The organism is Sphingopyxis sp. GW821-FHT02C12 (assembly GCF_059421785.1).
This window is the reverse complement of record NZ_JBWKVQ010000001.1, coordinates 575001-803660: the sequence shown is the minus strand read 5'-3', so window position 1 is coordinate 803660 and position 228660 is coordinate 575001. Positions and strand designations below refer to the sequence as shown.

General features: G+C 66.8%; 199 protein-coding genes, 1 tRNA gene and 1 pseudogene (2 of these 201 running past the window's edge). 99 read left to right on the top strand and 102 right to left on the bottom strand.

The window, feature by feature from the left end:
* Window positions 1–329, bottom strand: partial view of a Ppx/GppA phosphatase family protein gene (locus AC07U1_RS03780; protein ID WP_495177386.1) — the 5' portion only. It extends 769 nt beyond the left edge of the window; the window shows 329 of its 1098 coding nt (coding positions 1–329); its start codon is at window positions 327–329; its stop codon lies off the left edge, out of view.
* Window positions 330–710: 381 nt separating this feature from the next.
* Window positions 711–1121 (bottom strand): glycine zipper 2TM domain-containing protein, encoded by a 411-nt coding sequence (locus tag AC07U1_RS03775; protein ID WP_056344913.1) that lies wholly within the window; start codon window positions 1119–1121, stop codon window positions 711–713.
* Between the two features lie 189 nt (window positions 1122–1310).
* On the opposite strand from AC07U1_RS03775, the gene AC07U1_RS03770 reads away from it, so the two are divergent.
* Window positions 1311–2297, top strand: coding sequence for an esterase-like activity of phytase family protein (locus AC07U1_RS03770; protein ID WP_495177387.1), 987 nt, complete (start codon window positions 1311–1313; stop codon window positions 2295–2297).
* A 37-nt stretch (window positions 2298–2334) separates the two neighbouring features.
* On the opposite strand, the gene rpmB is transcribed toward AC07U1_RS03770, so the two are convergent.
* Window positions 2335–2628 carry a 50S ribosomal protein L28 gene (gene rpmB / locus AC07U1_RS03765; protein WP_056344908.1) on the bottom strand — a complete coding sequence of 98 codons (294 nt, stop codon included), beginning with the start codon at window positions 2626–2628 and terminating at the stop codon, window positions 2335–2337.
* 143 nt (window positions 2629–2771) lie between these two features.
* Between rpmB and tadA the strand changes: the two genes are divergently transcribed.
* The gene (gene tadA, locus AC07U1_RS03760; RefSeq protein ID WP_056344905.1) at window positions 2772–3227 is read left to right on the top strand and encodes a tRNA adenosine(34) deaminase TadA; all 456 of its coding nucleotides are present in this window, start codon (window positions 2772–2774) and stop codon (window positions 3225–3227) included.
* Here tadA and AC07U1_RS03755 read toward each other — a convergent pair.
* Entirely contained in the window at window positions 3224–3928 is a 705-nt protein-coding gene (locus AC07U1_RS03755; RefSeq protein WP_495177388.1) for an NAD-dependent deacylase, read from the bottom strand. The genes tadA and AC07U1_RS03755 overlap by 4 nt on opposite strands.
* Before the next feature lie 168 nt (window positions 3929–4096).
* Here AC07U1_RS03755 and dapB point away from each other — a divergent pair, with 168 nt between their 5' ends.
* The 6 genes from dapB to AC07U1_RS03725 all read left to right on the top strand — a co-directional run bounded on the left by dapB (window position 4097) and on the right by AC07U1_RS03725 (window position 9661).
* Complete coding sequence (gene dapB / locus AC07U1_RS03750; RefSeq protein WP_495177389.1) at window positions 4097–4825, top strand: 4-hydroxy-tetrahydrodipicolinate reductase; 729 nt, start codon at window positions 4097–4099, stop codon at window positions 4823–4825.
* Entirely contained in the window at window positions 4765–5760 is a 996-nt protein-coding gene (locus AC07U1_RS03745) for a YwqG family protein (protein WP_495197648.1), read from the top strand. Before dapB ends, AC07U1_RS03745 begins: the two co-directional genes overlap by 61 nt.
* Window positions 5761–5770: 10 nt before the next feature.
* The gene (locus AC07U1_RS03740) at window positions 5771–6295 is read left to right on the top strand and encodes a hypothetical protein (RefSeq protein ID WP_156377596.1); all 525 of its coding nucleotides are present in this window, start codon (window positions 5771–5773) and stop codon (window positions 6293–6295) included.
* Between the two features lie 23 nt (window positions 6296–6318).
* Complete coding sequence (locus tag AC07U1_RS03735; RefSeq protein WP_187140038.1) at window positions 6319–7485, top strand: M48 family metalloprotease; 1167 nt, start codon at window positions 6319–6321, stop codon at window positions 7483–7485.
* Window positions 7482–8141: an endonuclease III gene (gene nth, locus AC07U1_RS03730; protein ID WP_492735441.1), complete on the top strand. Its 660-nt coding sequence runs from the start codon at window positions 7482–7484 to the stop codon at window positions 8139–8141. Before AC07U1_RS03735 ends, nth begins: the two co-directional genes overlap by 4 nt.
* Before the next feature lie 146 nt (window positions 8142–8287).
* Window positions 8288–9661, top strand: a complete 1374-nt coding sequence (locus AC07U1_RS03725; RefSeq protein WP_495177391.1) for a M20/M25/M40 family metallo-hydrolase — start codon at window positions 8288–8290, stop codon at window positions 9659–9661.
* Window positions 9662–9664: 3 nt separating this feature from the next.
* On the opposite strand, the gene AC07U1_RS03720 is transcribed toward AC07U1_RS03725, so the two are convergent.
* On the bottom strand, window positions 9665–10261 hold the full coding sequence (locus tag AC07U1_RS03720) for a TetR family transcriptional regulator C-terminal domain-containing protein (RefSeq protein ID WP_495177392.1): 597 nt from the start codon (window positions 10259–10261) through the stop codon (window positions 9665–9667).
* 33 nt (window positions 10262–10294) lie between these two features.
* On the opposite strand from AC07U1_RS03720, the gene AC07U1_RS03715 reads away from it, so the two are divergent.
* From AC07U1_RS03715 to AC07U1_RS03705, 3 genes are read left to right on the top strand one after another with little or no spacing between them, the layout of a single operon-like run.
* Window positions 10295–11461 carry an aromatic ring-hydroxylating oxygenase subunit alpha gene (locus AC07U1_RS03715; protein ID WP_495177393.1) on the top strand — a complete coding sequence of 389 codons (1167 nt, stop codon included), beginning with the start codon at window positions 10295–10297 and terminating at the stop codon, window positions 11459–11461.
* Window positions 11458–12678: an FAD-dependent oxidoreductase gene (locus tag AC07U1_RS03710; RefSeq protein ID WP_495177394.1), complete on the top strand. Its 1221-nt coding sequence runs from the start codon at window positions 11458–11460 to the stop codon at window positions 12676–12678. Before AC07U1_RS03715 ends, AC07U1_RS03710 begins: the two co-directional genes overlap by 4 nt.
* Window positions 12675–14282 (top strand): phytoene desaturase family protein, encoded by a 1608-nt coding sequence (locus AC07U1_RS03705; RefSeq protein ID WP_495177395.1) that lies wholly within the window; start codon window positions 12675–12677, stop codon window positions 14280–14282. Before AC07U1_RS03710 ends, AC07U1_RS03705 begins: the two co-directional genes overlap by 4 nt.
* Here AC07U1_RS03705 and AC07U1_RS03700 read toward each other — a convergent pair.
* The 7 genes from AC07U1_RS03700 to AC07U1_RS03670 form a co-directional block, all read right to left on the bottom strand.
* A complete protein-coding gene (locus AC07U1_RS03700; RefSeq protein ID WP_495177396.1) occupies window positions 14241–16229 on the bottom strand; it encodes an AAA family ATPase in 1989 nt (662 codons plus the stop codon). The two genes, AC07U1_RS03705 and AC07U1_RS03700, sit on opposite strands and share 42 nt — an antisense overlap.
* Window positions 16230–16472: 243 nt before the next feature.
* Window positions 16473–17747 (bottom strand): APC family permease, encoded by a 1275-nt coding sequence (locus tag AC07U1_RS03695; RefSeq protein ID WP_495197647.1) that lies wholly within the window; start codon window positions 17745–17747, stop codon window positions 16473–16475.
* Window positions 17748–17805: 58 nt separating this feature from the next.
* Entirely contained in the window at window positions 17806–20319 is a 2514-nt protein-coding gene (locus AC07U1_RS03690; RefSeq protein ID WP_495177398.1) for a TonB-dependent receptor, read from the bottom strand.
* A gap of 148 nt (window positions 20320–20467) precedes the next feature.
* A complete protein-coding gene (locus tag AC07U1_RS03685; RefSeq protein ID WP_495177399.1) occupies window positions 20468–22063 on the bottom strand; it encodes a tetratricopeptide repeat-containing sulfotransferase family protein in 1596 nt (531 codons plus the stop codon).
* Between the two features lie 4 nt (window positions 22064–22067).
* Entirely contained in the window at window positions 22068–23678 is a 1611-nt protein-coding gene (locus tag AC07U1_RS03680) for a DsbA family protein (RefSeq protein ID WP_495177400.1), read from the bottom strand.
* Between the two features lie 55 nt (window positions 23679–23733).
* A complete protein-coding gene (locus AC07U1_RS03675) occupies window positions 23734–25137 on the bottom strand; it encodes a M48 family metalloprotease (protein ID WP_495177401.1) in 1404 nt (467 codons plus the stop codon).
* Between the two features lie 130 nt (window positions 25138–25267).
* Window positions 25268–27925, bottom strand: coding sequence for an Rne/Rng family ribonuclease (locus tag AC07U1_RS03670; RefSeq protein ID WP_495177402.1), 2658 nt, complete (start codon window positions 27923–27925; stop codon window positions 25268–25270).
* Between the two features lie 677 nt (window positions 27926–28602).
* Here AC07U1_RS03670 and AC07U1_RS03665 point away from each other — a divergent pair.
* The 7 genes from AC07U1_RS03665 (at window position 28603) to AC07U1_RS03635 (ending at window position 36349) form a co-directional block, all read left to right on the top strand.
* The gene (locus AC07U1_RS03665; RefSeq protein ID WP_495177403.1) at window positions 28603–29817 is read left to right on the top strand and encodes an N-acetylmuramoyl-L-alanine amidase; all 1215 of its coding nucleotides are present in this window, start codon (window positions 28603–28605) and stop codon (window positions 29815–29817) included.
* 61 nt (window positions 29818–29878) lie between these two features.
* Complete coding sequence (locus AC07U1_RS03660) at window positions 29879–30277, top strand: FAD-binding protein (protein ID WP_495177404.1); 399 nt, start codon at window positions 29879–29881, stop codon at window positions 30275–30277.
* Window positions 30246–31319 (top strand): D-arabinono-1,4-lactone oxidase, encoded by a 1074-nt coding sequence (locus AC07U1_RS03655; RefSeq protein ID WP_495177405.1) that lies wholly within the window; start codon window positions 30246–30248, stop codon window positions 31317–31319. The genes AC07U1_RS03660 and AC07U1_RS03655 overlap by 32 nt, the downstream gene beginning before the upstream one ends.
* Window positions 31320–31425: 106 nt before the next feature.
* On the top strand, window positions 31426–31812 hold the full coding sequence (locus AC07U1_RS03650) for a hypothetical protein (RefSeq protein ID WP_495177484.1): 387 nt from the start codon (window positions 31426–31428) through the stop codon (window positions 31810–31812).
* Between the two features lie 94 nt (window positions 31813–31906).
* Window positions 31907–34423: a penicillin-binding protein 1A gene (locus tag AC07U1_RS03645; protein WP_495177406.1), complete on the top strand. Its 2517-nt coding sequence runs from the start codon at window positions 31907–31909 to the stop codon at window positions 34421–34423.
* A gap of 73 nt (window positions 34424–34496) precedes the next feature.
* Window positions 34497–35624, top strand: coding sequence for a peptide chain release factor 2 (gene prfB, locus AC07U1_RS03640; RefSeq protein WP_056344856.1), 1128 nt, complete (start codon window positions 34497–34499; stop codon window positions 35622–35624).
* A complete protein-coding gene (locus AC07U1_RS03635; protein ID WP_187140051.1) occupies window positions 35624–36349 on the top strand; it encodes a class I SAM-dependent methyltransferase in 726 nt (241 codons plus the stop codon). The genes prfB and AC07U1_RS03635 overlap by 1 nt, the downstream gene beginning before the upstream one ends.
* A 6-nt stretch (window positions 36350–36355) precedes the next feature.
* On the opposite strand, the gene AC07U1_RS03630 is transcribed toward AC07U1_RS03635, so the two are convergent.
* The 8 genes and pseudogenes from AC07U1_RS03630 to AC07U1_RS03595 form a co-directional block, all read right to left on the bottom strand.
* Window positions 36356–36721, bottom strand: coding sequence for a DsrE family protein (locus AC07U1_RS03630; RefSeq protein WP_495177485.1), 366 nt, complete (start codon window positions 36719–36721; stop codon window positions 36356–36358).
* Window positions 36709–37458 (bottom strand): HesA/MoeB/ThiF family protein, encoded by a 750-nt coding sequence (locus AC07U1_RS03625; protein ID WP_495177407.1) that lies wholly within the window; start codon window positions 37456–37458, stop codon window positions 36709–36711. The genes AC07U1_RS03630 and AC07U1_RS03625 overlap by 13 nt, the downstream gene beginning before the upstream one ends.
* Window positions 37459–37560: 102 nt before the next feature.
* A pseudogene (dut, locus tag AC07U1_RS03620) lies at window positions 37561–38013 on the bottom strand (dUTP diphosphatase); the annotation flags it as partial.
* Window positions 37985–39247: a bifunctional phosphopantothenoylcysteine decarboxylase/phosphopantothenate--cysteine ligase CoaBC gene (gene coaBC, locus AC07U1_RS03615; RefSeq protein WP_495177408.1), complete on the bottom strand. Its 1263-nt coding sequence runs from the start codon at window positions 39245–39247 to the stop codon at window positions 37985–37987. The pseudogene dut and the gene coaBC, both read right to left, overlap by 29 nt.
* A gap of 66 nt (window positions 39248–39313) precedes the next feature.
* Window positions 39314–40426, bottom strand: a complete 1113-nt coding sequence (locus AC07U1_RS03610) for a hypothetical protein (protein WP_495177409.1) — start codon at window positions 40424–40426, stop codon at window positions 39314–39316.
* Window positions 40423–41550: a glycosyltransferase gene (locus AC07U1_RS03605; protein WP_495177410.1), complete on the bottom strand. Its 1128-nt coding sequence runs from the start codon at window positions 41548–41550 to the stop codon at window positions 40423–40425. The genes AC07U1_RS03610 and AC07U1_RS03605 overlap by 4 nt, the downstream gene beginning before the upstream one ends.
* A gap of 110 nt (window positions 41551–41660) precedes the next feature.
* Complete coding sequence (gene ubiB / locus AC07U1_RS03600) at window positions 41661–43205, bottom strand: 2-polyprenylphenol 6-hydroxylase (RefSeq protein ID WP_495177411.1); 1545 nt, start codon at window positions 43203–43205, stop codon at window positions 41661–41663.
* A complete protein-coding gene (locus tag AC07U1_RS03595) occupies window positions 43202–43939 on the bottom strand; it encodes a class I SAM-dependent methyltransferase (RefSeq protein WP_495177412.1) in 738 nt (245 codons plus the stop codon). The genes ubiB and AC07U1_RS03595 overlap by 4 nt, the downstream gene beginning before the upstream one ends.
* Before the next feature lie 93 nt (window positions 43940–44032).
* Here AC07U1_RS03595 and mutM point away from each other — a divergent pair, with 93 nt between their 5' ends.
* From mutM to dnaA, 3 genes are all read left to right on the top strand, one after another.
* A complete protein-coding gene (gene mutM / locus AC07U1_RS03590) occupies window positions 44033–44845 on the top strand; it encodes a bifunctional DNA-formamidopyrimidine glycosylase/DNA-(apurinic or apyrimidinic site) lyase (RefSeq protein WP_495177413.1) in 813 nt (270 codons plus the stop codon).
* 187 nt (window positions 44846–45032) lie between these two features.
* The gene (rpsT, locus tag AC07U1_RS03585) at window positions 45033–45296 is read left to right on the top strand and encodes a 30S ribosomal protein S20 (RefSeq protein ID WP_056344834.1); all 264 of its coding nucleotides are present in this window, start codon (window positions 45033–45035) and stop codon (window positions 45294–45296) included.
* Between the two features lie 548 nt (window positions 45297–45844).
* Entirely contained in the window at window positions 45845–47203 is a 1359-nt protein-coding gene (gene dnaA, locus AC07U1_RS03580; RefSeq protein WP_495177414.1) for a chromosomal replication initiator protein DnaA, read from the top strand.
* Window positions 47204–47303: 100 nt separating this feature from the next.
* On the opposite strand, the gene AC07U1_RS03575 is transcribed toward dnaA, so the two are convergent.
* The 5 genes from AC07U1_RS03575 to secB all read right to left on the bottom strand — a co-directional run bounded on the left by AC07U1_RS03575 (window position 47304) and on the right by secB (window position 52432).
* Window positions 47304–47990 (bottom strand): DUF4136 domain-containing protein, encoded by a 687-nt coding sequence (locus AC07U1_RS03575; protein WP_187140108.1) that lies wholly within the window; start codon window positions 47988–47990, stop codon window positions 47304–47306.
* Window positions 47991–48225: 235 nt separating this feature from the next.
* The gene (locus AC07U1_RS03570) at window positions 48226–49077 is read right to left on the bottom strand and encodes a hypothetical protein (protein ID WP_495177415.1); all 852 of its coding nucleotides are present in this window, start codon (window positions 49075–49077) and stop codon (window positions 48226–48228) included.
* A gap of 106 nt (window positions 49078–49183) precedes the next feature.
* Entirely contained in the window at window positions 49184–50182 is a 999-nt protein-coding gene (gene trpS, locus AC07U1_RS03565) for a tryptophan--tRNA ligase (protein WP_495177416.1), read from the bottom strand.
* 3 nt (window positions 50183–50185) lie between these two features.
* Complete coding sequence (gene murJ / locus AC07U1_RS03560; protein ID WP_495177417.1) at window positions 50186–51778, bottom strand: murein biosynthesis integral membrane protein MurJ; 1593 nt, start codon at window positions 51776–51778, stop codon at window positions 50186–50188.
* Window positions 51779–51919: 141 nt separating this feature from the next.
* Entirely contained in the window at window positions 51920–52432 is a 513-nt protein-coding gene (gene secB, locus AC07U1_RS03555; RefSeq protein WP_056347085.1) for a protein-export chaperone SecB, read from the bottom strand.
* A 272-nt stretch (window positions 52433–52704) separates the two neighbouring features.
* Here secB and AC07U1_RS03550 point away from each other — a divergent pair, with 272 nt between their 5' ends.
* From AC07U1_RS03550 to AC07U1_RS03540, 3 genes are read left to right on the top strand one after another with little or no spacing between them, the layout of a single operon-like run.
* Complete coding sequence (locus AC07U1_RS03550; protein ID WP_492735494.1) at window positions 52705–53370, top strand: Tim44/TimA family putative adaptor protein; 666 nt, start codon at window positions 52705–52707, stop codon at window positions 53368–53370.
* Window positions 53371–53387: 17 nt separating this feature from the next.
* Entirely contained in the window at window positions 53388–54713 is a 1326-nt protein-coding gene (gene mltA / locus AC07U1_RS03545; RefSeq protein WP_495197646.1) for a murein transglycosylase A, read from the top strand.
* Between the two features lie 2 nt (window positions 54714–54715).
* Window positions 54716–55285, top strand: coding sequence for a Smr/MutS family protein (locus tag AC07U1_RS03540; RefSeq protein ID WP_495177419.1), 570 nt, complete (start codon window positions 54716–54718; stop codon window positions 55283–55285).
* Here AC07U1_RS03540 and dapE read toward each other — a convergent pair.
* Entirely contained in the window at window positions 55282–56415 is a 1134-nt protein-coding gene (dapE, locus tag AC07U1_RS03535) for a succinyl-diaminopimelate desuccinylase (protein WP_495177420.1), read from the bottom strand. The two genes, AC07U1_RS03540 and dapE, sit on opposite strands and share 4 nt — an antisense overlap.
* A 102-nt stretch (window positions 56416–56517) precedes the next feature.
* Between dapE and AC07U1_RS03530 the strand changes: the two genes are divergently transcribed.
* A complete protein-coding gene (locus AC07U1_RS03530) occupies window positions 56518–56985 on the top strand; it encodes a cupin domain-containing protein (RefSeq protein WP_495177421.1) in 468 nt (155 codons plus the stop codon).
* Here AC07U1_RS03530 and AC07U1_RS03525 read toward each other — a convergent pair.
* The 24 genes from AC07U1_RS03525 to AC07U1_RS03410 all read right to left on the bottom strand — a co-directional run bounded on the left by AC07U1_RS03525 (window position 56982) and on the right by AC07U1_RS03410 (window position 72210).
* Window positions 56982–57620 (bottom strand): hypothetical protein, encoded by a 639-nt coding sequence (locus tag AC07U1_RS03525; RefSeq protein ID WP_495177422.1) that lies wholly within the window; start codon window positions 57618–57620, stop codon window positions 56982–56984. The genes AC07U1_RS03530 and AC07U1_RS03525 overlap by 4 nt on opposite strands.
* A 62-nt stretch (window positions 57621–57682) precedes the next feature.
* Window positions 57683–58354 carry a glutathione S-transferase family protein gene (locus AC07U1_RS03520; RefSeq protein WP_187140070.1) on the bottom strand — a complete coding sequence of 224 codons (672 nt, stop codon included), beginning with the start codon at window positions 58352–58354 and terminating at the stop codon, window positions 57683–57685.
* Between the two features lie 45 nt (window positions 58355–58399).
* Window positions 58400–59059 carry a ribosome biogenesis GTP-binding protein YihA/YsxC gene (yihA, locus tag AC07U1_RS03515; protein ID WP_056344802.1) on the bottom strand — a complete coding sequence of 220 codons (660 nt, stop codon included), beginning with the start codon at window positions 59057–59059 and terminating at the stop codon, window positions 58400–58402.
* Window positions 59056–60807: a membrane protein insertase YidC gene (gene yidC / locus AC07U1_RS03510; RefSeq protein WP_495177423.1), complete on the bottom strand. Its 1752-nt coding sequence runs from the start codon at window positions 60805–60807 to the stop codon at window positions 59056–59058. The genes yihA and yidC overlap by 4 nt, the downstream gene beginning before the upstream one ends.
* Window positions 60808–60840: 33 nt before the next feature.
* The gene (gene yidD, locus AC07U1_RS03505; protein WP_056344795.1) at window positions 60841–61053 is read right to left on the bottom strand and encodes a membrane protein insertion efficiency factor YidD; all 213 of its coding nucleotides are present in this window, start codon (window positions 61051–61053) and stop codon (window positions 60841–60843) included.
* A gap of 157 nt (window positions 61054–61210) precedes the next feature.
* Window positions 61211–61549 (bottom strand): ribonuclease P protein component, encoded by a 339-nt coding sequence (rnpA, locus tag AC07U1_RS03500; protein ID WP_495177424.1) that lies wholly within the window; start codon window positions 61547–61549, stop codon window positions 61211–61213.
* A gap of 26 nt (window positions 61550–61575) precedes the next feature.
* Window positions 61576–61710 (bottom strand): 50S ribosomal protein L34, encoded by a 135-nt coding sequence (gene rpmH, locus AC07U1_RS03495; protein ID WP_039570342.1) that lies wholly within the window; start codon window positions 61708–61710, stop codon window positions 61576–61578.
* Window positions 61711–61892: 182 nt separating this feature from the next.
* Window positions 61893–62231, bottom strand: coding sequence for a hypothetical protein (locus AC07U1_RS03490; RefSeq protein ID WP_056344789.1), 339 nt, complete (start codon window positions 62229–62231; stop codon window positions 61893–61895).
* Between the two features lie 43 nt (window positions 62232–62274).
* Window positions 62275–63045, bottom strand: coding sequence for an alpha/beta hydrolase (locus tag AC07U1_RS03485; RefSeq protein ID WP_495177425.1), 771 nt, complete (start codon window positions 63043–63045; stop codon window positions 62275–62277).
* 110 nt (window positions 63046–63155) lie between these two features.
* Window positions 63156–63809, bottom strand: a complete 654-nt coding sequence (locus tag AC07U1_RS03480) for a glutathione S-transferase family protein (RefSeq protein WP_495177426.1) — start codon at window positions 63807–63809, stop codon at window positions 63156–63158.
* The gene (locus AC07U1_RS03475) at window positions 63809–64261 is read right to left on the bottom strand and encodes a hypothetical protein (protein ID WP_495177427.1); all 453 of its coding nucleotides are present in this window, start codon (window positions 64259–64261) and stop codon (window positions 63809–63811) included. The genes AC07U1_RS03480 and AC07U1_RS03475 overlap by 1 nt, the downstream gene beginning before the upstream one ends.
* On the bottom strand, window positions 64248–64745 hold the full coding sequence (locus tag AC07U1_RS03470) for a VOC family protein (protein ID WP_495197645.1): 498 nt from the start codon (window positions 64743–64745) through the stop codon (window positions 64248–64250). The genes AC07U1_RS03475 and AC07U1_RS03470 overlap by 14 nt, the downstream gene beginning before the upstream one ends.
* Entirely contained in the window at window positions 64745–65164 is a 420-nt protein-coding gene (locus AC07U1_RS03465) for a VOC family protein (RefSeq protein ID WP_495177429.1), read from the bottom strand. The genes AC07U1_RS03470 and AC07U1_RS03465 overlap by 1 nt, the downstream gene beginning before the upstream one ends.
* A 47-nt stretch (window positions 65165–65211) precedes the next feature.
* Entirely contained in the window at window positions 65212–66003 is a 792-nt protein-coding gene (locus AC07U1_RS03460; RefSeq protein WP_495177430.1) for a VOC family protein, read from the bottom strand.
* Window positions 66000–66725 carry a DUF899 family protein gene (locus AC07U1_RS03455; protein ID WP_187140081.1) on the bottom strand — a complete coding sequence of 242 codons (726 nt, stop codon included), beginning with the start codon at window positions 66723–66725 and terminating at the stop codon, window positions 66000–66002. The genes AC07U1_RS03460 and AC07U1_RS03455 overlap by 4 nt, the downstream gene beginning before the upstream one ends.
* A gap of 21 nt (window positions 66726–66746) precedes the next feature.
* Window positions 66747–67295, bottom strand: coding sequence for a GFA family protein (locus tag AC07U1_RS03450; protein WP_495177431.1), 549 nt, complete (start codon window positions 67293–67295; stop codon window positions 66747–66749).
* A gap of 160 nt (window positions 67296–67455) precedes the next feature.
* Window positions 67456–68175, bottom strand: coding sequence for a DUF1428 domain-containing protein (locus tag AC07U1_RS03445; RefSeq protein ID WP_495177432.1), 720 nt, complete (start codon window positions 68173–68175; stop codon window positions 67456–67458).
* A 32-nt stretch (window positions 68176–68207) separates the two neighbouring features.
* On the bottom strand, window positions 68208–68882 hold the full coding sequence (locus tag AC07U1_RS03440; protein ID WP_495177433.1) for a glutathione S-transferase family protein: 675 nt from the start codon (window positions 68880–68882) through the stop codon (window positions 68208–68210).
* A gap of 115 nt (window positions 68883–68997) precedes the next feature.
* Window positions 68998–69927, bottom strand: a complete 930-nt coding sequence (locus AC07U1_RS03435; RefSeq protein WP_495197644.1) for an alpha/beta fold hydrolase — start codon at window positions 69925–69927, stop codon at window positions 68998–69000.
* A gap of 61 nt (window positions 69928–69988) precedes the next feature.
* Complete coding sequence (locus tag AC07U1_RS03430; protein WP_495177435.1) at window positions 69989–70207, bottom strand: DUF4287 domain-containing protein; 219 nt, start codon at window positions 70205–70207, stop codon at window positions 69989–69991.
* A complete protein-coding gene (locus AC07U1_RS03425; RefSeq protein ID WP_495177436.1) occupies window positions 70204–70620 on the bottom strand; it encodes a DoxX family protein in 417 nt (138 codons plus the stop codon). Before AC07U1_RS03425 ends, AC07U1_RS03430 begins: the two co-directional genes overlap by 4 nt.
* Window positions 70621–70644: 24 nt before the next feature.
* On the bottom strand, window positions 70645–71079 hold the full coding sequence (locus tag AC07U1_RS03420; RefSeq protein WP_495177437.1) for a VOC family protein: 435 nt from the start codon (window positions 71077–71079) through the stop codon (window positions 70645–70647).
* Between the two features lie 31 nt (window positions 71080–71110).
* Complete coding sequence (locus AC07U1_RS03415; RefSeq protein WP_082544877.1) at window positions 71111–71551, bottom strand: VOC family protein; 441 nt, start codon at window positions 71549–71551, stop codon at window positions 71111–71113.
* A gap of 17 nt (window positions 71552–71568) precedes the next feature.
* Window positions 71569–72210, bottom strand: a complete 642-nt coding sequence (locus AC07U1_RS03410; protein WP_056347073.1) for a TetR/AcrR family transcriptional regulator — start codon at window positions 72208–72210, stop codon at window positions 71569–71571.
* A 264-nt stretch (window positions 72211–72474) separates the two neighbouring features.
* Here AC07U1_RS03410 and AC07U1_RS03405 point away from each other — a divergent pair, with 264 nt between their 5' ends.
* From AC07U1_RS03405 to AC07U1_RS03395, 3 genes are read left to right on the top strand one after another with little or no spacing between them, the layout of a single operon-like run.
* Window positions 72475–73983, top strand: a complete 1509-nt coding sequence (locus tag AC07U1_RS03405) for a YifB family Mg chelatase-like AAA ATPase (RefSeq protein ID WP_495177438.1) — start codon at window positions 72475–72477, stop codon at window positions 73981–73983.
* Window positions 73983–74285, top strand: a complete 303-nt coding sequence (locus tag AC07U1_RS03400) for a DUF1905 domain-containing protein (protein ID WP_492735536.1) — start codon at window positions 73983–73985, stop codon at window positions 74283–74285. Before AC07U1_RS03405 ends, AC07U1_RS03400 begins: the two co-directional genes overlap by 1 nt.
* A 45-nt stretch (window positions 74286–74330) precedes the next feature.
* The gene (locus AC07U1_RS03395) at window positions 74331–76097 is read left to right on the top strand and encodes a sensor domain-containing diguanylate cyclase (protein ID WP_495177439.1); all 1767 of its coding nucleotides are present in this window, start codon (window positions 74331–74333) and stop codon (window positions 76095–76097) included.
* 22 nt (window positions 76098–76119) lie between these two features.
* On the opposite strand, the gene AC07U1_RS03390 is transcribed toward AC07U1_RS03395, so the two are convergent.
* Window positions 76120–76515 carry a bactofilin family protein gene (locus AC07U1_RS03390; RefSeq protein WP_156377591.1) on the bottom strand — a complete coding sequence of 132 codons (396 nt, stop codon included), beginning with the start codon at window positions 76513–76515 and terminating at the stop codon, window positions 76120–76122.
* A gap of 1 nt (window position 76516) precedes the next feature.
* Window positions 76517–77713, bottom strand: coding sequence for a M23 family metallopeptidase (locus AC07U1_RS03385; protein ID WP_492735543.1), 1197 nt, complete (start codon window positions 77711–77713; stop codon window positions 76517–76519).
* 248 nt (window positions 77714–77961) lie between these two features.
* Between AC07U1_RS03385 and AC07U1_RS03380 the strand changes: the two genes are divergently transcribed.
* On the top strand, window positions 77962–79350 hold the full coding sequence (locus AC07U1_RS03380; RefSeq protein WP_495177486.1) for a methyltransferase family protein: 1389 nt from the start codon (window positions 77962–77964) through the stop codon (window positions 79348–79350).
* 340 nt (window positions 79351–79690) lie between these two features.
* Here the strand turns inward: AC07U1_RS03380 and AC07U1_RS03375 are convergent, their stop codons facing one another.
* From AC07U1_RS03375 to AC07U1_RS03345, 7 genes are all read right to left on the bottom strand, one after another.
* Window positions 79691–81952 (bottom strand): TonB-dependent receptor, encoded by a 2262-nt coding sequence (locus AC07U1_RS03375; protein WP_495177440.1) that lies wholly within the window; start codon window positions 81950–81952, stop codon window positions 79691–79693.
* Window positions 81953–82256: 304 nt separating this feature from the next.
* On the bottom strand, window positions 82257–83177 hold the full coding sequence (locus AC07U1_RS03370; RefSeq protein ID WP_495177441.1) for a hypothetical protein: 921 nt from the start codon (window positions 83175–83177) through the stop codon (window positions 82257–82259).
* Between the two features lie 284 nt (window positions 83178–83461).
* On the bottom strand, window positions 83462–83770 hold the full coding sequence (locus AC07U1_RS03365; protein ID WP_495177442.1) for a hypothetical protein: 309 nt from the start codon (window positions 83768–83770) through the stop codon (window positions 83462–83464).
* Between the two features lie 79 nt (window positions 83771–83849).
* Entirely contained in the window at window positions 83850–85223 is a 1374-nt protein-coding gene (locus AC07U1_RS03360) for a glutamate--cysteine ligase (protein ID WP_495177443.1), read from the bottom strand.
* Window positions 85224–85285: 62 nt separating this feature from the next.
* Window positions 85286–87634, bottom strand: coding sequence for a beta strand repeat-containing protein (locus AC07U1_RS03355; protein WP_495177444.1), 2349 nt, complete (start codon window positions 87632–87634; stop codon window positions 85286–85288).
* Between the two features lie 11 nt (window positions 87635–87645).
* Window positions 87646–89577 (bottom strand): proprotein convertase P-domain-containing protein, encoded by a 1932-nt coding sequence (locus tag AC07U1_RS03350; protein ID WP_495177487.1) that lies wholly within the window; start codon window positions 89575–89577, stop codon window positions 87646–87648.
* Between the two features lie 292 nt (window positions 89578–89869).
* The gene (locus AC07U1_RS03345) at window positions 89870–90616 is read right to left on the bottom strand and encodes a 16S rRNA (uracil(1498)-N(3))-methyltransferase (protein ID WP_495178900.1); all 747 of its coding nucleotides are present in this window, start codon (window positions 90614–90616) and stop codon (window positions 89870–89872) included.
* Between the two features lie 204 nt (window positions 90617–90820).
* Between AC07U1_RS03345 and AC07U1_RS03340 the strand changes: the two genes are divergently transcribed.
* The 4 genes from AC07U1_RS03340 to ubiA all read left to right on the top strand — a co-directional run bounded on the left by AC07U1_RS03340 (window position 90821) and on the right by ubiA (window position 95059).
* Window positions 90821–92809 carry a TadE/TadG family type IV pilus assembly protein gene (locus AC07U1_RS03340; RefSeq protein WP_495178901.1) on the top strand — a complete coding sequence of 663 codons (1989 nt, stop codon included), beginning with the start codon at window positions 90821–90823 and terminating at the stop codon, window positions 92807–92809.
* Complete coding sequence (locus tag AC07U1_RS03335; protein WP_492735559.1) at window positions 92806–93402, top strand: TadE/TadG family type IV pilus assembly protein; 597 nt, start codon at window positions 92806–92808, stop codon at window positions 93400–93402. The genes AC07U1_RS03340 and AC07U1_RS03335 overlap by 4 nt, the downstream gene beginning before the upstream one ends.
* Window positions 93399–94079, top strand: coding sequence for a TadE/TadG family type IV pilus assembly protein (locus AC07U1_RS03330; protein WP_492735561.1), 681 nt, complete (start codon window positions 93399–93401; stop codon window positions 94077–94079). Before AC07U1_RS03335 ends, AC07U1_RS03330 begins: the two co-directional genes overlap by 4 nt.
* 68 nt (window positions 94080–94147) lie before the next feature.
* Window positions 94148–95059 carry a 4-hydroxybenzoate octaprenyltransferase gene (gene ubiA / locus AC07U1_RS03325; RefSeq protein WP_495178902.1) on the top strand — a complete coding sequence of 304 codons (912 nt, stop codon included), beginning with the start codon at window positions 94148–94150 and terminating at the stop codon, window positions 95057–95059.
* Between the two features lie 157 nt (window positions 95060–95216).
* On the opposite strand, the gene smc is transcribed toward ubiA, so the two are convergent.
* From smc to AC07U1_RS03305, 4 genes are all read right to left on the bottom strand, one after another.
* Window positions 95217–98660 (bottom strand): chromosome segregation protein SMC, encoded by a 3444-nt coding sequence (smc, locus tag AC07U1_RS03320; RefSeq protein WP_495178903.1) that lies wholly within the window; start codon window positions 98658–98660, stop codon window positions 95217–95219.
* A 261-nt stretch (window positions 98661–98921) separates the two neighbouring features.
* A complete protein-coding gene (locus AC07U1_RS03315; protein WP_495197643.1) occupies window positions 98922–99653 on the bottom strand; it encodes a thioredoxin domain-containing protein in 732 nt (243 codons plus the stop codon).
* Window positions 99654–99692: 39 nt separating this feature from the next.
* Complete coding sequence (locus AC07U1_RS03310) at window positions 99693–100418, bottom strand: thioredoxin domain-containing protein (protein ID WP_495197642.1); 726 nt, start codon at window positions 100416–100418, stop codon at window positions 99693–99695.
* A 38-nt stretch (window positions 100419–100456) separates the two neighbouring features.
* Window positions 100457–101029, bottom strand: coding sequence for a DUF721 domain-containing protein (locus AC07U1_RS03305; RefSeq protein WP_495178906.1), 573 nt, complete (start codon window positions 101027–101029; stop codon window positions 100457–100459).
* Between the two features lie 26 nt (window positions 101030–101055).
* Here AC07U1_RS03305 and AC07U1_RS03300 point away from each other — a divergent pair, with 26 nt between their 5' ends.
* Genes AC07U1_RS03300 through nudC form a run of 3 tightly spaced genes read left to right on the top strand, consistent with a single transcriptional unit; the run spans window position 101056 to window position 104236 of the window.
* Window positions 101056–102084 carry an A/G-specific adenine glycosylase gene (locus AC07U1_RS03300; RefSeq protein ID WP_495178907.1) on the top strand — a complete coding sequence of 343 codons (1029 nt, stop codon included), beginning with the start codon at window positions 101056–101058 and terminating at the stop codon, window positions 102082–102084.
* Window positions 102081–103367 carry a serine hydrolase domain-containing protein gene (locus tag AC07U1_RS03295; RefSeq protein ID WP_495178908.1) on the top strand — a complete coding sequence of 429 codons (1287 nt, stop codon included), beginning with the start codon at window positions 102081–102083 and terminating at the stop codon, window positions 103365–103367. The genes AC07U1_RS03300 and AC07U1_RS03295 overlap by 4 nt, the downstream gene beginning before the upstream one ends.
* Entirely contained in the window at window positions 103367–104236 is an 870-nt protein-coding gene (nudC, locus tag AC07U1_RS03290; protein ID WP_495178909.1) for an NAD(+) diphosphatase, read from the top strand. Before AC07U1_RS03295 ends, nudC begins: the two co-directional genes overlap by 1 nt.
* Window positions 104237–104390: 154 nt before the next feature.
* Here nudC and AC07U1_RS03285 read toward each other — a convergent pair whose 3' ends face one another.
* The 3 genes from AC07U1_RS03285 to AC07U1_RS03275 all read right to left on the bottom strand — a co-directional run bounded on the left by AC07U1_RS03285 (window position 104391) and on the right by AC07U1_RS03275 (window position 107080).
* Window positions 104391–104807 (bottom strand): DUF2497 domain-containing protein, encoded by a 417-nt coding sequence (locus tag AC07U1_RS03285; protein ID WP_495197641.1) that lies wholly within the window; start codon window positions 104805–104807, stop codon window positions 104391–104393.
* An 87-nt stretch (window positions 104808–104894) separates the two neighbouring features.
* Window positions 104895–106376, bottom strand: a complete 1482-nt coding sequence (locus AC07U1_RS03280; protein WP_495178911.1) for a TolC family outer membrane protein — start codon at window positions 106374–106376, stop codon at window positions 104895–104897.
* A 35-nt stretch (window positions 106377–106411) separates the two neighbouring features.
* Window positions 106412–107080: a protein-L-isoaspartate O-methyltransferase family protein gene (locus tag AC07U1_RS03275; protein ID WP_495178912.1), complete on the bottom strand. Its 669-nt coding sequence runs from the start codon at window positions 107078–107080 to the stop codon at window positions 106412–106414.
* A gap of 231 nt (window positions 107081–107311) precedes the next feature.
* Between AC07U1_RS03275 and AC07U1_RS03270 the strand changes: the two genes are divergently transcribed.
* A tRNA-Cys gene (locus tag AC07U1_RS03270) sits at window positions 107312–107385 on the top strand.
* Between the two features lie 7 nt (window positions 107386–107392).
* Here the strand turns inward: AC07U1_RS03270 and AC07U1_RS03265 are convergent.
* The 3 genes from AC07U1_RS03265 to AC07U1_RS03255 are packed head-to-tail and all read right to left on the bottom strand — an operon-like array spanning window position 107393 to window position 109784.
* Complete coding sequence (locus tag AC07U1_RS03265) at window positions 107393–108760, bottom strand: ATP-binding protein (protein WP_495178913.1); 1368 nt, start codon at window positions 108758–108760, stop codon at window positions 107393–107395.
* Window positions 108757–109422, bottom strand: a complete 666-nt coding sequence (locus AC07U1_RS03260) for a response regulator transcription factor (RefSeq protein WP_056344680.1) — start codon at window positions 109420–109422, stop codon at window positions 108757–108759. Before AC07U1_RS03260 ends, AC07U1_RS03265 begins: the two co-directional genes overlap by 4 nt.
* Window positions 109422–109784 (bottom strand): PepSY domain-containing protein, encoded by a 363-nt coding sequence (locus AC07U1_RS03255; RefSeq protein WP_156377589.1) that lies wholly within the window; start codon window positions 109782–109784, stop codon window positions 109422–109424. Before AC07U1_RS03255 ends, AC07U1_RS03260 begins: the two co-directional genes overlap by 1 nt.
* Before the next feature lie 193 nt (window positions 109785–109977).
* Here AC07U1_RS03255 and AC07U1_RS03250 point away from each other — a divergent pair, with 193 nt between their 5' ends.
* Both AC07U1_RS03250 and AC07U1_RS03245 read left to right on the top strand, forming a co-directional pair.
* Window positions 109978–111321, top strand: coding sequence for a dicarboxylate/amino acid:cation symporter (locus tag AC07U1_RS03250; RefSeq protein ID WP_056344674.1), 1344 nt, complete (start codon window positions 109978–109980; stop codon window positions 111319–111321).
* A 77-nt stretch (window positions 111322–111398) separates the two neighbouring features.
* A complete protein-coding gene (locus AC07U1_RS03245) occupies window positions 111399–111947 on the top strand; it encodes a hypothetical protein (RefSeq protein WP_056344672.1) in 549 nt (182 codons plus the stop codon).
* A 152-nt stretch (window positions 111948–112099) separates the two neighbouring features.
* On the opposite strand, the gene AC07U1_RS03240 is transcribed toward AC07U1_RS03245, so the two are convergent.
* Window positions 112100–113344 carry a putative porin gene (locus AC07U1_RS03240; RefSeq protein WP_495197640.1) on the bottom strand — a complete coding sequence of 415 codons (1245 nt, stop codon included), beginning with the start codon at window positions 113342–113344 and terminating at the stop codon, window positions 112100–112102.
* 260 nt (window positions 113345–113604) lie between these two features.
* Between AC07U1_RS03240 and AC07U1_RS03235 the strand changes: the two genes are divergently transcribed.
* From AC07U1_RS03235 to AC07U1_RS03165, 15 genes are all read left to right on the top strand, one after another.
* Complete coding sequence (locus tag AC07U1_RS03235) at window positions 113605–114276, top strand: response regulator transcription factor (protein WP_495178915.1); 672 nt, start codon at window positions 113605–113607, stop codon at window positions 114274–114276.
* Complete coding sequence (locus AC07U1_RS03230; RefSeq protein ID WP_495178916.1) at window positions 114273–115667, top strand: sensor histidine kinase N-terminal domain-containing protein; 1395 nt, start codon at window positions 114273–114275, stop codon at window positions 115665–115667. Before AC07U1_RS03235 ends, AC07U1_RS03230 begins: the two co-directional genes overlap by 4 nt.
* On the top strand, window positions 115664–116722 hold the full coding sequence (locus AC07U1_RS03225) for an ABC transporter substrate-binding protein (protein ID WP_495197639.1): 1059 nt from the start codon (window positions 115664–115666) through the stop codon (window positions 116720–116722). The genes AC07U1_RS03230 and AC07U1_RS03225 overlap by 4 nt, the downstream gene beginning before the upstream one ends.
* A 166-nt stretch (window positions 116723–116888) precedes the next feature.
* A complete protein-coding gene (locus AC07U1_RS03220) occupies window positions 116889–118307 on the top strand; it encodes a CitMHS family transporter (protein ID WP_492735590.1) in 1419 nt (472 codons plus the stop codon).
* A gap of 86 nt (window positions 118308–118393) precedes the next feature.
* Complete coding sequence (locus AC07U1_RS03215; protein ID WP_495197638.1) at window positions 118394–120682, top strand: TonB-dependent siderophore receptor; 2289 nt, start codon at window positions 118394–118396, stop codon at window positions 120680–120682.
* Between the two features lie 23 nt (window positions 120683–120705).
* Window positions 120706–121782, top strand: a complete 1077-nt coding sequence (locus tag AC07U1_RS03210; RefSeq protein ID WP_495178919.1) for a PstS family phosphate ABC transporter substrate-binding protein — start codon at window positions 120706–120708, stop codon at window positions 121780–121782.
* A 47-nt stretch (window positions 121783–121829) separates the two neighbouring features.
* Complete coding sequence (locus AC07U1_RS03205; protein ID WP_495178920.1) at window positions 121830–123566, top strand: PstS family phosphate ABC transporter substrate-binding protein; 1737 nt, start codon at window positions 121830–121832, stop codon at window positions 123564–123566.
* A 106-nt stretch (window positions 123567–123672) separates the two neighbouring features.
* Window positions 123673–126015 (top strand): PstS family phosphate ABC transporter substrate-binding protein, encoded by a 2343-nt coding sequence (locus AC07U1_RS03200; RefSeq protein WP_495178921.1) that lies wholly within the window; start codon window positions 123673–123675, stop codon window positions 126013–126015.
* 11 nt (window positions 126016–126026) lie between these two features.
* Entirely contained in the window at window positions 126027–127232 is a 1206-nt protein-coding gene (locus AC07U1_RS03195) for a PstS family phosphate ABC transporter substrate-binding protein (protein ID WP_495178922.1), read from the top strand.
* Window positions 127229–128437, top strand: a complete 1209-nt coding sequence (locus AC07U1_RS03190; RefSeq protein WP_495178923.1) for a PstS family phosphate ABC transporter substrate-binding protein — start codon at window positions 127229–127231, stop codon at window positions 128435–128437. The genes AC07U1_RS03195 and AC07U1_RS03190 overlap by 4 nt, the downstream gene beginning before the upstream one ends.
* On the top strand, window positions 128434–129540 hold the full coding sequence (locus tag AC07U1_RS03185) for a PstS family phosphate ABC transporter substrate-binding protein (RefSeq protein WP_495178924.1): 1107 nt from the start codon (window positions 128434–128436) through the stop codon (window positions 129538–129540). The genes AC07U1_RS03190 and AC07U1_RS03185 overlap by 4 nt, the downstream gene beginning before the upstream one ends.
* On the top strand, window positions 129537–130508 hold the full coding sequence (locus AC07U1_RS03180; protein WP_495178925.1) for a PstS family phosphate ABC transporter substrate-binding protein: 972 nt from the start codon (window positions 129537–129539) through the stop codon (window positions 130506–130508). Before AC07U1_RS03185 ends, AC07U1_RS03180 begins: the two co-directional genes overlap by 4 nt.
* Window positions 130505–131704, top strand: a complete 1200-nt coding sequence (locus AC07U1_RS03175) for a PstS family phosphate ABC transporter substrate-binding protein (RefSeq protein WP_495178926.1) — start codon at window positions 130505–130507, stop codon at window positions 131702–131704. The genes AC07U1_RS03180 and AC07U1_RS03175 overlap by 4 nt, the downstream gene beginning before the upstream one ends.
* Window positions 131704–132783 (top strand): PstS family phosphate ABC transporter substrate-binding protein, encoded by a 1080-nt coding sequence (locus AC07U1_RS03170; RefSeq protein ID WP_495178927.1) that lies wholly within the window; start codon window positions 131704–131706, stop codon window positions 132781–132783. Before AC07U1_RS03175 ends, AC07U1_RS03170 begins: the two co-directional genes overlap by 1 nt.
* Window positions 132780–133760 carry a substrate-binding domain-containing protein gene (locus AC07U1_RS03165; protein ID WP_495178928.1) on the top strand — a complete coding sequence of 327 codons (981 nt, stop codon included), beginning with the start codon at window positions 132780–132782 and terminating at the stop codon, window positions 133758–133760. Before AC07U1_RS03170 ends, AC07U1_RS03165 begins: the two co-directional genes overlap by 4 nt.
* A 7-nt stretch (window positions 133761–133767) precedes the next feature.
* Here the strand turns inward: AC07U1_RS03165 and AC07U1_RS03160 are convergent, their stop codons facing one another.
* The 4 genes from AC07U1_RS03160 to AC07U1_RS03145 all read right to left on the bottom strand — a co-directional run bounded on the left by AC07U1_RS03160 (window position 133768) and on the right by AC07U1_RS03145 (window position 138489).
* Entirely contained in the window at window positions 133768–134823 is a 1056-nt protein-coding gene (locus AC07U1_RS03160; RefSeq protein WP_495178929.1) for a YncE family protein, read from the bottom strand.
* Between the two features lie 59 nt (window positions 134824–134882).
* Window positions 134883–135626, bottom strand: coding sequence for a TSUP family transporter (locus AC07U1_RS03155; protein WP_495178930.1), 744 nt, complete (start codon window positions 135624–135626; stop codon window positions 134883–134885).
* 260 nt (window positions 135627–135886) lie between these two features.
* Complete coding sequence (locus AC07U1_RS03150) at window positions 135887–136654, bottom strand: hypothetical protein (RefSeq protein WP_187141957.1); 768 nt, start codon at window positions 136652–136654, stop codon at window positions 135887–135889.
* A 383-nt stretch (window positions 136655–137037) separates the two neighbouring features.
* Window positions 137038–138489: an alpha-L-fucosidase gene (locus AC07U1_RS03145; protein ID WP_495178931.1), complete on the bottom strand. Its 1452-nt coding sequence runs from the start codon at window positions 138487–138489 to the stop codon at window positions 137038–137040.
* 529 nt (window positions 138490–139018) lie between these two features.
* Here AC07U1_RS03145 and AC07U1_RS03140 point away from each other — a divergent pair.
* On the top strand, window positions 139019–141508 hold the full coding sequence (locus tag AC07U1_RS03140; protein ID WP_495197637.1) for a TonB-dependent receptor: 2490 nt from the start codon (window positions 139019–139021) through the stop codon (window positions 141506–141508).
* A gap of 9 nt (window positions 141509–141517) precedes the next feature.
* Window positions 141518–142957 (top strand): MFS transporter, encoded by a 1440-nt coding sequence (locus tag AC07U1_RS03135; RefSeq protein WP_495178933.1) that lies wholly within the window; start codon window positions 141518–141520, stop codon window positions 142955–142957.
* 28 nt (window positions 142958–142985) lie between these two features.
* Here the strand turns inward: AC07U1_RS03135 and AC07U1_RS03130 are convergent, their stop codons facing one another.
* Window positions 142986–143627: a TetR/AcrR family transcriptional regulator gene (locus AC07U1_RS03130; protein WP_187141953.1), complete on the bottom strand. Its 642-nt coding sequence runs from the start codon at window positions 143625–143627 to the stop codon at window positions 142986–142988.
* Between the two features lie 105 nt (window positions 143628–143732).
* Here AC07U1_RS03130 and AC07U1_RS03125 point away from each other — a divergent pair, with 105 nt between their 5' ends.
* On the top strand, window positions 143733–144683 hold the full coding sequence (locus tag AC07U1_RS03125; protein ID WP_495178934.1) for a Coq4 family protein: 951 nt from the start codon (window positions 143733–143735) through the stop codon (window positions 144681–144683).
* Window positions 144684–144713: 30 nt separating this feature from the next.
* Here AC07U1_RS03125 and AC07U1_RS03120 read toward each other — a convergent pair whose 3' ends face one another.
* Window positions 144714–146057, bottom strand: coding sequence for an oxygenase MpaB family protein (locus AC07U1_RS03120; protein WP_495197636.1), 1344 nt, complete (start codon window positions 146055–146057; stop codon window positions 144714–144716).
* An 85-nt stretch (window positions 146058–146142) separates the two neighbouring features.
* On the opposite strand from AC07U1_RS03120, the gene AC07U1_RS03115 reads away from it, so the two are divergent.
* A complete protein-coding gene (locus AC07U1_RS03115; RefSeq protein ID WP_495178936.1) occupies window positions 146143–146820 on the top strand; it encodes a CerR family C-terminal domain-containing protein in 678 nt (225 codons plus the stop codon).
* Window positions 146821–146890: 70 nt separating this feature from the next.
* On the opposite strand, the gene rsgA is transcribed toward AC07U1_RS03115, so the two are convergent.
* Entirely contained in the window at window positions 146891–147901 is a 1011-nt protein-coding gene (rsgA, locus tag AC07U1_RS03110; protein WP_492735624.1) for a ribosome small subunit-dependent GTPase A, read from the bottom strand.
* Window positions 147902–148243: 342 nt separating this feature from the next.
* Complete coding sequence (gene rtcR, locus AC07U1_RS03105) at window positions 148244–149839, bottom strand: RNA repair transcriptional activator RtcR (protein WP_495178937.1); 1596 nt, start codon at window positions 149837–149839, stop codon at window positions 148244–148246.
* 263 nt (window positions 149840–150102) lie between these two features.
* On the opposite strand from rtcR, the gene AC07U1_RS03100 reads away from it, so the two are divergent.
* The 6 genes from AC07U1_RS03100 (at window position 150103) to AC07U1_RS03075 (ending at window position 158323) form a co-directional block, all read left to right on the top strand.
* The gene (locus AC07U1_RS03100; protein WP_495178938.1) at window positions 150103–151650 is read left to right on the top strand and encodes a vWA domain-containing protein; all 1548 of its coding nucleotides are present in this window, start codon (window positions 150103–150105) and stop codon (window positions 151648–151650) included.
* 825 nt (window positions 151651–152475) lie between these two features.
* Entirely contained in the window at window positions 152476–153702 is a 1227-nt protein-coding gene (locus AC07U1_RS03095) for an RtcB family protein (protein ID WP_495178939.1), read from the top strand.
* Between the two features lie 35 nt (window positions 153703–153737).
* Entirely contained in the window at window positions 153738–154151 is a 414-nt protein-coding gene (locus AC07U1_RS03090; RefSeq protein WP_495178940.1) for a hypothetical protein, read from the top strand.
* The gene (locus AC07U1_RS03085) at window positions 154148–154933 is read left to right on the top strand and encodes a nucleotidyltransferase domain-containing protein (protein WP_495178941.1); all 786 of its coding nucleotides are present in this window, start codon (window positions 154148–154150) and stop codon (window positions 154931–154933) included. The genes AC07U1_RS03090 and AC07U1_RS03085 overlap by 4 nt, the downstream gene beginning before the upstream one ends.
* Complete coding sequence (rtcA, locus tag AC07U1_RS03080; RefSeq protein ID WP_495178942.1) at window positions 154930–155952, top strand: RNA 3'-terminal phosphate cyclase; 1023 nt, start codon at window positions 154930–154932, stop codon at window positions 155950–155952. The genes AC07U1_RS03085 and rtcA overlap by 4 nt, the downstream gene beginning before the upstream one ends.
* A gap of 112 nt (window positions 155953–156064) precedes the next feature.
* Window positions 156065–158323, top strand: coding sequence for a sensor histidine kinase (locus AC07U1_RS03075; RefSeq protein WP_495178943.1), 2259 nt, complete (start codon window positions 156065–156067; stop codon window positions 158321–158323).
* Here the strand turns inward: AC07U1_RS03075 and AC07U1_RS03070 are convergent.
* Window positions 158309–158926, bottom strand: a complete 618-nt coding sequence (locus AC07U1_RS03070) for a response regulator (RefSeq protein ID WP_056344588.1) — start codon at window positions 158924–158926, stop codon at window positions 158309–158311. The genes AC07U1_RS03075 and AC07U1_RS03070 overlap by 15 nt on opposite strands.
* 373 nt (window positions 158927–159299) lie before the next feature.
* Here AC07U1_RS03070 and AC07U1_RS03065 point away from each other — a divergent pair, with 373 nt between their 5' ends.
* Entirely contained in the window at window positions 159300–164525 is a 5226-nt protein-coding gene (locus AC07U1_RS03065) for a beta strand repeat-containing protein (RefSeq protein WP_495178944.1), read from the top strand.
* Window positions 164526–164628: 103 nt separating this feature from the next.
* Entirely contained in the window at window positions 164629–166134 is a 1506-nt protein-coding gene (locus AC07U1_RS03060) for an AMP-binding protein (RefSeq protein WP_495178945.1), read from the top strand.
* Window positions 166135–166157: 23 nt separating this feature from the next.
* Here the strand turns inward: AC07U1_RS03060 and AC07U1_RS03055 are convergent, their stop codons facing one another.
* Window positions 166158–167129 (bottom strand): alpha/beta fold hydrolase, encoded by a 972-nt coding sequence (locus tag AC07U1_RS03055; RefSeq protein WP_495178946.1) that lies wholly within the window; start codon window positions 167127–167129, stop codon window positions 166158–166160.
* Between the two features lie 128 nt (window positions 167130–167257).
* Window positions 167258–168115 carry an oxygenase MpaB family protein gene (locus AC07U1_RS03050; protein WP_495178947.1) on the bottom strand — a complete coding sequence of 286 codons (858 nt, stop codon included), beginning with the start codon at window positions 168113–168115 and terminating at the stop codon, window positions 167258–167260.
* A 77-nt stretch (window positions 168116–168192) separates the two neighbouring features.
* Here AC07U1_RS03050 and AC07U1_RS03045 point away from each other — a divergent pair, with 77 nt between their 5' ends.
* Entirely contained in the window at window positions 168193–169404 is a 1212-nt protein-coding gene (locus AC07U1_RS03045; RefSeq protein ID WP_495178948.1) for an acyl-CoA dehydrogenase family protein, read from the top strand.
* Between the two features lie 93 nt (window positions 169405–169497).
* Here AC07U1_RS03045 and AC07U1_RS03040 read toward each other — a convergent pair whose 3' ends face one another.
* Window positions 169498–170595, bottom strand: a complete 1098-nt coding sequence (locus tag AC07U1_RS03040; protein WP_495178949.1) for an acyl-CoA dehydrogenase family protein — start codon at window positions 170593–170595, stop codon at window positions 169498–169500.
* 31 nt (window positions 170596–170626) lie between these two features.
* On the bottom strand, window positions 170627–171274 hold the full coding sequence (locus AC07U1_RS03035; protein WP_187142127.1) for a TetR family transcriptional regulator: 648 nt from the start codon (window positions 171272–171274) through the stop codon (window positions 170627–170629).
* A 118-nt stretch (window positions 171275–171392) separates the two neighbouring features.
* Here AC07U1_RS03035 and AC07U1_RS03030 point away from each other — a divergent pair, with 118 nt between their 5' ends.
* Entirely contained in the window at window positions 171393–173864 is a 2472-nt protein-coding gene (locus AC07U1_RS03030; protein ID WP_495178951.1) for a TonB-dependent receptor, read from the top strand.
* Window positions 173865–173904: 40 nt separating this feature from the next.
* Here the strand turns inward: AC07U1_RS03030 and AC07U1_RS03025 are convergent, their stop codons facing one another.
* Entirely contained in the window at window positions 173905–174876 is a 972-nt protein-coding gene (locus AC07U1_RS03025; RefSeq protein ID WP_495197635.1) for a GlxA family transcriptional regulator, read from the bottom strand.
* Between the two features lie 174 nt (window positions 174877–175050).
* Here AC07U1_RS03025 and AC07U1_RS03020 point away from each other — a divergent pair, with 174 nt between their 5' ends.
* The 3 genes from AC07U1_RS03020 (at window position 175051) to AC07U1_RS03010 (ending at window position 177407) form a co-directional block, all read left to right on the top strand.
* Window positions 175051–175878, top strand: a complete 828-nt coding sequence (locus AC07U1_RS03020; protein ID WP_495178953.1) for an alpha/beta fold hydrolase — start codon at window positions 175051–175053, stop codon at window positions 175876–175878.
* 56 nt (window positions 175879–175934) lie between these two features.
* Window positions 175935–176432, top strand: a complete 498-nt coding sequence (locus AC07U1_RS03015) for a hypothetical protein (protein ID WP_495178954.1) — start codon at window positions 175935–175937, stop codon at window positions 176430–176432.
* 276 nt (window positions 176433–176708) lie between these two features.
* Entirely contained in the window at window positions 176709–177407 is a 699-nt protein-coding gene (locus AC07U1_RS03010) for a glutamine amidotransferase (RefSeq protein WP_495178955.1), read from the top strand.
* Between the two features lie 20 nt (window positions 177408–177427).
* Here AC07U1_RS03010 and AC07U1_RS03005 read toward each other — a convergent pair whose 3' ends face one another.
* Complete coding sequence (locus tag AC07U1_RS03005) at window positions 177428–177631, bottom strand: hypothetical protein (protein ID WP_187142068.1); 204 nt, start codon at window positions 177629–177631, stop codon at window positions 177428–177430.
* Window positions 177632–177957: 326 nt separating this feature from the next.
* Here AC07U1_RS03005 and AC07U1_RS03000 point away from each other — a divergent pair, with 326 nt between their 5' ends.
* A complete protein-coding gene (locus AC07U1_RS03000) occupies window positions 177958–178203 on the top strand; it encodes a hypothetical protein (RefSeq protein WP_492742675.1) in 246 nt (81 codons plus the stop codon).
* Between the two features lie 27 nt (window positions 178204–178230).
* Here AC07U1_RS03000 and AC07U1_RS02995 read toward each other — a convergent pair whose 3' ends face one another.
* Window positions 178231–178575 carry a GIY-YIG nuclease family protein gene (locus AC07U1_RS02995; protein ID WP_492735661.1) on the bottom strand — a complete coding sequence of 115 codons (345 nt, stop codon included), beginning with the start codon at window positions 178573–178575 and terminating at the stop codon, window positions 178231–178233.
* A 165-nt stretch (window positions 178576–178740) separates the two neighbouring features.
* Between AC07U1_RS02995 and AC07U1_RS02990 the strand changes: the two genes are divergently transcribed.
* The 3 genes from AC07U1_RS02990 (at window position 178741) to AC07U1_RS02980 (ending at window position 186078) form a co-directional block, all read left to right on the top strand.
* The gene (locus AC07U1_RS02990; RefSeq protein WP_495178970.1) at window positions 178741–180063 is read left to right on the top strand and encodes a PAS domain-containing protein; all 1323 of its coding nucleotides are present in this window, start codon (window positions 178741–178743) and stop codon (window positions 180061–180063) included.
* A gap of 306 nt (window positions 180064–180369) precedes the next feature.
* Complete coding sequence (locus AC07U1_RS02985) at window positions 180370–185088, top strand: NAD-glutamate dehydrogenase (RefSeq protein WP_495178956.1); 4719 nt, start codon at window positions 180370–180372, stop codon at window positions 185086–185088.
* Window positions 185089–185214: 126 nt separating this feature from the next.
* Window positions 185215–186078 carry an ATP-grasp domain-containing protein gene (locus AC07U1_RS02980; protein WP_495178957.1) on the top strand — a complete coding sequence of 288 codons (864 nt, stop codon included), beginning with the start codon at window positions 185215–185217 and terminating at the stop codon, window positions 186076–186078.
* Here AC07U1_RS02980 and AC07U1_RS02975 read toward each other — a convergent pair.
* On the bottom strand, window positions 186075–186290 hold the full coding sequence (locus AC07U1_RS02975) for a hypothetical protein (protein ID WP_495178958.1): 216 nt from the start codon (window positions 186288–186290) through the stop codon (window positions 186075–186077). The two genes, AC07U1_RS02980 and AC07U1_RS02975, sit on opposite strands and share 4 nt — an antisense overlap.
* 31 nt (window positions 186291–186321) lie before the next feature.
* Window positions 186322–186558, bottom strand: coding sequence for a ribbon-helix-helix domain-containing protein (locus tag AC07U1_RS02970; protein ID WP_495178971.1), 237 nt, complete (start codon window positions 186556–186558; stop codon window positions 186322–186324).
* A gap of 191 nt (window positions 186559–186749) precedes the next feature.
* Here AC07U1_RS02970 and AC07U1_RS02965 point away from each other — a divergent pair, with 191 nt between their 5' ends.
* Window positions 186750–187493, top strand: a complete 744-nt coding sequence (locus AC07U1_RS02965; RefSeq protein WP_495178959.1) for a helix-turn-helix domain-containing protein — start codon at window positions 186750–186752, stop codon at window positions 187491–187493.
* A 294-nt stretch (window positions 187494–187787) separates the two neighbouring features.
* On the opposite strand, the gene phbB is transcribed toward AC07U1_RS02965, so the two are convergent.
* The 7 genes from phbB to AC07U1_RS02930 form a co-directional block, all read right to left on the bottom strand.
* The gene (gene phbB, locus AC07U1_RS02960; protein ID WP_187142062.1) at window positions 187788–188510 is read right to left on the bottom strand and encodes an acetoacetyl-CoA reductase; all 723 of its coding nucleotides are present in this window, start codon (window positions 188508–188510) and stop codon (window positions 187788–187790) included.
* Between the two features lie 88 nt (window positions 188511–188598).
* Window positions 188599–190344 carry a DUF1963 domain-containing protein gene (locus AC07U1_RS02955; protein ID WP_495178960.1) on the bottom strand — a complete coding sequence of 582 codons (1746 nt, stop codon included), beginning with the start codon at window positions 190342–190344 and terminating at the stop codon, window positions 188599–188601.
* 92 nt (window positions 190345–190436) lie between these two features.
* Window positions 190437–191432, bottom strand: coding sequence for a ferrochelatase (gene hemH, locus AC07U1_RS02950; protein ID WP_495178961.1), 996 nt, complete (start codon window positions 191430–191432; stop codon window positions 190437–190439).
* Complete coding sequence (locus tag AC07U1_RS02945) at window positions 191429–193717, bottom strand: xanthine dehydrogenase family protein molybdopterin-binding subunit (RefSeq protein WP_495178962.1); 2289 nt, start codon at window positions 193715–193717, stop codon at window positions 191429–191431. The genes hemH and AC07U1_RS02945 overlap by 4 nt, the downstream gene beginning before the upstream one ends.
* A gap of 210 nt (window positions 193718–193927) precedes the next feature.
* The gene (locus AC07U1_RS02940; RefSeq protein ID WP_495178963.1) at window positions 193928–194527 is read right to left on the bottom strand and encodes a hypothetical protein; all 600 of its coding nucleotides are present in this window, start codon (window positions 194525–194527) and stop codon (window positions 193928–193930) included.
* A complete protein-coding gene (locus tag AC07U1_RS02935; RefSeq protein ID WP_492736614.1) occupies window positions 194524–194946 on the bottom strand; it encodes a CoA-binding protein in 423 nt (140 codons plus the stop codon). Before AC07U1_RS02935 ends, AC07U1_RS02940 begins: the two co-directional genes overlap by 4 nt.
* Window positions 194946–195923, bottom strand: coding sequence for an Mrp/NBP35 family ATP-binding protein (locus AC07U1_RS02930; protein ID WP_187142056.1), 978 nt, complete (start codon window positions 195921–195923; stop codon window positions 194946–194948). The genes AC07U1_RS02935 and AC07U1_RS02930 overlap by 1 nt, the downstream gene beginning before the upstream one ends.
* A gap of 91 nt (window positions 195924–196014) precedes the next feature.
* Here AC07U1_RS02930 and hflK point away from each other — a divergent pair, with 91 nt between their 5' ends.
* The 8 genes from hflK to AC07U1_RS02890 all read left to right on the top strand — a co-directional run bounded on the left by hflK (window position 196015) and on the right by AC07U1_RS02890 (window position 203385).
* Window positions 196015–197187, top strand: a complete 1173-nt coding sequence (gene hflK / locus AC07U1_RS02925; RefSeq protein WP_495178964.1) for a protease modulator HflK — start codon at window positions 196015–196017, stop codon at window positions 197185–197187.
* Complete coding sequence (gene hflC / locus AC07U1_RS02920) at window positions 197187–198038, top strand: protease modulator HflC (protein WP_056344513.1); 852 nt, start codon at window positions 197187–197189, stop codon at window positions 198036–198038. Before hflK ends, hflC begins: the two co-directional genes overlap by 1 nt.
* 128 nt (window positions 198039–198166) lie before the next feature.
* The gene (locus tag AC07U1_RS02915) at window positions 198167–199669 is read left to right on the top strand and encodes a trypsin-like peptidase domain-containing protein (protein ID WP_056344509.1); all 1503 of its coding nucleotides are present in this window, start codon (window positions 198167–198169) and stop codon (window positions 199667–199669) included.
* A gap of 132 nt (window positions 199670–199801) precedes the next feature.
* Entirely contained in the window at window positions 199802–200170 is a 369-nt protein-coding gene (locus AC07U1_RS02910) for a VOC family protein (RefSeq protein ID WP_056347050.1), read from the top strand.
* Between the two features lie 56 nt (window positions 200171–200226).
* Window positions 200227–200613, top strand: coding sequence for a RidA family protein (locus AC07U1_RS02905; RefSeq protein ID WP_495178965.1), 387 nt, complete (start codon window positions 200227–200229; stop codon window positions 200611–200613).
* A gap of 363 nt (window positions 200614–200976) precedes the next feature.
* On the top strand, window positions 200977–201207 hold the full coding sequence (locus AC07U1_RS02900) for a hypothetical protein (protein WP_492735682.1): 231 nt from the start codon (window positions 200977–200979) through the stop codon (window positions 201205–201207).
* 133 nt (window positions 201208–201340) lie between these two features.
* On the top strand, window positions 201341–202936 hold the full coding sequence (locus AC07U1_RS02895) for a helicase HerA-like domain-containing protein (protein ID WP_056344502.1): 1596 nt from the start codon (window positions 201341–201343) through the stop codon (window positions 202934–202936).
* Window positions 202933–203385 carry a hypothetical protein gene (locus tag AC07U1_RS02890; protein ID WP_495178966.1) on the top strand — a complete coding sequence of 151 codons (453 nt, stop codon included), beginning with the start codon at window positions 202933–202935 and terminating at the stop codon, window positions 203383–203385. The genes AC07U1_RS02895 and AC07U1_RS02890 overlap by 4 nt, the downstream gene beginning before the upstream one ends.
* Before the next feature lie 47 nt (window positions 203386–203432).
* Here AC07U1_RS02890 and AC07U1_RS02885 read toward each other — a convergent pair whose 3' ends face one another.
* Window positions 203433–206144, bottom strand: coding sequence for a M1 family metallopeptidase (locus AC07U1_RS02885; protein WP_495178967.1), 2712 nt, complete (start codon window positions 206142–206144; stop codon window positions 203433–203435).
* Window positions 206145–206270: 126 nt separating this feature from the next.
* On the opposite strand from AC07U1_RS02885, the gene AC07U1_RS02880 reads away from it, so the two are divergent.
* Genes AC07U1_RS02880 through AC07U1_RS02870 form a run of 3 tightly spaced genes read left to right on the top strand, consistent with a single transcriptional unit; the run spans window position 206271 to window position 208474 of the window.
* Complete coding sequence (locus AC07U1_RS02880; protein WP_495178968.1) at window positions 206271–207557, top strand: cytochrome P450; 1287 nt, start codon at window positions 206271–206273, stop codon at window positions 207555–207557.
* Window positions 207554–208012, top strand: a complete 459-nt coding sequence (locus AC07U1_RS02875) for a lyase (protein WP_187142049.1) — start codon at window positions 207554–207556, stop codon at window positions 208010–208012. Before AC07U1_RS02880 ends, AC07U1_RS02875 begins: the two co-directional genes overlap by 4 nt.
* 60 nt (window positions 208013–208072) lie before the next feature.
* The gene (locus tag AC07U1_RS02870; RefSeq protein ID WP_495178969.1) at window positions 208073–208474 is read left to right on the top strand and encodes a hypothetical protein; all 402 of its coding nucleotides are present in this window, start codon (window positions 208073–208075) and stop codon (window positions 208472–208474) included.
* A 10-nt stretch (window positions 208475–208484) separates the two neighbouring features.
* On the opposite strand, the gene AC07U1_RS02865 is transcribed toward AC07U1_RS02870, so the two are convergent.
* Window positions 208485–208895: an acyl-CoA thioesterase gene (locus tag AC07U1_RS02865; RefSeq protein ID WP_056344487.1), complete on the bottom strand. Its 411-nt coding sequence runs from the start codon at window positions 208893–208895 to the stop codon at window positions 208485–208487.
* A gap of 70 nt (window positions 208896–208965) precedes the next feature.
* Entirely contained in the window at window positions 208966–209436 is a 471-nt protein-coding gene (gene queF / locus AC07U1_RS02860; protein WP_056344485.1) for a preQ(1) synthase, read from the bottom strand.
* A 111-nt stretch (window positions 209437–209547) separates the two neighbouring features.
* On the opposite strand from queF, the gene AC07U1_RS02855 reads away from it, so the two are divergent.
* From AC07U1_RS02855 to AC07U1_RS02840, 4 genes are all read left to right on the top strand, one after another.
* Complete coding sequence (locus AC07U1_RS02855) at window positions 209548–210903, top strand: hypothetical protein (protein ID WP_495197634.1); 1356 nt, start codon at window positions 209548–209550, stop codon at window positions 210901–210903.
* 183 nt (window positions 210904–211086) lie between these two features.
* Window positions 211087–211926, top strand: a complete 840-nt coding sequence (gene sseA, locus AC07U1_RS02850; protein WP_056344483.1) for a 3-mercaptopyruvate sulfurtransferase — start codon at window positions 211087–211089, stop codon at window positions 211924–211926.
* 53 nt (window positions 211927–211979) lie between these two features.
* Window positions 211980–213185, top strand: coding sequence for a cystathionine beta-lyase (gene metC / locus AC07U1_RS02845; RefSeq protein WP_495178885.1), 1206 nt, complete (start codon window positions 211980–211982; stop codon window positions 213183–213185).
* On the top strand, window positions 213182–214111 hold the full coding sequence (locus AC07U1_RS02840; RefSeq protein ID WP_495178884.1) for a mechanosensitive ion channel family protein: 930 nt from the start codon (window positions 213182–213184) through the stop codon (window positions 214109–214111). Before metC ends, AC07U1_RS02840 begins: the two co-directional genes overlap by 4 nt.
* A 94-nt stretch (window positions 214112–214205) precedes the next feature.
* Here AC07U1_RS02840 and ppa read toward each other — a convergent pair whose 3' ends face one another.
* Complete coding sequence (gene ppa / locus AC07U1_RS02835; protein WP_056344474.1) at window positions 214206–214742, bottom strand: inorganic diphosphatase; 537 nt, start codon at window positions 214740–214742, stop codon at window positions 214206–214208.
* A gap of 239 nt (window positions 214743–214981) precedes the next feature.
* Complete coding sequence (locus AC07U1_RS02830) at window positions 214982–216910, bottom strand: M61 family metallopeptidase (RefSeq protein WP_495178883.1); 1929 nt, start codon at window positions 216908–216910, stop codon at window positions 214982–214984.
* 332 nt (window positions 216911–217242) lie between these two features.
* On the opposite strand from AC07U1_RS02830, the gene hisS reads away from it, so the two are divergent.
* From hisS to AC07U1_RS02790, 8 genes are all read left to right on the top strand, one after another.
* The gene (gene hisS / locus AC07U1_RS02825; protein ID WP_495178899.1) at window positions 217243–218529 is read left to right on the top strand and encodes a histidine--tRNA ligase; all 1287 of its coding nucleotides are present in this window, start codon (window positions 217243–217245) and stop codon (window positions 218527–218529) included.
* 10 nt (window positions 218530–218539) lie between these two features.
* Window positions 218540–219607 carry a peptide chain release factor 1 gene (prfA, locus tag AC07U1_RS02820; protein WP_056344467.1) on the top strand — a complete coding sequence of 356 codons (1068 nt, stop codon included), beginning with the start codon at window positions 218540–218542 and terminating at the stop codon, window positions 219605–219607.
* Window positions 219600–220445 carry a peptide chain release factor N(5)-glutamine methyltransferase gene (gene prmC, locus AC07U1_RS02815; RefSeq protein ID WP_495178882.1) on the top strand — a complete coding sequence of 282 codons (846 nt, stop codon included), beginning with the start codon at window positions 219600–219602 and terminating at the stop codon, window positions 220443–220445. Before prfA ends, prmC begins: the two co-directional genes overlap by 8 nt.
* Window positions 220446–220717: 272 nt before the next feature.
* On the top strand, window positions 220718–221572 hold the full coding sequence (locus AC07U1_RS02810; protein WP_492736616.1) for a DUF4167 domain-containing protein: 855 nt from the start codon (window positions 220718–220720) through the stop codon (window positions 221570–221572).
* 310 nt (window positions 221573–221882) lie between these two features.
* Window positions 221883–223274, top strand: coding sequence for a DUF4139 domain-containing protein (locus AC07U1_RS02805; RefSeq protein ID WP_187142400.1), 1392 nt, complete (start codon window positions 221883–221885; stop codon window positions 223272–223274).
* 19 nt (window positions 223275–223293) lie between these two features.
* The gene (locus AC07U1_RS02800; RefSeq protein ID WP_495178898.1) at window positions 223294–224898 is read left to right on the top strand and encodes a DUF4139 domain-containing protein; all 1605 of its coding nucleotides are present in this window, start codon (window positions 223294–223296) and stop codon (window positions 224896–224898) included.
* 76 nt (window positions 224899–224974) lie between these two features.
* Window positions 224975–226432 carry a DUF4139 domain-containing protein gene (locus AC07U1_RS02795; protein ID WP_495178881.1) on the top strand — a complete coding sequence of 486 codons (1458 nt, stop codon included), beginning with the start codon at window positions 224975–224977 and terminating at the stop codon, window positions 226430–226432.
* Between the two features lie 3 nt (window positions 226433–226435).
* A complete protein-coding gene (locus AC07U1_RS02790; RefSeq protein WP_495178880.1) occupies window positions 226436–228139 on the top strand; it encodes a DUF4139 domain-containing protein in 1704 nt (567 codons plus the stop codon).
* Here the strand turns inward: AC07U1_RS02790 and AC07U1_RS02785 are convergent.
* Both AC07U1_RS02785 and AC07U1_RS02780 read right to left on the bottom strand, forming a co-directional pair.
* The gene (locus AC07U1_RS02785) at window positions 228136–228513 is read right to left on the bottom strand and encodes an acyl-CoA thioesterase (protein WP_056344449.1); all 378 of its coding nucleotides are present in this window, start codon (window positions 228511–228513) and stop codon (window positions 228136–228138) included. The genes AC07U1_RS02790 and AC07U1_RS02785 overlap by 4 nt on opposite strands.
* A protein-coding gene (locus tag AC07U1_RS02780) for a hypothetical protein (RefSeq protein ID WP_056344445.1) crosses the window boundary here: on the bottom strand, window positions 228500–228660 show its 3' portion. It continues 151 nt past the right edge of the window; only the last 161 of its 312 coding nucleotides appear in the window; its start codon lies beyond the right edge, outside the window; it ends in the stop codon at window positions 228500–228502. The genes AC07U1_RS02785 and AC07U1_RS02780 overlap by 14 nt, the downstream gene beginning before the upstream one ends.

Here is a 228660-nt window from a genome sequence, read left to right as displayed (position 1 = left end):
CTGACGTGGCGGCGGCGCAATTTGTCGGCACAGACGGCGAGCGCGGCGACCGCGCGGTCCATCGCGGCATCGCTGATCCGCCCGCTGCCGTGCAATCCTTCGCCGAGCCGGACGATGCGCGAAAAGGCGTCGATGACGACAAGCTCGCCGTCCTGCGGACGCGCGATCAGCAGCCGGCAATTGTTGGTGCCAAGGTCGATCGCGGCATAGCTTTTGGGCCGCGTGAAGGGCGCCGGGCGGGGATTGCCGTTCGGCGCCTGCCGATTCGGGCTTTCCCTGTTCTGCGCCGCCGCCCCGGGCCGCGGCGACCGCCCCTGGGGCGCTGCCATTTGCCGCATGGCTATTCTTACCTGTTTCTCACGCGCCCGAAGACCGGACGTGCACTTGGGGGCAAGACTAGGCGCAGGGGCACGCGATGGCAACCCCGGCGGCTTGGGGGGTGGGGTGTGGAACGTTGGACGTCAAAATCCTCCCTGTCGCGCAGCGATGGGGAGGGAGGCCATCCGTGTAGCGGCTGCTGGAGGGGCCGCAACGTCGCGCCAATGCCCCTCCGTCAGCGCTTCGCGCTGCCACCTCCCCATGGCTGCGCCACAGGGAGGATCTTATGTTCGCACCCGATCGCTCCACCCCAACCCAAAAGAAAAACCCGCCCGGTACGAAACCGGACGGGGAACAAGGTAGGAAGAGATTATTGGAGGTCGGGTCAGCCCTTAACGGCAGCCGTCATTCCCCTTGTCGATGGCGCGGCCGGCGATGGCGCCGACGGCACCGCCGAGGATGACGCCGAGCGTGCGGTCACCGCGGCCGGCGATTTCATGGCCGGCCAGGCCACCGGCGATCGCGCCGATCACCGTGCCGCCGGTGCCGTTGTCGCACTGGCGATAGTTGCGGTTGTTGTAGCGGCGCTGGTCGTAACGGCGGTCGTTGCGGTAATCGCGGCGGTCGTAATTGCGATTGTCGCGGCGGTCATAGCGGCGGTCGTCGCGGCCATAGCGGGCGTCATAGCTCGAATAGCCGTCGCGGTTGTAATAACCGTTCTGCGCCGCGGCGGGAGTGGCTGCCAGGCCCAGCGTCGCGGTGGACATCAGGGCGGCGATCGAGAGGGTCACCATCTTTTTCATTTTCTGTCTCCTTCTTTCGTCTTCGGCCCTTTGGGGCGGTGGTCGATGAAAGAGGTTCTAGGTGATTCGCGTTGAGCTTAGCCTGAACATCATTGTTGGCTGGCGTTCAGGCTGCGTTGCCCGCGGTTCATCTTCGGCGACGCTTTGCCGCGCTTTCCTTTGTCCGCCGATCGCTCTAGGCCCCGGGCGATGCGCCGCCTTCTCCCCGCTGCCCTGATCTTCCTGACGCTCGGGCCGGTGCCATGGACCGGTTTTCGCTATCCGGTGGTCGACCGGAGCCAGACGGCGAGTGCGCGGCCGCTCCTCTATCCCGCCGCGACCGGCGGCACCTTGCGTTTTGTCGAGGGCTGGCGGCTGACCAGTTCGAACAGCATGTTCGGTGGCTTTTCGGCGCTGGCGCTGCGCGGCGACAGGCGCTTCCTGCTGATCGGCGACAATGGGGAGGCGACGCGGCTGACGCTCGGCGCCGACGGATCGGTGTCCGACGTGGCGATCGCCGCGCTGCCGACTCCGCCGCGCAGTCCGCAGCGCAAGGCCTTCACCGATGCCGAGGCGATGGTGCGCGATCCCGTCACCGGCAAGCTGTGGATCGCGCTCGAGGGGATCAACCAGGTCTGGCGCATCGATGCCGGGCTGACCCGCGTCGAATCGCGCCGCCGCTCGCCCGCGCTCTACCGCTGGCCGGCGAATCGCGGACCCGAGGCGATGGTGCGGCTCAAGGACGGCCGCACCATCCTCTTTTCGGAAGGCGAGGACCGCAATGATTACGGGACCGAAGCGCTCGTCTACACCGACGACCCAGCGGTGCCGGGCAAGCCGCCGTTGCTTTTCTATTATGACGCCGAGGGCAAGGGCCAGGTCAGCGACGCCGCGCCGCTGCCCGACGGGCGCATCCTGCTCGTCCACCGCCTGCTCGGGCTGGGTCCGCTGTTCACGACGACGCTGGCGATCGTCGACCCGGCCGATATCGGCAAGGGCCGGGTGGTGCGCTCGCTGGCGATCGGGCAGGTGCCCGAACCCTTGCGCGAAAATTACGAGGGCGCCGCGGTGGCGGTCGAGGACGGCCGCACCTTCGTCTGGCTCGTCGCCGACGACAATTTCAACAGCTGGCAGCGCAGCCTGCTGCTGAAGGTCGAACTCGTCGACCTGCCGGACAGCAAAAAGGCCGCGCGGTAAACCGGCGGCCTCCATGCGATTCGAAAGCTTGGGAAGCTTAAGCGGCCTTTTCGGCCAGCTTCTTCACCACGTCCTTCTTCAGCTTACGCGCCGAAGCCGACAGCTGGTCGTCGCCGGCCTTGATCAGCCAGTTGTCGAGGCCGCCATTATGCTCGACGGTGCGCAGGCCGTGCGTCGACACGCGCAGCTTGAAACCCTTGCCGAGGGCGTCCGACAGCAAGGTCACATTCTGCAGGTTGGGCAGGAAGGTGCGCTTGGTCTTGTTGTTGGCGTGGCTGACATTGTTGCCGACCATACGACCCTTGCCGGTCAGTTCGCAGATGCGCGACATGATATCTGTCCTCGTACAAAAAATTTCGGTTCGGCGTCCGGGCGCTTCCCGATAAATCGGGGACTGCAGGACCGGAGTGAGCCGGGAAAGGCGCGCGCTTATCGGCTTGTCGCAGATTCGTCAAGGGACTAGCGGGAAAAGCGATGCCGCAATTTCCCCTGCCCGAACCGATGCGCGCCGCGCTGAACCTCGCCAAAGCCGCCGCGGACGCGGGCGAAGTGCCGGTCGGCGCGGTGATCGTCAAGGACGGGGTGATCATCGCCGAAGGCCACAACCGCCCTCGCGAATCGCACGACCCGACCGCCCACGCCGAAATCGTCGCGATTCGCGCCGCCGCCGCCAGACTCGGCAACGACCGCCTCGACGGCTGCGACCTCTATGTCACGCTCGAACCCTGCGCGATGTGCGCCGGCGCGATCGCCCACGCCCGCATCGCGCGCCTCTATTATGGCGCCGATGATCCCAAGGGCGGTGCCGTCGTCCACGGCCCGCGCGTGTTCAGCCAGCCGACGATCCACCACCGCCCCGAAATCTACGATGGCATCGGGGCGGGCGAAGCGGCGGCCCTGCTCCGGGATTTCTTCGCGGCGCGGCGCTAGGCGCCCAGCATTTCCTCCACCCAAGCCGGCACCAGCACACTCGCCGGTCCGTGCCGCGCTTCGCCGAACCAGTGCGACCCCTGACTCGGCTCCATGTTGAGCTCGAGCGTCCGCGCCCCGCTCGCCCGCGCCTCGCGCACGAAGCCCGCCGCCGGATAGACCGCGCCCGACGTCCCGATCGACACGAACAGGTCGGCGCGGTTCAGCGCATGATAGATCGCGTCCATATGATAGGGCATCTCGCCGAACCACACGACGTCGGGACGCAGCAGCCCCGCGACCCCGCACGCGGGGCAGGCCGGCCGCTCGATCAGCGGGCCGGTCCAGGGGCTGCGCGTGTCGCATCCGGTGCACCAGGCGTTCAGATGCTCGCCATGCATATGGATCAGCCTTTTGGCCCCCGCGCGCTCATGCAAATCGTCGACATTCTGCGTCACGATCAGCAATTCGCCCGGCCAGGCCGCATCGAGCCGCGCCAGCGCGTCATGCGCCGCATTCGGCACCTTCGACTGGATCGCTTCGCGCCGCGCGTCATAGAAACGGTGGACGAGGCCGGGGTCGCGGACAAAGGCCTCGGGGGTCGCGACATCCTCGACGCGGTGCTGTTCCCACAATCCGCCGCCGTCGCGAAACGTGTCGATGCCGCTCTCGGCCGACACCCCAGCGCCGGTCAGGATGACGATGTTTTGAATCTCTTTCATGCGTCCCTCTTATCCGTTCGTGTCGAGCCCTTCGCCTGCCTTTAGCAGGCGCTCAGGATAAACTTCCACCAACGTTGGAAGCCGAGACACGCAAGGCGCGGCGCCAACGTGTCTCGACTTCGCTCGACACCAGCGGTTAAAGGGAGGCGGTATTTCGGGGGACGCATTATGACCAGCATCGGCATCGTCGGCAGCCAGGGCCGCATGGGCCTCGTGCTCGCGGCCGCCGCGGCGGAGGCCGGGGCGCGGCACTGCGGCATCGACAAGGGCGGCGATATCGCGAAGCTTGCCGCGGACGCCGACGTGCTCGTCGATTTCTCCTCGCCCGCCGCGCTCGAAGCCACGCTCGACGCTTGCGTCGCTGCAAAGACCCCGATCGTCATCGGTACCACCGGGCTCGAGGAGCGGCATCATTATCTGATCGACGACGCGGCGCAGGACATTGCGGTGCTCCAGACCGGCAACACCTCGCTCGGCGTCACCCTGCTCGCGCATCTGGTGCAGGAGGCCGCGGGGCGCCTCGGCCCCGACTGGGACATCGAGGTCGTCGAAATGCACCACCGGATGAAGGTCGACGCCCCCAGCGGCACCGCGCTGCTGCTCGGCCAGGCCGCCGCCGACGGGCGCAACATCGACCTCGCCACCTGCTCCGAACGCGGCCGCGACGGCCTCACCGGCGCGCGCGGCCATGGCAAGATCGGTTTCGCCAGCGTCCGCGGCGGCACCGTCGCGGGCGACCATGACGTCATCTTCGCGGGGAACGAGGAGATGATCACCCTGTCGCACCGCGCCGAAAACCGCATGATCTTCGCGCGCGGCGCCGTGCGCGCCGCGCTATGGCTGATCCACCAGAAGGCCGGACGCTATACGATGCCGCAGGTGCTGGGGCTTTCGTGACCGCCGAACTGTTCGGCCTTCTCTGCGCCGCGATCGTCGTCGCCCTGGTCCTTGTCGGCCCGGCCCGCCGCTGGCTGGCCGAGCGCGCGAACCTGAAGACCTGGCGCAAGGACCTCGGGGCATGGAAGGCCGAAGACGAGCGACGCAATCCGCCGGGACCGCCGATCACCGATGCGGAGATCGCCGCGATCAGGGCGTGGTTCCCCGCGCACGCGCTGCCCGCCGCCGAACTCAAGCCCGATCCCGACCAGCCCATCCGCCCCGACGGTTGCCGCCTTGGCGGCCCCGCATGGGTCGCCGACGGAGCCGACTGGCCGCTCGACGCCGCAGCCCGGCCGATGGATTTCGTCGCACAGATCGACTTCGTCGACCTGCCGCCGCTCGACGGTTTTCCGAGCCGCGGCGTGCTGCAATTCTTCCTCCCCTGTGAGGACATCATGGGCGCCGATTTCGACGAGCCCGCCAATTCGGCGATCCGGCTGGTCTGGCATCCAGCGGGCCTGCCTGCGGGCCGGCTCGTCGATGCACCGCCCCCGCCCGAGCCGATGGGGCCTCTCCATGATCGGACCCGAGCGCGCGGTGTCATGCTGGTCGCATCGGCGGCGCGGCACGAACCGCCGATCGGGGACTACAGCACGCGCGGCCTGCTCGACGGACTGTGGAACCGTCCCAATATTAAGACGGTCGAGGACTGGTATTTCGGCCCCGATCGCCGCGAACCGATCGTCCACCACGTCGGCGGCTACCCTTCCTTCACTCAGTCCGATTTTCGCGAGGCCGGCCATTATGACGATTATGACCGCACGCTGCTCCGCCTCACTTCGGACGCGCATATCGGCTGGGGCGACGTCGGCGAGGCGGTGTTCCTGATCCGCCACGCCGATCTTGCCGCGCGTGATTTCTCGCGCGTCGCTTTCTCCTGGGACTGCCATTAGGATGACCGACATGGACAAGGTAACCGCATCGGCCTGCACATGGCGCGAGGAAGGCGGCGGCGAGGCGGCGGCGGCGCGTATCCTGCCCTTCCTCGAAGAGGTGGGGATCGAGGTCGACTGGATCGGCGACCAGAAGGAACAATTGCTCGAAGGCCTCGCGATCGTCGAGGGCCGTTTGCTGATCGACCCCGACACCCCCGTCTGGCCGGGCGACCTGCTCCACGAGGCGGGGCATATCGCCGCCGTTGCGCCCGAAGACCGCGCGACGCTCGGCCCGCTCGTCGCCGATCCGACCGACGAGATGGTCGCGATCGCCTGGTCCTATGCCGCGTCCCTGCCGTGCGAGCTGCCGCTGCGCCAGCTGTTCCACGACGGCGGCTATCGCGGCGACAGCGCGGCGCTGATCACCAGCTACGCCACCGGCCGCTATATCGGCGCGCCGATGCTCGGCCTGTACGGCATGACCGCCGACCTGCGCACCGCGCTCGCCGAAGGACTGCCCGCCTTTCCCGTGCTCAGCCGCTGGCTGCGCTGACCTTTCGATCCTGGAGTGACGCCATGAGCTTCGATCCCGCTATCGCTACCGCCGCCTATATCGACGGCCTCGGCCCCGCCGCGCTCGCCAAGGCGGCGGCCTATACCGTCGGCAGCGAATGGCTGCTCCTGTGGAACCTCGTCGTCGCCGCTGTCGTCACCTTCCTCTTCGTGCGGTTCCGCATCCTCGACCGCGTTTCGGCGAAACTCGAACGGCGCGGCTGGGCCGTCCGCACTTTCCTGATATGCGCCGCCTTCCTGCTGCTCTCGGCGCTGCTCACCCTGCCGTGGGACCTTTACACCAATTTTTTCCGCGAAAGCGCCTATGGCCGCACCAGCCAGCCGCTCGGCGACTATCTTGCGCAGTCGGCGATCTCGCTCGTCATCGGTACGCTGTTCGGCGCGCTCTTCTTCCTCGGCATCTATGCGCTGATCCGCCGCGCCGGAAAGCGCTGGTGGATCTGGTCGGGCGGCCTCGCCGCGACCGCGATCCTCGCCATCCTGCTCGTCTCGCCGATCGTCGTCGAACCCCTGTTCAACGATTACAAGCCGCTTACTGCAGGCGCAGTCCGCGACGCGCTCGAAGTGCAGGCAAAGGAAGCGGGCATTGAACCCGACCGCATCTTCGTTTTCGACGGCTCGCGCCAGTCGAACAATTTCACCGCCAATGTCTCGGGCCTCGGCCATTCGGCGCGCATCGCCATTTCGGACGTCGCGCTGAAAGGCGCCTCGCTCGACGAGGTTCGGGCGGTGACGGGGCACGAAATCGGCCATTATGTTCTCGGCCAGATCTGGTGGATGATCGCCGTCTTTTCGCTGCTCGCGATCCTGCTCTTTTTCCTCGCCGACCGCCTCTTCCCTCGCTTCGCGCGCCTCTTCGGCAGCGATGCGACCATCGGCGACGCGCGCGGTTTCCCGGTGCTCATGTTCATCGTCTCGCTCTTTGGCCTGCTCGCGCAGCCGGTGCAGAATTGGGTGGTTCGCAAGGGTGAGACTGAGGCCGATCTGTACTCGGTGCAGACGGTCAACCTGCCCGACGCGATGGCCAGCGCGTTGGTCAAGACCGCCGAATATCGCAACCCGCGCCCGAACGCGGTCGAGGAGTTCCTCTTCTATTCGCACCCCTCGGTCGAACGCCGCGTCCGCGCCGCGATGGAGTGGAAGGCGGCGCATCCGCCGAAGGCCGAATGAAAAAGGCCGATATCTTCGAATTCTACCGCCGCCTCGCCGAACTGAACCCCAGTCCCGAGACCGAGCTTCAGTTCGGCAACACCTATCAGTTGCTCGTCGCGGTGGTGCTGTCGGCGCAGGCGACCGACGTCGGGGTGAACAAGGCGACGCGCCTGCTGTTTCAGGAGGTGAAGACCCCGCGGCAGATGGTCGATCTCGGCGAAGAGGGGCTGAAGCAGCACATCAAGACGATCGGGCTGTTCAACGCCAAGGCGAAGAATGTCATCGCACTCAGCGAAATCCTCGTCCGCGACTTCGGCGGCGAGGTGCCCGCCGACCGCGACACGCTCGTCGAACTGCCCGGCGTCGGGCGCAAGACCGCCAATGTCGTGATGAACTGCGCGTTCGGCGCGGAAACCTTCGCGGTCGACACGCATATCTTTCGCGTCGGCAACCGCACTGGCCTGGCGCCGGGAAAAACCGTGCTCGCGGTCGAAAAAAAGCTGGAGAAGGACACGCCGCAGCCCTTCCGCGTCGGCGCCCACCACTGGCTGATCCTCCACGGCCGCTACATCTGCAAGGCGCGCACCCCCGAATGCTGGCGCTGCCCGGTCGATGATTTGTGCCGGTTCAAGCCGAAGACCCCGGCGCCGAAGGCGAAGAAGATCGCGGCTTGATTTCCTATCGTCACCCCGGGCTTGACCCGGGGCCTGCCTTGTCTTGAAGGCAAAAAAGGCGGGTCCCGGGTCAAGCCCGGGATGACGGATTGCTTTCCGTCACCATATCGCTTGCGAACCCGCCGCACCCGCCATAACCCGTTGCCATGCGCAACCTTACCGCCCCGCTCGCCCTCGCCGCCGCCCTGATCGCCGCCGCGCCCGCCCACGCCAAACCCGCCGACACCGACACCGCGAAGAAAATCCTGATCGACAGCATCGCGATCCCGACCGTCGAGGGCCGCGGCAAGGTGCCAGAACTCGCCGCCTATTACGCCGGCGTTCTCAAGGCCGCGGGTTACACCGACGCCGATATCGAAATCACGCCGATCGGCGAAACCGCGACCTTCGCCGCGACGCTCCAGGGCACGGGCAAGGGCAAGCCGATCGTGCTGCTCGGCCATATGGACGTGGTCGAGGCCGACGCGAAGGACTGGACGCGCGATCCCTTCGTGCCGGTCGAGGAGCAGGGCTATATCTTCGGCCGCGGGTCGGAGGACAATAAGTTCGACGTCTCGATGATGGTCGCGACGATGGCGCAGCTCAAGAAGGACGGTTTCAAGCCCAAGCGCTCGATCATCCTGCTGCTCTCGGGCGACGAGGAAACCTCGATGCTCACCACCCGCGCGCTCGCCGCCAAGTACAAGGGCGCCGAATTCGCGCTCAACGGCGATGGCGGCGGCGGGCTGATCGGCGAGGACGGCAAGCCCAAATATTACGGGCTGCAGGCGGGTGAAAAAACCTATGCCGATTTCGTGCTGGAGGTCACCAACCCCGGCGGTCACAGCTCGCGCCCTTCGGCCACCAATGCGATCGTCCAGCTCTCGAACGCGCTGGCGAAGGTCGGCGCCTACCGCTTCACGCCGCAGCAGAATGAGCTGACCAAGGTCGGCATGCCGATCGTCGCCGATCAGGTCGGCGGCGACATCGGCGCGGCGCTCAAGGCCTTTGCGGCCAATCCCGCCGACGCGAACGCTATCGCCGCGATCCGCACCGACCCCGAATATGTCGGCCAGATCGGCACCACCTGCGTACCGACGTTGGTCAAGGGCGGCCATGCCGAAAATGCGCTGCCGCAGCGCGCCACCGCGAACATCAACTGCCGCATCTTCCCCGGCGTGCCGGTCGAGACGGTGCGCGCCGAGCTGGAAAAGGTGATCGCCGACCCCGGGGTTAAGGTGAACACCGATCCCGACGCCAGCGCCAGCGACGCCTCGCCGCTGCGCCTCGACGTCGTCGCGGCGGTGACTAGGGCGGTGCATGCGCGCGCGCCGGGCCTGCCGATCATCCCCTCGATGAGCGCGGGTGCGACCGACTCCTATCATTTCCGCATTCAGGGCGTGCCGAGCTACGGCGTCGCGGGCCTCTTCTCGAAAGCCAGCGACAGCTACGCCCACGGCCTCAACGAACGCGTCCCCGTCGACGCGATCGCCCCCGCGCTCGCGCACTGGGACAGCCTGCTGCGCGACCTGTCGAAATAAGAGTCAGACGAGCGCCGCGACCGCGCGCTCGACCATCGCCACTGCCGCCTCGGCGCCGAAGCTTTCGGCGTCGAGCGACAGTTCGAGCCATAGCCCGTCGACCATCGCGGTCAGCAAAACAGCCAGTTTTGCGGCCTCGGCCGGCGTCACGCCGCACGCGATGAGCAAGTCGCCCAGCCGTGCGCGATAGCCGGCGTAACTTTCCGCGTGGATCTGCACCATCCGTGCGTCGCTGCGGGCCAGCGCCCAGAACGCCGTCCACGCCCCCAGCAGTTCGGGATCGGTCACCGGCGGGCGGAAACTCGCGGTCAGATAGGCGTTCAGTCGCGCCCGCGGATCGGGTCCCGCGCCTTCGATGGCAGCGGCAAAAATCGCGTCCATCCGGTCGCTCGTCGCGCGGTAGGTGGCGGCAACCAGATCGTCGATTCCTGCGAAATAATGCCGTAAAAGCCCGGGTGACACCCCCGCTTTCGCGCAGATCGCCCGGACTTTGGTTCCCGCCAGCCCCTGTTCGGCCAGCACCGCCGCGGTCGCCTCGATCAGCGCCCCCCGGCGGGCATCGGCGCTTTCGCGCGTAAAGGCTTGGCGAGCGGGCTGCATATTGTTATACGTATGTACAACAAGGATCGACTCATGGCAACGCTGCGCGACACTTTCACCAACATCGACCCCCAGGACGGCTGGTCTTTGCCGGCCTGGACCTACAGCGATCCCGATTTCCACGCCGCCGAAATCGAGCGCATCTTCCGCCCAAGCTGGCAGGTCGTCTGCCACGACAGCGACATTCCAAACGTTGGCGACTGGCACAGTATCGACTATTGCGGCGAAAGCGTCATCGTCGTGCGCGGGGCCGACCGCGGTGTGCGCGCCTTCACCAACGTCTGCCGCCACCGCGGCTCGCGCCTCGTCGATGGCGCGGCGGGCTGCGCCAAAAAACTCGTCTGCCCCTACCACGCCTGGACCTACGACCTCCACGGTCGGCTGACCGGCGTACCCGACAGCGCGAGCTACCCGACACTCGACCGGAGCAAGGCGGGGCTCGTCCCCGTCGGCCTCGAACAATGGCGCGGCTTCTGGTTCGTCCGCCTGACCGACGATGGCGGTCCCTCGGTTGCATCGATGATGGCGCCCTATGAGGCACAGGTCGCACCCTATCGCTTCGAGGAACTCGGCGCGCTCGGCCGCGTCACGCTGCGCCCGCGTGATGTGAACTGGAAGAATGTCGGCGACAATTATTCGGACGGTCTCCACATCCCCGTCGCGCACCCCGGCCTCACCCGCCTGTTCGGCAAAAGCTATGGCGTCGAGGCCGAGGATAATGTCGACCGCATGTGGGGCGACCTGATCGACCGCCCGTCGGCCAACTGGTCCGAACGCATGTACCAGCGCCTGCTGCCGCCGGTCCCGCACCTGCCACAAGCGAGCCAGCGCCACTGGCTCTATTTCAAGCTCTGGCCCAATGTCGCCTTCGACATCTATCCCGACCAGGTCGATTTCATGCAATGGCTGCCGACCGGCCCCACGACCTGCCTGATCCGCGAAATCAGCTACGTTCTGCCCGACGACCGCCGCGAAATGAAGGCCGCGCGCTATTTGAACTGGCGCATCAACCGCCAGGTCAATGCCGAGGACACCGAACTGATCACGCGGGTGCAGGCGGGCATGCAGTCGAAGAGCTTCACCATGGGTCCGCTCAGCGACAAGGAAGTCTGCCTCAAGCATTTCTGCGCGCGGATGCGCGACATCATCCCCGAAGCGCGGCTCGAACAAGCGCCCGCCGCAGGGTGGAGCCGCCGTTGAGCCAGTCGGCGCCCGTGGTGATCGTCGGCGGCGGTCCCGCCGGCATGGTTGCGGGGCTGCTCTTCGCGCGCGCCGGGGTGCCCGTCACGATCCTTGAAAAGCACGCCGATTTCCTCCGCGATTTCCGCGGCGACACCGTACATCCCTCGACGCTCGAACTGTTCAACGAGATCGGCCTGCTCGAGGAACTGCTGAAAGAGCCCCACGCCGCGATCGACACGATGACGCTCAACCTGCTTGGGCAGCGCTATACGATCGCGACGATGAAGCATTTGCCCGTCGCGGCGCGCTTCGTCGCGATGATGCCACAATGGGACCTGCTCGATTTCATCGCGGGGCAGGGGCGCAAATATCCGACCTTCGACCTGCGCATGTCGACCGAGGCGAGCGGATTCTCCTACGATGCCGCCAATCGCGTCAGCGGCGTGACGCTCGCGAGCGGCGAGGCGCTGCCCGCGCGGCTGGTCATCGCCGCTGACGGGCGTCGCTCGGTGCTTCGCGATGCGGCCGAACTGCCGCTCGAAGATCTGGGGGCGCCGATGGACGTGCTGTGGTTCCGCGTTCCCCTGCCCGCGGGCATGGACATGTCCGAAGTCGCGCTCGGCACGATCGACAAAGGCGGTATGGTTGTCGCCATCCCGCGCGGCGATTATTGGCAATGCGCGCAGATCATCGAAAAGGGCGGCTTTGCCCCGATCGAGGCGCAGGGCATCGCGGCCTTCCGCGAGCGCATCGTCGCCATCGCCCCGGGCCTCGCCGCCGGGATCGATGCGATCCATAGCTTCGACGACGTCAAGCTGCTCTCGGTCGCGCTCGACCGGCTGACCCGCTGGTCGCGCCCGGGGCTGCTCGCGATCGGCGACGCGGCGCATGCGATGTCGCCCGTCGGCGGGGTCGGCATCAACCTTGCGGTGCAGGACGCCGTCGCAGCGGCCAATATTCTCGCCGCCCCGCTCGCCGCCGGCGCCGATCCCGATCCGCTGCTTGCGCGCGTGCAGGACCGCCGCTGGACACCTACCACGCGCATGCAGGCGGTCCAGCGTTTCGCACACCAGCGCGTCATCGAACCGATGCTGCGCGGCGAAATTACCCGCGTGCCCTTCGTGGTGCGCCTGCTTAACCGCATTCCGCTGCTGCGCCGCATTCCCGGCCGCATCCTCGGCCTCGGCTTCGGCCGCCAGCATGTCCAATCCCCGCTTGCGAAAGAATTTCTATGACCAAAGCCTATGACGCCCTGATTATCGGCGCCGGCCACAACGGCCTCGTCTGCGCCTTCTATCTCGCCAAGGCGGGGCTCAAGGTCCGCATCGTCGAGGCGCGCGGCGTCGTCGGCGGTGCCGCGGTGACCGAGGAGTTCGCGCCGGGCTTCCGCAACTCGGTCGCGAGCTACACCGTCAGCCTGCTCCAGCCCAAGGTGATCGCCGACATGAAGCTCGCCGATCATGGCTACCGCGTCATCGAGCGGCCGATCAGCAACTTCCTGCCGCAGGAGGATGGCGGCTACCTCAAGCTCGGCGGCGGGCTCGAACGCACCCAGGCCGAGTTCCGCAGATTCTCTGCCCGCGACGCCGACGTGCTGCCGCAATATTATGACGCGCTCGAAAATGTCGCAGAACTGCTCCGCGACCTCGCGCTGCGCGTGCCGCCCAATGTCGGCGAAGGCTTCCGCACGCTGATCGACGGCGCGCGGCAGGGGCGGCGTTTCACGGGGCTCAGCCTCGAACAGCAGCGCGACGTGCTCGACCTCTTCACCAAGTCGGCGCGCACGATGCTCGACAGCTGGTTCGAGAGTGAGGCGGTCAAGGCCGCCTTCGGCTTCGACGCCGTCGTCGGCAATTACGCCAGCCCCGACACGCCGGGCAGCGCCTATGTGCTGCTCCACCACGTCTTCGGCGAAGTGAACGGCAAGAAGGGCGCCTGGGGCCACAGCGTCGGCGGCATGGGCAAGATCACGGAGATCATGGCGAAGGTCTGCCGCGACCTTGGCGTCGAGATCAGCCTCGAAAGCCCGGTCGAGAAGGTGCTCGTCGACGGCGACAAGGCGGTCGGGGTGAAGCTCGCCGGCGGCGAGGAAATCGCCGCCGCGCGCGTCATCGCCAATGTCGGGCCGAAACTGCTCTACGAACGGCTGATGGACGCGTCCGACCTGCCGGGCGATTTTCAGCGCCGTATCCGCGGTTTCAAGGCGGGCAGCGGCACCTTCCGCATGAATGTCGCGCTGTCGGAACTCCCCAAGTTCACCTGCCTGCCCGAACCCGGCGAACATCACCAGTCGGGGATCATCCTCGCGCCGACACTCGACTATATGGACCGCGCCTTCCTCGACGCGAAACAGTTCGGCTGGTCGAAGAAGCCGATCGTCGAAATGCTGATTCCCTCGACCGTCGACGACAGTCTCGCGCCTCCCGGTCAGCATGTCGCCAGCCTCTTTTGTCAGCAGTTCGCGCCCGAGCTGCCCGATGGTCGCGACTGGGACGATGAGGAAGGCGCTGCCGCCGACGCGATCATCGATACCGTCGAGGCACATGCGCCGGGCTTCCGCGCCAGCATCGTCGGCCAGACGCGCCTCTCGCCCAAGGGGCTCGAACGCAAGTTCGGCCTGATCGGCGGCGACATCATGCACGGCAATATGACGCTCGACCAGCTCTGGGCGGCGCGGCCCGTGCTCGGCAACGGCGGCTACCGCGGCCCGGTGAAGAACCTCTATATGTGCGGCGCTGGAGCTCACCCCGGCGGCGGAGTCACCGGCGCGCCGGGACATAATGCCGCCGAGGTGGTGCTACGCGACCGGGGTTTCTTCGCGCCGAAGTGGCGCGTCTGATCCGAACCCCATCGGCTGCGGCATCGCGGGGCGCGCGGCGCGCTCGCGCCGCAGCCGATCGACCAGCGCTGCATCGTCGATCGCGCCGGTAAAACGCATCTGCCGCGCGACGACGGCGAAGTCGCCGAGCGTCAACCCGCTGAGCCGGTCGAGCGTCGCCGGCGCTTCGCGCGCGAAGAAGTGTGCGAACGCCCGCCGTGCCCGCACCTCGTCGAGCGCGCGCATTTCGACCTTGAACACAAAGCGGCGTGCTGACGCGGGGTCGAGCTTCGCCGCATGGTTCGTTGCCGCGGCGAAGGGCAGCGAATGATCCTCCATCCAGGTCAGCAGTTCGTTGACCCGGCTCACCTCCCAGCTGTGCGCCGCCCCCTGCCGGTCGGCGAGCAGCGAATCGACCTCATCGAAGAAGAGCATCGCCCCCTGCCGCCGGGCCTCGGCGAAGGCCCCCGCGATCGCTTTCTCGGTCTCGCCGACCCATTTGGACATCAGGTCCGACGCGCGCTTGATATGCAACGGCCGCCCCAGCCGCCGCGCCAGCGCCTGCACCGCCTCGGTCTTCCCCGTTCCGGGAGGCCCGGTGAGCAGCAGCGAGAAATCGGCGGGGCCGCCCTCGCACGCCAGGCTGGCGAACAGCGCCGGAAGGTCGGTGTCGGCGGCGAGCAGCATCTCGTCGAAATCACGCGGCGTGCGCGGTTCGATCGTCTCGCCGCGCATTGCGCCCAGAATGGAGCCTGCGAAGCGACTCGCGCTGTCGGCGTCGCCCGCCAGCGCGGCCGCGCGGGCCGCGACGCGGAACAGCGATGCGGTTTGGGGCGCACGCGCGGCGAGCGCGACGAGCGCCGGATCGACCGCGACCTTTTCCTCGCTGCTGACCCGGTCGAGCATGCTCGGGCTATGCGCGATGCTCGGAAAGTCCATGCGGATCGACAGGCTGAACCGGCGCAGGATCGCCGGATCGACATCGGCGATGCAGTTCGATGTCCAGATGACCGGGACGACATTCTCCTCGAGCAGCCGGTTGACGAACAGCTTCGACCCCGACCGGTTGCGGATGCGGCCATCCTGCTCGATTTGCGCATTGCCGAGCAGGTCTTCCATTTCGTCGAACAGCAACAGTGCACGCCCGCGCTTCTCAAGCGTCCGCAGCGCCAGACGCAGCGCGGCGACGCGGTCGAAACGACTCGGTTCGTCGCCGTCGCTGTCGGCTTCGCCCACCGCATGCAGCGGCTCGCCGAGCGACGCCGCGAGTGTCCGCGCCAGCTCGGTCTTCCCCGTTCCCGGCGGGCCGTGGATCAGAATGTTGATCCCCCGCGCGCCGCCAGCCATCGCTCCGCGCAGCAGCGCAAGCGCCAGATCGGCTTCGCGCTGCCGCGCGGGAAAGTCGGCCATCGCATGGCGCGCGGTCTGGCGGCGACCGAGCAGGCCGTCGATCAGACTGTCATGCTGCCCTGTCTTGGCGTCGAGCAGCCGCTCGAACGACCAGCACAGGCCGAACTCGACCTTGCCCTCCTTGCTCGTCCAGCGACCGACGAGGTCGAGCCGCACCACTTCGGCGGTGCGAATGGCATGCGGGGCAAGCCCAGTGAGCGTTCCGACCAAGGCCTCCATGTCGAGCCCCTCGACCTCGACCAGCTTGGCGAGGCTGCGCGTCAGCGGCCCGCGCTCCATCGCGGTGACGAGCAGCAGCAGCGCACGCTCTTCGGCGGCGAGATCGAGCGCGTCGGCCAGCCGGTTTGCCTGCATCAGGCTTTCGTCCTCACGCGCATTGGGCGCCGGGGCCATGGGCCCGAGCAACGCCGTGCGCGCGATGGTCTTTTCGTCGAACCCGAGCGCGGCGGCGCGCGCGCGGGCCCAGCCGAGCAGGACCCGGCCGGTCTTGGTCTTGCCCGGATGATCCGTGGCGACGGCCCGCGCAAGCGCGCGAGCCCAATGGCTGTCGTGCAACATAAATACCTGCCTGCGGCCGGCGGACGCACGGCGCCCGACGGCTGAGTTGATGTTGGCGGGTTGGAAATTGCGGCAGCGCCCGGGCGCACCGCGTCAGGAAAAACGCGCTACGACAGCGGGCGGATGCCGCAGGGTTTCAAACCCTGGTTTGTTCGGCGGTCCGACACGTCACGTCTCCAAAAAAGCCCGAATCCGGGCCAACGGGATTTCGCCGATAAGCGATTTCCCGCTTGCAGGCAAGTTTCAGGCTGCAGCGGGCCGGGCGCGGCGCATCGCGAGATATATCGGCAGCCCGGCGGCGGTCAGCCCGAGGCTCCACAGGCTGGCTTCCCAGCCGGCGCCATAAAAGGCCCAGCAGCTGTAGAGAAAACCGAGCAGCGTCAGGGCGACGAACCCCGGCGAGGCCTTGATTGCGCCGCTGCGCTCGAGCTTCAGCGCAGCGAGCGCGCCGACGATGTAGAAGATGATCGCGGTCGAGGTCGTCACCAGCACCATGAATTTGAACAATTCGGCCAGCCCGCGGGCATAGTTCGCATAGACGACGAAACTGGCGAGCGCGCTCGACACGATCTGGGTGAACCAGGGCACGGCGAAGCGGTTATCGCGCGCGAAGATCGGCGGCAACAGCCCGCGATGCGCCAGGTCGCGCGGGATTTCGCCCTGCAAGAGGACGAAGCCGTTGAGCGCGCCGAGCGCAGCGATCGCGGCGAACAGCGCGACGGCCTGCCCTGCCGAAGGGCCGACGAGCGTGCCGAAGAAGGTTGCATAGGCGGCGTTCGAGGCTTCGAGCGTTTCGAGCGGCAACAGCAATGTGACTGTCGTGCAGGACAGCAGATAAAGCAGTCCGGTCGTTGCGGCGGCGATAATCGTCGCGCGCGGGATCGTGCGTTCGGGCTCGCGGACCCGGTCGCCGACGACGCAGGCGCTTTCGAAGCCGAGCAGCGCGAACAGGGTCAGCGTCGCGGCGCTGCCGATATTGTCGAGACTCACCGGCTGGGTGCCCGCCATGGTCGGCGTCGGCGCATCGCCGGTCCCCCACAGCCACAGCGCGACCAGCACCGCGCCGACGACAGGGATCAACTTGAGACCGAGAGTGAGCAATTGCGCCCCGCCGGCACGGCGCACGCCCATCAAATTAACGAGGGTGAAGAACCAGATGAAGCCGATCGCGATCAGCGCGGTACTCGCGCCGCCATCCGCGAGCGCCGGCACAAGGATCGACAAATTGCTGATCGCTGCGACCGCGAGCGTCGCGACGACGGTCCAGCAACTGATCCAGTAGCTCCAGGCCACGATGAAGCCGGTCCCGGGGCCGAAGGCCGCGGCGGCATAGGTGTAGGTCGCGCAGCCCGTCGGGAGCCGCTTCGCCAGCCGCGCGAAAGCGACCGCAAGGCACAGGGTCCCGGCGATCGACACGCCCCAGCCGATGACCGCGTTCCAGCCGAGCGGGGCGAGGTCGCGCGGCAGCAGGAAGACGCCCGACCCGATCATGTTTCCCATGCCGAGCGCGACGCACATCAAAAGGCCGAGCTTTTGGCCCGGCCTTTCGTCGTTGGTTTGCGTGACCGTCACCCGATCAGAACTTGGCGCCCAGCCGCGCCCCGATCGTCCGGGGCTGGTTCACCAAAATCTGCACACGGTCGTCGCACTGGCCGCAGTTCGAATAACGCGCCAGCTGCGCGCGCTCGTCGAACGCATTCTGCAGGAACAGTTCGAAACTGTACGAACTCCATTCGAAGCCGGCGGCGAAATCGACCGTCGTCGACCCCTTGACCCGGCCCAGCGCGGTCGCGGTGTCGACGCGGATGTCAGGCGTCGCGGATCCGCGATGCGCGATCACCGACTGGAAATGCATCTCCCCCGGTCCGACCGGGAACTGGTATCGCACCGTCGCATTGCCGTTGAACTTCGGCGTCACGGGCAGGCGCGTGCCTTTCTTCGCGGCGATGAACTTGTCCGGATCGGTCGGATCGTCGGTGGCACAGACATAGGTCGGATCGTCGAATGTGCACAGATTGTTGCGCGTCTTGGCGTCGGTATAGGATGCCGCCGCCGTGATGGTGAGGCCCTGAGTCGGTCGGATGTTGATATCGGCCTCGATCCCCTTGATCCGCGCGTTCGGACCATTGTGAATCTCGGTAAAGCTGTTCTCTCCCAGGAACGAGAACTGGAAGCGCTTCCAGTCCTGCATATACACCGCCGCGTTGAGCCGGACCATGCCGTCCGCCAATGTCGTCTTGATCCCCAGCTCATAATTGGTGAGGAAGTCGGCGGCATAGGGTGGAATCGTGCCGCGCCGGTTGATGCCGCCGGGACGGAAACCGCGCGACCAGGTCGCATAGGTCATCACATCCTCGCTGGGCTTCCAGGTCAGGTTCACGCGGTGCGTGAACCCCGTGTCCTTGGTGCGTTTCGGTACCAGTTCGCCGCCGACGAAATCGGCGAGGTTGGTGCAGGGACCACCCGGTACCGCGGCGGGCAATAAGGTGCCGCCCGGATTGTCGCGCAGGATCGCGCCCGTCGTCGTGTAACAGCCCGCGACGCCGGTGCGTGAACTGCCCGCGCCGTTGAACGGAGGGCCGTTCGGGTTGCGGCCAAATCCGAAGAAGCCGATCAGGCTGTTATCATATTTATAATAGCGGCCGCCGCCGGTCAGTGTCAGCGTTGGGGTGATATCGAAGCTCGCTTCGCCGAATGCCGCATAATCCTTGTCGACGCGCTTCTGCTCGGTCAGCCATAGCGTGCCGGGCAGGCCGTTGACCGACAAGGCGTCGGCAAGGCCGGGAACCTTATAGTCTTGGTGGATCTGGTTGCTCTGGCGCTGGTAGAACAGCCCGGCGACAACGCGGAAGCGTTCGTCCTGCGGCGACGAGACGCGCAGTTCCTGGCTCATCTTGCGGAAATGGTCGGTCCCGATGATGAACTGGCGCGGGTCGATGGTGTTGCCGGCATTGTCCGAAAAATAGAAATAATTGGCAAGACCGCCGACCGGTTCGTAGAGTGCGTCATAGGCCTCGGCATAGTCGGTGTAGTCGTTGATCTGATACGCTTTGCGGTCGAGATAGGCCCCGGCATAGGTGATTTCGAAATTGCCCAGCTTGCCCTCGATTGTCAGCGCCGCCTGGATGAATTTGTCGCTACGTTCGTCGGGGTAAAAGCGCTGGACCTGCAGGTCGCCGACACGCGGGTCCTGTGCAAAGGTGCCGCTGCTCGTCTGCTTCTGGTACAGCAGGGTCGGTGTCACCGTCCAGTTGTCGTCGAGGTCGACCTTCAGTGCGGCGCGACCGCCATAGATTTCGGCATCGTTGAAATTCTTCTTCACGAACCCGGCGTTGTTGACCGAGATGCCATCGCGGATACAGCCATCGATATCGCCGTTCCCGTCGCGGGTGGGCGTGCCGCAGAAGGTCCGCGTGCCGGGCACATTGTCGATATAGCCCGCGTCGCGCTGATACCAGCCGACGACGCGGATCGCCGCCATCTCGCTGATCGGGGCGTTGATCATGCCCTCGATCTTGCCGCCCATGCCGCCGCTCTTGACGCTGTTGAGCTCGCCGTCGACGCGGCCTTCGAAGCCGCTGGTGTCGGGTTTGTTGGTGATGATGCGGATCGTCCCGGCCTGCGACGAGGCGCCGTACAGCGTGCCCTGCGGTCCCGCGAGCGATTCGATGCGCGCGATGTCATAGACATGGACGTCGAGCGTGCCGCCGATCGTCGTCACCGGCTGTTCGTCGAGATAGACGCCGACGCTGGGCAGTGAACCCGAATGGTTGCCGTCGCCGCCGCTGGCGACGCCGCGCATATAGACGGTCGTCACGCCGGGCTGGCTCGACTGGAAGGACACGCTTGGCAGCAGTTTCGAGAAATCCTCGAAATTGCCAACGTTCAGCTGGTCGAGCTTGCGGGTGCCCAGTGCCTGGATGCTGATCGGGACATTCTGGAGATTTTCTTCGCGCTTCTGCGCGGTGACAATGATTTCGTCGTCATAGCCCTTGGTGTCGGCTTCCTGCGCCAGCGCAGGCGTCGAGGAAAGCACCGCGCCCGACAGCGAAGCCAGAAGCAGCGCGCGGCGCGAAAATTGGACCCGCATATAAGACCCCCCTAATATGTGCGATCGCCGTTGCTGCGGCGGAAAGGGAAGCTTGAACAGTTTCACGGCGTCGTCAATCACGCCGCCACCAAACGGGGAGTGCCGACCACCGTTTCGTCGGCACTATGACAAAATTGCAACAATCGTGTCAGTCGGTGGCGGGATATTGCGTCAGCGCCGGACCCAGCGCCTCGACGAGCGGTTCCAGCCATTTCTCCATGGCGCGCCACTGGCCGACGCCGTCGCGATTGATCGGCCGTCGCACCTGTTCCGAACTCGCGGTCCGCACCGCGCGCTCGTTGGTGTGGAAGTCGAGGCACGCCGGTTCGAACGGCACGCCGAGATAGTCCAGCAACGCGCGCACTTCGCCCTTGAGGTCGTCGATCAGCCTTTCGTGGAATACGCGGTGGATTCGTCCCGGCATGGCCCGGTCGAAATGGTCCATCAGTTCGACATAGTCGGCATAATAGCGCCCCATGTCGGCGAGGTCGTAACTGAACGCCTGCCCGCGGGCAAAATGCTGCTTATAATTGGAGAAACAGCAATCCATCGGGTGGCGCCGTGCGTCGATGATTTTCGCGTTCGGCAGGATCAGCCGGATGAAGCCGGTATGCAGCCAGTTGTTCGGCAGCTTGTCGATATAGAAGGGCTTGTCGCTTTTTCGCTGGACCAGCGTGTCGTGCAGATATTGCTCGCCCAGTTCGCGCGCGTCGGCCGCCGACAGCTTGGCGATGCCCCCCATGCCCCGCGCCTTGGCGTAAAGCTTGGGGATGTCTGGCAATTCCATCGTGCCCTCGACCATCGAATGGCTCGACAATATCTGTTCGATCAGCGTCGATCCCGAGCGCGGCATGCCGACGATGAAGATCGGATCGGGCGCGGCGGCGCCATGGCCGCGCTGCGCTTCGAAAAATTCGGGGGTGTACAGCGACACAGCATGATCGACCGCGGCGCGCGTCTGGTCGGCGTCATAGGGCAGCAGCCTTTTGCGCAGGGCGTTGCCAGTCGCGTAATGATCGAAGGCATCGGCCGCCTGTCCCCGGTCCTCCTGAGCCTTGCCCAGCGCGAAATGGAGATGGAAGCGGTCCTCGGCGGCGATGGCGTCGGTGTCGAGCGCGTCGCGCATCGCCGCGATGTCGTTCTCGTCGAACTTCAGCGTCTTGAGATTAGCGAGGCTCCACCACACCTCGCCGAGCGTCGGCGACAGGGCGAGCGCCTTGCGATAGGCGGTAATCGCGTCGGCCTGCCGCCCCACCGTCTTGAGCATATGCCCATAGGACATCCAGATCTTCGGCTGCTTCCCGAAGCCCTTGAGCACCTGTTCGTACAGCTCGAGCGCCTCGTCGAACTCGCCGACGCGGCCCAGCGCCGCCGCCTTCAGGTTGGCGTTGGTCAGATTGTCGGGATCGATCCTTTGCAGCTTGTCCAGCTCTTCGACCGCCTCGCCCGAACGGCCCTGGCGATGGAGGACGGTGGCGAGGTTCGAGCGCGCGGCGAGAAATTCGGGCGCGAGGTCGAGCGCGCGGCGCAGCAGCGCCTCGGCATCGCGATAGCGTTCGATCCGCGCCGCCAACTCGGCGAGCATGCGGATCGCCGCGACGTCGAACGGATCGCGCTTCAGATGCGCCTTGAGCGCCGGTTCGGCGTCGTGCAGCCGCCCCTCGAACAGCGCGAGCGCGGCCTCCATCAATTCGGGGTTGCGGACCGCGCGGCTGATTGCGGCATGCGCGGCGCTCGCACTCATCGCCTCAACCCTTGGCCCGCGCCTTGGCGACCGCCGCGCGCAGGCCGTCATAGCCGATCTGCCCCTGCAACAACTGGTTGCCAACGACCCAGGTCGGGGTCGCGTTCAGTTGCAGCTGGCTTGCGATAGCGAGGTTGGAGTCGAGCTCGCGCTGGAACAAAGCCTCGTTCGCGGTCGCGTCGGCGGTGCCGTCGGTGACGACGCCGGCCTTTTCGGCGGCCGCGGCGATCGCCCCGCGATCGAGCGACGATGCCTGGAACATCGCATGGTGGAACGCGTCATATTTGCCCTGTCGCGCGGCCGCGAGCGCCATCAGCGCGGCGTCGCGGCTCTGCGGCGCGATGATCGGGAGCTCGCGGAACACCACTTTCAGCCGGCGATCGCTGCGAATCAACCGGTCGAGGTCGGGCAGGCTGGCGCGGCAATAGCCGCAGGCATAATCGGTGAAGACCGTGAGCGTCACGTCGCCGTCCGCATTGCCTGCCCACGCGCCGGCATAGGGTTTTTCGAGCGCCGGGCGGATCGCGTCGATCGCCTTCGCCATCTCGCGGTCACGCTGCGCGGTCAGTGCCTCGGGAATGAGCTGCGGATTGGCTTTGATATAGTCGGCGACGACGGTCTCGACCTCGCTTTTGGACAAACCGCCGCCGAAACGGCCGCCGAGCCAAAAGGTCGCGCCGAGCAACAGCAGTCCGCCGAGCGCGATTACCCAGCCGGGCGCGGGCAGGGCGACGCCGCTCGCTCCGCCGCGCGGCGGCTGCGGGCGTTGCGGCGTCCGATCATCGGGCGCCGGCGCGGAGATCGATGGCGGCGGCGTCGCCGATGCCGCTTTGGCAGGCTTGGCCGGTGTCGTTTTGGGTGCCGCGAGTTCGATGCCCGGTTCGCTCGCGAACAGCGGCAGGTCGGGCGCGGCCGGCTTGGTCGCGGCGGTTGCGGCCGCCGCTTCCTGCGCCTCGCGTGCGAGCAATTGTTCAAGCCCCGATGGCGGCGGTCCGGCTTCGATCCGCGGCGCGGGGCGCAGTTTTGTCGCCGCCTCGCCCAGACTTTCCTTGCTCGCCTTGGCGGCCTGGCCCAGCGCTTCGCCGGCCTTGCCCGCGACATCGCCCAGCCCGCGTTGTGCGTCGCTCGACAATTTGCCGACCTTTTCGCCGAGCGCTATCTTGTCCCACGCCTTGGCGCTCGCGGCGGCGGCGGCGGCGCTGCCGCGCGCGGTTCCACGGCCGAGAGCCTTGGCAGTCCGCGCGGTGGCATCGGCTGTACGTCCGGCGAGTTTACGCGAGCGGCGCGGAATTTCCATCGCCTCGACCCGAGCGGGAACATCGGCCCTTTCGCCGACGCGGATCGTCCAGTCGGCAAAGGCGCTGCTGCCGTCGCGGATCGCCCGCCACAGCCCGTGTGCGCCGGCCTTCAGCCGCTCGCCATCGACTGCGGGTTTGCGTGGGGCGTGCGTCTCGGCCGGATAGCGCGACACGTCAAGTCCGATCGGCGGCACCTCGCGTGGCTTGGCCAAGCCACCATCGTCGCGTGCTTCGGTCGATGCGGCGCGTGCGCCATCGTCGGCGGGCGCCGGGTCACGCAGCCACGGCTGGTAATAATCATCTTTTCTATCAGTCACTTGTTGCCCTTGCGCATCGATATGGACGATGCGTCCCCGCTTCGTGCGTTCGAATCTAGCGCCGTTTGCGTTCGCGTTCCACCTCGGCGCGCGCGACCAGCGAAATATCCTGTGCACGAATCCAGTCGGGCGACCCCTCGGGCAGGCCCTGCATCGCGAGGTCGGCGTTACGCAGCGCGAGCATCGCCTGTCTACCCTCGAGCTGGTAGCGTTCCGCCGAGGCGAGCGCGGCGCGCGGCTGGTCGCCCTTGTTCGCATAGACGATGCCGAGCTGGTACCAGGCAAAGGGGTTCTGGTTGTCGAGCGCGATCGCGGTCTTCAGCACCTCTTCGGCCTCGGGGAAATTGGCCGGCTCCTCGGTCGCGATCAGGGCGTGGCCGAGCAAGGCGGCGATCAGCGGCTGCGAGCGCGAATTGGTGACCGCCTTGCGCAGCGGCGGGATCGCTTCCTTTGGGCGCCCCGATTCGAGCAGAACCTGGCCTTCGAGCTCGAGGAAATAGGGGTCCTCGGGCGCGGTGGCGAGCAGGCCTTCGACTTCGGCAAGCGCCTTTTGAGGATAGGCACTCTTGTGCCAGGCATAGGCGCGCGCATAGCGGGCCGGCACGCTGGTGTTGCTTTCGGGGTATTTGCGCAGCGTGCGTTCGGGTTCGGAAATGAAGCCCTGCAGCTTCGCCTTTATCCGCTGGAACCGTTGTTCGATCGCCGGGTCGGCGGGCTTTGCCCAAGCCGCATCGACGACATAGACTTCGCGCAGCGACTGGATGCGGTCGCCCGACATCGGGTGGGTGCGGCCATAGGCCTGGTCGTCGTCCTGCTTGACGCCATAGCGGAATTCGAGATTCTGGAGCTTCTTGAAAAAGGCCAGGCTGCCGCGTCCGCTGATCCCAGCCTTCGACAGATATTGCGCGCCGGCGGCATCGGCGGTCGATTCCTGGATACGGCTGAACGCGAGGAACTTGCCGAGCGCGGCCTGCTGTCCCGCCATCATGATCCCCATGCCGGCTTCGCCCCCGCCTGCCGCGATCGCCGCCGCGCCGAGCAACAGGCTGAGCAGCGAAATGCTCGTCGCCGCCTTGGCGCCGTCGTTGATGCGGATCGCGTGGCCGCCCATGACATGGCCCAGCTCGTGCGCAAGCACACCCTGCACCTCTTCGGCGCTGTCGGCAGCGTCGATCAGTCCCGCAAAGACATAGATGTCCTGGCTGCCCGCGACAAAGGCGTTGATGCTGCGCTCGCCGAGCAAATGGACACGCACCTGCCCCGGCTGCAGCCCCGCCGCGACGAGCAGCGGGTCCATCATGTCCTGGAGCAGCGCTTCGGTTTCGGCGTCGCGCAGGATCGACTGCGCCGCCACCGGGCGCACCGCTACCGCGAGCAAGACGACGAACGTCACCAGAAACCGAACCAGCGAACGCCAGGCATTGGCCCGATTTGCGAGCTGCGGCAGGGAAAAACTCATCGGGTGCGTCCTTGCGCCGAGCGCCTGAACCTCAACTGAAGCCATGAAGGCCTTGTGGGGTTCAGGACGCTCGGTGGCAAGGCTGCGATCGCAAGGATGCGATCAATTGCCGCCAATCGGGGTCCGCCGATCAGTTGCCAAAGGTGCGCTGCCACCAGCCACGGCGGGGTTCGCCGTCGGGGGCTTCGTCGCTGCCAGCGGGGACGGGTTCGCCGTCCTGCGCCGCGACCTCGGTCGATGCGGTCGCGGCCTCTTCGGCTGCGGCGGCCGCTGCGGCCTTGGTCTTGCGCGGCGCGCGCTTCTTGGGCGCGGGCTTGGCAGGTTCGACCTCGGCTTCGGCTGTGGCGACGGTTTCGATCGTTTCCTCGGCGACGGCTTCGACGGGTGCGGGCGCTTCGGCCGCTGCTGCGGCTTCGGCCTCTTCGGCGGCGATCTGCGCCTTGGTCCGGCGCGGCTTGCGCTTCGGCTTTTCAGCGACGGGCGCTTCTTCGATCACCGGCTCGGCAGCGACTTCGGCCTCGATCGGGGCTTCGGCTTCTGCGGCCTCGGCCTCTTCGGCTCCCTCATCACGCGGCTTGCGGCCACGACCGCCACGGCGGCGGCGCGGCTTGGCTGCGGTTTCGCCTTCGGCATCGACGGGGACTTCGGCGACCGCTTCGGTCACCGTGTCGCCGGCGTCGTCATCCTCGGGCGCGTCGCCTTCGCGGTCTTCGCCTTCGGCGCCTTCACCGATCTCATTGCCCTCATCGTCACGGCGGCCGCGGCGGCCACGACGGCGACGACGACGGCGCTTGCGGCCTTCGCCATCGGTGTCGGCGTCGCCTTCTTCGCGTTCGCGGCGGGCGGGGCGCTCGGTCTTTTCCGCCTCGGCTTCCGCCTCGGCCTCTTCTTCCTCGTCGAAATATTCCTCGTCGTCGTCATCGTCCTCGATCGGGGCGATCGGGGCGAAGCTACGGCGCGCGACTGGCGGCGGGCCGCCTACCTCGATTGCCATGCGCGCGCCCTCGGTCTCGCCGTCGGGCAGGATTTCGACGCTGACGCCGTACAGGTCCTCGATCTCGCGCAGTTCGCGGCGCTTTTCGTTGAGCAGGTAGAAGGTCGCTTCCTGGCTCGCGCGCAGGATGATCTTGCTCCCCTTGCCGCGTGCGGCTTCCTCTTCGATCATGCGCAGCGCGCTGAGGCCCGCCGACGACGCGGTGCGGACGAGGCCGGTGCCTTCGCAATGCGGGCAGGGGCGGGTCGAGGCTTCGAGCACGCCGGTGCGCAGGCGCTGGCGGCTCATCTCCATCAGCCCAAAGCCTGAGATGCGGCCGATCTGGATGCGCGCGCGGTCGTTCTTCAGCGCGTCCTTCATCGCGCGCTCGACCTTGCGGACGTTCGAACCATGATCCATGTCGATGAAGTCGATCACGATCAGCCCGGCCATGTCGCGCAGACGCAGCTGGCGCGCGATCTCGTGCGCGGCTTCCAAATTGGTGCTGACCGCGGTCTGCTCGATATTATGCTCGCGCGTCGACCGGCCCGAGTTGATGTCGATCGACACCAACGCCTCGGTCGGGTTGATCACGAGGTAACCGCCCGATTTCAACTGGACGACGGGATTGAGCATCCCGGCGAGCTGGTCCTCGACGCCATAGCGCTGATAGAGCGATACCGGGTCGGCATATTGCTGCACGCGGCGCGCGTGGCTCGGCATCAGCAATTTCATGAACTGCTTGGCGGCACGATACCCGTCCTCGCCCTCGACGAGTACTTCCTCGATATCCTTGTGATAGATGTCGCGGATCGCGCGCTTGACCAGGTCGCTGTCCGAATGGATCAGCGCCGGCGCGCTGGACCCCAGGGTCTTTTCCCGAATCTCGTCCCAGACGCGCGCCAGATAGTCGAAGTCGCGCTTGATCTCGACCTTGGTGCGGCTCATCCCGGCCGTGCGCACGATGCAGCCCATCGTCGGCGGCAGGTTGAGTTCGTCGACCATGGCTTTGAGTTTGCGGCGGTCGGCGCCATTCGAAATCTTGCGGCTGATCCCGCCGCCGTGCATCGTGTTCGGCATCAGCACGCAATAGCGGCCGGCGAGCGATAGATAGGTGGTGAGGGCAGCGCCCTTGTTGCCGCGTTCTTCCTTGACGACCTGGACCAGCATCACCTGACGGCGGCGGATGACGTCCTGAATCTTGTAGCGGCGGCGCAGCGACATGCGGCTTTCGCCGTCCTCGTCCTCGTCGCGGCGGCGGCCACGGCCCCGGCCGCCCTTGCGGCCGTCGCGGCCGCGGCCGCGACCCTTGCGGTCGCCGCGACCGTCCTTGTTCTCTTCGGCGCCCTCTTCGGCCTCGCCCTCGGCGTCGCCATTTTCGTCATCGCCTTCGTCGCCGTCATGGTCTTCGCCGACGGTTTCGGGGGCCGGGGCATCGCCATTCTCATCGTCATGATATTCGACGTCGGCGACGTCGCCTTCCAGTTCGTCGAGGTCTTCCTCGGCGCGCATCGCGGCTTCGGCGGCATGCTCGGCCTCTTCGCGGAGCAGGGCTTCGCGATCTTCCTTCGGAATCTGGTAATAGTCGGGATGGATTTCGCTGAACGCGAGGAAACCGTGGCGATTGCCGCCATATTCGACGAACGCCGCCTGCAGCGACGGTTCGACTCGGGTTACCTTGGCCAGATAGATATTGCCCTTGAGCTGCTTGTGCTCGGCGGACTCGAAATCAAACTCCTCGATGCGGTTTCCCTTGGTGACGGCGACACGGGTTTCTTCCCGGTGCCGCGCGTCGATCAACATGCGCGTGGTCATTATTATCACTCCAGGCGCGCCGCGGCGCGCCAACAAAAAAGGCCGCGGCCATCCGTACGGGATGACTGCGGTCAAAAGGGTTCAATGGAAAAAAGACGTTATTGCCTTGTGCGGCCCGCGTCCGGTCGTGGACGCGCATGCGGTCTTCCGCCCGAGCGACGGCAAGCGCGAAAGCGCCTGCGTCGCGGGTGAAAGAGGGCATGGCAAGCCTCATGCGGCATCAACCTGTTTAGCGGATGACCGGCCAGCGCGAATCGACCAGCGGCTGATCTTCCTTCGCTGCCCGGGCATCCGGGTGGGCCGACGGCAGGTTGCCAGGCCTGGATTGTCGGGCACCGGGGGAGAGCCGCCGTCCGGTCCGTGATCCGGTACCGATTGGGCGCGTTCCCCGCATAAGGCCCGACGGGTCAGGCAATGACACCGTCAGCGTTCGGGGTGCTAGCATCGGCGTCATCGAACGGCAACAGCCAAGCACCGGAAAAATATGGGCATGGTAAAGCCCGCGGCAAGGCGTGCCGTCAGCCCGATCATGCTAAACTGCTGGTTAACCCTGCCCTTTCACCCTGACTTGACGCGCCATCCCTAATGACCGGTTCATCGTGATGACCCGCAGGTGGCCTTGGATGCTTTCAGATAAATACTGGACCAATCGTCCTGCCCGGCGGCATAATCGCCCCATGCTTCTCGCGTCGCTCTTCCTCTCGTCGCTGATGGCCACGCCCGCGGTGCTGGCGGGCAATATCGGCGCGATCGAGATCACGGGCGGCGAGGTGACGGTACGTTTCGACGATTTTGTCGCCAGCGCGTCGACTTTGCTGCTCGCGGGTCCCGACCGCATTGCGCTCGACATCGCGGGTGCGCAGGCGGGGCGTTCGCCGCAGGGGGCGGGGTTCGTGCGCACCGTCCGCCAGGGCCAGCAAGGCCCCGACACCGCGCGCGTCGTGCTCGACCTCGACCGGCCGGCCCTCGTCTCGAACGCGCGCTTCGCCGCCGACGGGCGCAGCCTCTCGTTCCAGCTGAGTCCTGTCTCGGCGGACGAGTTCCAGCGCGCTTCGCGCGCGCCCCGCGTCCGGCTTCAGCCGCCGGCGCAGTTCCGCGCCAAACCGCCCGAAAAACGCTATTCGGTGACCGTGCCGATCGGCAAGGCGAAGCCCGCGGTTGCGCTGCCGAAGATTGAGGGACCGAACAATCCGCGCCTGCCGCTCGTCGTCATCGACGCCGGGCATGGCGGGCACGATCCGGGCGCGATCAGCCCGCACAGCGGCAAGCGCGAAAAGGACATCACTCTCGGCATCGCGCGCGCGATCCGCGACGACCTGATCGCCTCGGGCCGCGTTCGCGTCGCGCTCACCCGTTCGGACGACCGCTATCTGGTGCTCGAGGAACGTTATGGCATCGCGCGTCGACTGAAGGCCGACCTGTTCATTTCGGTCCATGCCGACGCCGCCGAAAACCAGCAGGCGAGCGGCGCGTCGATCTACACCCTCTCCGAAGTCGCCTCCGACCGCGAAGCGGCGCGGCTCGCGGCGCGCGAGAACAAGGCGAACATCATCAACGGCGTCGATCTTGGCGCGCACAGCAGCGACGTGTCGTCGATCCTGCTGGACCTGACGCAGCGTGAGACGATGAACGTCGCGTCGGACTTCGCCCGCCTGCTCCAGCGCGAGGCGTCGGACGACGTCAAGTTTCGCACCACCGCGCATCGCTTCGCGTCGTTCGTCGTGCTGAAGGCGCCCGACACGCCGTCGGTGCTGTTCGAAACGGGCTTCATCTCGAACGAGGGCGACGCCGAATTCCTCGGCTCGGCGGCGGGCCAGAAAAAGGTCGCGCGCGGCGTCCGCGACGCGGTGCAGGTCCACTTCGCGCGGCAGATCGCGTCACTGCTCCCGTAAATTTCATTTGACCATCATCCCCTGCCCCGACAGCTTCCCCGCAAGCTGAGGGGAGAGAAATATGGGCTGGAGCAACTGGTCGGGCAGCGTCGCCGGGCCCGTCGCGGTCACCCGCCCGCAAAGCGAGGACGAACTCGCAAGTCTTGTCCGCACCGCCACGAAGGTCCGCGCCACCGGCGCCGGCCACAGCTTCATGCCGCTCTGCGCAAGCGACGAACTGATCCTCAATCTCGATGCGCTTCCGGGCGCGATCACCATCGCCCCCGACCGCGAGACCGCGCGCATCCCGGCGGCCTGGAGTATCAAGCGGCTGACCGCCGCGCTGTGGGACGAGGGTCTCGCGCTCGCCAACCGGGGCGACGTCAATCCGCAGTCGCTCGCGGGCGCGATGGCGACCGGCACCCACGGCACCGGGGTCTCGGTCGACGATGGCGCGCGGTTTCCGCCTGATCGGCGCTGACGGCGAAGCGCGCGGGTGCGATGCCGGCACCGACGCCGACCTGTTCCAAGCGCAGCGCCTGTCGCTCGGGATGTTCGGCATCGCGACCGAAATCGAGGCCGCCGTCGTGCCCGCCTTCCACCTTGCCGAACGCATCGAGAAGCGCCGCTGGCACGAGGTGCGCGAAAGCTATGACGACCTCGCGGCGCAGCACCTTCATATCGAGTTCTGGTTCTTCCCTCACGCCGACCATGTGATCCTCAAGACGCTTGACCCCTGCGATCCCTGCGACCCGCCGCCGAGTACGACCGACATGGAGGAGACCGCATTCCGCCGCGTGCTCGATGTGGCGGCGCGCGTGCCTTTCCTCACCCCCTGGCTCCAGCGCGGGATGATGAAGACCGGCTTCGAGGCCCGCCGTCGCGGCCCGGCGCACAGTATCTTCCCGTCGGACCGCACGCTCCGCTTCGAGGAGATGGAATATGAAATGCCGCGCGCCGCCGGGCTCGACGCGCTCGACCGCAATATCGCCGCGATGGCCAGCCTGGCTGCGTCGCATGGCGTCGGCCTCCGTCCCCACGCCAAGACGCACAAAAGCGTCGATATCGCCAAGCGCCAGCTCGCAGCGGGCGCGGCCGGCGTCTGCTGCGCCAAGATCGGCGAGGCCGAGGTGCTCGCCGCGGGCGGCATTACGGGCCTGTTGATCACCTCGCCCGTCGCGGCACCGCGCGCGATCGAACGGCTCGCGGCACTGGCGAAGAGCGCGACGGGGCTGATGGCGGTCGTCGATCACCCCGCCGTCGCGGGCCGGATCGATGCGGCGCTCGCTACCAGGCTCGATGTCGTCATCGACATCGACCCCGGCATCGCGCGCACCGGCGTCGCTTCGCCCCAGGGCAGCGGTGGCGCTCGCCGAAGCGATCGCGGCCCTCCCGAACCTGCGCTACCGCGGCGTCCAATATTACTGCGGGTCCCAGCAGCATATCGAAGGCTTTGCCGACCGCCGCGCCGCGATCGAGGAGCGCACCGCTTACCTGCGAACCGTCATCGCCGCGCTGGCTGACGCTGGCTTCGCGCCCGAAATCGTCACCGGATCGGGCACGGGGACCCATCGCATCGACCTCGATCGTGCGATCTTCACCGAATTGCAGGCCGGCAGCTATGTCTTCATGGACAAGCAATATCTCGACTGCGACCTCACCGGCGACGGCGCCGTCCCCTTCGAAACGTCGCTGGGTGTCGACGCCCGCGTCGTCAGCGCCAATCATCCGGGACTCGTCACCATCGACGCCGGTTATAAAGCCTTGTCCACTGACGGCGGTGTTGCGGTGGTCCGGCGCGGCGCGGCGGAAACCGCTTTTTTCGCCTTCATGGGCGATGAACATGCCGCGCTGATCGCACCCGGCATCGACGAAACGCTTGCGCCCGGCGCTCCGGTCACGCTCACCGTGCCGCACTGCGATCCTACGGTGAATCTCTACGACCATTATCATGTCGTCGAGAACGAGACTCTGGTCGCGACCTGGCCGGTGAGCGCAAGGGGCAGGGCGCGGTGACATGACCGGCCCTACCGCGGGTCGGCCGGGTAACATGCACCCCACCGCAACCATACTTCCCTTTCGCCCGGACACGCTTTAGAGGCTGCTCACGATGGTCGCCGACAGTCCGCCCAATTTCCGCCTGCGCCTGCGCCGCGACAGCAATGCCGTTTTCGGCTGGTTTCGTACCATGTGGGCGCGCCGCTGGTTCCGCTGGCTCGGCTATCTGGGGTGTGTCGGCCTGCTCGGGCTCTTCCTCATCTGGCTGATTTTCGCGCGCGACCTGCCCTCGGTCGACCAGCTGCGCGATTACGAACCCCCGCTGCCGACGATGGTCCGCGATGCCGAAGGCGCGCCGGTGCACAGCTATGCCCGCGAACGCCGCGTCCAACTCGACTATAGCGAATATCCGCAGCTTCTCGTGCGCGCCTTTCTCGCCGCCGAGGATCGGACCTTCTTCAGCCATGGCGGCATCGACTATCCGGGCATCGCTACCGCGATCGTCACCAACATGACGAACAGCGGTCGGCCGGTCGGCGCTTCGACGATCACTCAGCAGGTCGCCAAGAACCTGCTCTTGAGCAACGAGCTCAGCTATCGGCGCAAGATTCGCGAACTGATCCTCGCGCGCCGCATCGAGGGTGCGCTGAGCAAGGAACAGATTCTCGAACTCTATCTCAATGAAATCCCGCTCGGCCGCCGCAGCTTTGGTGTCCAGGCGGCGGCGCGCGCCTATTTCGACAAGGATGTCGATCAGCTCGCGCTCCACGAAATGGCCTTCCTCGCCATTCTGCCCAAGGCGCCCGAAAAATACGGCCGGTCGCGCTTCGCCGCCGAGGGGCTGGCGCGGCGAAATTTCGTGCTTGGCGAAATGTTCCGCAACGAATGGATCACCGCCGCGCAGCGCGACGCCGCGCGCGCGATGCCGCTGGGTCTCAGCGAAACGGGCAACCGTGCGATCGCGCAGGTCGGCGGCTATTATATGGAAGAAACCCGACGTCAGTTGATGGCCCAATTCGGCGAGACCGCCGAGGATGGGCCGCACAGCGTCTATGCCGGCGGCCTCTGGGTGCGCACCGCCTATAACGGCAAGATGCAGGCGGCGGCGACCAGCGCGCTGCGCAAGGGCCTGATTCGCTACGACGCGGGCAAGGGCTGGTCGGGACCGATCGCGACGATCGAGGCCGACGACCAGTGGCAAAGCCGCCTCGCCTCCAGCTTCATTGGCATCGATTACGACGGCTGGCGCATCGCCGCGGTGCTCTCGAAAAGCGCTGCCGCAGCACGCATCGGTTTCGCCGACGGCACGACGGGCACCCTGCCAGCGGGCGCTGCGGCCCTCGGTTATCGCAAGACCGGCGGCAGCGCCTTCTCGGCGATGCGCCCGGGCGACATGATCGCGGTCAAGGCAACGGGCAATGGCGTCTATGGCCTGCGCAACATTCCCGAAGTATCGGGCGGGATGATCGTCGAAAGCCCGCATTCGGGCCGCATCTATGCGATGCAGGGCGGCTTCGACGTCCGTCTTTCGCCGTTCAACCGCGCGACACAGGCCGAACGTCAGCCGGGATCGACGATCAAGCCCTTCGTCTATGCTGCCGCGCTCGACAATGGCATGACCCCCGCGACGATGATCGTCGACGGGTCTTTCTGTGTCTATCAGGGCGCGCGCTTCGGCAACAAATGCTTCCGCAACTTCGGCGGTGCGGGTGGTTCGGGCGAGCATACGATGCGCTGGGGCCTCGAACAGTCGCGTAACCTGATGACGGTGCGCACCGCGAGCCAGGTCGGTATGGAACCGATCGTCGACACGATCCGCACCATGGGTATCGGCGAGCACGAACCCTATCTCTCGACCGCGCTCGGCGCCGGCTCGACGACGGTCGAAAAGATCACCAACGCCTATGCGATGCTTGCCAATCACGGCCGCGAACTCAAGCCGCGCGTGATCGATTATGTCCAGGACCGCCGTGGCAAGGTGATCTTTCCCGCCAATTGGAAGGCGTGCGAGGGCTGCAACAAAAAGGACTGGGACGGCCGTCCGATGCCGCGCTTCGCCAAGTCGGGCAAGCAGCTGATGGATCCGCTTACCGCCTATCAGGTCGTCCATATGCTCGAAGGCGTCGTCCAGCGCGGCACCGCGGTGCGCCTGCGCGACCTCGGCGTGCCCCTGTTCGGCAAGACCGGCACCACTTCGGGGCCCAAGGACGTCTGGTTCGTCGGCGGGTCGCCCGACGTCATCGCCGGCGTCTACATCGGCTACGACCAGCCGCGCGACATGGGCGGCTATGCTCAGGGCGGCAGCCTCGCCGCGCCGATCTTCAAGGATTTCGCGCTCGACGCGCTCGACGATCGCCAACCGATCCCGTTCACCGCGCCCAAGGGCATCCGCATGGTGCGCATCGACCGCCAGTCGGGCCGCCGCGTCTATGGCAGCTGGCCGGGCACCGATCCCAAGGCGTCGATCATATGGGAGGCTTTCAAGCCTGAAAGCGAACCGCGGCGGACGATCCGCGAAGAGGAAATCAAGCCTGCCAAGGCCGCCAAGCGACAGGATGCGCCGGTCAGCGAGGGCAGGGGCGGGCGCAGCGACAGTGACTTCCTGGAGGATCGCGGCGGCATCATCTGACGCGCCACGCCTTCTTCCCCTTCGGCTCGACAGGCCGTAAGGGCGTGACCAACATATTTTCAGGAGCAAGGACATGCGCGCCGAAGCGCAGGATCATATCGACAAGATCGGCGCCGCCTTGGCGTTGCTGCGCCGCTTTCTCGACTGGGATCGCGCGGTGCGGCGGCTCGACGAGCTCAACGCCAAGGTCGAGGACCCGACCCTGTGGAACGATCCGCGTGCCGCGCAGGACGTGATGCGCGAACGCCGCCGCCTCGACGAGGCGATCACCGCGACGCGCGCGATCGAGACCGAATGCGCCGACACCGCCGAACTGATCGAACTCGCCGAAATGGAGGGCGATGAGGCGATGGTCGACGAGGCGGTCGCGAGCCTTGCGACGCTCGCCGCGCGCGCCGAAGAAGACAAGATTCGGGCACTACTCGCGGGCGAAGCCGACGCCAACGACGCCTATATCGAGGTTCACGCCGGCGCCGGCGGCACCGAGAGCCAGGACTGGGCCGAAATGCTCCAGCGCATGTACAGCCGCTGGGCCGAAAAGCGCGGGTTCAAGGTCGAACTCGTCGAATATCAGGCGGGCGAACAGGCCGGCATCAAATCGGCGACGATGCTGGTCAAGGGCGAGAATGCCTATGGCTATTCGAAGACCGAAAGCGGCGTCCACCGCCTCGTCCGCATCTCGCCCTACGACAGCTCGGCGCGGCGCCACACCAGTTTCTCGTCGGTGTGGGTCTATCCGGTGATCGACGACAATATCGACATCGAGATCAACGAGGGCGACCTCAAGATCGACACCTATCGCGCTTCGGGTGCGGGCGGCCAGCACGTCAACACCACCGACTCCGCGGTGCGCATCACCCACATCCCGACCGGCATCGTCGTCGCGTCGCAGAACGACCGTTCGCAGCACAAGAACCGCGCGACCGCGATGGGCATGCTCAAGGCGCGCATGTACGAGGCCGAACTGCAGAAGCGCGAAGCCGCGGCGTCGGGCGAATATCAAGCCAAGACCGAAATCGGCTGGGGCCACCAGATCCGCTCCTACGTCCTCCAGCCCTATCAGCTGGTGAAGGACCTGCGTACCGGCGTCACATCGACCGCCCCCGGCGACGTGCTCGACGGCGCGCTCGACCCGTTCATGGCCGCCGCCCTGTCGCAGAAGGTGACCGGCGAAAAGGTCGAGGTCGAGGATATCGATTGATGATCCGCGGCGCCGCCCTGCTCGCCGCGCTGGTGGTGCTGCCGCTGCTCGGCAGCTGCGACGCGCCGTGGGAGGGCGATAGCGACCGCACCGAGACCGCCCGCGACTTCCCGCCCGCCGACCGCCCGGTCGCGCCGACCGTTTCGACCAAATGGTCGACCGAAGAGGCGCGCGACCGGCTCAACGAGGCTGAGGATGTGATGGATTCGGCCGACGTGCGCCCCGGCATGACCGTCGCCGACATCGGCGCCGGCGACGGCTATTACACCGTCCGCCTCGCCCAGCGCGTCGGGGCGGGCGGGCGCGTGCTGGCGCAGGACATCATGCCCGAGGTGATCGAACGCCTCGCCGATCGCATCGCGCGCGAACGGCTCGAGAATGTTTCGATCAAGCTTGGTGCGGTCGACGACCCGCGCCTCCCCGCCGCCAGCTTCGACCGCGTGTTCATGGTCCATATGTATCACGAGATCGGCGAGCCCTACGCCTTTCTGTGGCGGCTGCGCCCGGCGCTGCGTGCGGGCGGGCAGGTGCTCGTCGTCGATGGCGACCGCCCGATCGCCGACCATGGTACGCCGTTCCGCCTGCTCGTCTGCGAATTCGAGGCGGTGGGTTACAAGCTGCTGTCCTACGACGACAAGCAGCATGCGGGTGGCTATCTCGCCCGCTTCGTCCCCGACGGCAAGCGGCCGGCGCCCGAAGATATCAAGGTGTGCGAGAATCCGTGACGACGATCAATATACCACCAACCGGTCGCCCGCCCCTACTTCGCGCAGAAAGCTGACCAACCCCGCCGCCTTGGCCTGCGGCACCATCTCCTCGGCTGTCAGGCCGACCAGCGCCATCCCCGACTGGCAAACGAACAACTCGATCTCCATCGCAACTGCTTCCTCGATCATCGGCGCGAGACCTGGCATCCCGGCCGCCTCCCGCGGGGCGTCGCCAGTGGCCGACACGCGTTCGCGGAGCAAGGCGACCGCTTCGCCCTGCAGGAAAATCCGGGTGGGCGATCCCAGCGCCGTCGCGGCCATTCCGGTTTCGAGCGCGGCATAGAACCGCTGCCTGTCGGCTCCTGCAACGATGATACTCAGCCCTGACATGTCGGACACCCCGGATCCTTTGCAACGCCGACCTCGCGCCAGCGCCGGTCGAGCATATCGAGTATGGCCAGCCGCCCGGCCAGGCTTGCCCCCCAGCCGGTCAGCGCACGCGCCGCCTCCAGAGCTGCCATCGTCCCGACCATGCCCGCAAGCGCCCCCATCACCCCGGTTTCGGAGCAATTGATCCCCTCGCGGTCGGGGTCGGCACCGACCAGGCACTGGTAGCATGGGCTGGTCTCGCGCCACCCCTCGTAAAGCGCGACCTGCCCCTCGAACGCCCCTATCGCGGCGGATAGCAGGGGGGTATGCAGCGCCACCGCTGCGCGATTGACCGCGAGCCGCGTGTCGAAATTGTCGCAGCCGTCGAGGATCAGGCTCGCGCCTGCCAACAATGCGTCGGCATTGCCGCGATCGAGCTTCTCAACCACTGCGAGCGTCTCTATATGCGGGTTGATCTGCCGCGCCGATGCTGCCGCAATCTCGGACTTATGCGCGCCGATGTCGCCATCGGTGAACAACGGCTGCCGCTGCAAATTCGACAGCTCGACGATATCATGATCGATGATCGTCAGCCTGCCGACCCCCGCTGCCGCTAGATAGGTGATTGCCGGACAGCCGATCCCGCCCGCGCCGATCACCGCGACATGGCTGGTTTTCAGCTTGGCCTGCCCCGCGCCGCCGAACTGCGGCAGGATGATCTGGCGGGCATAGCGGTCGAGTTCGGTGTCGGAGAGCAATTACTCCCCCGGCCGCCGCAGCTTGATCCCCGACAGCGATCCGACGTTGTCGGGGATGCTGTCGTCGATCGGTTCGTCTTCGGCGTCGCTGTCACTCGTCACCCCAGTCGATCCGAACCCGCCCGCGCCGCGCGCGGTATCATCCAGTGCTTCGACCTCTGTAAAGCTCGCCCGCTGGACCGGCGCGGGCACCAGCTGCGCGATGCGGTCGCCGCGCCTGATCTCGAACGGCTCGTCGCCAAGGTTGGCGAGGATCACCTTCACCTCGCCGCGATAATCGCTGTCGATCGTCCCCGGGGTGTTGAGGCAGGTGATGCCATGCTTCAGCGCCAGGCCCGACCGCGGCCGCACCTGCACCTCGTAGCCCTGCGGGATCGCCATCGCGAAGCCCGTCGCGACCGCGTGGCGCGTGCCGGGGCGGATCGTCAGCGATTCGGCTGCGACGACGTCCATGCCCGCCGCACCGTCGGACGCATAAGCGGGCAGGGGCAGGCCGCCGCCATTGGGCAGGCGCTGGACCCGGATTTCAATCGGGCTGGAGGGGGACACGCGCATTGAGCTCATCGGCGATCTTTTCCATCAATTTTCGGGCGACGGCCGCCTTGGGCAGCCGGTCCCAACTTTCTACGCCGTCTTTGCTAACGATATGCACCCGATTCGTCTCGCCTCCCATCGGGTCGGCGGAGACATCGTTGGCGACGATCCAGTCGCAACCTTTCTTCGCCAGTTTCGCCTCGGCATGCGCGAGCACGTCATTGGTCTCGGCGGCAAAGCCGATCAGCAAAGGCGGGCGCAGCGGACTCTTCCCGACGCCCGCCAATATGTCCGGATTCTCTGCGAGGGCTAGAGGCGGCACCGCGCCGCTGCCATCCTTCTTGATCTTCTGTGCCGACGTGTCGGCGGCGCGCCAGTCGGCGACTGCGGCGACCATGATCGCGGCATCGACCGGCAGTCCGTCCTGCACCTCGACCGCCATCTCACGCGCGGTCTCGACATCGACGCGGATCACCCCGGGCGGGGTCGGTAGTTCGACCGGTCCGGCGACCAGCAACACGTCGGCGCCGGCGTCGGCGGCGGCGGCGGCGATCGCAAAACCCTGCTTCCCGCTCGACCGGTTGGCGATATAGCGGACGGGATCGATCGGTTCGTGCGTCGGCCCGGCGGTGATCAAGATGCGGCGCCCGTGGAGCGGGCGGTGATTGGCGGGCGCGAAATCGGGTTGGCCGGTGAGCGAGGCCACCGCAGGCGCATTGGCTAGCGCGGTCTCGATCGCTGCAAAGATCGCCGCCGGTTCGGGCAGCCGCCCCGGCCCATATTCGCCGCACGCCATCGCGCCCTCGTCGGGCTCCATCACCGTGACGCCGTCGCGGCGCAGCGTTGCGACATTGCGCTGCGTCGCCGCATGCAGCCACATGCGCACATTCATCGCGGGCGCCGCGAGCACCGGCTTGTCGGTCGCGAGCAGCAAGGTGGTCGCCAGATCGTCGGCGATTCCGGCCGCCATCTTCGCCATCAGGTCGGCGGTCGCGGGCGCGACGACGACCAGATCGGCTTCGCGGCTCAGCTGGATATGCCCCATTTCGACCTCGTCCTTCAGGTCGAAGAGGCTGGTATAGACCTTGTTCTCGCTGAGTGCCGCGAGCGTCAGCGGCGTCACGAACTGCTCGCCCGCGCGCGTGATGACGCAGCGTACGGTCAAGCCGGCCTTGCGGAGCAGGCGGACGAGTTCGATCGATTTGTAGGCTGCGATGCCGCCGCCGATGATCAGGAGAATACGGGAAGCCGTCATCGCTTTTTCCATTGTCCCCAGATATGCCCATCGGCCCGTCAGTTCAAGCGAGCCTCCGGAACCGCCCTAGGTCACGGCGCGCGGCGCGGAAAGTCCGGATCGCAGCAGGGAGCGCCCCAGCGCGGCGAGCGCGGCGGGTGCAAAGACCAGCCCGATATAGATCGTCGGCACCACCAGCATCGCCCAATAGAAATTGTTCGAGCGCGCGAACAGCATGAGCAGCAGCGCGTAGATCAGCTGTACGCCGAGCACCGCCAGCGCGAGCCGCGAACGCCAAGCCGCCCAGCCGAGCAGCGCGAGCGGCACCAGCAATGCGGTGGTCCACGCCGGAAAAAAGCGAAAGCCGGACATGAGGTGGACGAAGGACAGATAGGACGCCCAGCCACCGAAGCCGTTCCAGCCCGGGCTGGCGATGTCGCCCGGATTCGCGACGGCACTCACCGCAAACATGTGCAACACCAGAATGAGAAGGAAGACCAGGCCGGCCGCCAGCCACGCCGCGACCGCACGCCAGTCGCGGTCGAACAGGGCAAAGCATCCGAACAATATCGCCACCGGCAGCGCGGTTTCGCGAATCGCGACCGCGACTGCGAGAACCGCCATCGCTGCCCATGGGCGCGCGGGTTGGTACAGCGCGAGGGCCAGCGCGATCAGCACGCCAGCGGCGGCCTCGTGGATCAGCGTCCATTCCAGCACGACGAGATAGGAAATATTGGCGAGGATGAAAATGGGAGCGATGCGTGCATAACCGGGCAGGTCGGGGTCGGCGATCAGCCGTTTTCGCCACGCGATCACCGCCGCGAAGCCAATCGCCGAGACGAAGATCACCCCGCCCTGTCCGCCCAGGGCGGCAAAAATCCACGCCAGCGTGGGCAGGCGCACGGTGAAGAAAGGCTTGGTTGGATAATGATTGGCGCGATGCTCCGCCGCGGCGGCGGCATAATAGGACTCACCATCGGCGACGCGCTGGAAGATGCGTGAATAGAGCGCATGGTCGCCGACCAGCCCGTCGGCCTGCATCGCGTTCTTACCCGCGGGCTCGATCCGGTCATCGCCCGCCCCGCTCGCCACGCCGTAAAGCATCAGGAAGGCGAGAAGCGCGAGCACCGCCGCCGCCAGCGGCCGCGACGCGCCGGAAAATCGGTTCCAATCCCGCGAGGGCGGCGCTGCGACCTTCATTTGCGCCACGTCAGCGCCGACGACATGGCGAAGTTCCAGATCGCGCCGACCAGCACCCCCGCGACCCCGGCGATCCACCAACGCTCGTCCTGCCCCGCCATCCAGGTGCCGATGCCGATATTGGCGACCGCGCCAAGCGCCGAAATCGCGTAAAAGCTGGCGAGCCCGCCCAGCATCGCCCAGCCTTTGAGCTTGCGGTCGGCATAGGTGAAGCTGTTGTTGAGGAAGAAGTTGAAGGCGATCGCGGTCATCACCGCGCCCGTCTGCGCTGTGATAAAGGCATCGCCCGCGCTGAGCAGCGCGCCGAGGATCGCAAGGTGGACGAACACGCCCAGCCCGCCGACCATCAGGAATTTGATCAGGCGCACCGGCACGAAACGCCCGACCGTCTTGTCGACGATCAGTTCGGCATATTCGGCGATGACGCGCATGCCGATCTTGCTTTCGCCCGCTTCGCGGGTGCGGAAATGGTACGGTATTTCGGCAACGCGCAGCGCCGTCGGCGACGAGGCGAGAATATCGATCAATATCTTGAAACCGATGCCCGACAATCGCGGCAGCGCGCGTTCGAAGGCATCACGGCGGACCGCGAAAAATCCGCTCATCGGATCGCTGACGTCGGTGCCGAGCGCGATCTGCCCGGCGCGCGTGGCCAGCCGGCTCATGCGGACCCGACCCTTGTCCCAATCGCCCGTTCCACCGCCCGCGACATAACGGGTGCCAACGGCGATATCGGTGTCGCCCGTCATCACCGCATCGATCAGCCGGGGCAATGTGCTTTCATCGTGCTGAAGGTCGCCGTCCATCACCGCGATTACCGGCGCGGCGGTGGCGAGCATGCCTTCGATGACCGCCGATGACAGTCCGCGCCGTCCGACACGCTGGACGATGCGAACATGGCGCGACGTGCGGCCGATCCGGCGCACCAGATCGCTTGTCCCGTCGGACGAATTGTCGTCGACGAAGAGTATTTCCCAGCCGCGCCCGGCCAGCACGATCGACAGTTTTTCGATCAGCCGTTCGACATTGGCGGCTTCATTGAGCGTCGGGACGACAACCGCGACCTCGAGCGGCTGCGTATCCACGGACAGAATCGGGTCGGCGGTGATCGTGTCGTAGCGCATGAAATCTCGATTTTGCCCGAAAAGGTGGCCCGGGGTTGGTCGAGGTCTGCTCTAGGGAAACAGGGTAAATGATCGGTAACCAACGCCGCAAAGCGCGCGGGGCGAGAGGCTCAGCCGATCCAGTTCAGCAATCCGGCGCCCACCGCCGCCCCGACCAGCGCGGTCAGCGCATAGCGCCACCAGCGCCGTTTCTCGCCCTTCGCCCACATCAACGGCACTTCCGGCAAGGGCGGTGCTGGCGGGGCGGCGCCCTTGCGCGGCAATTGCGCGTCGAGCCGCCGGATGATGTCGGGGATCAGCGCCAGCGTCTTGCCTTGTTCGCGGATGCCGTCGGCGAGCGCGGCTTCTGGGCCGAGCTCGTCGCGAATCCATTCCTGCACGAACGGTCCCGACACGTCCCACATATTGATCTTCGGATTGAGCATCGTCGCGACACCCTCGACCATCACCATCGTCTTTTGCAGCAGCAGCAGGTGCGGCTGGGTCTGCATGTCGAAGTCGCGGGTAATCGCGAACAGTCCATCGAGCATCTGGCCGACGCTGAGATCGCTCACTGGCTTGCCGCGCATCGGCTCGCCCACCGCGCGGAGCGCCGTCGCGAACTCCTCGACATTATGATAGTCGGGGACGTACTGCGCCTCGAAATGGATTTCGGCGACGCGGCGGTAATTGCCTGTGGTCAGGCCGTAGAGGATTTCGGCGAGCCAGTAGCGCGCCTGCCGGTTGATCCGCCCCATGATGCCAAAGTCCACGGCGGCGATCGTGCCGTCGGCCTTCACGAACAAATTGCCCTGGTGCATGTCGGCGTGGAAGAAACCTTCGGCGATCGCCTGGCGCAGGAAGGCGTTGACCAGGTTCGCCGACAGTTTCTCCATGTCGTGCCCGGCGGCGATTAGCGCGTCGCGATGCGAGATCTTGATGCCGTCGATCCAGTCGAGCGTCATCACGCGGCTCGTCGTGCGGTCCCAGTCGATTGCCGGCACCTCATAGGTCGGCACCCCGACCATCGCGTCGGCGAGTTCCGAAGCCGATGCGGCCTCGCGCCTGAGGTCGAGTTCGCGCAGCGTCCAGCGGCGGAAGTTGGCGATCACCTCGCGCGGGCGAAGCCGTGTCGCTTCGCCGCCGAGCGCTTCGAGATGTGCGGCTGCCCATTCATAGGTGTCGATGTCGCGCGCGAACTGCTTGTCGATGCCCGGCCGGCGGACCTTGACCGCGACCCGGCGGCCTTCGGTGGTGACCGCGCGGTGGACCTGGGCGATCGACGCCGACCCGACGGGGACGGGGTCGAACTCGGCGTAGAGCGTGTCGAGCGGGGCTTCGAACGCGCGCTCGATCTCTTCGCGGATCTTTTCGAATGCCACGGGTGCCAGCGCGTCCTGCAGCGTCAGCAAATTGCGCGCCGCCTCCTCGCCGACGATGTCGGGCCGCGTCGCGAGCGTCTGGCCGAGCTTGACCGCAGCGGGGCCGATCGCCTGAAAAGCCGCAGCATAATCGGGAATTTTCGGTTGAACCGTGCCGAAGCGCGCGATCCGGCACAGGCGCTTCACACCCGGCGGGGTCGTCGGCGCGCTTTCTATCCCGCGCAGCGCCCCATGGCGCGCGAGGATGCGGCCCCATTTCAGCAGGCGCAGGATATGCGTGGCGGGACGGGTCAAGCTTTCCACCCGCTGTGGATGGCGACCAGCCCGCCCATGATCGGCTCGACCTTCACCGATGTGAAGCCCGCCTCGCGGATCAATTGCGCGAACGCGGGCATCGGCGGGAAGCGGCGGATCGATTCGATCAGGTAGCGATAGCTGTCCTCGTCCTGCGCGATCAGCTTGCCGAGCTTGGGAACCACGCGATGCGAGTAAACATCATAGGCCTGCGCAAAGCCCGGCCATTCGTTGGTCGAAAATTCGAGGCAGAAGAAGCGCCCACCATAACGCAGCACACGGTGCGCTTCCTTCAGCGCAGCGGGGATGTCGGTGACGTTGCGGATGCCGAAGGCGATCGTATAGGCATCGAAAAACTGGTTGGGAAATGACAGTTTCTCGGCATTCTGTTCGCTCCATACCAGGCTGTCGATGCCGCGTTCGGCGGCGCGCTCGACCCCGACGCCCAACATGTCGGTGTTGATGTCGGCAACGGTGACGCTTGCGCCCAACGGCTCCATGCGAAAGGCGATGTCGCCGGTGCCCCCCGCCATGTCGAGGATCTCCTCGCCTTCGCGCGGCTTCACGCGGCGCACGAAGCGGTCCTTCCACAGCCGGTGCATGCCGCCCGACATCGCGTCGTTCATGATGTCGTATTTGCGCGCGACGCGGCTGAACACTTCGCCCACCATCGCGGTCTTCTCGCCCGCGGGGACCTGTTCATAGCCGAAGCTGACGGTGTCGGGGGTCGTCATGGGAAAAGCGCCTTTGCGGGGAGAAACGAAGTCGAACCGGCCTTTAGCGGGGCCTTGTCGTGCAGGCAAATGGCGCGTAGCCCAAGCAGCGATATGCCTGAACTTCCCGAAGTCGAAACCACTGTCCGCGGCCTCGCGCCCTTTCTCGAGGGGCAGCGTCTGGCGTCGGTCATCACCTTCCGTCCAGACCTCCGCCGCGCCTTCCCCGCCGACCTCGCGCAGCGGCTCACCGGCGCCACCGTCACCAGCCTGTCGCGCCGCGCCAAATATGGCATCGTGTCGACCGACCGCGACGATCATATGATCTTTCACCTCGGCATGTCGGGGCGCTGGCGGACCGAGGGCGGCGAGGCGGGCAAGCACGACCATCTGCTGCTCGAAACCGGGGCGGGGCACCGGCTGTTCCTCCACGACCCGCGCCGCTTCGGCTCGGTCGACCTGATCGCGGGCGACCCGCTCACCGGCTTTCCCGCTTTCGTCACCCTCGGCCCCGAGCCTTTATCGGACGCCTTCGACCCGGCCTGTCTCGCGCGGGCGTTCGCCGGGCGCCGCGCGCCGATCAAGGCGATGCTGCTCGACCAGACGATCGTCGCTGGGCTCGGCAACATCTATGTGTGCGAGGCGCTCAACATGGCGCGCATCCACCCCGCCAAGGCCGCCGCCGACGTGTCGAAGGCCAAGCTCGCGCTGCTCGTCCCCGCGATCAAGGACGTGCTCACCGCCGCCATCGCCGCGGGCGGCTCGACCTTGCGCGATTTTCTGAGTCCCGAGGGCGACCTCGGCTACTTCGCGAAGGAGTGGCGCGTCTATGGCCGCGAGGGCGAGGCCTGCGAATGCGGCGGCACGATCGTCCGCATCGTCCAGTCGGGCCGCTCGACCTTTTACTGCCCGAAATGCCAGCGCTGATGCGGGATTTTTCCCGCAAGACCATTGACCAAAGGCCCCTCGCTGGCTATGGGCGCACCCTTCGAGCAGGGTCCGGTCGTCCGGAACCGGCCGTATCCGGACATTGATTCGCACGTTTCGCGCGATTCGGCTGCTCCGGTGACGCTGTGCTCCGACCGTACTAGACCGTTTGAAAACTGAGGAATTTATGGCCAATACGCCCCAGGCAAAAAAGCGCATCCGTCGCAACACCGCGCGCACCATCGTGAACAAGAATCGTGTTTCGCGCATTCGCACCTTGGTGAAGAAGGTCGAGAACGCCGTCGCCGCCGGTGACAAGGATGGCGCCGCTGCGGCTCTCAAGGCTGCGCAGCCCGAAATGGCGCGCGGCGTCGCCAAGGGCGTGCTCCACAAGAACACCGTCGCGCGCAAATATTCGCGCCTGACCAAGAGCGTCAACGCCATCGCCTGAATGGGCGCGTGATTCGGCCCCGTGCCGGACCAGGTTGAAAAAAGGACCCGCCGGCGTAAGCCCGCGGGTCCTTTTTTGTGTCCGTTTCGGGACGGTCCTTTGTCGCCACTTTGTGACAGGGCGATGGCATTAGTGTTGCAATGCTGTAAGTGGCGGATTTACCGCGATTCGTTCTCTGTTGACACAAGTGTCACAATTAAGAAATTGAAAATAAACAATAAAATTGGTGTTTCGCGCGATTCTGCGACCTCGGGCGAGTCAAGATTTTTATTTCAGTATTTTTACATGCCGCGCTCTTGATAGACTCCGCCTCGCCTGCCTAGACAGGGACGTCATCGGCCTTCGCCGCTGGCCGCCACATCACATGATTCGCCTTCCTTCGCTGCTCGCGCGGATAGGAAGTCTGCGCCCTGCGTACGGGTGCTTGGGGATCGGTGCGCGCGGTCGCGGCGTGGCTGCCGGGGGGCACGGCGATGGCGCGATGCGATTGGGGGACAGGTGTGATTTCAGACGGGGAGAGCTATGGCCAAGGCGGCGGACAAACGGCGATGAGCGGCGATGCCGCGACGCTGTGGCCGCGCGTGGCCGAAGGCCTCCGCCGCGACCTCGGCGTGCGCACCTTCGACCATTGGCTGAAGCCGGTGCGTTTTGCCGACTATTGCGCCCTGTCGGGCGTCGTGACGCTTGAGGCGGCGAGCCGCTTCTCGGCCAACTGGATCAACGAACGTTTCGGCGACCGGCTCGAACTCGCGTGGCGCCAGCATCTGCCCGTCGTGCGCAGCGTTACTGTGCGCGGCGCCAGCGCGGGCGCCGAGCGCGCCGCGATCCTTGCCCAGCCGCCGCTCCCGACCTTCGAGACTCCCGCCCCGGCCGCGAATCCGGCGCTGCTCGGTTTCGACCCGCGCCTGTCGTTCGACCGCTTCGTCGTCGCGCGCTCGAACATCCTCGCCGCCAACGCCGCGCGCCGCATGGCGATGGTCGAGGCGCCGCAGTTCAACCCGCTCTACCTCTGCTCGGGCACCGGCCAGGGCAAGACCCACCTGATCCAGGCGATCGCGCAGGATTATGCCGCGGCGCACCCGACCGCGACCATCATCCTGATGTCGGCCGAGAAGTTCATGCTTGAATTCGTCGGCGCGATGCGCGGCGGCGACATGATGGCGTTCAAGGCGCGGCTGCGCGCTGCCGACTTGCTGCTGCTTGACGATCTGCAGTTCGTGATCGGCAAGAATTCGACGCAGGAGGAACTGCTCCACACGATCGACGATCTGATGACTGCGGGCAAACGCCTGGTGGTCACCGCCGATCGCCCGCCGGCTATGCTCGACGGGGTCGAAGCGCGGCTGTTGTCGCGGCTGTCGGGCGGGCTCGTCGCCGATATCGAGGCGCCCGAGGACGACCTGCGCGACCGCATCATCCGTCAGCGGCTCGCCGCGATGCCGATGGTCGAGGTGCCCGACGATGTCGTCGCCTATCTGGTCAAGCATTTCACCCGCAACATCCGCGAACTCGAAGGCGCGCTCAACAAATTGCTCGCTTATGCCGCGCTCACCGGCGCACGGCTCGACCTCGCGCTCGCTGAGGACCGGCTGGCGGAAAATGTCCGCAGCGCGCGCCCGCGCATCACGATCGACGAGATCCAGCGCGCGGTCTGCGCCCACTACCGGCTCGACAAATCCGAAATGTCATCGAAGCGCCGTGTCCGCGCGATCGCCCGCCCGCGGCAGGTCGCCATGTATCTGGCCAAGGAACTGACGCCGCGCTCCTATCCCGAGATCGGCCGCCGCTTCGGCGGGCGCGACCATTCGACGGTGATCCACGCGGTCCGCACGGTCGAGGCGCTGCGCGTCAGCGACAGCGAACTCGACGCCGAAATCGCCGCGATCCGGCGCAGCCTCAACAGCTGATCCACAGACATATCCCGGACTTGTCCCCGGGATTATCCACAAACAAAAGGCCCGCCGTCCGGATGGAAGGTGGGCCTTTTTTGACCGTTGACCGGCGGGCTCAGCTCTTTTCGGGCGGTGCCACCGTGATCCGCACCTTCTCGCCCGAATTGCCGGGAAAGCCGGTGAACATCGCCTCGACCAGGTTCGGGACGATCGCCTGCAGATTATTGTCGCGCGACTGCGCTTCGGCGCGGCCCTCGAACAGGCGATAGCCGTCCGACGCGCGGCTGATCTGCAGGTCGAGCCCGCTGGTATAGACGGTGAAGCTCTCGACGTCGTTATAGCCGAAGCCCGGCCCGAAGCCGCCCCACAGGAACGGGTCGCGATAGCCATAGACGAAACGGCGCCCGCCGCGGCCGGTAACGACCACCGGACGATAGAAGCCGCGGCCATAGCCGCCGTACCAGGGGTCGCCAAAACCCGGCGTGCTGCGCACTCGTTCGCGGCCCTTGTCGATGTCGTAACCCATGCGCACGACCATGTCGGGGCGTTCGCCCGGCGCGGCGGGGCGATATCCGAAGCGCGTCAACTCGCCCGCGACGAGGTTGGCGTATTGGCCGAACTCGATCCCGCCGGCGAGTGCGGGGTTGCCCGCCTCAACGATGAAGCTCTGACCCTGCGGCGCGGGAAGCTGGGTCTGGAAGCGCGCCACGTCGGCCTTGAAGGGCGTGGCGCAGCCGGCGATCGCCAGCGTCGCGGCGGTCAGCGCCGCGAGGCTCAACCGGCGGAAATTCATCTTGTTCATCATCGTCTTGGCTCCGTGAGTCGGTGCACGCAAAGGCCGCTCGTTATAGTATGACTATGCCGAGGCGGCTTAACCTTGATTGAACTCGCTTCATCGCACGACGGTTCAACACCCGATATGGGGCCAGTTCTATCGAAAACAAGGATTTTACCGCCCGAACAGGCCGCTCGCGCAAAGATTCGGTGGGACAGTTCCGGCGCGGCATGGGCGGCGTTCGGTCCCGCGACCCTTGCCCTCAACCCGTCTTGTCGGCGTCAAGCATCGCCTGGTGCGCGGCGCGAGCGGCGGCTTCGGCTTCGCGCGCGCTTTCGGCATCCGCCTTGGCCCTCTCCGCCTCCGAAACGGCCTGGGCCAGTTCCTCGCGGCGCAGCGCGGCCGCTTCAGCCGCCTTCGTCGCCTTGTCCCTGGCTTTGGGGCTGCTATCCTTCGCTGCTGCGGTTTCCGCGCTTTTCGCCTTTGCATCGGCCTTGACCGCCCGCTTTTCCAATCCGGCCCGGATCGCTTCGGTCGACGACAGGCGATAGGGCATCACGTCGCCCAGCTTATGGCAATATTGTGCCAGCGGTTCGACGAACGTCTCGCGCGGGACCAGCGTTAGTTCGGACAGGCGCCATTCGCCCAATTTGCGGCCGAAGGTCGCGACATAGGTTCCTACCAGCCGACCGCCGATGTCGCGGAGCCGCCATTGGCCACGCGCCGAACTGCCGTCGCCGGCGCGAACGAACGATATGTCTTCGAGGCGGCGGCCTGGCCCCGCAAACGGGTCGCGAAGAGCGGACAGCTCAGTCATTCCGCGCGGGGCTTGGCCGGCGGCGGTCCAGCGGCTCTTCTTGTCGAGATGAAACTGCACGCCGACATTGGCGGGCTCACCCGCAGCCACGCTGGCCCAATAGGCTTGCATCACCCGGGTTGCCGGTTGCCGCGCCTCGGCGATTTCTGCTTCGGGCATCGGTGTGCCCGACATGCACGCCCGTTCCTGCAACGCCGCTTGCTGGCGCGACATCATGTCGCCGACCATCAATCCGATCCAGGCTTGCGCCGCGGCCGGTCCCGGTACGGCGGCGAGCAGCAATACGCCGACTGCCATTGATCGCCTTGCCCAATAATATGATTGCAAACCCCGTCCCCCTGTCGCTCCCGACCTCCCTAATGGCAGGCACATCGCGGACGTCAAGCGGGACCGGGCATCAAGCTCAGCGGCACAGCCCCAGCGCGGCATAGGCCGCGTCGAGCGTCGGCTGTGCCAGCGCTTTCGCCCTTGCCGCGCCATCCTCCAGCGCCGCGTCGATCGCCGCCGTGTCGGCCTTCAGCGCGTTCAGCCGCTTCGCTATCGGGGTCAGCGTTTCGACCAGCAGCTCGCCGAGCGCCGGCTTGAACGCGCCAAAGCCTTGTCCGCCGAACCGGGCCAGCACCGAATCGACGCTCTCGTCGGCCATCGCCGCATAGATCGACACCAGATTCTTCGCTTCGGGCCGCCCTTCGAGTCCTGCGGACTCCGACGGCAGCGGCTCGGCGTCGGTCTTCGCCTTGCGGATCTTCGCCATGATCGTCTCGGCATCGTCGACCAGGTTGATCCGGCTCGCGTCGCTCGGATCCGACTTCGACATCTTCGCCGACCCGTCGCGCAGGCTCATAATCCGCGCCGCCGCCGGCGGGATCGTCGCATCGGGCAGGGTGAAGGTCTCGGTCCCGGTGTCGAGGTTGAACTTGGTTGCGACGTCGCGCGCGAGTTCCAGATGCTGCTTCTGGTCGTCGCCCACGGGGACATGCGTGGTCTGGTACAGCAGCACGTCGGCCGCTTGTAGCACCGGATAGGCGTAAAGCCCGACGCTCGCGCCCTCGCGGTTCTTGCCCGACTTTTCCTTGAACTGGGTCATCCGGTTCAGCCAGCCGATTCGCGCGGTGCAGAACAGCAGCCAGCCGAGTTCGGCATGCGCGGGCACGCGCGCCTGGTTGAACAGGATGGCCTTGGCGGGGTCGATCCCCGCCGCGATCAGCGCCGCTGCCATCTCGCGCGTGTTCGCGGTCAGCGCGGCGGGGTCGTTATGGACGGTGATCGCGTGCAGGTCGGCGAGGAAATAGAGCTTCTCGCCTTCCATCTCGTCCTGCATGCGCACCCAGTTGCGGATCGCACCCAGATAATTGCCCAGGTGCAAATTTCCGGTGGGCTGGATGCCCGACAAGGTCCGCATGATCTATTCCTCTGTAAGCGCCGGTTTGGCGCGCCGCCGCGTCAGCATGGCGATCAGATCCTTGTCAAGCGCGCCGACCAGGAAAGCGGCGGCAAAGAAGGTCACGCCACCGACCGCGCACAGCGCACCGAGCGACCCGATCCGCTCGATTACCGACCCAGCATAATAGGCCTGAAGCTGCGGCATCAGCCACCACAGCGCCGCCGCCATCCCCGCGACCGCGACCAGCTGGCGCAGGATGCGCCCGCCGAGCCGTGCGGTGAAGTGGAACCAGCCGCGTCGGTGCAGGATGATATAGAGTAACAGGCAGTTGATGGAGGCCGACACCGCGGTCGCCCCGGCGAGGCCGACGATCCCATAGCGTTCGACGACATAGAGGTTGATCGCGATATTGACGATCAGCGAGGCGAGGGCCGTCCAAACCGGGGTGCGCGTATCCTCGCGCGCGAAGAAGCCGGGGTTCAGAATCTTGACGATGACATAGGCGGGCAGGCCCGCGACCAGCGCGACGACGATATTCGCCATCAGCGCGCCATCGGCGGCGGTGAACTTCCCCCCGACGAAAAAGGCGGCGGTAAAGGCGGGGGCGCAGATCGCGAGCGCGGCGGCGGCGGGCAGGGTCAGCAGCGTCGCGATCTCGAACGCATTGGCCTGCAGCCTTTGGGCCTCGGCGCCGTCGTCGCTGTGGATATGGCGCGCGAGCATCGGCAGGATCGCCGTGCCCAGCGCGATGCCGACGATACCGAGCGGCAACTGGTTCAGCCGGTCGGCGAGCTTGAGCAGGGTCAGCGACCCCTGCGGCAGACTGGTCGCGAAGAAGGTGTCGACGAACTGGCTGATCTGGTAGATTCCGGCACCAAAGGTCGCGGGCAGGATCAGCATGCCCAGCTTCTTCACCTCGGGGGTGACCTTGGGTAGGCGGATGTGGAGTTTCAGCCCAGCGCGCCGCACCGACCACCAGAGATAGGCGAGCTGGGCGACCCCCGCGAGTGCGACCGATATCGCGAGCGCGAGCGCGACGATACGGTCGTCGCCGCCCGGTCCGCGGAACTCGGCACCGATCAAGATGCCCGCGATCAGCACGATGTTGAGCAGCACCGGGGCCGCCGCGCCGGGCGCGAAACGCGAGCGCGCGTTGAGCAGCCCCGACAGCATCGCGACGAGGCTGATCAGCCCGAGATAGGGAAAGGTGATGCGGCTCAGGAAGACGGCGAGTTCGAACTTGCCGGGCACCGTCTGATATTCGCGCGCGAGCAGCCAGACGATCCCCGGCATCACGATCATCGCGACGGCGGAGAAGATCAGCAGCACCCACAGGAACAGCGCGAGCACATCGTCGGCAAATTTCGCAGCCGCTTCCTCGCCGCCCTCTCCGTGCAGCGCGCGGCTGTACATCGGCACGAAGGCGACCGAAAAGGCGCCCTCGGCGAACAGCCGGCGAAAGGTATTGGGCAGGGTGAAGGCGAGCTGGAAGGCGTCGGCCGCGAGTCCCGCCCCGAGCACCCGCGCGAGCAGCATGTCGCGCGCGAAGCCGAACAACCGGCTGACCATCGTCAGCCCGCCGATCGTCCCGACGCTCTTGACCAGGCTGCTCATGCGGCGCGCCCGGCGAGCGTGGATCTGCGATCCATAGACTGCGTCATTGCGAGCGAAGCGAAGCAATCCAGAGCGGTTTTGGGCCGCACTGGATTGCCGCGGGCCGTCGGCCCTCGCAATGACGATGGTTGTTCAGCGCGATCAGGCCTGCCCGACCGGCGCTTCGCCGGCCTGTTCGGCCGCGATCTGCTGCGCTTGCTGCTGAAACAGGCCGTGGAAATCGATGGGTTCGAGAAGCAGCGGGGGGAAGCCGCCGTCGCGCACGACGTCCGCGACGACCCGGCGTGCGAAGGGGAACAGGATGCGCGGCGCTTCGGCAAGGAAGAAAGGCTGGAGCTGGTCGTCGGGCACGTTGCGCACGCCGAACAGTCCCGCATATTTCAGCTCGACGACAAAGCCGACCAGCTCGGCATTCTTCGAGGTGATATCGATCTTCAGCGACACTTCGAACAGATTGTCGCCGACATTGTCGGCACCGATGTTGAACTGGACGTCGACCTGAGGCGCGTCCTGCACCTGATAGATCGCGGGCGCATTCGGATTCTCGAACGACAGATCCTTCACATATTGCGAGATCAGGCCGATCGCAGGCAAATTGTCTTCGCCGTTCGAAAGGGTTTCGGGGGTGAATTCGGGCGTGGTGTCGTCGGCCATGTCGGTCTTGCTTTCCCTGTCGTCTTCATCTGGCTCCCGCGGCGCCATAATCGGTCGATCCGGCGGCACGGGCGATTGCGGCGCCGCTTAGCAGTGGCGGACCGCCAGCACAATGGGCGCCCATAGGGAGCCCCGGGGGGCGTGCCCCGCAACCGCTTCGGCGTGGCAGGCGTTGACCTCCCGCATGGCGGCGGCCATGGACATTTGAAACATGGCCGCCGATAGCCTATGTAACGGTTCGACTTTTTGATATTCATATTGGACTTCAGCCCGTGACAGCCATTTCGATCGTCCTGCTCGCCATGATTGCCGCCTTTCTCGGCATGCGGCTCTATTCGGTGCTCGGCAAGCGTACGGGCCACGAACAGGAACCCGTGCTGCCGCGCCGCGACGACCGTGCCGCTCCCGCACCGGTGCGCCTCGACGATCCCGAAGCGCCCCCGGCGCCGCAGGGCGCCGCCGACACCGCTGGCCTCGTCTACGAACCCGCCGCCGAAGCCGGGCTGCGTGCCTTGCTCGCGACCGACCGCAGCTTCGACGCCGGCCGTTTCATGGAGGGAGCCGAGGCGGCCTATCGCATGATCCTCGAGGCTTTCTGGACCGGCGATCGCGACACGCTGCGTGACCTGTGCGATCAGGACAGCTACGAAGGCTTCGTCGAAGCGATCGCGGCGCGCGAGGCGCGTGGCGAACGGCTCGACAACCGCCTTGTCGGTATCGATTCGGCAAAGATCACGGCGGTCGAACTGTCGGGCGGCGAGGCACGCGTCACCGTCCACTATCGCGCCGACATCAGCGCGATCACCCGCGATGCCGAGGGCAATATGATCGCCGGCTCGATGATCGATGCGCGCGAGACCAACGACCATTGGACCTTCCGCCGCGCGATCGGCAGCAACGATCCCAACTGGCTGCTCGACGAAGCCGAAACCGCCTGATTGCGATGCCCGGCCCCGTGATCACCCGGGCGCTGGGATTCGCCCTCCTCGCCATCGCGCCCGCGCTGTCGGCCTGTTCGTCGGTGATTCCCGATGCGGGCGGTGGCCGTGTCGAAACCACGCCGCGCCCCGCGCCTGCGCCAACCCCGTCGCCTGCGCCCACGCCGACGGGTTCCACACGCCCCTACACCCCGCGCCCTTCGGAAAGCGGCACGGTCGCGGCGAAACCGATTCCCGCGACGCCCCGGGCCACGCTTGCCGCGCCGCCCGTGCCCGCGAGCGCGACCACCGCCGCCGAAGCCGGGGCGATCGCCGGTCCCGAATATGCCGATCTCGGCATCTCTGCGTCGCAGGCGAGTGCGGCGCTTGCGGCCTTCCGCCTCAGTTGCCCCTCGGTCATGCGCCGCGCCGACGTCAGCGGCCTGACTCAGAACGCCGACTGGAATGACAGCTGTAACGCCGCGAAAGACTGGCGCGACAGCGACGCTGCGGCCTTTTTTACCCGCTATTTCGGCACCGTACAGGTCGGCGCCGGCACCGCCTTCGTCACCGGCTATTACGAGCCCGAAATCGCCGGATCGCGCACCAAGCGCACGGGCTACGACATCCCCATCTATCGCCGCCCCGCCGACCTGATCGATGTCGATCTCGGCCAATTCTCGGACGACCTCAAGGGCAAGAAGATTCGCGGCCGGGTCGAGGGCAGCAATTTCGTGCGCTATTACGACCGCGGGGCGATCGAGCGCGGCGCCCTCGAAGGCCGCGGACTCGAAATCGCCTGGGCTGCGGACGCCGCCGAATTCTTCTTCCTGCAGATCCAGGGTTCGGGCCGCCTGCGCCTTCCTGACGGCGAAGTCATGCGCATCGGCTACGACACGCAGAACGGTCGCGACTATGTTGGCATCGGCAAGCTGCTCGCCGATCGCGGTGAACTCAAGTCGGGCCAGACCTCGATGCAGGGCATCCTCGACTATCTGCGCGCCGACCCGGTGCGCGGCGCCGCGGTAATGAACGAGAATCCCAGCTGGGTCTTTTTCCGCGAGATCGTCGGTCCCGGGCCCCTCGGTGCGCTCGGCGTGCCGGTAACGGGACGCAGCAGTGTCGCCGCCGATCCCAAATATACGCCGCTCGGCGCCCCTGTCTTCCTGTCGCTCGACCGCGCCGAACCGAACGGCCTGTGGATCGCACAGGACACCGGCGGCGCGATCAGGGGCGCGAACCGTTTCGACAGCTTCTGGGGCGCCGGCAACGACGCGCGTGCGATTGCCGGCGGCATGGCGGGACGCGGCTCGGCGTTGCTCCTCCTGCCGCGCACCAGCATCGCGCGCCTCATCCGGCGCTGACGATGGCTCGCCGGCTCGCCCCCGACGAGTCGGCGCTCTGGAAAAGGGTGGCAGCGACGGTCACGCCGATTGCCAGACAGTCCGTCCCGCTCGCCCCCGCCGCCCCGCCGACGGTCAAGCCGCCCAAGACGCCGCCACGCACCGTCGCACCCCCCGCCGCGCGTCCACCCGCGCCGCTCCCACCGCCGCGCCGCATACACAGCGTCGCGACGCTCGACGGCCATTGGGACCGCCGCTTGCGCAAGGGGCTCGTCCGCCCCGACATGAGCATTGACCTCCACGGCCACACGCTCGGCTCGGCGCAGGCCTTGCTCGACGAGAGTATCCACCGCGCGCTCGTCCGCGGGGCACGCGTGCTGCTCGTCGTCGCGGGGCGCCTGCGCCCCGGCGCCGACCGCCTGCCGCAGATGCACGGCGACCCGCGCCCGCGCGGTGCGATCCGCGCTTCGCTCCCCGACTGGCTCGCTTATTCGCCCCACGCCGACCAGATCGTCGCGCTCCGCCCCGCGCATATCAGCCACGGCGGCGCGGGCGCGGTCTATGTCATCCTGCGCCGCAGCCGCGACGACTAGGCAAAGGCGCGCATCAATATCCCGCGATAGATGGCGGTGAGTGCATGCAGGTCCGCCACCGCGACCGCCTCGTCGAGCTTATGCATCGTCGCATTGGTCAGCCCGAATTCGACCACCGGGCACAGCGCGTGCAGGAAGCGCGCGTCGGAGGTGCCCCCCGTCGTCGACATTTCGGGCACGATGTCGGTCTCGGCATGGATCGCTTCGGCGACCAACCCCGACAAATCGCCCGGCGGGGTCAGGAACGCCTCGCCCGACACCTTCCCCAGCACCTTCGCCTTCGGTGCGACGCCCTGTGCGATCCGCTCGATCATCGCGATCAGTTCGGCGCCCTTGTGCGCGTCGTTGAAGCGGATCGACAGCCGCGCCCGCGCCGACGCCGGGATGACATTGGTCGCACCGTTGCCGACCTCGACGTCGGTGAACTCGATGTTCGACGGCTGGAACCAGTCATTGCCCTCGTCGAGCACCACGGCGTCGATCGCCGCCATGATCCGGACCAGCTTGGGGATCGGATTGTCGGCGAGGTGCGGGTAAGCGACATGCCCCTGCGTCCCAGGCACGTCGATCCAGATATTGACCGACCCGCGCCGCCCGATCTTGACCATGTCGCCGAGCCGGTTGACCGACGTCGGCTCGCCGACGACGATCATGTCGGGCGTCACCCCGCGCCCCGCCATATGCTCCATCAGCGCGCGGGTGCCGAAGATCGCAGGGCCCTCCTCGTCGCCGGTGATGAGCAGGCTGATCGTCCCCGCCTCGACCGGCGTCGCCGCCGCCGCCGCTACGAAGGCCGCGATCGATCCCTTCATGTCGACCGCGCCGCGCCCGTAGAGCAGCTCGCCGCGCACCTCGGGCGCGAACGCATCGCCGGTCCAGCCCACCCCCGGCGGCACGACGTCGAGATGCCCGGCAAAGCCGAAATGCCGCGGCCCCTTGCCTTTGCGCACCGCCAGCAGATTCTCGACCGGCCCGTCGGGCTCGATCCCGTCGATGAAGCGCTCGACCGCGAACCCCAGCGGGGTGAGCGCCGCCTCGAGCACATCGAACACCGTGCCAGTGGCCGGGGTGACGGAAGGAGCGGCGATCAGCGCCTGGGCGAGGTCCACGGGGTCGATGCTATGGGTCATGGCGCTCCCTTACCCGTTCGTGTCGAGCGAAGTCGAGACACGTTGGCGCGGGCGCATCTCGACTTCGCTCGATGCCAACGGCAGAAGGGAAGCGGAGGACCCATGCCCAAGCTTGATCTCGACGCCATCCCGCAAACCAACGCGACCGGCTATCCCGCGCCCTATGATGTGGCGGTGCAGGGCCGCTGGTACCGCCGCCTCGCGCCCGTCACCGGGATCGACGATTTCGCCGCCAGCCATGTCGTGCTCAAGCCCGGCGCGATGTCGTCGCAGCGCCACTGGCACGACGGCGAGGACGAGATGGTCATCATGATCGCGGGCGAAGCGATACTCGTCGAGGACGGCGGCCGCTGGCCGATGCGCCCCGGCGACATCGCGGTCTGGCCCAAGGGCAGCACCAACGGCCATCATCTCGTCAACGAGAGCGAAAGCGACTGCATCCTCGTCGCGCTCGGCGGCGGCAAGAAATATGATACCGGCGGGGGCTATTCGGATATCGACATGCTGTTCGGTCCCGACGGTTATTTCCACAAGGACGGCACGCCCTATCCGGCCAAGCGGATTCCCTAGTCGACCCGGAACCCCGTCATCACGAAGGTCGACGGCGCGGTCGCATAGACGCCGTGTCCGCGCGCATTCGACGACCCGAACACCAGCCCGATCCGCTCGATGTCGGCGAGCGCGTCTTGCATCGCGCCCGGATTGTTCGCCGACGGCTGCCCCAGCACCGAAATCCATTGCGGATCGTCGAGTGCTACGCTGATTTCACCCACCCCCGGCGTCAGCTCGCGCACCGTCGCCGATGGCGCGTACCAGCGATAATATTGATAACGCCCCTTGGCGTTCCAATTGTCGCCCCGCCGCTGGAGATAGAGCGACACCGTCCCCACGCGGTCGGGGTTCGCCTGCGGTACGAAGCGCGTGCCGGGCTTCGCGTCGATGCGGTAACGCACGACGATCCGCGATTTGCCCACCAGCGATCCGGGGCGGAAGGTCACATAATGGACATGCCCCGCCGCCTTGCTCCCGACGGGGAAGTCGAACGACCAGCCGTCGCGCTCGGGTTTCGGCGCCAGGGGCATGCCAACCGAATAGTTTTTCCCGCGAATGATCGGGCCGATTTCCCACTCCGATGCAGTGGGGGCGGCGGCGGTCACGACGGCTGCGCTGAGCGCGAGGACGGAAGCGATAAGCGTGCGTTTCATGGACAGCGTCTACCGCGTATCCGGCACCCTGCGCTGAACGCCGCGTTCATCGCGTTGAAACCTCAGCCCTCCGCCGGCCCTTCGAACTTCTCGATCACCCAATCCTCGGCCTGCGCGCCGCCGATCCATTCCTGCATGTGCGGATGGCTGATCACCGCCTGGCAATAAGGCAGGGCAAAGCGCGGCAGCGGGATCGAATAAGTGATGAAGCGCGTCACCACCGGCGCGAACATCATGTCCGCCGCGGACCAATCGCCGAACAGAAAGTCCCCTTCGCCGCCGAAACGCGCGCGCGCTTCAGCCCAGATCTGGATGATGCGGACCACGTCGGCCTGCACCTCGGGCAGCAGGTCACCCGCCGGATAGATACGGCGGATATTCATGCTGTGGTTGCGGCGCAGCGCGGCGAAGCTCGAATGCATCTCGGCCGCCATCGACCGCGCCATCGCGCGCGCCGCGATATCGGTCGGCCAATAGCCGCGCTCGCCGCCGGTCTTTTCGTCGAGATAATCGACGATCGCCAGGCTGTCCCAGACGACGATATCCTCGCCGTCCCACAGGATCGGCACCTTGCCTCCCGACGGCGCGAACTCGTCGCCCTCGCGCCGGTTCGACCAATCCTCGTCGTACAGCGGGACGGTGACTTCTTCGAACGGCAGCCCGCTATGCTTGGCCGCCAGCCAGCCGCGCAGGCTCCAGCTCGAATAGGCCTTATTGCCGATGAACAGTTTCATGGCGTCTCCCTCTTTTCCTCTCCCTCAAGGGGAGCGGAGCGAAAGTCAAACCTCCACCGCCTCCAGCACCGCGGTGCGCAGCTCGGCGATGCCCATGCCCTTTTCGCTGCTCGTCACGATCACTTGCGGGTGCGCCGCCGGGTGCTTGCGCGCTTCAACCTCGGTCGCCGCCAGTACCGCAGCGAGTTCGGTCGCCTTCACCTTGTCGGCCTTGGTCAGCACGATCCGGTAGCTCACCGCTGCGGTGTCGAGCATCTCGAGCACGTCGCGGTCGACCTCCTTGATCCCGTGGCGGCTGTCGATCAGCACCAGCGTGCGTTTCAGCACTGCGCGCCCGCGAAGATAGTCGTTGATCAGGAAGCGCCATTTCCTGACGACATCCTTCGGCGCCTTGGCAAAGCCATAGCCGGGCATATCAACCAGCCGGAAAATCAGCGGCTCGCCGACGTCGAAATAGTTGAGCTCCTGCGTCCGCCCCGGCGTTACCGAGGTGCGCGCCAGATTGTTGCGGTTGGTCAGCGCGTTGAGCAGCGACGACTTGCCGACGTTCGAGCGGCCGGCAAAGGCGATCTCGGGCATCGACGGCGCGGGCAGATGTTCGAGCGCCGGCGCCGATTTCAAAAAGGCGATCGGCCCCGAAAACAGCTTGCGCGCGCGTTCGGGGCGTTCGGGATCCGTCCCGGGTGCGGGTTGCTCGTCGCTCACTTCGCGACCGCCGTCCTCAGCGCCGGGAACTTGCTGTACATATATTGCTGCTGCGCGATCGACAGGATGTTGTTGGTGATCCAGTAGACCAACAGGCCCGCCGCGAAGGGCGCCATGATGAACATGAACATCCACGGCATGATCTTGAACACCTGCGCCTGTACCGGGTCGGCCGGGGCGGGGTTCAGGCGGAACTGCAGCCACATGGTGATACCCAGGATCACCGCCAGCACGCCGATGCTCAGCAGTGACGGCGGGGTGAAGGGCAACAGGCCGAACAGGTTCAGGATATGCGCCGGGTCGGGGGCCGACAGATCCTTGATCCACAGCACAAAGGGCTGGTGACGCATTTCGATCGTCAGCATCAGCACCTTGTACAGAGCGTAAAAGATCGGGATCTGGATGACGATCGGCAGGCAGCCCGCGAGCGGATTGATCTTCTCGTCCTTATAGAGCTTCATCAGCTCCTGCTGCTGCTTCTGCTTGTCGTCCTTATGTTTTTCCTGCAGCGCCTTCATTTTCGGCTGTACCAGGCGCATCTGCGCCATCGAATGGAATTGCCGCTGTGCGATCGGGAACATCAGCAGGCGGATGATCAGCGTCAGCGCCATGATCGCGACGCCGAAATTGCCAACCTGCTTGAACAGCCAGTCGAGCAGTTTGAAGATCGGGATTTCGAAGAAATCGAACCAGCCCCAGTCGATCGCATGCGACAGGCGGGTAACCCCCTCCTTGTCGGTATAATTCTCGAGCACGCTCACTTCCTTCGCACCGGCGAAGATCCGGCTGGTCGTGCTGCTCTGCTTGCCGGGAGCGATCTGCGTATAGGGGCGTGCAAAAAGGGCCCGGTAATTGTCCGCGGCGGTCGCGGCGAGCGACGCGGTGACACGTTCGCCCTTGGCCGGAATGACCGCGGCGAGCCAATATTTGTCGGTAAAGCCCAGCCAGGCGGCCGACCCATATTTAAACGCTTCGCCCTTATCGATATCGGTGTAGTCGACGTCGAATTCCGACTTGTCGTCGACGAAACCGGTCGGGCCGATGTGATTGGTCCAGCTCGTCTGCTCGTGCGGGTCGGTCGGCTTGCCGAGGCGATCGATCAGCGCAAAGCTGCTGGCCGTCACCGGCGCCGCGCCGGTGTTGGCGATGGTCTGTTTGGCGGTGATCAGATAATCTTTGTCGACGCTGTATTCGATACGGAAATTCTGCCCGGCGCCGTTGTTCCAGCTCAGCGTGACGGGCGTCGTCGGGGTCAATCTGGTACCGCTCGCGGTCCAGACGGTGGTCGGACCCGGAACCGCGACGCCTTGCGCCGACCAGCCGATGCTGGCGAAATAGGCGGCCTTGGTGCCGCCGGGCGCGAACAGGCGCACCGGCGGCGCGTCCTTCTTGATCGTCTGGCGATATTTGGTGAGCGTGATGTCGTCGATGCGCGCGCCGACCAGGTTGATCGACCCCGCCAGCTTCGGCGTTTCGATCGGAATGCGTTGACCTTCGGCCAGCACCGTTTCTATCGGGCGCAGCACCTGCATCGCGGGCGCGGCCGGGACGCCCGGAGCGGCAGCAGGCTGGCCCGGCAGGGCGGGGTCCGCCGTCGCGGGGCCGACTGCGGCCGTCGTCCCGGCGACCGTCTTGGTCACATCGGGCTTGTCGGGGGTCGGAAAGAATTTCTCGGAGACGAAGTTCCACCCCAGCAGGATGGCTGCCGACAGCAACAATGCCGTGATCCAGTTACGCTTGTCGTCCACGCCGGTTGGTCTCTCTTCGTGTCTAATCAGGGATTATGGTACGGGGTCATAGCCGTGGCCGCCCCAAGGATGGCAGCGCAATAGCCGCTTTGTCGCGATCCAGCCACCCTTGATCGCGCCATATTTCTGCAGCGCATCGATCGCATAGGCGCTGCACGACGGGGCATAGCGGCAGGTTGGGGGCAGGATTCGCGACGGGCCGAGTTGCCAGCCGCGCGCGATCAGGATGAGCAGTTTGGCGATCATGCGGAAAGCCCTGAAAACTGCGCAACTTCATTCGCGAATCGCGCTTTTTCCTCTTCGTGACCCCGGACTTGATCCAGGGTTCCGCTCAGCAACGTCCAAAAGCGGGACCCTGGATCAAGTCCGGGGTGAGGACAGGGAAGAACGGAAGCCGAAGGCTTCATTTCGCCAGCTTCTTCGCGGCGCGGCGCAGTGCGGTCGTCAGTTGCTCGTCCAGATCGGCAAAGACGATGTCGTTGCCGCCGGGCCGGCCGATCAGCACATGATTGGCCCCCGCGATTCCCGATTCAGGCAGCGCGGCGCGGCACAGTGCCCGCAGCCGGCGCTTCATCCGGTTGCGGGTGACGGCGTTGCCGACCTTCTTGCTGACGGTATAGCCGATGCCGATGCCGGCATCTTCGTCGCCGCGCGGAAACACGAGCAGGACGAATCCGGGCATAGGAAAGCGAAGGCCGCGGTTGGCGGCCAGAAATTCGCTGCGTTTACTTAAGGTTCGCACCAGCGTGGCTGGCGCAGCGTCGGCGATTAGGCCGACAGCTTCTTGCGGCCCTGGGCACGGCGGTTGGCGAGAATCTTGCGGCCGCCAACCGTCGCCTTGCGGGCGCGGAAACCGTGGCGACGGGCGCGCACGAGGTTGCTCGGTTGAAAGGTACGCTTCATCGCGGTTGTCCCTAATTCTCGTCAAAGGCTTTAACAGAAAAGGGCCGCCAAACGTGGGCGGCCACTGATGGGGGCGCGAATAAGCAGGATTCGGGCGAAAGTCAATTGTCCCCGAACGCATTTGGCGATCAATCGCCCCCGATCGCATCTGGCGATCAATCGCCCCCGATCGCATCTGGCGATCAATCGCCATTGGAGCGGCGATCCGCAGCATTGGCGTCGATGCTTCCCGAAAGCATCCCGCGCTCGCGCCGCCGCGCCGCGCTCGCCCGCCGCATGATGCGATCGGTCCAGCCGGCATAGCGCGGGTGCCGCCGCTTGAACCGCACATAGAGGCGTTTCGCCCAGGCGCTGTTCTGCAGCGCGAGCGCGAGGCCGAGCGGGAAGAGGATGATGAAGCCGGGCCCGGGCAGCGGGCCGAGCAAAGGCGCGAGCAGCATCAGCAGGCAGCCGAGCAGGAACAAGGCGAGGCGTACCTGCGCGGTCGACCGCAATCGCTGGTAAAGGCTGCGCTTTGCCATGCCCCGCGATGTGGGGTAGCCGCCAGCGTGTTACAAGGCTAGATCAGTTGAGGGTGACGTAGCGCGCCATGTCGTCGCGCGTCAGGTAGGTCACATCGTCGAACGGCGTCGCGTTGGTCATCGCGTAAAAGGCGTGCGCCTTGGCGTCGTCGAGTCCCATTTCGCGATAATAACTCAGATATTCGGCGTGCACTGGGTCGCTGGCGGGATAGTCGCGCGCCTCGCGGCCATATTCGTCGGCCCAGCTGTGCACCCCGAATTCGGCATCGGGGGCGGCGCTGCGCCGGACCCCCGCCATCCACAATTCGACCGCGCCCGATCGCACCGACCCGCCTGCGGGCACCACCGTCTCCATGCCCTGACGGCGGATCGCGCGGGCGAGGATCAGGTTCGCGGCTTCGTCGAGGCTGCCGGGGCAATCGACCATCTCGATCCGCTTGAGCGTCGGATAGGCCGCGAGCATCGCCGCGAACTGGCGCGGCGTCGCGCCATCGACATCGCCCGCCATGCGGACGGTCGTCGCGTCGATCACCGAGAAGGGGCCATAGACCGCCTTCGCCCGGCCGAGCGCCGCGAGTTGGCTCGATGGGGCATAGCGCCGCGTCGCCCCCAGATCCGCATCGCTCGCGACGGCCTCGTCGCCGAGCAGTGCGGCATCCTCGTCGAGGACATCCCCGTCATCGTCGCTCGTCGCATAGGTCCAGGTGACCGTCGTGGTGGTCACGACCTGCTGGGCCTGCGCCGGCGCGAACGCCAGCACCGCCGCGAGGCAGGCGACGATCAGCGTGCGGAGCAGGGCGGAGGCCGAAACCATGCCACAGCTTTCGCGCGCAGGCGCTTGCCAAAAGGCAAAGCGGCAATGTCAGCGCCCCGTTAACCCTATGGGCCTTGCCGTACCGTTTCGGGACGGTACGCTGCGAGAGGTTAATCGCGGTCGGGCGCGCCGAGCGGGAAATAATGACGATAGGGCCGCCCGCCATCGACCGCGCGCGCGACCGAGGGGTGCGCGAGCAGGCGGGCGCGATAGGCGCGCAGATTCTCATAGGCCGCGGGGATCGGATGCACCCAGTCGGCGTAGAAGAGCGACGGCGCCGCCGCGCAATCGGCGAGGGTGAAGCCATCGGGTGTCGCCCAGCCGCCGCCCGCCAATTCCTTGTCGAGCCAGGCATAGATGGTGTCGAGTTTCGCCTTCGCGGCATCGACGATCGATGGCACATGGCCGTCGGGGCCACGGATCGCGTCGTTCACCACCTCCTGCATCTGGCCCATGACATGGTTGTCGAAGATGCGGTCGAGCAGCCGGACCTTCAGCGCGGCTTCGAAATCCGTAGGGATCAGCCGGGGTTCGGGCACCAGATGGTCGAGATATTCGATGATGATCGACGCCTCGAATATGGGCCGGCCGTCGTGGACGATCAGCGGGAATTTGCCGATCGGCCAATAGGCCCGCAGTTCCGGGCCATGCTCGGGAAATTCGGGATCGACCGAGCGATAGTCGAAATCGATGCCCTTCTCATACAGAGCGATCTGCGCCTTCCAGCTGTAGGAGGAGAAAGGGTGGCCATAGAAAATGAGCATCAGCGAGCATCCTTGCGGGCCAGCCAGGCGAGCGGCCAGCCAACGAAGAAAATATGCGGGAAGAGCGCGATCGCGCCCTTGACGAGGTCGTTCGGCGGGAAGGGCGATCCGAAGCGCAGCGGCAGCACGATTCCGTTCATGATGACGTAGAGGATCAGGCCATAGGTCGTGCCGGTGAGCCACCACGGCCATGTCGTCAGCGCCGTCCAGCGCCGCGCGACGAAGAACCACGTCGCGACCATTGCCCCCATGATTGCGTAATGGGTCGCAAGTCCCGCGATATCGCCGCCGATCCCCCATGCGCGCGCGCCGTCACCGAACGGCCCGCTGGCGACGGCGTGCAGCATCGACGAGACGGTGCCGCCCTGCACCACGCTCGACACCGCCGCATAGACGATGTCGAGCGTCCCGCAGAACAGCCAGGCGAAGAGCGCGGGGCTACGCCGCGCCAACCGCTTCGCCTTTTATCGCGGCTTCGATGGTGGCGACGTCGATCTTCTTCATTGTCATCATCGCCTCGAACGCGCGCTTGGCGGCCGCGGTCTCGCCGCTCGTCATCACATCGGTCAAAACGCGCGGGGTGATCTGCCAGTTGATCCCCCATTTGTCCTTGCACCAGCCGCACATGCTTTCGGCGCCGCCATTGCCGACGATCGCATTCCACAGCCGGTCGGTTTCCTCCTGCGTGTCGGTATGGATCTGGAAGGAAAAGGCTTCGCTATGTTTGAACGCCGGCCCGCCATTCAGGCCGATGCAGGGAAAACCGAGGACGGTGAAATCGACGGTCAACACATCGCCTGCCTTGCTGCTCGGGTTGTCGGTAGGCGCACGGTGGACGCCGCCGACCTTGCTGTCGGGGAAGGTCGCGGCATAGAAAGTCGCCGCCTCCTCGGCATCCTTGTCGTACCACAGGCACAGGGTTGCTTTATTGGACATCATTTCTCTCCTTTGATGGGTGCCCCAATCGACCACAGGTGTCCGAACGGATCCTTCACCTGGGCATAACGGTCCCCCCAGAAAGCATCATGCGGTTCGAGTTGCGACGTCGCGCCGGCCGCGATCGCGCGATGGTACCAGGCGTCGGTGTCGTCGACGTGCAGGTGCATCGTCACCCCGGTGGGCGGCGCCATCGGCCCGCCGCTATATTCGGGGAAATCGTCGTGCATCATCAGCGAGGCGCCGTTGACCAGCAGGTGCGCGTGCATCAATCGCACGCCATCCTGTGCCGGCATGCGCATCCGCTCGGTCGCGCCGAACGCCTTCGCATAGAAATCGATCGCTTCGCTCGCACGCTTGTCGGCGATCGCGATATGCGGGGTCAGCCCGCTGGTGGGGCGCTGGTCGGGATTCGTCATCACCTCTCTCCTCTTCCTCTTGCTTGCTCCCCTTCAGGGGAGGCCGTTTATGATTTGCGCGGTCCGACCAGCCCAAAGGCGGCACCCTGCGGGTCGATTGCGTTCATCGCATATTCGCCGCCCGGGATTTCCATCGGTTCGTTGGTCACCGTGCCGCCATGGGTTTTTACCGCGGCCAGCGCCCGGTCGATATCGTCGACCCCGATATAATAGGTCCACATCGGTGCCGGCATGCCGGGCATCAGAGGCATCACGGCGCCCAGCCCGACGTCGCGGCGCTGGATGAAGCGATAGGCCCCCATCTCGCCCATATCCATCTCACCTTCCTGTCCCCAGCCGAAGTGGCGGGTGTAAAAGGCGATGGCGCCGTCGGGATCGTTCGTCGCCAGTTCGTTCCACCGCACATGCTGCGCCTCGGTGACCGAAAAGACGTCGCTCTCCATGCCCTCCATCCCCGGCGGCGGGGTCGGCGCCATGATATAGAAGGGGGCGCCCTGCGGATCGGCGAGCATGGCGATCCGGCCCGCCATCTCGACATCGCGCGCGGGCATCAGCAGCGTACCGCCCGACGCCTCGATCGCTTCGATTTCGGCATCGACGTCGGCGGCGTGAAGATAGCCCAGCCAACAGGGATGCGCGCCGTGCGCCGCCATGTCGGACGACAGCCGCAGCACCCCGCCATTCATTCCGCCGTCGCTGCGGGTGATGAAGCCGTAATCGCTGTTGTCGCCGTGCCCGGTCGACAGCGTCCAGCCGACGACCTGGTCGTAAAAGGCTTTCGCGGCTTCAGGATCGGGGGTCATCAGTTCGTACCAGATGAAGTTGGAGGCATCGGTCATCTTTTTGCTCCTTCGACGGTCGGAAAATAATCCCCGCGACCTTCGGGGGTCATGTCGAGCAGGCCCCACAGCGAATCGACGAGGTCGCCGGCGCGATGGTGCTGGCCGGGGTCGGACGGCGCGAACGCCATCTCGCTGCCCCAGTGGTGGCGGACGGTGTCGCCGTCCCTGCGAAAGACGTTGAAGATCGTCTCGTCCCATTCCTCGCCGGGCTTCAATTTTCGCTCGTCGCGCATCGCGGCCGGGAATTTGCGCGTGTCGCCGAAATAATCGGCCGAATAGCGGGTGGTGACGTCGGACAGGAAGGTGAGGTGCGACCAACCGCGCACGCGCGCCCATTCGACGAGCCGCGCGATCGGCGACTTGGCGACGATATAGAGCGGGGCGCGGTCGTCGATATAGCGCGCGCCGCCATCGACCGAATCGAGCATATGGGTGCAGCCGGGGCAGGGCTTGTCGCGCTCGGCATTCCACATGAAGCTGTAGAGGATGATTGTCGGTTTATCGCCGAACAGCTCGGACAGCCTCACCGTCTCGGGCCGCTGATAGGCGCCGATCCGCTCGAACACATAGTCCTCGGCGATTGCGCCGCCGGGCGGCAGCGCACGCCGCTGGGCCGCGACCGCCTCGATCTGGCGCCGCAGCGCGATCTCGGCATCTAGCAGCGCGTTGCGCGCGGTCCGGTAATCGGCGCTCTCGTTGGGATAGCTGATGTGGTGCATGTCGCTCTCCTCCATCCCCTGCTACCGGACCCAGCCCCGCGTCTTTTCGACCGGCGGCGCGCGAAATCCCATCGCCGCCCAGGCCGACAGCAGTTTCCACATGAACTTGCCCGAATGGGTCGCGTAACTTGGCACGTCGTCGCTGAACTCGATGCCGGCGGGACGGTCCTGAGTCATCGTCCGCATCGCGACCGGTGGCTGCTCATCTTCCGCGATGCGTCCGGCATAGATGCTCAGCCAATGGCCCTTGGTGAATTCCAACGCGATCGGCGCGTTGCAGCATCGCGCGACGAAGCGCCGGGTCGGCGAATCGGCTTTCAGTCGGTGCGCGTCGAGTTGACCGGTTCCCGATATCCACGCGATGCGGTCCTTGCGCACCAGCAGATAGGGGGTGCCGCCATCGGCATCGACCACGCCGGGTGCGCCGGGCAGGGCGCCGAACGCCTGCCCGGCTTGCTGGCAGCTATGGCAATAGCAGGTCGCCGCGACGATCGGCTCGCCCGCCAGCTCCAGTGTCACCGCGCCGCAGGGGCATGACGCGATGCGCGTTTCGGGCTGCGGGTCGGCCAACGGGTTTCTCCTTTCAAATCCTCCCTGTGGCGAAGCCATGGGGAGGTGGCAGCGGCGTTAGCCGCTGACGGAGGGGCGATGACGCAAGGTCGCGGCCCCTCCACCACCGCTTCGCGGCGGTCCCCCTCCCCATGGCCTCCGGCCACAGGGAGGATTTGGCTCAAGCCTCGACGATCGGCGCGAAGCCGCCGTAGATCATGCGCTTGCCGTCGAAGGTCTGGTCGTTCGGATCATGCTGCATCCGCTCATCCTTCATCACCTTGTCCCAGCCCGCCATGCGCGTTGCCTTGTCGGGCCATTCGACCCAGCTGAATACGACGCTCTCGCCGTCCTGCCTGTGCGCGGCGCGGTTGAAGTCGGTGACCTTGCCGTCGGACACATCGTCGCCCCACGCCTCGACGACGCGCGTCGCGCCATGGTCGCGGAACACTTCGGACGCCTTGATCGCCATCGTGCGATAGGCTTCCTTGTTCGCATCGGGCACCGGCACGATATAGCCGTCGGCATAGCCGAAGCCGCCGTCTGCGCTATCGTCGAGCAGCGAGTCGAAGCCGGCGACGATCATCCGTTTGCCGTCGAAGGGCATGTCGCCGCCCATTTCCGCCATCCGCGGGTCGCTCATCATCTTTTCGGTCGCGGCGTCGCGGGTCGCGCGGTCGGGATATTCGAACCAGCTGAAGACGACGGTCTCGTCGTCCTTCGCCTGCACGGCGCCCTTGAAGTCGTTGATCTTGCCGTCGGGCACATCGTCGCCCCAGCATTCGACCATCCGCGTCACGCCAAATTCCTTGAACAAGGGCGCGGCGTCGGCGGCATGTTTGCGATAGGCTTCCTTGTTGGCGGTCGGCACCGCGACCACAAATCCTTCTACATAGGTCATCGTCTCTCTCCTTTGGGGGGTGGGAGGGGGGATCAGGCGGCGGGTGGACCCGCTTCTTCGCTGAAGGCGGCGAGCTGGGCCTCGAGCGCGCGCTGGAAGGCGGGGCGGGCGAGGCAGCGACCCAAATAGGCGTGCAGCCGCGGCTGCTCGGCGATCAGCCCCGCCTCGACACCTTCGCGCAGCACCGTCGCCATCGCGATGTCGGCGACGGTGAATTCACCGGCGAGATAGTCTTTGTCGCCCATCGCATCGTTCAGGCGGCCGAGCCTGCCCTGGATAAACTCGATCAGGCCGGGGCGGCGCAGCTTCGCCCATTCCTCCTCGGCGGCGAAGATGTCGACATTGCCCAGCTCGAACAGCATCGGTTCGACGCTGTTATAGGCGGCGAACAGCCAGGCGAGCGTGTTCGCGCGGCTTTGCGGATCGCGAGGCATCAGCCGCGCGTCCTTTTCGGCGAGGTGGAGCAGGATCGCGCCGCTTTCGAACAGGCGGATGCCGCCGTCGTTCAGCACCGGCACCTGTCCCCACGGCTGGAACAGGAAATGATCGGTCGGGCGGTTGATCGCGCTGATCAGATGCTCGGCATAATCGAGGCCGATCTCCTCGCACGCCCAGCGCGGCCGCAGGTCGCGGACGTAACCGCGGGCGAAATCGGGTACCCAGTCGAAGGCGGTAATCTCGAGCTTGGCGTTCTGGTTGACGGGCATGATCGTTCCTCTCCGTTTCTTTTGCCATCCCGGCGAAAGCCGGGATCTCATCCTCGCGTTCTTTCTTCACCGTCGAGATTCCGGTCGCCGCCGGGATGGCGATGATGGGGCTTGTCTAAAAAGTCGGCATCGGCGGCTTGGCGTCGTCGAGAAAGGGCACGACCATCGCGACGATCGCCGGCACCTCGCCCATGATGCCGATGTGCGATGTGGCGGGCAGGATCGCGAGCCGCGCCCTTGGCGCTTCGGTTATGAAGCCCTGCGTCGCCGCGGCGATGTCGCCGCCGCCGCGCAGCTTGAACAGCGTGATCGCATGATCGAGCGTGACGCCGTCGGCGTCGCCAATGATCACCATCGTCTTGCCGGGGATCGCGCGGACCTGTTCGTCGGAATAGGCGAAGGGCGTGGCGTCGAGCGTCTTGATATTCTCGACCAGTTTCGGAAATTTCTCCGGGGTCGGCGACAGGCTTTTATATCCTGTTTCGATAGGGCTTCCGGCGAAGACCTCCGGGGTCAACTGCGCGATGCCGGCGAGCACTTGGGGATACCAGCCGTCGAGCCGCGACGTCCCCGACAGGATGACCTGTTTGCCGACCTCTCCGGGGTGGCGGACCGCCAGCGCAATCGCCGTCGACGCGCCCATCGAATAGCCGAGCACATCGACCCGTTTCACGCCCAGCTTCGCGAGCACCGCGGCGGCATCATCGGCCATCAGATCATAGCTGAGCTTGCCGTCGACCCCGCCCGAGCGACCGTGGCCGCGCGCGTCGATCGCGATCACCTGGCGCGTGGCCGCTAGGGGATCGATCAGCGTCTTCATCGCGTCGCCCGACATGAAGGCGCCGTGGAGTATCAGCAGCGGGGTCTTGCCGGACGCGGGGTCGCCGTACAGCTGATAATGGATGCGCGTACCGTTCACATCGGCGTCGCCATTCCTGGCTGTTGCCGATGTTGCAGCCTCGGCGGCTGCGGGCGGCGCGGCATGCGCAGGCTGCGGCAGGGATGCGGCGGCACTCGCCGCAGCAAGCAGCGCGAACGCGGACAAGAGGTTCCGGGGGGAGGATAAATTTGTCATCGAACTATTCCTCTTGTTCCAAAGACGGAGGCTAGGATCGTTTGCCTTTGATCCAGGCGACGATCGACATCGCGTGCCCATGGCCCAGGCCGTAATCGGCTTTCAGCCAGTCGATGATCTGTCCGGCCTTGACGCCGGCGGCGAGACCGTCTGCGTCGGCAAGACTCTTGTCGATCGCGATGGCTTTCAACGCGTCGGCCGACTTTCCGGTCTTGGCCTCGACATTGTCGATATAGGCTTGAAAGCTCATGCGCTCGCTCCGGCCCGAAAGGGGATCATGGCGCGGAGGCGCGGATCGCGCAGCCAGAGGCCGCCCCACAGCATCACGCCGAGGTACACGCCGAACAATATGTGGCTGAACAACGGGCTGCCGATCCGGACATGGGTGGCGACGGCGCCGCCGAGATAAGCGGTGATCAGGATCGCGCCGAGGATCGCGGTGCGCGGCCAGATATAGAGCAGGGTCGGGATGAGGAGCAGCGTGCCGAGCATGGTCATCGTCGGGACGTCGAGCGGCCAGCCGAGGTCGGGCGGGCTATATTTGATCGCGGTCTCCGGTGAGACCAGCTTTAAGCCGGCATCGAAGAGGAGGAAGAGGATCACCAAGCCGCTCAAAACGTGGCCGGCGATCGACTGACCCTTGGTGGGGACTGCATCGGTCATCGCTTCCTCCTCTCGAAACTCAGGTCAGGCCGATGCTTCGGCGGGTTCGCCGGCGGGGATCGCGGTGGGGTCCATCCACATCACTTCCCAGATATGGCCATCGGGATCCTCGAAGCTGCGGCCGTACATGAAGCCGAAATCCTGCGTCGGGGTCGGATCGGCCTTGCCGCCCGCGCCGACCGCCTTGTCGACCTGCCCATCGACCGCCTCGCGGCTGTCGGCCGAGACGCAGAGCAGGACCTGCGCGGTCGTATGCGCGTCGGGGATCGTCTTCGCGGTGAAGGTCGCCCATTTTGCGTGGGTGAGCAGCATGACGTGGATGGAACCCTCGGCGACCACCATGCACGCGGCGGTGTCGTCGGTGAACGCGGGGTTGTTCGCCGCGCCGACCGCTTCGTAAAAGGCCTTCGACTTGTCGAGGTCGGTGACTGGCAGGTTCACAAAAATCATCTGGGGCATTTTCTCTCTCCTTGGGGATGTGGGACCATTTTCAGAGGCTGGTTTCGGGGACAGGCGCCTCGCCATTGGCGACGGCGGGGTCCATCCAGAACGGACCCCAGACATGGCCGTCGGGGTCGAGGATGTCGCGGCCGTACATGAAGCCATGATCCTGCACCGGGTTGATGTCGGCGGTCCCCCCCGCGGCGGCGGCCGCTTCGACCATCGCATCGACCGCCTCGCGGCTGCCGAGCGCCAGCGCCAGCGACACCTCGCTCGAGGTCGCCGGGGCGATCGGCCGGTCGGTGAAGCCCTTCCATTTTTCGTGGGAGAGGATCATCACGAAAATCGTTTCCGACCACACCATCGCGGCGCCGGTATCGTCGGAGAAGCGCGGTTCGTTGGTGAAGCCCAGCGCCTCGTAAAAGGCTTTCGACTTTGCGAGGTCGGCGACAGGCAGGTTCACGAAAATCATCTTCGGTGCATCGGACATCGGGGGTTCCTCTCGCTTCAGTCCGGAGCGAACAGCATCCGGACATAACGCTTCAAATGGGTGACGGTGCCGCGGGCAATCGCCGGGTCGTTCGTGGTTTTCGCCAGGACGAAGGCGCCTTGCAGCACCGACTGGACATGCTGGGCGAGTCCGATCGCGGTGACGTCGTCGGGGGCGCCGTACAGGTCGATCGCGGCCTGGATGTCGGGGGCGAGCGCCTGGCAATAGGCGTTGATGCTCGCCTCGCACGCGGCGCGGATGCGGTCGCTGGTCGCATAGGCTTCCTGCACCATCGTGCCGACGAAGCAGGTATAATCCTCGGTCGGGCCGTCGAGCATCGCCAGCCGAAAATCGATATGGCCGAGCAGGCGGTCGAGCGGGTCGTCCAGCCGGTTGTGCGGCGCCATCTCGAACATCGGCCGCGCGCGCTCGGTCCAGCCCTCGGCGGCGGCGACCCCCAGCGCTTCCTTCGACGCGAAATGGTGGAAGAAGGCGCCCTTGGTGACCCCTGCCGCCGCACAGATTTCGTCGACGCTGGTCGCGGCATAGCCCTGCTTGCGTACCGTGCTGTGCGCTGCCGCGATCAGCGCGGCACGGGCGCTGCCGCGCGGTGCACGCGGCGATGGGGCGGGGCCGGAAGGGGGTTGGTTGCTCGTCATGCGAATCAACATACCGACCAGTTGGTATGGTGTCAAGCGCCGCCAAAAGACCCTTCGATCTTGTCGCCCGGTCATGGTGGGATTTGCCGTGCGGGCTCTGGGTGCGATATCCCCGCCAGCCCTGTGCAAAAAACAAGGTCGCCCGGCGGAGTTTTCGCGGCGTTCGTGTCGCGGCGCGCCTGTTCGAAAAGACTCGACCGCGCCGCACTTTCCTGCCACGAATATGAGAACAAAGCAAGCACATATTGTTCGAGGGGGGCGTCCATGGTCGCGATCGTATCCACCGTCGCCTATCTCGGGCTCGAAGCGCGCGGGGTCGAGGTGCAGTGCCAGATCACCCCCGGCGTCCCGCGCTTCGTCGTCGTCGGCCTGCCCGACAAGGCGGTCGGCGAAAGCCGCGAGCGGGTTCGCGCCGCGATCGCCGCGATCGGCCTCTCGCTCCCGCCCAAGGTCATCACCGTCAACCTGTCGCCCGCCGACCTGCCGAAGGAAGGCTCGCATTATGATCTGCCGATCGCACTCGCGCTGCTCGGCGCGATGGGCGTCATCGATGCCGAGACGCTGAGTGCCTATGTCGTCGTCGGCGAACTCGGCCTCGACGGCCGCGTCGCCGCTTCGCCGGGGGTGCTGCTCGCGGCGCTCCATGCGGGCAGCCAGGAGCGTGGTCTCGTCTGCCCCGTGGCGCAGGGTCCCGAGGCGGCATGGGCGGGCAATGTCGAGGTGCTCGCGGCGCCCGACCTGCTCGCGCTGCTCAATCATTTCCGGGGCAGCGCGCTGCTCGCCCCGCCGCGCCCCGGCGAAGTCGAGGAGCCGCGCCGCATGGCCGACCTCGCGCAGGTGAAGGGGCAGGAGGTCGCCAAGCGCGCGCTCGAAATCGCGGCGGCGGGGGGCCATAATTTGCTGATGGTCGGTCCGCCGGGGGCGGGCAAGTCGCTGATGGCGGCGTGCCTGCCCGGCATCCTTCCCGATCTCGATCCGGGCGAAGCGCTCGAAGTCTCGATGATCGCGTCGGTGGCCGGGCAGCTCGAAGGCGGGCGCCTCGTCCGCGCGCGTCCGTTCCGCAGCCCGCACCATAGCGCGTCGATGCCGGCGCTCGTCGGCGGGGGCTTGCGCGTCCGTCCGGGCGAGGTCAGCCTCGCGCATCTCGGCGTGCTGTTCCTCGACGAACTGCCCGAATTCCAGCGCACGGTCCTCGACAGCCTGCGCCAGCCGCTCGAAACCGGCGAGGTCAGCGTCGCGCGCGCCAACGCCCATGTCACCTTCCCGGCGCGGGTGCAGATGGTCGCGGCGATGAACCCGTGCCGCTGCGGCCACCTCGGCGACCCGGCGCTCGCGTGCAGCCGCGCGCCGCGCTGCGCCGCCGACTATCAGGCGAAGGTGTCGGGACCGCTGCTCGACCGCATCGACCTGCATGTCGAGGTGCAGGCGGTGAGCGCCGCCGACCTCGTGCTGCCGCCGCCGGCCGAAGGCAGCGCCGAGGTCGCGGCGCGGGTCGCCGCGGCGCGGGCGGTGCAGACGGCGCGCTATGCCGATCACAAGACGCGGACCAATGCCGAGATCGACGGCGAATTGCTCGAAGCGGTCGCGACTCCCGACGAGCCGGGGCGCAAGTTGCTCGCGCAGGCGGCCGAGGCGATGCACCTGTCGGCCCGCGGCTACACCCGCATCCTGCGCGTTGCCCGGACGATCGCCGATCTGGCGAGAGCCGAAACCATCGGCCGCATCCACCTCGCCGAAGCGCTGAGCTATCGGCGGCAGGCGCCGCGCAGCTGATGCCGGATATGCGGTTCGACGCCGAGATCATCGAGTGGCGCGGACCGCCGCCCTATCTGTTCGCGGTCATTCCCGAGACCCTTGTCGGCGACATACGTTATGCGGCGCTGTCGGAAAGCTATGGCTGGGGAGTCGTGCCGGTGGTCGCAAAGATCGGCGCCACCGAATTCGCGACGTCGCTGTTTCCGCGCGCCGGTACCTATCTGCTGCCGGTCAAGGTTGCGGTCCAAAAAGCCGAGGCGATCGGGCTTGGCGACCGGGTGCGTGTGGCAATGCGCGTCGGGCGGCCCGGCCAGGGCTGAGGTCATGGTAAAGATTTTCGAACATATTGGTGCGATACGGCGGTCATGACGGCGGCGGGCAACCCCTTGATGAAGCTGTATGGCAGGCTCGCGCTGGCTCTGACCCTGCTCGCTTTCACCTTCTCGCCGACGCCGGCAAGCGCCGAGGCGCTGACGGTCGAGCATGGGCTTTGTCACGCGGCGAGCGGGTTGGACACGTCCGACGCCGCCCTTGCGGCGCGGCGCTTTTCGTGCGGCGGACTGCCGGCGGGCTATCATCGCGCCAGTCTCTGGCTGCAGACTGATCCCGCGCAGGTCCATCTCGCGCGCAGCGACCTCGCGCTCATGGTCCACCAAAGCCGGTTCGACCGGCTCGCGGTCGCCTTCACCTACGCCGACGGTGTCACCCGCTGGCAACAGGTGCGCCAGGGCGATTATGGATCGCACTGGCGGGCGGGAGGGCAAATCTTGTTCGAGGCGCCCGAGCGCGGGGTGCCGCTGGCATCGGTGACGATGCGCTTCGACCGGCTGGCGAGCGCCGGCCTGATCCGGGCGCGGCTGTTGCCGAAAGCCGATGCGGTGGTGCAGTCGACCGGCATGGCGGTGGCGATCGGCGCCGCGCTGACGCTGCTGCTGGTCAGCGGCATCTACAGCCTGTCGCTCGCCTTCGCAGTGCGCCGCCAATATCTCGCCTGGCAGGCGGGCTGGTCGGCGACCATGCTGCTGTGGGGCTTTATCTGGTCGCAGGCTCATCTCGGGATCTTCCCCGGCCTGGCCGGTACCGTGTCGGCGCAGATCGCGACCTTCCTCGCCTGCCTGGCGATCGCGATCGCGACGTTCAGCGCGGTGCTGGCGGTCGATCGCGGCGCCGTGTCGGCGCGGCTTCGCGGCACCGCGCTGGCGCTCGGCACCATCGTCGGGGTCGTCGGGGTTCCGCTGGCGCTGATCCGCAGCGAAAGCCTGACGCAATGGGCCGACCTGCTGGGGCTCGTCATCGTTGCCGACCTGCTGGCGGTCGCCGCCTATCTCGGCTGGGCGTGGCGCCGGGGATCGGTCGAGGCGCGCGACTTCCTGGCCGCCTGGTGCCTGCCGATGGCGGTGCTCGCCTTCATTCATATCGTCGATGTCGACGACCGTGTGTGGGGCGGCGGCTCGCAGTTACTCGTGCTGGCGGCGGCGACCTGGCAGGCTTTGTGGCTGTCGGCGTCGGCGACGCGCCGGCTCGCCCGGCTGCGTATCGAGCGCGACAGCGCGCGGGCGTCGGAGGCGCTGGCCCAGCAACTGGCGCGGCGCGATCCGCTGACCGGGCTGCCCAACCGGCGCGGCTTCGTCGGCAGCGTGACGCCGCTGCTCGAACGCGCCCGCGCCGACGACCTGCCGGCGGCATTGCTGCTCGTCGATATCGACCGGTTCAAGTCGATCAACGACGTCCATGGGCATGATGCCGGCGACGCGGTGCTGTGCGAAGTCGCCCGGCGGATCGCGCGCTGGGAAGGGCCGATGTGTACCGTCGCGCGGCTTGGCGGCGAGGAGTTCGGCCTGCTCACGGTGGGCATGGATGGCATCGTTCTCAGCCGCTTCGCCGAAAGCGTCCGGCTGGGGATCGCGGCGTGCGACCACCGCGCGGCGATCGGCGCGCGAACGGTCACCGCCAGCGTCGGGGTCGCCGAAGTCCGCCCCGCGAGCGATTTCCAGCAACTCTACCGGCTCGCCGACGAGGCGCTTTATGATGCGAAGCGCGGCGGACGCGACCGGGTGGTCGTCCAGCGCCGCAGCGACGGCGCCGGTCCCTCCGACGATCGATCGAGCCGCGAAGCGATGCTGTCGCGCTGACCGCAGGCTGTCGCTTTTCCGGTCAGATGCCGAGCGACGCCGACTTGTTCTCGACCACCTCGAGCGGCGGTTTGGCTGCAGCCGCCCCGTGGCGGCGGTGGCTGAGCTTGCCGTCGACCTTGCCGCCATTCTCGATCGTGATCGTTTCGTAGACGACGTCGCCGGTGATCCGCGCGGTCGCGTGGACGATCAGCGTCTTGGCCTCGATCGACCCGTCGACCAGCCCCGCGATCTTCGCGGTTTCGGCGACGACCGCGCCCTTGATCTCGCTCGCCTCGCCCTGGACGAGGTTGGCGCATTTGAGGTCGCCGTCGATCTTGCCGTCGACGTGCAGGTCGACGCTGGCCGCGACATTGCCGGTGACGACGACGTCCGATCCGAGGATCGAGAAGGTCGTATGACGGGCGCCGGTCGCCATCTTAGCGGGCACCGCGGGCGACGGAACCGACGCGCTGTCGGGCGTCGGCTTTGACTTCGAGAACATCGGCTTTGGCCTCCAGGAAGCGGCGCGGGTTGACCGCCACGCCGTTCAAACGAACTTCAAAATGCAGGTGGCTGCCGGTCGAACGGCCGGTCGAACCCATTCTGGCGATCTGTTCCCCCGCCGTGACCTGTTGGCCCACCGTCGCGGTGAAGCCCGACAAGTGGGCATAGCGGGTTAAGATACCCTGACCATGATCGACCTCGACGACATTGCCGTAACCCGACTTCTGACCGACGAAGCTGACGCGGCCGGGGGCGGCGGCGAGGATCGGGGTGCCGATGGGGCCGCGGAAATCGAGGCCCGCGTGCATCGCGCCGCCGCCGGTGAAGGGGTCGCTGCGATAGCCGAAGCCCGACGACATCATCAGCACATTGGCGGGGTTGCCCGACGGCACCGCGACGAGGGTGCGTTCGAGCACTTCCATGCGGAACAGCGCGCCTTCCAAGGCGGCGAACGACGCGCCGAGCGCCTTGGCTTTGCCCATCTTGCCGCGATAGGGGATGAAGGGACCACCACGGCCGGCCGCGGCGTTGCGGACGAGGCCCCTGGGGTCGAGCCCGAGCGCGGCGACGGCGGTTTCGGCCTTGGCGGCGCGGTCGTTGACCGCGGCGAGCAGGCGGCTGGCAAAGGCTTCCTGCCGCGCTTCGAGCCGGGCCAGCGCCTGCGCCTCGGGGGGCAGGTTCGGGTCGATCGCGCTGGTCTTGAGCGGCGCGGCGGCGGCCGGCGCGGCTTCGGCACCGGCTTCGTCGGTGACCGCGGCGGGTTCGGCGCCGAAGCTTTCCTTCGACCATTCCTCGAGCTGCACCTGGCGCTCTTCGAGGTCGGCGGCGGTTTCGGCGACGCGGTCGCGGTAGCGGGCGATGCGTTGCTCGGCGGCGCTGGCGGCGGCCTGTTGCTGGGCGACCGCGGCACGCTCGTCGGCGCCGAGCAGCTGGTTGACGAGGATGGCGAGCGTGACGCCGGCCCAGGCGAGCAGCACGGCGGCGGCAATCAGCGCGACTCGCTTTTGCCAGGTGGCGCTGATCCGAAGAAAACGCACATGGCCGTGCGTTCGAACGAAGATTTCATGGTCCTGAAACAGCGCGTTGAAGCGCTGGCGCCAATGGCGCAGGCCCGTCGATTTCGATGACAAGTGGCGACCCCATCTTGTTATTATGTGGAGCCCTCCGCCCCGAATGATGCGCGCCTTAACAGCAGTGTCAGCGACTCGCGAATCCTGAACGGGTGACTCGCGCCGAGTCGAAAGCGGGACGCGGTGAACGGTGTCAAAGCGCGGCAACGCTGCCATTCTGGCAGGAAATAGCGCCGAATCGTCGACCATCATTGACGGCTTGCTTACCATTTTCGGCTAGGCCCGAGCGCGTGACCCATTTGCCCGACATGACCCTGCCCGCGGGCGCCGACACGGCGCCGGAAACCGCCGCGAAGCGTGCCGCAAGGCCGCGTTCGGCGGTCAGCGCGGGGGTCGGAATCGTCGGCCTGATCGGCCTGATGTCCTATCTGCTGATCGCGCGCTACACGCCCGAGATTGCCGCCTTCCTTGGCATCGACTGGGGCAATCGCGGGCCGATGAGCGGGCCGAACTCGGCGATCGCCAGCGTCCTCGCCTGTGCCATCCCGATGGTGCTGTGGTCGGTGTTCGTCGACAAGGTCCACCGCAATCCGTCGACCGGGATCGACTGGGCGCAGCGCCGGCCCTGGCGCGAGACGGTCGACATCAGCCTGACCAAGCTCGCCGGGCTGTGGGCGACCTGGGGCCTGATCGCGCTGACCTATGCGACGATGCGCTATTATTGGGAAGGCCAGTATGAATTCTCGATGGAGCTGCTCGAGCGGGTCGCGCCCTGGCTGCTGCTGATTTCGGTACCGTACATGCTGTGGCTCGACCGCCGGCTGGTCGAGCCGCGCGACGGCTGTTACCAGTTCGGCCGCTGGCTCGTCGCGCCCGGACAACCGGTCGATGGCCGTGCGATCGGCCATCATTTCCGCGCCTGGGGGGTGAAGGGGTTCTTCACCGCGTTCATGCTGTCGATCGTGCCGGGCAATTTTTCGAGCCTCGTCACCGTCGACATGGGCGAGGTTCTGCGCAACCCGTATATGACCGGGCTGTGGGCGATCAACCTGCTCTATCTGGTCGACGTCCATATCGCGACGGTCGGCTATATCCTGACCGCGCGGCCGCTCGATTCGCATATCCGCACCGCGAACCCCTATGGCATGGCGTGGGTCGCGGCGCTGATCTGCTACCCGCCCTTCATCCTGATGAACGGCGGCCCGCTCGATTATCAGGTGAACGGGTCCGACTGGGGCTATTGGCTCGAGGGTCACGACAATGTGATGATCGTCTGGGGGATCGTGCTCGTCGGGCTGACCGCGATCTACAGCTGGGCGACGATGGCGTTCGGCATCCGCTTTTCGAACCTGACGCATCGCGGCGTGATGACCCACGGGCCGTATAAATATACGCGCCACCCGGCCTATCTGTCGAAGAACCTCAGCTGGTGGGTGGGTGCGCTGCCCTTCCTCGTCACCGATGGCGGCTGGACCGAGGGGCTGCGCAACACGGTCCTGCTGGGCCTCGTGAGCAGCGTCTATTACTGGCGCGCCAAGACCGAGGAAAAGCATTTGCTCGCCGATCCGGCGTATCAGGCGTATTGGAACTGGGCGCAGGAGAATGCGGTCGTGCCGCGGCTGTTCGCGCGGCTGTCGGGGCGCAAGCGTCCGTTGATCCGGCTGGAGCCCGATGAGCGGATCGGGCCGGTGGCATAAGCCTGGCATCGGATTCCCGTTCCGGATCGTCGATTCGGAAACAGTGAACCATATGGGTACAAATTAGGAAAGCTGTTTTTCGGGCGAGGCGATGGTTTTGCCCGTGGCGACGTCGGGTTGCGGATTTCTTCAAATCCTCCCTGTCGCGGAGCGATGGGGAGGTGGCAGCCCGCAGGGCTGACGGAGGGGCTATGGCGCGACGGTGCGGCCCCTCCACCACCGCCTGCGGCGGCGGTCCCCCTCCCCATCGCTTCGCGACAGGGAGGATTGGCAAGGCGCGCTTCCCACCCCGAACCGGTCTCCTCCCCACGGCTTTGCCGCAGGGAGGATCGAACCGGTCCTAGAACTTCACGCCGGCCTCGACGCCCCAGATGCGGGGTTCGTTGACGTAGCTGGTGAGGTTGTTGAAATCGATGCCGCCGGTCGCCGACTTGTCGCCGGTGATGTTGCGGACGAAGCCCGCGACGTCGAAGCGATCGGTCTTGTAGCCGACGCGCAGGCCGCCCTCGAGCATCCTGTCGTCCGAGAATTCGACCGACTGATAGAGGAAGAACTGCACCTTCGAGCGGTAATACCAGTCGGTGAAGGCATAGATCGCGCCGTCGCCGACCGGGAATTCATACCCAGCGGTCCAGTTCGCGGTCCACTTCGGCGACTGCGGCAGCTGGTTGCCGTCGATCGAGAAGATGCCGGGGCTGCCCGGGCGGACCGGGTCGAGGACGGTGCACGGGGTCGCCGAGCCGCAGCCGGCGACGAAGGCGTTGGCGTCGTCGATCTCGGCGACGTTCCAGGCACCACCGACCGAGAAGGTCAGGCCCTTCGCCGGCGCCGCCTGCAGCTCGGCCTCGATGCCGTGACCCTTGGCATCGACGTTGAGCAGGCTCGCGACATTGGCGGTGCCGCCGACGGCGGTGAGCTGGAGGTCCTTGGTGTCGAAATAATAGCCGGTGAGGTTGAAGCGGACGCGGTTGTCGAGGAACGACGTCTTGATCCCCGCTTCATAGGACATCGTCTCTTCCTGGTCGGCGGTCGAGATGGTGCGCGAGAAGGTCAGGCGGCCCTGCACCGACGGGGCGCGATAGCCGCGCGCGACGCGCGCATAGACGGTGATATCGTCCGACGCCTCATAGGTCGCGCTGGCGTCCCAGGTCAGCAGCTTGCCTTTGACGCTCGCCGCCTGCGGCGGAACCGGGGTGTTCGGATTGACGACGAAGATCGGGCGCGTCTCGACCGGACGCGACGCGACGAAATCGCGCGTGTCATGGTTGTAGCGCGCGCCGGCCTGAAGCTTCAGGCCGTTGTCGAAGGCGTAGTTGACCGAACCGAAGATGCCATAAGCCTCGCTGTCCTGACGCTGCACCGCGATCGCCGAGGGCATCGCATCGGTCGGGCCGCCGAATTCGAAGCTGGAGATGTCGAGCTTTTCGTCGAAGTAGAAGGCGCCGAACTGGTAGCCAAGGCCGGTCGAATTGTTCGACGCGACGCGGACCTCCTGGGTGAACTGGTCGAGGCTGGGGACATTGTCCTGGCTCTGCGCCTGGAAGGGGATCAGCCCCGGACCCGACACCGGCAGGAACACCGCGCCGAAACCGCCGTCGATGTCGCCGCGGCTGCGGAAATTGGCGTTCCAATAGGAGGTGATCGAGTAGAGCGTCACCGGCCCGAAATCATATTCGAGGTTGAGCCCGGCATTATAGGTGTTGAGCTTCTGGAAGTTCAGCCCGTCCTGATAGACCTTGTCGCGCTCGAATTCGGTGCCCGCGCCGCCGAGGCCGACGAGCTTGTTGCTGCCGGGAAGCTGGGTGTTGGCGCGGAAGATGATCGCCGAGCCGTCGTAGATGCGGACCTGGCCGATCGCGCGCGCAGTGAACGGGCCGCTTTCATATTGCAGCTGAAGTCGTGCGGCGATGTCGTCGTAGCCGCCGAGGTCCTTCTTCGCAGTGGTGGCGACATTGTCGACCCAGTCGTCGCGGTGCTGGAACAAAGTCGACAGGCGGACCGAGAAGCCATTGTCGTCGGCGGCGCCCGCCGCGACCTCGACCTGGCTGGTGCCATAGCGGCCATAGCTGACGCGCGCATAGCCGCCGGTCTTGCCCGGCTTGACGGTGTCGAACTTGACGATGCCCGCCGGGGTGTTGCGGCCGAACAAGGTGCCCTGCGGCCCGCGCAGCACTTCGACGCGGTCGAGGTCGAAGATCGGGAAGCCCTTGAGAATCGGGTTTTCGAGGACGACGTCGTCATAGACGACGCTGACCGGCTGCGAGGCGTTGAGGTCGAAGTCGGTGTTGCCGAGGCCGCGGATGTAGAAGCGCGGGAAGGTGCGGCCGAACGAGCTTTCGATGTTGAGGCTGGGGACGCGGCCGGCGAGCGCGCGGACGTCCGAACCGGTCGAGGTGATCGCGCCGAGCGTGTCGCCCGACAGCACCGAGACGGCAACCGGCACGTCCTGCAGGCTTTCCTCGCGGCGCTGCGCGGTGACGACGATGTCGGTGAGGCCCCCTTCATCGGCGACGGGGGCGGTGTCCTGCGCGGCGGCGGGGGCGGCGAAGCCGGCGGCGGCGAGGACGAGAGCTATAGCGGTGGCGGAAGGAAAGTGGCGCATGGCAAGCTTCCTGAAACAGAGTGACGATGGGAGAGGCGGAAAACCATCGCTCTTTGGCTTTCGATGCGCCCGCGATCAATCGCCGAAGCGCGTGCCGCTTACGTTCGTGTCAGCAGTGTTGCGCAATTGCTGCAGTTTGTGACAGCCGGCGGGTGCCGATCCTCCCTGTGCCGCAGGCATGGGGAGGTGGCAGCGCGAAGCGCTGACGGAGGGGCCGACGCCGTCAGGCGTCGGTGCGGCGCCGCGGCCCCTCCACCACCTTCGGTGGTCCCCCTCCCCATCGCTTCGCGACGGGGAGGACCGGTCAGCCGCTGGCGTGGCGGGGTTTTGCATCGCTGGCGGGGTCGTTCGCCGGATTTGGCAGCCCGAACCAGGCGCGCCGCGCGGCTTCGGCGGCGCGGCGTAGCGGGGCGACGGCGGCGTTGTGGGCGGCCTCTGCGGCCGCTTCCTCGTCGGGCTCGAGGGTGCGTTCATACTCCTCGTCGCCGAACACCCCTTCCTCGATGCCGAGGAAGTCTTCGGGCGGCGGGAAATTGGTGCGCCATTCGCCGTCGTCGTGCCAGACCGAGAGCGTGGCGGCCTCTTCCTCGGGGGTCAGGTCGGGTTCGGGCTCGAGGTCGGAATCGGCGGAAAACTGCGCAACTTCATTCGCGATCGCCGTGTCTTTCCACAGCATCGCGAGCGGGTTGGTGCGGTTGTCGCGGCCCGCGAGCCAGCAGGCGAGCGCGGCGCCGCGACGGCTTTCGTCGCCATCGGGCAGCGCGAGGTCGAAGAGCGCGAGGAAGCCCGCCCAGTCGCCCGCGATGATCTGCGCCAGCATCGCCTCGCCGGCCCGGGCGCGGGTTTCGACCGCGCGGTCGAGTCGCGCGAGCATCGCGAGGCCGAGGCTGGGGACGTGGCGGCGGCGCTTGGTCAGGCTCTTGAGCTTTTCCTCCTCGGTGAAGCGCTCGGTCACTTCCTCGATGCCGTAGATGGCGCGGTCGAGCAGCTCATCGGCGAGGCGGTCGCGCGCGATCAGCAGCGCCGCGCTCCAGCCGAGCCGGAACGCCGCGCCCTCGGGGCGCTGCTTGAGCTGGTAGGCGGCGCCGGGCGACATCGCGACGCGACCCGCGGCGATGCGCACCGACCCGGTGGCCGCGAGATGATCGAGAAAGGCGCGCTGGAGCGCCGGGGTCCAGTGGTAGCTGGCGGGGGCGGGGATGTCGTTTTCGCTGTCGTCGGTCATGTGATTCGTCCTTTTGGTCAGTGAAACTGACTGAACGAACCATATCGGTACATTTTAGGAAAGCGTTTTTTGCAAGGGGGCGATCCTATTTTGTCGGCGAGGTCAGGGACCGCAAATCCTCCCTGTGGCGTAGCCATGGGGAGGTGGCAGCGCGAAGCGCTGACGGAGGGGCTTTGGCGCGACGTTGCTGGCCCCTCCACCATCCCCGCTCTCGCGGGGACGGTCCCCCTCCCCATGGCTTCGCCACAGGGAGGATCTTCGCGTCCGCGCTTGTGAGAGAGGAATTACTCGGGCGTGCCGGTCGCCGCGGCTTCGGCGGCGCGTTTGGCCTGGAGCTTGGCGTGGGCGTCGTCGATGATGCGCCAGGCCCTGGCGCAGCGCTTGCGGTCGAAGGCGGTGTCGCTGGCGCAGACGCGGTTCAGCTGTTTGAGAACCTGATCGGGATCGTAGTTGCGGCTGGCGGGAAAGGCGCTGACGTGCGCGGCCATGGCGTTGGAGCCGATGGTAGCGGCCGAGTTGATGTCGGTCGCCGACGCGGCGGTGGTGCCGGTGGCGAGGATCGCCGCCGCGAGGATAAGCTTGCCATGAACCATCGTCACTCTCCTTCGATCAGGATCTGAGGGCGATGCTATCATGAAAGGTGGCGGACGCCAAATGGCTGTCCGCGCGGCATTAAAAGCTGAGTTCGTCGTAGATCTTCGACAGGTCGTGGCCCCAGGAGCCTTCGTAGCGGTCGAGCAGATCGTGTGCGGGCGACTTGCCGCTCTTGGCAATGCGGCGCAGCGGTTCGAGGAAGCCGACCTCGTTGTCGCCCATCGAATTGACCTCACCGCGTGCCGCCAGCCCCGCCGCGGCGATGTCGAGGACGCGGTGCGCCAATTCGCCGACGGTGCCGCCACCGGGCGCGGGGGCGTCGAGACCTTCGCTGGGGACGGCGTCGCGCAGCGCCTGTTGCTCCGCGATGCTCCAGTTTTTGACGAGATCCCACGCGGCGTCGAGTGCGCCCTGGTCGTAGAGCAGCCCGACCCACAGCGCGGGGAGCGCGCAGATGCGGTTCCACGGACCGCCGTCGGCGCCGCGCATTTCGAGGAAGCTCTTGAGCCGCACCTCGGGGAAGGCGGTCGAGAGATGGTCGTTCCAGTCGCTGAGGCGCGGCAGTTCGCCGGGGAGGACCGCGAGCTCGCCCTTCATGAAGTCGCGGAAACTGAGCCCCGCGGCGTCGATATATTTGCCGTCGCGGAAGACGAAATACATCGGCACGTCGAGCATATAGTCGACATAGCGCTCATAGCCGAAGCCGTCCTCGAACACGAAGGGCAGCATGCCGGTGCGTGCGGGGTCGGTGTCGGTCCAGATATGGCTGCGGTACGACATATAGCCGTTGGGCTTGCCCTCGGTGAAGGGCGAGGAAGCGAAGAGCGCGGTGGCGAGCGGTTGCAGCGCGAGCGAAACCCGGAATTTCTGCACCATGTCGGCCTCGGACGAATAGTCGAGGTTGGTCTGGATGGTGCAGGTGCGCAGCATCATGTCGAGCCCCATGGTGCCGACGCGGGGCATATGGTCGAGCATGATCTTGTAGCGGCCCTTGGGCATGATCGGCAGCTCGGCGCGGGTCTTGTCGGGCCACATGCCGACCCCGAGGAAGCCGAGTCCGAGTTCGGCGCCGACCTCTTTCACCTGCTTCAGGTGGCGGCCGGTTTCGGCGCAGGTCTGGTGGAGATTTTCGAGCGGCGCGCCTGACAGTTCCAATTGGCCTGCGGGTTCGAGGCTGACGGTGCCGTCGCTGCCCGCGAGCGCGATCACCTTGCCGCCCTCGATCACCGGTTCCCAGCCGAAGCGGGTGAGCGCCATGAGCAGGTCGTGGATGCCGCCGGGTTCGTCATAGGAGGGCGCGCGATGATCGGCGGTGCGATAGACGAACTTCTCGTGCTCGGTGCCGATGCGCCAGCGATCCTTGGGCTTCTCGCCCTTGATCATGGGGACCGCGAGCTGGTCGCGGTTTTCGACGATGGGATCGTTGCTGTCCGAGGCGGTGCGCGTGCTCATGTCGCGCCATCTAGACTATTCGGTATAGAATGCAATCGGGGCTGAATGCCCCCGGCGACCCGCTATTCGACCATCGCGCGGAGGTTGATCGTGAAGCTCGATCCGGGCGCCATGCCGCCCTTGGGATTGACGCGGATGTGCGTGACATTGGTGTCGACGCCATTGGCATCGGCGACCGGCGTGTAGGTGAAACTGGCGCCATTGTTGTTCGAGAAGCTGAGGTCGTCGGACGTGCTGGCGAGGCTGGTGTAGCTGTAGGTCAGGCCGCTCGATCCCGCGGCGAAGGCGATCGGGCCGGGGCCGGGGGCATAGGTGCCGACGAACAAGGCGAGGTTGGCGGGCAGCGCGTCGGTGACGATCACGCTGTTGCTGCTCGCCTGCGTCCCCGCGGGCGCGGTGACGGTGAGGCTGTAGGTCGCGAAGCCGCCGGGGATGAGCTTGGCATTGGTCGTGCCGTTCTGCGGATCGCTGTAGGCGACCGACGTCTTGGCGAGCGTCAGCGGCAGGACATAGGCGTTGGTGTAGGTGCAGGTGGTCGCGGTCGTGCTGCCCTGGATCGTCAGCGTGCGACCGGTGGCGCCGCTGGCGAGCGGGCTGCCGCCGGTGCATTCGACGCTGGCGTTGTAGAGCGCGGCGACCGCGCCGCCGCCGTAGCTTTCGGCGGGCAGGGTGACGACATCGCCGGCGCGGACGTTGACATAGCTGCCGTTGGTCGCGGTCGGCGCGGTCGAGGAGAAGCTGGCATTGGCGGTGCCGCCGCTGGTCGTGGCGCTCGCCGTGTGGCCGGTGGTCGCGCCGCTCCACGCCTTGGCGAGGCGGAGCTGCTGCGCGATGCGGCTGTTTGTGAAGGTGCAGACAATCGCGGTGTCGGCGGGGTTCACGGTGAGAAGGCTGCCGGCGAGCGCGGTGGCATTGCCGGTGCAGGCGAGCGCCTGCGCATAATTGGCGCCGTCGCCCGAGGTCCAGGTCTCGGCCAGCGTCGCGCTTTCGGCGGCATAGACGGTGACCGCCGCGTTGGTGTCGGTCTCGTTCGCGCTGTTGGCGACCGAAGCGATGCTGGCATTGTTGGTGAGGCCGCTGGTCGTGACGGTGACCGCGTTGGTGGTCAGCGCGTTGACCCAGGTCTTGCGCACCACCAGCGTCGCCGATTTGCGCGCGTTGGTCCAGGTACAGGTGAGCGAGGTGCCCGAGGGCATCGTCACGGTGCGGCTGAGCCCGGTGCCCGCGGTCGCGACGATCGCATTGTCGCTGTTGCGGCGGCATTCGAGGCTGCTGGTGTAATTGGCCGCCGCGCCGGTGGTGAAGGCTTCGGTGAGGGTCAGCGTCGACCCCGCGACCGCGACGGCGGTGGCGTTGGTGGTGGTCCCGCCGACCGTCGAGCTGCCCGCGGTGGGGACGAGGCCGCCGGTGATCGCGAGGCTGACCGCGTCGGCCGCGATGCCGTTGGTCCAGGCCTTGGTCAGCACCACGGGCGAATCATTGTCGGTGATCGTATAAGTGGCGGCGGTGATCGGGGTGCCGCCGCAGCTCGAGGTGCTCGACACGGTGTAGCCGGTGCCGGCGGCGAGCGCGATCTGGATCGTCTCGCTACCCTCGGTCGCGGTGTCGTCGATGATGCTGATGCCGAGGGGCACGGTCGTGTTCTGATAGGTGCCCGCAGGAATGGTGACGGTGAAACTCGCCGCGCCGCCGGGCGTCGTATAGTCGGTGCCGCGCGTCGCGGTGCCGCCGGTGATGCTGACGTTGACGGTGCGCGCGCTGAACAAAGTGCCGCTGATCCGCAGCGCCGGGATGTTCGCCGAGGGGATCGATTCGACCCCCGCGCCGGTCGCCGCAGACAGTTCGACGAAGGGGTTGAGGCTGATCCGGATGTCGTCGAGGAAATTGCCGACACTGCCCGAGTCGGTGGTGATGAACTGGACGCGCTGCACCCCCGAGGCGCCGGTGTAGGTGGTCGAGCCGGTGTTGACGTTCCAGATCTGGTTCGCCGTCGTCGAGGCCTGCGTCGCGAGGAGCTGGATCAGAGTGCCCGAGCTGTTCGCGACCTGGAAACGCGCGGTCTGGGTCGCCGCGCCGCCCGAACGCGCGCGGTGCGCGAAGGTCCAGCCGATCGTCTCGCCATTGACCATGCAGATATTCTGATAGAGCGCGCCGGGGACATTGGCGTTCATTTCGGCGAAGACCGACCCGTCATAGGCGGGGACGCCGAGGAAATTCGTGTCCCACAGTTCGATCTCGCCCGACACCGAATCCCAGCCCGCGACCGACCCGTTCGCGTAGATTTCGTAGTTGGCCGCGCCGGGGCCTTGGGGATCGTTCGCTTCGAACGAGGGATTGACGATGACGCGCTGCGCGTGCGCGGTGCCGGTCAGCGCCAGCGTCGCGGCGAGCAGGGCGGGAAGGAAACGCATCGGCCGCATCGTCAATTCACCGTGGCGGTGAAGGCGATCGCCATCGCCGCCGCCGGGGCGAGCGTCGCGGTCGTGGCGGTCACGCTGGTGCCGGCGAAGCCCGCGCCATGGGGATCGCTTTCGTCGGCGCCGGTCGCATTGTCGTCCTCGACCGTCGTCGCCCCGGCGCAGGTCGTGCCGCTGCGCAGCGAGGCGGGGGTGTAAGTCATCGTCGCGGGGATCGCGTCGGCGATCGCGATGCCGGTCGCGGTGGCGCCGCCGGTGTTGGTGACGAGCAGGCAATAGCGCATGACCGCGCCGGGGATCGCCTTGGGATTGGTGGTGCCGTTCTGCGGATCGCTGACGACGCTGCTCGTCTTGGCGAAGGCGAGGCTGGTGGTCGGGCGGCAGAAGCTGATGTCATGGATCGCCATCCCCTGCTGGCCGGGATCGGTCGGCGCGAGGCTGTGGCTGCCATAGACGATGGTGATCGTGTCGACCGGCGCGGCAAAGGTCACCACGACGGTGCCGTTGGCGCTGGCGTCGGCCGAGGCGGCGTCGCCATAGGCGCTGTTGCCGACGACATAGTTGCTGACGCCGTTGGTCAGCGTCGGCAGGACGGTTACACCATTGTTGCTGCCGGTCACCGTCACGCGGTCGGCGAACTGGCCGGCGGCATAGTCGATGTCGAACAGGCGGAACTGTGCGCCGGGAACCGCCGTGGGCAGCGCGATGGTCGATGTTGCGATGCCCGACTGGCTGGACATGTCGACGATCTCGAAGATCGAATATTGGGCCGGCGACAGTCCGCCGGTGACGACATTCTGCCGCGTCGGCGACTGGCCGCCATAGGTCGCGTTGTTGAGGAACGATCCGCCGCTGATCGCGATGCTGAAATTCATCGTGCCGATATTGGCGAGCGCATAGCTGCCGCTGGTCTGGCCCGCCGACCAGGCGATGCCGTCCCAGTCGTGGACCGTGATGCCCGCCGGGCAGACGAGCGCCGGCGCGATGCCGGCGACACGCGAACCCGATACGGTGAAGCTGACGGCGGCATAATCGTCTTCGCCGGTGACGCCGTTGTTCGGGGTCGAATCGCTGTCGGCGACCGAGGAGGCGCTGATTTCGGCGCTGTTGACGATCGTGGCGCCCGATGTCGCGGCGACCGTGCCGCTGATCGTCAGGGTGCGGGTGGTCCCGGCGGGAATGCTGCCGACGGTCCACACGCCGGTGCCGCTGTTGTAGCTGCCAAAGCCCGAGGCGCTCGTGAAGGCGAAGCCGGCCGGCAAATCATCCTGCACTGTCACCCCGGTCGCGGTCTGCGGCGAGCCGCTCGCGTTGGTGACGCTGAGCGTATAGCTGATGCTCGCACCGCCGGCGGGGGCGGCGTTGCTGACGGTCTTGGTCAGCGACAGGTCGGCATAGTTGGCGGGCAGGCTGGTGATATAGAGGTCGGCGCGGGTGAAGCTGCCATTGTCGGCCGAGGGATATTGGTCGCAGATCTCGAGCCGCCAGCTGCCCTGCGCATTCTGGCCGTTGAACGCCGACAGCGCGGCATTGGGGGCGAACTGGTTCTGGTACGGCGGCGCGCTGGTCGCATGATTGGCGGTGTTGCCGTCGGTGTTGACCGTCGTCGCGGCGCCGTCGTCGAGCCGGACGTTGAAATTGTCGCCCGAGATATTGGCGGTGTCGCCGTCGACGAGCTGGACGCGGGTGCCCGCGGGCGACTGGAGCGTGATCCGGATGTCGCCGCGCCAACTGTGGGTCGCAAGAATGCCGATATCGACATCGCCGACGATATAGCTGGTCGCGACGGTGAAGTTGCGGACCAGCGGGCTGGTGCAGGTGGTGGCATTGTTGATGTTGCCGGTGGTCGTGTTGCTGTAGGTGGTCGTCGTCTGCGCGCCCGCCGGGCTCGCGACGAGCGCGAGCGCCAGCCAGACGAGCGCCATCAACGCCCGCATATGCCGCACGTGCCGGGCCCCACCCTGGCAAAATCGGCTCTGGTCCCGCCGTTGCATCGGCCCGCTATGGCGCGCTTGTGGCTAACAGCGGGTTAAGGATCGTGAATTTCGACCGTATTTGTGTCGGATGGGGACAGGATCGGGGGGTGGTTCGGTGATCCTCCCTGTCGCGAAGCGATGGGGAGGTGGCAGCGCGAAGCGCTGACGGAGGGGCTATGGCGCTGCGTCGCTGGCCCCTCCACCATTCGCTTCGCGAACGGTCCCCCTCCCCATCGCTTCGCGACGGGGAGGATTAATCGCCGCTCCAGTCGCCATGCTGCGCCATCCATAGCGCGGTCGCGGCGATCGCGGCGGTTTCGGCGCGCAGGATGCGCGGGCCGAGCGCCATGCGGCGGACGGCGGGGGCGGCGAGCAACAGGTCGCGCTCGCGCGGGGTGAAGCCGCCTTCGGGGCCGGTCAGGATCGCGGCGGGCGCGGGCGCGGCGAGTGTGGCCATCGGCAGGCCGCCCTCCTCGTCGGCGAACAGCAGCGCGCGGTCCGCCGGCCAGTCGGCGATCAGGCGCGGCAGCTTGACCGCGTCGGCGAGCGTCGGCAGCGCGGTGCGCCCGCATTGCTCGCACGCCTCGACGATCTGCGCCTCGACCCGGTCGCGGTTGATGCGGTCGACGATCGTGCGTTCGGTGATCACCGGCTGCAGCCGTGCGACGCCGAGTTCGGTCGCTTTCTCGACGATCCAGTCGAGCCGCGCCTTCTTGACCGGCGCGAAGCAGAGCCAGAGGTCGGGTACCGCCTCGAGCGGGCGCATCCGGCGCTCGATGACGACGGTCAGCGATCGTTTGGCGGTGTCGGCGACGACGCCGAGCCATTCGCCGCTGCGATTGTCGCAGAGCAGCAGCGGGTCGCCGGCCTTCGCGCGCATCACGTTGAGCAGATAATGCGCCGCAGGGCCGTCGATGACCGGATTCGCCCCGGCGCTGAGCGGGGTGTCGACGAACAGGCGCGGGGTGCTGGCGGGCGGCCAGGCGGGGACAGCAGGCATGACCCACGCGATAGCAGACGGCGGAAATTTGCACATCCCGCGGCGTCGGTCGCCGGATCTGTCTCGATTCGGGTCAGAATCGGCGGTGCGTCGCGGCGGGCGCAAGCCGCGATTAGCGTTTTGGTAAGCAGTCCCGTCCTAGGTGCAAGGGTACCAGCCACGCATCTGTTGGGGCGGCGTGCCTGGCGAAGAGGGGTTGTGACCATGCGAGGGACCTTGATCCGCGATATCTGGCGCGGCGTCCGGAAACTGCTGCGCGACCAGCGCGGCAACACCATGTTCCTGACCGCCGCCGCCGTCGTGCCGATCATCGGCATCGTCGGTTCGGGCGTCGATATCGGGCGCGCCTATATGGCCGAACTGCGCCTGCAGCAGGCGTGCGACGCCGGCGTGCTCGCGGGCCGCCGCGCGATGGCGGGGACGACCTATACCACCGCCGCGCAGGCCGAGGCGAACAAGATGTTCACCTTCAACTATCCCAGCACCAAATATGGCAGCAGCGGCGTCACCTTTAACTCGGTGGCGCAGGGCACCTCGACCGTCAACGGCACCGCCACGGCAAACCTGCCGACCGCGTTGATGCAGATTTTCGGGTTCGACAATTTCAACCTGTCGGTGAATTGCAGTGCGAAGCTGGAGATTTCGAACGCCGATATCATGCTCGTGCTCGACGTCACCGGATCGATGTCGACGGTCAATTCGGGCGACTCGGTGAACCGCATCACCGCACTGAAAAATGCCACCATGTCGTTCTTCGACACGCTGACGACCGCCGAGACCGGCGACGGAAGGCTTCGGTTCGGCGTCGTGCCGTACAGCTCGACCGCGAATGTCGGCTCGATCCTATATGCCAAGAACCCGGCCTGGCTCGCGAACACGACGACGCTGCCCTCGCGAGAGGTGCAGCCGCCGACCTGGATCAACGCATCGACGGTGAACAATGGTTCCGCGACCAACGGCACGGCCTATATGGTCGTCGATTGGGCGAATACCGGCACGACGATCACGAAAGTCGGCAACAAAACCGCGACGAGCAGCAATTGTTCGAACGCGACGAAGGCGAATTCGGCGACGACAACAAGCGGATCGACGACGACGACCGAGACGGGCCAGACGACGGGCGACGACTATCGCACGACGACAAAGGACGTCAAACAGGCCTATCGCTATTACGAATATAAATATGTCTGGGCGTCGAACCAATGCAACGAACAGCGGCGTCAGATGGAATATATCCAAACGCAGAAGCAGACGACGACCGAGGAACGCCAGCAGAACTATATCTATAACGATTATAGCTTCGACGTGACCGCGGCCAAGACCGGGACGGCGCTGTCGACCACCACCGGCGATTTCGGCGCAGCCTATTCGGCGACCTGGGGCGGCTGCGTGATCGAACGCGGCCCTGCTTCGCCCTTCGCGGCCAATGCCACGGCGCCGTCGACCGCGCTCGACATGGACGTCGATACCGCGCCGACCAGCGCCGACAATACCAAATGGAAGCTGCTCATCCCCGAGATTGCCTTCCCGCGCGCCAGCGGTCCGAGCGGTACGCCGTCATCGACCGGGACGTCTGGTGTGACGGTCGATTACAAGAACGTCACCAAGGACAGCAGTTCGGGCAACTGGCAGCGCTATTCGAAATATTGGGGCAGCGGCTGGGGTGTTTGCCCGGCGGCAGCGATGAAGCTGACCACGCAGACGGCGGCCAATCGCGCCACGTTCAACACCTATATCAACTCGCTGCAGCCGGTCGGCGGTACCTATCACGACTCGGGCATGGTGTGGGGCATTCGCCTCCTGTCGGCCGACGGGATGTTCGCCGACGAGAATGCGACCGCACCCAACAATCGTCCGATCGCGCGCCACATCATCTTCATGACGGATGGCGACATGTCGGCGAACATGGGGAACCTGGGCTTTCAGGGCTATGAGTGGACGATGAAGCGCGTCGGCGGCACCGACGACGCGACGCTGACGGCGCGGCACAACAATCGCTTCCTGCAATTGTGCGAAAAGGCCAAGGCGAAGAACATCACCGTCTGGGTGGTCAGCTTTGGCCTGGCGCTCAACACGCAAATGACGACCTGCGCGACGGCGGACAAAGCCTATTCGGCCGCGAACGCGACGCAGCTCAACCAGAATTTCCAGTCGATCGCACGGCAGATTTCCAAGTTGAGGTTGTCGCAATGACCCGTCTTCCGACCCATCTCCGCAGCCTGCGGCGCGATAATCGCGGCACCGCGATCACCGAATTCGCGCTGACGGCACCGCTGTTCCTGCTCATCCTCATGGGGATTTTCGATTTTTCGTGGCAGATGTACGCGAAGCAGGTGCTGTCGGGTTCGGTGGCGCAGGCGGCGCGCGCCTCGACGCTGGAGGGTAATGCGAGCAGCCAGACGGCGCTCGACGCCGCGGTGCGCAAGCAGGTCAAAAAGGTGTTCAAGAACGCCAATGTGACCTTCACGCGCAAGGCCTATGACAGCTACGACGAGATTGGCGATCCCGAAAACTACACCGACAGCAACAATAATGGCCGTTACGACACCGGCGAGTGTTTCCAGGACGTCAACGGCAACGGCAATTGGGATGCCGACCGCGGCCAGACCGGCAATGGCGGCGCCGAGGATGTCGTCGTCTATTCGGCGAAGATGGAAGTGACCCGGATCCTGCCGGTCTGGACGATGCTCGGCCAGCCGCAGAAAACGACGATCAAGGCGAGCACCGTGCTGCGCAACCAGCCCTATGCCGCCGCAACCTCGACGAACAAGGTCATCTGCACATGATCGCTCCCGCTTTCCGCAAGATGCGCCGCGCGCTGGTCCGGCTCGCGCGCGACAGCCGTGCGACGATCATCGTCGAAATGGCGTTCACCATCCCCTTCCTGATCCTGATCGGCTTTGCCGGGCTCGAGATCGCCAATCTGACGCTCGCCAACACGCGAGTCAGCCAGATCGCGCTGAGCGCCGCCGACAATGCGTCGCGCATCGCCTATGGCAATAATCTGTCGCTGCCGCGCGTGCGCGAACTCGACATCAACTCGGTGTTCACCGGGGTCGAGGAGCAGGCGGGCGGGATGAATTTCCGTGCCAACGGGCGCATCATCCTGTCGAGCCTCGAACGCAACACCGACGGCGGGCAATGGATCCACTGGCAGCGCTGCTATGGCAACCTCAACGCGCCGTCGAGCTTTGGCGTGCAGGGCGCCGGCAAGACCGGTACCGCGCTGGCGGGCATGGGGCCGGCGGGCCGGCAGGTGGCGGCATCCGAAGGCACCGCGGTCATGTTCGTCGAGATCACCTATCGCTATACGCCCATGCTCTATGGCAAGTGGCTCGGCGCCAAGACGATCCGTTCGACCGCGGCGTTCAACATCCGCGAAGCGCGCGACCTGAAGGGGCCCCCGAACAGCGACGGCGTTTATAACGACGCGCCGGTGGCGACCAAATCGGCCTGCACCTGACCGGCGCGCGGCGGCTGTCGCAATAATCATTTGTTGCGGACGCGGCGGCTGCTATCGCGCGGACGCCGATGATCGCCGCCCCGCCTCCCGACAGCCAGCTTCGCGGTTTCGTCGCGTTGCTTCCCGCCGCCGCGCGGCCCTATGCGCTGCTCGCGCGGTTCGACCGGCCGATCGGCTGGTGGCTGCTCTATTGGCCGTGCACCTTCGGGCTGGCACTCGCGGGCGGCGCGGCGAGCGATTGGCCGTTGCTCCTGTGGCTGTTGCTCGGCGCGATCGTCATGCGCGGCGCGGGCTGCGTCTATAACGACATCGTCGACCGCGACCTCGACGCGCAGGTCGCACGCACCGCGTCGCGGCCGGTGGCGAGCGGGGCGGTGTCGGTGCGGGGCGCCTGGTTGTGGACGGTCTTTCTATCGCTCGTCGGGCTGTTGGTGCTGGTGCAATTGCCGCTGCGCGCGCAGCTGATCGCGCTGCTCAGCCTGGCGCTGGTGGCGGCCTATCCGTTCATGAAGCGCATCACCTGGTGGCCGCAGGCGTGGCTGGGGCTGGTGTTCAGCTGGGGCGCGCTCGTCGGCTGGGCGGCGGTGGGCGCGAATCCGCCGGGGCTGGCGCTGCCGCTGCTGTACGCGGGCTGTATCGCGTGGGTGATCGGTTATGACACCATCTATGCGCTGCAGGATATCGAGGACGACGCGCTGGTCGGGGTGAAGTCGAGCGCGCGCGCGATGGGGCGGCATGTGAAGGCCGGGGTCGCGCTCTGCTATGGTTTCGCGCTCGCCGGCTGGGCGGGGGCGCTGTGGAGCGTGCGGCCCGACCCGCTGGTGTTCGTCGCGCTGGTGCCCGCGGCGCTGCATCTGGTGGGGCAGGTGGTGACGCTCGACCCCGACAATGGCGCCGACGCGCTGGCGAAATTCCGTAGCAACCGCTTCGCCGGGCTGCTGGTGTTCGCGGCGATGCTGGTGGTGGGGAATGCGCCCTGATCTGATCCTCCCTGTGCCGCAGGCATGGGGAGGTGGCAGCGGCTTTAGCCGCTGACGGAGGGGCTGACGCCGTCAAAGGCTGGCGCGAGATCGCGGCCCCTCCACCACTCGCTTCGCGAGCGGTCCCCCTCCCCATGGCTTCGCCACAGGGAGGATTTCATTCCGCGGCGAGCAGTTCCTCGGCGCCGCCGAGATCGACCGAGACGAGGCGGCTGACGCCCTTTTCGACCATCGTCACGCCATAGAGCCGGTGCATGCGCGCCATCGTCACCGCATTGTGCGAGACGATCAGATAGCGGGTGTTGGTCTCGCGCGTCATGCGGTCGAGCAGGTCGCAGAAGCGTTCGATATTGGCGTCGTCGAGCGGCGCGTCGACCTCGTCGAGGACGCAGATCGGCGCCGGGTTGGTAAGGAACAGGCCGAAGATCAGTGCCACGGCGGTCAGCGCCTGTTCGCCGCCCGACAGCAGGGTCAGCGTACCGAGGCGCTTGCCGGGGGGCTGCGCCATGATTTCGAGCCCGGCTTCGAGCGGATCGTCCGAATCGACGAGTTCGAGATGCGCCTGGCCGCCGTTGAACAGGGTGGTGAAGAGGCGCTGGAAATGGCCGTTCACCGTCTCGAACGCCGCGAGCAGGCGGACACGGCCCTCGCGGTTGAGGTTGCCGATCGAGCCGCGCAGGCGGTTGACCGCCTGTTGCAGCTCCTCGATCTCGGCGGCGCTTTTTTCGCGTTCGGTGTCGAGCTCGAGCAGCTCGTCGGCGGCGACGAGGTTGACCGGGCCGAGGCGTTCGCGGTCGGCGATCAGCCGATCGTGCTGCGCCGATTCGGCGCTCGCCTCGCCGACGCCGGCGCTTTCGAAGCCGGCCTTTTGCGGCAGCAGCGGCGGCGGGCATTCGAAGCGTTCGCCCGACAGCCGGCCCATTTCGATGCGGCGCAGTTCGGCATTTTCGGAGCGCGCGACGGCGCCGGCGCGGGTCTCGCGCGCGCTGGCGAGGGTTTCGCGGATCAGGCCGAGCGCGGCCTCGGCCTCGCGCAGCGCGGCCTCGGCGGCGCGCTCCTGCGCCTCGGCGGCGGTCACCTGTTCGCGCAGGCTCGCCTGTTTCGCTTCGACCTCGGCGCGCTGTCCGGCGAGCTTTTCGGGAAGGTCGGTGAGCTTGGCGGCCTCGGCGGCGAGCGCCTCGGCGCGTTTGTCCATTTCGGTGACGCGGCGCGCGGCCTCGCCGGCGCGCGCCTTCCAGCTCTTGATCTCGGCAGCGACGACCGCCTGGCGTTCGCTCAAGGCCGCGAAGGCGCGGTCGTGCGCGGCCTGCGCGTCGCGCGCGGCGGCGGCGTCGGTCCGCGCGCGTTCGGCGGCGGCTTCCTGCGCGTCGAGCGCGGCGCGGGCGATGCGGTCGTCGGGCAAGGCGGCGAGCGCCGCTTCGCGGTCGGCGAGCTCTTTCGTGGCCTCGGCCGTGGCGGCGGCGAGTTCGGCGCGGCGGCGGTCGAACAGGCTGGCGGCGTCGCGGTGGCGGTCGAGCGCGGCCTGCGCCTGGTCGGCGGCGCGGAGCGCGGTGCGGCGGCGTTCGTCGGCTTCGGCGAGGGCGCGGCGCGCCGCCGACACGGCGGCGGTCGCCTCGGCGAGCGCCGCGGCGGCGGCGGCGCGACGGTCGCCGAGTTGCATGACGCCGAGTTCGACCTGCGGGCGCTGCGCCGCGAGGTCGGTGAGGCGGTTCTGGCGGACGAGGCGCTCGGTCGCGGTGGCGCCATCGCCGCGCGCGACGAAGCCGTCCCAGCGGCGCATGACGCCGTCACGCGTGACGAGGCGCTGGCCGACGGCGAGCGGCTGGCCGGTGTCGCTGTCGGCGACCGCGACCTGGGCGAGGCGGCGGAGCAAGGCGGCGGGGGCCTGGACGACGTCGGCGAGCGGGGTGGTGCCAGCGGGGAGGGCGGGGTCGTTCGCTTGCCTGTCGGCACCGCGCCAGCTGCGCTCGGCCTCGGCGTCGGTGCCGGCGTCGAGATCGTCGCCGAGCGCGGCGGCGAGCGCGGCTTCGTAGCCGGGGGTGACGCGGAGTTGGTCGAGCACCGGATTGGCGTCGGATTTCGCGGCGGCGAGCGCGCGGGCGAGGGTGGTCGCCTCGCCTTCGAGCGCGGCGAAGGCGGCGCGCGCTTCGGCGAGGCCCGATTCGATTTCGCCGAGGCTCGCGGCGGCGGCTTCGCGGTCGGCTTCGGCACCCTGCAGCGCCTGCTCGGCGGTGGCGATCGCGCCTTCGGCCTCGACGGCCGTATCGGCGGCCTCGACCTGACGTCGGGCGAGGTCGGCGCTGTCGCCGAGCGCCGCGACCTCGGCCTCGACGCGCCGGGTATCGGCGGCGATGCGCTGGACCGAAGTTTGCGCGGCGTCGCGTGCCGAGACCGCGATGCGGCGGTCGGCGGCTTCGCTGGCGGCCTGCGCGCGGGCCTGGGCGAGCGCGACCTCGGCGTCGCGGAGCAGCGCCTGCGCCTGCTGGCTGGCGTCGACGAGCGCGGCCTTGCCGGCTTCGTGGACGCTGAGTTGCTGCGCCAGCGCCTTGGTCTCGGCATCGAGATCGGTGAGCGCGCCATGAGCTTCGCGCGCCAGGCTGCTTTCATGGTTGCGGTCGTCGGCGATCCGCCGCTGCTGCGCGGCGAGGTCGTCGAGCCGCTGGCGGGCGGCGCGTTCTTCGCCCGCCAGCCGCACCTGGGTCGCGGTCGCGTCGGCCAGCGCGTCACGCTGCGCCTGCGCGGCGCTGCGCGCCTCGGCGACGCGGGTCGCGACCTCGGTCTGCGCGCGCGCGACGGTGTCGAGCTTTTGTTGCGCGTCGCGCACGGCGGCTTCGGCGGCATCGCAGTCGCGCTTCGCCTGATCGGCGGCGGCGGCGGCGTCGCGCCAGCGCGCATAGATCAGCCGCCCCTCGGCGACGCGGATCTGCTCGGTGAGCGCCTTGTAGCGCTCGGCGGCGCGCGCCTGACGGCGCAGCGCATTGGCGCGCACCTCCATGTCGGCGACGATTTCGGACAGGCGGGTGAGGTTGGTTTCGGTGGCGCGGAGCTTTTGTTCGGCGTCCTTGCGGCGCACGTGCAGCCCGGCGATGCCCGCCGCCTCTTCGAGCATGGCGCGGCGGTCGGTCGGCTTGGCCGAAATGACATTGGCGATCTTGCCCTGGCTGACCAGCGCCGGGCTGTGCGCGCCGGTGGCGGCATCGGCGAAGATCAGCGCGACGTCCTTGGCGCGCACGTCGCGGCCGTTGGCGCGGTAGGCGCTGCCCGCCCCGCGCTCGATGCGGCGGATGATCTCGAGCTCATGGCCTTCGCTGGCGTCGGACAGGCCGGCGACGATGTCGCCCTCGGTATCGCAGTGGATCGCGACCTCGGCGAAATCGCGCGGCGGGCGCTGCGACGTGCCGGCGAAGATGACATCCTCCATGCCGCCGCCGCGCATCGATTTGGGGCTGGATTCGCCCATCACCCAGCGGATCGCCTCGAGCAGGTTCGACTTGCCGCAGCCATTGGGGCCGACGACCCCGGTCAGCCCGGGTTCGATGCGCAATTCGGTGGGTTCGACGAAGCTTTTGAAACCGGTCAGGCGCAGGCGTTTTATCTGCACGGATGCAGTCCGTGCAGTCGGCCGAATCGCAGATGATGCAACCCAAGTGTCACATATCCCCCTTGGTGTCCGTCATGCCGCGCGGGCGGGGGAGTCGCAAGGGGGTTGGGGCGGGGACTCCTCCCTATCGCGACGCGATGGGGAGGTGGCAGCGCGAAGCGCTGACGGAGGGGCAACAACGCAGCGTTGCTGGCCCCTCCACCATTCGCTTCGCGAACGGTCCCCCTCCCCATGGCTTCGCCACAGGGAGGATTAAGTTGATCAGCGCGCGCCGAGCGTCTTCAGGCGGTCGCGCAGCACCGGCCAGGTGCCGACGCCTTCGGCGACCGCGCCGTTGATGAGGAAGGTCGGCGTGCCCGCGATATTATATTTCTCGTTGGCGGCGTTGACGCCCTTTTCGAGCGCTTCGATGTTGGCGATGTTGCCGAGGCAGCTGTTGATCTGGTCGGCGGTCATGCCGCGCGCCTGGAAGAACTGGTCGAGCTTGATCGCCTTGGCGAGCGCGGGGAAGCGCTGGTTCGGCGCCAGCTGCATCGCGGCCTGGAAGCCGGCTTCATTGGCCTGCGCATTGGCGAAGATTTCGGCCTGCGCGGCGAAGGTGTTTTCCATCAGCGGGAAATAGCGTTCGGCCGGGGCGCAGTGGATCACGGCGGCGGCGGTCGCGTCGATGCCGTCGCGGACATAGTTGCGCATTTCGAAGCTGACGCGGCCGGTGTCGACGAAGTCGCGCGACAGTTCCTCATGGCTTTCGTTCGAGAAATCGGCGCAGTGCGAACAGGTCAAAGAGCCATATTCGACGAGCTTGATCGGCGCGTCGGGGTTGCCCATCAGATAGCCGCCCTCGGGGGTCTTGACGACGGTCTGCGACCAGCTCTTGCCCGCGGGCGCCGCGACCTTGGCGATCGCCGCCTGTTCCTTGGCGGGATCGGTCTTGGTGTCGCCGCACGCGGCCAGGGCAAGCGCGGCCATCGAGGTCAGGAGCAAGGTACGCATCATGGTCTGTGTCTCTCCAAATCGGGGAATGCGGCGCTTTTAGGAAGGTTTGAGCGCAAGGTCGAGTTGCGATTTGATCGCCGGCCAGGTGGTGACTTCGGCATTGCGGCCGTTGATGTAGAAGGTGGGTGTGCCCGTGACGCGGTCGGCATTGCGGCCGATATTGGTCATGCCGGTGAGTTCGGCCTGTGCGACCCCGTCGTCGAGGCAGGCATTCTGCTGCGCCGCCGTATAGCCGCGTGCGGTCATGATCGCGGCGAGCCCGGTGTCGGCGGCGATCTTGCGCGCGCGCTCGCCGGTGGTGCCTTCGAACCAGCTCGTCTTCTGCTTGTCGGTCGCCTTGACGACCTTGCCGAGCCATGTCGGCTGGGCGGCGAAGATCGCCTGGTGATTGCCTGCGAACGCCTTGCTCCCGCCGCAGCGCGCGAGCAGCGCGGCGGTCATGTCGACAGGGTCGCGCACGAGGTTGCGATATTCGAAGAGGACGAGCCCCTTGTCGACATAGAGCGTCTTGAGCGGGACCGCCGACAGCTTGGCGAAATCGGCGCAATGGCTGCAGGTGTAGCTGAAATATTCGACCAGCTTCACCTTCGCATCGGGGTTGCCGACGAGATAGGCGCCGATCGAACTCGTCGTCACCGTCGCCGACCAGCGCGGACCGACGGGGGCCGCCTTGGCGGCGGGCTTCGCGGCGGGCTTGGCCGTTGAAATAGCGGGCTGGAGGGCGAAGGCGGCGATACCGAGCGCGGCCAGCGCAACGGGCATTTTCAGACGGGGGGCGAACATGGCGACCTGGTTCTTCCTCAACTGATGCGGGGGATTTTGGGCGCGGCGCCGAGCCCGGCGGCCATCCGTTCGAGGACGGTCCGAAGCTCGGGGTCGCCGATGTCGCGCAAACTGTCCCCCAGTTCGGCGGGTACCGGCTTGAGCATTGCCGGTTGCTGAACGGCGGGCGCCGGGGTGACCTGGCCGTGCGCCATGCGGACATGGGCGATCGCGGCATAGCCGAAGAAGCGGTTGACCGCGGCGATGAGGTCGGGGGCGACATGCTGGAGCATCGGGGCGTGGGCGCCGCTGATCGTCAGGTGGAGCGTGCCGCCGGCCTTTTGCCCGACGGGAAAGCGGATCATCGCGGGCTGTGTCACGTCGGCGAGCTTTTCGCCGACGATCTCGCGCCAGCGGCTGACCACCGAGCTTTGGATGAAGCCGAATTTGCGAAAGGCGGTGCGGCCGATTTCGGGGACGAGGTCGGCAATCGAGCGCGCCTCGCCGCCGCGCGGGCGTTCATAGGGGCGCGGCTTCGGCTTGGCGGGTTTTACCGCCTTCTTCGCCTTGGGCTTTGCGGCCGGGCCGTCGTCGCTCGCGTCTTTCGCCATCGGGAGCGCCATGCCATAGGCGGGGGGTGAGCGTCCAGACTTCAGACTTCGCGGCGCGCCTGCTCGGCTGGTACGACCGGTCGGCACGGGTGCTGCCCTGGCGGGTGCCGCCGGGCAGCGATGCGGTGCCCGATCCCTATCGCGTGTGGATGGCCGAGATCATGCTGCAGCAGACGACTGTCGCGGCGGTCGCGGCCTATTTCGAGCGCTTCACGAAGCGCTGGCCGACCGTCGCCGACCTCGCCGCGGCCGACGACGCCGACGTCATGGCGGCGTGGGCGGGGCTCGGCTATTATGCGCGGGCGCGCAATCTGCTCGCCTGCGCACGGGCGGTGGTGGCCGGGCATGGCGGCGTCTTTCCGGACAGCGAGGCGGGGCTGCGCGCGCTGCCCGGGGTCGGCGACTATACCGCGGCGGCGGTCGCGGCGATCGCGTTTGGCCGGCCGGCGGTGGTGGTCGATGCCAATATCGAACGGGTGATCGCGCGCCACCGGCTGATCGAGACGCTGCTTCCCGCCGCCAAGCGCGACATCAAGCGCGACCTGGCGCCGCTGGTGCCCGGCGATCGTCCGGGCGATTTCGCGCAGGCGCTGATGGACCTGGGCGCGACCATCTGCACCCCGCGCTCGCCGGCGTGCGCGATCTGTCCGGTGATGGACGATTGCCGCGCGCGCGGCCGCGCCGACATCGACCGGTTGCCGGTCAAGCCGCCGAAGAAGGCCAAGCCGTGGCGGCATGGCGTCGCCTGGTGGATCGAGCGCGACGGGCAGGTCTGGCTGGTCACGCGCCCCGACAAGGGCATGCTCGGCGGGATGCGCGCGCTGCCCGGCGGGGAGTGGAGCGATGCGCCACCGGGCGAGTCGGGACTGGTGTCGGTCGACCATGGCTTCACCCATTTCGACCTGACGCTGGTGCTGGTGCGCCGCGAAGTCTCGCCCGAATCGCACGGTGCCGCAGCGGAAGGCCTGTGGTGGCCGATCGCGGAGCTTGACGCGGCGGGGCTGCCGACGCTCTATCGCAAACTGACCGACAAGATGCTGGAGAGAGATGCATGAACATGATGGTTTCGCGCCGCGCGATGCTCGGCGGCCTCGCGCTTGGCGGCGGCGGCCTGCTGCTCCCCCATGCGGCGTGGGCGTGGAAGGAAGGCGGGGCGCAGCTCTATCCCGCGACGCACGAATTCATCAAGGGCTTCGTCGACCGCCGCGAACTCGCCGGCACCCTGGCCGCGATCGGCAAGGGGCAAGAGGACGCCGCCTTCTTCGGCGCCGGGGTGCAGTCGCTGAGCGATGGGGTGCCGGTCGGTCCCGACACCTTGTGGCGGCTCTATTCGATGACCAAGCCGGTCACCGGCATCGCCGCGATGCTGCTGATCGAGGACGGCAAGATGACGCTCGACCAGCCGATCGCCGACTTCCTGCCCGCTTTTGCGAAGATGCAGGTGCAGGATGTCCCCGACGGGTCGATCACCGCCGTGCATCCCGCCAGGACGATGATCACGGTGCGGCACCTGCTGACCCACACCGCGGGGCTCGGCTATAACATCATCCAGAAGGGGCCGATCAAAAAGGCCTATGACGACAATGGCATCGTCGGCGGGCAGGCGAGCAAGGTGGCGCTGCCGGGCTTCCCGCCGGTCACCCCGGCGCCCAGTCTTGCCGCGATGGCCGACCGGCTCGCGGCGCTGCCGCTCGTCTATGAGCCGGGGACGAAATGGAGCTATTCGATCGGGCTCGACCTGATGGGGCGGGTGATCGAGGTGGTGTCGGGCCAGAGCTTCGACGCCTTTTTGAAGGCGCGGCTGTTCGATCCGCTCGGCATGACGAGCACGGGGTTCATGGTCGCGGCGAAGGACGTCGGGCGCTTCACGAGCAATTATGCGGCGTTCGCCGGGGCGCTGATCCCCTTCGACCCGGCGACGAGTTCGATCTATCTCGACAAGCCGCCCTATCCGTTTGGCGGCGGGGGTCTTGTGTCGAGCGCGCGCGATTACGACCGTTTTCTCGCGATGCTGCTGGGGGAAGGCGAAACCGGTGGCAGAAGGGTGATGAAGGCCGAGACCGCGCGGCTCGCGATGTCGAACATGCTGAGCGACGCGGTCGACCGCAAAGGGACCTTCGTCGACGGGCAGGGCTTCGGCGCCGGCGGCCGCGTGTCGCTGCCGACCTCGCCGGGCGGCGAGGGGCTGTTCGGCTGGGCGGGCGCGGCGGGGACGATCGGCTTCGTCCACCGCAAGCTCGGCTATCGCGTCGGCGGCTATACGCAGATCATGCCGCCCGAAACCGTCTCGTTCCAGGCGAAGTTCGGCGAGACCGTGATCAAGGACGTCCTCGGCTGATGCCGCTGCCGCTGGGATTCACCGGGGCGCGGCTCGACCGTGCCGACCAGGTTCGCACCGACGCCGCCGCCTTCGCGGCGGTCGCCGCCGATCCGCGCGCGCGGTGCCTCGTGCTCGACGGGATCGATTTCGTGCCCGGCGAGGGCGGGGGGCTGCTGTGGGAGGCCTTCGATCCCGCCGACGATCGCGCGCCGATGCTGCTGGGGATCGACGAGGCAGGGGTGCCGCATTTCGTCCGCGAACCCGCGCCAAGCCAGCGGATCGATGCGCGCTCGCGCACCGTGATGCGGCTGCTGCCGCTGCTGTCGGGCGAGGAGGCGGCGCTCTATGGCGGCGCGCGCAGCCTGGTCGACTGGCACGCGCGGCACCGCTTCTGCGCGGTGTGCGGCAGCCCGAGCGCGTTGTTCCGCGGCGGCTGGGGCCGCCAGTGCGCGACGTGCAACGCCGAACATTTTCCGCGCGTCGACCCGGTGGTGATCATGCTCGCCGAATGCGAGGACCGGGTGCTCGTCGGGCGGCAGGGCGGCTTCCCGCCGGGTTTCTTTTCGGCGCTCGCGGGGTTCGTCGAGCCGGGCGAATCGCTCGAGGAAGCGGTGGCGCGCGAATTGTTCGAGGAAGCGGGGATCCGTGTGTCCGACGTCAGCTATGTGGCGAGCCAGCCCTGGCCCTTCCCCTCGTCGCTGATGATCGGCGCGCGCGCGGTGACGGACGATCCGGCGCTGACCCTCGACACGACCGAGATCGAGGCGGCGATGTGGGTCGACCGCGCCGAGGTGCGCGCGGCGCTGGCGGGCGACATGGGCGCGCCGTTCATGGCGCCGCCGCCGCTGGCGATCGCGAGATATCTGTTGGAGGATTGGGCGAAATAATCCTCCCCGTGCCGCAGGCATGGGGAGGTGGCAGCCTCGAAGAGGCTGACGGAGGGGCCGACGCCGTTAAAGGCTGGCGCGAGGCCGCGGCCCCTCCACCACCGCTTCGCGGCGGTCCCCCTCCCCATCGCTGCGCGACAGGGAGGATTAACGGTTAGAATTTCTTGCCGGTAATCCGGCTGATTTCCTTTGCCACCATCGCTTCGACGAGCGGCGGCAGGTTGGTGTCGAGCCAGTCCTTGAGCATCGGGCGCAGCGCGTCGAGGACGACATCTTCCATCGTGCGGGCGGTCGCGGCGGGGGCGGACACCGCGGCGGCGATCGCCGGGGTCACCGCGGCGGTCAGCGCTTCGAGCGACTGGCGCGCGGCGTCGGCGCTGGCGGCGGAGACCAGCTCTTCTTCGCCGGCGACGGGGGCTGCACCCTCGGCCTCATCCTCTTCGTCGTGAAGTTCGAGCACATCCTCGGGCGCCGGGGCGCGGACTTCACGCACCGCACCGGGGGCTTCGTCGCGCGCGATGACGCGCCGAATCGACGATAGTATGTCCTCCATCGACGGTTCACGCGACATGTCGCCCATTATGGCCCCCTGCGGCATCGACCGAAAGCCGGGCGATTAACCATGTTCATACCGGTGCCGGGCGATGCTTGCCAAGTCTTATTGTGGCGTCAGCGGATCGCCGGCGGGCACATTGGAGCTGGCGGCGGGCACGGCGCGGGTGTCGGTCGCGACCTGTTGCGGCTTGGGATCGTCGTCCCAGTCGAAGACCTTGCCCTTCACCCGTTCGTAATTGACCGCGGGATCGTAGAGCGCGCCGCCCTCGATCCCGAGGTCGCGGGCCTCGGCCTTGCCCATCGCGGCGAGCAGCGAGAAGGCGGCGACATAGGAGTTGCGGCGCGCCGAAACGAGCTGGACTTGGGTGTTCAGATATTCCTGTTCGGCGTTCAATATGTCGAGGATCGAGCGGGTGCCGACGCTGTTTTCGGCGCGCACGCCCTCGAGCGACAGGCCGTTGGCGTTCACCGCCTGCTGGGTCGCGGCGATGATCCGTTCGTTCGCCTGCCAGGCGGCATAGGCGCCGCGCGTCTGGGCGATGACGCCGCGTTCGGTGCCGATGTAATTTTCGATCGCCTGGCTGCTGCGCGACTGCGCCTGCCGCACCTGCGCCGCGGGGCGCCCGCCCTGGAAGATCGGAATGGTCAGTGACACCGCTGCCTGGGTGCTCGTCGTGACATTTTCCGACGTCGCGCTGGTCACCGAATTGAGGTTGTTGTTGTAACCGCCGCTGAGCGTCGTCGATAGTCGCGGCAGCCGCGTGGCCCGCGCCACGCTGATATCCGCGCGGCTGGCGTTGACGAGCTGGTTCGCGTACTCGAGATCGGGATTGTTGTTGAGCGCGATCGCCACGGCTTCCTCGGCGGTCGCCGGCAAATTGGGCAGCGCGGGCGGCAGTTCGAGGTCGACCGGGGCTTCGCCGACGAGGCGGATATAGGATTCGCGGCTGCCGATCAGCGTCGCTTCGGCGCTGCGCAAATCGCCCTCGGCAAGCGCGAGCCGCGCCTCCGACTGGGCGACGTCGGTGCGCGTCAGGTCGCCGATTTCGAAGCGGTCGCTGGTCGCCTGGAGGTTGGTGCGCAGCACCGCGACATTCTTCTGGTTGAGCTGGACGATCGCCTGGTCGCGCAGCACGTCCATATAGGCGCCGACGACCTGCGAGAAAATGTTCGCCTCGGTCCCGCGCAGTTCGGCCTGGCCGGCTTCGACGCGATATTTCGCGGCCTTCACCGCATTCTTGACCGCGCCGCCCTGATAGATGGGGACGGTCAGCTGGCCGCCGACGGTCAGCGTGCGCTTGGGCGAAAAGAAGGCGTTGCCCGGGAGGACGAGATTTTCCTGATAGTCGACGCCGGCGCCGACGCTGGGCAGGCCGTCGGCCTTGCGGATCTGGACATTTTCGTCGTTGGCGCGCTGGCCGGCGCGCGTGGAGGTCAGCGTCGGGTTGTTTTCATAAGCCTTGGCAAGCGCGCCCTGCAGCGTTTCGGCGTGCGCGGTGCTCGCGAGGGTGAGGGCGCCGACCGCGAGACCGGCGAGCCAGCGGCCGCGGCGTGCGAAGGAAATCGTCTTGCGGTCGTGCGTCATCGTTTCAGCCTGGAACGGAGGGGAGATGAAGGCGGTCAGAACCGGAACCCGGCGGGACGGGCGAAACCCGGCAGCGGTGCGACGTCCATGTCGGCGAAGGGGCGCAGCGCGAGCGTGCCGCCGGTCTTCACCCCCTGGACGAGGCGGGTGACCGCGCCGTCGCGGAGCGCCGCGACGAGCCGCCCGCCCTCGACGAGCTGGTCGGCGAGCGCCGGCGGCAGCGTCTCGATCGCGCCTTCGACGATGATGCGGTCGAACGGACCCTTGTCGGCGGCGCCGGCATGGAGCGGTCCGGCGATCCAGGTCGTCGCGTTGCCCGCGGGGGCCATGGCGGCGAGCCCGGCCTCTTCCTCGAGTGCGAAGACTTCGGCGCCGAGCTGCGCGAGGCAGGCGGCGGCATAGCCGGTCGCGGCGCCGACGAGCAGCACGCGCATGCCGGGGCGTATCGCCGCAGCGACGAGCATCCGGCCGGTGACCAGCGGCGCGTTGAGCGCGCGGCCGGCGCCGAGCGGGATCGCGCGGTCCATATAGGCGACGCTCGCCAGCGCCGGCGGCACATGATCTTCGCGCGCGACGGCGCCCATAGCGGCGACGATCGCCGGATCGATGACGTCGTTGGTGCGCAGCTGGCTGTCGATCATCGCCGCGCGCATCGCCGCGGCGGTGATTCCGTTCAAGTGCGCGTCTTCAAATTTGGTCGCCATCAGCGCTGTCCGATTCCTGGAAATGACCCGTGCTGCGGTCCGCTCTAGCCCAAGCCATGCTGTATTGCAATGCTAATACAGCATGAGCGCCCGCAGCGCCGCGCATAGCTGTCCCGGCCGCCGCCGCCAAGTCCCATCGGCGAATCCTTGACAAGCCGGCCAAAGCCCATCACTAGCGCGGTCCGTCCAACACCCGGCCCATTCGTCAGCGAGTGCGGCAATTTGGCATGAGGCCCGATGGCGGAGTGGTGACGCAGCGGACTGCAAATCCGCGCACGCCGGTTCGATTCCGGCTCGGGCCTCCAACCATATTCATCGAACCGGGCGATAGACCGCCTGATCCCGGTCTTCGGCCCAATCGAGCTCGGCAAGCAATCCACCCAGATCGGCGCGGCCCAGGCGCAAACGGCCCTCGGTCGCTTCGACGAGGTCGCGCACGATTGCGAGGCCCAGGCCATGACCAGCGCCCGCCTCGTCGATGCGGACACCGCGTTGCGTGGCGCGGAAGGCGGCATCTTCCGACAGGCCTTCGCCATCGTCGGCGACCGACAGGGTGACGGCGCCGGATTCGCGTTGCCCCGAAATGCGAACCTGCCGGCGCGCGTGCTGCGCCGCATTTTCGATCAGCGCACCGAGCATCTCGGCAAGATCGACCTGGTCGACCGGCAGGCGAAGCGCCGGGTCGACGTCGACGGTGAAGGCGACGCGCTCGCCATATTCGCCGCGTTCGACAACGGCGACAAGCCTTTCGACCACGTCATGCGGCGCACATTCGCCGCCGGTCACCCGCGCGGCGGCGGCGCGCGAGCGGGCGAGCTCCGCTTCGAGCGCCGCGCTGGCCGCCGCGACGGCTCGGTCGATTCCGTCGGCCGCGGCTTCGGCGCCGCCCTCGCGTGCGCGGCGGCTCTGCGCCGACACGACCGCGAGCGGCGTCTTCAGGCTATGGGCCAGATCTGCGGCCCGGCGGCGCGCGCGACCGAGGTCGGCCTCGCGGGCCTCCGCCATCGCGTTGATCGCCTCGGTCAGGGGCAGGATTTCGGCAGGATGCGCCTTGGACAACCGCGCGGCGGGGCTTTTACGGAGCCGATCGAGGTCGCGACGGAGCCGGTCCAGCGGGCGCAGGCCCAGAGTGACCTGCACAAAGGCCGCCGCCGACAGGACGAGCCAGAGCAGACCGAGCGACAGCGCGAGCTGTTTGTCGAACGCGCCGAGCGCGTCGCGCATCTCGCCGTCATTTGCGGCGACCCGGACCATGATGCCGATGTCGCCCCTGCCGGGGCGGACTGTGCGACTGACCATCGTCAACTGCGCGCCGAACGGGCCGGGCACGGTTGCGCTGGTCCAGCGGTCGGCCGCGGCGTCGGAGGCCGGAAGGCTCTGGTCCCATAGCGACGGCGACTGGTCGGTACCGCCGGGACCGCGCGCCTGCCAATAAAGGCCGCTCGCGATAGACTGGAAGGCCGGTTCGACCGGGGCCGGGGCGATGACCGGCTTGCCCGCGGCATTGACCGTCAGGCCGCCGATCACCTGTTCGGCCAGCGCCGTCAGTTCGGCCTCTTCGCGCCGCTCGACATGCTGGCGGAACATCCAGGATATGCCGCCCCATGCGAGTGCGAGCGCCGCGAAGATGGCGACCGTCGCGCCGAGCAACAGCCGCAGGCGGAGAGACGTCCGCTTCACCCGGCCTCGCCGGTCAGCAGATAGCCGAGTCCGCGCCGCGTTTCGACGATGCGGCTGCCGAGCTTGCGCCGCAGCCGGGTCACGATCGCCTCGACCGCATTGGTATCGCTGCCGTCGCTGGCGCCGTAGAGGTGCTCGGCGATTTCGCCCGCCGACACGATCCGGCTCTGTTGATGCGCGAGAAAATTGAGCAGCCGATATTCGAGCTGCGATAGCTGGGTCTGCCGTCCGCCGAGGGTCGCGGTCATCCGCGCCGTGTCGATCGACAGGTCGCCGATCGCCAGCACGGTGCTGGCATGCCCCGCCGCGCGGCGGACGAGCGCCCGGGCGCGGGCGACAAGTTCGCCGATCGCGAAGGGCTTGGCCATATAATCATCGGCGCCGGCCTCGATGCCTTCGACCTTTTCGGTCCATTCGCCGCGCGCGGTCAGGATCAGCACGGGCATCGTCCGCCCGCCGTCGCGCCAGCGCTTGAGCACGCTCAACCCGTCGAGGCGCGGCAGGCCGAGGTCGAGGACGGCGAGCGCGTAATTTTCGACATCGCCCTGGAACCAGGCGTCTTCGCCGTTTGTGCTGCGATCGACGACGAAGCCCGCGGCGCCGAGCGCACGCGCGACATCGTCGGCGAGGTCCGGATCATCCTCGACCAGCAGTGCCCGCATTATTTATCCTCGATCCGCAGGATGGCTCCCGTGCGGGCGTTGATCTCGACCTCGCGCACCCGGCCCGCCGGGGTCAGGATCTTGACCTCATATTCGATCCCCGTGCTTTCATAATCGAGCTCGACCTTGATGATGTCGCCCGGAACCTTGGCTTGCGCAATGGCGAGGATGCGGGGCAGCGGCAGAACTTCGCCGCGTTGCACCGCGGCGCGGATCGCCTCCTGCTCGGCGCGCTTGCGTTCGGCTTTGGCGGCGTCGCCCTTCTTCGACTTTTGAAACGCATGGGCGACCGTGGGAGCGATGCCGGCCGCAAGCGGGACGGCGGTCAATATGGCGAGCGCGAGGATGGCGGGAAATCGCATGTTGTGATCCTTATTCCAGATTGCGATCTTTTCTAGCGCCGATTGGCTGATGCGAAGCTGACGGCCATGCGGCATAGGGCTGACAGTCAGACGACAGTTGCGCGCGCTAATTTTCGCTGTTTGGAACGAATGATCGCACGTCCGTCGGGACGAAGACCGGTCGGCGTCGGTGGGAGGATGGATCTTGGTGGCAATGACGGCAGCGCCGGGTGCGGCGGACGGCAAACGACCGAAGCTTTATGGCCAGCTCTATGTGCAGGTTCTCGTCGCTATCGCGGCCGGCATCCTGGTCGGCGTGCTGTGGCCCGACGTCGGGGCGTCGCTGAAGCCGCTGGGCGATGCGTTCATCAAGCTGGTCAAGATGGTGATCGCGCCGCTCATCTTCCTGACCATCGTCACCGGCATCGCCGGCATGGGCGAATTGAAATCGGTCGGGCGCGTCGCGGGCAAAGCCTTTATCTATTTCCTCTGCTTCTCGACGCTGGCGCTGGTGATCGGGTTGATCGTGGCCAATGTGGTGCAGCCGGGGGCGGGGATGAACATCGACCCGGCCAGCCTCGATACCGCCGCGGTCAGCGAATATACGAAGCGGGCGCACGACACGACGCTCACGGGCTTCCTGCTCAACATCATCCCCGAAACCTTCGTCGGCGCGTTCACCGACCACAATATCCTCCAGGTCCTGTTCCTCGCGATCCTGTTCGGCATTTCGCTGGCGCTGGTCGGCGATCGGGCGCAGCCGGCGCTGACCATCCTCGATTCGGTGGCGGCGGGTTTCTTTCGCCTCGTCGCGATCCTGATGCGCGCGGCGCCGATCGGCGCGTTCGGCGCGATGGCCTTCACCATCGGCAAGCATGGCGTCGGCAGCCTCGCCAATCTCGCGGCGCTGCTCGCCACCTTCTACATCACCTCGGCGCTGTTCGTCTTCGTCGTGTTGGGGGCGGTCGCGCGCTACAACGGGTTTTCGCTCTGGCGCCTGCTGCGCTATCTGCGCGCCGAACTGCTGCTCGTCCTCGGGACATCCTCGTCGGAGTCGGCACTGCCCAGCCTGATGGAAAAGATGGAGGCCGCGGGCTGCCCCAAGGCGGTGGTCGGCATGGTGGTGCCGACGGGATACAGCTTCAACCTCGACGGAACGAACATCTATATGACGCTGGCGGCGCTGTTCATCGCGCAGGCCACCGGGGTCGAACTGTCGCTCGGCCAGCAATTGCTGTTGCTGGGGGTCGCGATGCTCAGTTCGAAGGGCGCCGCGGGGGTGACCGGGGCGGGCTTCGTCACGCTGGCGGCGACGCTGTCGGTCGTGCCCACCGTGCCGGTGGCGGGCATGGCGCTGATCCTGGGCGTCGACCGGTTCATGAGCGAATGCCGGTCGATCACCAATTTCATCGGCAATGCGGTGGCGACGATCGTCGTCGCGCGCTGGGAGGGCGGGCTCGACCGCGACGCGCTGAACGCGGCGCTGCACCCTGCCGATCCGCTGGTCGACGCACCCGTCGAAATGCCGCCGCCGGTCGCCACCGCGACAGCCGAGTGACAGCCAAGGCGATTATTCCGGGATCAAGGGTGCCGACCAGAACAGGCGGATCCGCAATCCGGTGAGAGGAGAATTCCATGACCAAGCTTATGTTCAAGGTGGCGGCTGCCGCCATGTTTATGACGATGCCGATGACCGTCCAGGCCGGTGATGAAATTCCGCGCGCCGCCTCGACGCCGCAGACGGCGAAGAACTGGGTCGCCCCCGCGGGCAAGAATCTGGCCCAGTCGATCGTCGACGGCATCGTCGCGGGGCATCCCGAACTGGTCAGCATCACGATCCACGCCATCCCCGCCGGCATGACCGATTATACGATGATCGCGGGCACCTTTCCCGACCGCGTCGGCAATGTCTCGTCGCCGGGCGACGTGATCACCGCCAAGAAGGGCGTGACCCAGGTCGAATCGAAATGGGGCACCCCCGATTTCAACAAGAAGGTCTCGATCCTCGTTCCGCTGAAGGACCAGTCGGGCAAATATCTGCCGGTCACGATGGTCCTCGCGTTCAAGCAGTCGCCCGACAGCGGGCTGATCGACATCGACTTCATGCAGCCCGGCGTTCGCATCCGCGATGCGGTGGCATCGAAGATCCCGAGCACCGAGGCGCTCTTCTCGATCGTCAAATAGCGCACGCCAATCGCATGACGGAAAAGGGCGGCCCTTGATCGGGTCGCCCTTTTTCATGCCTGTGACGGGCGCCGGGGGGACAAAAAGAGAGCCGCGCGACCCGTGGACCGCGCGGCTCCGATGCGGGAGCTCGGGAGAAAAGCTCCGTTTCGCTAAAAATTGACCGAGAAGTTGAGCCGCACCCGGTTCAGCCAGTCGCGCGGCTGGTTGGTCCCGGCATAGAGCGGGTCGAGCGGCCGATATTGATAGAGCGTCAGGTTGAGCAGCGTGTTGGCGCGGGGTACATAATCGACGCTCAGCGAGTGCAGCAGATAGTTGGTCGCGATGTCGATATTGTCGTGGCTGAACGCCGCGAGCACCGCATCGACCTCGGTCCGGCTATAGCCATAGCCGAAGCGCAAGTCGTGCGGCTTCGAGGCGCGGCCGACGAACAGGTCGGCGCCATAGCCGGTGTCGGCGTCGACCGCCGCGCCGTAATTATGGACATAATTGCCGATCAGCTGGACCGGCCAGCGCTCGCCCAGCCCCGCGAAGGTCGCCGATCCGACGATGTCGAGCATGTCGAAGTCCGAGAGGTAGCGGCCCGCCGGGGTCAGCAGGTTCGACCGGAAGTCGCCGGAATCGGCACCGGTGATCGAGTTCAGGCGATAGTCGTAATAGCCGGCCGCGAGTTCGGCGTGGAAGACGCCGGGCGCGGTCGCGAATTCGATCTGACCGCCGACCATGCTGCTGTCCTTGGCGCGGCTCGCTTCGTCGATCTGGAAATAGAGGCCGGTGGCCTTGATCGACGCGCCGCCGGGCAGCGGTTGCTTATAGGCCGCCGATAGGCCCTGCGGGCTGACGTCGCCGTCCCACACCAGGTCGGTGCGGCGGAACGGCTGGGGAATCTTGCCGGCGTGGACGACCAGATTGCCCCAGGTCCCGCGCAGGTAGATCTGGTCGAGGCTGACGCGCAGATCGTCGTCCCAGTTCGACAGCGTCACATCGGCGGTGTTCGGATCGTCGTCGTCGCCGGTCGAAAGCTGGGCGCCCGCCATGATATGGTCCGAAACCGCATAATTGGCGCGCAGCCGCGCCCGGACGACGCCGCGGTCGCGGTTGCGCGCGTCGGCATCGCCGAAATTGCTTTCATAGCGGACGCGCACATCGCCCGAGAGCTGGAGCTTCGACGCCGGCTTGGCGGCGAGGGCGACCGGTGCGGGGGCCGCGACAGCCCCTGAGATTGGCGCCCCCGAGACCGGCGTCGCGGGCGGCGGTGCGACGGGCACGCCGGTGATCCGGCCGAGCGTGTTTTCGACCTGCGCGATGCGCGCCGCGGTCTGCGCCTGTTCGGCCTTCAGCGCGTCGAGCTGGCGTTGCAGATCGGCGATCTGTTCGGCCGATGCCGACTGCGCCATCGCCCCCGATGAGGTGGTCGCGAACAGCAGCGAAAGGGCGATTGCGGCGGCCCGCAGGGGCGTGCGCGGTCGGGCCGCGAAGCGGCCTCCGAAAGTCCGGTTTTCTGCCATTTTTTTCCTCTCCATTTGCTCTTTTCGGCGTCGGGAGGGCTTGCCTCGCGCTCGTTTACATGCCTAGTTAGGTCCCTAATCTGTCGCGAAGCTGTCGATGAACGGCGACGACGGACCGGCCCGAGGAGTGGCCGAGGGAGAGGGTTGCGATGCGAATTCTGGTCGTCGAGGACGATCCCGATCTGGGCGACGCCTTGCTCAAGCGGCTCAGCCGCGAGGGGCATGCGGTCGATCTGCAGTCCGACGGCGAGGCCGCCGACGATGTGCTGTGCTACCAGGATTATGAGGTCGTGGTGCTCGACATCGGCCTGCCCGGGATGGATGGCTTCGAAGTCCTGCGCGCGATGCGGCGGCGGGGGTCGCTGACCCCGGTGCTGATGCTCACCGCGCGGTCGAATATCGAGGACCGGGTCGATGCGCTCGACGTCGGCGCCGACGATTATCTGTCGAAGCCGTTCGACTTTCGCGAGTTCGACGCGCGGTGCCGCGCGCTGCTGCGCCGCTCGCAGGGGATGGCGTCGAACGTCACCGCGATCGGTGACCTGGTCTTCGATCGCAACGCCAAGCTGGTGCGGGTCGGCGACACGCAACTGACCTTGCCGAACCGCGAATTCCGCCTGCTCGAAATCCTGATCGGCAACATGGGGCGCGTGCTGAGCAAGGACCAGATCGCCTCGCAGCTCTTCGATTTCGACGACGATGCCGGTCCTAATGCGATCGAGCTCTATATCGGGCGCCTGCGCCGCAAGCTGGAGGGCGCGCTGGTCGTCCGCACCGTGCGCGGCGTCGGCTATGTCGCGGAAGCCCCCGCGACATCGTGACCGCACGGACCACCTCGCTGCGGCTTCGCCTCGCGGGGACGCTGGGGGTCGTCTTCCTGATCGGGATGGTCGCGCTCTACGCCGCGGCGATGTCCTATGCCAAGCTGGCGGCCGACAAATCCTATGACCGGCTGCTCGGCGGGTCGGCGCTCTCGATCGCCGAAACGCTGTCGATCCTCGACGGCAAGGTGCAGGTCGATATTCCCTATTCGTCGCTCGACATGCTGTCGGCGGCGCCCGACGACCGGGTCTTCTACCGTGTCGTCGGACCCGACCGGCGGACGGTGACCGGCTATCCGGACCTGCCCGACGTGCCGCAGCGCCGCAGCGTGCGCAGCGAAAGCGACACATCGGGACAATTCTACGACGCGCGCTATCGGGGCGAGGATGTCCGCTTCGTGTCGCTGGCGCGCGAGATCGCGCAGCCGGGGACGACGGGCTGGGTCTATGTACAGGTCGGTCAGACCCGCCGCGCGCGCGACGCGCTGACGCGCGACCTTGTGTTCGGTTCGCTGGCGCCGATCCTGCTGATGACGGTCGTGGCGCTCGGCGTCGTGTGGTTCGGGGTCACGCTGGCCTTGCGTCCGCTCGGCCGGCTCAGCGGCGAACTCGCGAGCCGCCAGCCCGAAGACCTCAATCCGGTCGTCACGCCCGTTCCCGCCGAAATCGCGCCGGTCGTGGATTCGATCAACGGTTTCATGAGCCGGCTGCACGACAATATCGATACGCTGCGCAGCTTCATCGGCGACGCCGCGCACCAGCTCCGCACCCCGCTCGCGGTGATCCAGGCGCAGGCGCAGCTGGCGGAGGACGGCGACCAGGGGGACATGCGCGGCAGCCTCGTCGCGATCCGCCGCAACGCCGCGAAACTGACGCGGCTGGTGAACCAGATGCTCAGCGACGCGACGGTCCAGCACCGCTCGGACGTCCGGGTCTTCACCGAATTCGACCTGCTCGCGACCGTCCGCCAGAGCGTCCGCGAGGCGGTGCCGATGGCCGAAGACAGCGACGTCCGCTTCACCAGCCCGCTGGCGCAGGCGCCGATGGTCGGCGACCGGGTGATGATTGGCGAAGTGGTCAAGAACCTGATCCAGAATGCGTTGACCCACGGCCGGTCCGAACATGGCGAGGTTTCGCTGATGCTGGTCGAGACCCCCGACGGCTATCTGCTCAGCGTCGCCGATCGCGGGAAGGGAATCCGGCCGGACGACCGCGAACAGGTGTTCGAACGCTTTGCCCGCCGCAACAACGACGAACCGGGGGCGGGGCTCGGCCTCGCGATCGTTCGCCGCGCGGTCGAAAGCCATCGGGGTGTGATCACGCTCGGCGACCGCGAGGGCGGCGGGTTGCTGGTCGAGATCGCGCTGCCGCGCCGGGCGCGACGGTCATGATGCGCGGCATGATCTTCGCGCTATTCTGCCTGCTTTCGCTGGCGGGCTGTGCCGAGAAGGCCGCCGACCGGGGCGCCGCCGCCGAAACGCGAACCCTGACGATCTACAGCACTTCGGACCTTGAGGTCTTTCAGCCGGTCATCGACGATTTCCGGACCACCCACCCCGACATCCTGATCGAATATGTCGATCTGGAAGCCGCCGAACTCGACCGGCGCTTTCGCGAGGAAAGCGCCGGCGAGGGATCGCCCGCCGACCTGTTGCTCAGCGCCGCGATGGATTTGCAGGTGCGGCTGGTGAACGACGGCTTTGCCGCGCCGCACCGGTCGCCGAACGCGGCGATGGTGCCCGGCTGGGCGCGGTGGCGCGACGAGGCGCTGGGCTTCACCTTCGAACCCGTCGTCATGGTGTTCAACCGCAAGGCGATGGCGGGGCGGCGCATTCCGATGTCGCGACCCGAACTGCTCGCCGCGCTGCGCGAGGATCCCGAATTCTGGCGCGGCCGGATCGGCACCTATGACGCCGCCACCAGCAGCGTCGGCTATCTCGTCGTATCGCAGGATGCCCGGCAAAGCAGCGATTTCGGCGCGATCGCGGAGGCGTTTCGCGACAACCGGGTGGTGACCGCGGGCACGACGTCGGAGGTGTTGCGCCGGATCGAAAGCGGCGAGCTCGCGGTCGGCTATAACGTCCTCGGCTCCTATGCCCGCGCCGAGGCCGATCGGTCGAGCAACCTCGAACTTGTCTACCCCAGCGACTATACGCTGGCGGTCGCGCGCACGGCCGTCGTCCCGAAAAGCGCACCCGAGGCGGCGGCGGCGCATCTGTTCCTCGAATATCTGCTGTCGATTCGCGGGCAGCGAATCCTGACCAACCGAAGCCGGCTCAGCGCGGTGAGGCCCGAGATCGACGGGCCGTACAGCCGCTTGGGCATCGCCGAAAAAAGCGTCGGGCCGCTCCGCCCGATCGCACTGGGACCCGGCCTTCTCGTCTATCTCGACGCGCAGAAACGCCAGCGTTTGCTGGACCTGTGGAGCGGCCACAGCGCACGCTGAGCGGCGGAATCCACGCTGTCGCTGCCATGACAGGCCGGTGACAGCAACCTCTGTCAGAACATCCATCATAGAGCCGGACTGATCGGCCGCGCGGCATGATGCCGCGACAATCGAATACCGCCACGAGCGGTACGGGGATGGAGAGAGAGATGTCGGGGGTAACCCAGTGCTGACCCTGCTTGGCTTTGGAATGGTGATCACGTTCATGGCGTTGATCATGACCAAGCGGCTGTCGCCGATGGTCGCGCTGATCCTGATTCCGGTCCTTTTCGCGCTTGTCGGCGGTTTCGGCGGTCCGAAGCTGGGCGAGATGATGATCGACGGTGTGAAGACGCTCGCACCGACGGGCGTCATGCTGATGTTCGCGATCCTTTATTTCGGAATCATGATCGATGCCGGGCTCTTCGACCCGGTGGTTCGCCGCATCCTCGCGGTCGTCGATGGCGATCCGCTGAAGGTCGTGATCGGGACCGCCGTTCTTGCCGCCTTCGTATCGCTCGATGGCGACGGTTCGACGACCTATATGATCGTCTGCGCGTCGATGCTGCCGCTCTATCGCCGGCTCGGGATGAACGCGCTGAACCTGACCTGCGTCGCCATCCTCGCGGGCGGGGTGATGAACCTGACGCCCTGGGGCGGTCCGCTGGCCCGTGCGGCCAGCGCGCTTCAGATCGACCCCTCGGCCATCTTCGTGCCGATGATCCCCACCATGGTGGTCGGCGTGATCGGCGTGATCGCCCTCGCCTGGCATCTGGGGCTGGCCGAGCGCCGCCGCCTGGGCGTCCTTGCGTTGCAACCCGCCTATGCCTTCGGCTCGCTGAGTTCGGCGGCGACAAGCGGCGCTGCGCTGCGGGAAGCGATGCGCTCCGACGCCTCGCCCGATGGCCTCGCCAATGACGGGCTGATGGAAGAATCGGCGCTGCTACCGGCCGAAAATGGCGAGGCCGAGGCACTGCGCCGGCCCAAGCTGCTGTGGGTCAACGCGCTGCTGACGATCGCCCTGATGGCCGGGCTGATCATGGCGGTGCTGCCGCTGCCGATCCTCTTCATGATCGGTTTCGCGCTGGCGCTGGTGATCAATTATCCGAAAGTCGACGAGCAGCGTCGCCGGGTCGCCGAACATGCCAAGAATGTCATCGCGGTCGTTTCGCTGATCTTTGCCGCCGGCGTGTTCACCGGCATCCTCGGCGGTACCGGCATGGTCGATGCGATGTCGAAAAGCTTCCTTGCGATCATTCCCGATGCATGGGGTCCCTATCTGGCGCCGATCACCGCGATCGCGAGCATGCCTTTCACCTTCTTCATCTCGAACGACGCCTTTTATTACGGCGTGCTGCCCGTCGTGTCGGAGGCCGCCGGCCACTATGGCATCGGCCAGCTCGAGATGGCGCGCGCGTCGTTGATGGGACAGCCCGTCCACCTTCTGAGCCCGCTGGTGCCGTCGACCTATCTGCTGGTCGGTCTCGCCGGCGTCGAGTTCGGCGACCACCAGAAATTTACGCTGAAATGGGCCGTCGCGATCTGTCTGCTGATGACGGCGACCGCAATGGCCACCGGGATATTTCCGCTGGTCTCGATGACCTGAGACCAAAGACCGTTTTGGATTTTCCACCCACGCGGGGCAACCGCGGGGTGAATGAAGGGGAAGAGAAGATGAAGACCGCACGATTTATGATCGCCACCGCCCTGTTCGCGCTGGTGCCTGCAACGCCCGGCTTTGCGCAAACGAACGACGACCAGGCGGCAGCCGGCGCGCAGGAGGACGAGGCGGCCGAAGACGAAGCCATCATCGTCACCGGCACCTTCCTCGACGACGGGTCGAAGAGCGCGATGAAGATGGACGTCCCCGTCCTCGACACGCCCTTTTCGGTGTCGAGCTATTCGAACGAGTTCGTGAAGTCGCTCGAGACGCAGAGCGTCGCCGACCTCTACAACTACATGACCGGCCTCAAGAAGTCGGGCGGTACCGCCTATGACATCACGCTGCGCGGGTTCAAGTCGAGCGGCGACGACCGCAACTCGATCATGGTCGACGGCCTGCCGGGCCTGACCGGACGCTATGGTTCGCCGCCGACGATCGGCGTCGAGCGCATCGAACTGGTGAAGGGTCCGATGTCGGTGCTTTACGGCCAGATCCAGCCGGGCGGCTTCGTCAATATCATCACCAAAAAGCCGCAGGCGCAGGCCGCGACGACGATCGAACTGCGCGGCAACACCTGGCTCAGCAAGAACCGCCATGCCTTCGACCATTTCGGCCTGACCGGTTCGATCGACTCGACCGGCGCGCTCGCCGGCGACGGCGCGCTGATGTACCGCCTCGTCGCCCAATATGGCGACAATGACGGTTTCCGCGATTTCGCCAATCAGAAGCAGACCTTCGTCGCACCCAGCCTGACCTGGGAAATCGGTCCCGACACCACATTGACGGTTCAGGGCGAATATCGCCGCACACGCGAGAAGTTCGACAATGGTCTGGCGGCGCCCTTCGACGGGCTCACCTCGGTGACCAGCACGATCTACGATATCGACGCGGTCGCGCCGATCACCACCACCTATCAGTCGCCCGACGATTTCCGCGTCGAGGAAGGCAAGGCGCTGAGCGCCTATTTCAAGCATGACTTCGGAAACTGGGCGCTCAACGTCAGCGGCCGTCACGTCGACTACAGCAGCCACCAGCAGGAATTTTCGAGCGTCAACGTCGCGCGCATCGCGGGCGAGTTCCGCGTCACCCGCCGCGCCCGCGAACTCAAGACCGATCGCAAATACGACTATGTCGACATCAACCTGAACGGCGAGTTCGAGACCTTCGGGCTCGAACACAAGCTGCTCGTCGGGGTTAACGCCGGCAAGGATCAGGTAAGCGAAAATCGCCTGAAATTCTTCAACTCGAACAATCGCAACGCCGCTGGCGTATGCCCTGCCGGTGGGACCTGTCTCGACATCAGTCTCTACAATCCCGACTTCAGTGCCTTTCCGAGTTTCGAGTCCTTGCCGGCGCTCAATCCGGCATTGACCGGTCAGGCAAGTTTGCTGACGCACCGCATCATCGATTCCAGCAACTGGGGCATCTACCTGTCGGACCTGATTACCGTGACCGACTGGCTCAAAGTCAGCGCTTCGGTTCGCAAGTTCCGCGAAAAGGCCGTGGTGCAGCCCGACGCACGCAATACGCCGACCGTGGTCAATACCCGCATTACCAAACGGGATTTTCTGCCGAGCTTTGGCATCCTGCTCCAGCCGAAGGACAATATCACCATCTATGGCAGCTATGCCGAATCCTTTGTGCCGGCCGATCCCGGTATCTTCGACGCCGACGGAAATAACTTCTTCAAGCCGCTCGAAGGCAAACAATATGAGGTCGGCATCAAGGCCGAGGATCTGCTCGATGGCCGCCTGAATGCAACCGCAGCGCTCTATCGCATCGATCAGACGGGCCAGATTACGCAGTTCCAATGCCCGCTCGGCAGCTGTTCGGCACAGCTCGGCGAAGCGCGGTCGGATGGCTTTGAAATCGAAGGGAATTATGAGCCGATCGATAATTGGCAGTTCATTTTCGGTTACACCCATATCAACGCCCGCGTGTTGAGCGCTTCGGTCAAGGATCAGAAATTTCAGGAAGGTCTGCCGCTCGCCAACGTCGCGAAGGATGCGGCCAATTTGTGGACCCGCTACGACTGGGAAAATGGTTTCGGTATCGGTCTCGGCGTAACCTATACCGGTCCGCGTGCGGGCATCTTGCCCACGAACAAGGACGACCTCAAACCGCTCGACCTGCCCGGATATCTGCTCGTCGACGCGGGGATCTACTACAAGGCCGAGCGCTTCTCGGTGAACCTCAAGCTCGGCAATCTCTTCGACAAGAAATATTACGAAAGCTCGGGCGCCGGTTCGTCGGGCCGCGTCCAGATCCAGGCCGGCCAGCCGCGCTACGCGACGCTGACCACGCGCTTCACCTTCTGATCATGCAAAGGGTCGTCAGCATCATGCGTAGTCATGCCTTGCGGTCGCTCGTCGCCCTGTCGCTCGTCGCGACCGGGGCCGCGGCGGCGAACGCCGAACCCTATCAGAAGGGCGAGCCCGTCAGCGGCACCATCCGCAACTATGGCTTCGGCCTCGGCGGGGTGCTGGTCCAGTGGCAGGAGGCGTTCAGGAAGCTGCATCCGGAGATCGTGTTCGAAAACACCCTGCCGACGAGCGACGCCGCCTTTCCGGCGCTGGTGACCAACGTCACCGACCTCGGCCCGAACGGCGGCGAACCGGCGATCGTCGAGGCCCTGAGCTTCTTCGAAACCCATGGCTATCACGCCTCTTATGTCGTGGTCGCGTCGGGCTCCTATGACCGCGAGGGCCGCTCGAACGGGCCGGTGGTGTTCGTGCACAAGGACAATCCGCTGAAGCAGCTGACCGTCGAGCAGCTCGACGGCATCTTCGGGTCGGAGCGGTCGGGCGGCCTGCGCGGCTTCGAATGGACCGAGAAGGACGCGCGCGGCCCCGAAAAGGACATCCGCACCTGGCGCCAGCTCGGCGTCAGGACCGGCCCTTGCGCGAACAAGCCGATCAAGACCTATGGCCATGGCCCGTCGGGGACCACCCGCTTCTTCCAGCTCCATGTGCTCGGCGGCAGCGACAAGTGGAACCCCAATTACAGCGGCCATGTCGAAACCGGCAGCAAGCAGATCCCGGCCGACGAGCGCCACCACGGCCGCCTCGGCGCCAAGCATATGCTGGGCGAGCGGCTGGCGAACGACCCGTGCGCGATCGGCTGGTCGGTGATGTCGCAGGCGAAGGAGATCGAGGGGCTCAAGCCCGTCGCGCTCGCCGCGCGCGGCACGACCAACTATGTCCTGCCGAGCGAGGCGAGCTTTCGCGACCGCAGCTATCCGCTGGTCCGCAACATCTACATCTATTTCGACCGCAAGCCGGGCACCGCGATGGAGCCGCGCTTCCGCGAGTTCCTGCGCTTCGCGTTGAGCGACGAGGGGCAGAAGATGGTCGCCGACGCCGGCTATCTGCCGCTGCCCGCCAAGATGCTCGCCGAACAGCGCGCCAAACTCGATTGAACTGCAACAATGCCCCGCGATGCACGCGGGGCCAAAGGGGAAGAGCGATGAAGGTCAGAATTTTCAGCCTGCGCCAGCTTTGGGGGGCCTTGATGCTCCTGCTGGTCGCGACATTCGCCGGACCGGCACTGGCGCAGACCGCCAATGTGCTGATCAAGGTGCCCGTCGGCACCGAAACGCCCGAGGGGCTGGCGACCACGCTGGCCGCATGGCGCCAGTCGGGCCAGGTCTCCGATGCCATCTGGCTCGAGGCTGACGAGGAAAAGGGCGCGGCCTTCAGCCGGTTCGTCGCGCTCGAATTCCCGACCGAGGGCAGCTATCAGGCGTGGGTCCGCGAGGGCCAGCCGAAGCTCGCCGCCGCGCTCGACGTCAAGCGCGTCGACGTGCTGACCCACGGCGAAAAGACCCCGCGCGATTCGAACAATTCGGTCTTCAAGATCAACATGTACGAACCGACCGCGCCCGAGGCGAAGCAGCGCGAATTCGCGACCGGCTATATCAAGCCGCTGATGGACGGCCAGATCGCCGGCAAGCTGCTGATGCGCTACACCATGTATCTGGAACGCGGCGCGGGCGGCAAGACCTGGCTCTTGATGGAATATCGCGATCCGGTCGCCTTCGCCAAGTCCGAGGATTTCAAGGGCGTGCTGCGTCCGCAGCTCCTCCGGGACAATGCGACCTACGCCGCGTTCGACAAGGTCAAGGATTCGCTCCGCACGACCGGCCCGGAAACCTTGTCGAGCTATCGCGAACTGCCGCCGCCGTCGCTGCCGAACCTGCCGTCGTACAAGCCCGAATTCCGGGTCGTCGGCGGCCTGCGCATCGTGGGCAGCGAGCTCAAGAATGCCGTGCCGCAGCTCGCCGCCGGCTTCGCGCAATTCCACCCCGAGGCGAAGATGGCGACGAGCCATATCCCGTCGAGCGAGGGCGGCATCGCCGGTCTCTACATGGGCGTCTCGGACGTCGCGCCGATGGGCGACGATGCCAAGATCACCGACATGATGCCCTTCTACAACGCCTTCGGTTATATGCCGACCGAGATTTCGGTCGCGACCGGCGGTTATGAAAAGCGCGGGTCGCTGTTCGCCTGGGCGATCGTCGTCAACAAGAACAATCCGCTCAACGAAATCTCGATGGACCAGCTTGAACGGCTGTTCGGCTCGGAACGCACCGGCGGCTGGGAACTGTACAAGGGCGACTATAAATATACGTCGAAATATGCGCTCGACCGCTCGAAGCTGATCCGCACCTGGGGCCAGCTCGGCGTCAAGGGCGCAATGGCGAACAAGGAGGTCGAAACCTTCGGCTATGTCGCGCCGGGCTTCGCGATCGCGATCCAGCGCCACCTCCTTTACTGGTCGCAGAAGATGAACCCCAACTTCCGCGAATATGTCGAGGCGAAGCAGGCGGTCCCGGGTACCGAAAAGGATATCGCGAGCACCGCGGCGCTCGAAGACCTGTCGAAGAACCCGAACGCCATCGGCATCGCCTCGCTGATGCACGTCAAAAACTATCCCGATGTGAAGGTGCTGAGGGTCATCCCGCGCGGCGGCGGTGCCGCGGTCGCGCTGACGCCGGACTCGGTGGCGGGCCGCACCTATCCGCTGATCCGTGACGGCTATTTCTACGTCAACAAGGCGCCGGGTCAGAAACTCGATCCCAAGGTACGCGAATTCATGCGCTTCGTGCTCAGCCGCGAAGGTCAGGAAATCATCGCCCGGGTCGGCTATTATTATCCGCTGACCCCCGAATATCTGGCCGAGCAGCTGAAGAAGCTCGACTGATATGCTGATCGCCCAGCCCGCGATGCCGTGACATCGCGGGCCGGGTCGGCCGGCACTGCGCGATGCGCGTCCCGCAGTGCCGGCACTAACCGAAGAAGCGGAGCCGATGAAAAAGCCTCTGACCGGATTGTCGCTGATCCTTCTCGCCGCGGGGACCACCGCCTTGGCGCAGGAGGACAAGCGTCCGACCGGTGAAACCTACGACCAGATTTTCCAGCGCCTCGGCGACGGAATGCGCGAGAATATCATCATCCGCGGCGAGCATGACGCGCGTACCGATGCGCGCAAGCACAAGCGTTTCTATACCGACCTTCAACCGCTGGCCGACCTGCCGCCCTATCGGCCCGCGAAGCAGCTGACGGGCACGATCCGCGTGTCGGGCCTCTATCTCCACGACGGGCTGATCAAGGACCAGTGGATCGAGTCCTTCCAGCGCTTCCATCCGGGCGTGAAGGTCGTGATCCTGCCCAAGGGCACGATCGCGTCGGGCGCGGTCGATATCGAGACCGGGCCGCGCATTTCCGACCGCCTGCGTGCCGCCTCGCAATATGAGCAGGCGACCGGCGAGCGATTGTTCGAGATCGACTGGGCGACCGGCAGTTACGACGTGCCCGGCTGGAGCCCCGGCTTCGTGATCTTCGTCCACAAGGACAACCCGATCGCACATCTGTCGGTCGAACAGCTCGACGGCATTTTTGCGGGGTCGCGCACCGGCGGGTGGAAGGGCACGACCTGGGACCCGGGCGTCGCGCGCGGGCCCGAAAAGAACATCCGCACCTGGGGCGACCTCGGCCTCACCGGCGAATGGGCCGACAAGCCGATCATGATCTACGGCCGCCCGCTAAAGTACAACATCCAGCTTGGTTTCGAGCGCAAGATTTTCCAGGGCGGCGACGTCTGGAACGAAAATACGCTCGAATATAGCCATGAGGCGAACCCCGACGGCACGCGCTATTCCTCGTCGGTGGAAATGGTCAGGGACATGTCCGCCGACCGCTACGGCATCTCCTTTTCCGACATGGGATCGAACCGTCCCGGCATCCGCGCGGTGCCGATCGGTGCCAGCGCGGCGGGGCCGTTCGTGCCGATCTCGCTGACCAGCCTGCGCGACCGCTCCTATCCGCTGTTCATCGAACAATGGGCGCAGGTGCGCGTGGCGCCGGGCCAGCCGCTCGATCCGCTGGTCAAGGAATTCCTGACCTTCATGCTCAGCCGCGACGGGCAGGATGGCGTGCAGCGCGACGGCAAATGGATCACCTTGCCCGCCGTGCGCGCCGCCGAGATGCGCGCGAAGCTCGACACCACCGGCGAGCGCGTCGACCCGCATGCACTGGGGCTGCAACTCGACCAGCTGGCGCCGAAGAAATGGGATGGCGAAAGCCCCGATGAGACGGGCCGGACCGTCGCGACGCGCGCTTACTACAAGACCGCGTTCGACCTGTCAGGGCTCCCCGTCTATGCCCCGGCCGCGCCGGTTGCCGGTACGGTGCGGATGCCGGCGAGCGGGCAGTTGATGGGCAGTACCGCGGGCAAGGCGCTGATCGCGGCCTTCAACCGGCACCAGCCCGAAGTGCGCTTCGAGATCCGCGACGGCGACCTCAACGACGACGCCGTCGACCTGTCGATCGGGCGCCGCTGGAGCAGCTATTTCGCGGGCGAGGTCTATGATTTCCAGTTGAAGCGCGACCGCAGCCCGCGCGAAATCCAGATCGCGACCGGATCGTTCGACGTCGCCGGCTGGAGCCCCGCCATCGCGGTCTTCACCGGCCGGGATGTGAAGCTTAAAGGTCTGACCATCCGCCAGCTCGACGGCATCTTCGGCGGCCCGCGCCGCGGCGGCTGGGTCTCGACGACCTGGCGGCGGCAGGCCGGGCGCGGGGCGGACCGGAATATCCGCTGGTGGCGCGATCTGGGCGTCACGGGCTTCTGCGCCGACAAGCCGATCGACGTTTACGTCCCGCCGCTCAAATATCATCTGATGTCGGTGTTCGAGCGCAAGGTGCTCGTCGGCGGCAATATGTGGAACGACAATGCGCGCGAAATCCCGCTTGCGCTGAAGAATGGCAAGCGGACGCATCCGGGCGAAGATCGCGTGGCGGCGGCGGTGCGCGACCGCTGCGGCATCGCCTTCGCCGATCCGGGCGTGAAGGTGAAGGGCGCGGTGATGGTGCCGGTCGCACGCGACGAGGCCAGTCCCTTCGTGCTGCCGACGCTGAAGAGCGTGCAGGACCGCAGCTATTCGCTGCACCTCGAAACCTATGCCTATGCCGATGCGCAGCCCGATCAGCCGATGGCGCCCGCGGTGCGCGAGTTCCTGCGCTTCGTGCTCAGCCGCGAAGGCCAGGCGATCATCCAGCGCGACGGCAAATGGCTGCCGCTGACCGCCGAAGTCGCGCGCGCCGAGGCCGCGAAAATCGACCTCGCTCTTCCCCGGGTAACCGCGAAATGAAGGACCACGCCATGAAGCCGCTCCCCCTGACCCTGATGGCGCTGATGCTCGCCGCACCCGCTGCAGCGCAGACGCAGCCGGCACCGGCGCACGCACCGGCGGAAGAGCCGACCAATGCCAAGCGCAGCATCTGGACCCTCGATGTCACCGGCTTCCGCAAACAGAAGGCGACGCTCGGCGGCTATAGCAAGAAATGGGACCTGTCGGACCTGCCGGTGTATAAGCCGAAGCGGCAGGTCAGCGGCAAGCTGCGCATCTGGGGCAGCAATTATCTGAAGGATGGCCCGCTCGGCGAATATTGGTCGAGCGAGTTCAGGAAGTTCCACCCCGGCATCGAATTCGAGTTCAACCTGCCGACGGCGGGGATCGCGGTGCCGGGCGTCGCGGGCAAGGTCGCCGACCTCGGCGTCGGGCGCCCCGCGACGCTGATGGATCATCTGACCTTTGAGCAGGTCTATAAATATCCGGTCACCGAGATCACGGCCGCGACGGGGTCGTATGACGTCTATGGCTGGTCGCCGGGTTTCATCATCCTTGTCCACAAGGACAACCCGATCAAGCAGATCAGCATGAAGCAGCTCGACGGCGTGTTCGGGACGGCGCGCAACGGCGGCTATGACGGCAGCGTCTATCGCAACGATTATCCGTTCAAACGCGGCGCCGACGAGAATATCCGCACCTGGGGCCAGCTTGGCGCGACCGGCGAATGGGCGAACAAGCCGATCCATCCGTGCGGCCAAAGCCCGCGCGCGAATATCCAGGTCGTGTTCCAGAATCTCGTCCTGCGCGGCAGCGACCAGTGGGTCGAGGGTTATCAGGCCTTCGCCAATTATGCGACGCCGGAGGGTACGATCGCATCGTGGAGCAAGCAGGTGCTCGACTTCGCCGAGGGCGACCCGCTCGCCATCTGCATCGCCTCTCCGCTGGCGCTCGGCCCGAACCTCAAGGAACTGGCGGTACAGGGATTCGACGGCGGCCCGTTCGTCGCGCGCACGCTGGAGAGCACCCGCGACCGCAGCTATCCGCTGATCAACGAGATCTTCTTCTACGCCAACAAGGCACCCGGCCAGCCGATGGATCCGAAGGTCGAAGAGTTTCTCCGTTTCGTCCTGAGCCAGCAGGGGCAGGAACAGATCCAGCGCGAGGGCCGCTACACCCCGCTGACCGCCGCGGTGGTCAAAGCGCAACTCGCCAAGCTCGAGCCGGGCGCGCAATGATGCGGCTGGCAATCCTCACCATCGCCCTGCTCGCGGCGACCCCGGCCGGAGCGCAGGCCCCCGTCGGCTCGATGAACTCGCTCGACCTGCAAAAGGCCCGCGCCGACGCGCTGAAGACCAAGGGCTTCCGCCGCGCCTATACGATCGAATTCGATCTGTCGCAGCTCCCCGAATACAAGCCGTCGGCGCCGATGAAGGGCGTCATCCGGCAATGGGGATCGAACTATCTCGCCGACAGCCCGCTGCAGGGCTATTTCGAGGAAGCGTTCAGGAAATATCACCCCGGGGTGACGTTCGAGAATAATCTCGCGAGCACCTTCATCGGTATGGCCGGGCTTTATACCGGGCAGGCCGATCTCGCGCCGATGGGCCGGCGCCCGAGCTGGGAGGAACTGCAGGCCTATCAGCGGATGATGGGCGGCCTGCCCGCCGAAGTGATGATGGCGACGGGGTCGTTCGACGTATCGGGCTGGTCCTTCGCGCTCGTGCCCTTCGTCCACAAGGACAATCCGCTCAAGTCGCTGACCATCGAACAGCTCGACGGCATCTTCGGTGCCGAGCGCCAGGGCGGGTGGAAGCTCAACAGCTGGGACGCCAGCGTCGCGCGTGGCCGGGACAAGAATATCCGCACCTGGGGCCAGCTCGGACTCACGGGTGAATGGGCCGACAAGCCGATCCGCGTCCTCGGTTATACGACCAACTTCCACTTCCCGCGCGACTTCGCCGACAAGGTGTTCGGCGGCGGGTACAAGTGGAACGAGCAGATGGAGGAATATAGCAACAAGGTGCGCGAGAGCGACGGCGATTATGGCAAATTGTGGAACGCCGGCGACCAGATGATGGAGGACCTCGGCAACGACAAATATGCCATCACCTATACGGCGATGCTCTATGCCGACAAACCCAACGTCAAGACGGTGCCGCTCGCGCAGACCGCGGCGGGGCCGTTCGTCATGCCGACGATCCAGAGTGTGCAGGCGCGTACCTATCCGCTGACGCGCGAGGTCTATTTCTATGCCAACCGCAAGGCGGGCGAGAAAATGGACCCGCTGATCGCCGAATATCTGCGCTTCGTGGTCAGCCGCGAGGGACAGGCACTGATCATGAAGGATGGCAAATATCTGCCGCTGACGGCCGAGGCGGCGCGCGCGCAGCTGGTCGAGATCGAAAAGACCGGATCGGCATCGGCGGGCGAGGGCGGATGAGCCTTGCGCGCCGCACCCTGATCGGCGGCGCGTTCGCGCTCTGGGCGATGCCCGCGGCGGCGCAGCGGCTGACCCCCGCGGTGCAGAAGATCGACCCGCGCCCGCAGGCACCGGGCAGCGTCGCGGCGCGCGCGGCGGCGGCGATGCCCCGCTACGCGCCGGCGGAAAAGGTCACCGGCGACATCCGCCTGTGGGGCCATGGCAATCGCAAGCTGCCGTGGATGCATTATCTGGTCGATCAGTGGGCGGAGGATTTCCAGCGTTTCCACCCCGAGGCGCGGCTGGAGACGCATCTTTACGGCACGTCGTCGGGCATCCCCGCGCTCTATAACGGGCTCGGCGACATCGCGCTGCTCGGCGAGGAAATTCTCCCCGACGCGGCCAGGGCGTTCGAGCGGGTGAAGGGCTATGCGCCGACCGGCGTCGAGCTGATGACCGGCAGCGTCGATATCCGCAATTTCGACTATGCGCAGATGGTCTTTGTCCATCGCGACAATCCGTTGGCGCGGATTTCGCTGGTCGAGCTCGACGCGATCCTCGGGACCGAGCACCGGCGCGGGACACGCAATATCCGGCGTTGGGGCGAACTCGGTCTGACGGGCGCCTGGGGGACCCGCGCGATCACCCCCTATAGCTGGGCGATCGACGACAGCTTCGGCTTCTACCTTCGCAACGCGGTGCTCATGGGCAGCCATCGTTGGAATCCCGCCTTGCAGGGTTTCGCGCATATCAACAACGCCGACGGGACGATCTATGACCATGGCCAGCAGGTGCTCGACGCGCTGGCGAAGGACCCGGCGGGGATCGCGGTGTCGAACATCCGTTATGCGGTGCCCGAGGTGAAGCCGCTCGCGCTCGCGCATACGGCCGCCGGGCCGTTCGTTGCGGTCAGCGAGGCCAGCCTGATCGACCAGAGCTATCCGCTCGCCCGCACCCTGCCGGCGGTGATCGACTTGCCACCCGACGGCCGCATTGATCCCAAGGTGCGCGAATTCCTCCGCTATGTGCTGAGCCGCGAGGGGCAGGAGGCGGTCAATCGCGACGGGCGCTATCTGCCACTGTCGCCAGCCGCGGCCGAGAAAGAGCGGAGGAAATTGGCATGAGGATGCTGATCGCCGCTGCCTTGCTGTTCGCGCCTGTTGCCGTGCAGGCGCAGGAACAGGTGATCCGCATCTGGGGCACGCCCGCGATGCTCGGCGCTGCCGAACGCTGGGCCGACGCCTATGAGAAACAGCACCCCGGCACCCGTTTCGAATTTTCGATGAAGGGATCGGACAGTGCGATCCACGGGCTGGTCGGCGGGGTCGCCGACATCGCCTTGATCGGCCGCGCCAACGACATCGTCGACGACAACGGCTTTTCGCGGCCGAAGGAATATCATGCGACGCGGATCGAGATCGCGACCGGCGCGGTCGCCGCGCCGGGCAAGTCCGACGCGATCGCGCTGCTCATCCATGACGACAACCCGTTGACGGCGCTGACGCTCGACCAGCTGGCGCGGATCATCGATTGCGGCGATGAGGCGCGGCCGATCGCGACCTGGGGCGACCTCGGGCTGAAAGGCGAATGGGCGCGGCAGCCGATCCGCATCCACAGCTATGATTTCGCGACGCGTACCGGGCTTTGGCTCCAGAACCGCGTGACGGCGAAGGACCGGCGCATGTGCTGGGACCGCATCGCCGAATATGACGATGCGCGCCGGCTCGACGGCACGATCGCGGCGGCCGCCGACCGGGCGGGCGAAGGCGGCCGGGGCGACCGCTATGCGCTCGTCATCGCCAATGCCGCGCAGGCGTGGGGCGGACTCAAGACCGTGGCGCTGTCGGATGGCGGCGCGGCGGTGCTGCCGACCGCGGCCACGGTCGCCGACCGCTCCTACCCGCTGACGCGCCGCGCCTATGCCTTTGTCGATCGTGCGCCGGGCAAGCCGCTGGCGCCGCATGTCAAAGCCTTCCTGCAATTCGCGTTATCGGCCGAAGGACAGAAGCTGCTCGAAGCCGACAATGGCTATCTACCCCTCGACCGCCGGATCGCGGCGGCACAGGTCGCAATATTGGAGAGCGAAAAATGAAACGCATCGTGACGGCCGCGCTGGCGGCGCTGGTCCTGACATCCGCAGCAACGGCGCAGGAGGCCAGCGCGCCGACGACCGACGCCGACGCGTTGTCGAAGGCCCGCGCGATCGGCAATCGCGGGCGCGCGGTGAAAATCTTCTACGAGCCGCAGTTCGACCTGACCGGACTCAAACCCTATGCGCCGCAGGCGCAGGTGACCGGCACGATCCGCCAATGGGGCAACAACTACCTCAAGGACAGCGGGCTGATGGAGGTGTGGCAGGCCGAGTTCCGCAAGTTGCAACCGGGCGTCAGCTTCAACGACAACCTCTACAGCTCGTCGGTCGCCTTTCCGGGCCTGATCTCGGGCGCCGCCGACGTCGCGCCGATGGGGCGGCAGGCGTTGTGGGACGAACTCAAGGGCTTTGAGCGCGAAGGCGCGCAAGGCGGTGAGGAAGGTGTCGGGCAGACCGAGGTGGTCGAGATCATCATGGCGACGGGATCGTATAATGTCCGTGGCTGGTCCTATGCGCTCGGCATCTTCGTCCATAAGGACAATCCGCTGACCGGCCTGACGATGGAGCAGGTCGACGGCATATTGGGCGGTCGCCGCGACGGCGGCTGGAACGGGCTGACCTGGGACACCAGCGTCGCGCGCGGACCCGAGAAGAATATCCGCACCTGGGGCCAGCTCGGCCTCAAGGGCGAATGGGCGAACAAGCCGATCACCGTTTACGGTTATAACGCCAAATATCATTTCAACGACGAGATCGACAAAAAGGTGCTCAAGGGTTCGGGCAAGTGGAACGAGGACATGCGCGCCTATTCCAACGTCGCGGGGCTGAAGGCCGACGGCTCGCTGACCGCTGGCGGCGAGCTCATCACGAACGGGTTGGCGGCGGACAAATATGGCATCGCCTACACCGGCATTCCGTTCATGAACGACAGCATCAAGTCGGTGCCGCTGTCGACCGACGGCGGCAAGACCTTCATCCCGCTGACCCTCCAGACCGTCCAGAACCGCAGCTTCCCGCTGACCCGCGACGTCTATTATTATTTCCGTCGCGAGAAAGGGAAGCCCGTCGATCCCAAGGTCAAGGAATGGCTGCGCTATGTGCTGAGCCGCGACGGGCAGGCGGCGATCCAGGCCGACGGCAAATATCTGCCGCTGACCCCCGAGGTCGCGGCGGCGCAACTCGCGAAGCTCGACTGATGCGGCGCCCGCTTGCCCTGTTCCTCGCTTTTGCGACGCTGTTCGCCGGCCCCGCGCAGGCCGAAAGCACGACACACCTGCTCGGTGCGGATCACCCCGCGCTGGCCTTCGTCGACGGGCTTCCGGCCTATCGACCGCAGGAGCGCGTGACGGGCACGCTGCGCATCTGGGGGCATGGCAGTTTCAAGCGCGACTTCATGGGGCAATTGCTGGCGACCTGGATCGCCGAATTCGCGAAGCACCAGCCCGAGGTAAAATTCGAAAACCGCATGTACGGCACCGCCTCGGCGATCGGGTCGCTCTACAGCGGCACCGGCGACATCGCCATATTGGGCGAGGAAATCAGCCCCGCCGCGCTCCGCGCCTTCCGCCGTGCCAAGGGCTATGACCCGACCGGCATCGAGGTCGCGAACGGCAGCGTCGACGTCAATTTCTACGACTATGCCCATATGATCTTCGTCCACCGCGACAATCCGATCAAAGGGCTGACGCTGAAGCAACTCGACGCGATCTTCGGCGAGGAAGGGCGGCGCGGCGGCGGGCAGGTGCGGCGCTGGGGGCAACTCGGGCTGGGCGAGGCGTGGCGCGATGCCGCGATCATCCCTTATGGCTGGAAGACCGATGTCGATTTCGGTTTGTTCTTCCGCGAACGCGTGCTCGAGGACAGCCACCGCTGGAACGGCGCGATGCGCGAATATGAGCATCAGCAACGTCCCGACGGCACCCAATATGATCATGGCCAGCGGATCGTCGATGCGCTGGCGACCGACCGCACCGGCATCGCGATCTCGAACATCCGCTACAAGCATCCCGACGTCCGCCCGCTGCCGCTCGCCTGGGACGCCAAGGGGCCGTTCGTCGATGCGACGCCTGAGACGCTGATCGACCGCAGCTACCCATTGATCCGGATCATCCCCGCCTATGTCGACGTCGCCCCAGGCGAGAAGATGGACCCGGCGCAGCGCGAGTTCCTGCGCTTCCTGCTGAGCCGCGAGGGCCAGCGCATATTGATCGACCATAGCGGTTACCTGCCGCTCAGCGCCAGGACGCTGACGCACGAGCTGGGGAAAGTGAAATGAAGCGCCGCCAACTCCTGTCCGCGCTGGCGCTGCTCCCTGCAACCGCCTGGGCCTCGACGCTGCCGCCGCCGGTGCATGGCCGGCCCGGACGTGTCCGGCTGGCGGGGACGGCAGGTATGATGCCGGTCGTCGCGGCGTGGAAGCGAGCCTTCGAGACCGCCAATCCCGCGATCAGGGTCGACGTCGCGATGGCGGGCAGCGATGTCGCGATGGCCAATCTCTATGCGGCGACCTGTGACATCGCGCTGATCGGGCGCGAGGCGACCAAGCCCGAAATCCAGGCCTTCGAATGGATTTATCGCTTCCGGCCCAGGGGCGTCGCGGTGCTTGGTGGCAGCGTCGCGACGCCGGGGCGCTCGCCCGCACTGGCGGCGATGGTGCATCGGAGCAATCCGCTTGCCTCGATCAGCATCGACGGGCTCGCCGCGGCATTCGGCGACGGGGCGCAGCAGGCACGGACGTGGGGCGACCTCGGCCTCGACGGCGCGTGGCGCGACCGGCCGATCCATCTTTACGCGCCCGAGGCCGAGAGCGGCAGCGGCCGCTTCTTCCGCGCGGCGGTGCTCGGCGGCAGCAACCGCATGGCATGGCCGCGCCTGCGCGAATATACGGTGCCGCCGCGCCCGGCGAAGGCCGAAGCCGAGGCGGCCATCGCGATGCGCCGCGCGCTGGCGCGCGACCCCGCCGGCCTCGCTGTCGGGATCGCCGGGAAAGAGATCAAGACGCTGCCGCTGATCGGCGCCAACGGGATTGCGCTGTTGCCCGATGCGGCGTCGGTCGGCGCGGGCACCTATCCGCTCGGTCGCACGGTGCAGGCTTATCATGCGGCGCCGGCGAAGACGCCCATCCACCCCGAAACGCTCGCCTTCCTCCGCTTCATGCTGACGCCCGAGGCGCAGGCGATCGCGGGACGGGCGAGCGATTATCTGCCGCTGTCAGCCGGGGCCGCGCAGGAAGCCCGCGCGGCCCTCGGCTGATGCGCCCTCAGCGCGCGCCGTCGGGCTTGTAGGTCATCACCACAAAGCTGTTCGGGTGAAAGGTCGGCGCCGCGACGCCCTTGGCGTCGGGCGCGGCAAAGGTCGCGTCGGCGGTGACGGTGAAGACGCGGCCGCTCGCCTCGTCGAGCTGCATCACGCGCGCCTGCGGGCGGGTCTGGATATTGCCGAGCAGGCGATAGCTGTCGGGGCCGCCCTGTTCGATCACCGTCATCGAGCTGTCGCCGCCATTGGTCGTGACGATGCGGTGGCGCACCTCGTCGACCCCCATGCCGTCGATGCCCTTGCCGATCGGCACGCGTGCGACTTCGGTACCGGTCCTGGCGTCGAGCGCGAGGAACACCGGCTTGTCGCCGCGGCAGCCGATCAGGATGCGGTCGGTGTGCGCCTGATATTCGACCGCGACGACCTGTTCGCAATCGACGTTCCAGCGCGCCTGTTCGGCGAGTGTCGCCGAATCGAGCTGCATCAATATCTTGTCGTAGCGCGCGGGAGCAAAGAGATGGCCTTTGCCGTCGGGCGAGGGGTCGTCCATCTTCTTGAACGGGAACACCTTGGTCGACAGCAATTTGCCCGTCGCCGCATCGAGCGTGAACCAGGCCGACTCGGCCTGGCGCGAGCCGACGACGGCGTGGATGCGCTTGGTCGCGGCATCATAGACGACGCCGTTGAGCCCGCCGTCCTTAGCGAGCGGGATGCGATCCAGCACCTTCAGCGATTTGAGTTCGAAGCTGAGCAGCGAGCCGTCGGTCATCGCGACATAACCGCGATTGAACTGCGGCAGCAGCAGCGGGCCGTTGGCGCCGACCGAATTTTCGACCTGCCCGACGACCTTCTGCGTCTTGATGTCGAACACCGTCAGCCCGTCCTTGCGGCGCGCGATGAACAGGCGCGGGCTGTGCGGTTCGAGCTTGATATAGTCCCAGTCGCTGTCGGTGCTGGGCAGCGTGACCGCTTTTTCGAGCGTGTAGATCGGCTCGGCGGCGAACGCCGGCGCGGCGATGGCCGCGACGCTCGCAAGCGCCATGGATATGCGAAATTTCATTGGACCGTCTCCCATTTTGGTTTCGGTCCATTCTACCGAACGGGCCTGTCACCCCGCTGTCAGGCCAAGGCGATCTGCGCTGCCTGGATCAGGAAGGTCGCGCCGACGATCGTAACGATCCAGCGCCGGCCGGCGCGGAAATGCGCGTCGCTGATCCGGTCGAGAATCACGCCGCCGACCATGATGCCCGCCATCGACGCGAGGATCGCGAGCGCGGAGACGGGCAGGGGGATCGCCTCGCGCGCCGCGACGCCGAGCAGCACGCCGCCATAGACGATGACCTTCGACGCATGGCCGATCGCCTGCATCACCGCCTTGGTCGCGACGACCTGATGCCGGTTCAACCGGGTGTTGATGAAGAGGAGGTCGGTGACCGGACCCGACACGCCCGAAACGAGCGACAGGCCGGTCGAGACGAAGCCCCCGCCGACGGCATGGACGCGACGGGTCGCGTCGAGCGGCATCCAGCGTTCGGGCAACCAGACGAGGACCGGCAACAGGCCGAGTCCCAGGAAGACATAGAATTTCGTCGGCGTGAAAATGACGAGCGAGAAGACGCCGATCGCCGCGACCGCGCCGATCCCGAACCACAGCAGCACCGGCCAGACGACATGCCGGCGGTGCAGCACGACGCGCCACAGGTTGGAAGCGAACTGGATCAGGCCGTGGAGCGCCAGCGCGACCGTCACCGGCAGCAGCCAGGCGAGCAGGCCCATGAAGATCAGGCCGCCCGCCATGCCGAAAATGCCCGAGAGAATGGAGGTCAGGAACGCCGCAATCACGATGAGCGCGCCGACCTGCATAGTTCCTCGCTTTCCGCTTTCCGATGGTTGCAATCGCAACCATGGCCGGCTGGTAGGATGCGAAACTGTCAGTAACCCGTCAATCGTGCCGCATATTCGGCGACGCTCGACTTTGGTGGCCGGGCGGCCGCGCGCTCCGGAGATGTCGCCTGCGATGGCGGGGAGCCGCCAACCGGGGCGGAGTAGCGGGTGTCGCACAAGCCTCGGCGGAGGGTGAGGGGATGCGCGCCGCCTCCCCAGACGGCGCGCATCCGCCCCGGTCAGTCGACCGTTTCGGGAAGGGCGAGGGTGCCCGAGATATCCTTGCGGATCGTCTCCTTGGTGTCGTTGATCTTTTTCCACTCGGGGTTCTTGAGCAGTTCGAGCTTGTTCTTTTCCTTGATCGCCTCGCTCTTTCCGAAGGCGGCTTCGTCGACATATTGCTTCACGAGGATCGTGCGGTTGCCCTTGACGCCGGGAACGGGCTCGCGCTCATAATACATGGCGTAGCCGGTCATCACGCCGCCGGCCTTCTGCCCGTCCATGTTCGGGCTGATATAGGCCTTGGTGTAGCCGGTGTAGGCGTCGGCGGGGACCAGCGCCTCATAATGGCTGACGACATAGGCGGCCTTCGGATCGGCCGTTTTGGCGCGCGCATCGACGAGCAGGTCGGCGCGGCGGAGTAGCAAATCCTTGCCGAGCTTGGCCGCGGCATCCTTTGACCAGGCGTCATAGGCGCTGCCGTCGGGGAAGGTGACGACCGCGAGGCTGGCGAAGCCCTCCGGCCCCTCGACGCTCGGCTTCGAGCGGAGCAGCAACACGGTTGCACCGGCTTTTTTCGCCGCCGACAGTTGCGCGACATAGTCGGCGGGCGCCGTCTTGCCCACCGGCTGGGTGATCAGCGCATAGGCGGGGCCGCTGTCGACTTCGACGCTGGCCGGCTCGGCCTTGGTGTCGGCGGCATCCTTGCCGCCCGAACAGCCCGCCACCAGCATCAGGCTCATCATCGCACCGGTCAGCATTGCCGTGCGCCGCGTGAATGTCCGCATTTCCATCACTCCTCTTCCAACGATAGCGCGCCGTGTCACACGGTCGCGAGCGGCATCACGCTGGCAGCCTTTCCTGTCGGCAAGCTGTCGGAGGAAAGGAAAATGACAGTTAAGTCATTATATATATTATGAAAATGATGGCGGACCGTCGGGCATGCCAGTCGGTCCGCCATGAAGGTCGGTGCCCGGGGACGGGCAGCGGCGCGAACGTCGCGCCAAAGAAAATGCAGGCCCTGCAAGGACCGGCGACGGGTCTAGGATGGTCTGGCTGACGCGAGCCTGACAGGCTGGCGGATGTCCTCCGCCGCGTGACAGGACGCAGTCATCCGCAGCGCTTGAGGCGGCAAGGGGATGGAGGCGACCAACGCGTCGATGGCTTGGGACTATGTCGCGACGGCAACGGCCGTCGCGACGGTGTCGACGCAAGGGCCGGCGAAGGTCAGCAGCAGATCGGGGCCGCGCGGCTCGAGCGTGACGGGGCTGCCATCGTCCAGGCGAACAGCCTCGCCCGAGAGGGACAGATTCCGGATCACCAACCGGGTGGACGCCACCGGCCCCTTGACGATCAGATTCACGCGCTCCGGCGTGGCGGTGAAGCGCACAGCCAGCCCGCATTCGGTCTCGCCATCCGACCGTGTCCACGGCCGGGTGCCGTAGATGGCGTCGCCGTTCGCGCGCAGCCATGCGCCGAATTGCCTCAACCGGCGAAGCTGTTCGTCGGGGATCGCGGCATCGGTCGCGCGCGGGCCGACGTTGAGCAGCAGGTTGCCATTGCGCGATACGGCATCGATGAAGTCATGGATCAGCGTATCGGCGCCAGCGTAATCGGCCTCGTCGTCGTTGCGGTTGAAGCCGAAGCTGTGGCTCATGCCGCGCGTCGCTTCCCACTTCTTGACCTGGATTTCGGCGAAGGCGGCATATTCGGGGGTCCGGAAATCGCTGTGCGGAATTTCGGGCGGGATGATGCCCTTGGATTCCTCGCCGCTCTGCCGGCCGACCGCGGCCTTGAGCTTGCGGTCGAGATAGCGCCGCACCAGCGGAATCTTGAGCAGGTCGCGCTGGAGGCTGGTCGCAACCCAGCGATCGTTGACCACGCCTTCGGGAACCGCGCGATAATAGTCGGCGAACAGCCGGTACAGCGGCCCGGGCCGCGTCGGCCAGCTGATGTCGTTCCACAGCACCGACGGTTCGTAACGGTCGATCAGTTCGCGCACCTGCGCCATCGCATAAGCGGGGTAGTCGCCGCCGGGCGTCGAGGCGATGAAGTCGCCGAGCGTGCGCAGCGGCCGCCGGTTGAAGGTCCAGTCGATTCCGCCCGAATAATAGACCCCGAACCGCAGCCCGGCGGCGCGCACCGCAGCGGCGAGTTCGCCGACGATGTCGCGTTCGGTGGTCCAGCCCGCCTGATGCCGGTTCGCGACCCCGCTGGGCCACAGGCAAAGCCCGTCGTGATGCTTGGTGACGAGCACGACATAGCGCGCGCCGGCATCGCGAAACGCCTCGGCCCAGGCGGCGGGGTCCCAATGCTTGAGTCCCGCCTCGAACGGCCGTTTGAAATCCTCATAGGGCGCGTCGCCATAATGCGTCCGGTGGAATTCGGCTGAGGGCGTTCCGGGCACCTTGATCGCGTTACAATACCATTCGGTATAGGGGACCATCGCGACCGCCCGGTCATAATCCTTGGCGAAGGCCTCGCCGATCGAGCCGAGGCGCGGGGCATAGCCGGGGATGGCGAAGGCGCCCCAGTGGATAAAAATCCCGAACTTCGCGTCGTGATACCAGTCGGGGACGGGGCGCGCGTTGAGTTCGGCCAGCGCATGATCGGTCGAGGCCATCAGGTGCGGCCTCCGCGGGCGTCGCATACGCTCGCGCCGGTGGGACCAGGCAGGCCCCGATCCGTTCGGCGAAATCCATCCATCCTGCTTCTCCCACCTGCCTCGCCTTTTCGCGGCGATGGCGTTCGCCGATCCGCGCGGGCGGTTCGGCTCAGTTGATTCTATGACAGTAGAAAAATATATTCCATATTTGCGATGTGAGCGAAACCCGAAATCGCTCGGGCGATCGCGTCCCGTCTTGCCAAAGGGATAGGGTGCTATCGGAAGGGCGCGGAAATCCGCGCGCGCAGGCTGAACCCACCACCTCTCTCGCCAGACCATATATGTTCGATATATGATTATAGACTAATATATAAAACACCTCTAACAATGGCCCGGGGGGATGCCGAACCGGCATTCGCCGTACATAGCGGGGGGCCGCATCAGCGGTCCCGTCGCGCCAATAATCGACCAGCAGGATCGCTGGCGGCGGGAGAGGCGTGGTATGCGAAATATATCCTGGATGTTTGCGGGCGTCGCATTCGTGGCGATGCCGGCTGTGGCACAGACGCAGGCGGCGGCGGAGAATCCGCCAACGGCCGTGGAGGATGGCTCCGGTCTGGCCGAGATCGTCGTCACGGCGGAAAAGCGCACCGCCAATCTGCAAGAGGTGCCGCTCGCCATATCGGCCTACACATCCGATGCCCGCCAACTCGCCGGCATCAACACGTTGCAGGATTTCGCCAACTTCACCCCGGGGCTGAGCTATTCGGCGGGCAACGACCGCGTCTTCATCCGCGGTATCGGGCGCCAGACCAACACCAACGGCAGCGATCCGGGGGTTTCGACCTATACCGACGGCATTTACGACGCCTCGACCACCTCGATCGCGGCCTCCGATTTCTTCATCGATCGCATCGAGGTGCTGCGCGGCCCGCAGGGCACGCTCTATGGCCGCAATTCGATCGGCGGCGCGATCAACGCGATCTCCAAACGACCGACCGAGGACTTCAGCGCCGACCTGCGCGGCACGGTGGGCAATTATGGCCTCTACACGATCGAAGCGTCGGCGTCGGGATCGCTGACCAAGGGGCTGCGCACGCGGTTGGCGGGCGGCTTCTCCAAGCAGGAACGCGGCTATTTCAGGAATGAGGCGGGCGGGGTCAGCGAAGGCGGCCGCGGCGAGCGCCGTTATGTCGAACTGCAGCTCGAAGCCGATCTCGGACCCGACGTCACCGCTTGGGCGAAGGTCTTCTCGGGCCGCACCGACCTCAATCCGCGCCCGCTCAACCGCATCGGCGGCTATGATTTCGCGCCCTATCCGACCGGGGCGATCACGCCGGGCGCGGCCTTTGGTTACCTGATCCCGGGGGTCGTCGCGCTCGACCCCGACCCCGTGCCACCCGGCGCGACCAACATCCGGCGGTTCAGCGCCGACACGACGCAGACCGAGCGCATGCGCGGCAATTTCGGGGCGACCGGCGACATCAAATGGTCGCTGCCGACCTTCGACGTCCGCCTGCTCGGCGGCTATCAGCAATATCGCATCGACAACACATACGAGCTCGACGGGACAAGCGTGATTTCCTACGCCTTCCCGCTCGCTCCCGGCGGCGGCATCTGTGCCTTCATTCCCGGTTGCGGACCGCTCACCGCTTTCCCGTCGACGCAGCTCAATCTGCACAACGACAAGAGCTTCGGCAGCGGCGAACTCAATCTGACGTCGAACACCGACGGGCCGCTGCAATGGGTGGCCGGGGTCTATTATTATCAGGAGACGCTGGCGCAGGAATCGCATTTCAACGCCCCCAACCAGCTGCAACTGCGGGCGCCCGCGAACGGCCCCGCCAACCCGCTCGGCGATTTCGTCTATGCCGCCTCGACGCTGACCACCAAATCGTCGGCGGTCTTCGGCCAGGTCGACTATCGCTTCACCGACGCGCTGCGCGTGACGGCGGGGCTGCGCTATACCCACGACAAGAAGAGCGGCGACGAATTTTTCCGTCTCCTCTGTTTCGGTTGCGGGGGTTTCTCACCCGATCTGTACGGCTCGGCGACCCCGGCGCTCGATATCACCGCGTCGCAAATCTCGACGCTGGCCGCGCCGGGCGTCGCGTCGGCGGTGACGATCGATCCCGCGACCGGGATCGCGCGGCGCGGCCTCGCGAACAGCTGGAACGCGGTGACCGGAACCGTCGCGGTCGAATGGCAGCCAAGCGACGACCAGCTCGCCTTCCTCCGCTACAGCCGCGGTTACAAGTCGGGCGGGTTCAACGCCGGGGGCATTTCGGTGCTGCCGCAGACCGGCGCCGAGCATGTCGACGCGTTCGAGGCGGGCTATAAATATTCGATCGGACGGCGGCTGCGCGTCAATCTCGCCGGTTTCTATTATGACTATCAGGGGCTTCAGGTGCCGCTGACGGTGTCGCAGCCCGGCGGCGCGCAGCTCACCCAATTCTTCAACCTCAAAAGCTCGCAAAGCTATGGCGCCGAGATCGAGCTTGCCTGGCAGCCCGCCGATCCGTTGCAACTGTCGTTCAACTATGGCTATGGAAATTCGCGGATCGACAGCGGGTGCTGCTTCGTCGACGGACAGGATCCGCTGGCGCTGCAACCGGGCGCGCAGCCGTCGGGTCCGGCGGTCAATGGCCAGCAACCGCAAAGCGTCGCCGGCGCCCGGCTATCGGACACGCCGCGCCACAAGCTGGCGCTCAATGCGATGTACAGCATCGACTTCGAGCCGGGCACCTTGTCGCTGTCGGGCAATTATGTGCTGCGCAGTTCGGCCTATAGCAACATCTTCAACCGTTCGTACAACCGGATGCCCGGGTGGGATCAGGTCGATCTGCGCGCGATCTGGACCGGCAGCGGCGACCGGTATCGGGTGATCGCCTTCGTCAAGAATATATTCGACAGCAAGGGCTATGACAGCGCGCAGGGCAATCTGCTCGCCTCGTCGCCGACGCTGGCGGTCGCGCAATCCTATTCGTTCACGCCGCCGCGAACCTATGGCCTCCAGCTCGAATTCCGGTTCCGGTAAGCCGCCCGCGTGGGAAAGATCGACGCACGTCCGACCGATGCCCTGCCGCTGAAAACGCGGCTGCTCTATGGGTCGGGCACGATCGCCTTCGGGATCAAGGATCATGGTTTCAACGCGCTGTTGATGCTGTTCTACAACCAGGTCGTCGGGCTTCCGGCGGCCTGGGTCGGATCGGCGATCATGATCGCGATGATCGCCGATGCGCTGTTCGATCCGCTGCTGGGACAATATTCGGACAATGTCCGCACCCGCTGGGGGCGGCGGCACCCCTTCATGTATGCGGCAGCGCTGCCCATCGCGCTTTTTTACCTGCTGCTGTGGATGCCGCCCGAGATGGCGCGGGGGGCGCAGTTCGCGTGGCTCGTCGCCACCGCGATCCTCGTGCGCTTTTCGATCAGCCTGTATGAAATTCCGTCGACCGCGCTGCTCGCCGAATTCACCAGCGACTATGACGAGCGCACCAAGCTGGTCGCGGCGCGCTTTTTCTTCGGCGTGTGCGGCGGCATCGCGATGACGGTCGTGACCTTCGGCTATTTCCTGCGGCCGACGGCGGCGCAGCCGGTCGGTCACCTCAACGCCCAAGGCTATGTCACCTATGCCTGGGTGGCGGCGGCGATCATGATGCTGTCGGTGCTGATCTCGTCGCTGGGGACGCAGAAGGAGGTGCTGAAACGCCCGCCGCCGCCGCCAGCCGTCAAAGTTCCAATAGGACGGATGCTGCGCGAAATGCTGGGGGTGCTGGTGCATCCGGCCTATATCTCGATCCTGCTCGCCAGCCTGTTCTTTGCGGTGGCGTCGGGGCTCAGCCTGTCGCTGTCGGTCTATTTCTCGACCTATTTCTGGGAACTCAGCGCCAGCCAGATCGCCACCGTCGCGTCGACCGCGGTTGTCGGCATCCTGCTCGCCTTCGTCGTCGTGCTGCCGCTGTCGGCGCGCTTCGGCAAGAAGCCCGCGGCGATGCTGATGTTCGGGCTAGGGCTGGTGTCGAGCGTATTGCCGCTGGCGCTGCGCCTCGCCGGCCTGTTTCCGGGCAATGGCGACCCGCTGCTGCTGTGGCTGCTGATGGCGCAATTCGCCTTCACTATGATGACGACGATCGCCGGCGGCATATTGGCGGTGTCGATGGTCGCCGACGTGACCGACCAAATCCAGCTCGAGACCGGGCGCCGTTCCGAAGGCCTGCTGTTTTCCGCCGCCACCATGGTCAACAAGGCGATATCGGGCATGGGGATCATGCTCGCGGGGCTGCTGCTGGCCTTCGTCGGTTTCCCCGACAATGCCCAGCCCGGCCAGGTCGACGCCGACGCGCTTTCGGGGCTGGCGACCATCTATATCGTCACGCTGTCGGTCGCGACCACGATCGCGATCATCTGCCTTGCCTATTATCCGATCAGCCGGTCGCGCCACATGGAGAATATCCGGCGGCTGGGCGAAGCCGCCGCCGAATGACCGCGTGGTTCGTCGTCGGACAGTCGCGTCAGATGCCGTCGCGCCGGGTCAGTGGCAGCCCGCCGGCGAGCAAGGCTTCGGCCGCATCGAGCAGCCGTTCATTCTCGGCGACCAGATCGCCGGCGCGGCCGCTTTCGATCCAGGCGTCGAACGCCATCCTGCCGCCCGCGACAAGCATCGCGGCCGCCATTTGCGCGCGGCGGTCCTGCCCCGGATCGATGCCGAGTTCGTCGGCGATATAGTCGGTCATCAGGTCGATCTGGAGCCGCTGATGCCCGTACCACACCGGCAGCAGTTCGGGTTCGCCGGCGAGCGCGCGGCCGAGGTTGATCTGGCCATCGCCGTCGCGTTCATAGGCGTGCGCGAGCCGCACCACCTGGTTGCGCCAGAAGGTCAGCACCGGCACGCCCTGCGCCCGCTGCGTCGCGACGACCGCCTCGAACCGCGTGCCCGCGGTGACCGCGATCGCGGCGGCCAGATCGCGCTTCGAGGCGAAATGGGTGAACAGGGTGGTGATGTGGATATCGGCCGCCTCGGCGATCGCGGCCATCGTCGCGTCGGCATAACCGAGCGTGACGAACAGGCGTCTTGCGGCTTCCTCGATGCGCTGGCGCGTCCGGGCCTTCGCCGCGGTGCGCCGTGGGAAACTGACTTTGGATGGTTCGTCCATGGGCCGCTTATAATCATTGCCGCGCGAAGCGCCAGCTATATAAGTTGATCATTCTATGTTTATAGGATAAACTCCGGATCAACGGAAAATGGAGGGCTGGCAGCCATGATCGACATGTCGATGCGCAACGATTTTGAACGATGGGTCGAAACGGCCCGGCCCCCGCTGGCGGAGGAGCCGGCGCTGGGCCTCGCGGCGCTGATGACGACGGCGGCGTTCGTCGATCCGGTCGCGCAGGTGCCGATCTTCGATGCCATTGCCGAGGCCACCGCCGCGACCAGCGATCCCGCCGCGCGCGCCGAACGGATATCGGACGCGCTGCCCTGGCTGACCGATGGCAAGCCGCGCGTCGCATTGCCGCGCCCGCTGTGGGACGGTTTCTGGGACATCATCGCCCGGCCGCGATCCCCCGGCGACGGCGAACTCGACCTGACGCTCGCGGTCGTCGCGCTCGGCAATCATTATGATCAGCGGATGATCGATGCCTGCGAGGCGGCGCTGCTCGAATTCGACAGCGTCCACGAACTGATCGCCCAGCCCGAGGTGCGCCTCACCACCGCCGATCTGGAGCGACACGCGACCGACAGCCTGGCGCACGACTTGTTGTCGATGCTGAACGCCAACGGCTATGATATCGAAGTGATCGATGCCGACACCGTGGTCCTGCCGGGCGACTATCCGGCGCAGAACCGCACCAACCGACGTATCCTGCAACTCCACGACGTCTGGCACCTGGTCGGCGGCTATGGTTTCACCCCCGCGGGCGAGGTCGCGATCTCGGGCTTTCAGATGGCACAGTTCGGCCAGAATTATTCGACGCGCTTCCTCGCAACGGTGGCGACCAAGGCGGCGGTCGACATGCCGGCGCTGATCGACATGCTGCTGACGGTGACCTTCGACGGGTGGCGCCACGGCCGCGCGACGAAAGAGTTGATCGCGGTTCCCTGGCACCAGCGCATCGCCGATCCGATCGAGCGCGTTCGCGCCGACCTCGGCATCCGCCCGCTCGACAGCGACGCGGTGCGGATGATGGACGCCTTCATCCCGGCAGTGTGAATAGGGGCGCGCCTCGACCGGCGCCCCCAATCATTCGGCGGGGACCGGCGTCGCCGACGGGCGATATTGCGCCGCGTCGGTGGTGAAGTCGGCATGGCCATAGCTGGCGAGCTGCGTCTTCAGCTTCGCGATCAGCCGCCGGTCGGCCGCCCCGCGCAGCCCCGGAATATGCGCCGCGAGCGCGTAAAGCCGGACCCGGGCATAGATGAACAGCCCCGCGACCGCCGCCAGCGCGACATCCCCGGCGGTGAGATCGACGCCGATCGAGGCCGCCTTCGCCTTGTCGCCGCCCATGAAGCTCTTGACGAAGAACAGCTTGGCAAAGGCGCGTTCGAAGGTTTCGTGGATTCGGGCGCCAAGCGAATCGTCGGGGCGCAGGTCCGCCGCCATCGTCGCGCGCAGCAGTTCGCCGCACGTATCGTCGTCATAGCCGCTGCGCAGCGTACCGCTCCGCGCATTCATCAGGTCGACGATCCCCTGCGGCGTATCGGCGAGCAGCTCCTCGGGCAGGCCGAGCAGGAAGCAGCGATAGCGTGCCAGTTCGACCGTTGCCCGCTCGGCCGGGGTGAATTCGTGACGCCCCTCCTCGATCATCTTGTACGACAGCAGGAAGACCGAGATCAGACCCGCCGGCATCTGGTCGACCTGCGGGATCGGAATGCCATAGACCTCCATGTCCCAGTCCTTCGGGCGCCGCAGGACATTGGCGCGCACCATCGAATGCATCAGCCGCACCATCGCCGCCGCCTTGAAGCCGGGGCCAAAACGTTGCAGCGCGCCCGGCAACAGCGAGGTGGTGAAAAAGGTCGCCGTATCCTTGACGCGCCGCGCCGCCGTCTGCTGCGACAGCGTGCCGGTGATCGCCATCGGCAAGGCGGCATATTTGTTCATGAAGGTCGCGATGAAGGCGCCGCGAATGATGAAGGGGCCGAAATTGGCGGCCGAATTGCGGTCGATCCGCGCCCCCTCTTCGACCAGCTTCATGTCGAGCCAGTCGGGAACCCGCTCCATGTCGCGGATGAAGGCGACGAGTTCGGGCGGCGCATCGGGCACATGCTCGATACCCTCGTCGCAGGCGCGGGTGAGCATGTCGACGAGCGCGCGAAAGCCATGTTCGCGCATCAGCGCGGCATAGGCGTCGGCGGTCGCATCGCCGATCATCGTATAGGCGCGGATGAACTCGATCCGGTCGGGATCGGCGAGCAGCGCATCGCGGTCGCGATCATATTTCCCCGAGAGCGCGGTCGGGTCGCCCGGCGTCGCGGTGAAACGTTCGGGAACGGCGCGGAAATCGACCTTCCCATACATCGCGGGCACATGGTCCCGCTGGGATTCGACCCTGGCCCACAGAGTGTCGAGCGCCGCGCGTGTCATCAATGTCCGTCTCCCTCTCGACGAGATGGCGAAGATCATATATATCAAATGATATAAATTCAAGTGAAACGGATGAGACCCGCCCATGACCCGCCCCGCAACCCCGGTCGCACCGCTCCGCAACGCCTCCGACGGCTATCGCAAGGGCGAGGAGACGCGGACGCGCATCCTCGCCGTGGCGCTCGCCGCGTTTGGAAACAGCGGCTTCGCCAGCGTCACGACGCGGCAGATCGCCAAGGAAGCCGGCGTCAACCTGCCGGCGCTGACCTATTATTTCGGGAACAAGCGCGGCCTTTATCTCGCCTGCGCGCACGCGATCGTTGCGCGCTACCGCGAAGGCATGGGCGCGGTGGCGCTGACATCCTATGCCGCGTTGCAGGAAGCGCTGACCCCCGATGCGGCCCGCACCCTGCTCAAGCGGCTGTTCGCGGCGCTGGCCCGCTTCCTCCTATCGACGCCGGGCGCGCAGAATCCGTCGCTGTTCGTCCAGCGCGAGATCGCGAGTCCGGGCCCGGCCTTCGAGATTCTCTATGCCGAACTGTGGCGCCCGGGCATCGAACTCGCCACCGAGCTAATCGTGCAAGCGACCGGCGGACGGCTGACCGAAACCGAGGCGCAGGTGCGAGCGGTGCTGATGATATCGAGCCTGACGGGTTTCCTGTCGGGGCTGCCCGTCATCGCCCGCACGGCGGGAAAGGCCGACTACACCGCGCTGGTGATCGCCGCGCTCGATGGGCAGATCGGTTCGCTCGAGCAGGGCTAGACCGGCTGTGCTGCAGATTTCGGGATTGAAGGGTTAGCGGTTCGCGAGAGGAAGCGCCGACCGAAGCCCGCTATCGGCGCGGCTTTGCGGGATGCGCGGCATTGTCGCGCTCCTCGTTCGCCAGCTTGCGCCAGCGCTCGAAACGCTCGGCGCTCAGCGTGCCCTCGGCGATCGCCGCCCGGACGGCGCAGCCGGGTTCGACACCATGCGCGCAGTTCGAGAAGCGGCAGTCCTGCGCGGCGAGGATGAAGTCGTCGAACACCTCCGATATCCCGGCCGCCGCGTCGGCCAGTTGCAGTTCGCGCATGCCGGGGGTGTCGAGCAGCCAGCCGCCCTGGTCGAGCCGGTGCATTTCGCGCACCGTGGTCGTGTGGCGCCCGGTGCCGTCGGCGGCGCGGATCGCCTGGGTGGCGATGCTGTCGGACCCCCGCAGCGTGTTGACGAGCGTCGATTTGCCGACGCCCGAGGACCCGAGCAGCGCGACGGTTTCGCCCTTGCCGCACCAGGATGCGAGCCTGGCGACGCTGGCCGGGTCGCGGCCGTCGACGGTTTCGACGCGCAATCCCGGTTCGATCGCGCGCGCCGCCGCCGCGAAGGTTTCCGGGGTGTCGGTCAGGTCGGTCTTGGTGAGCACCACCACCGGGGCGACGCCGACCTCGCGCGCCAGCACGAGATAGCGTTCGAGCCGCGCGACGCTGAAATCCTGGTTGCACGAGGCGGTGATGAACAGCGTGTCGACATTGGCGGCGATCATCTGCTCCTTGCGCGGGTCGCCCGGCGCGCGCCGCTTGAACAGATTCTGCCGGCCAAGGACACGCACCGGGAGCATCGTGGCGCGATCGACGAGCAGCCAGTCGCCGACCGTCGGATGATCGTCCATTGGGCCGGCGCCGGGAATATAGGGCGAGACGAAACACCGGAACCCCGCGCCTGCGACGGCGATCTTGCCGCGGTGGACGGCCATGACCCGCACCGGCAGGCAATGCCCGGCCTCCTCGGGCGTGACCTGCTCGGCGAACCAAGGCCTCCAGCCGAGCGCTTCCAGCGTCTTTTCGGGCGGGGTGTCATCGGGCGATGTCATGCGGCTGAAGCCATATCCTTCCTGTTGGTCGATCGGGTGCGGGTCGCTGGCGCATCGCCGCAAAGCTGCGCCTATCGCGTTCGACGAGTCGTCCCAACAACAAAGGGCTGCTCCGTCCGGAGCAGCCCTTCCATTGTCTTGCCTGTCGCGGACAGCTTAGCCGAGCTGGACCCCCGCGGGGAAGGTCGCGCTCAATTCTGCCGCATGCGGCGTGTGACAATGAGACATTCGACCACCTCCTTTCGCTTGTTGACGATAGGATGAATGTAGGAGTCCCATCGCATTGTGCAAGCTGTTTGAGACCATCTTCCTTTGCCGGCTCATGCGGCGTCCCCGGCCTCATTACGCGGTGGGCGACCGAACCGCCGCCCAGTCCAGATCGAAGCGCGCCAGATATTTGCGCAGCCGGTCGGCGTCGTTGGTGCTGGTCCGCTGTTCCCGCGAAACCGCGAACAAGGTGCGTCCGGCGTCGGACAGCGATCGGGCGCCGCGGCAGGCTTCGACGACGAAGGCGAGCTGGACGCGGTCGAACGGATCGATTGCGGCGAGTTCTTCGCGGGTCAGGATCCGGGCGAGACTGTCGCCCTGCGGCGTTTCGGCGCTCCAGGTCGCGCCGAGCCGCGCGATTTCGAACCCCACCGCGTCGCGGTCGATCCGTCCGGTATCGCTGAGCGTCGCCATGCGAGTGACGCTGGCGGCGAGGTCGCGGAAATTGCCCTGCCATTTCGCCGCCGCGCTCTCGGCAAAGGTGAGATAGCGATCGCGCGCCTCCTTGTTGAAGGTGACGCGCGAGCCCTCGCGCTGCGCAAAGCGTTCGAGTTCATAGTCGAGATTGGGGGCGATATCCTCGCGCCGGTCGGCGAGGCCGGGCAGCGCGAAGGTCCAGAGGTTCAGCCGCGCGAACAGGTCGTCGCGAAAGCGGCCCGCCGCGACCTCGCCGACGAGGTCGCGGTTGGTGCCCGCGATCAGCTGGAAGTCGCTTTTCGCCTCGCTGTCGGCGCCGACGGGGAGGAAGCGCCCTTCCTCGATCGCGCGCAGGATCATCGCCTGTTCGTCGAGGCCGAGTTCGCCGATCTCGTCGAGGAAGAGCAGCCCCTTGTCGGCGCTCCTGAGCAGGCCGGGGCGATCCTGCGCGGCGCCGGTGAAGGCGCCCTTGCGGTGGCCGAACAGCGCCGACATCGCGCTGTCGCCCTTGAGCGTCGCGCAATTGACCTCGACGAACGGCCCGCTGACCTGATGGCGCAGCTTCTTGAGTTCGTAGATCTTGCGCGCGAGCTGGCTCTTGCCCGCGCCGGTCGGCCCCATCAGGAGGATCGGCGCGCGGCTGCGCACCGCGACCTGTTCGATCTCCTCGATCATCCGGTTGAAGGCGGGGTTGCGCGTTTCTATGCCGCTTTTCAGGAAACTCGTGCTCTCGGCGCTCGCCTCGGCGAAGCGCGTCGCGATCGAATCATAACGCGACAGGTCGAGGTCGATAACGTTCCATGTCCCGACCGGCTGCGGCGCGCCGCGCTGCGGCTGGGTCTGGAGCAGGCGGCCGGGCAGGTAGCGCGCCTCGCTGAGCAGGAAGAGGCAGATCTGCGCGACATGCGTGCCGGTGGTGATGTGGACGAGATAGTCGTGCGTGTCGGGATCGAAGGGAAAGTCGCGCGCGAAGTCGAGCAGCTTGCCGTAGACCTCCTCGAAATCCCAGGCGTCGTCGAAGTCGAGCACGTGCGGCACGACTTCGGTTTCGGGCGAGACGTCGCGGATGTCGTCCATGACGAACTCGGCGAGGCGGCGGTGGTAGCTGCCGTGGAGCAGGATGAAGCGGTCGACGCGCAGATCCTCCTGCATGCAGATGCTGACCGTCGGGCGCCACTTGTTCCAGCGCGAGGGGCCGAACTTGGCGGCGTCGAGGGTCGAGCCGAGGAATCCGATGACGGTGACGGGCTTCATGGATGAATTTATACAAATTTATAAGAGACGATACAAGATCATCGAACTTTCGATTGTGCGCTATGTTGGCCTTTGCTGCGCTCATTTTTTTCATTGTTTAAAATCATATAGTTGATCGAATATTTTTCGTCCGCCGCGCATTTGGCACGCCTCCTGCAATTCTGTTGGCGTCGGGTTCACGTCCCCGGCAGCAGCGGAGCAAGGGGCGGCCGGAATGGGCCGGCCGCCCCCAGGCTCCGACAAGATTTCGAAGGAGTTGGACGATGGCCAACAAGACCCTCTTTTCGGTGGCATTCTCCCGCTTCCTGCCGCGCACCGACGCGGTGAACGAGGCCGGCGGGGCCGCCTATGCCTATGGCCCCGAAGCCAAGCTCGCGCAGCTTGCCGCGACGGGCACGCTGTCGGACGGTTTCTATTCGGGCGCCGACGCGCAGCTCGCCGACGTCCTGTCGGCGGCGCGCGCGGTGTCGCCCGATTTCGTCGCCAAGGCCGCGGTCTATGCCCGCAAGTCGGGGGCGATGAAGGATATGCCGGCGCTGCTCGCCGCATACCTGACGGTCGCCGATCCGGACCTCGCGGTCCCGGTGTTCGGCCGCGTCATCGACAATGGCCGCATGCTGCGCAACTTCGTGCAGATCATGCGTTCGGGCCAGGTCGGCCGCCGTTCGCTCGGGTCGCGTCCGAAGCGGCTCGTCCGCGAATGGCTGGAAAAGGCTTCGATGCCGCAATTGATGGCGGCGGCGACGGGTAACGACCCGAGCCTCGCCGACATCGTCCGCATGGTCCACACGGCGCCGGCTTCGGCCGACCGCCGCGCCTTTTACGGCTGGCTGATCGGCAAGCCCTATGATGTCGCGGCGCTGCCGGCGGAGATCGCGGCGTTCGAGGCCTGGAAGCGCGACCCCAAGGGGGCGTTGCCGCCGGTGCCGTTCGAATGGCTGACCGCTTTTCCGCTGACTGCCGGTCAGTGGGCCGAGCTTGCGGGCCGCATGGGCTGGCAGGCGCTGCGCATGAACCTCAACACGCTGGCGCGCAACGGCGCGTTCGACGTGAAGGGGGCGACCGCCAAGGTCGCGGCGCGGCTGGCCGATGCCGATACGATCGCCCGGGTTCGCCCGGCGCCGTATCAGCTGATGGTCGCGATGGGCCAGGTCGGCGAGGCGGTTCCGCTGCGTGTCCAGGCGGCGCTCGAAGAGGCGCTCGAACTGTCGCTCGCGACGGTTCCGGTGCTGGCGGGCCATGTCGTGGTCTGTCCGGACGTCTCGGGCTCGATGAGCTCGGCGACGACGGGGTATCGCAAGGGGGCGACCTCGGTCGTCCGCTGCATCGACATCGCGGCGCTCGTCGCGGCGGCGGTGCTGCGTACCAACCGCCGGGCGCGGGTGATGCCGTTCGATGTCGACGTCGTCGGCATGGCGCTCGATCCCAAGGCGCGGGTCGCGGTCAACGCGGCACGGCTGGCGGCGATCGGCGGCGGCGGCACCAATGTGTCGGCCCCGCTTGCCCGGCTGAATGCCGAGCGGGCGAAGGTCGATACGGTGGTGATCGTGTCCGACAACGAAAGCTGGATCGACCCGACCCGGCGCGGCGCCACGGCGACGATGAACGAGTGGAACAAGCTGAAGGCCCGCAACCCGGGCGCGAAGCTGATCTGCATCGACATCCAGCCCTATGGCACCACGCAGGCGAAGGATCGCAAGGACATCATGAATGTCGGTGGCTTCACCGACGCGGTCTTCGAGGCAATGGCCCGCTTCGCTTCCGGCGAAACGCGCGACTGGGTCGAGATCGTCAACGAAACGGAGGTATGAAACAGGTCGTGGCGAATGCAGGCAGGACTACATTCCAAGGCGCTTGATCCATCGGGGATGCGTAGGGAGCAATCCTTGCGAGCGGGTTCGACTCCCGTCTGGCGAGAATGTCTTGCCGATCCTCGTCGCCACGACCCATCATGAACATCACGGCGAATGCCGGGAAGGACTACAGACTGTCGCGGGTTCGAATCCCGCCTGTCCGGTAACGGACAGTAGCTCAGCCAGGTAGAGCATCAGCCTTCGGGCGTGTCTTTTCCGATTCTCGTCGCCGTGACCCGCAACCTATTTCGGTAGGGAGATCGCAGCGAATGCCGGTGGGACTACATCGGCACCATGAAGGCCCGACGAGTAAAGCGCCCAGACCCGCAAGGCCTCTGGGAGATGCGGGTTCGAATCCCGCCTTGCCATGTAGCTTAAGGGCCGCGTCTCACCATCTCTCGTCGCTGCGAGATCCCTGTCGGCCGGCGGATGCCGGACGGGACTACACCTTCCAACGGTGCCCCATGCGGGGCAATGTCTCGTCCAATCCCTCGCCGTCGGCACCCACTTCACGCTGGCGAATGCCGGTGGGACTACATTCCAAGAGGGGCCAGTTGGCGGGGCTTTGCTCACGCGCTGGCTTGAATGTCTCACCAGATCCTCGTCGCCAGCACCTCGAACATGTCGGCGAATGCCGGCGGGACTACAGGGTCAGAGCGTCCACTCCAGGGTGGAAGGTCGGCGGTTCAAGTCCGCCCCCGGCTTGCCGGAGTAGCTCAGGAAAAATGTCTCGCCACGCCTCGTCGCCGGCACCATGAAGATGATGAAAGAAGGAGGTCAGCCATGACCCAGACGACTTATGAAGTGCTGAACGTCGAGGGCGGACGCCCGGTCAAGATGTGGACCCGCGGCGTGCCCGTCGAGGACATGGCGCGCGCGCAGCTTCGCAAGGCGGCGCAGATGCCGTTCGTGTTCAAGCATGTCGCGGCGATGCCCGACGTCCATGTCGGCATCGGCGCGACCGTTGGATCGGTGATCCCGACCAAGGGCGCGGTCATTCCGGCGGCGGTCGGGGTCGACATCGGCTGCGGCATGATGGCGGCGCGCACCACGCTGATGGCGCACGACCTGCCCGACACGCTCGAGGGCATCCGCAGCGCGATCGAGGCGGCGGTGCCGCACGGCCGGTCGGTCGGGCGCGGCAAGCGCGACACCGGTTCGTGGGGCGATCCGCCGGCGGCGATCGTCGACGCCTGGGCGACGCTCGCCGAGCGTTTCGGCCATATCGTCGCCAAGCATCCGCGGCTGAAGAACACCAACAACCTCACGCATATGGGGACGCTCGGGACGGGAAACCATTTCATCGAGCTGTGCCTCGATACCGAGGCGCGGGTGTGGGTGATGCTCCATTCGGGGTCGCGCGGCGTCGGCAATGCGATCGGCACCTACTTCATCGAACTGGCGAAGAAGGACATGCGCAAATGGTTCATCAACCTGCCCGACGAAGATCTGGCGTACTTCCCGGAAGGGACCGACCATTTCGACGATTATGTCGAGGCGGTGGGCTGGGCGCAGGACTTTGCGGCGCTGAACCGGCGGATGATGATGGCGAATGTGATCGCGGCGCTGCGGCGCCAGATCGCCAAGCCCTTCGAGGCCGAAGCCGAAGCGGTGAATTGCCATCACAATTATGTGACGCGCGAGAATCACTTCGGCGAGAATGTCCTCGTCACCAGAAAAGGTGCCGTGCGCGCGGCGAAAGGCACGATGGGGATCATCCCGGGTTCGATGGGCGCGAAATCGTTCATCGTGCGCGGGCTGGGCAACCCGGAGTCGTTCGATAGCTGCAGCCATGGCGCGGGCCGTGTCATGAGCCGCACCGCGGCGAAGAAGCTCGTCACCCTCGACGAGCATATCGCCGACACCGCGGGGGTCGAGTGCCGCAAGGACGAAGGCGTCATCGACGAGACGCCCAAGGCGTACAAGCCGATCGAGGCGGTGATGGCGGCGCAGGCCGACCTCGTCGAGATCGTCCATACGCTGAAGCAGGTGGTGTGCGTGAAGGGGTGATCCCCTTCACGCCGCCGTCCGGGGGGAGATTTCTCGTGAAGCAGATTTTGTGCTGTGCCGCTTGCGGCGCCACACTGACGCCTGCACTAACGGTCGTGTCGAGCAAGACGCCCGGCGTGATCCAGCCCGAGCACGAGGATGGCAAGCCTCTCACTCCGCGCGGGTCCGTCTTCAAAAGCTGGGAGCCGATTGAACGATCCTATGGCGATGAGCCGGCGCTATTAGAGTTTGCGCCGCAATATTGGTTGAACCCGGAAGATCTGGACGGGGAAGTCCGCAACACGCCCGATGTACGTCGTCTCAACGGCTGCTGCGGTCTTGATGGTTGCGATGGCCCCAATCAGGTTTGCCAGTGTGGCGCCGAAGTCGGCACCCTGCGCACCGATTGCTGGACCCCACTGGTGTTCATTCCCGATCCTGGAAGTATCAACTGGATAGAAGAACAATGAATGCCATCGGACCCGCCATCCGGCATGAAATCGAAACCCGCCTGTCCGCCGTCGAGGCGGAGGATGGCGTGCGCCTGTTGCTCGCGATCGAATCGGGGTCGCGCGCCTGGGGCTTTCCGTCGCCCGACAGTGATTATGACGTGCGCTTCCTCTATGTCCGGCCGCGCCGCGACTATCTGGCGCTCAGCCCGGTACGCGACGTGATCGAGCGGGAGATCGTCGACGAGATCGACCTCAACGGCTGGGACATCCGCAAGGCGCTGGGGCTGATGCTGCGCAACAATTCGGTCCTGTCCGAATGGATCGGATCGCCGATCGAGTATCGCGACCCCGACCCCTTCGTCGCGCGCATGGCGGAACTGAAAGATCGGCATTTCGATCCCAACGGCTTCGCGCTGCACTATGCGAAACTCGGGCGTACGGCGATCGCGCGCTGGCTGCAGGACGAGAGCGAGGTCGCGGTGAAGCGCTATTTCTATGCGCTGCGCCCGGCGCTGGCGATCCGCGTGCTGCGGCGCGATCCATCGCGCCGGCCGCCGATGCAGTTGCAGCAATTGATGGCCGAGGCCGACCTTCCCGCTTCGCTGGCGGGCGAGATCGAGCGGCTGGTGGCGATGAAGGCGGATACGCGCGAGGCGGGACCGATCGCGCGCTTGGCCGAGATCGACGCGCTGATCGCCGACGAACTGGGGCGTGCGGACGAGGTGCCGGCGCGCCCGACAAGCGAAGCCTTCGCGGCGGAGGCGAACGACCTGTTTCTGGAATTGGTAGACGAACAATGATCATCATCGACGGATCGGAAGGCGAAGGCGGGGGGCAGGTGCTGCGCTATGCGTGTGCGCTCGCGTTGCTCACGGGCACGCCCTTCACGATCGAGAATATTCGCGGCGGGCGCGAGAAGCCGGGGTTGATGCGCCAGCATGTGACCGCGATCGAGGCCGCGTGCGTGATCGGCGGCGCCGAATGCACCGGGCTGGCCGTGGGATCGAACAGCCTGTCCTTTCGTCCCGGCCGGGTGACGCCGGGCGACTATCATTTCGCGGTGGGCACCGCGGGCAGCACGGGGCTGGTCCTCCAGACGATCCTGGTGCCGCTGATGCTCGCCGATGCGCCGTCGCGCCTCGTGATCGAGGGCGGAACGCATGCGATGGCGGCGCCACCGTTCGAATTTCTCGAGCGCACGTTGCTGCCGGTCATCAACCGCATGGGGCCGACGGTGTCGGCGCGGCTGGTGCGGCACGGCTTTTTCCCGCGCGGCGGGGGGCGGATCGAGGTCGACATCGTGCCGGCGCCGCTGCGCCCGATCGCGTGCCTGGCGCGCGGCGACTTGCGCCGCGTCGGCGCGACCGCGATCCTGGCGGGCATTCCGTTCGACGTCGGCGATCGCGAACTCAAGACCGCGGCCAAGACGCTGGCCGACTGGCCGCAGGACGCTTTCGCCACCCGGCAGCTTCCCGCCGAGCAGGGGCCGGGGAATGCCCTGATCCTCGAGGCGGCGTTCGAGCATGTGACCGAAGTGATGTCGGCATTCGGAAAGATCGGGGTTCCGGCCGAGCGGCTTGCCAAGACCGCCGCGCGGCGGATGGGCGGCTATCTCGCCTGCGACGCCTTTGCGGGACCCTATCTGCAGGACCAGCTTCTGCTCCCGTTCGCGCTGGCGGGGGACGGCGTGTTTTCGACGGTGAAAGTGAGTCAGCACACGCTGACCGCGACGGCGCTCGTCGCGCGCTTTGTCGGACGCGGTTTCCGGTTCCGTTCGTGCGAGGACGGGGCGACGCTGGTCGAGGTGGTCAGCGCCTAGGATATGTCCGGCGCGACCAGCCGGTCTTCCGAACCGCGCGGTGTCGGCGCCGCGGCCTTCGTTCGCCGTGAAAATTGACTTTACCCGATCAGCGCGCGACTGGTCTTGCGACATGCCGACGAAACACTGGATCGCGATCATCGCGCTTGTGCTGTTGGCCTGGCTGTCGCCCACCCGGGCGGCGGCTGCGGCGGGGGCCATGCCGACGGTGGAGCTTCGCACCGGCGAAGAGGTGCCCGCGCTCGCGCGCTATGTTCGCTACAAGACCGGGGCCGCGCATCCCGCCACGATCGATGCGGCGAGCGTGCTCGCCGAACCGCTCGCGCGCGTCACCGGATCGACGATCCATTTCGGACCGCCCGGCCGCAAGACGCTGGTGATGGTCAAGGTCCGCAACGTCGGCGACCATCAGGGCAGCTGGATTTTCAGCACCGGACGCGGGTCGCTCACCTATTTCCGCCTGTACGAAATGTCGGGCGGCCGGCTCACGCTCCTCGTCGACGGATCGAATGCCGAGGCGGCGAGCCAAAATCTGCGAACCTATCAGGCGTTCAGCACCGAATTCGTGCTCGATCCGGGGCAGGAAAAGCTTCTCGTCATCAATTTCCTGTCGGAAAATTCGACCTATCTTCCGCTCAAGATCAGCAGCTACGGGACCTTCTTCGATGAGCGGCGCGCGAACGTCGCGATGGTTTCGGGCGTGGTGTCCGGTGTCGTCGCGCTGGTCCTGCTGAACTTCCTCTTCTTCTCGATCACCGGGCATCGCGAGTTCATCTGGCTCGCGGTCGCGCAGGGCTTTTTCGCGCTCAACACCGTGCATTCGGAAGGCTATATCACCATCTTCTTCCTCGCCGACCGCCCGCTGGCCGGGGTCGCGATCGAGGATCTCTTCAAATGCGGCTTCGCCGCCGCGATGGCCCAGTTCTGCCGCAGCTTTATCCGGACGCCGCAGCTTTTCCCGCGCCGCGACATCGCGCTGCGCATCCTGATCGGCGCGGCGCTGCTGATCATGGCGCTGCAGCCCGCGCTGGCGTACTACCCACCCGGGTTTCGCCAGTCGCTGCACGTCGGCGGCTGGCTGGTCGCGATTTCGGTCGCGCTGTTCCTCCCCTTCGTCGGCTTTGCCGCGATGCAGCAGCTCGGCCGCCAGCTCTGGCCGCTGTTCGTCGGCTGGGGCAGCCTCGCGGTCTTCATCATCTATGGCGCCGTCGCTTCGATGGGGCTCTTCGCCTGGCTGCCGATCAACTGGCATCTCGCCGGGCCGGTCGGGCTGTTCGAATCGATCATGGTCACGCTCGCGCTCGGCCTCAATCTCAAGAAGATCCAGAACGACAAGCTCGCCGCCGACCGCAACTATGCCAGCTCGCTGGCCGAGCGGGTCGAAATCAGCGAACGCGCGGCGCGGCTGGCCGAGGAAAAGGCCTTCGCGCTCGCGACGGTGAACAGCCAGAACGCCTTGCTGCACGCGTCGGGGCACGACAGCCGGCAGGTGATCCTGGCGCTCAACAGCGCGGTCGAGGTGCTGCGGCGCGGCGACGAGGCCGGGGTTCATCGCGAACTCACCGACATGCTCGAAAGTTCGGCGACCTATCTGGGCGAGATCGTCTCGACGACGATGTCGGGCGCCAACATCATCGGCAGCGACACGGGATTCCTCGCGCTCGGCGCCTTCGAGGCGCGGGCGCTGGTCGAACCGCTGCAGATGATGTTCAAGGCGCCCTTCGCCGACAAGGGGCTGTCGCTCGAAACGCGCGTCGTCGGCGACATCCAGCTGATCTCGGACAAGCCGCTGTTGATGCGTGCGCTCGCCAACCTCCTGGGCAACGCGTATCAATATACCGAGACGGGCGGCGCGCATGTCGTCGTCGAACGCCGCGATACGGCCGCGGTCATCGCCATCACCGACAGCGGCAGGGGAATGCCCGCCGCGATCGCCGCGGCGCTGAACGGCGATGGCGCCGCCCGGCTGCGCGCCGACGAGAGCATGCACGGCACCGGTTCGGGCTTTCGCGCGGCAAAGCGGCTGATCGGCGGCTTGGGCGGCTCGCTCGAAATCGTCGCCTCGTCGGAGGCCGGGACCGCGCTTCGCATCGTCCTGCCCTGCGCCTTCGCCGCGGTCAGCCCCTGTTCGACCGCGACGTTGCAGGCCGGGCTGCGCGATTGGCTCATCCTCGATTTCGACCAGCGCCAGGCCTTCGACGCCGGGCTGGCTGCCGCCGCGATGCCGCGCAACAGGATCGCCGCGCTGACCTATGACGACACGACGGTGACCCGCGGCCGCCTTGGCGACCTGGTCGGGCTGGCGATCATCAAGCCGCCGTGCCGCGAACTCCTCGCGCACCCGGCGTTCGGGGCGTCAGAGCAGGCCTAGTTCCAGCGCCCGCTCGACGATCTTGCGGTTGTTCGGCACGTCGAGCTTGCGCCGCACTTCGGCGATATGGAACGACACGGTCGGCTGCGCGATCGACAGGCGATAGGCGATTTCCTTGTTGCTCTCGCCCTGTCCCAGATAGTGGAGGATCGCCATCTGCCGCGACGACAGCGCGACCGGCGGCTGCTGATACTTGCCGAGCGCTTCGCGCATATGGTCCGATATGAAAATGTCGCCGGCGAGCGCCGCGTCGCACGCCGCGACGATCTGATCGGGCGGATCGGCCTTGCTCACCACCGCGCGCGCGCCGAGCTTCAGCGCATAATCGATCTCGCCCAGCAGGGTTTCGCCGGTCAGGACGATCACCGTCATGTCGCGCGACCCGACGATCTCGGCCAGCACGTTGACGCCGCGGACGTCGGGCAGGTTGAGGTCGAGGATGACGAGGTCGACGGGCTGCGACTGGACAAAGGCGTTGACCAGCGCGCCGCGATCGAGCGCGCCGACCACCGCATAACGTTCGTGCGCCGCAAACAGCAGTTTCAGCCCGCTTCGCGTGATGCCGTGATCGTCGACGATCAGGATTTGATGCTTGGCGGTCATTGCGGCGTCCATTCCAAAGCGCGTCGAACGCGCATGCCCCACGGCGGCGGCCGGCCGCAACCCGAATAATCTTCAGGGCGATGCCGCCGCCGGGCGGCCCTGCCAATCGGTCCGGCTTTGGTCCTTCCATCGACCGCTGCGCCCGGCGTTTGCGAGCCCATCGGGCGGCGCCGGCAGGTGCCGGCAATTTTTTCTGCGGTCGCCGTGTCCGGTTCGGCCGGCGTTTCCCGTCTTACCCCATGACAGCATGCGCGGCGGACCGATGCGGGTTCGCCAGCGGCTGACGCGGGGACATCTGCGCCGCACGAGCGAAGCCCCAGGTCGCGTTTTTCATCGCAGCCGCCTCCGCGCGGCGAGGACTAGGGGATTACCGATGCGCAAGACCACCAAGCTGCTTTTCACCGCCGCCCCCGCGGCGCTCGCTCTGTCGCTGGCGATGCCGGCGCATGCCGACCCGACGCCCGAGTGCAACAGCGGGTCCGCGCTCAATGCGACCGAATGCGGCATCAATGCGGAAGCCGATGGCGAGGATTCGACCGCTGTCGGTGCCAATACCGCGACCCGCCAGCAATCGACCTCGATCGGCAGCGGCGCGCTCTCGGGCTTCAACTCGGTCGCGACGGGCTATAATTCGCTGGCCTTCCTGAATGCCGTGGCGGTCGGCGCCGGCGCGGGAGCGGGCAACCAGGGCACCGCCATCGGCACCAACGCGCGCGCCACCGGCAATCTCAACGCCACCGCGGTGGGGACCGGCGCGCAGGCCGTGTCGGAAAATGCCACCGCGCTGGGCGGAATCGCATCGGCCGAGGGCGAGAATTCGACCGCGATCGGGTTCAACACCAAGACGCGCCAGCAATCGACATCGGTCGGCGCCAATGCGCTGTCGGGCTTCAACTCGGTCGCGACCGGATATGATTCGCTGGCCTTCCTGAACGCCGTGGCGGTCGGCAGCGGCGCGGGGGCGGGCAACCAGGGCACGGCCATCGGCACCAACGCGCGCGCGACGGGCAATCTCAACGCCACGGCTGTGGGGACCGGCGCGCAGGCGATCTCGGAAAATGCCACGTCGCTGGGCGCCATCGCGTCGGCGGAGGGCGAAAATGCCACCGCGATCGGGTTCAACACCAAAACCCGGCAGCAATCGACGTCGGTCGGCGCCAATGCGCTGTCGGGCTTCAACTCGGTGGCGACGGGCTATGATTCGCTCGCCTTCCTGAACGCGGTGGCGGTCGGCAGCGGCGCGGGGGCTGGCAATCAGGGCACCGCCCTCGGCACCAGCGCGCGCGCCACCGGCAATCTCAACGCGACCGCCATCGGGACGGGCGCACAGGCGACCGCCGAGGAATCGAGCGCGCTGGGCGCCTATTCGGTCGCCAGCGCCGACGACGCGACGGCGGTCGGCGTCTTTGCCAATGCGACCGGCGTCAACAGCGTTGCGCTCGGCCGCGGGTCGCTCGCCGACCGGACCGACAGCGTGTCGATCGGCACGGCGGGCGGCGAACGCCAGCTGACCAATCTTGCCGCCGGGACCGCCGCGACCGATGGGGTCAATGTGGCGCAGCTCGACGCTGCCATCGCGGGGGTCGTGGCGGGCGGCAACCCCTATGTCGGTGTGGGTGGCGGCGGATCGGCGGCGCAGGCGATGGGCGACGACAGCTTCGCCGCCGGCGGCGGCGCGCAGGCGCAGGCCGACGGGTCGACCGCGATCGGGTCGGGCGCGGTGGCCAAGGATGGCAAGGCGACCTCGATCGGTTTCGAGAATGTCGCCTCGGGCGACGGCGCGGTGGCGATCGGCGATCCGAACACGGCGACTGGCACCGGCGCGGTGGCGATCGGCGCGGACAATACGGCGACCGGCACCGCCGCTATCGCGCTCGGCAATCTGAGCAGCGCGACGGGCAATTCGGCGATCGCGATGGGTGACCAGGCAGCGGCTTCGTCGGACGGCAATGTCGCGATCGGCGGGCTGTCGCAGGCGACGGCGGCCGACACGATCGCGATCGGCCCCGACAGCCGCGCGACCGCCGCGCATGCCATCGCGATCGGCGCGTTCAGCCGCGCCGCCGCCATGGATGCGGCGGCCTTCGGCTGGGGCGCGCGCGCGACGGGGATCGGCGCGACCGCGACGGGTACTTTTGCCGAGGCGAGCGGCGAGCGCAGCACTGCGACCGGGCGCGACAGCATCGCCAGCGGCGTCGGATCGACGACGACGGGCAACCTCAGCCGCGCGACCGGGCTGAACAGCACCGCGACCGGCATCGGCGCGCAGGCGACGGCGGAGAGCAGCAGCGCCACGGGTTCGGGCGCGCTGGCCAGCGGAGCATTTTCGACCGCGACGGGCAGCTTTACCGAGGCTTCGGGAGGCCGCAGCACCGCCACCGGCGATTTTGCGCACGCGACGGCGCTGCAATCGACGGCGAGCGGTGCGGGCAGCCAGGCGACGATGATGGATGCCACCGCCACCGGCTTCGTCAGCGTCGCGTCGGGGGTCGGCGCGACCGCCACCGGCACCTTTGCGCAGGCGACCGCCGAGCGCGCCACCGCGACGGGCCGCGACAGCATCGCCAGCGGGATCGGGTCGACGACGACGGGCAATCTCAGCCGTGCGACCGGGCTCAACAGCACCGCGACCGGCGTCGGCGCGCAGGCCAATGGCGACAACAGCAGCGCCACCGGCGTCGGTTCGCTGGCCAGCGGCGTCTTTTCGACGGCAACGGGCAGCAACAGCGAAGCGGCGGGCGGACGCAGCACCGCCACCGGCGACTTCGCGCACGCGACCGGCCTGCAATCGACCGCAACCGGAGCCGGCAGCACGGCATCGGCGATGGACGCCACGGCAACCGGCTTCATCTCCCAAGCCAGCGCGGAGGGCGCGACCGCCACGGGCACCTTCGCCCGCGCCCAGGGGGTCCAAAGCACGGCACTGGGCCGCGACAGCCTGGCGAGCACCGATTTGTCGACCGCCTTGGGCAGCGATGCCCAGGCCACCGCGCTGAACAGCGTGGCGCTGGGCAGCTTCTCGGTCGCCGATCGCGCCAACACGGTGTCGCTGGGCTCGGCGGGGAACGAGCGCATCGTCGCCAATGTCGGCGCCGGGACCGCGGCGACCGATGCGGTCAACCTGGGCCAGCTCAACGCGGGCCTGGCGGGTGTGGCAGCCGGCGCCAATCCCTATGTCGCCTTCAACAGCAGCGGCGCCGCGGCGCAGGCGCTCAGCGACGGAGCGACGGCGATCGGTGCCGGCGCGATCGCCAAGGACGGCAAGGCGACCTCGGTCGGAACGGGCAATATCGCCTCGGGCGACGGCGCGGTGGCGATCGGCGATCCGAACACCGCGACCGGCACCGGCGCGGTCGCGATCGGTGCCGACAATACAGCGACGGGCACGGGCGCGATTGCGCTCGGCAACCTCAGCGTCGCCAATGGCGAGAGCGCGATCGCGCTGGGCGATCAGGCCGAGGCGTCGTCGACCGGCAACGTCGCGATCGGCGACGAAGCGAAAGCGACGCTGGGCGGCAGCGTCGCGCTCGGCGCCGGGGCCGAATCGACCGGCGGTTTCAGCACCGCGATCGGCCAGCTCAGTACCGCGAGCGGGCAATTCTCGACCGCGATCGGACGGCGCGCCGACGCGAGCGGGACGAACAGCGTCGCGATCGGCGATTTCGCGATCGCCTCGGCCGCCAACAGCTATGCGCTGGGCGGCGACGCCAAGGCGCAGGCGATCGGCAGCGTCGCGCTCGGTTCGGGCTCGATCGCCAATCGCGAGAATAGCGTCTCGGTCGGCACGACCGGGGCGGAGCGCGCGATCACCAATGTCGCGGCGGGCACCGCCGGGACCGACGCGGTCAATCTCGATCAGCTGAATGCGGCGCAGGCGACGGCCGATACCGCGCTCGCCAATGCCGCGACGGCGCAGGGGACGGCGGATACCGCCATTGCCAATGCCGCAGCGGCGCAGGCCGCGGCCGCCAGCGCGCAAACGACCGCCAATACAGCGGTGGCCGACGCGGCAGCCGCGCAAGGCACCGCCAATAGTGCGCTCGCCAATGCGGCGACGGCGCAGACGACGGCGGATGCTGCGCTGGCCGGCAATGCGGCCAACGCGGTTTCGGCGGCGGCGGCGCAGAGCACCGCCGATACCGCGCTCGCCAACGCCGCCACGGCACAGGGGTCGGCGGCTGCCGCACAGGGCACGGCCAACAGCGCTCTCGCCAATGCGGCGACCGCCCAATCGAGCGCGAACGCCGCGCAAGGCACCGCGAACACCGCGCTCGCCAATGCCGCCACCGCGCAAAATGCGGCGATCGCGGCGCAGGGAACCGCCAACACCGCGCTGGTCAATGCGGCGACCGCGCAGGGGACGGCGAACACCGCACGGCTCGAAGCGGCGGCGGCACAGGGTACGGCCGATACCGCGCGGCTCGAAGCCGCGGCGGCGCAGACCCGCGCCGACGCCGCCTTCGCCAACGCCGATGCGGCGCAGGCGACCGCCGATCAGGCGCTCGCGGCGGGGCAGGCGAATGGTGTCGCAGTGGCGACGGCGCAGGCGACCGCGGATACCGCGCGGACCGAGGCGGCGGCGGCGCAGGCGCAGGCCGACACGGCGCGCGCCAATGCCGCGACGGCGCAGGACCGCGCCGACGCCGCCTTCGCCAATGCCGGGGTAGCGCAGGCGACCGCCACCACCGCGCGCACCGAAGCGGCGGCGGCGCAGCTGACCGCGACGACGGCGCGATCGGAAGCCGCGGCAGCGCAGAGCACCGCGAACACCGCGCTCGCCAACGGTGCCTATTTCCGCGCCAACAGCACCGGACCGGGGCCGCAGGCAACGGGGGTCGACGCGATCGCGGTCGGACCGGGTTCGGTCGCCAGCGGCAACCAGTCGGTTGCGATGGGCGCCAATGCCCGCGCGATCAACGGCCAGGCGGTGGCGATCGGCGCGGGCAATGTCGCATCGGGCAATGGCGCTGTGGCGATCGGCGATCCGAACATCGCGACCGGGACCGGCGCGGTCGCGCTCGGCGCCAACAACAGCGCGATCGGCACCGGGGCGGTGGCGCTGGGCAATGCCAGCAGCGCGACCGGCGACGGGTCAGTGGCGATCGGCAATGGTGCGGTCGCGAGCCGTGCAGGGCAGGTCGCGCTCGGCAATTCGGCGAGCACCTATACGCTCTCGGGCGTCGGGTCGGCGGCGAGCAATGCGGCGCAGAGCGGCACGCTCAGGCTGCTGACCACCGATGCGGCGGGCAATCTCGGCACCTCGGCGCTCGACATCGCGACGCTCGGCGGGCTGCCGAACCGGGTCAACCTGCTCGAACAGCAGACGGCGGCGCTCGACCAGCGCACGCTGGTGCTCGAACGCCATGCGGTGCAGGCGAACGGCGGCATCGCGACCGCGATGGCGATGGGGGGCACGATGATCGTCCCCGACAGCGATGTGTCGGTCTCGTTCAACCTCGCGACCTATCGCGGCGAACAGGGCTTCTCGGGCGCCGCGGTGGTCCGGCTTGCCCCGCGCGTCTATGTCAGCGGCGGCATCGCCGGGTCGACGGTCAAGGGATCGACCGGCGGGCGGGTCGGGGTGGCGTTCGGCTTTTAGAAAATAATTAGGTTGCTAACTATTGTGGCCTGATGCCGCTTGTCCCATGGTCGCGCGCCGCATCGAACGATGCGGCGCGCGATGCGTTTGAGGGAGCGAACCTGTGCAGATCATCACCGACGACCGGGCTATCGACGGCGTGACACTCGCCACGCGCATCGACCGCGCCGCGGGAGCGCTCGCCGCGCGCGGGGTCGGGGCGGGCGATTGCGTCGCGATCCTGCTGCGCAACGACATCGCCTTCATCGAGGCGAGCCTCGCGTGCCGGCGGCTCGGGGCTTATTGCGTTCCGGTGAACTGGCATTTTTCGGCCGAGGAAATCCTGTATGTCGTCGCGGATTGCGGGGCGCGGCTGCTGGTCGCGCATGCCGACCTGCTCGCGCGTGTCGCCGATGCGCTGCCCTGCCCGGCGATCGTGGTGCCGGTGCCGCCGGCGATTGCCGCCGCCTATCGGCTGACCCCTCCCGCCGTGGTGGGCGCGGATTGGGACGCGGCGCTCGCGGCGGCCGAGCCCTGGACACTGGCGTCGCCGCCCGCCGCCGAATCCTTGATCTATACCTCGGGCACCAGCGGTCATCCCAAGGGCGTAAAGCGCCAGCCGCCGAAGCCCGAACAAGTCGCGGCGAGCGAGGCGATGCGGTCGCTGATTTATGGCATCGATCGGGGCGCGCGGGTAATGGTGCCCGCGCCGCTCTATCACACCGCGCCGAACCTGTTCGCGCACCGCGCCGCCGCGCTCGCCGATCTGCTGCTGTTACCGCCGCGCTTCGACCCGCTGCGCCTGCTCGCCGATATCGAAGCGCACCGGATCACCCATCTTTATGCGGTGCCCGCGATGTTCAGCCGGCTGCTCACGCTCAGCGAGGAACAGCGCGGCGCGCACGACCTGTCGTCGCTGCAATTCGTGCTGCACGCGGGCGGGCCGTGCGGGCCCGACGTCAAGGCGCGGATGATCGACTGGCTGGGCCCGGTGATCGAGGAATATTATGGATCGACCGAAGCGGGGCCGATCACCCATGTGGCGAGCGCCGAGTGGTCGGCGCATCCGGGGACGGTGGGCAAGGCGATCCCGGGAGTGGAAATCCGCATCGTCGACGATGCGGGCGAGCCGGTGCCGACGGGTGAGATCGGCGAGGTGCAGTCGCGCAACGCCGGCTATCCCGATTTCACCTATCTGGGGCGCGAGGCCGACCGCGCCGCGCTTGACCGCGGCGGCTATCTGGCGTCGGGCGATCTTGGTTATCTCGACGCCGACGGGCGGCTGTTCCTGTGTGACCGTAAGCGCGACCTGGTGATCTCGGGCGGGGTGAACATCTATCCCGCCGAGATCGAGGCGGCGCTGCAGACGGTCGAGGGGGTCGCCGACTGCGCGGTGTTCGGCATTCCCGACGAAATCAACGGCGAGGCGTTGCTCGCGGTGGTCGAGCCGGTAGCGGGCGCGGTGCTGACGGCGGAAGGCATCGGCGCGGTGCTGCGCAGCCGGATCGCGTCGTACAAGGTGCCCAAGCATATCGAGCTCACCGACGCGCTGCCGCGCGAGGAGACGGGGAAGATTCGCAAAAGGCTGTTGCGCGACCCCTATTGGGCCGCGGCGGGGCGGAGCATCTGAGCGCTTAGACGAGCTTAGGCAGGTCAGGCGGGGACGGTGCGCCGGAGCCAGGGAATGAGCAAGGCCTCGACCTCGGCGGCGCGTTCGGCCTGCGTCCAGTGGCCGCAACCCGCGAGCATATGCGCCTCGAGGTCGGGCACGACCTCGCGCATCAGCGGGACCGGGTCGGCGGTGCCGAGCACCAGCGCGGGATCGCTGCTGCCGCCGATGAACAAAGCGGGCCGGCGGATCACGGGGTCGAAACCACCCGCCCAGTCGAAGTCGCGGCCGTGGTTGCGGTAGCGGTTCAGCGCCCCCGCGAAGCCGGTGCGCGCGAAGGTCGCGGAGGCATGCGCGAAATATCCGGGGTCGAGCCATGCCGGGAGCGCGTCGGGGAAGCGTAGCCCGTCGAGCAGTTTGGCGCCGTGCGGCTTGTCGTTCGGCCAGTCGCCGGGCGCGGCGTCGCCCGAAATGCTGTGATAGAAGGCGTGGAGGAAACGCGCCGGATCGGCCTCGAGCTCGGCCTCGGCGACGCCGGGCTCCTGAAAATAGGCCTGGTAGAAAAAGCGGCCCTTGTCGGTGAAGCGGCGCTTGAACATCGCGTCGAACGGCGCGGCGGCGCGGCCGAGCCAGGGGATCGACAGCGCGGCGACCGCGCCGAAGCGGTCGGGGCGCGCCATGATGGCGTTCCAGACGATCGAGGCGCCCCAGTCGTGGCCGACGAGCGTCGCCGGCGCCTCGGGCGAGAAGGCATCGGCGACCGCGACGAGATCGGCGACGATCGCCTCCATGCGATAGGCATCGATCGCTTCGGGGCGGTCGCTGTCGCCATAGCCGCGGACGTCGATCGCGGCGGTGCGATAACCGGCGGCGGCGACCGCCGGGGCGAGCCGGTGCCACGACTGGCGCAGTTCGGGGAAGCCGTGGACGAAGAGGATGAGCGGTCCGGAACCCGCGACGTCGGCGGCGATGCGGACGCCGTCGGGGGCGGTGAAAAGCTGCGGTCTCTGATTCATCGTGTGGATCATTGCCCTAAAGGCTTCGTCATTGCGAGGAGCGAAGCGACGCGGCAATCCAGAGCGTGCGTAACCCGCTCTGGATTGCTTCGCTTCGCTCGCAATGACGATCCATTATCCGATTGGGTTCACCGCCAGGCGGTATCGCCCGGAAGGCCGAGGCGCAAGGCGGCCTGCCATGCGGGCGAGGACGGGTCCTTGCGCCGGTCGGCGAGCTTGCCCATCGCCTTGACCATGATCCGGTCGCGGGTGCCGAGGTCATGTTCGGGGCCGAGGGCTAGTCGTTCGCGTACCACGGGTGGGAGCAGCGACACCGCGGCGCGCGCCAGCGCCTTGTGCAGGAAGCGCGGAACCGACGGCGCGGCGCGGCCCGAACGGATGATGTCGAGGAATTCGCTGTTGATCGGATGCGGCTCGAAGCGCGGGAGCAGCTCGTTCATCATGGCAAGGAATTCGGCTTCGGACTTCGGCGTATAGGTCACGCCGTACAGCTCGGCGACGGGCTGGCCGTCGGCCCAGAAGCGCGCCTGCTCGGCAGCCGACAGCGGTCGGACGAAGCGGTGATAGGCGGTGAGGAAGCCATATTGGGCGGTGGCATAGACCCAGTTGAGCAATTCGGGATCGAGCGCGGTGTAAGCTTCGCCCTTCGGGGTTTCGCCCGACACCTTCGCGTGCATGCGGTTGACCCCGCCGATCACGCGGCGCGCGGCGCTGGCGGGGCCATAGACGCCGACCATCGCCGCCATGCCGGTGCGCTGCGAACGGCCGATCGGATCGACCTTGTAGATCGAATGGTCCCACACCCCCGAGCGGATGCGCGCGTCGGCGAATTCGAGCAGCACCGCCGCGACCCCGCCGACCGCCATCGCGACGGGGTTTTTGAAGATACGCCATTGCAGCGAATCGGGGGCGAGCAGCGCGGCCTCGCCCGCCGGTTTGGTGAAATCGATCGCCATGCCGGGCGCCATATTGGTCATGCGGTTCATGCTTATCCCCCGGTCGCGATTGACCCCGTCGGAAAAGTTGTTATCAGATGTGATAACTATATGCAACGGACGAGACGATGGACCTGAACTGGAGCGCCGACGAAGAGGCTTTCGCGGCCGAGATGCGCGCGCTGCTGGCACGCGCGCTGACCCCCGAACTGCGCGCCGGTGCCGAGGGCGCGACGAGCGTCTATCCCGACCATCATGTGTCGATGGACTGGCAGGCGCGGTTGCACGCCGAGGGGCTGGCGGCGCCGCACTGGCTGCCCGAACATGGCGGGCGCGACTGGAGTCCGGCGCAATTTTATCTCTACGCCCGCGAACGCGCGCGCGCCGGGGCGCCGTCGGTTTCGCCGATGGGCATCCACATGGTCGCGCATGTCATCGCGGCGTTCGGCACGGCGGAGCAGAAGGACTGGTTCCTGCCGCGCATCCTGACCGGCGAGGTGTTTTTCTGTCAGGGCTATTCGGAACCGGGGGCGGGGTCCGATCTCGCCTCGCTGCAGATGAGCGCGGTGGCGGATGGCGATGATTTCGTGCTCAACGGGTCCAAGATCTGGACGACGCATGCGGGCGAGGCGAACTGGATCTTCTGCCTCGTGCGCACGTCGAAGCACGAACGGCCGCAGCAGGGGATCACCTTCCTGCTCGTGCCGATGGACCAGCCGGGGGTGACGGTGCGCCCGCTGACCATGATCTCGGGCGAGCAGATCCAGGCCGAAGTGTTTTTCGACGACGCGCGCTCGGCGCGGGCGAATGTCATCGGCGAGGTCGATCGCGGTTGGAGCGTCGCCAAATATCTGCTCGAATTCGAACGCGGCGGATCGGCGCATGCCCCGGCACTGGCGATGCGCGTCGATGCGCTGGCGAAGCAGGCGCAGGGGACGATGGAGGGCGATGCGGTGTTCGCGCACAAGCTCGCCAAGGCGCGCATCCGGGTCGACATATTGGAGATGATCGAGCTCAAACTGCTGTCGGGGGCGGGGCAGGGCGAAAGCGTCGGCGTCATGGCGTCGATGCTCAAGATCCTGGCGACCGAGCTGGCGCAGCATATCACCGAACTCGCCTGCGAGGCGGCGGGACCGGCGGGGCTGGCGTTCCAGCCGCACGCGGGCATGCCGGGCGCCGCGGTGCCGGCGCATGTCGTGCCCGGGGACGGCCATGTGACGGGTGCGGCGTGGCAGGCGGTGGCGCCGCTGCGCTATTTCAACGAGCGCGCGGGATCGATCTATGCCGGGTCGAACGAGATCCAGCGGAATATTTTAGCGAAGGCGGTGCTGGGGCTGTGAGCCTTCGTCATTGCGAGGAGCCGAAGCGACGCGGCAATCCAGAGCCCGCGTAAACCGCTCTGGATTGCTTCGCTGCGCTCGCAATGACGAGGCTTATGAGGCTGCGGCCATCCCCGCCGCGTAGCGCGCGACATGCAGGTCGCTGGTCCCCAGCCTTTGCTCGATCGCGGTGGCGCGTTTGAAATAATGGCCGACGCGCAGTTCCTCGGTCATGCCCATCGCGCCGTGGAGTTGGACCGCTTCCTGCCCGATCTTGCGCAGCGCGTCGCCGATCGTCGCCTTGGCGGCGGCGGTCGCCTGCGCGTCGCCGGGCTTAAGCGCGGCGAGCATCGCGGCGGCGGAAATCGCCTCGCGCAGCATCAGCATGTCGACCATGCGGTGCTGGAGTGCCTGAAAGCTCGACAGCGTCGCGCCGAACTGCTTGCGCTGCTTGGCGTAAAGCAGGGTGTCGTCGAGCAGCACGCGCGCGAGTCCGGCCGCCTCGGCGGCGAGCGCGGCGATGGCGGCGTCGACGGCGGCCTGCAGCGCGGCTTCGCCATCCTGCTCGCGCCCGATTTCGGCGGCGCTGTCGACCCACAGTCCATCGAGATCGAGGTCGGCGGCGGGCATGTCGTCGATCGTCCAATAGGCATGGAGCCGGCCGGCAAGCGATGCGGCCGGCACGAGGAACAGGCGCAAATCATCCTCGGCGTCCCGGGCGGGCACGACGATATGGTCGGCCTCGGCCGCGAAGGCGACCGCGATCTTGCGCCCGGCCAGCGTCCAGCCGTCGTCGGCGGGGGTCGCCCGCGCCGCGATCGCGCCGATGTCGCCGCGCGTCGCGGGTTCCTCGATCGCGGTGACGATCAGCGCCTCGCCGCGCGCAATGGCGGCGGCGCGCGCACTCTCGCCGAGCGCGAGCAGCAATTGGGCGGTGAGAATGTGACAGTCGATATAGGGGGTGATCGCGAGCGCGGCGCCAAGTTCCTCGGCGACGATCATCGCCGCGACGCGCCCGCCGCCGAAGCCGCCGATGCTGTCGGGCAGCGCCGCCGCGCCGATGCCGATCGCCGCGTCGGCGGCGCGCCACAGAGCGAGCTGCGCGGTCGAATCGCGCATCGTGCGGCGCTTTTCGAACGGCAATTGCTGCGCCAGGAAGCGCGTGAGTGCGTCGCGGAGCAGGCGTTGGTCGTCGTCGGGTTCGAGATTCATGACCCGGCTATGCGCGTGCGACGCCTAATTATCAAGTCTGATAATTTTTGACGAGGCCGGCGAGCAATGTCTCGACCGTGTGTTCGCGATAGCGTGCATGGAGGTCGTCGTCGGCGTGCGGCTTGCCCTTGAACACGACCTGCAGCGTCAGGCGATTCGAATAGAGGCCGTCCGCGGCGCCGATCGTGTTGAAGTAGAAGAGCTTGGGATCGACGGGATTGAACTCGCCCGCCGCGATGCCCTCCTCGATCATCCGCGCCTGCGCGCCCGCGATCTTCGACAGAAGTTCGTCGCCGATGTGCCGCACCCGCTCGGGTTCGGCGTCGCGGACCATATATTGGATCAGGCGGTTGAGGTACGGGATGCGGTAATAGGTATCGAGAATGCCCTCGAGATGGATGCGCATCCGGGCCGTCGGGGTGACGGGCAGGCGGAACAAGGCGTCGAGCTGGCGGATCGCGCGGATCACGTCGCGGTCGAGCAGCGCCGCGAGCATGCCTTCCTTGTCGCCGAAATAATAGCGGATCATGCCGTGGTTGACCCCGGCGCGCGCCGCGATCTCGACGATACCGATATCGATCTTGTCCTGTTCGCGCATCAGCGCGCTCGCCGCGTCCAGCAGGGCGTCGCGGATCGAGCCGCGCGTGCGGCTTTCCGCCTTTTCACTTCGGGTGGCCATCATCGCTCCTTGCCGCCGACAGACCATCATTGTCCGCAAAATGCAATTGCCGGTTGCATAATCTATCACGATTGATAACTATCATCGCTGATAATAAGCTTCATCAGGGAGAGAGAAGATGGCGGGTGCGGTGCGTGCAATGGGTCTGGCCGGAGTGGCGTGGGCGGCGATGATGGCAAGCCAGCCGGTGCTGGCACAAAATGCGCCGTCGGCGGCGGAGACCGAGGCCGCCGACGACGGCGCGATCGTCGTGACCGCGCAGCGCCGCGCCGAAAGCATCAACGACGTCGGCCTCGCGATCCAGGCTTTTTCGGGCGATACGCTCGAAAATCTGCGCGTGACCTCGACCGAGGATCTGCAGGCGGTGGTGCCCAGCCTCAACGTCTCGCGCGGTTATCAGGGCATTCCGATCTATACGCTGCGCGGGATCGGCTTCAACACGATCAACCTGTCGGCGACCTCGACCGTCGGCACCTATCAGGACGAGGTCGCGCTCGCCTATCCGTTCATGAACAGCGGGCCGGTCTATGACCTCGAGCGTGTCGAAGTGCTCAAGGGTCCGCAGGGCACGCTCTATGGCCGCAACACCACCGGCGGGCTGGTCAATTTCATCACCGCCAAGCCGAAGTTCGGGGAGTTCTCGGGCGGGGTCGCGGTCGATCTCGGCAGCGAAAAGACGCTCAACAGCGAAGGCCATCTCAACATCCCGCTGGGGCAGGATATCGCGATCCGCGCCGCCTTTCGGACCGAGGACAGCTGGGACGGCTGGCAGCACAGCATTTCGCGCGACGAGAGCCTGGGCGAGGTGCACCGCTATGGCGGCCGGCTGACGCTGACCGCCGAGCCGGTCGAGGGGATGAAGATCGAACTTGGCGGCAATTTCTGGATCAACAAGTCGGACACGCTCGCGGGGCAGGCGGTGGGGTTCACCCCGAACACCGATCCCGCCAACGGCACGCTGTTCAGCCTGTTCAACGCGCCGGGACTGCCCGCCTATATCGCCGCCAACGGCCCCAAATGGGATTCGAACAGCGCCGACTGGGCACCGCTGTCGCAGCGCGGCCCCAATATCGGGCGCGGCACCGGGATCGACGGGCCGCTGCAGGAGGACAGCGATTTCCTGGGCTTGCGCGGCCTCATCCAGTTCGACCTGACGAGCGATTTGAGCTTCATCTCGCTGACCGGCTATAACAAGGTCAATCGCGACGCGACCTATGACTGGAGCGGCGCGCCCTATGAGATCCTGATCCAGCGGGCGCAGGGCAAGATCGAGAGCTTTTCGCAGGAATTGCGCTTCCAGGGATCGACCGGCCCCGCCGAGTGGGTCGTCGGCGGCTATTATGCCAAGGATGTCGTCAGCGACACCAACCAGACCCTGCTGGGGCAGAATGCCAATGTCGGTGCGATCCGGGCGCTGATCGTCCAGCTTGGCCTCTTGAACACCCCGTTCAACAGTCAGGGTTTTACCGCCGCCGATGTCGCGACCGCGTTCCGTACCTATCGCGACGTCGCCGATTTCGACACCGAGACCTTCAGCCTGTTCGCCAGCGCCGACTGGGAATTGTCGGACACGCTGAAACTGACCACCGGCGCGCGCTACACCGAGGACCGGCAGGAATATCAGGGCTGCTCGCGCGACCTCAACGGGTCGATGCTGCCCAACGTCAACCTGTTCAACCGCGCCTTCTTTTTCCAGGTCTACGGCGCCTTCACCGCGCCGATCACGGCGAACCAGTGCAACACCTATGACGTCGACACCGGCACCTTCGGCCTCGTCACCTCGAACCTCAAGGAAGACAATGTCGCCTGGCGCGCGGCGCTGACGTGGGAGCCGACGAACGACATACTCGCCTATGCTTCGGTCAGCCGCGGTTACAAATCGGGATCGACCCCGGTCAACGCCGCGAACATCGCGACGCAGAACCGCCCGGCGAAGCAGGAGGAACTGACCGCCTATGAAGTCGGCACCAAGCTGGCGCTCGCCGACCGCAAGGTGAACCTCAATGTCGCGGCCTTCTATTATGATTATCGCGACAAGCAGCTTGCGGTCTATTTCGCCGACCCGATTTACACGACGCTGCTCCGCCTCGACAATATCCCCAAGTCGCGCGCTTACGGGATCGACGGCGACGTCAGCATCCAGGCGACCGATGCGCTGAACGTGACGCTCGCGGGCACCTGGCTCAAGACCGAATTGCAGGGCTATGTCGGGATCAACGCCGCGGGCGCGCCGTTCGATTTCGACGGCTTCGCCTTCCCCTACAGCCCGAAATTCTCGGGCGCGGCGACGATCACCTATGACACGCCGGTGAACGACAAACTCGGGGTGCGGGCGATCCTCAACGGGCGCTACCAGTCGAAGACCGGCAGCACGATCGAGGATTTCGCGCCGCTCCAGATCAAGGGCTATGGCATCCTGAACGCCAGCCTCGCGCTCTATGAGCAGGATGGCCAGTGGGAGGTGTCGATCTGGGGCAAGAATATCACCGACACCTATTATTGGCAGTCGGCGGCGACCAATGCCAACACCGCGGTGCGTTTTCCGGGGCGCAGCCCGTCCTATGGGGTGAGCGCGAAGTTCAATTTCTGAGGACAGTAATCCTCCCCGCGGCTTCGCCGCAGGGAGGATCTCAGGCGACGCTCGCCAGCGTTTCGGTCGAGAAGCGCTGGCGATAGTCGTTCGGCGACAGGCCGGTGATCCGGTGGAAGAGTTTGCGGAAGGCTGCGGCGTCTTCGTAACCCACCGCCCAGGCGATCTGGTCGACGGTGCGGCGCGTGAACTCGAGCAGTTCGCGCGCCTTGCCGACGCGCAGGTGCTGCGAATATTCGATCGGGGTCATGCCCGTCGCGGCCTTGAATCGGCGCTGGAAGGTGCGTTCCTCCAGCCCCGCTTCGGCGGCGAGTTCGGCGACCCCCGCCATGCGGCCCTCCTTCGCCTGGAGCCAATGCTGCGCTTTCAATATCGCTTCGTCGCCGTGGGTGAGGCGCGGGGCGAAGCTCGCGTAATTCTTCTGCGCGCGCCCGCCGGGGTCGATCAGGAAGAAGCGCGCGGTCTCCATCATCACCGTCGGGCCGAGCAGGCGCTCGACGACGCGCAGCCCGAGGTCGGTCCACGCCATCAGCCCGCCCGCGGTGATGATGTCGCCGTCGTCGATCACCATGCGATCCGATTCCAGACGCACGTCGGGGAAGCGGGCGCGGAACTCGTCGGCGAAGAACCAGTGCGTCGTGGCAGGCCGCCCGGCGAGCAGCCCGGTCGCGGCGAGCGCGAAGGCGCCGCCGCAGGTCGAAGCGAGCGTCGTGCCCTGCGCGTGGCGATCGAGCAGCCAGCGGGCGTAGGGAACCGCCTCTTCGGCTTCGAGCAATTTGTGGAGGCTGCCCGGCGCGATCAATATCGTCGGTGCGTTGCGCGCGGGTTCGTCTGGATGGCTGTCGAAGCAGCGGGCGAAGCCTCCGCCGTCCCGGAGGCGCCAGTGGCTGACGCGGATGGGCGCGCGGTCATGCTCGGCGGCGAAGCGGCCGGCGACGTGGAAGAGGTCGGTGATGCCGCTGACCATGCCCATCTGGCAGTCGGGGTAGAGCATCAGGCCGACTTCCGGCAATTTTGGGGGGAGATTCTGCGGATGTTGGCGAAGGTGCCGCATGACGTGACTCCGGTTTGTCGTATTCGGACCGCATAATGTCGTTTCCGCCAATCCCGTGCAAGGGGGAAGGCGCGTAGATGGGTGGCACAGGGACGGAGGGTTCCGCCCCACCCAAGTGAAAGGAACCACGACATGACCACGATCACCACAAAGGACGGCACCCACATCTTCTACAAGGACTGGGGTCCGCGCGATGGGCAGCCGATCATCTTCTCGCACGGCTGGCCGCTGAGTGCCGACGCCTGGGACGCGCAGATGGTCTTCTTCGCGAACCATGGCTTTCGCACCATCGCCCACGACCGCCGCAGCCATGGCCGCTCGGACCAGGTCTGGGAGAACAATACCATGGACCAATATGCCGACGACCTCGGCGAGCTGATCGAACAGCTGGACCTCCACGACGTGATCCTCGTCGGCCACTCGACCGGCGGCGGCGAAGTCACCCGCTATATCGGCCGCCATGGCACGGATCGGGTCGCCAAGGTCGCGTTGATCGGCGCCGTCCCGCCGCTGATGCTCAAGACCGAAGCCAATCCGGGCGGGCTGCCGCTCGAGGTGTTCGACGGCATCCGCAAGGGCACCTTCGACAACCGCCCGCAATTCTTCAAGGACCTGACTTTGCCCTTCTACGGCTATAACCGCGAGGGCGCCGTGGTCAGCGAAGCGGTGCGCGACGATTTCGTGCGGCAGGGCCTGAACGGCGGCCTGAAAGGCCTGCTCGACAGCATCCGCGCCTTTTCGGAGAGCGACTTCCACGAGGATCTGAAGCGCTTCGACAAGCCGACGCTCGTCCTCCACGGCGACGACGACCAGATCGTGCCGATCGGCGCCGCGGCGCTGTCGACCGTCCAGATCGTCAAGCACGCGGTGCTCAAGGTGTATGAAGGCGCCGACCACGGCCTGACGCTCACCCACCAGGACCGGTTCAACGCCGACCTGCTCGATTTCATCAACAGCTGATACGCAGCGGGGCGCGGGATTGGACCCGCGCCCCGCCTGTTCGAAGGAGATGTGCCATGATCCTCGGTCTCACCCTATCGCAGTTCACGCTGGTCCATGTCGCGATCAGCGTCGTCGGCATCCTCACCGGGCTGGTCGCGATCCCCGCCTTCGCGCGCGGACGCATCTTGCCCCGCACCACCGGCGTCTTCCTGTGGACGACGCTGCTCACCAGCCTGACGGGGTTCCTGTTCCCGATCGCGAGCTTCACCCCCGCGCTCGGGGTCGGCATCCTCTCGACGCTGATCCTCGTCGCAAGCTTCCGGGCCTGGTACGGCCGCAAGCTCGCGGGGGCCGCGCGGACCATCTATGCGGTGACCGCGACGATCGCGCTGTGGCTCAACCTGTTCGTGCTGGTCGTGCAGAGCTTCCTGAAAGTACCCGCACTCAACGCGCTGGCGCCGAACGGCAACGAACCGCCGTTCCTGATCGCGCAGGCGGTGCTGCTGCTCGCGGTGCTGGTGCTGGGGTATAAGGCGGTGCGAGTGACGCGGGTCGTCGCGACTGCCGCCTGACCGGTTCGTCATTGCGAGCGCAGCGAAGCAATCCAGGGCGGTTTACGACGCTCTGGATTGCTTCGCTGCGCTCGCAATGACGTTGTTGATGGCCGATAGGCCGACCAAGCGGCGGCCCGTAGCCGAGGGAGCCAAAGCTCAGCTACGGGCCGCGACAGTATCTCTACTGCTTTGGTAGAGTGACAGCGGCCGACGATTCTGGCTAGATGCGAGTCGTTCGAAACGGCGCGGCAAACGCTCCGTTCGTCGCCAGATTTGTCGAGTCAGTTCAAGCCCATGACCAAGACCGGCCTCATCATCCGCCATGTCCCGCATGAGGGAATCGCGGGGTTTCGCGACCCGATCGAGGCCGCGGGCTATGCGCTCGACCGGATCGACGTCGGCGATCCCGGTTTCGGACGGCTCGACCTCAACGAACCCGACCTGCTGATCATGATGGGCGGGCCGATGGGGGTCTATGAGCGGGCCGAGCATCCATGGATCGCGTGCCAGCTGCGGCGGCTCGCGCGGCGGCTGGAGGCGGGGCGGCCGACGCTTGGTGTCTGTTTCGGGGCGCAGATGATCGCGGCGGCAATGGGCGCGCCGGTCTATCCGGGGCCGGCGAAAGAGGTGGGCTTCGATGCGCTCACCATCCTCGACGCTGAATCCCCGCTCGGCCAGCTGGCCGAGGTGCCGGTGCTGCACTGGCACGGCGACACCTTCGACCTGCCCGAGGGTGTCGAATTGCTGGCATCGAGCGCGGCCTATCCGCACCAGGCGTTCCGGCGCGGACCGAACATCCTGGCGCTGCAGTTCCACGCCGAAATGGGGCTCGACCCGCGCTTCGAGCATTGGGTCGAGCAATGGCCCGAGGCGCTGGCCGAGGTCGGCAGTTCGGCGGAGTCGATGCGGACCGAGCATGCGCGCTGCGGGCCGGGGGCGGTGGCGGCGGGGCGGCGGATGGTGACGCAGTGGCTGAGCGAACTGGCGGGGTAGGGGTGAGGAACTGTCATTCCTCAGTCATCAATTTTTACGCGGACGCAGGCACGAAAAGTACCGGTCTCACCTTCTTCGCGATGCCAAACCTCAACCACATCGTAGTAGTTGAAATATCCGCCCATATCCTTTGAAATGGTTTCGCCAAGGCGAGGCAGGAACATGAAATCGCCTTCAAAGAGAGGGGTCAATTCGTCCTTCTCGTAAACTTCCACATTGGGCATCGCATTCTCCGCATGCGATTTTGAACCAAACGCAAAATGTCCGCAACCGGTCGTTAGCCGTCATTCGTCATCCCGGGCTTGACCCGGGACCCGCCTTCCTTCTTTCGCTGCCGGTTCAAAGACAAGGCAGGCCCCGGGTCAAGCCCGGGGAAACGGGGAGGGATGTCTGTCCTCGCCCATTAGCGGCTATCTTATCCGCCTTGGTAGCGAATGGCCGAATAGGGTAGGAAGCGGATAACAACAATCCAATTGGCCGAGGCGCTTGGAGAACATTTATTATGGACGGGTGGGCTGCAAGGAAGATATTCGACGCCTTTCTAATTGATATGGAAAAGCGCGTCGGTTTACCTCTGGCTGTATTTGAGGATGCGATAGAACAAATCCCGGGTGGATGGGCTTTTCGTTATCAAGGCAGGGAATGGGTGAAGTCACAAGACATGTCTGACTTGTCAGGCTTTCTTGTCGGCCATGGCCCGGTAGTTGTTCTCGACAACGGTGTGGTTTTACAAGGGGGTTCGCTAGATCGCGATCCCAGCGATATCATTCGCCGACACTTCGCGAGTTTAGACTGAAGGCAATCGGTCGTTGGCCGCCATTCGTCATCCCGGGCTTGACCCGGGACCCGCTTTCCTTGGCGCCAGCGGTAAGGGCTCGAACCCGAAATCCTCGGCGAGGTCGCGCCAGCTCGGGTTCATTGCGTTGATCAGATCATATTTCCACGGCCGCACCCACCGCTTGATCCGCTTCTCGCGCAGGATCGCACTGTCCATGGTCTCATGGCGTTCGAACCAGACGAGCCGCTTGATCCCATATTCCTTCGTGTAGCCATCAAAGGTCTCGGTGCGATGCTGATGGATGCGCTGGACGAGATTGGAGGTGACGCCGGTGTAGAGGGTGCCGTGCGACGACCGCGCGAGGATATAGACGCAGGGATAGCGTTCCATCGTCGCATCGAAAGGCAAGGCAGGCCCCGGGTCAAGCCCGGGGTGACGTTGGATTGATCCGTTCCCGTACGCGTCGTGTTCAACGCGCCCCGCCGCCATCGTTTACGCCGCCTTTACCAGTCCTGGTGCATCACCTTTACCTATATTTGGCAGTGGGGATGAATGATGGACAGCATGCGCGGACTGCTTTCGGGCAGCCACGGCCAGGATGACGGGGCGATCGATTCGCCACCCTCCGTCGGGGTCGACGAACGGCGGATGCAGGTGCGCGCCTATAATTATTGGGCGTCGCTGCTCGCCGACCGCGCTTATCCGTCGGTCGAGGACCTCGATCTCGACAATATCGACGATTTCGGTCCCTATGCGGTGCTGCTCGATTTTACCGCCGGGGTCGACAATCCGGGGCTGTCGTTCCTTGGCGACAAGCTGCGCGCCGAGTCGCAGATCGACGAGGATGTGCAATATATCAAGGAGGTCCCCGGCCGCTCTTTGCTGTCGCGGCTGACCGACCATTATCTGCAGATCATCGCCAACCGCGCGCCGATCGGTTTCGAGGCCGAGTTCGTCAACGATCGCGGCACGACGATCATGTACCGCGGCATATTGCTGCCCTTTTCGTCCGACGACGACACGATCGATTTCATCATGGGCGTGATCAACTGGAAAGAGGCGGCCCCCGCCGACCAGGAAGAGGAATTGCAGCTGTCGGTCGAACAGGCGCTGCGCAGTGCGCCGCCGCTGACCGCCCCGGTGCCGGTGTGGGCCGATGGCCCCGACAGCGAACATATCGACGACGAGCCCGCGCCGGGCTTCGGCGCGCTCCGCGAGGCCGAGGCGGCGCTGCCGGCGGTCGAGGAGCCTGCCGTGGTCGCGGATGCACTGGATGACGACGCGGGGCTCGCCGACTGGCTGGCGCTGGCGCGCGCGACCGCCGAAAAGGCGCTCGCCGCCGACAGCCGCAGCCGCAGCGCTTTGTATCAGGCGGTCGGACAGGCGTGGGATTTTGCGCTCGCCGCCGAGGCCGAGCCGCAAGAGTTCGCCGAACTGCTCGACGATGCCGGGCTGAAGGCGCAGGACCGCGCGCCGATGACGCCGCTGGTCAAGCTGGTGTTCGGGGCGACTTACGACAAGACGCGGATCGCGGAATATGCGTGCGTGCTGGGCCATGCGCGCGAAGAGGGCGTCGGGCGCGGCGAACTCGCTGCCTATCTCGACCATTATCCGGGCGGGCTGAAAGGGCTGGTCAGGGACGAGCGTGCGAAGCGCAAGCCGGCGGGGGTTGCCGAAGCGAAGCCCGACGTCGCGCTCGACACGCTGCGCAGCGCGCATCCGGCGGTGATCCTGGAACATGATGCCGGCGACGCCGAATTCGTCGTGCTGATCGCGCGCGCGATGCCGGGAGGGCACATCGGGATCGTCGCCAAGGCGGCCGACGACGAGGCGGTGCTGGCGAAGCTGGCGCGCAAGGCGGTGGTGATCACGCCGTGACTCCAATTCCTCCCTGTGTCCGAAGGGCATGGGGAGGTGGCAGCCCGCAGGGCTGACGGAGGGGCGATGACGCCGAGGTCGCTGGCCCCTCCACCATTCGCTTCGCGAACGGTCCCCCTCCCCATGCCCTTCGGGCACAGGGAGGATCTTTTGGTCCGCGCAACAGACAATCCGAAAATTGAAATATATTTGCGCGGAGCCGTCGCGGGGGGTTGAGCCGCGCGTCACTCGGGCGCATATGGGGACGCAGCGAACGGGCCAGCCACCCCCCGGCACAGGCCCGCCTCAGTCGGGATGCTGTAACCTATGCCCCAGAATATTGCCGAAACCGCCGAAGCCGAGCACGAGGCCGCGGCGGCCGCTCCTGTTCCTGCGAAGATCGCCAAGGCCTATCAGGCCGCGCTGCACGGCAGCGCGCTGCCCGGCGAGGGCGACGACCTCGACTCCGCGGCGCTGAAGGCGGCGGGCGAATTCGCCGCGCGCGCCTCGCTCGACCGCGCGCCGGGTGTCCCGTCGCTGCTGCTCGAACCGATGGTCGCCGACGGCACCGACCGGCGGATGCGGCTCGCGGTGGTCAACGACGACATGCCCTTCCTCGTCGATTCGGTGTCGCAGATCGTCGGCGCGCAAGGGCTGGTGATCCACCGCATCCTGCATCCGGTGGTCGCCGCGACACGCGACGCCAAGGGCGGGCTGACCGGTGCCGATAGCGCGACCCCGGGCTGCGCGAACCGCGAATCGGTGATCTATATGGAACTGGAGCGCGGCGACGCCCGCGCCCGCCGCCGCCTGCTCGACGGCCTCGAAGCCGCGCTGGCCGATGTCCGCGCCGCGGTCGCCGACTGGAAGGCGATGCGCGCCGCGATGCTCGCCGACGCCGCGATGCGCGCCGACGGCGAGGCCGCCGAACTGCTGCGCTGGTTCGAGGGCGGGGCGATGACCCAGCTCGGCCATGAATGGCGCACCCGCGACGGCGCGGTCGAACAGCCGCTGGGGGTCAGCGCGAGCGGCACCAGCCAGCTGCTGTCGCCGACCGCGCTCGAAGCCGCCTTCGCCTGGTTCGATGCCGGCGGCGCGTCGCCGCTGCTGATCAAGTCGAACCGCCTGTCGGCGGTCCACCGCCGGGTGCTGCTCGACCTGGTGATCGTGCCCGAGATGAAGGGCAAGACGGTCGAAAAATTGTCGATCCACGCCGGGTTGTGGACGAGCGCGGCGCTGTCGGCGCGGCCCGACAAGGTGCCGGTGCTGCGCGCGCAGCTCGACGCGCTGATGGCGAAATTCGGTTTCGACCCGACCGGCCACGCCGGCAAGGCGCTGGCGCATGCGCTGACCGCGCTGCCGCACGACCTGCTGATCGCGTTCGACGCCCAGTCGCTCGAAGACCTGGTCCTGACCTCGATGTCGATCACCGACCGGCCGCGGCCGAAGCTGGTGATGGTGCGCAGCGCGCTGGGGCGGCATCTGTTCGTCTTTGTCTGGCTGCCGCGCGACGAGGTGTCGACCGGGCGCCGGCTGGCGGTCGAATCGCTGCTGGTGCGCGAGGCCAAGGCGGGCGTCATCGGCTGGACGATGGTGCTCGAGGATGGCGGCGCGGCGCTGCTGCGCTACACGCTCGACCTGCGCAGCGGCGGGGTGGTGCCCGATGCCGCGGCGCTCAACGCCCAGCTCGAACAGATGGTGCGCGGCTGGCAACCCGAGGTCGAGGCGGCGCTCGCCAAGCGCGGCGACCCCGGCCGCGCGGCGGCGCTGGCGTCGCGCTTCGCGCCGCTGTTCCCGCCCAATTATCGCAACCTCTATGATCCCGAGGAAGCGTCGCGCGACATCCTGCGGCTGCGCGACCTCGACGCCGAGAATCCGCGCAGCGTGCGGCTGGCGCGCAAGAGCCTCGACGGCGACGACAAGCTGCGGCTGAAAGTCTATAGCGCGGTCGGTCCGCTGGCGCTGTCCGACGTCGTGCCGGCGCTCGAACATTTCGGCTTCGAGGTGCTCGAGGAGATTCCGACGACGCTCGGCGCGAGCCGGATTCCCGGCACCGAGCGCGACGACGAGATCCCCGTCGTGATCCATGATTTCACGCTGAAGCTGCCGGCGTCGGTCGACGAGCTGGCGCTGATTGCGCATACCGAGGTGATCGAAAAGGCGATCGCGGCGGTGCTGGACGGTAATGCGGAAAATGACGCGTTCAACGAGCTGGTGCTGGTGACGCAGACCGATCCGCAGGCGATCATATGGCTGCGCGCCTGGTTCCGCTACATGCGCCAGGGCGGGTCGAGTTACGGCATGGACACGGTGGTCGCGGCGCTGCGCCACGCCCCCGACCTGACCGGGGCGCTGGTCGAGCGCTTCTGCGCGCTCCACGATCCGGCGAAGCGCGACGATGCGCGCGCCGACTATCTCGACAAGGAAATCCAGGCCGGCTTCGCCGCGATCAAGTCGATCGACGACGACCGCATCCTGCGCCTGTTCCATGCGGTGATCGGCGCGACGCTGCGCACCAACGCCTTTGCGCCCGCAGCGGCCGAGGCGCTGGCGTTCAAGATCGATTCGAGCCTCGTCCCCGGGCTGCCCAAGCCGCTGCCCTGGCGCGAGGTGTGGGTGTATAGCCCGCGCGTCGAGGGCACCCATCTGCGCGCCGGCCCGGTGGCGCGCGGCGGGCTGCGCTGGTCCGACCGCCGCGACGACTTCCGCACCGAAATCCTCGGGCTGATGAAAGCGCAGCGCGTCAAGAACGCCGTCATCGTGCCGACCGGCGCGAAGGGCGGCTTTTATCCCAAGGCGCTGCCCGACGCGGCGCTCGACCGCGATGCCTGGTTCGCCGAGGGGACCGAATGCTACCGCATCTTCATCCGCTCGCTGCTGTCGATCACCGACAATCTGGTGGCGGGCAAGGTGATCCACCCGGACGGTGTCGTCATCCACGACGGCGAGGACCCCTATTTCGTCGTCGCCGCGGACAAGGGCACCGCGACCTTCTCCGACGTCGCCAACGGGCTGGCGATGGAGCGCGACTTCTGGCTCGGCGATGCGTTCGCGAGCGGCGGGTCGAAGGGCTATGACCACAAGGCGATGGGGATCACCGCCAAGGGCGCGTGGGTTTCGGTCCAGCGCCACTTCGCTGAAATGGGCGTCGACGTGCAGACCGACAGCATCAAAGTCGTCGGCTGCGGCGACATGTCGGGCGACGTGTTCGGCAACGGCATGCTGCTGTCGAAGGCGATCCAGCTCGTCGCGGCGTTCGACCACCGCCATATCTTCCTCGACCCCGATCCCGATCCGGCGAAGAGCTGGAAGGAGCGCGCGCGGATGTTCCAGCTCCCCCGGTCGAGCTGGGAAGATTATGACAAGAAGCTGATCAGCCATGGCGGCGGAGTCTACCCGCGCAGCCAGAAGATCATCGATGTCTCGCCGGAAGTTGGTTATGCGCTTGGTATCGAGCCGGGTCCGATCGAACCGGGCGCTTTGATCTCGGCGATCCTCAAGGCGCCGGCCGACCTGCTCTGGTTCGGCGGCATCGGCACCTATGTGAAGGCGGCGGCGCAGAACAACGCCGAGGTCGGCGATCCCGCCAACGACGCGCTGCGCGTAGATGGCGAGGATTTGCGCGTCAAGGCGGTCGGCGAGGGCGCGAACCTGGGCGTCACCCAGGCGGCGCGCATCGCCTTTTCGGGCCGCGGCGGGCGGATCAACACCGACTTCATCGACAACAGCGCGGGCGTCGACTGCTCGGATAACGAGGTCAATATCAAGATCGCGCTGAACCGCGAGATGGCCGAAGGGCGGCTGGCGCAGGACGACCGCGACGCGTTGCTGGTGCGGATGACCGACAATGTCTCGGCGCTGGTGCTTGAGGACAACCGCCTGCAGGCGCTGGCGCTGTCGATCGCCGAAAAGGGCGGGTCGGCGGCGGTGCCGTCGCTGGTGCGGATCATGGAGACGTTCGAGGCATCGGGCCGGCTCGACCGCAAGGTCGAGGGGCTGGCGGCGAACGACGAGCTGCTGCGCCGCGCCGCCGAAGGGCGCGGGCTGACGCGGCCCGAACTCGCGGTGCTGCTGTCGACGTCGAAGCTGGCGCTGCAGGACGCGATCGAGAACAGCGACCTGCCCGACGATCCGGCGCTCGGCAGCGACCTTGCGGCGGCCTTCCCCGAGGAAATGCAGCGCGATTTCGCCGGTGCGATCGCCGATCACCAGCTGCGCCGCGAGATCATCGCGACCAAGCTGGCGAACCGCATCATCAACCGCATGGGCGTCGTCCATCCGTTCGAACTGGTCGAGGAGGAAGGCTGCTCGCTCGGCGACGTCGCCGCCGCCTTCGTCGCGGTCGAGCGCCTGCTCGACATGCACGACCTGTGGGCTTCGCTCGACAGCGCGAAGATCGACGAGGCGATCCGCCTGTCGCTGTTCACCCAGGCTGCCTCGGCGATGGCGTCGCAAATGGCCGATCTGCTGCGGGTGTCGGCGAACAACGCGCAGCCGGGGCCGACGGTCGCGCGGCTCGAACCTGGGGTCGACCGCCTGATGGCGCGCGTCGACGGGCTGCTCAGCCCGTCGGTCCGGCGCCAGTGGGACATGCTGAGCCAGCAATTGCTCGACGCGGGCGCCCCCGAGGCGCTGGCCTCGTCGGTGGTGCGACTGTTCAAGACCGACGGCGCGATCGGCATCGTCGACCTCGCCGCGCGGCGCGGCGACGACGAGGTCGCGGTGACCCACGCCTTCACCCATTTGGGCGAGGCGCTGGGGCTCGACTGGGCACAGACGCTGGCGGCGCATATGAGCCCCGCCGATCCGTGGGAGCGCTTGCTGGTCAACAGCCTCGCGCGCGATTTCCAGCAGATGCGGCTGAGCTTCCTCGCGGGACTGCCCGCGGGTGATCTCGATGCCGCGGTCACCGGCTGGCTGGCCGAGCAGGCGCCGCGCGTCGCGCAGTTCCGTGCCACGGTCGACCGCGCGCGGACGATCCCGAACCCCAATGGCGCGATGCTGTCGCATATCGCCGGGCAGGCGCGCGGGCTGCTGGGGCGGTAAAGGTCGCGTCCCATCACCTCGTCATTGCGAGCGGAGCGAAGCAATCCAGGGCGGTTTACGCCTACTCTGGATTGCCGCGTCGCTTCGCTCCTCGCAATGACGGGTTTTGACAAGGTAAAGTAGTTCATGCCCTACCAGCCCCGCGTCGCGATCCTCGTGCCCGCGCCCGACTACTATGAGAAATGGCAGCCGGCCTTTGCGCGCAAGGCGGCGGCGCTGGCGGGCGCGGGACTCGCGGTCGAGCAGCGGGTGTGGGGCGATCCGGGCGATTTGTCGGGCTTCGACCTGATCCTGCCGCTCTTCGCCTGGGGCTATCAGCGCGATGTGGCGGGCTGGTACAAGCTGCTCGACCGGCTGGAGGCCGAGGGCCTGCCGGTGGTCAATCCGGTCGCGGTGCTGCGCTGGAACAGCGATAAGGCGTATCTGTCCGAACTCGCCGCCAAGGGCGTCGCGGTGGTGCCGACCGTCGAGGTCGCGGCGCTCGATGAAGCGGCGCTGGCCGAGGCGCGGGCGGCGCTCGGTGCCGGTGAGGTGGTGGTGAAACCCGCGATCTCGGGCGGTGCCGACGGCACCCACCGGGTCGCGGACGGCGCGGGCGTGCCCGCCGATGCGCTGGGGCAAAGGCGGCTGGTGCAGCCGTTGATGCCGGGAATACTGAGCGACGGCGAGTTTTCGCTGTTTTTCTTCGACGGCAAATTCAGCCATGCGATCGTCAAGCGTCCGGCGCCGGGCGACTTTCGCGTGCAGGAACAGTTCGGCGGGCGCGAGACGGTGTGGGAGGCGAACGACGAAGCGCAGGCGCTTGCCGCCGCGGCGCTCGCTGCGGCCCCCGCACCGCCAGTCTATGCGCGCGTCGATATGGTCGGCGACGCGGCGGGGGTGCTGCACATCATGGAACTGGAGCTGATCGAGCCGTCGCTGTTCCTGCACTTCGCGGAGGACAAGGGCGCCGCGTTCGGGCGCGCGGTGGCGGGAGCCACACTTATCTAATCCATCGAATCGACGTGCAGCAATGTGGCGTGGCGGATGAATAGGGCGAACCCGATAAAGGCGAGCCCGCCAAGGATGTGCATCGGCAACTCGGATGTCGTTCCCGCCGAGACTTGAGATATGGTGTCCAAGATCATCGCGACGACACAGAAGCCGATTACAATCGGGGTAATCACATTCGTGCTGTGTCGGATCACATTTTTCATTTTCATGGCGTTCAGCCCGAGGATGCGAGTTGGAATGTCAATTGCTGGGTCCCTCTCGCCACAACCACTGCCGGATCGCCGAGGTCAGGTTCGGCGGGTCCTCCGCCTCCATCCGTTCGACGTCGATGCGCGCGACGAGGGCGTTGATCGGGAGCGCCTGGCGCGCGGCTTCGGCTTCGAGCGCGTCCCAGAAGACGGGTTCGAGGCTGATCGAGGTCGGGTGGCCGGCGATTGTCACCGAGCGTTTGACCGGGGGGTGATAGGGGCGCGCCATGGCCATGGCTTATCGCCTGCTCGCGGCGGGAGGTACGATTTATTTGGGGGTGACCGCGATTCGGGCGGGGCCTAACATCCGATAGCAAACTCGTCGCCCCCGCGAAGGCGGGGGCCGCTATCGGTGTTGCACTATGCAGCCACCGGCCCCCGCCTTCGCGGGGGCGACGATGAAAGGGTGCAGGCCAACCGATGACCGCAGCTATTCAGACCCTCACCGAAAAGGAAAAGGAGACGCTGCGCCTGCTGGTCAGCGGCTATGACGCGAAATCGATGGCAAGCCACCTCGGGCTTTCGGTCCACACGATCAACGAACGGCTGCGCGACGCGCGGCGCAAGATGGCGGTTTCGAGCAGCCGCGAGGCGGCGCGGCAACTGCGCGACGTCGAGCATGAAGATCCCAAAACGCTTGGGGACAAGGCTTTCGGGGGTGCGGGCGCCGCCGGGGTCGAGGAGGTTGCGACATCAGCCGAGGCACCCCGCATGGTGCGGCCGCTCGGCTGGATCATCGGAGGTCTTCTCATGTCGCTTGGTCTTGCCCTGTTCGCCATTTCGTCGATGACCGGCACCGCCGGTGCGCCCGCCGCGGCGCCGTCCACCGCCCCCGCCGAAAGCGCCGCAGTCGGCGCGGCGCGCGACTGGCTCGCGCTGGTCGAGAAGGGCGACTGGAACGGCAGCTGGGAGGCGACGGGGCAGGCGTTCAAGACACTGAACAGCGTCGAGACCTGGACCAGGGTGGCGCAGCAGGTGCAGGGGCCGCTCGGTGCGGTCCGGTCGCGGGTGCTGCTGAGCGAGCAGGAGGTGCCCGCGCCGCCCTATGGCTATCAGATGGTCAAGTTCCGCACCGATTATGCCAACAAGGCGGGGGCGATCGAGACGCTGTCGCTGGTGCGCGAGGGCGGCGCCTGGCGGGTTGTCGGGGTGACGGTGGAGTAGGGGGCGGGGATAGGGCCGGTCTTCGGAACCGCCCTCTCTTCCCGTTTGTGTCGAGCGAAGTCGAGACACGTCCGCGCCAACCTTCGCGTGTCTCGACTTCGCTCGACACAACCGGCTTTTTCCATTTGATGAGGGGCGGGCGGCGACGGCAAAGCCGCCGCCATGACGTCAGACGGGTTCGGCCGGCCTTGGGGCCGTCCGCCCCGCTGGCCGTGCCGGTGGCTGCCGCTGCGCGGCACCGGCGCCTAGCTCGCCGTTCGCAGTGCGAACGCCTTCGCTACGCGCCTGCCACCGTCAGTACATATGCTGCCCCCCATTGATCGACATCGTCGACCCGGTCACAAACCCCGCATCCTCGCTGCACAAAAACGCCACCCCGCGCGCGATTTCGTCGGCTTGGCCCAAACGCCCGACCGGAATTTTCGCGACGATCTTTTCGAGCACCGGGGCGGGGACGGCTGCAACCATGTCGGTGTCGATATAGCCCGGGGCGATCGCGTTGACGGTGACACCCTTCTTGGCGCCTTCCTGCGCCAGCGCCTTGGTGAAGCCGTGGATGCCCGATTTCGCCGCGGCATAGTTGACCTGGCCGTACTGGCCGGCCTGGCCGTTGATCGAGCCGATGTTGACGATGCGGCCCCAGCCGCGTTCGACCATGCCGGGAAAGCAAGCCTTCGCCATGTTGAAGCAGCCGCCGAGATTGACGCGCATGACGTCGTGCCAGTCGTCGTAGCTCATCCGCGCGAGGGTGCCGTCACGGGTGATGCCGGCGTTGTTGACGACGATGTCGACCGGACCGAATTCGGCGGCGATCGCGGCGCAATTGTCGAGGCAGGCCTGATGGTCGCCGACGTCCCATTTGCGCGCCGCGATGCCGGTGCGGCCGCTGAACTCGCGCGCTTTTGCGTCATCGCCCCCATAGTTGGCGACGACGGTAACGCCCTGTTCCTTGAGCTTGAGGCTGATCGCCTCACCGATACCGCGGCTGCCCCCGGTGACGATCGCTACGCGTGACATAAGTCTCTCCCACAGAGTGTGTTTCACCCTGACTAGGGCGCGTCGAAGAGGCTCGCAAGTTGACCGTTACGTCAAGCGGACAGCATTTTCAGTTGCTGACCTGAACCAGCGGCCGGTCCCAGCGCCCGGCGGCGAGATCGGCCTTGCGCAGCGTCAGCACCAGATGGTCGACGTCGCCGAAAATCCAGCTCATCAACCCGCTCGACGGCAGTTCGAGCAGCGTCGCGTGGGTGTCGTCGTCATAGTCGTGGACATAGCGGAAGGGGATGTGGCCGATGCTCGCCATCTCGCGCGCCGCGAGGTCCCGCGCCCAGGGTTCGAAGACCGTGCGCGCGGCATCGGACAGCGCCGCGGGGTTTGCGGCATAGGCGTGTTTGGCATGGTCGAACCAGATGGTCAGATAGTCGTGGACCCACAGCGGCGCGTCGGGATGATGGGTGGTGAGTGGGATCTCCAGGCTTTCGATCCGCTCGGCGCCCGGACGACCGTCGGGGTCGGGCTTGCGGTTGACCTTGGTCCAGCGAATCGCGTGCAGCGCGTCCATGACGGCGGCGGCGTCGTTCGCCGAGAAGTCCATCTTCGGGGCGCTGTCGCGGACGATGCCGATGATCTCCTCGGCGCGGATGCGCGCGACATAGTTCGCCGCGCGCGCCGATGCTGCGGCGTCGTGCAATTCCTGCAGCGAAGCCTGCATATTGACGAGGCCTTCGCGGCCGAGCGGGTCCTTGTCGCCCGCGTCATGCTTGGCGAGGCGGCGCTCGACGCTGGCGAGCTGGGTGTCGATCGGCGAGGGCCCCTCGACATCTTTCCAGAAGCGTTCGATGCGCATCGCGAGGATTTCGACCATCGCGGTCATGCTGTCCCAGTCGAAGGGATGGAAGGCGGGGTCGGCGACGTCGTAGCCGCTGCGATAGAGGCGCGTGCCGACGCTTTCATCGTCGCCGCCCTTCTCGTCTTCGTCGGCGCGCGGATCGTCGTCGCCGGGACGGACGGCGACGAGGTCGACCGGCCATTCGGGGAAGGCGTGGCGGGTGAACGGCATCAGGTCGCCGAAGCGCAGCCCGCCGTTCGGCGCGAAGAAGCTGCCGCCGGGATCGAAGGGGTGCGGCGGGTCGACCGGGTCGCCGGCGGCATGGACATGGACCACCGCGACGTCGCCGTCGCGCGGGTGGATGAAGAAGGCGAGGCTGCCGCGCCGCGGGCCGAGGCCGTCCCAGACGTCGGCGGGCAAATCGGCGCAGGCGATCTGCGCGATGAATTCGCCCCGGACCTCGCGGATTTCGGGCCAGGCCATGCCCGGTTCGAGCCGCGGGCGGCCGCCGAGCCAGCTCGTCGCGATTTCGTCCATGCGCGGCGGGATCTGCGGTACGATGCGGACCGCGACCGGTTCGCTGCCGCGGCGTTCGACCAGATCGGCTTCATGCTCGACCTGCGCGACCATAGATTCAAGCATCTGGCCGACCATCGCGCGGTCAGCTTCGCTGGGCGGTGCGGCTTCGTGCGCTTCGGGGAGCGGACGGTCGGCGGCGAGCGTGGGAGCCTCGGCGGCGGGCGCGGTTCTATATTCGGCCTCGGCCTCGGCTTCGGTCAGCCGTTCGAACGGCGGCCGGGCGCTGATCCGGGCGAGGCGGGCGGCGGACATTTCGACCGGGGCTTCGACTTCGCGGTCGCGGCGCGGCAGGCGCGGCAGCCGGCTTTCGCCGGGTTCGCGCGGCGTTTTCGGCGCGCGCGGTTCGGGGGCGGGACGGCTGCGGCGCCAGACAAAATAGACGATCGCGGCGAAGAGGAGCGTTGCCGCCACCAGCATCAATAGGGCCGATTGGACCTGACTCATTGCGACCTCCAACGCGCGCGGCGGCCTCTGACTCTGCCGCGCGGAGTTTCGGTCTAAACGAAGGACCTAAACAGGAGGTAAGCGATAGAAAATCAAAGCCATCCGGCGAGTTCGCGGCGGACGAGGCTTTCGAGCATCGCGAGGCCCGGGGCGCCGTCATTGAGGCACGGGATGTACGCGAAACGGGTGCCGCCTGCGCTTTCGAACTGTTCCTTGCCGCGGATCGCCAGCTCTTCGAGCGTTTCGAGGCAGTCGGCGGCAAAGCCGGGGGCGAAGATCGCGACGCTTTTGCCTTCGCGGCCGAGGCGGGTGAGCACGGTGTCGGTCGCGGGTTCGAGCCATTTGGCGCGGCCGAAGCGCGACTGGAAGGCGGTCTCGACCGGACGGCCGAGCGCTTCGGACAGCAGTCGCGCGGTCTTGCGGCACTGGCAATGATAGGGATCGCCGAGGTGCAGCGTGCGTTCGGGCATGCCGTGGAAGCTCGCGAGCAGGACGTCGGGGGCGAAATCGAGCGCCGCGAGGCCGGCCCCGACCGCTGTTTCGAGGGCGCCGATATAGGCCGGGTCGTCGGGATAGGGCGGCAGGACGCGCAACGCCGGCTGCCAGCGCAGGGTCGCGAGATGCCTGTTCACCGCGTCGGTCACGGTCGCGGTCGTCGCGGCGCAATATTGCGGATAGAGCGGCGCGATCAGGATGCGACGGCACCCCGCGGCGAGCATCGCATCGAGCGTTGCGGCAATCGCGGGGTTGCCGTAGCGCATCGCATGGTCGACCAGCACGTCGGGACCGAGCGCCGTTTGCAGCGCCGCCGCCTGCCGCCGGGTGATCGCGGCGAGCGGCGAACCTTCGTCGGTCCACACCTGACGATAGGCGTGGGCGGATTTTTTGGGCCGCGTGGTCAGGATGAGGCCGCGCAGGATCGGCTGCCAGAGGAGCTGCGGAATCTCGACGACGCGGCGGTCGGAGAGGAATTCGGCGAGATAGCGGCGCACCGACGGCGCGTCGGGGGCGTCGGGGGTGCCGAGGTTGACCAGCAGCACGCCGAGGCGCGGCGGCACGACCGGCGGATGATCGGTCGGCGCGGTCATAGCGGCAGCGCGGACAGCGGCATCCGCCGGACGCGGCGCCCGGTCGCGGCGTAGAGCGCGTTGGCGATCGCGGGGGAGACGACGGGGACGCCGATCTCGCCGAGCCCGCCGGGGTCGCGGTCGCTTTCGACGAATTCGACGATGATCTCGGGCGATTGCGACAGGCGCGGCAGGCCGAGCTGGCCGAGCTTGCGCGCGGTCGCGACCCCGCCTTCATAATCGGTGGTCGCGCCGACAGCGGCGGCGAGGCCGAAGATCAGCCCGCCCTCGATCTGTTGCCGCGCGATCGCCGGATTGACGAGCCGCCCGGCGTCGACGACCGCCACCAGTTGTTCGACCTGCAGCCCTTTGTCGCTCGGCCGTGCGGTCGCCATCAGCGCGATATGGCTGCCGCGCATCGAATGGCAGGCGAGCCCCTGCGCGGTGCCCGAAAGCATGCCCTCCCAGCCGCCGATGCTCGTCGCGGTGAGCAGGCAGCGCGCGAGCAGCGGCTGCTCGCCGAGCATCGCCATCCGGTACGACAGCGCGTCGAGTTCGGCCTTTGCCGCCATTTCGTCGATGAAACATTCGGTGAAGAAGGCGGTGTAGCTGTCGGCATTGCCGCGCCAGCGCCCGGTCGGCAGGCCGATGTCGGCGGGGCAATGGTCGACCGCGACATGCGGGATGGCATAGCCGCTGATCGCACCCTCGACCGCGACGGCATCCGAGGCGCCGGCGGCGGCACGCTGCGCGACGTCGGGCGAAGTGTTCGAAAACAGCCGGTCGCGAAACTCGTGGGTGGTCGCGGGGACGGCGATGCGCGCGACGAGCGCGTCGATCCCGCCCGCGGCGTTCAGCGTCGCGACCATGCGCGCGCGCGCCGGGGGGCGGGGAATGTCGCGCATGATCTCTTCGGCGCGCGACCAGGCGAGCTGGACCGGGCGCTTGACCTGCCGCGCGATGATCGCCGCCTGTACCGCGACGCTGTGATCGAGGCAGGCGTCGAACGAGCCGCCCGCCATCATCGGGAACAGGGTGACGTCGCTTTCGGCGAGGCCGGTGGCGGCGGCGATCGCGGCGCGGCACTGGGCGGGGGCCTGGGTCGCGACCCAGACGCGCAGCCGGTCCCGGTCGGGCGCCGCGGTCGCGGTGCGCGTCTCGATCGGGGCGTGGAGCGCCGGGGCGACCATATAGGTCGCGCCGATGCTGGTGCGGCCCTCCATCGCGCCCGACACGTCGCCCTTGTCGACGATGCGGTGGCCGTCGGCCTTGATCGCGGCGGCGAGCGCCTTGTCGATGCGTGTCGACGAGATCGGGGCGCCGGCGGTTTCGAAGACCGGGGCGAATCTGTCGAGCGCGCGGTTCGCCGCCCACCAGTTGCGCGCGACGGCGGCGAGCCAGCGTTCATGCTCGACGACATACAGCATGCCGGGCGAGGCGAGCCCCGCCTTGCGGTCGATGCTCTTGAGCCGCGTCGCGCCGAGCGGCCCTTGGCGGATCGACGCGAAGACCATGTCGGGCAGGCGGATGTCGCCGGCATAATTGGCCGAGCCGTCGACCTTGGCGGGCAGGTCGAGGCGGATGACCTCCTTGCCATAGAGCGGATCGGCGCTCGCCGAGCGATAGACGGGTTCGGCGGGCGGTTCGAGCAGCGCGGCGGCGGCGGCGACCTCGGCGAACCGCAATTTCTTCGCGCCCAGCGTGACGAAGCCGTTCGCGGTGTCGCATTCCTCCCAATTCGCATCCCAGCGCCGCGCCGCCGCCATCATCAGCAGCGCGCGCGCCTGCGCTGCGGCGTCGCGGCACGGCCCTTCGAACATTCGTACCGACGAGCTGTTGGCGGTGAGCATCACCGCGTGGCGCACCGCCCATTCGCGCCGCGCCCAGCTGCGCACGTCGGCGACCATGTCGGGTACGAGCGCGCGCGGGGTGAAGGTCGCGCTGTCCTCGTCGACCAGCAGCGTGTTGGTGTAAAGCGGGCTGATCGGCGCGGTTTCGACCGCGATCGTGCGCCAGTCGGCGCCGAGTTCGTCGGCGATGATCTGGGGCAGCAGGGTGGTGACGCCCTGTCCCATCTCGCATTGCGGGACGATGACGCTGACATGCCCGTCGTCGCCGATCTTGAGAAAGGCGTTGAAGATATGCTCGCCCTTGGCGGCGGTCAGGTTCGGGGCGTAATCGCGCGGCCAGACGCTCCATGCGAGGGCGAGGCCTCCGGCTGCGGTCGCGCCGACGAGCAGCGACCGGCGGCTGACATGCGGCAGGCGCCGTTTCTTTGTGTCGATACTGTCGCGAATGCCCGCCATCGGGGATGCTGATAAGCGGCGGGAGTCGGCGAGGCAAAGGCTTTTGGTTTCCGTCGATCCTCCCTGTGCCCGGAGGGCATGGGGAGGTGGCAGCGCGGCGCGCTGACGGAGGGGCCGACGCCGTCAGGCGGCGGTGCGGCGCCGCGGCCCCTCCACCACCTTCGGTGGTCCCCCTCCCCATCGCTTCGCGACAGGGAGGAATGCTTCAGCTCACCAGCCCCACGGCGCCGGCGGCGGCGGACTCACCGGGCGGTCCCATGAAAAGCCGACGCGGAAGTGGCGGTTCGCGCGCTTCAGTTCATAGGCGAAGCCGAGCGGGGTGGTCTCCATCGCCCAGACGTTCGTGGTCGATACCGCGCGGCCCGTCGCTTCGAACATCGCGATCGATTCGGCATCGACCGGAAACTCCTGCCGGCTCGCGGTGCCGGGGGTGGCGGTGTCGCCGCCGTATAGCGTGACTTCGTCCTTCGATCCGTCGGCGTGGCGATGGTCGTGTTTCAGGCGCAGGCCGTTTCCGGTGCGGCTGACGATCCAGGTGCGCGAGCGGTCCCAGCCGCCGTCGGGGCCGAGGCCGGCGATATGGAAGGGGATTTCGATGCGGTCGGGGGTGCAGCGGCGGATGTGCATGACCATCGCCTTGCCCTGCATATCGGCGTCGGCGGCCTCGTTCGTCTCGATCTTGCCGGCATAGGCCTGGCCGCAGCGCGCGGTGAGCGCGGCGAAAAACTGGTCCTGTGGATCGGTCGAAGCGGGGGTGGCGGCGCAGCCGGCGAGGGCGGATGCGGCGAGCAACAGCGCGGCGACCCTCATTTCAGCAGCCCGAGGCGCGGGATCTCGATCTTGGGGCAGCGGTCCATCACGACCATCAGCCCGGCGGTGTCGGCGCGCCGCGCCGCGGCTTCGTCGATCACGCCGAGCTGCATCCACACCGCTTTCGCGCCATGGACGATCGCCTCGTCGACCGCGGCGCCAGCGTCGGCGCTGTTGCGGAAGATGTCGACCAGTTCGGCCGGGGGTTCGACGTCGGCGAGGGTGGCGACGACGGGGGCGCCGTGGATCGTCTTGCCCGCATGGCCGGGATTCACCGCGATCACGTCATGGCCCTGCGCGACGAGGAAGGCGAGGACATGGTTCGAATCGCGTGCCGGGTTGGGCGAGGCGCCGACGACCGCGATGCGGCGCGGCTGGCCCAGAAGTTCGCGGATTTCGCCTTCGTCGTTGATCGCCATCATTTGCCCTTTCGCTGGTCGAGCCATTCGGCGACCTTCGCCGCTATCGCGTGGAACGGCTCGCCGAGCTTGTCGGTTCCGGCCGCCGGCGGCACCCCGCCGTCGCTGGCGAGGCGGATGCCCATCGACAGCGGTACGCGGCCGAGGAAGTCGAGCCCCATCGTCTTGGCCGCCGCCTCGGCGCCGCCGCTGCCGAACGGGTCGCTGACTTCGCCGCAATGCGGGCAGGCGTAACCCGCCATATTCTCGACCAGCCCGATCAGCGGCACGTCGGCCTGTTCGAAGAAGGCGATCGCGCGCGTCGCGTCCATCAGCGCGAGGTCCTGCGGGGTCGAGATGATCACCGCGCCCGCGGGCTTGTGTTTCTGGATCATCGTCAGCTGGACGTCGCCGGTGCCCGGCGGCAGGTCGACGATCAGCGTGTCGATGTCGCCCCAGCTCGCGTCGACGAGCTGTTCGAGCGCCTTGCCCGCCATCGGGCCGCGCCAGGCGATCGCCTGACCCGGCGCGGCGATCTGTCCGGTCGACAGCATCGGCACGCCATAGGCGTTGGGGACGGGGATCAGCTTGGGGCCGCGCGCTTCGGGCTTGACGCCCTCGCTGTCCATCAGCCGCGGCTGCGACGGGCCATAGATGTCGGCATCGACGAGGCCGACCTTGACGCCCAATCGGCGGAGCGCGACCGCGAGATTGGCGGCGAGGGTCGATTTGCCGACCCCGCCCTTGCCGCTGCCGACCGCGATGATGGTCAGTCCCTTGCGCTCGGCGGTCATCGCGACGCGGACGCTGGTGACGCCGGGTCGCGCGAGCAGGCCGGCGCGCAGCTTGTCCTCGAGCGGTTTGCGTTCGTCCACGTCGAGGCCGGTGACGTCGAGGACGATCGCGAGCGTGCCCTCCTCGTCGAGGAATTTGAGTCCCGAGGTGCGCCCCCCGGTCAGGTCGGTGGCGATGCTGGCGAGCGGAGCGGTGTCGGTCATGTCGGTGGCAGATAGGCATGGCGGACATGATTGCCAGCCATTTTCGCGCGGACCCCCTGTTAATCGCGCCCGCGCCCCCTATAAAAGCCCCATGAGCAACGACAATAGTGACGGTATGGGACGCCGCGCCCCCGGGGGTCTGCGGCAATTTTTCCACCAGATCGCCGCGATGGCGAACAGCCCGTGGGGGCCCAAGGGCGGCGACGACGGCAAGGGAGGCGGCGGTGGCGGCGACAAGAAGCCGGGGCCGCGCAACCCGTGGGTCAGCCCCGACCCGGTCGATATCAACCGCGCGCGCAAGCCGCGCGGCCCCTCGGCGCTCGACGAGCTGCTGCGCAAGGGGCGCGGCAGCTTTGGCGGCGGCGGTGACGGCAATGGCGGCGGCGGCAACATCAACTTCGGCGATTCGGCGAAGCTGTGGAAATGGGGCGTGCTTGGCGTCGTCGCGATCTGGGCGATCTTTTCGTCGTTCCACATCGTGCCGCCCGAAAAAGAGGGCGTCGTCACCCGGCTCGGCAGCTATTCGCGGACCGTCGGTCCGGGCGTCAAACTCACCTGGCCGGCGCCGATCGAACGCATCAAGCTGGAGGACGTGCGCGCCATTCGCACCATGGCGATCGGTTCGCCCAACGCGACCGACGAGAATTTCGTGCTGACCCGCGACCAGAGCATCGTCGACCTCGCCTATGAGGTCCGCTGGTCGGTGCGCGACCCCGAACTGTATTTTTTCCAGCTCGCCGATCCCGACGGCACGATCCGCGAAGTTGCCGAAAGCGCGATGCGCGCGACGGTCGCCAATTTCGACCTCGTCCAGGCGATCGGCCCGGGGCGCGTCGAGATCGAGTCGCAGGTGCAGCAGCGGATGCAGGATTTGCTCAACCAGTATCGGTCGGGCGTGCTGATCCAGGGCATCGCGATCCGCCAGGTCGACCCGCCGAGCCAGGTCGACGAGGCGTTCAAGGAGGTCACCGCAGCGCGGCAGGAACGCGAATCGGCGATCAACCTTGCGCGCGCCTATCAGCAGCAGGTGCTCGAACGCGCCCGCGGCGACACCTCGGCTTTCGACAAGATCTATGAACAGTACAAGCTGTCGCCGCAGGTCACGCGCCAGCGCCTCTATTATGAAACGATGGAGGCTGTTCTGTCGAACGTCGACAAGACGATCGTCGAGCCGCGCGGGGTGACCCCCTATCTGCCGCTCAACGAGGTACAGAAACGGACGGCCCCTGCCGCGCCCACGCCCGCGACGAAGGGAGCCCAGTGATGTTCGACAGCCTGTTCCAACGCCCGATGCGGCCGCTGATCGCCATCATCGTCCTGCTCCTCATCCTGTCGCAGTCGCTGGCGATCGTGCCCGAAGACAAGCAGGCGCTGATCCTGCGCTTCGGCGAGATCGAGCGGACGGTGAACCGGTACAAGCCGAACGAGGATTTCGGACGCTCGGGCGCCGGTCTCGTCCTGCGCGTGCCGTTCACCGACGGCATCCAGTATATCGACAAGCGCATCCTCGGCGTGAACATGGAGCGCCAGCAAGTGCTCTCGACCGACCAGCAAAGGTTGCAGGTCGACGCTTTCGCGCGCTTCCGCATCACCAACCCGGTGCGCATGTACACCGCGATCCGCACCGAGGACAAATTGCAGGCGCAGCTTGCGACGATTCTCGGCTCGTCGCTGCGCAACGAACTCGGCAAGCGCACCTTTGCGACCTTGCTGTCGCCCGAACGCGGCGCGGTGATGGACAATATCCAGGTCGCGCTGAACCGCGAGGCGCAGAAATATGGCGCCGAGATCATCGACGTGCGGATCAAGCGCGCCGACCTGCCCGAGGGCGCGACGCTCGAGGCGGCGTACAACCGCATGCGCACCGCGCGCCAGCAGGAGGCGATCTCGATCCGCGCCGAAGGGCAGAAGGAAGCGCAGATCATCCGCGGCAGCGCCGATGGCGAAGCGGCGCGCATCTATGCCGAAAGCTTTGGCAAGGATCCCGAATTCTATGATTTCTACCGCGCGATGCAGAGCTATCGTTCGACCTTCCTGGGCGAAAACAACCAGGGCGGGACGTCGATCATCCTGTCGCCCGACAATGAATATCTGCGCCGGTTTCGGGGTAACTGAACCCTGAGCCGGACGGCGGATGAACGGGACGGTAAAGCGCCGTTCATGTTCAATCACCGTTCAGCCAAGGGGCAGCAGACCACCGTCGCCGGGGTAAGAGAGTTTTCGTAAGAGAAGGAATTTCGATCGTGCGTTATGTTTACGGCATCACTTCGGCTTTGCTGGCGGGTGGCACGGCGCTGGCGCTGGTCACCCAGTCCCCCGTCGGCGCGCAGGTCGCGCAGAATGAATCGAGCGAAATCGCCAAGGTCGTGCCGCGGTCGGGCGCCCCCGAAAGCTTCGCCGACCTGGTCGAGCAATTGCAGCCTGCGGTGGTCAATATCGCGACCAAGCAGGAGGTCACCCTCGGCGTCCGGCTCAATCCGTTCGCGGGCACCCGCGAGCCGATCACCCAGGAACAGCAGGGCGGCGGATCGGGCTTCCTGATCTCGACCGACGGCTATATCGTCACCAACAACCACGTCATCTCGGGCGGTCCGCGCGGCGAGGCGGTGAACGAGGTTACGGTCACGCTGACCAACAGCAAGGAATATAAGGCGAAGATCGTCGGCCGCGACGTCGCGTCCGACCTCGCCTTGCTCAAGATCGACGCGACGGGCCTGCCCTTCGTCAAATTCGCCACCGGCAGCGACGCGCGCGTCGGCGACTGGGTGGTCGCCATCGGCAACCCGCTCGGGCTCGGCTCGACGGTGACCGCGGGCATCATCTCGGCGGTGCAGCGCAACCTGGGGCAGGGCGGCGCCTATGACCGCTATATCCAGACCGATACCGCGATCAACCGCGGCAATTCGGGCGGGCCCCTGTTCGATCTGCAGGGCAATGTCGTCGGCATCAACAACATGCTGATCTCGCCGGTCGGCGCCAATATCGGCGTCAATTTCGCGATCCCCGCCGACGCCGCGATTCCGGTGATCGACGCGCTGAAGGCCGGCCAGGCGGTCGAACGCGGCTACCTCGGCATCGGGATCACCCCGGTCGACGAGGATATGGCGGCGGCGCTGGGCCTGCCCAAGGACCGCGGCGAGCGCATCGGGCGCATCGAACCGGGCGAGGCGGGCGAAAAGGCCGGGCTGAAGCGCGGCGACGTGGTGACCAAGGTCAATGGCAAAGAGGTCTCGCCGCAGCAGACGCTGTCGTACATCGTCGCGCGGGTCAAACCCGGCACGCGCATCCCGCTCGAGGTGATCCGCGACGGCAAGACGATGACGCTGAACGCGGTGGTCGGCACGCGGCCGGCCGCGGCGGATCAGGCCCCGAGCACCTTCGATCCCGAGGACGAACAGGCGACGCCGGACGATCCGACGGGTGCCGCCGACACCGCGCTCCAGACCGAACTGGGCCTTGCGGTGCTGCCGCTGACCGCCGACATCGCGCGCGCGGTGGGCGTCGACGCCGGCACCAAGGGGCTGGTGATCGGGTCGGTCTCGGCGAACAGCGATGCCGGGCGCAAGGGGCTTCGCCGCGGCGACGTGATCCTGAGCGCGGGCACCGCGCGCACCGCGGTGCTGACCAGCGATGCGCTGGCCAAGGTCGTAGCCGACACCAAGGCGGCGGGCCGCGATGCGGTGCTGGTGGAAATCCTCCGCCGCGGCGGTCCTTCGGGGGATGTCGCGCTGCGGCTGAAAAAATAATCTTCTCCCCTTCGCCGAAGGGGGAGAGGCTTGAAAGCGGGCGCTGGACCTCATCGGTCCGGGGCCCGTTTTTCTTTGCGCGCGCCGGATAATGTTCCTATTATGTTCCTTCAACGAGTCGGGAGAAGAATGATGATCGGATATGTGACGCTCGGCACCCACGACCTTGCGAAGGCGGCGGTGTTTTACGACGCGATCGCGGCGGAACTGGAAACGCCGCGGATGATGGAGTTCGAGACCTTCATCGCGTGGGGCAAACCCGGCGGCGGCGCGGGGATCGGGCTGACCAAGCCGTTCGACGGCAACGCCGCGAGCGTCGGCAACGGCGTGATGGTCGCGCTCGAGGCGAAAGACCAGGAGCAGGTGCATCGGCTCTATGACATCGCGATCGCCAACGGCGGCACCTGCGAAGGCCCCCCGGGACCGCGCGGCGAGGGTTTTTACGCGGGCTATTTTCGCGATCTCGACGGCAACAAGCTCAACGCCTTTGTGATGGGGTGATGGGCCGCCGCCGCCGGACGTGATAGTCCTCTCCCACCAGCGTGGGAGAGGATCGAATGACGGCAAGCAAGGCGGATCGGGATGCGGGGCGAACGGCGGGCGGACCGCATTATTCGCCCTTCGTCATCGCGGGTGGTTTCATCTTCGTGTCGGGGCAGCTGCCGCTGTTGCCCGGACGCGATACCGCGCTGGCGTCCGCGCCGTTCGCGGCGCAGGTCGAGCAGGCCTTGCACAACCTGGAAACCGTGCTCGCGGATGCGGGCGCCGGGCTGGCGCAGGTGGTCAAGACCACCGTCTATCTCAGCGATATCGACGACTGGGGCGAGGTCGATGCAATTTACGCGCGCTTCTTCGGCACGAACCGGCCGGCGCGCAGCGTGGTACCGACCGGGCCGCTGCACTTCGGCTTTCGCATCGAGATCGAGGCGATCGCGGTGGCGTGACGCAGGCTGGACGGGCGATGGCGGGCGTGATGGCGGTTCCGGGGTGGGAAGCGGGTGACAGCTTTCCACGCGAAAGGGATGCTTCGGGCCGCTTCCCCGATTTCCGGCCATCGAAGCACGCGTGCGCCACCAGATATTCCGGTCCGCATGGGCGCTGCGAGATGGTCGGTGTGACACCGTTCCCGTGCGCCGCCCGCTCATCTGACGAATAATATCGTAAAAACAAGGAGGTGGCTTGTTGTCTCCGGTCATGGTAGCTTGACGGCAGGCGCAAACAAACCGCCCGTCGGACATATGTCCGGCGGCGAACGGGCCGATCTCTTCCCAAACCGTCGACCCGCTCGCTTCGCCAGCACGAGGCCCATGACCATGATAAACGCCCAAGAGGTTGCCGCGTCCCTGACGGACGGACAACGACGTCGTCTGTTGGCGCTCTTCGCCGAAAGGAAGGCGCAGCCGTGGGAGGAGGGCGATGACGAACTCAAGGGACGACGGCTCGTCCATTGTTTCCGGCAGGACCGTGGCGGCGAACGGACCGAGCTGAACAATTCGGGCTGGTCGGTCGCCATGCTGCTCGACCGCCCCGCCGCCTGAAACGTCGCGAGACGGGCAGGGCCACAGCTGCCGATCGTCCTCTCCGGCCGATGACAGCAGCGCGGTTGCCGATTGCCTGTCCACGCCCCGCGTTCTAGACCGGCAGGCAGGTTTGGATAGCGGAGGACAGCGAGTGAGCGACGGCAGCACGGCGAGCGAAATCTATATCGGCCTCGGCGGCGGCGGCGCCCCCGACGGGCCGCGCCAGTCGCTGGTGCTCAAGCGCGCCAACCGGCACGGGCTGATCGCCGGGGCGACCGGCACCGGCAAGACGGTGACCCTGCAGGGGCTGGCCGAGGGTTTCTCGGCGGTCGGCGTGCCGGTCTTCGTCGCCGATGTGAAGGGCGACCTCGCCGGCCTGGCGATGGCGGGCAGCCCGACGTCGAAGATGCACGAGATTTTCGCCGCGCGCGCCGCCGAGATCGGCGACAGTGAATGGGCGTATCGCGACAATCCGGTGATCTTCTGGGACCTGTTCGGCGAGCAGGGGCACCCGGTGCGCACGACGATTTCTGAAATGGGACCGCTGTTGCTCGCGCGGTTGATGGGGCTGAACGAGGTGCAGGAGGGGGTACTCGCGATCGCCTTCCGGGTCGCCGACGAACAGAATCTGCTGCTGCTCGATTTGGGCGACCTGCAGGCGATGCTGGCCTGGTGCGCGCAGAATGCCGACGAGCTGACCGTCAAATATGGCAATGTGTCGAAGGCCACGGTGGGGACGATCCAGCGGCAATTGCTGACGCTCGAAAGCCAGGGCGGCGCGAACTTCTTCGGCGAGCCCGCGCTCGACATCCAGGACATGATCCGCACCGATGAAAACGGCCGCGGCTATGTCAACATCCTCGCCGCCGACAAGTTGATGGCGAGCCCCAAGCTCTATGCGACCTTCCTGCTCTGGCTGCTCAGCGAGATGTTCGAGACGCTTCCCGAGATCGGCGACCCCGACAAGCCGAAGCTCGTCTTCTTCTTCGACGAGGCGCATCTGCTGTTCGACGATGCGCCGCCGGCGCTCGCCGAAAAGATCGAACAGGTGGTCCGGCTGATCCGATCCAAGGGCGTCGGCGTCTATTTCGTCACCCAGAACCCGATCGACGTTCCCGAGGATGTCGCGGGCCAGCTCGGCAATCGCGTCCAGCACGCGCTGCGCGCCTTCACCCCGCGCGACCAGAAGGCGGTGAAGGCCGCCGCCGACACCTTCCGCCCCAATCCCAAGGTCGACGTCGCGCGCGAGATCACCGAATTGAAGGTCGGCGAGGCGCTCGTCTCGCTGTTGATGGCCGACGGCGCGCCGTCGCCGGTCGAGCGCACGCTGATCAAGCCGCCCTGTTCGCGTGCCGGCCCGCTCGACGCCAAGGAGCGCGCGATCATCAAATCGATCTCGCCGGTCGAGGGCAAATACGACACGGCGGTCAACCGCGAGAGCGCCGAGGAACTGCTCGCCGCCAAGGCCGACCAGGCGCAGGCCGCCGCGATCGAAGCCAAGGCGCAGGACGAGGCCGACAAACAGGCCGCGATCGCCGCCAAGGAAGAGGCGAAGCGCAAGGTCGCCGAGGAGAAGGTGCGGCTGCAGCAGGAGAAGGTCGCGGCGCGCGAGGCCGCGAAGCCAAGCTTCGCCGAGAAGATGGTCGAATCGGCGGCGCGGTCGGCGGCGACCAATATCGGCCGGCAGGTCGCGGGCAAGTTCGGCGGTCAGTTGATGCGCGGCATTTTGGGCAGCCTGTTCAAATGAGCCGGACCGATGCCGCGGCGATGGAGGCGAGCCTGATCGCCGTCGCCGACGCCGGCATCGATATCCGTATCGCGCTGTTCGACCGCTTCTTTGCCGCTTTTCCCGAGCGGCGTGCCGATTTCATCTCGGTCGACGCGGCGTCGCGGCGGATGACCGACGAGACGCTGCAGATGATGTTCGGGCTCGCGTCGGGCGAAGCGTGGGTGTGGCCGCTCGTCGCTGAGCTGGTGTTCACCCACCGCAGCTATGGCGCCTTGCCGATCGCCGAATATGACGCGTTCATCGACATGACGGTGACCGAGCTGGGGGCCGCGGCGGGCGGTGCATGGAGCGCCGATTGTGCCGCGGCATGGACGCGGAGCGCCGACGCGCTCAAAGCGATGATCCGCAAGGCGCGCGCCGAGTGGAAGAGCGCGATGCCCGCGGGCGCGCCGCAGCTCGCCGAATAAGCACCCGTCGCTCCCGCAAAGGCGGGAATGACGGGTGGAACTTATCCCTATTTGCCCTTGAGCCAGCTGGCGATTTCGCCCTTGATGCGCGGGCGGCTGACGCTGCGTTCGGTCAGCGTCGCGATCACCTTGTCATAGGGTTTGCGGACGTCGGCGGGCAGGTCCGCCGCGATGCCCCGAAGCCTGGCGATCATCGCGGGGTCGTGCGACGCCGCGGCGAGTCCGGCGAGGAAACGCGCGCGCGCCGACGCGTCGATCAGCCGGTCGACCGCCGCCTGATTCGCCTGGACGAAATCGACCGCCGATTCGGGATGGTTGGCGGCGACCGCGCCGATGATCGACGCGCTGACGGTCTCGCCGGGTTCGGCGGTCAGCGCGAGATCGAGCGCGCGGCGGGCGAGCGCCGCGTCCTTGGCCGAGCCGAGCAAGGTGTAGAAGGTGCTGCGTTCGACCGCCGATTTAGATGCCTTGGCGAGCGCGCGCAGCCGGGTCCAGTCGGCGTCGGTCGCGTTGGTCGCGACGATGCCGAGCCAGCGTGCCTTGAGCGGGCCGTCGAGCGCGGCGGGGTTGCCGTCGAGCAGCGCGAAGCGGCGCCGCGCCTCGGCGAGCACCTTCGCATCGCCCATCGCGCCGAGCGCGGCGAGCAGGTCCGAGCGCAGCACGCTGTCGAGCGCGGGTTCGCCGGCGCGCGGTTCGAAGCCGAGCCGCCGCATCGACGGGTCGAGCACCGCGCCGGCCAGGACGGCGATGCGTTTCTGGACCGCGGGCTGATCGTCGAACATCGTATAGAGCGTCTGGTAGCGGCCGGCGACGTCGCCGATCACCTTCTGGCTCGCGCCCTGCGGGGTGGCGGCGAGCAGGTCGAGCGCGGCGCCCATCGGCTGATAGCCCGCGTTCGCGAGCGCGAAATTGTCGCCGAGCAGCCCAAGCTGGTCGATCGGTGCGAGCGACGCAAAGCGGCCGCGCAGCGCGGCGAGCGCGGCGGGCGAATAGAGGGTGCGGTAATAGCCCGCCTGTCCGGCGTTGATCAGCACCGCGCCGCAGCCGGGCAGCGTCAGCGTCCCCGCGCCGCCCGCGATCACCTGCCGCGCGACCGCGCCTTCCCCCGCGCGGGCGAGCACCGGCACCTGCCAGCGGCGGCCCTCGGCCTCGATACCGTCCTTGCGGTCGCGCGAAAATTCGCCCTGGGTCAGCTGGACCGTCGTCCGGTCGCCGGCGCAGGTCATACCGCCGACGCGCAGCAGCGGGATTCCCGGCTGGTTGGTGAAATCATGCGCGATCGCGGTGAGGCCCTTGGCGCCCGCGACCTCGACCGCGTTCCACAAATCGTCGGTGCGCGTGTTCGCATATTTGTGCTGCGCCATATAGGTGCGCAGCCCGTCGCGCCACACATCCTCGCCGGCATAGGATTCGAGCATGGTGATGACGGCTTCGCCCTTTTGGTAGGCGATCGCATCGAACGCCTGGTTGGTGTCCTCGACGGTGCGGATTTTCTGGACCACCGGGTGCGTCGTCGCGAAGGCGTCGAGCCCCATCGCGCGCTCGCGGCCGTCGACGCGGTCGAGCAACGGCTGCCAGTCGGGGTGGAAATGGTCGCTCGCCTTGGTCTCCATCCAGCTCGCGAAGCCTTCGTTGAGCCACAAATCGTCCCACCAGGCCATGGTGACGAGGTCGCCGAACCATTGGTGCGCGACCTCATGCGCCTGCGTCGAATAGATTTGCTGCCGCGTCGCTTCGCTGGTGATCGTCGGATCGTCGAGCAGGATGCGTTCGAAGGTGAAGATCGCGCCCCAATTTTCCATCGCGCCGAAAAACTGCGACTGGCCGGGGCCGGCGACATTGTCGAGCTTGGGGAGCGGATAGGGCTGGCCGAAATAGTCGCTGTAGTAAGTGAGCAGCGGACCGAGGCTGTCGAGCGCGAAGCGCGCCTGTTCGCCCGATCCCTTGGGCGAGACGATGCCGACTTCGGCGCCGCTTTCGCTCTTTGCCGCCAGGCGCTCGAAATCGCCGGTCGCGAAGAACAGCAGATAGGAGGACATTTTGGGCGAGGTGGCGAAGGTCACCTTCTTGAGCCCGCCCGCCAGCGGGGTCTCGCTCGCCGCGGGCATGTTGCTGACCGCGAGGTCGGCCTGCGGGACGATCGCCGACAGGGTGAAGGTCGCCTTATAGCTCGGTTCGTCGAAGCTGGGGACGAAGCGCCGCGCGTCGGGCGCCTCGAACTGGGTGAACAGCCCGCGCACCTCGGCGCCGCTCGCCTTGTCGGGATAGTCGAGCGCGAAAAGCCCGTTCGCCTGGGTGCCGATGATGCCCTTGTAATGCGTGATGAGGCGATAGGTGCCGGCGTCGAGCGGGACGGGCGCGATGAAGGTTACCGTCTGCGCCTCGGCATCGGTCGACGCGATCAGCGGGATCGGCTCGCCGGTCCCGTCGGCGCGGGTCAGGCTGGCATCGACGACATCGAGGTCGAGCGCGTTCATCACGATGCCGCCCGCGCTTTCGTACAGCTCGAGGTCGATCGCCGCCTCGCCGGTGAAGGTGAGCGCTTTGGCGTCGGGGGTGACGCTGATGTCGTAGTGCAGCGGCCGGGCGCTGCGCGGCAGCTGGCTCGGGATGTCGGCGGCGAGCGGCGCGCCGGTGAAGGCGGGCGGTGTCGCGGCGGGCGCGGCGGCGACCGGCGCGATTCCCGGCTGCGCGGCGCAGGCGGCGAGACCGAGCGACGAGACGGCGGCGACAAGCAGATGACGGTGCGATGTTTTCATGATGGCGATCCCCGGTCTTGATTTTGCCGCACCGGCTACGCCGATGCCACGCGGACTCCCGCGTCGCTTTCGGCGGGCGTAGCATGGCTCTCGACAGATGACACGAGATGGGGCAGCTTTGGTTGCATGACAAAACCTATATTGCCTGGAGAGGTAGCCGCCGCCGTCGTCGACCCCGTCGCTTATGGAGAATGGGACGGGCTTCATGACAAGCTCGGCTGGGCGCGCGCCCATGCGCCGCTCGCGGTCGCCGAGACCGCGGAGGTAGACCCCTTCTGGCTCGTCACCCGCCACGCCGACATCATGGCGATCAGCAAGGACCCGCAGCGTTTTGCGAACGGCATCCGCCCGACGGTGCTGACCAACCGCGACGGCGAGGCAATCGCGCGCGCCGCGACCCCGGGGGGCGACGGGCACCTGATCCGCTCGCTGGTCCAGATGGACGCCCCCGACCATATGAAATACCGCCTGCTCACCCAGAGCTGGTTCATGCCCAAGAATCTGAAGATCGTCGAAGAGCGTATCCGCGGTCTGGCCCGCGAGACGGTCGATGCGATGCTCGCCGCCGGGCCCGAATGCGATTTCGCGCGCGACGTCGCGGCGCATTATCCGCTGCGCGTCGTCATGGACATATTGGGGGTGCCGCCCGAGGACGAGCCGCGCATGCTGATGCTGACCCAGCAATTGTTCGGCTCGACCGACCCCGAGCTCAACCGCAGCCGCGAGGCGATCACCAGCGCCGAACAGGCGATCGCGATGCTCCATTATGTGATCGCCGATTTCGAGCAATATTTCGGCGCGCTGACCGCCGACCGCCGCGCCAATCCGCGCGAGGACATCGCGACGGTCATCGCCAATGCGACGATCGACGGCGGCCAGATCCCCGATCGCGAGCTGGCGGGCTATTATATGATCATCGCGACCGCGGGCCATGATACGACGAGCGCCTCGACCGCCGGCGCGATCATGGAACTGGCGAAGAACCCGGCGCTGTTCGAACGCTTCCGCGCCGCTGACAGCGACAAGGCGGGGTTGATCGAGGAGGCGATCCGCTGGTCGACCCCGGTGCAGCATTTCATGCGCAGCGCCAAGGAAGATGTCGAGATCGGCGGGCAGCAGGTGCGCGCGGGCGACTGGCTGATGCTCAACTATGTCTCGGCCAACCGCGACGAGGCGGTGTTCGGCGACCCCTTCGCCTTCGACCCCGACCGGCCGAAGAACCAGCAGCTTGCCTTCGGCTTCGGCGCGCATGTCTGCCTCGGCCAGCATCTCGCCCGCATGGAGATGCGGATCATGATGGAGGAACTGCTGCCGCGGATCAAAAAGCTCGAACTCGCAGGCGATCCGGCGCGGGTGGAGTCGGTGTTCGTCGGCGGGCTGAAGCGGCTGCCGATCCGGTTCGAGGCGGCGTGAGCGACTATTTGCCGAAATCGCCGTTCCTGGCGTCATTCGTCGATGCGGATGTTCCGCTCGACGGCCCCGAGGGCGAGGCCAATCTTGACCGATTGATCGCCTTGATGGGCGACGCTGACGTATCGAACAGGGACTGGGCGGCCATGCTGTTAGCGCTCAGCGACCGCGATGATGCGAGGATTCGGGCGGCTTTGCGGATGGGTGCAGAGGATGTGGACCCGGTCGTGCGCGGCGAAGCGCTTTGCGGATTGGCGAGGCGCGATCCGGCTGTTGCCCTGCCCCTCGTTCGCCGCGAACTCGATCGTGACGAGAGCAATATAGCGGTGATGAATGCCGCCGAAGAACTCGCCGACCCGACGCTGGCTGCGAGCCTACTTGCTTGGGCCGAAGGCCATGATCCGGTCGCCGAGGCCGCTCGCGATGCGATCAGGGCCTGCGGGGTGGCCGCCACTTAAAGCTTTGCGAAGCCGCGCCGCCATGCCAAGGCGGTTCCGGGTCGATATTCGGGGGAAGTCATGAAATATCCGATCCTTGCCGCGGCGCTGCTGCTTGCCGCCGCCGCGCCCACCACCACTGCCACCGCGATGACGATCGATACCGACGAGCGCGAGCTTTACGACAACAGCATCCAGTGCATGGCCTTTTTCGGGATCATGGCGGGACTCGGCACCAAGGGCGACGACGCGGACCCGAAGATGGTCGCATCGGGCACCAAGTTTCTGGCCATCGCGACCGTACTCGCCGACGACGACGAGGCGCAGATCAAGACCGACTTCGACGCCCAGATCGACAAGTTCGCACGGATCACCAAGAATCCCGAAGATCCCGACATGATCAAGCAGGTTCAGGACATCAGCGAGAGCTGCACCTTCCTCGAAACGCTGGTCGACGCGATGATCGAAAGCGGCACCCTCTAAGCCGGGCGCGTCAGACCTTTTCCGCCGGAAAGAATTTCGCGACGACCTCGCTCGCGAGGCGCGCGGGGCGCAATGTTTCGGCGTCGATGCAGCACCAGCTCGATTTGACCTCGGCCAGCACTTCCTCGCCGCGCTTGATGATCGTGTCGTAGAAGGCGCGCGCGCCCTGCACTTTTTCGAGGATCACGGTCGCGATGACCTGGTCGTCGAGGAAGGCGGGGCGGCGATAGGTGATCTCGTGCTTCAGCGCGACCCACAGATGTGCCGCGACCGCGTCGGGCGGCGCGATATGGCGCCAGTGCGCCAGCACGGCGTCCTGCACCCAGCTGAGATAATGGGCGTTGTTGACATGCCCCATGAAATCGATCTGGTCGGCGCCGACGGCGATGGCGTGATCGTGCGGGAGCGAGGCTGCGGTCATAACGTTGACACTAATGTCAACAAACTGTGACGGGAAGATGAATTTCCGACCATTTCGATAGAATGATCGTTCAGCCCCGCCCGCGATAGGGCGCGACGCCCTGATCGGGGAGCCACAGGCCTGCGGGCGGCGCGCCCGATTGCCAGAAGACATCGATCGGAATGCCGCCGCGCGGATACCAGTATCCACCGATGCGCAGCCAGCGCGGCGCCATCTCGTCGAACAGGCGGCGGCCGATGCCGACGGTGCAATCCTCGTGGAAACCGGCGTGGTTGCGAAAGCTGGAAAGAAAGAGCTTGAGGCTCTTTGATTCGACGATCGTTTCGCCGGGGGCATAGTCGATCACCAGATGCGCGAAATCGGGCTGGCCGGTCACCGGGCACAGCGAGGTGAATTCGGGCGCGGCGAAGCGGACGAGGTAAAGTTCGTCGGCGCGCGGGTTGGGGACATAGTCCAGGATCGCGGCCTCGGGTGAGGCGGGCAGTTCGCTGGACTGGCCGAGATGCTTGGGCGTCAGCGCCGGGGGGGTGGAATCGGACATGAAATCCCTCTAGTGGGGCGCGCGGCCGCTGTCATCCGTCGATGGCGCGGTCATTCAGCGCCAATTCAGCGGATCGGGCGCGAAACAGACGATCGGGATCGCACAGGTATAATGACGGACAGGCATTTCGGGACCATGGGCAGCGCGCGGGCGGTGCTGGCATTCGCGCTGGCGGCGAGCGCTATCGCGCCCGCGATCGCCCAGCAGGGCGAGACCCCGGCCCCCGCGCCTTCGCCGAGCCGCCCGATCGATTTCCGCCTGCCGCCGCCCGGCGACGACGGCCGCGCGCCGGGGGTGCAAGGACCGGCGGACAATGGCATCGCCCCCTCGGGCCCGGGCGCGCCGCGCCCGACGCCGACACCGGCCCCCACACCGACGCCGCCGCGCGTGACACCGACGCAGCCCGCAACCCAATCGGCGACGCAGCCGGCAGCCGGTGCCGCACCCGCGCCGACGCGTCGCGCGGCCCCGGCCGAAACCGCGCCCGCGACCGTGACTGCGCCGGCGCGGGACACGGCCACCGAGACTCCGTCTTCACCGCCCGCCGCGACCGATGCCGCGCCGGGCTTTTCGCCGGTCGTTTCGGATGCGCCGGCGATCGCCGATGCCGCTCCCGCCGACGACATCGCCCCCGCGCCGGCGGCGCCCGCCGACGGCGGCGGCACGCCGATCTGGGCCTGGCTGCTCGCATTGGTCGCGGCGGGCGCGGCCGGTTTCTGGTACTGGCGCCGCCGCCCCGCGCTGGCGAGCGACGCGCCGATCGAGCGCAACGCGCCGCCGGCCGAGGCGCCGCGCCCGGCGCCTGCGCCGCCGGCTCCCCCCGCGCCGCGCGCTGCGCCGGTTCCGGCCCCCGCCCCCGCCGCCGCGCCCAAGGCGCCGGTGCTGCAGACACTCTCCGGCGGCGAGGCGCCGCAGCGTGTGTCGCCGCTCGTCACCCGTCCCGCGCCCGAGCGTCGCGCGCTGGTGGCGATCGCGCTCGAGGTGCAGGCGATCCGCTTCACGCCCGAGCATGTCGCGGTCGCCTTCGCGTTGAATATCATGAACCAGGGATCGGCCGACGCGACCGGGCTGATGGTGCGCATCGCGCTGAACCAGGGGTCGGCGATGACCGAGCCGGTGCTCGCGCGCTTCTTCGACGGGGCGGGCGGCAGCGTGCTGCGCGACGACATGATCCTCAAGGTCGGGGCGGGCGAGGCGCTGACCACCGAGGCGATGCTGCCGCGCCATATCGTCGAACCGCTGATGATCGGCGGCAAGCCGATGCTGGTGCCGGTGATGGCGTTCGACGTCACCTATCATTGGGACGGCGACGCCGACGCCTTTGGCCAGAATGCGGGCAGCTTCGTGCTCGGCCGCGAATCGGGGGCCAGCGACAGCGACAAGCTCGCGCCGCTGCCGCTCGATCGTGCCTCTTATGCCGTCGACCGGCCCGGTTCGCGGTCGACGGCGGTGCGGCGGAGCCAATAGGCGCGCTTTCTGGCGCCGTTTCGCCTTTTGTGTTGCAGCGCAGCATCGGCTGAGGCAGATGGCCACCGTGCTTGAAAAAGTGCGGGGGGAGACATAGGCTGTGCTTCCCCGGAAAGAGCAAAGCAGGATGGCTGGCGGAGGGATTGGAACAGGTTCCCCGCCGGGTCGTAACAGGAGCATGACATGGACGCCTTGGTCTCAACCGACTGGCTGGAACGCGAACTGGGGGCATCGGACCTGCGGGTCGTCGATGCGACGAAATTCCTCGAGGCGGATCGCGACGCGCGCGCCGAATATGAGGCGGGCCACATCCCCGGCGCGGTGTTCATGGATCTCGCCGAACTGACCGACCCGAACAGCGACGTCGACAATATGGCGCCGCCCGCCGAAAAATTCGCGAGCCGCATGCAGTCGCTCGGCCTCGGCGACGGCAGCCGCATCGTGCTGTACGACGACAGCCCGCTGAAGAGCGCGGCGCGCGGCTGGTGGCTGCTCAAATTGTTCGGCGCACACGACGTCGCGCTGCTCGACGGCGGCCTCGCCAAGTGGAAGGCCGAAGGCCGCCCGCTCGAAATGGGCAAGCAGACGCTGCGCCACCGCCACTTCACCGTGTGGCGCGACGCCAAGGCGGTGCGCACCAAGGACGAAGTTCTGGCGAATGTCGACAGCGGCGCCGAACAGGTCGTCGACGCGCGCTCGGCGGCGCGCTTCACCGGCGAGGAACGCGATCCGCGCGCGGGCGTCGCGCCGGGTCATATCCCGGGTTCGCGCAGCCTGCCGTTCGGCGAGCTGTTCAACGCCGACGGCACCTGGAAGCGCGACGACGCGCTGAAGGCGGCGTTCGATGCCGCCGGGATCGACCTCGACAAGCCGCTGGTTACCACCTGCGGCAGCGGCATGACCGCGACCGTCGTGGCGTTCGGCGCGCACCTGCTCGGCAAGGACGATGTCGCGGTGTACGACGGCAGCTGGACCGAATGGGGCGCCGACCCGGCGACCCCCAAGGCGACCGGCGCGGCTTGAGCCTGTCTTGGCGGGGCGCTGGATTTTGTCCGGCGCTCCGCTAACAAGGCGCGATGAGCAAGAGCGACGACGACAGCCTCCGCCCCGCGACGAAACTGGTGCAGGGCGGGCGGCGGCCCGAATGGACCGGCGACCCGCGGCTGGGCGGCGGCGTCGTCAATCCGCCGGTGTGGCGCGCCTCGACGATCCTATACGACAATATCGCCGACCTGAAGGCGCGCGGGCATGCGACTCATGACAAGCTCTATTACGGACGGCGCGGGACGCCGACGGTGTGGGCGCTCGCCGATGCGTTGACCGAAATGGAGCCGGGCGCCGAGGGCACCTTGCTCTACCCTTCCGGGGTCGCGGCCAATTCGGCGGGCATGCTGGCCTTGCTCGCGCCGGGCGATCATCTGTTGATGGTCGACAGCGCCTATGAACCGACGCGCGCTTTCTGCAACGGGCTGCTCAAACGCTATGGCGTCGATACGACCTATTATGACCCGCTGGTGGGGGCGGGGATCGCCGAGCTGATCCGGCCCGAAACGAAGCTGATCTTCCTCGAATCGCCGGGCAGCCTGACCTTCGAGGTGCAGGATATTCCCGCGATCGTCGCGGCCGCGCGCGCGCGCGGGGTGCTGACGATGCTCGACAACACCTGGGCGACGCCGCTGCTGTTCCCCGCGCTGGCGCACGGCGTCGATGTGACGATGATGAGCCTGACCAAATATGTCGGCGGGCATAGCGACGCGATGATGGGGTCGCTGACCGCGACGAAGGCGGTGTGGCCGCGGCTACGCAGCGCGGCGTACCAGCTTGGCCAGGCGGTCTCGCCCGACGATTGCGCGCTGATGTTGCGCGGGCTGCGCACCCTCGACGTGCGTTTGGCGCGGCATCAGGCGAGCGCGCTGGCGGTCGCCGAATGGCTGGCGGCGCGCGCGGACGTGGGACGGGTGCTGCACCCGGCGCTGGCGGGCGATCCGGGGCATACGATCTGGGCGCGCGATTTTACCGGCGCGAGCGGGCTGTTCGGCTTCACGCTGAAAGGCAGTGACGAGGCGGGGCGGACACGCTTCATCGAGGCGCTGTCGCACTTTGGCATCGGTTTCAGCTGGGGCGGTTATGAAAGCCTGGTGGTGCCGAGCAACCCGGCCGACATCCGCACCGCGACGGTGTGGACCGATCCCGATCCGCTGCTGCGGCTGTCGATCGGGCTGGAGGACCCCGCCGACCTGATCGCCGACCTCGAACGCGGTTTCGCGGCCATGGCGGCATGAGTATCGCCGCCGACGTGCAGGGCGGTATCGGCCGCACGGTCGAGGCGATGCGGGTGATCGGCATCGACGTCGGCTCGTACCGATTGTCGCTCTATGGGCTGTTCTCGACGATCGTCGTTGTGGTTTTGCTCTATGTCGCGGTCAAGCTCGCGATGCGCGCGATCAAATGGGTGCTGCGCCGCAACACCCATATCGACGCGACCCAGCGTATCTTGACCGAGAAGCTGATCGCGATCGCGCTGTTCGTCTTTGCTTTGCTGTTCGGCATCGACCTGCTCGGCATCGACCTGACCGCGCTTGCGGTGTTTTCGGGCGCCGCGGGCCTCGCGATCGGCTTCGGGCTGCAAAAGACCGTCGGCAATCTGATCGCGGGGATCATCCTGCTGATGGACCGCTCCATCAAGCCCGGCGACGTGATCGTTGTCGGCGACGGCGCGAGCATGGGAAGTTCGGCGACGCTGAACGGCGTGCCCAATGTCGGGCGGGTCGCCAAGATCGGGGTGCGCGCGGTCAGCGTCGTCACCCGCGACGGCAAGAAGCATCTGATCCCGAACGAACTCTTGATGACGATGCCGGTCGAGAACTGGAGCTATTCGAGCCGCGACGTGCGGGTGCGGATGCGCGTGCCGGTCGCTTACGACTGCGACCTGCGCGCGGCGCAGGCGATCATGGTCGAGACCGCGAAGGCGAACCTGCGCATTTTGGCGGACCCCGAGCCGGTGGTGTGGATCACGGCGTTCGGCGAACGCGCGGTCGAGCATGAGCTGCGCTACTGGATTTCGGACCCCGAGGCGGGGCTGGGCAATATCCAGGGCGAGGTGTTTCTGGGGATCTGGGACCGCTTCAAGGAAGCGGGGATAAGGATTCCCTATCCGCGCACCGATGTGCGGGTGTTGGCGGATGGGGGCGGAGCTCCGCCGCAATAGACTGCGTCATTGCGAGCGAAGCGAAGCAATCCAGGGCGGTTGCCGCCTACTCTGGATTGCCGCGTCGCTTCGCTCCTCGCAATGACGGGGTGTTTCAGTACCCCGTCGTCTTAGCGCGTTCGATGCACTCGACGATGATGCGCTTGGCCTCGTCGACATCGCCCCAGCCGTTGAGCTTCGCCCATTTGCCGGGTTCGAGGTCTTTGTAGTGGGTGAAGAAATGCTCGATCTGCTGGAGCACGATCGGCGGCATATCGGTGTAGCTCGCGACATCGGCATAATAGGGAAAGGTCTTGTTGACCGGCACGCAGAGCAGTTTCTCGTCGCCGCCGGCATCGTCTTCCATCAACAGCACGCCGATCGGGCGGCACTTGACCACCGCGCCCGCGACGATCGGCGAGCGCGCGACGACGAGGGCGTCGAGCGGGTCGCCGTCCTCGCCCAGCGTGTGCGGCACGAAGCCGTAGTTGGCGGGATAGCGCATCGGGGTGTGCAGGAAGCGATCGACGAACAATGCGCCCGATGCCTTGTCGAACTCATATTTCACCGGCTCGCCGCCGATCGGCACTTCGATCAGCACGTTCAGGCTGTCGGGCGGGCTGTCGCCGGCCGGGATCAGGTCGATGCGCATGGGAGATGTCCTTTTCGGTTTTTGATTCGCGGGGCGCCTTAGACCCTGGGGGCGGGGGAGGGAAGGCGGGAGAGGGGGCGCGTCGCTCGATCCTCCCCGTCGCGCAGCGATGGGGAGGGGGACGGTTCGCGAAGCGAATGGTGGAGGGGCCGCGGCGCCGCACCGCCGCCTGACGGCGTCGGCCCCTCCGTCAGCCCTGCGGGCTGCCACCTCCCCATCGCTTCGCCACAGGGAGGATCTTAAAGCGCCCGTTTCGCCGCCAGCACCTGATCGAACCAGTCCGGCCCCGTCCCCACCTTTTCGAGATGCGGCCAGCGCAGCCCGCCGCGGTAATCGATCTCGACCGTGCGATAGCGGCCGCCGCGCTCGACGAGCAGTTTCACCGGAGTCTTGCCGTCGGTCGCGGCGCGGATCGCCGATTCGATGCGCTCGCGGTTGTAGGTGACGCCGTCGACCGCGAGGATTTTTGTCCCATTGACGATATCGGCGCGAAAGGCGGGGCCGTCCCATGCGATGCTGCCCGCGACGCCGTCCTTGTCGATGATCAGGCCGAGGCTGTGGGTGAGGTCGGTATTCTTCGCCTGCGCCATGCGGTCGCGGTCATAGACGTTGGGCGCGTCGCGCCAGACGAGGCGATAGCCCGCCGCTTCGATCCCCGCGGTCGGCGCCGGGCGGCCGGGGGTCTGCATCCGGTCGCGCAGGAATTTCGCCCAGTCATAAGGGTGGACCGCGTTCAGCGCCGCGACGACATCGTCGAAATCATAGGTCGACTGTCCCCAGTCGCCCTCGCGCCCGCCAAAAAAGCCGCGCGCGAAATCGTCGAGGCTTTTGGCATTGTTCGTGGCGGTGCGGATCAGCATGTCGGCCTCGAGCCACATCAGCCCGCCTTCGTTGTAATAATCCTCGGTCCGCGTCGCGCTGGGGAAGGCGCGAGCCTTGCGTCCTGCGATGATCGGGTCGAGCGTCGTATCTTCGACCGAGCGCCAGGCGCGGCCCGCCTGGGTGCTGTAGAAACCCGCGTTGGTCGCCCATTCGGCGAGGATCATCTCCTTCGACTGCATGCCCGACCGCCCGGCGAGGACGAGGTCCCAATAGCTCGTCTGACCTTCATAGACCCAGAGCAGATTGTCCTGCATCGGCGTGCGGTAATCGGGGGTCCACAGCTTGTCGGGGCGGCGGTATTTGCCGTTCCAGCTGTGGACCAGTTCGTGCGGGAGCAGCCCGCGCTCGCTGTCATTCTCGTCCCATTTGGTGAAATAATCGGGGTTGCGGCTGTTCTCGCTCGACCGGTGATGTTCGAGCCCGATGCCGCCGAGTTCGTCGCTGAGCGCGAGCAGGAAGTCATAACGGTCGAAATGGCGGGTGCCGAACAGCGCGACCGCCTCCGACACCAAGGCCGCGTGGCGCGCGATATGGTCGGGGCTGGCGCCCAGATATTTTTCCTCGTCGGCGACGACGTTGAGCGTCACGCCGTTGCCGAGCGCCCATTGGCGAAAATAACGCCCCGCGAACATCGGGCTGTCGACCAGATTTTCATAGCTGGTGACGCCGAAGCTGTAGCGGTTCTTCGAGACCTGCAACCCGTCGAGCGCGGCGGCGCCGGTCCAGCCTTCGGGCAGGCTGACCTCGAGCTGCACCGGGATCTGGCGGGTGAAATAGCCGGCGGGATAGAGGCTGACCTGTTCCCATTGCAGGTTCATCATCGCCGGGGTGACGACGACGCGGCCCTCGCTGGTGCGGGTGGGCGAGAGGAAGTCGAAGGCGATGTCGATGCTCTTCACGCCCTGCGGCACGTCGATGTCGAAGGCGTAGACGTCGGTCGGCTGGCGCGTCCAGACGAGCGGTTTGCCGCCCGCGGTGGGCTTGAACCCCGCGACCTCGGCGATCGCGCCGCGCGGCGCATGCTTGCCGGGCAGCCATTGCGGATAGAGCAGGGTGACTTTGCCGGCTTTCGGAACCGGGATCGTCTGGCGGACATGGAAGATTCCGCGCGCATAGTCGGTCGCGTCGACCTTGAGCAACATCGTCCCCGGATAGGGGCGGTCGGCGGGCAGCGGGATGGTGAGCGGCTGGACCACCGGTTGCGGGCGGCTGTTGCCGTCCTGGGCATGGGCTGCGGGGGCGGTGAGGGCGATCAGGGCGGCTGCGACGAACAGGTGTTTTTTCATGGTGCCGCGTTTTGCCGCGAAAAGATGGCGAGGTCCAGACCGGCCCCTTCCTTCTCCCCTAGAGGGAGAAGGATATGGAGGCTTGTGAGCGGAGCGAACTAGCCGGAGTTGGATGAGGGGGTGCGAGCGAAGCTCGCGCGGTCGCTCGCGACCGCAACCCCTCACCCAGCTTCGACTAGGCAGCAAGCTGCCAAGTCTTTGCAACCCTCTCCCTCAAGGGGAGAGGGGAGTCCCCTTTGCCTTTCGACCAAAAAAGATTAGACGCCGCCGCCATGAGCAAGGACAAATCCGCCAAGATCGCCACGCCGCAGCCGGTTCGGGGCACGCAGGACATGCTCGGCGATTTCGCCGACCGTTTTCAGCATGTCGTCGACACCTTCGACCGCGTGCGGCGGCTCTATGGCTATAAGCGGATCGAAGTGCCGGTGATCGAGCCGACCGCGGTGTTCGCGCGCTCGCTTGGCGAGACCACCGACGTCGTGTCGAAGGAAATGTATTCGTTCGACGATCGCGGCGGCGAGTCGATCACGCTGCGCCCCGAATTCACCGCCGGCATCGCGCGCGCTTATGTCACCAACGGCTGGCAGCAGTATGCGCCGCTGAAGGTCGCGACGCATGGGCCGCTGTTCCGCTACGAGCGCCCGCAAAAGGGGCGCTATCGCCAGTTCCACCAGCTCGACGCCGAAGTGCTGGGCAGCGACAGCCCGCTCGCCGACGCCGAATTGCTGGTGTTCGCCGACCAGTTGCTCAAAGAATTGGGGATTTCGGAAGGCGTGACGCTGACGCTTAACACGCTGGGCGATGCGGAAAGCCGTGATGCCTGGCGGACAGCGCTGGTCGATCATTTCGAGACGCATCGCGGCGAGCTGTCCGAAGACAGCCTTGCCCGGCTCGACAAGAATCCGATGCGTATCCTCGACAGCAAGGATCCGAAGGACCGCCCGATCGCCGACAGCGCGCCCGATATCGACGCGTTTTTGACGAGCGAAGCGCAGGATTTCTTCGGTGCCGTGACCGCTGGATTGGACGCTGCGGGGGTCGCGTGGGAGCGCAATGCGCGGCTGGTGCGCGGGCTCGACTATTATCGCCACACCGCGTTCGAATTCGTCACCGACCGTCTGGGGGCGCAAGGGACGGTGCTCGGCGGCGGGCGCTACGACGGGCTGATCGAAGCGCTCGGCGGGCCGCCGACCGCCGCGGTCGGCTGGGCGGCGGGGATCGAGCGGCTGGCGATGTTGGTGGATGAAGCAGGGACGTTCAGCCCAAAAAAATTCGATTACGCCGTAGTCCCAACAGATCCTGAGCACCTGGATCGGGCGATGAAAATCGCCGCTGAGTTGCGGAGTGATGGCTACACTGTGGACCTGCCTTTCAAGGGCAATTTCAAGAAACGCCTGAAGAAGGCAGACGAGAGCGGGGCGGCCTATGCCCTCGTCGTCGGTCTGGAAACGTCTTACAAAGATCAGATTACGCTCAAGAACATGGAATCTGGACAGCAGATACACATTCCTGAGGCGCACTACCGATCGGATATTCACGATCAGGATGTTTTGGCCCGGATAGGCGGAAAGCCGATTGCAGGTTTCGGTCGACGTTTCCGTGAAGGCTCGTCGATTTGAAGATTGTGAAATGACCTCCGTTTCCGCCCGCCAGATCGACGCCATCATCGAACGCCACGCCGCCTTGCAGGCGCGCATGGCGACGGGGGACATGGCGCCCGCCGATTTCGTCGCGGCGTCGAAGGAGTTTGCCGAGCTCGAACCCGTCGCCGGCGCGGCGCGCGAAGTGGTGCGGCTGCGCAGCGAACGGGAGTCGCTCGGCGAGATGCTGACCGATCCCGAGATGAAGGCGATGGCGGCCGAGGAACTCGCGGCGGTCGAAGAGGCCTTGCCCGCCGCCGAGCATGACCTTGCGATCAAGCTGCTGCCCAAGGACGTCGCCGACGAGCGCGCGGCGATGCTTGAAATCCGCGCCGGGACCGGCGGCGACGAGGCGGCTTTGTTCGCGGGCGACCTGCTGCGCATGTACAGCCGCTACGCCGACGGGCAGGGCTGGAAGGTCGAGGTGATCTCGGCGAACGAGACCGAGGTCGGCGGCTATAAGGAAGTCGTCGCGAGCGTTTCGGGGCAGGGGGTGTTCGCCAAGCTGAAGTTCGAAAGCGGCGTGCATCGGGTGCAACGTGTGCCGGTGACCGAAAGCGGCGGGCGCATTCACACCAGCGCCGCGACCGTCGCGGTTTTGCCCGAGGCCGAAGAGGTCGATGTCGCGATCGCCGACAGCGACCTGAAGGTCGATATCTATCGTGCGTCGGGTGCCGGCGGGCAGCATGTCAACACGACCGATTCGGCGATCCGCATCACGCATATTCCCTCGGGGCTCGTGGTGATCCAGCAGGACCAGCGCAGCCAGCACAAGAACCGCGCCAAGGCGATGCAGGTGCTGCGCGCGCGGCTCTACGATCTCGAGCGCGAGAAGATCCACAGTGCCGAGGCGTCGGCGCGCAAGTCGATGGTCGGCTCGGGCGACCGGTCGGAGCGCATCCGCACCTATAATTTCCCGCAGGGCCGGGTGACCGATCACCGCATCAACCTGACGCTCCATCGCCTGCCCGAGATTTTGGAAGGTGCGATGGACGAACTGGTCGACGCGCTGATCGCCGAGGATCAGGCACAGCGGCTGGCGGGGCTGGGTGACTGAGACGCCGACCTTCGCGGGCGTCGCGGAGTCGCTGCGCACCACGACGAACCTGCTCACGGGCATCAGCGACACGCCGCGGCTCGATGCCGAACTGCTGATGGCGCATGCGCTGGGGGTGGAGCGGTCGGCGCTGCTGTTCGATCCCGCGCGTTACGAAGTCCCCGAACTTTATGCCCATCTGATCGCGCGGCGGATGGCGCATGAGCCGATCGCCTATATCCTCGGCTATCGCGATTTCTGGACGATCCGCATCGAGGTCGGCCCCGGCGTGCTGATCCCGCGTCCCGATAGCGAGACGTTGATCGAGGCCGCGGTCGCGCATTTCGGGGCGAGCGCACCCTCGCGGATTCTCGATCTGGGGACCGGGCCGGGGACGCTGCTGCTCGCGGCGCTGAGCGAGTTTCCCGATGCGACCGGGCTTGGTGTCGATGCGTCCGAATTTGCGCTCGCTTTTGCGCGCGACAATGCCGAGGAGCTGGGCATGGCCGATCGCACGGCCTTTCAGTCGGGCGACTGGGGTGCGGGCGTCGATGGCCCGTTCGACCTGATCCTCTGCAACCCGCCCTATATCGCCGACGGCGAAAAGCTGATGCCCGATGTCGCCGAGCATGAACCCGCCGAAGCGCTGTTCGCGGGCGTCGACGGGCTGGGCGACTATCGCCGCATCATCCCCGACCTGCCACGGCTGCTGGCGCCGGGCGGTCTTGCGGTCCTTGAAATCGGGGCGACCCAGCATATCTCGGTAGGGAAGCTGGCCGAAGCGGCCGGTTTTGCAGTCGCTTGCCGCCAGGACCTCGGTGGCCGCGACCGCGCCCTCATCTTGACCCTGGCGCGCTGAGGCGCGACCAAGAAATCGCTTGGTTTCGTGCCCAAAGCGAGGTAGGGGCGGCGTACAGGCCTGATCAGGGTCCCTTTGGCGGTGCGGCGCACCGATACTGGTCCGGCGGGTCTGCTTCCCATTTACGATGCTGGTGCGGGACAAGGTGTCTCGCGCAAGCGGTAACACGGAAGAGCCGCGCAAGGGAGCGCGGGCACGACGCGCAAGATGCGCGGTCGGCCAAAAGGGGTTGGCATAGCTTAGAGCTTTTCGACAGGATGTCTCAGTTGAACATGAACAACCGGCAAAACGGTCGCCGTCGCGGCCGTAACAACAACAATAACAACAACAATCGCCCGCAATCGGGTGGCGGCCGTGGTGGTACCGACCAGGCCAATCGCATCGACAGCCGTGCGCGCGGCAACGCAGCGCAGATGATCGAGAAATTCAAGAATCTCGCCCGCGACGCCCAGCTTTCGGGCGACCGGGTGCAGACCGAATATTATCTGCAGTTCGCCGATCATTATTTCCGCGTGCACAGCGATTTCCGCGCCCGCCAGGAAGAAAAGAACGGCGGCCAGCCCGATCGCAACGACCGCCATCGCGAAGTGCGCGGCGTCGAGGATTTCGACGCGCATGACGACACCGACCTCGACGAGGGCCAGGGCGACAGCGACGGCGAGCGCGAGGACAATCGCGGCGAGCGCGACAACCGCGAGCGCGGCGACCGGAATGATCGCAACGATCGTGGCGAGCGCAACGACCGTGGCGACCGCAACCAGAATCGCGGCAACCGTCGTGACGAGAATGACGACAATCGCGGCAACCGCCAGCCGGTGCGCGAGCGCGCCGAGCGTTCCGAACGGCCGGAACGTCCTGAGCGCGAGCGCGTCGAAGTCGAAGCCCGCGACGAGGACGCCGTGGTGGCGGAAGCCAAGCCCGCGCGCGCCCCGCGCCGCAGCCCGCGCCGTCCGCGCGACGAGGACGAGGGTGGCGCCGGGATCGACAGCGCCGTGCTGCCGCCCGCGATCGGCCGCCCCGCTCCGGCTCCCGAAGCCGACGAGGCCGAGGCCGCCGAAGCCGCGCCGAAGCCGCGCAAGCGCCGCACGCTCGCGGCGCGCAGCTCGGACGTCGAAGCCGCAGAGTAATCCGCGGCGCGCGCTAAATACTGCGCTCTAGCGATCCTCCCTGTCGCGCAGCGATGGGGAGGGGGACCGTCCGCGAAGCGGATGGTGGAGGGGCCATGCGGCGCCTCCGACGCCCGACGGCGTCGGCCCCTCCGTCAGCGCTTCGCGCTGCCACCTCCCCATGGCTTCGCCACAGGGAGGATCAGAATGGCCGCTCTCCCTCGCCCGGCCGTTTCCGGTTGAGAGCGCCCGCCCGCCGCTATTTGGCGCTGGCCAATCGCCACGAACTGACATAGCCTCTGCCCCGACAACCATATGGGGGAGAGCGATTATGCGCGCTTTGGCAAAGACTTGCCTGTTGGGAGCCGCCGTCGCTCCATGGCTTTCGCTTCCCGCTGCGGCGCAACAGGACCCCGGCGCCACCGCGCAGGGCGATGTCGCGGTCACCATCTATAACAATGGCCAGTCGCTGGTGCAGGATGACCGCCAGCTTGCGGTCGCCGCCGGGCGCAACCGCATCGAATTTCCCGACGTGTCGGCGCGCATCCGGCCCGAGACGGTGACGCTGTCGGGCGGCGGTCTCGCGATCGTCGAGCAGAATTTCGACTTCGACCTGCTCACCCCCGACAAGTTGATGGACAAGGCGGTCGGCCAGCAGATCACGCTGGTGCGCACCAATCCCGCCACGGGTGCCGAACGCAGCGAACGCGCCAAGGTCCTTGCCGCGAACGGCGGCATCGTGCTGCAGATCGGCGAAAGGATCGAGGTGCTGCGCGACGACGGCCTGCCGGTGCGCGCGGTGTTCGACCGGCTGCCGCCCAATTTGCGCGCGCGCCCGACGCTGTCGGTGACGGTGCAGGCCGAGAATGCGGGCACAGTGCCTGCGCGGCTCTCGTACCTCACCCCAAACCTCGGCTGGACCGCCGACTATGTCGCCTTGTTCGACGCCGCCAAGGGCGCGATGGACATGCAGGGGTGGGTGACGCTGACCAATTCGACCGGCACGACCTTTACCAATGCGCGCACGCTGCTGGTGGCGGGCAGCCCGGGCGGCGGCGGCGGTTTTTCACAGCTCACCGGCGTGCTCGACGAGGCGGGGACCGAGACGAGCACGCGCGAACGGCTCGGCGACTATTATCTCTATCCGCTCGCCGAACGCACGACGATCGCCAATGCGCAGCAGAAGCAGGTTAGCTTCCTCGACGTGAAGGGCGCCCCGGCGCGCTCGACCTATGAATATGTCAACGGCTGGCTGGGCAGCAGCACCGAGCCGGTGAGCGCGGCGAGCGTGTTGCGATTCTCGACCTCGGCGAAGGGCGGGCTCGGCGACCAGCTGCCCGCGGGAACGATCCGCGTCTATATGCGCGACGCGCGCGGCGACCCGCAGTTCATCGGCGAGAACCAGATCGGCCACACCCCGATGGGATCGTCGATGACCCTGCGCACCGGCGACGCCTTTGACGTCAAGATCCAGTCGACGGTGGTGTCGCGCACCCGCAAGAGCGATTCGCGCTGGGTGACCAAGATGAAATATGTCGTCACCAATGCGCGGCCGGGGCCGGTCACCGTCGACCTCGCGCAATCGGGGCTGTGGGGCGACGTCCGCATCACCGACGAAAGCCTGAAGAGCAATCGCGTCTCGGCCGACCGCGTCGAATGGGCGGTCCCGGTGCCCGCGAACGGCAAGACCGAAGTCACCGCCACCTTCGACTCGCGCTACTGAGGACCGGGCCGTGCGCGTGATGCGCCTGATCCCGGCCCTGCTGGCCGCGCTGGTCGCGACGCCGCTGGCGGCACAGCAGGGGGCGAGCCTGCCCGCGCCGCCGGTGCGGCCCGATGCGCCCGTGGTGGTGTCGTCGCAGCTGAAGGATGTCGCGGTCACCGTCTATCGCGCCCCCCAACGCGGCGGCGGTCCGATCAACCCCAACTGGCCGCAGGGCTTCGCTTTGGTCACCGAGACGCGCATCGTGACGCTGCCCGCCGGGTCGTCGGTGCTGCGCTTCGAGGGGGTGTCCGAAGGGCTGCTCCCCGAAACCGCGGTCGTCTCGGGCCTGCCCGACGGGGTGCGTGAGAAGAATCGCGATGCGCGATTGCTGTCGCCGGCGGGGCTGGTCGATGCGTTTCTGAAACGCAGCGTCACGCTGCGCCGCACCGACCGCAAGACCGGCAAGGTCCGCGAGCAGCAGGCGATCATCCAGGCGGGGCCGACCGGCGGGGTGATCCTGCAGACCGATGCGGGCTTCGAGGCGCTCGGCTGTGCGGGGCTGCCCGAGCGCATGCTCTATGGCCGCGTGCCCAAGGACCTGTCGGCGAAACCGACGCTGTCGATCCTCGTCGAAAGCGCGCGGGCGCGGACGGTGACCTTGCAGCTCGTCTATCTGTCCGAAGGCTTCGACTGGGCGGCGAACTATGTCGTCGACCGCGCCGGCGACGGCAAGGCGCTGGGGATCACCGGCTGGATCACCGTCGCCAGCGGCGGGGTGACGAGTTTCCCGAACGCGCAATTGAACGTGATCGCGGGCCGGCTCAACAAGGGTTATCGCGCGCCGCTGCCGCGCACCCCGCCGGGGGCGTTGCAGCTCAAATGCTGGCCGATGGACATCACGAGCACGCATCCCTTTTGGGAGCTGCCGCCGATCATCGAGCCGACCGCCGATTATGCCGAAGAGGTGATGGTGACCGCGAATCGCGCCGGCTATGCGCGGACCGCGATGCCCGTCATGGCGCCACCCCCGCCGCCTCCCCCCGCACCGCCGCCGCCCCCGCCGCCGCCCGCCGAGGATCTGGGCGACCTCAAATTCTATCGCATCCCGTTCCGCGTCGACGTGTCGGCGAAGTCGCAGAAGCAGGTCGCGCTGCTGATCAAGGATAAGGTCGCGGTCGAGCAGCTCTATACCACCATCCTCTACGACTGGATGGCCGGGCGCGTGCAGCCGCTGACGATGATGCTGCGCGTGCAGAATCGCGAGTCGGACGGCCTCGGGCTGGCCTTGCCCGCCGGCGCGGCTTCGGTGTTCGAGACGGTCGCGGGCCGGCGATTGCTCGTCGGCGAGGCGCGGATCGGCGACAAGGCGAAGGGCGAACGCGTCGACTATGAACTCGGGCTCAGCCCGGCGGTGCAATATAATAGCGTCATCACCGGTCGCGGGCCAAAGGGCGAATATCAGGACTGGCAGGTGACGCTGACCAATGCGCGGCCCTTCGACGCCGAGCTCGAAATCCTGATTCCCTTCGCGATCGACCCCGAACCCACGACATGGGAACGGCGCGGGTCGAGCTGGGTGTGGCGGGTGCGGGTGCCCGCGAACGACAGCGTGGTCCAGACATTCCGGCAGAAGATGCGCTGACGACAGAGATACAGGGGGAGAGGTCGCAATGGCTTGTGGGTCGAGGACTTGTGGGTCGAGGACGTGGGGTCTGCTGATGGCTGGCCTTGCGATGGCGGGCCCCGCGGCGGCGCAGCAGGTGGTGAGCACCGGCGGGCAGGGCGATGTCGCGGTGACCATCTATAGCGGCGAACTCGCGCTGGTCACCGATACGCGGCAGACGAATCTGCCCGCGGGCGAAGCGAAGCTCGAATTTCCCGACGTGTCGAGCCGCATCCGGCCCGAGACGGTGAGCCTCGTCGGCACGGGACTCGAGATCGTCGAGCAGAATTTCGATTTCGACCTGCTCTCGCCCACGGCGATGATGCAAAAGGCGGTGGGGCAGGAGATCACGCTGATCCGCACCAACCCCGCGACCGGCGCCGAACTGCGCGAGCGCGCCAAGGTGCTTGCGGTCAACGGCGGGGTGGTGCTCGACGTCGGCGGACGCATCGAGATCTTGCGCGACGACAATCTGCCGGTGCGGGTGATCTTCGACGGCATCCCGACCAATTTGCGTGCGCGGCCGACGCTGTCGGTGACGGTCGACAGCAAGAGCGCGGGCGCCCGCCCGCTGACCCTGCGCTATCTGTCCGAAGGGCTGAGCTGGCGCGCCGATTATGTCGCGCTCTACGACGAGGCGGCGAAGGCGATGGATCTGCAGGGCTGGGTGACGCTGAAGAACAACAGCGGCACCGGTTTCGCCAACGCCAAATTGCTGCTCGTCGCGAGCGAGCAGATCGGGGTGCGGCGCGGGTCGCGCAGCGGCAATGATGGCGAACCCGCGGCGCTGACCAGCGCCGGGACCGAGAGCGCGAAGGCCGAAGCGCTCGCCGACATGTACGCCTATCCGATGGCTGACCGCACGACGATCGCGAGCGCGCAGCAGAAACAGATCGCCTTCCTCGATGCGATGGCGGTGCCCGCGACGCGCGGCTATGCGGCGTCGGCCGATCGTTTCACGACGATCGACGAGGCGCAGAGCGCGCTCGCGACCTATCGTTTCTCGACCGGCAAGGGCGGGGTCGGCGACGCGATGCCGGCCGGGTCGGTGCGGCTTTATGTCAAGGATGCGCGCGGCGCGGCGCAGTTCGTCGGCGAGAGCTATATCGGCCACACCACCGCGGGCTCGACGCTGTCGCTCGCCACCGGCAAGGCCTTCGACGTCAAATATCAGCCGATCCTCGAAAAGCGCGAGAAGCTGACCGAGGAGGACTGGACGCGCAGCAGCACGACCCGTGTGCGCAAGAATGGTGTCGTCACGGTCACCGAGACCGACGTGAAGCGCAATTATTGGCGCACCCATATGCGCTATATCTTCACCAACGCGCGGTCGCAGCCGGTGACGGTCGAGTTCACCCAGAACGGGCTCAACAGCTATGCCAACGACACGCGGGTGCCGTTCGAGAGCATCGCCGCCGAAAAGGACCAGATGCTGGAAAGCCGCAAATGGCTGGTGACGGTGCCCGCGAACGGACGCACCGAACTGACCGTCCAGTACGACACGCTGAACTGAGCGATGCGGGGCGGGGCGTTCGCCTTGCTGCTGATCGCCGCCGCGGTGTTCGCGGCCGGGCCTGCGCGCGCCGCCGATCCGCCGGTCGTCGCCTCGCCGAAGCCCGACCATGTCGCGATCAGCCTCTATCGCGACCCGAACCGCGATACCGACTCGCGGTTGCCGTCGCCCGACGAGGAAGAACCGCTCGGCGGCTTCGCGCTGATTCGCGAGACACGCACCGTCGACCTGCCGCCTGGACCGGTGACGGTGCGATTCGAAGGGGTGTCGAGCAGCATCCTGCCCGAATCGGCGCTGCTGCGCGGCGGCGGCAAACCGCGCGAGAAAAATTACGATCGGCGCCTGCTGTCGCAGCGCGGCCTGCTCGACGCGCTGACCGGGCAGCAGGTGCTGCTGCGCACCACCGACCGTGCGACCGGCAAGGCGCGTTTCGAGCGGGTGCGCATCCGTTCGGGTCCCGAGGAACTGATCGTCGAACGCAAGGGCGGGTTCGAGGCGGTGCAGTGCAGCGGCCTCTCCGAAACCTTGCTCTATGACGCGGTGCCGGCGGGGCTGAACCCGGTGCCGACGCTGTCGATGACGCTCGGCGACCAGCCGGGCGGGCGGACCAGGCTCGAGCTCACCTATCTCGCCAATAATTTCGACTGGCAGTCGAACTATGTCGGCGAGATCGGTGCCAATGCCGAATCGGTCGATCTCTTCGCCTGGCTGACCGTCGCGAGCGGCGATTCGACGAGCTTCGTCGGCGCCGACATGGCGGTAATCGCGGGGCGCATCGCCTTTTTCCGCCAGGCCCCGGTCGCCGACGACGAGAAGGACTGGGAAGAGGAGCAACGGCGGCAGGAGGAAGCGGAGCAGGATCCGTGGAACCCCGACAATATCGAGGTCTGGTTCAGTTGCTGGCCGCAGGGCAGCACCGGCGGCGGCGGATATAATCCGCGCCTGTTCGGGCCGCAGGACCTGCCGGCGTACCGGCCCGAATATTCGGTCGGCTTTTTCTATGGCGGCGGTGGGGGTGGCTGCGGCGAGGACGATGGCTGCGGCGAGATCGTCGTCACCGGATCGCGAATCGCGCCGCGCGAGGACATCGGCGACTATAAATTATATCGCGTGCCGCAGCCGACAACGCTCGGTGCGCAAAGCCGCAAGCAGATCGCCTTCCTCGAAAAGCCCGGGGTCGCGGCGCAGATGCTCCATGTCTTTGCGGTCCGGGGCGACAATTTCAACGATTACACCGACCCGGTGCTGCGCATCGACAACAGGAAGGGCGGGCCGCTCGCCGAGCCGCTGCCCGGCGGGCAGGTTGCGCTGTTCCAGCGCCGACTCGGCGAGCCGATGCTCGTCGCCGAGACGAGTCTGAAGGACAAGGCGGTCGGCGAACTGATCGACCTGCAACTGCCCGACCAGGACGACAGCGATGTCGATACCGACCAGGACACGCTCGATTCGGGCGACGACTGGACGCGGTATCGCATCACGGTCGAGAATTTCGGCGAGAGTGACGAACCGGTCGAGATCAGCTTCGAGAACGACCTCGACTATGTCGTCGACAAGATCAGCCGTGCGACACGGGTGCGCGACGGCAAGCGAATCTGGTCGGTGACGGTTCCCGCCGACGGGAAACGGACGATCGACTATCGCGTGCGCGAAGTGGCGCGAATCGGCGCCGACAACCAGGATGATTGGGAAGAGCCCGAGGAGCCTTAGGCTGGCGGCAACGCGCGCGGCCGGTGATTCTCGTCGAGCGCGACGAAAGTGAACAGGCCTTCGGTGACCTTCACCTGCTCCTCGCCGCGGCCGCGCGACGCGATCACTTCGATTCGGATGCCCATCGACGTCCGACCGCGCCGTTCGAGATGCGCATAGACCGAGATGATGTCGCGCAGCAGGATCGGCGCGATGAATTCCATCGCCTCGATCGCGACGGTCGCGGTCGGTCCCTGGGCGATTCGTGCCGCGACGATGCCGCCGGCGATGTCCATCTGGCTGAGCACCCAGCCGCCGAAGATATGGCCGTTGCTGTTGATGTCGGCGGGCGCGGGGACGACGCGCAGGATCGGGTCGCGGTCAGGGTTTGTCATTCTTCATTTCCGGATCATTTTCGAACGGGTCCTCGATTGCCTCGTCATGCCCGCTGCCGCTCGACAGGAACACCAGCCCCATCAGCGCCGCGCCGAGCATCACCGACAGGCCGACGCCCGCGGTGGTGGCGATGATCATGTGGATGG

Excerpts from the sequence above, each read along its gene's own strand:
- AC07U1_RS03635 (WP_187140051.1), top strand. The coding sequence starts at position 35,624 with ATGATCCGCGGCGCCGCCCTGCTCGCCGCGCTGGTGGTGCTGCCGCTG.
- AC07U1_RS03035 (WP_187142127.1), bottom strand. The coding sequence starts at position 171,274 with ATGGCCACCCGAAGTGAAAAGGCGGAAAGCCGCACGCGCGGCTCGATC.
- AC07U1_RS02980 (WP_495178957.1), top strand. The coding sequence starts at position 185,215 with ATGCCCTACCAGCCCCGCGTCGCGATCCTCGTGCCCGCGCCCGACTAC.
- AC07U1_RS02985 (WP_495178956.1), top strand. The coding sequence starts at position 180,370 with ATGCCCCAGAATATTGCCGAAACCGCCGAAGCCGAGCACGAGGCCGCG.
- AC07U1_RS03085 (WP_495178941.1), top strand. The coding sequence starts at position 154,148 with ATGAATGCCATCGGACCCGCCATCCGGCATGAAATCGAAACCCGCCTG.
- AC07U1_RS03720 (WP_495177392.1), bottom strand. The coding sequence starts at position 10,261 with ATGCAGCCCGCTCGCCAAGCCTTTACGCGCGAAAGCGCCGATGCCCGC.
- AC07U1_RS03205 (WP_495178920.1), top strand. The coding sequence starts at position 121,830 with ATGAAGGTCAGAATTTTCAGCCTGCGCCAGCTTTGGGGGGCCTTGATG.
- AC07U1_RS03050 (WP_495178947.1), bottom strand. The coding sequence starts at position 168,115 with ATGAACCGCATGACCAATATGGCGCCCGGCATGGCGATCGATTTCACC.
- sseA (WP_056344483.1), top strand. The coding sequence starts at position 211,087 with ATGGACGCCTTGGTCTCAACCGACTGGCTGGAACGCGAACTGGGGGCA.
- AC07U1_RS03065 (WP_495178944.1), top strand. The coding sequence starts at position 159,300 with ATGCGCAAGACCACCAAGCTGCTTTTCACCGCCGCCCCCGCGGCGCTC.
- AC07U1_RS03175 (WP_495178926.1), top strand. The coding sequence starts at position 130,505 with ATGAAACGCATCGTGACGGCCGCGCTGGCGGCGCTGGTCCTGACATCC.
- queF (WP_056344485.1), bottom strand. The coding sequence starts at position 209,436 with ATGTCCGATTCCACCCCCCCGGCGCTGACGCCCAAGCATCTCGGCCAG.
- AC07U1_RS03375 (WP_495177440.1), bottom strand. The coding sequence starts at position 81,952 with ATGCGCCACTTTCCTTCCGCCACCGCTATAGCTCTCGTCCTCGCCGCC.
- rsgA (WP_492735624.1), bottom strand. The coding sequence starts at position 147,901 with ATGACATCGCCCGATGACACCCCGCCCGAAAAGACGCTGGAAGCGCTC.
- AC07U1_RS03015 (WP_495178954.1), top strand. The coding sequence starts at position 175,935 with ATGATCCTCGGTCTCACCCTATCGCAGTTCACGCTGGTCCATGTCGCG.
- AC07U1_RS03595 (WP_495177412.1), bottom strand. The coding sequence starts at position 43,939 with ATGACGACCCCCGACACCGTCAGCTTCGGCTATGAACAGGTCCCCGCG.
- AC07U1_RS03240 (WP_495197640.1), bottom strand. The coding sequence starts at position 113,344 with ATGGCGCAGTCGGCATCGGCCGAACAGATCGCCGATCTGCAACGCCAG.
- AC07U1_RS03755 (WP_495177388.1), bottom strand. The coding sequence starts at position 3,928 with ATGAAAGAGATTCAAAACATCGTCATCCTGACCGGCGCTGGGGTGTCG.
- AC07U1_RS03055 (WP_495178946.1), bottom strand. The coding sequence starts at position 167,129 with ATGAATCAGAGACCGCAGCTTTTCACCGCCCCCGACGGCGTCCGCATC.
- AC07U1_RS03770 (WP_495177387.1), top strand. The coding sequence starts at position 1,311 with ATGCGCCGCCTTCTCCCCGCTGCCCTGATCTTCCTGACGCTCGGGCCG.
- AC07U1_RS03490 (WP_056344789.1), bottom strand. The coding sequence starts at position 62,231 with ATGGCAAAGCGCAGCCTTTACCAGCGATTGCGGTCGACCGCGCAGGTA.
- AC07U1_RS03645 (WP_495177406.1), top strand. The coding sequence starts at position 31,907 with ATGGTCGCCGACAGTCCGCCCAATTTCCGCCTGCGCCTGCGCCGCGAC.
- prfB (WP_056344856.1), top strand. The coding sequence starts at position 34,497 with ATGCGCGCCGAAGCGCAGGATCATATCGACAAGATCGGCGCCGCCTTG.
- AC07U1_RS02995 (WP_492735661.1), bottom strand. The coding sequence starts at position 178,575 with ATGGAACGCTATCCCTGCGTCTATATCCTCGCGCGGTCGTCGCACGGC.
- AC07U1_RS03425 (WP_495177436.1), bottom strand. The coding sequence starts at position 70,620 with ATGACCGATGCAGTCCCCACCAAGGGTCAGTCGATCGCCGGCCACGTT.
- AC07U1_RS03170 (WP_495178927.1), top strand. The coding sequence starts at position 131,704 with ATGCGGCGCCCGCTTGCCCTGTTCCTCGCTTTTGCGACGCTGTTCGCC.
- AC07U1_RS03275 (WP_495178912.1), bottom strand. The coding sequence starts at position 107,080 with ATGGCGACCAAATTTGAAGACGCGCACTTGAACGGAATCACCGCCGCG.
- AC07U1_RS03150 (WP_187141957.1), bottom strand. The coding sequence starts at position 136,654 with ATGCGGACATTCACGCGGCGCACGGCAATGCTGACCGGTGCGATGATG.
- AC07U1_RS02930 (WP_187142056.1), bottom strand. The coding sequence starts at position 195,923 with ATGACCGACACCGCTCCGCTCGCCAGCATCGCCACCGACCTGACCGGG.
- dnaA (WP_495177414.1), top strand. The coding sequence starts at position 45,845 with ATGAGCGGCGATGCCGCGACGCTGTGGCCGCGCGTGGCCGAAGGCCTC.
- AC07U1_RS03020 (WP_495178953.1), top strand. The coding sequence starts at position 175,051 with ATGACCACGATCACCACAAAGGACGGCACCCACATCTTCTACAAGGAC.
- AC07U1_RS03010 (WP_495178955.1), top strand. The coding sequence starts at position 176,709 with ATGACCAAGACCGGCCTCATCATCCGCCATGTCCCGCATGAGGGAATC.
- AC07U1_RS03335 (WP_492735559.1), top strand. The coding sequence starts at position 92,806 with ATGACCCGTCTTCCGACCCATCTCCGCAGCCTGCGGCGCGATAATCGC.
- hisS (WP_495178899.1), top strand. The coding sequence starts at position 217,243 with ATGCTCGGCGATTTCGCCGACCGTTTTCAGCATGTCGTCGACACCTTC.
- AC07U1_RS03630 (WP_495177485.1), bottom strand. The coding sequence starts at position 36,721 with ATGTCAGGGCTGAGTATCATCGTTGCAGGAGCCGACAGGCAGCGGTTC.
- AC07U1_RS03045 (WP_495178948.1), top strand. The coding sequence starts at position 168,193 with ATGGACCTGAACTGGAGCGCCGACGAAGAGGCTTTCGCGGCCGAGATG.
- secB (WP_056347085.1), bottom strand. The coding sequence starts at position 52,432 with ATGGCCGACGACACCACGCCCGAATTCACCCCCGAAACCCTTTCGAAC.
- AC07U1_RS03195 (WP_495178922.1), top strand. The coding sequence starts at position 126,027 with ATGAAGCCGCTCCCCCTGACCCTGATGGCGCTGATGCTCGCCGCACCC.
- dapB (WP_495177389.1), top strand. The coding sequence starts at position 4,097 with ATGACCAGCATCGGCATCGTCGGCAGCCAGGGCCGCATGGGCCTCGTG.
- AC07U1_RS03260 (WP_056344680.1), bottom strand. The coding sequence starts at position 109,422 with ATGCGGGCACTGCTGGTCGAGGATGATCCGGACCTCGCCGACGATGTC.
- AC07U1_RS03675 (WP_495177401.1), bottom strand. The coding sequence starts at position 25,137 with ATGAGTTTTTCCCTGCCGCAGCTCGCAAATCGGGCCAATGCCTGGCGT.
- AC07U1_RS03215 (WP_495197638.1), top strand. The coding sequence starts at position 118,394 with ATGATCGCCACCGCCCTGTTCGCGCTGGTGCCTGCAACGCCCGGCTTT.
- AC07U1_RS03075 (WP_495178943.1), top strand. The coding sequence starts at position 156,065 with ATGCCGACGAAACACTGGATCGCGATCATCGCGCTTGTGCTGTTGGCC.
- AC07U1_RS03470 (WP_495197645.1), bottom strand. The coding sequence starts at position 64,745 with ATGTCCAATAAAGCAACCCTGTGCCTGTGGTACGACAAGGATGCCGAG.
- AC07U1_RS03570 (WP_495177415.1), bottom strand. The coding sequence starts at position 49,077 with ATGGCAGTCGGCGTATTGCTGCTCGCCGCCGTACCGGGACCGGCCGCG.
- AC07U1_RS03095 (WP_495178939.1), top strand. The coding sequence starts at position 152,476 with ATGACCCAGACGACTTATGAAGTGCTGAACGTCGAGGGCGGACGCCCG.
- AC07U1_RS03005 (WP_187142068.1), bottom strand. The coding sequence starts at position 177,631 with ATGCCCAATGTGGAAGTTTACGAGAAGGACGAATTGACCCCTCTCTTT.
- AC07U1_RS03575 (WP_187140108.1), bottom strand. The coding sequence starts at position 47,990 with ATGAACAAGATGAATTTCCGCCGGTTGAGCCTCGCGGCGCTGACCGCC.
- AC07U1_RS03415 (WP_082544877.1), bottom strand. The coding sequence starts at position 71,551 with ATGTCCGATGCACCGAAGATGATTTTCGTGAACCTGCCTGTCGCCGAC.
- ppa (WP_056344474.1), bottom strand. The coding sequence starts at position 214,742 with ATGCGCATCGACCTGATCCCGGCCGGCGACAGCCCGCCCGACAGCCTG.
- AC07U1_RS02795 (WP_495178881.1), top strand. The coding sequence starts at position 224,975 with ATGGCTGGCCTTGCGATGGCGGGCCCCGCGGCGGCGCAGCAGGTGGTG.
- AC07U1_RS03000 (WP_492742675.1), top strand. The coding sequence starts at position 177,958 with ATGGAAAAGCGCGTCGGTTTACCTCTGGCTGTATTTGAGGATGCGATA.
- AC07U1_RS03695 (WP_495197647.1), bottom strand. The coding sequence starts at position 17,747 with ATGTGCGTCGCGCTCGGCATGGGAAACATGATCGGGTCGGGCGTCTTC.
- AC07U1_RS03665 (WP_495177403.1), top strand. The coding sequence starts at position 28,603 with ATGCTTCTCGCGTCGCTCTTCCTCTCGTCGCTGATGGCCACGCCCGCG.
- AC07U1_RS03440 (WP_495177433.1), bottom strand. The coding sequence starts at position 68,882 with ATGCCCGTCAACCAGAACGCCAAGCTCGAGATTACCGCCTTCGACTGG.
- AC07U1_RS03305 (WP_495178906.1), bottom strand. The coding sequence starts at position 101,029 with ATGGCGAAAGACGCGAGCGACGACGGCCCGGCCGCAAAGCCCAAGGCG.
- trpS (WP_495177416.1), bottom strand. The coding sequence starts at position 50,182 with ATGCGGACCTTGTCGGGCATCCAGCCCACCGGAAATTTGCACCTGGGC.
- AC07U1_RS03540 (WP_495177419.1), top strand. The coding sequence starts at position 54,716 with ATGGCTCGCCGGCTCGCCCCCGACGAGTCGGCGCTCTGGAAAAGGGTG.
- nudC (WP_495178909.1), top strand. The coding sequence starts at position 103,367 with ATGCCGCTGCCGCTGGGATTCACCGGGGCGCGGCTCGACCGTGCCGAC.
- AC07U1_RS03185 (WP_495178924.1), top strand. The coding sequence starts at position 128,434 with ATGAGCCTTGCGCGCCGCACCCTGATCGGCGGCGCGTTCGCGCTCTGG.
- AC07U1_RS03370 (WP_495177441.1), bottom strand. The coding sequence starts at position 83,177 with ATGACCGACGACAGCGAAAACGACATCCCCGCCCCCGCCAGCTACCAC.
- tadA (WP_056344905.1), top strand. The coding sequence starts at position 2,772 with ATGCCGCAATTTCCCCTGCCCGAACCGATGCGCGCCGCGCTGAACCTC.
- AC07U1_RS03295 (WP_495178908.1), top strand. The coding sequence starts at position 102,081 with ATGAACATGATGGTTTCGCGCCGCGCGATGCTCGGCGGCCTCGCGCTT.
- AC07U1_RS02880 (WP_495178968.1), top strand. The coding sequence starts at position 206,271 with ATGACAAAACCTATATTGCCTGGAGAGGTAGCCGCCGCCGTCGTCGAC.
- rtcA (WP_495178942.1), top strand. The coding sequence starts at position 154,930 with ATGATCATCATCGACGGATCGGAAGGCGAAGGCGGGGGGCAGGTGCTG.
- rpmB (WP_056344908.1), bottom strand. The coding sequence starts at position 2,628 with ATGTCGCGCATCTGCGAACTGACCGGCAAGGGTCGTATGGTCGGCAAC.
- AC07U1_RS03605 (WP_495177410.1), bottom strand. The coding sequence starts at position 41,550 with ATGCGCTACGACACGATCACCGCCGACCCGATTCTGTCCGTGGATACG.
- AC07U1_RS02975 (WP_495178958.1), bottom strand. The coding sequence starts at position 186,290 with ATGAAAATGAAAAATGTGATCCGACACAGCACGAATGTGATTACCCCG.
- AC07U1_RS03520 (WP_187140070.1), bottom strand. The coding sequence starts at position 58,354 with ATGAAACTGTTCATCGGCAATAAGGCCTATTCGAGCTGGAGCCTGCGC.
- AC07U1_RS03725 (WP_495177391.1), top strand. The coding sequence starts at position 8,288 with ATGCGCAACCTTACCGCCCCGCTCGCCCTCGCCGCCGCCCTGATCGCC.
- AC07U1_RS03525 (WP_495177422.1), bottom strand. The coding sequence starts at position 57,620 with ATGAAACGCACGCTTATCGCTTCCGTCCTCGCGCTCAGCGCAGCCGTC.
- AC07U1_RS03070 (WP_056344588.1), bottom strand. The coding sequence starts at position 158,926 with ATGACCGCCAAGCATCAAATCCTGATCGTCGACGATCACGGCATCACG.
- AC07U1_RS03700 (WP_495177396.1), bottom strand. The coding sequence starts at position 16,229 with ATGTTGCACGACAGCCATTGGGCTCGCGCGCTTGCGCGGGCCGTCGCC.
- AC07U1_RS03360 (WP_495177443.1), bottom strand. The coding sequence starts at position 85,223 with ATGAGCACGCGCACCGCCTCGGACAGCAACGATCCCATCGTCGAAAAC.
- AC07U1_RS03210 (WP_495178919.1), top strand. The coding sequence starts at position 120,706 with ATGCGTAGTCATGCCTTGCGGTCGCTCGTCGCCCTGTCGCTCGTCGCG.
- AC07U1_RS03735 (WP_187140038.1), top strand. The coding sequence starts at position 6,319 with ATGAGCTTCGATCCCGCTATCGCTACCGCCGCCTATATCGACGGCCTC.
- AC07U1_RS03315 (WP_495197643.1), bottom strand. The coding sequence starts at position 99,653 with ATGCGTACCTTGCTCCTGACCTCGATGGCCGCGCTTGCCCTGGCCGCG.
- AC07U1_RS03040 (WP_495178949.1), bottom strand. The coding sequence starts at position 170,595 with ATGAATCTCGAACCCGACGACGACCAACGCCTGCTCCGCGACGCACTC.
- AC07U1_RS02935 (WP_492736614.1), bottom strand. The coding sequence starts at position 194,946 with ATGGCGATCAACGACGAAGGCGAAATCCGCGAACTTCTGGGCCAGCCG.
- AC07U1_RS03255 (WP_156377589.1), bottom strand. The coding sequence starts at position 109,784 with ATGCGATTTCCCGCCATCCTCGCGCTCGCCATATTGACCGCCGTCCCG.
- metC (WP_495178885.1), top strand. The coding sequence starts at position 211,980 with ATGAGCAAGAGCGACGACGACAGCCTCCGCCCCGCGACGAAACTGGTG.
- AC07U1_RS03775 (WP_056344913.1), bottom strand. The coding sequence starts at position 1,121 with ATGAAAAAGATGGTGACCCTCTCGATCGCCGCCCTGATGTCCACCGCG.
- AC07U1_RS03715 (WP_495177393.1), top strand. The coding sequence starts at position 10,295 with ATGGCAACGCTGCGCGACACTTTCACCAACATCGACCCCCAGGACGGC.
- AC07U1_RS03160 (WP_495178929.1), bottom strand. The coding sequence starts at position 134,823 with ATGAAATTTCGCATATCCATGGCGCTTGCGAGCGTCGCGGCCATCGCC.
- AC07U1_RS03280 (WP_495178911.1), bottom strand. The coding sequence starts at position 106,376 with ATGACGCACGACCGCAAGACGATTTCCTTCGCACGCCGCGGCCGCTGG.
- AC07U1_RS02790 (WP_495178880.1), top strand. The coding sequence starts at position 226,436 with ATGCGGGGCGGGGCGTTCGCCTTGCTGCTGATCGCCGCCGCGGTGTTC.
- AC07U1_RS03395 (WP_495177439.1), top strand. The coding sequence starts at position 74,331 with ATGACGGCGGCGGGCAACCCCTTGATGAAGCTGTATGGCAGGCTCGCG.
- phbB (WP_187142062.1), bottom strand. The coding sequence starts at position 188,510 with ATGTCACGCGTAGCGATCGTCACCGGGGGCAGCCGCGGTATCGGTGAG.
- ubiA (WP_495178902.1), top strand. The coding sequence starts at position 94,148 with ATGATCGCCGCCCCGCCTCCCGACAGCCAGCTTCGCGGTTTCGTCGCG.
- nth (WP_492735441.1), top strand. The coding sequence starts at position 7,482 with ATGAAAAAGGCCGATATCTTCGAATTCTACCGCCGCCTCGCCGAACTG.
- rpmH (WP_039570342.1), bottom strand. The coding sequence starts at position 61,710 with ATGAAGCGTACCTTTCAACCGAGCAACCTCGTGCGCGCCCGTCGCCAC.
- AC07U1_RS02870 (WP_495178969.1), top strand. The coding sequence starts at position 208,073 with ATGAAATATCCGATCCTTGCCGCGGCGCTGCTGCTTGCCGCCGCCGCG.
- AC07U1_RS03180 (WP_495178925.1), top strand. The coding sequence starts at position 129,537 with ATGAGGATGCTGATCGCCGCTGCCTTGCTGTTCGCGCCTGTTGCCGTG.
- AC07U1_RS03120 (WP_495197636.1), bottom strand. The coding sequence starts at position 146,057 with ATGACACGCGCGGCGCTCGACACTCTGTGGGCCAGGGTCGAATCCCAG.
- AC07U1_RS02830 (WP_495178883.1), bottom strand. The coding sequence starts at position 216,910 with ATGAAAAAACACCTGTTCGTCGCAGCCGCCCTGATCGCCCTCACCGCC.
- AC07U1_RS02840 (WP_495178884.1), top strand. The coding sequence starts at position 213,182 with ATGAGTATCGCCGCCGACGTGCAGGGCGGTATCGGCCGCACGGTCGAG.
- AC07U1_RS02865 (WP_056344487.1), bottom strand. The coding sequence starts at position 208,895 with ATGACCGCAGCCTCGCTCCCGCACGATCACGCCATCGCCGTCGGCGCC.
- AC07U1_RS03670 (WP_495177402.1), bottom strand. The coding sequence starts at position 27,925 with ATGACCACGCGCATGTTGATCGACGCGCGGCACCGGGAAGAAACCCGT.
- AC07U1_RS02905 (WP_495178965.1), top strand. The coding sequence starts at position 200,227 with ATGACGGCAAGCAAGGCGGATCGGGATGCGGGGCGAACGGCGGGCGGA.
- AC07U1_RS03380 (WP_495177486.1), top strand. The coding sequence starts at position 77,962 with ATGACCCTGCCCGCGGGCGCCGACACGGCGCCGGAAACCGCCGCGAAG.
- AC07U1_RS03250 (WP_056344674.1), top strand. The coding sequence starts at position 109,978 with ATGACGGCAGCGCCGGGTGCGGCGGACGGCAAACGACCGAAGCTTTAT.
- AC07U1_RS03420 (WP_495177437.1), bottom strand. The coding sequence starts at position 71,079 with ATGCCCCAGATGATTTTTGTGAACCTGCCAGTCACCGACCTCGACAAG.
- AC07U1_RS03430 (WP_495177435.1), bottom strand. The coding sequence starts at position 70,207 with ATGAGCTTTCAAGCCTATATCGACAATGTCGAGGCCAAGACCGGAAAG.
- AC07U1_RS03610 (WP_495177409.1), bottom strand. The coding sequence starts at position 40,426 with ATGAAGGTCGCAGCGCCGCCCTCGCGGGATTGGAACCGATTTTCCGGC.
- coaBC (WP_495177408.1), bottom strand. The coding sequence starts at position 39,247 with ATGACGGCTTCCCGTATTCTCCTGATCATCGGCGGCGGCATCGCAGCC.
- hemH (WP_495178961.1), bottom strand. The coding sequence starts at position 191,432 with ATGACCGCGCCGACCGATCATCCGCCGGTCGTGCCGCCGCGCCTCGGC.
- AC07U1_RS03225 (WP_495197639.1), top strand. The coding sequence starts at position 115,664 with ATGATGCGCGGCATGATCTTCGCGCTATTCTGCCTGCTTTCGCTGGCG.
- AC07U1_RS03400 (WP_492735536.1), top strand. The coding sequence starts at position 73,983 with ATGCCGGATATGCGGTTCGACGCCGAGATCATCGAGTGGCGCGGACCG.
- AC07U1_RS03465 (WP_495177429.1), bottom strand. The coding sequence starts at position 65,164 with ATGACGAATCCCGACCAGCGCCCCACCAGCGGGCTGACCCCGCATATC.
- AC07U1_RS03530 (WP_495177421.1), top strand. The coding sequence starts at position 56,518 with ATGCCCAAGCTTGATCTCGACGCCATCCCGCAAACCAACGCGACCGGC.
- rtcR (WP_495178937.1), bottom strand. The coding sequence starts at position 149,839 with ATGAAGCCCGTCACCGTCATCGGATTCCTCGGCTCGACCCTCGACGCC.
- AC07U1_RS03740 (WP_156377596.1), top strand. The coding sequence starts at position 5,771 with ATGGACAAGGTAACCGCATCGGCCTGCACATGGCGCGAGGAAGGCGGC.
- AC07U1_RS03165 (WP_495178928.1), top strand. The coding sequence starts at position 132,780 with ATGAAGCGCCGCCAACTCCTGTCCGCGCTGGCGCTGCTCCCTGCAACC.
- AC07U1_RS03405 (WP_495177438.1), top strand. The coding sequence starts at position 72,475 with ATGGTCGCGATCGTATCCACCGTCGCCTATCTCGGGCTCGAAGCGCGC.
- AC07U1_RS03485 (WP_495177425.1), bottom strand. The coding sequence starts at position 63,045 with ATGGTTTCGGCCTCCGCCCTGCTCCGCACGCTGATCGTCGCCTGCCTC.
- AC07U1_RS02805 (WP_187142400.1), top strand. The coding sequence starts at position 221,883 with ATGCGCGCTTTGGCAAAGACTTGCCTGTTGGGAGCCGCCGTCGCTCCA.
- AC07U1_RS03145 (WP_495178931.1), bottom strand. The coding sequence starts at position 138,489 with ATGGCCTCGACCGATCATGCGCTGGCCGAACTCAACGCGCGCCCCGTC.
- hflK (WP_495178964.1), top strand. The coding sequence starts at position 196,015 with ATGAGCAACGACAATAGTGACGGTATGGGACGCCGCGCCCCCGGGGGT.
- AC07U1_RS03690 (WP_495177398.1), bottom strand. The coding sequence starts at position 20,319 with ATGCGGGTCCAATTTTCGCGCCGCGCGCTGCTTCTGGCTTCGCTGTCG.
- murJ (WP_495177417.1), bottom strand. The coding sequence starts at position 51,778 with ATGAGCAGCCTGGTCAAGAGCGTCGGGACGATCGGCGGGCTGACGATG.
- AC07U1_RS03685 (WP_495177399.1), bottom strand. The coding sequence starts at position 22,063 with ATGAGTGCGAGCGCCGCGCATGCCGCAATCAGCCGCGCGGTCCGCAAC.
- AC07U1_RS03445 (WP_495177432.1), bottom strand. The coding sequence starts at position 68,175 with ATGACCTATGTAGAAGGATTTGTGGTCGCGGTGCCGACCGCCAACAAG.
- AC07U1_RS03200 (WP_495178921.1), top strand. The coding sequence starts at position 123,673 with ATGAAAAAGCCTCTGACCGGATTGTCGCTGATCCTTCTCGCCGCGGGG.
- AC07U1_RS03480 (WP_495177426.1), bottom strand. The coding sequence starts at position 63,809 with ATGCTCATTTTCTATGGCCACCCTTTCTCCTCCTACAGCTGGAAGGCG.
- AC07U1_RS03115 (WP_495178936.1), top strand. The coding sequence starts at position 146,143 with ATGACCCGCCCCGCAACCCCGGTCGCACCGCTCCGCAACGCCTCCGAC.
- AC07U1_RS03745 (WP_495197648.1), top strand. The coding sequence starts at position 4,765 with ATGGCTGATCCACCAGAAGGCCGGACGCTATACGATGCCGCAGGTGCT.
- AC07U1_RS03390 (WP_156377591.1), bottom strand. The coding sequence starts at position 76,515 with ATGGCGACCGGCGCCCGTCATACGACCTTCTCGATCCTCGGATCGGAC.
- AC07U1_RS02910 (WP_056347050.1), top strand. The coding sequence starts at position 199,802 with ATGATCGGATATGTGACGCTCGGCACCCACGACCTTGCGAAGGCGGCG.
- AC07U1_RS02965 (WP_495178959.1), top strand. The coding sequence starts at position 186,750 with ATGACCGCAGCTATTCAGACCCTCACCGAAAAGGAAAAGGAGACGCTG.
- AC07U1_RS03340 (WP_495178901.1), top strand. The coding sequence starts at position 90,821 with ATGCGAGGGACCTTGATCCGCGATATCTGGCGCGGCGTCCGGAAACTG.
- AC07U1_RS02810 (WP_492736616.1), top strand. The coding sequence starts at position 220,718 with ATGAACAACCGGCAAAACGGTCGCCGTCGCGGCCGTAACAACAACAAT.
- AC07U1_RS02900 (WP_492735682.1), top strand. The coding sequence starts at position 200,977 with ATGACCATGATAAACGCCCAAGAGGTTGCCGCGTCCCTGACGGACGGA.
- prfA (WP_056344467.1), top strand. The coding sequence starts at position 218,540 with ATGACCTCCGTTTCCGCCCGCCAGATCGACGCCATCATCGAACGCCAC.
- AC07U1_RS03460 (WP_495177430.1), bottom strand. The coding sequence starts at position 66,003 with ATGACCGATGCCTCCAACTTCATCTGGTACGAACTGATGACCCCCGAT.
- rpsT (WP_056344834.1), top strand. The coding sequence starts at position 45,033 with ATGGCCAATACGCCCCAGGCAAAAAAGCGCATCCGTCGCAACACCGCG.
- AC07U1_RS02990 (WP_495178970.1), top strand. The coding sequence starts at position 178,741 with ATGGACAGCATGCGCGGACTGCTTTCGGGCAGCCACGGCCAGGATGAC.
- AC07U1_RS03140 (WP_495197637.1), top strand. The coding sequence starts at position 139,019 with ATGCCGGCTGTGGCACAGACGCAGGCGGCGGCGGAGAATCCGCCAACG.
- AC07U1_RS02785 (WP_056344449.1), bottom strand. The coding sequence starts at position 228,513 with ATGACAAACCCTGACCGCGACCCGATCCTGCGCGTCGTCCCCGCGCCC.
- AC07U1_RS02955 (WP_495178960.1), bottom strand. The coding sequence starts at position 190,344 with ATGAGTCAGGTCCAATCGGCCCTATTGATGCTGGTGGCGGCAACGCTC.
- AC07U1_RS03030 (WP_495178951.1), top strand. The coding sequence starts at position 171,393 with ATGGCGGGTGCGGTGCGTGCAATGGGTCTGGCCGGAGTGGCGTGGGCG.
- AC07U1_RS03345 (WP_495178900.1), bottom strand. The coding sequence starts at position 90,616 with ATGCCTGCTGTCCCCGCCTGGCCGCCCGCCAGCACCCCGCGCCTGTTC.
- AC07U1_RS03350 (WP_495177487.1), bottom strand. The coding sequence starts at position 89,577 with ATGCGGGCGTTGATGGCGCTCGTCTGGCTGGCGCTCGCGCTCGTCGCG.
- AC07U1_RS03705 (WP_495177395.1), top strand. The coding sequence starts at position 12,675 with ATGACCAAAGCCTATGACGCCCTGATTATCGGCGCCGGCCACAACGGC.
- AC07U1_RS03125 (WP_495178934.1), top strand. The coding sequence starts at position 143,733 with ATGATCGACATGTCGATGCGCAACGATTTTGAACGATGGGTCGAAACG.
- AC07U1_RS03410 (WP_056347073.1), bottom strand. The coding sequence starts at position 72,210 with ATGACGAGCAACCAACCCCCTTCCGGCCCCGCCCCATCGCCGCGTGCA.
- yidD (WP_056344795.1), bottom strand. The coding sequence starts at position 61,053 with ATGATCGCCAAACTGCTCATCCTGATCGCGCGCGGCTGGCAACTCGGC.
- AC07U1_RS03650 (WP_495177484.1), top strand. The coding sequence starts at position 31,426 with ATGGACAAGCAATATCTCGACTGCGACCTCACCGGCGACGGCGCCGTC.
- AC07U1_RS03310 (WP_495197642.1), bottom strand. The coding sequence starts at position 100,418 with ATGCCCGTTGCGCTGGCCGCGCTCGGTATCGCCGCCTTCGCCCTCCAG.
- AC07U1_RS02885 (WP_495178967.1), bottom strand. The coding sequence starts at position 206,144 with ATGAAAACATCGCACCGTCATCTGCTTGTCGCCGCCGTCTCGTCGCTC.
- AC07U1_RS03245 (WP_056344672.1), top strand. The coding sequence starts at position 111,399 with ATGACCAAGCTTATGTTCAAGGTGGCGGCTGCCGCCATGTTTATGACG.
- AC07U1_RS03365 (WP_495177442.1), bottom strand. The coding sequence starts at position 83,770 with ATGGTTCATGGCAAGCTTATCCTCGCGGCGGCGATCCTCGCCACCGGC.
- AC07U1_RS02945 (WP_495178962.1), bottom strand. The coding sequence starts at position 193,717 with ATGGCGGGCATTCGCGACAGTATCGACACAAAGAAACGGCGCCTGCCG.
- AC07U1_RS03455 (WP_187140081.1), bottom strand. The coding sequence starts at position 66,725 with ATGCACCACATCAGCTATCCCAACGAGAGCGCCGATTACCGGACCGCG.
- AC07U1_RS03130 (WP_187141953.1), bottom strand. The coding sequence starts at position 143,627 with ATGGACGAACCATCCAAAGTCAGTTTCCCACGGCGCACCGCGGCGAAG.
- AC07U1_RS03355 (WP_495177444.1), bottom strand. The coding sequence starts at position 87,634 with ATGCGTTTCCTTCCCGCCCTGCTCGCCGCGACGCTGGCGCTGACCGGC.
- AC07U1_RS03155 (WP_495178930.1), bottom strand. The coding sequence starts at position 135,626 with ATGCAGGTCGGCGCGCTCATCGTGATTGCGGCGTTCCTGACCTCCATT.
- AC07U1_RS03660 (WP_495177404.1), top strand. The coding sequence starts at position 29,879 with ATGGGCTGGAGCAACTGGTCGGGCAGCGTCGCCGGGCCCGTCGCGGTC.
- AC07U1_RS03285 (WP_495197641.1), bottom strand. The coding sequence starts at position 104,807 with ATGTCGCGTGAACCGTCGATGGAGGACATACTATCGTCGATTCGGCGC.
- AC07U1_RS03330 (WP_492735561.1), top strand. The coding sequence starts at position 93,399 with ATGATCGCTCCCGCTTTCCGCAAGATGCGCCGCGCGCTGGTCCGGCTC.
- AC07U1_RS02970 (WP_495178971.1), bottom strand. The coding sequence starts at position 186,558 with ATGGCGCGCCCCTATCACCCCCCGGTCAAACGCTCGGTGACAATCGCC.
- AC07U1_RS03100 (WP_495178938.1), top strand. The coding sequence starts at position 150,103 with ATGGCCAACAAGACCCTCTTTTCGGTGGCATTCTCCCGCTTCCTGCCG.
- mutM (WP_495177413.1), top strand. The coding sequence starts at position 44,033 with ATGCCTGAACTTCCCGAAGTCGAAACCACTGTCCGCGGCCTCGCGCCC.
- dapE (WP_495177420.1), bottom strand. The coding sequence starts at position 56,415 with ATGACCCATAGCATCGACCCCGTGGACCTCGCCCAGGCGCTGATCGCC.
- AC07U1_RS03655 (WP_495177405.1), top strand. The coding sequence starts at position 30,246 with ATGGCGCGCGGTTTCCGCCTGATCGGCGCTGACGGCGAAGCGCGCGGG.
- hflC (WP_056344513.1), top strand. The coding sequence starts at position 197,187 with ATGTTCGACAGCCTGTTCCAACGCCCGATGCGGCCGCTGATCGCCATC.
- AC07U1_RS02890 (WP_495178966.1), top strand. The coding sequence starts at position 202,933 with ATGAGCCGGACCGATGCCGCGGCGATGGAGGCGAGCCTGATCGCCGTC.
- AC07U1_RS02855 (WP_495197634.1), top strand. The coding sequence starts at position 209,548 with ATGACGGACAGGCATTTCGGGACCATGGGCAGCGCGCGGGCGGTGCTG.
- AC07U1_RS03190 (WP_495178923.1), top strand. The coding sequence starts at position 127,229 with ATGATGCGGCTGGCAATCCTCACCATCGCCCTGCTCGCGGCGACCCCG.
- AC07U1_RS02940 (WP_495178963.1), bottom strand. The coding sequence starts at position 194,527 with ATGAGGGTCGCCGCGCTGTTGCTCGCCGCATCCGCCCTCGCCGGCTGC.
- AC07U1_RS02800 (WP_495178898.1), top strand. The coding sequence starts at position 223,294 with ATGCGCCTGATCCCGGCCCTGCTGGCCGCGCTGGTCGCGACGCCGCTG.
- AC07U1_RS03235 (WP_495178915.1), top strand. The coding sequence starts at position 113,605 with ATGCGAATTCTGGTCGTCGAGGACGATCCCGATCTGGGCGACGCCTTG.